This is a genomic window from Micromonospora sp. DSM 45708 (assembly GCF_039566955.1).
Taxonomy (GTDB): domain Bacteria; phylum Actinomycetota; class Actinomycetes; order Mycobacteriales; family Micromonosporaceae; genus Micromonospora.
Genome location: NZ_CP154796.1, coordinates 4,906,909 through 5,135,110, shown reverse-complemented (window position 1 = coordinate 5,135,110; position 228,202 = coordinate 4,906,909). Strand labels below are relative to the sequence as shown.

The following is a 228,202-nucleotide window of genomic DNA, read 5'->3' as shown; positions in this document are numbered from 1 at the left end:
CACTTTCAGGGTTCGGGCAAGTCGTTGCTCATGGTGTTCACCGCCCAGAAGTTGCGCGCCACGGCGGGGCTGACGAACCCCACCGTGATCATCGTGGTGGACCGGATCGACCTGGACGCCCAGATCACCGGCACGTTCAACGCCTCGGACGTGCCGAACCTCGTCTCGACCAATAGCCGCCGGGAGCTTCAGGATCTGCTCAGCACCGGTGCGCGGAAGGTCATCATCACCACGGTCCACAAGTTCGGCGAGGCGCCGGGCGTGCTGGACGCCCGCGACAACATCATCGTCATGGTCGACGAGGCTCACCGTTCTCAGGAGGGCGACTACGGTCGCAAGATGCGCGAGGCGCTGCCGAACGCATTCCTGTTCGGCCTGACCGGTACTCCGATCAACCGCCGGGACCGCAACACGTTCATGTGGTTTGGGTCCACAAAGGATGAAGGTGGCTACCTGTCGCGGTATTCGTTCCAGGATTCGATCCGGGACGGGGCGACGCTGCCGCTGCACTTCGAGCCGCGTCTGTCAGAGATTCACCTCGACGAGGCGGCCATTGACGCCGCCTTCGCGGAGTTGGCTGAGCAGCACCAGCTCACCGAGGCCGACAAGTCGACGTTGTCCAGGCGGGCCGCCTCCCTGGAGTCGCTGATCAAGTCTCCCGGGCGGGTCCGCAGGATCGCCGAGGACATCGCCGAGCACTTCCGGGCGAAGGTCGAACCGCAGGGTTTCAAGGCGCAGGTGGTCGTCTACGACAAGGAGACCTGCGTCGCCTACAAGGCGGAACTCGACGAGATCCTCGGTCCCGAGGCCTCCACGGTCGTGATGAGCCGCACCGCCCGCGACCCGGAGGCGTGGAAGGACTACACGCCCGACCGGGAGGAGTTGGAGCGCATCACTGCCCGGTTCAACGACCCGGCCGACCCCCTGAAGATCATCATCGTGACGGCGAAGCTGCTCGTGGGCTTCGACGCGCCCATTCTCTACGCGCAGTACGTCGACAAGCCGCTCAAGGAGCACAACCTGCTCCAGGCGATCACCCGCACCAACCGCGTCTACCCGCCGAGCAAGACGCACGGCCTGATCGTCGACTACCTGGGCATCTTCGACAACGTCGCCAAGGCGTTCGCCTTCGACGAGAAGAGCGTCCAGCAGGTCATCAGCAACATCGACGTGCTGAAGAATCAGCTCCGCCCGGCCGTCGAGGCAGCCTTGGCCTTTTTCCCCGGCGTCGACCGGACCGTGGGCGGCTATGAAGGGCTCATTTCCGCGCAGAACGCGCTCAGCAGCGACGAGGCCCGCGATGCCTTCGGCGCGGCCTACAGCGTCGTGGCCCAACTCTGGGAGACACTCAGCCCGGACCCGATCGTCTCGCCCTACGCCACCGACTACCGGTGGCTCACCGACGTGTACGAGTCGGTGCGGCCCTCGGACATCGCCGGCCGGCTGGTCTGGCACACCCTCGGCGCCAAGACGCTGGAACTCATCAACGAACACGTCACCGTCGAGGTGCCCCGCAGCGATCTCGACACGATCGTGCTCGACGCCCAGGTGATCGAGGACCTCATGACCGGCCGGCGGCCGGACGTCGACCCGGTCGAGGTCGAAAAGTGGATTACCGCCCGTATCGCCAAGCACAAGGGCAACCCGGCCTTCGTCGAACTCGGCAAGCGGCTCGCCGCGCTGCGGGAGAAGTACGCGCACGCGCAGCAGGCCAGCCTGGACTTCCTCAAGGAGTTGTTCGCCCTTGCCCGGGACACCGTGGCCGCGGAGAAGGCCGCCGCGCAGATCCCCCGCGAGGAGCAGGGCAAGGCGGCGCTCACCGAGCTGTTCCAGTCGCTCAAGGGCAACGGAACGCCGGTCATCGCCGAGAAGGTCGTCGAGGAGGTGGACGAGGTCGTGCGGGCGGTGCGCTTCGAAGGCTGGCAGGACACCCGCGACGGCGACCGTCTGGTCCAGCAGTCCCTGCGCAAGGCGCTCTACATCAAGTTCAAAATCCGCGACAACGACGTGTACGAGCGCGCCCTCGGCTACATCCGCGAGTACTACTGAACCCGGGTGCGGCGGTCATCGCCCGCCGCGCCCCCGGGCTGCCGTCAGCGGGTGTGCTTGGTCTGGGCGGTGAAGGTGGTCCAGGCGGCGGGGGTGAAGGTGAGGACCGGACCCGCCGAATCCTTGCTGTCGCGTACGGCGACCAGGCCGGGCAGGTTGTCGGCTACCTCGACACACTCTCCGCCGTTGCTGCCGCTGCGGGTGCTCTTGCGCCACTGCGCTCTGGTCAGATCAGCCATGGTGAACCTCCCCGATGATCTTATCGACCAACCGTCTCGACAGGCTGTGGTCGAGAGCAAGCTCATCGATGCTCGCCCAGACTTTCTCATATGCGGCGAGTTCCTGGGGTCGGTCGAGATACAGCGCGCCGGTCCACGATTCGCTGTAGACGACTGGCGGCTCGGGCGTTGCCCGGTTGCCGGCGGGGAACGCCAACATGACGAACGTGCCCGCTTCGACGCCTCGATGCAGTCCGGCCATGAGCGGTAGCACGCGAACGGAGACGTTCGGTCGCTCGCTCAGGGCTGCCAGGTGACGCAACTGACCTGCCATCGTCTCGCTGCTCCCGACGACCCGCAGCAGCGCCGCCTCGGAGAGTACGACTTCGCAACGTGGGGCAGGCGGCAACCGGCGGCTCAACAACGCTTGGCGTTGCAGCCGGACCTCGACCAGGCGTTCCCGCTCCTCGTCGCTCACCTCGGACCGGTGCTGGTACACCGCGTGCGCGTATTCCCTTGTCTGGAAGAGACCAGGCACCATTGCGTCGTAGTAGAACCGGAGCCGACCGGCTGACTGTTCCAGGCTGACGTACAGCTCGAACCAGTCCGGGATGGCGTCGCCGTAGGCGTGCCACCAACCCTTCGTCTTCGTCTCGCTCGCCAGCGCGGCCAGCGCGCCGGTCAACTCCGCGTTCGCGTCGTAGAGCTGGCACATCGCCCGCACGTCGACCCCGCGCGCCGACCCGAGGCCGCTCTCGATCCGCCACACCTTCTGCCGGCTGCACTCCAGCGCCTCGGCCGCCGCGTCGAGCGTCACCCCGGCCTCGGTGCGCAACTGCCGCAGCGCCCGGCCGAGCTGCCGTCGCGGCACCGTCGAACCCATGTCCTCCGCCAACGACCACGCCTCCGTCCCATTTTGCAACACTCCGAATACGCGCTTTGGAATGCCTATCCGTTATGCAGAAATAGGTCAAGAATCGGGGCCGCAGAGTGTTGCGCCAATGCCGTTGACGCCACAGGATGACCAGCGCACAAGCCCTGTTCTAGCGGTTATCGGAAATGGGAGTGGCGCTCTCGTGTATGCAATCTGGGAATCCCATGGGTGAGCGTTTCGTGGCGCATCTGCCGTTCACCGCCGCCGACCTGTCCGCCGCCCGCCACTTCGCCGGCACGCTGGCCCGCTCGGTGAGCTTCCTGTCCGAGGTGGACGCCGGTGAGGTCACCGTCAGCTTCGAGGACGCGCAGGGCGTACGCCATCGGGTCTTCTGCGACCTGCCGCTGCCCGACCGCCGCCGGTGCGCGCGCCGGGTCGACCACGACGGGGCCTGCGCGCCGAGGCCGCCACGATGAGCGACGTGACCGCCTGCCCGCAGTGCGGTGGCGCCGGTTGCCCGCGCTGTCGCGGGCGGGGCCGCCGCCGCGCGCAGCTCCTGCTGACCGTCGCCAACACCGACACCGGCGCGGTCGCCTCGCACCGGGTGACGCCCGCCGACCTCGATCCCCGACCCGACGCGACAGGTGGCGCGGTGGCTGACCTGACCGCCCGGGTACGCGACCTCGCGTCCACCGTCGCCGTCGCGCTCGAACCCGACCCGCTGCGGGTACGCCTCCCGCCGGCCTGGCGTCCCGAGCTGCCCGCCACCGACCGGTACGCCATCGCGGCGCAGGCCCTCGCCGACGCAGCCCGCCGCCCGTGGCGGCTCTGGGTGGGCGGGGCGAACGCACCCGACCCGGTGGACCCGGACGGCCGGCTCGCCCAGCTCTGCCGCCTGGCCGACCTGCTCCTGCTCGACCTCGTCGTGACGGCCCGTCGGCGGGAGGACCATCTGCTGTGGACGGTCCGCTACGAGGTGCCCGGCTCACCCGTCCCCGACGGTCCGGTCGAGGGCAATCCCGGCCTGGCGACCGCGCTGACGCTCACCGACGCGCGGGCGGCCCTGGCCGGTCTCACCGAGCGGGGGTTAACCGCGCCGGCCCGGCCGCTCGATCCCGGCCCGCGACGCTGCGGTGCACTGGCGATCCCCGCCCCACCCGGGCCGGTCGGCCGGGTCGAGCGACGCGTCGTGGCCGAGCTGGAAGACAGTCGACCTGGCGCGCAGGCGGTGTGGCGGGACGGCGGCTGGTCGCACACCGGCCTGCGATACGCCGGCTCACCCGTCCGGTCGGCGGTGCGCGGCCGGCCGCCGCTGCGTCGGGTCACCGCACCGCCCGACCCGTCCCGGCTCGGCGCGTCGGCTGCCGGCCGGGACCGTCCGGCAGTGCTCGTCACCGTCACCGACCTGCGGCACCGGGTGGTGCACCTGACCTGGCGCAGCGGCACCCCGGAGTTCACCCGCACGGTGGCGCGCACGACCGACGGCCGGCCGGTGGTGCAGCTCCCCGAGCGCTATCGGCTCGGCGCGTGGGCGCGCGTCTTCGGCGTACTCCCGGAGGACCTGGCGGAGGCGGACGGCGGCCACATGATCGCCCGCGACCTGCGCGACGGATGCGTCAGCCTGCCCTGGGCCGGGGCCGACCCGGTGGGGGAGTACGTGCGTCAGTTCGGCGCCGGTCGGCTTCTCGTCACCGCCGTCCGCCCGGCGGTGCCGCCGCTGCCCGAGGTGGTCCGGCTCGTGCTCGGCCTCGACCTGGCGCTGCACGTCGGCGTCCTCGACCTGCGGCGGCACGCCGGCCAACCGCTCCGGCCGGATGGCCGGTGGTGGTCGGTGGAGGTTCGGCCGCGTTACGCCCCGGTGCACCCGGACGACCTGCCCACCCGGCCCAGCCTGGCGGCGGCCCTCGACGACTGCCTCACCCACCTGGCCGACGACGTGGCCGGACTGGTCCCCGCCGACCCGGACGAGCCGCTTCCGCTGCCCGGCTCACCGGCCCGCAAGCTGCTCGCCGACCCGGTGCCCGCGCTGGTCCGGCTCGCCGCGCAACACCCCGGCCGGGCGGTGACCCTGCGCGTAACCCGCGACGGCCACACCGTGCACCGCCACGAAGGCGACGGTGTTAGCCGGCTGGACGGCTAGTTGGGCAGGGCGGCGAGGCCGGCCAGCAGCTCCCACCGCTCGGCGTCGGTGAGCACCGCGTACGCCGGCTCGTCACGGCGGTCGGTGTCGGCCTCGATCGGCGCGCGGTCCGGCCCGTCCGGCAGCGCGCGGATCTCCTCGGCGGTCAGCCCGGCGGCCCGCCACGCGGCCCGGTGCGCGTCCGCGCGGTGGTGCCGCAGCGAGCCCAGCCGGGTGACCAGCAGCAGCGCCGGGGATGCGTCCTCCGGCTCGTACGGCGGGGACATGGCGCGGAACGCCGGCCCGCCGGTGGCCTGCGCGTGCGCCAGCACCCGCCCGACCAGTTCCGCGAGCCGGGGCACGATGCTCAGGCCGGGCAGCACCCCGGGCAGCGTCGCCCACAGCTCCTCGGCGGCCTCGCCGGTGGCACGCTGACCGAACGACGCCAACTCGCGGCCCCGCTCGGTCAGGTGCCAGGCGCCCTCGTCGTCGCGGACGAAGATGCCCTGCGCCAGCTCCCGGCTCAGGTCGACACCGGTGTAGACCAAGCCGTCGGCGAGCGCCTCGGCCGGCGTCGGCCGGGCCAGCACGCCGGAGAAGAGCGTGTTCTCCATGCCGAGTTCGTGGCCGCGTTCGGCGTAGAACGCCGCCATCCGGGGGCGCGCCTTCAGGCGGGCGCCCATGTAGACCCGGTCGATCGCCGGTCGGATCAGTCGCGCGTAGCTCACCGTCGTCTCCACGTCGCCGGAGGTTACCGGTGAAAGGTGTCAAGCGGGGCCCCGCCTCTGCACGAGGCGTTAAGCGGGGCCCCTCCTTGCACCTACTCGGGGACGCGGCGGTACGCGCCGTCGCTGGCCGAGGTGGCCATCGAGGCGTACGCGCGCAGCGCCGCCGACACCGGGCGCTGCCGGTCGGCCGGGGTGTACGGGCGGTCGCGCTTCTCCTCGGCCACCCGCCGCGCGGTCAGCTCGTCGGCCGGCACGTTCAGCTCGATGGAGCGGCCCGGGATGTCGATGACGACCTCGTCGCCGTCGCGCACCAGCGCGATCAGCCCGCCGGAGGCCGCCTCCGGGGAGACGTGCCCGATGGACAGCCCGGAGGTGCCGCCGGAGAACCGGCCGTCGGTGAGCAGCGCGCAGGCGCGCCCGAGCCCACGGCCCTTCAGGAACGAGGTGGGGTAGAGCATCTCCTGCATGCCGGGGCCGCCCTTCGGGCCCTCGTAGCGGATCACCACCACGTCGCCGGCGACGATCTGCTTGGCCAGGATGGCGGTCACCGCGTCGTCCTGCGACTCGAAGACCTTGGCCGGGCCGCGGAACGTCAGGCACTCCTCGGGCACCCCGGCGGTCTTCACCACGCAGCCGTCCGGCGCCAGGTTGCCGTGCAGGATGGCCAGCCCGCCGTCGGCGCTGTAGGCGTGCGTGAGGTCGCGGATGCAGCCGCCGGCCGCGTCGGTGTCCAGCGACGACCAGCGGTTGGTGGTGGAGAACGGCTCGGTGGTGCGGACCCCGCCGGGCGCGGCGTGGAACAGCTCGACCGCCTCGGGCGTGGGCGAGCCGCCGCGCACGTCCCAGTCGGCCAGCCACTGCGTCAGGCTGGGGGAGTGGACCGCGCGCACGTCGCGGTGGAGCAGGCCGGCGCGGTCCAGTTCGCCGAGGATGGCGGGGATGCCGCCGGCCCGGTGCACGTCCTCCATGTGGTAGTTCGGCGAGTTCGGGGCGACCTTGGCCAGGCAGGGCACCCGGCGGGAGATGGCGTCGATGTCGGCCACCTCGAAGTCCAGCTCCGCTTCGCGGGCGGCGGCGAGCAGGTGCAGGATCGTGTTGGTCGAGCCGCCCATGGCCACGTCGAGCGCGACCGCGTTCTCGAACGCGGCCCGGCCGGCGATCGCGCGCGGCAGCACCGAGGCGTCGTCCTCGTCGTACCAGCGCTTGGCGATCTCCACGGCGGTGCGGCCGGCCTCGACGAAGAGCGACCGGCGTGCGGCGTGGGTGGCCAGCGTGGACCCGTTGCCGGGCAGCGCCAGGCCGATCGCCTCGGTCAGGCAGTTCATCGAGTTGGCGGTGAACATGCCGGAGCAGGAGCCGCAGGTCGGGCACGCCGAGCGCTCGATCTCGCCGAGCTGGTCGTCGGTGACCGCCTCGTTCGAGGAGGCGATCATGGCGTCGATCAGGTCGATCTTGGAGTGGACGACGCCCTCGATCGCCACCGTCTTGCCGGCCTCCATCGGGCCGCCGGAGACGAAGACGGTCGGGATGTTCAGCCGCAGCGCGGCGAGCAGCATCCCGGGGGTGATCTTGTCGCAGTTGGAGATGCAGACCAGGGCGTCGGCGCAGTGCGCGTTGACCATGTATTCCACCGCGTCGGCGATCAGCTCGCGGCTGGGCAGCGAGTAGAGCATGCCGCCGTGGCCCATGGCGATGCCGTCGTCGACGGCGATGGTGTTGAACTCCCGACCCACGCCGCCGGCCTCGGCCACCGCGTCGGCGACCAGGCCGCCGAGGTCCTTGAGATGGACATGACCGGGTACGAACTGGGTGAAACTGTTGGCGATGGCGACGATCGGCTTGCCGAAGTCGTCGTCGGTCATCCCGGTGGCCCGCCAGAGGGCCCGGGCGCCGGCCATCGTCCGACCGTGGGTGGATGTCCTCGACCGCAGCTCAGGCATGTCCACCAGTCTGACACCGCCGGCCGGGCGACTTCCGGCCGTACACCCTGTGTCCCAACAGTTGCACACCCGGTGCCCCACGGAGGGCGCGAATCCGGCAGAGTTGGACGCGTGCAGTCGTCCCCGGGGATGGTCGCCGTCGCGGCGCTGAGCGGTTGCGCCGCGGCCGGCGCCGTCGCGCTGCTCGCCGCGTCGGCCCGCCGCCGCACCGGCCCCCGTCGGCAGGCCCACCTGCTGCTGGCCGTCGCCGGGGGGACCGCCCTGCTCAGCCTGCTTCTCGGCCTGGGCGGCCTGCTGCTCGCCGGGGACGACTGGGCGCACCGGCAGGGCCAGCGCACCGGCTGGGCCACGCTCGTCGCGGCGTCCACCACCGTGGCCGGGTTGGGCCTCGGCGCGGCGCTGCTCCGGTTGCCCGGCGCGGCGGCGACCCGGGCCGCCACGGCCCGGCTGCTGCTCGACGGCGTGATCATGGCGACCGCGCTGTGGTTCGTCGGCTGGGTGGCGTTCAGCGCGCCGACCCGGCTGCTCGGCGACGCCACCCCGGTCGCCTGCCTGCCCATCCTGCTGGCCACCGTCAGCGCCGCGCTCACCACCGGGCTGACGCTGATCCTGGTGTTGCGGGCCGCCCCGCCGCGCGGCTGGCTGGCCCTGCTCGGCGCCGGGGCGGTCGCGGTGACCGCCGGCGGCCTGGGCGTGGCGGCCGGGCTCTGCCAGGGCGGCCAGCGCATGCTGCTGGCCGGCGCCGTGGTGTCCGCGGCCGGCCTGGTGGCCACCGCGGTCGCCGGTCGCCGGGCCGACGCGACACGGTTCGACGTCGACCTCATCCGCCGCGACGGCGAGTACGCGTTCGTGCCGATGTTCGCCATGGCCGCCTCCGCGATGTACCACCTCACCCAGGGCGGGCGGTTCGACGGGTACGGCATCGTCGCCGGCAGCGTCGAGGGGTTCGCGCTCGTCGCCCGGCAGTATCTGGCCCTCAACGACGTGCGCGGCTACGCCGTCCGGCTGGCCGAGCGGGAGGCACACTTCCGCGAGCTGGCGCACACCGATCCGCTCACCGACCTGGCCAACCGGCGCGGCCTGCTGCGGGCCCTGCACCGGTGCGCCGAGACGGGCGTGCCCTGCGTGCTGCTCGGGCTCGACCTGGACGGCTTCAAGAACGTCAACGACATGCGCGGGCACGACGTCGGCGACGCGGTGCTCGCCGAGGTGGGCCGGCGGCTGCGCGGCAACCTGCGGCCGGGTGATCTGGCCGCCCGGCTCGGCGGCGACGAGTTCGCGGTGCTGATGCACGGTTCGGCCGAGCCCGGCCCGGTCGCCGAGCGGCTGCTCGGGGTGCTCGGCCGCCCCTACGAGGAGGCGGACGGGCCGGTCTTCCTCTCGGTCAGCATCGGGGTGGCCGGCAGCCCCGGCGACCACGACGTCGAGCTGTTGCTGCGCAACGCCGACCTGGCGCTGCGCTACGCCAAGCAGCGCGGCAAGAACCGCATCGAGCGCTACGACGCCACGTACGACCAGTTGCTGAGCCGGCGCACCCGGCTGGAGCACGAGCTGCGCGGCGCGATCGAGCGGGACGAGCTGCGGCTGGTCTTCCAGCCGGTGGCCTCGCTGCCCTCGGTCCGGCCGGTCGGCGCCGAGGCGCTGCTCCGCTGGCGTCACCCGGAGCTGGGCAACGTCCGGCCGGACGAGTTCATCCCGCTGGCCGAGGAGTGCGGGATGATCTCCAAGCTCGGCGCGTGGGTGCTGCACCAGGCCTGCTACCAGCTCTCCCGCTGGCTGGCCGACGGGCACGACGTCTGGGTGTCGGTGAACGTCTCGCCGCGTGAGCTGCACGCCCCGCAGTACGTGGTCCAGGTGGCCGACGCGCTGCGCGCGCACCACGTGCCGCCGCAGCGGCTGGTGCTGGAGGTGACCGAGCACGCGGTCGCCACCGACCTGGACGAGCTGATCCGGCGGCTGACCGCGTTGCGGCTGACCGGTGTCCGGATCGCGCTCGACGACTTCGGCGCCGGCTACTCCTCGCTGGGGCAGTTGCGGCGGCTGCCGATCGACATCCTCAAGATCGACCATAGTCTGGTCGCCGAGCACGAGCCGGTGCGGCCGGTGGGCCGGGAGGGGCCGGCGTTCGCCCCGATGGTTGACATCGTCATGCGCCTCGGCCACCAGCTCGGGCTGGAGGTGATCGCCGAGGGGGTCACCAATCCCACCGAGCTGGCCGCCGTGGTGGCTGCCGGCTGCCGGTTCGGTCAGGGCGCGCTCTTCGGCTGGGGGGTGCCGGCCGAGCACCTGGAGGCGATGCTGGAGGCGGCCACCGCGCCCGGCAACCGGCCCGCCCCGATCCCGTCCGCGCCGCCGTCCCCGCCGGTGCGTAGCCCGTCGCCGTTGCTGCCCCGGCTGCGCAACAACCCGCCCGCCCCGCGCCCCGCCCTGGAGGCGTCGTCGCAGGTGACAGCCGGCGTGGACGGGGTGTCGGCGCCCGACACGCCCACGTCCGTGAACCAGAATGTGGGATCAGTTGACTCATCGCGTGAGATGCGTCAGGCTTAGCCGCATGTCGTCGAACCGGTCGCTGCGAGTACTTACCTGAGCGCACTCTCCCACCGAGAGTGCGCTGGCCCCGTGCATCCTGCACGTGGGCTTTTTTGTTGCCGTCGGACCATCGCCGGGACGCCCGCGTCCCATCCTGACAACCGCGTCACCCACTCACAGCCGAAGGCTTGAACCGCCATGACGAGACCTACGCCAGAGACCCTCGCCCACTCCGCCCGACGAGCCCGTCCGGGCACCGGCGCGGCCGGCGACGCCGACCACGCCCCCGCCTCCCGCGCCGGCGCCGCCCCCGCCGGGAGCCGGGCCGTCCCGGCCGCGGACCCGGCCGACGCACCGGTACGGCAGCCCACCACCGCGCAGGTCTCCGGCGCCGGCTCGCTGGTGCGGTCGCTGGAGGCGCTCGGCGTCGACGTGGTCTTCGGCATCCCGGGGGGCGCGATCCTGCCCGCGTACGACCCGCTCTACGACTCGACGGTCCGGCACATCCTGGTCCGCCACGAGCAGGGCGCCGGGCACGCGGCCACCGGCTACGCGCAGGCCACCGGCCGGGTCGGCGTCTGCATCGCCACCTCCGGTCCGGGCGCGACCAACCTGGTCACCCCGATCGCCGACGCCTACATGGACTCGGTGCCGATGGTGGCGATCACCGGCCAGGTGGCCCGGCCGTCGATCGGCACGGACGCCTTCCAGGAGGCCGACATCCAGGGCATCACGCTGCCGATCACCAAGCACAACTTCCTGGTGCAGACCGCCGACGAGATCCCCCGGGTGCTCGCCGAGGCGTTCCACCTGGCCGCCACCGGCCGGCCCGGCCCGGTGCTCGTCGACATCCCCAAGGACGTCCTCCAGGCGCCGGCCACCTTCTCCTGGCCGCCGACGCTGGACCTGCCCGGCTACCGGCCCACGCTGCACCCGCACGGCAAGCAGATCCGCGAGGCGGCCCGGCTGATGACCACGGCCCGCCGGCCGGTGCTCTACGTCGGCGGCGGCGTGCTCAAGGCCGGCGCCACCGAGGGGCTGCGCCGGCTGGCCGAGCTGACCGGAATCCCGGTGGTCACCACGCTGATGGCGCTCGGCGCGTTCCCCGACTCGCACCGGCAGCACCTGGGCATGCCCGGCATGCACGGCACCGTCGCCGCGGTCTACGGCCTCCAGAAGGCCGACCTGATCGTGGCGCTCGGCGCCCGCTTCGACGACCGGGTGACCGGCAAGCTGGACTCGTTCGCGCCGGACGCCGCGGTGGTGCACGCCGACGTCGACCCGGCCGAGATCGGCAAGAACCGGCACGCCGACGTCCCGATCGTGGGCGACGCGCGGCACGTGATCGACGAGCTGGTCGCGGCGGTCACCGCCGAGCAGGCCACCCACCCGGCCACCGACCTGGCCGACTGGTGGGCCCAGCTCGACGACCTGCGCGAGCGGTACCCGCTCGGCTTCGAGGAGCCGGCCGACGGCACGCTCTCCCCGCAGTACGTGATCAAGCGGTTGGGCGAGCTCGCCGGTCCGGACGCGATCTACGTGGCCGGCGTCGGCCAGCACCAGATGTGGGCCAGCCAGTTCATCTCGTACGAGAAGCCGAACACCTGGCTCAACTCCGGCGGGCTGGGCACCATGGGCTACGCCGTGCCGGCCGCGATGGGCGCCAAGGTGGGCCGGCCGGACACCACGGTCTGGGCGGTGGACGGCGACGGCTGCTTCCAGATGACCAACCAGGAGCTGGCCACCTGCGCGCTGGAGGGCATCCCGGTCAAGGTCGCCGTGATCAACAACGGCAACCTCGGCATGGTCCGGCAGTGGCAGACGCTGTTCTACGGCGAGCGCTACTCCAACACCGAGCTGGGCACGCACAAGCACCGCATCCCGGATTTCGTCAAGCTCGCCGAGGCGCTCGGCTGCGTCGGGCTGCGCTGCGAGAACGCCGCCGACGTGGACAAGACCATCGAGGCGGCCATGGCGATCACCGACGCGCCGGTGGTCATCGACTTCGTGGTCGGCAAGGACGCGATGGTCTGGCCGATGGTGGCCGCCGGCACCAGCAACGACGAGATCATGTTCGCGAGGGGCGTCCGCCCCGCCTTCGACGAGGACGACATCTGACCATGAATCTGCACACGCTGTCCGTGCTGGTGGAGAACAAGCCGGGCGTCCTGGCCCGGGTCTCCGGGCTGTTCTCCCGGCGCGGGTTCAACATCGACAGCCTCGCCGTGGGCGAGACCGAGAACCCGGACGTCTCCCGGATCACCATCGTGGTCAACGCCGAGTCCTCGCCGCTGGAGCAGGTGACCAAGCAGCTCAACAAGCTGGTCAACGTCCTCAAGATCGTCGAGCTGGACGCGCAGGTGTCGGTGGCCCGGGAGCTGCTGCTGGTCAAGGTCCGCGCGGACCGCAGCGCCCGCGCGCAGGTGCTGGAGACGGTCGGCCTGTTCCGCGCCCGGGTGGTCGACGTCGCGCCGGACACGTTGACCATCGAGGCCACCGGCACGCCGGACAAGCTCGACGCGCTGCTGCGCGACCTGGAGCCGTTCGGCATCAAGGAGATGGTCCAGTCCGGCACGGTGGCCATCGGGCGCGGCTCCCGCGCCATCACCGCCGGCCCGGCGCTGCGCGCCGCCTGATCCGTACCCACCAGTTTTTCGACGGGCCGACGGGCACCGCCGTACGAAAGGGAAGTCAATGAGCGTTGAGGTTTTCTACGACGACGACGCCGACCTGGGCCTGATCCAGGGTCGCAAGGTCGCCGTGATCGGGTACGGCAGCCAGGGCCACGCGCACGCGTTGTCGCTGCGTGACTCCGGCGTCGACGTGGTGATCGGCCTGCCCGCCGGGTCGAAGAGCCGGCCCAAGGCCGAGGAGCAGGGCCTGCGGGTGCTCAGCCCGGCCGAGGCGGCGGCCGAGGCCGACGTGATCATGATCCTGGCGCCGGACACCGCCCAGCGTGGCCTCTACGCCGACGCCATCGCGCCGAACCTGGCCCCCGGCAAGGCGCTCTTCTTCGGCCACGGCTTCAACATCCGGTACGGCCTGATCACGCCGCCGGCCGACGTGGACGTGGCGATGGTCGCCCCGAAGGGCCCCGGTCACCTGGTCCGCCGCCAGTACGTCGACGGCAAGGGCGTGCCCTGCCTGGTCGCCGTCGAGCAGGACGCCAGCGGCACCGCGTTCGGCCTGGCGCTGGCGTACGCCAAGGCGATCGGCGGCACCCGGGCCGGTGCGATCCGGACCACGTTCACCGAGGAGACCGAGACCGACCTCTTCGGCGAGCAGGCGGTGCTCTGCGGCGGCGCGGCGGCGCTGGTGCAGACCGGCTTCGAGGTGCTCACCGAGGCCGGCTACGCGCCCGAGGTGGCCTACTTCGAGTGCCTGCACGAGTTGAAGCTGATCGTCGACCTCATGTACGAGGGCGGCATCGCCCGGATGCGCTACAGCATCTCCGACACCGCCGAGTACGGCGACCTGTCCCGCGGCCCCCGGGTCGTCGACTCCCGGGTCAAGGACGAGATGCGCAAGATCCTCGGCGAGATCCAGTCCGGCGAGTTCGCCCGCGAGTGGGTGGCCGAGGACGAGGCCGGCCGGCCGAACTTCGCCAAGTGGCGGGCCGAGGGCGCGGCGCACCCGATCGAGGAGACCGGGCAGAAGCTGCGCGCCATGATGAGCTGGGTCGACCGCCCGATCACCGAGACCGCCTGACCCGGCACACCGCGCGACCCGCGACCCGACGCTCTCCCCGGCGTCGGGCCGCGGGTCGTCGCCGTCGGCACGTGAACCGGCGATGTCCGGCACGTGACGACCGCGTGTGAGGGCCCTCACCCCGTGGTCCGGGACCCGGAGGGCGGGCCGACACCTACCATCCTTGTGTGGTGCTCCACGCGGCACCCGACGGCCATGGCACGGATCGGCGCAGGGCGCAGCGCGGCGTCCCGACGCCCCAGGCCGACACATACCGAGCGTCTACGAGGACCGATGAATCCTGTCGTACTGATCGCCGAAGAACTCGCCCCCGCCGCCATCGAGGTGCTCGCGCACGACTTCGACGTGCGCCACGTGGACGGCACCGACCGTCCGGCCCTGCTCTCCGCGCTCTCCGAGGCCGACGCGGTGATCGTACGCAGCGCCACCCAGATCGACGCCGAGGCGGTCGCGGCGGCGCCCCGGCTGAAGGTGGTCGCCCGCGCCGGCGTCGGCCTGGACAACGTCGAGGTGCCCGCCGCCACCGCGCGTGGCGTCATGGTGGTCAACGCTCCCACCTCCAACATCGTCTCCGCCGCCGAGCAGGCGGTCGCGCTGCTGCTCGCGGTGGCCCGCAACACCGCCAGCGCCAGCGCCGCGCTCAAGGCCGGCGAGTGGAAGCGGTCGAAGTACACCGGCGTGGAGATCCAGGGCAAGACCGTGGGCGTGGTCGGCCTCGGCCGCATCGGCGTGCTGTTCGCGCAGCGCATCGCCGCGTTCGGCACCCGGCTCATCGCGTACGACCCGTACATCCAGCCGGCCCGCGCGGCGCAGCTCGGCGTGCGCCTGGTCGGGCTGGAGGAGCTGCTGCGGGAGAGCGACTTCATCTCGATCCACCTGCCGAAGACGCCGGAGACGGTGGGCCTGATCGGCGAGAAGGAACTGGCGATCGTCAAGCCGGGCGTCCGGATCGTCAACGCCGCCCGGGGCGGGCTCGTCGACGAGCAGGCGCTCGCGAACGCGATCGCGGAGGGCCGGGTCGCCGGCGCCGGTGTCGACGTGTACGCCAAGGAGCCCTGCACCTCGTCGCCGCTGTTCGCGTTCGACAACGTGGTGGCCACCCCGCACCTGGGCGCCTCCACCAACGAGGCGCAGGACAAGGCCGGTCTCGCGGTGGCCAAGAGCGTCAAGCTCGCGCTCCAGGGCGAGTTCGTGCCGGACGCGGTGAACGTGCAGGCCGGCGGCGTGGTCGCCGAGGACGTCCGGCCGCTGCTGCCGCTGGCCGAGAAGCTGGGCCGGGCCTTCACCGCGCTGGCCGGCGGCGTGGCCGCCAGCGTCACCGTCGAGGTGCGCGGCGAGATCGCCACCAACGACGTGTCGGTGCTCAAGCTCGCCGCCACCAAGGGGCTGTTCAGCTCCGTGGTGGAGGAGCAGGTCACCTACGTCAATGCGCCGCACCTTGCCGCCGAGCGGGGCGTCGAGGTCACGCTGGCCACGCCGACCGAGACGGTGGACCACCCGAACCTGGTGACGGTGCGCGGCGCGCTGCCGGACGGGCGGACCGTCCGGGTCTCCGGCACGGCGGTGCACACCGGCGCGCGGGACGTGCTCAAGCTGACCGAGGTGGACGGCTTCGACGTGGAGATCGGCGCGGAGGGCATCCTGGTCTTCCTGCGCTACGTCGACCGGCCCGGCGTGGTCGGCACGGTCGGCACGCTGCTCGGCGAGGCCGGCGTCAACATCGCCGCCATGCAGGTGGCCCGGCGGGAGGCCGGCGGTGAGACGCTGATGACGCTCACCGTCGACCAGGCGCTCGGCGCCGACCTGCTCACCTCCGCGGCCGACTCGATCGGTGCGGTCGCGGCCAGCGCGGCCGACCTGCGCGACGAGTAGTCCGAACACGACGGATCGGGGGCCCGGCCGCTTCGGCCGGGCCCTTCGTCGTGCCGCAGGTCAGGAACGGACGCGGGCGGGCGGCGGGTAGACCGAGCCGTCCTGCGCGTCGAAGAGCATCAGGTCGTGCTCGGCGGCCAGCCGCTCGATGTCCAGCAGCACCTGGTCCGGGCACGTGGGATGCAGGTTCATCTCGACGTGGTCGGCCGCCGCGTGCAGCGGTGCGACCTCCCACGGCGTGTCCGGTCGGGCCGGTCGGTCGGGGTAGCTCGCCGTGATCGCCCGGTAGAAGCCGACCACGCGCGGGTCGGGGTGCTGCTCGCCGTGCCATCCCTCGCGGCACTGCCGGACGGCCGCTCGCACCTGCTCCGGTGCGGCCCCGTTCGGCAGGGCCCACACGCTCAGATCGAAACTCACGGCGGACAGCGTGCCATCCCGGGCGGTCCACGTCACTTCTGCCCCGCCCCCGGGGTTCACCTGCTGATTGTCGACACCGGTACGGCGGCGTCCGCTGTGGAGACTCTTGCGTCGAGTTGCGTCGATTCGCTAGCGTACCGGTGCGGTTTCCGGCTGAGTCGATTTCCCGGCCCGTCTTCGGGTGGCGCGGTCGGGTGTCCGGCCAGTCGGCCCGCACCCCTCGATTGCGCGAGCCACGCGCATTCGTCGCTGACCGGCCCCCACGGTCGTTGCCGAGACCGCGGGGGCCGATCGCGGTCCCACACCCCGGATGCGAGCGGGGCGCGACCGCGCGTCAGCGGCGGTGGTGCGCGAAGAGCGCGCGATAGTCCGAGCCGTCGCGGAACCAGGCCAGGCCGGCCGGGCCGGCGGCGTACAGGGCGGTGGCGTAGGCGTCGGCGATCGCCAGGTCCGGGCCGACCACGGTGGCGGCGACAAGCCGTTCGGTCGGCTCACCGGTGTGCGGGTCGACGACGTGTCCCCGCCGGCCGGTGACGCCGGAGGTGCCGACCGCGCCCGCGGTCATCTCCAGCACCAGCGGCGACCGGCGGGCCTCGGTCGGGTGGTGCACCGCGACCCGCCACGGGCCGCCGTGCGCGGCGTGGCCGCGTACCGTCAGGTCGGCGCCGCTGAGCACGGCGTAGTCGTGGATGCCGGCGGCCCGCAACCGCGCCGCGGCGCGCTCCACCGCCCAGCCGCCGAGCAGGCCGCCCGGGTCGAAGCCGCCCGGCACCGCCCAGGCGTCGAACCACCCGTCGGTCGCCGCCCGCATGGCGGCGCAGCGGTCCACCAGGTCGGCCAGCGGGGGGTACGAGTCGGGGCTGATCTCGTCGCGCCGCAGCCGCGACACCAGGCTGTCCGGCTGGTTCGGGCCGTAGGTGAGGTCGACGGCGCGCAGCTCGGCGACGGCGTCCCGGAGCGCCTCGCCGACACCCCGGTGGCCGAACCAGTCCGGCGCGTTGAGCAGCAGCGTGTACTCCGCGGTGGAGGTGCTGACGGTGTGTCGGACGCTGATCCGGTCGTGGGGGGCGGCGCCGTCCCGTTCGATCCGGTGGCTGCGGGCGCCGAGGCGCAGGTCGGGTCGGGGCTGGCGGAACGCGGCCTGGTCGACCCAGCGGGTCCGGGGTTGTTCGTCCGCCCAGTGTGCCCGCCGCTGGTCGATCCGCATGACACCCGCCCCCTCGCTGGCTGCCGCAACGTCGCGGCGATGCCCCGTCCCGGGCTCCCGTCGACCCGGTCGACACTGACCATAAGCAGTGGAGATGACCGCACCATGAATGCCGGCTGGGAGCCTCCTGTGCATCGGGTGTCCCGCATGGTGGAAGACTCGTACCGGGAGGCGGGACGGGGACGTACCGTTGCGCAGAACGACGAGGTGAGGAGCGCCAGGTGGCACGCATCGCGGTGGTGGCCGGCGACGGCATCGGTCCCGAGGTGGTCGGGCAGGCCCGCAAGGTCCTCGACGCCGTGCTGCCCGGCATCGAGGCCACCGAGTACGACCTGGGCGCCGCGCGCTGGCACCGCACCGGCGAGGTGCTCCCCGACAGCGTCCTCGACGAGCTGGCCGGCCACGACGCCATCCTGCTCGGCGCCGTCGGCGACCCGACCGTGCCGCCCGGCGTGCTGGAGCGCGGCCTGCTGCTCAAGCTCCGGTTCGCCTTCGACCAGTACGTGAACCTCCGGCCGTCCCGGCTCTGGCCCGGCGTGACCGGCCCGCTGGCCGCCGTCAAGCCCGGCGAGGTGGACCTCGTGGTGGTCCGCGAGGGCACCGAGGGGCTGTACGCGGGCGCCGGCGGCAGCCTGCACCGGGGCACCCCGGCCGAGGTGGCCACCGAGGAGAGCCTGAACACCCGGCACGGCGTGGAGCGGGTGATCCGGGACGCGTTCGCCCGGGCCGGCCGCCGGGAGCGGCGCAAGGTCACGCTGGTGCACAAGACCAACGTGCTCACCCACGCCGGCTCGCTGTGGTCCCGGGCCTTCGCCGAGGTCGCCGCCGAGCACCCCGACGTCGCCACCGAGTACCAGCACGTCGACGCCGCCGCGATGTTCCTGGTCACCAACCCGTCCCGGTACGACGTGGTGGTGACCGACAACCTCTTCGGTGACATCCTCACCGACATCGCCGCCGCGGTGACCGGCGGCATCGGGTTGGCGGCCAGCGGCTGCATCAACCCGGAGGGGCGTTACCCGTCGATGTTCGAGCCGGTGCACGGCTCCGCGCCGGACATCGCCGGCAAGGGCGTCGCCGACCCGGTGGCCGCCGTGCTCTCCGCCGCGCTGCTGCTCGACCAGCTCGGCCACGCCGACGCCGCCGCGCGGGTCACCGCCGCGGTCGCCACCGAGCTGGCCGGGCGTACGCCCGGGGCGCCGGGAAGCACCGACGAGGTCGGCGACCGGCTCGCCGGGCACGCGGTAGCCTGACCGGGCCGATCCTCCTGGCGGCCCGGAACCGGGCCGCCAGACCCGTTTCCGGGCCAGCTCCGCCCAATTGGCATCGTCGATGTGCGGGGCCGGAGCTATCCGCTGAACGACCGTTCGGGGTAAGTTTCTGGCACCAGTGACGTCGGTGTGCGAACCCGTATGCCGTGGACCCGCAGGGAGGTCAGCGCGATGAGCGGTGGTGACAAGCTCGATTTCGAGATCCGTCCGAATCCCGCGCCGGTATCCGCCGCCGACCGGGCCGCCCTGCTGGCGAACCCGGGCTTCGGCCGGGTGTTCACGGACCACATGGTCACCATCCGCTACGCCGACGGCAAGGGCTGGTACGACGCCCGCGTCGAGGCGCGCGCCCCGATCCCGATGGACCCGGCCGCCGCGGTGCTGCACTACGCGCAGGAGATCTTCGAGGGGCTGAAGGCGTACCGCGGTGGCGACGGGTCGGTGACCATGTTCCGGCCGGAGGCCAACGCGGCCCGGTTCGTGGCGTCCGCCCGGCGGCTGGCCATGCCGGAGCTGCCGCCGGAGACGTTCGTGGAGTCGCTGCGCCGGCTCGTCGAGATCGACCAGGCGTGGATCCCGGAGGACGAGGACGGCAGCCTCTACCTGCGGCCGTTCATGTTCGCCAGCGAGGTCTTCCTCGGGGTGCGCCCGGCAAACGAATACCTCTACTGCGTCATCGCGTCGCCGGCCGGCGCCTACTTCGCCGGCGGGGTGAAGCCGGTGACGGTCTGGGTCTCGCCGGACTACACCCGGGCCGCGCCCGGCGGCACCGGCGCGGCCAAGTGCGGCGGCAACTACGCCGCCTCGCTGGCGGCCCAGGCCGAGGCGATCGAGGCCGGCTGCGACCAGGTGGTCTTCCTGGACGCGGTGGAGCGGCGGTTCGTCGACGAGCTGGGCGGCATGAACGTCTTCTTCGTCTACGATGACGGCACCCTGGTCACCCCGCCGCTGAGCGGCACGATCCTGCCGGGCATCACCCGCGACGCGGTGCTGACGCTGGCCGCCGAGGCCGGGCACCCGGTCCGGGAGAGCCCGGTCAGCTTCGCCGACTGGCAGGCGGACGCGGCGAGCGGACGGCTGCGTGAGGTCTTCGCCTGCGGCACCGCCGCCGTGATCACCCCGATCGGCGGCGTGCGCTTCCCGGACGGCGAGTTCCTCATCGGCGGCGGCGAGCCGGGCCGGGCCACCATGGCGTTGCGGCAGAAGCTCGCCGACATCCAGCGCGGTCGCGCCGCCGACCCCCACGGTTGGGTAACCCCCATCATCTGACGTCGGCGTCGGACCGGTGCGGGGCCGGGCCGGGCCGGTCGACGCCAGCTCCGTTCGGATCGGGGTGCCGACGCTCATTCGCCGGCCGGACCGGTGCCTCCGCCCGCAGCGCCTACGAACTTGATGGCACGAACGAGTCGCGGCGTGACGGCGAGTTGGCCGCTGATGCATTCGCGCCCTCAAGTTTGTAGGCAGGCTGGCGCCATGTCCGGCGTCGGCGTTGCCCAGCCGCCAGAGTCGGTTGGCCGGCCGAGCCCGGCCGAGCCTGCCGAGCCCGGCCGAGCCTGCCGAGCCCGGCCGAGCCTGCCGAGCCCGGCCGAGCCTGCCGAGCCCGGCCGAGCCTGCCGAGCCCGGCCGAGCCCGGCCGAGCTGGTCAGTTCGGGGCGGCGCGGTTCGATGCCCGGGCCGGGGCGGGCGGCCCGGGGACGAACGCGGGGGCGGGTGGATGCGCCCCCGCGGTCAGCTCAGCAGGTGGGTGCGGAGCGCGTCGAGCTGGGCGTCCGTGACGCCGGCGTGGGTCAGGTAGCCCTCGACCGAGCCGTGGCCGGCCCGCAGCTCGGCGAGGAACAACTCCATCGCCTCGGCGGGGGAGCCCAGGAACGGCGGCGGCGGCTCCTCCGCGTCCGGCAGGGTGGCCCGCACCCAGGCGCTGAACCGTTCGGACGCGGCGGTGCTCAGCGCGTAGTCCGCGACGATGTCGTCGTCGGCCACGCCGAGCACGGCCAGCGTGAGCGCGCAGACGATGCCCGTGCGGTCCTTGCCGGCGACGCAGTGCACCACCACCGGGGCGTTGGCGCTGTCGGCGATCAGGCCGACCGCCTCGGCCAGCCCCGCCGTGCCGGTGCGGGCCAGGTCGGCGTACCGGTCGGCGAGGTAACGGGCCAGGCTGACGCCGGAGGACTCGAACTGCTGGGCGGCCCAGTCCGCGTGCTCGGGATGGATGTGCCGGTAGACCAGCCCGTCGTAGTCGGGCACCCGGCCGTCGCGCGCCACCTCGGTGGGGCGGCGCAGGTCGATCACCGTGCGGATGCCGAGCGCGGTGAACGCGGCCCGGTCGGTCTCGTCGATGCGGTGCAACGAGTCGGAGCGGTAGAGCCGGCCGCGCCGGACGGTGCGCCCGTCGCGGGCGGGGTAACCGCCGACGTCGCGGAAGTTGAACAACACGGGAAAGGGTGTCTCCGGGGCGTCCATCCCTGACACGGTAACGGCCGGCGGCGGGCTCCGGTGCCCCCCGCCGGCCGTCGACCGCGGGTCAGCTCCGGGGCGGGCCGTCCGGCGGCAGCGCCGAGTGGTTCTCGCCGTAGTAGCCGCCGAGCCGCTCCCGGTACGCCGGCTCGGCGTGACTGGCCTCGTCGTACTCGGGGGCGGCCTTGATCTGGTCCTTCTCCCGGTCGACGTGGACCGTGCGTGCGTCGTGGTCGACGTGGTTGACGGTCCCGGCCGGGAGCATCACCTTCTTGCCGAAGATCCACGGACCGGTGTCGACGACCAGGTAGCTGTCGTCGACCGTGTGGCTCGCGCGGTCGATCTTCCCGATGCCGCCGTCGGTGGCCTCGACGTGGTAACCGGTCAGGTCGGCGCTGGCCACCCCGGCCTCGTCGCGGTAGCGCCACGGGTCGAACGCGCCGCCCGGGGCGCCGCCGGCGACCGCGCCGGCGCCGTCGTCGACGACCGGCTCGGTGCCGCCGTGCGTGGCGTGCGGGTCGAGTCTCTCCATCTGCCTGCTCCCGTCCCGACGGCGGTGCCGTCGCAGCGACGCTGTCTCCGCCGGAGTTACCCACCCGCTCCCGGCACCAACCCGGCGACGCGGTGTCCCGGCATGTGGATTACCCCTCCCAGAACGCGGCGGAGGTGGCAGAGTACCGGTCGTGACCAGCTCCGTCCTGATCATTAGCAGCTAGCGCGCCGGCTCCCCCTCGCCGAGCGCGCCGACCTCCCGCATTTCGCGGGGGGTCTTTTTGTTGCTCTCCCCAGGCACGAGAAGAGGACTCCGATGACCTTCCAGGTGTACGACACGACGCTGCGCGACGGCGCCCAGCGTGAAGGGCTCAGCTACTCGGTGGTCGACAAGCTGGCGGTGGCCCGCCTGCTCGACGATCTCGGGGTCGGCTTCATCGAGGGTGGCTGGCCGGGCGCGGTGCCCAAGGACACCGAGTTCTTCCGCCGGGCCCGCACGGAGCTGGAACTGCGGCACGCCGTCCTGGTCGCGTTCGGCGCCACCCGCAAGGCCGGCCTGGCGGTCGAGGAAGACCCGCAGGTCCGCGGGCTGCTCGACGCCGGGACCCCGGCCGTGGCGCTCGTCGCCAAGGCGGACCTGCGGCACGTCGAGCGCGCGCTGCGCACCACCGCCGAGGAGAACCTGGCGATGATCCGGGACACCGTGACGTACCTGGTGGCGCAGGGGCGGCGGGTGTTCGTCGACGGGGAGCACACGTTCGACGGCTTCCGTCACGACCCGGGCTACACCGCCGCCGTGGTCGAGGCCGCGACGGCAGCCGGCGCCGAGCGGTTCGTGCTCTGCGACACCAACGGCGGCATGCTGCCCTCCCAGGTCACCGCCGCGATCGAGGACCTGGTCGCGCGCACCGGCGTGACGCCGGAGCGGCTGGGCATGCACGCCCAGAACGACACCGCCTGCGCGGTGGCGAACACGATCGCCGCGGTCGAGGCCGGCGTCCGGCACGTGCAGGGCACCGCCAACGGGTACGGCGAGCGACCCGGCAACGCGGACCTGTTCGCGATCGTCGCCAACCTCCAGCTCAAGCTCGGCATGCCCGTCCTACCGGAGGGCTGCCTGGAACAGATGGTGCGGGTCTCGCACGCCATCGCCGAGATCGCCAACATCGCCCCCGACACCCACCAGGCCTACGTCGGGGCCGCCGCCTTCGCCCACAAGGCGGGGCTGCACGCGAGCGCGATCAAGGTCGACCCGTTGCTCTACAACCACGTGGACCCCGCCGTGGTGGGCAACGACATGCGGATCCTGGTGACCGAGATGGCCGGCCGGGCCAGCATCGAGCTCAAGAGCCGAGAGCTGGGTCTGGACCTGGCCGGCCATCCGGAGACGCTCTCCCGGGTCACCGGCCGGGTCAAGGAGCTGGAGGCCGGCGGCTGGTCGTTCGAGGCCGCCGACGCCTCGTTCGAGCTGCTGGTCCGCTCCGAGCTGCCGGACGCCGCGCCGGCCCGGCCGTTCGCGCTGGAGTCGTACCGCGTGCTGGTCGAGCACCGCGAGGACGGTGCGGTGGTCTCCGAGGCGACCGTCAAGATCCGGGTACGCGGCGAGCGGGTGATCGCCACCGCCGAGGGCAACGGCCCGGTCAACGCGCTCGACGAGGCGTTGCGGGCCGGGCTGGCCCGGCACTACCCGGAGCTGCGGGAGTTCGAGCTGGCCGACTACAAGGTGCGCATCCTGGAGGGCAGCCACGGCACCGGCGCGGTGACCCGGGTGCTGGTGGAGACCGCCGGGGCGGGCCGGGACTGGACCACCGTCGGCGTGCACCCCAACGTGGTGGAGGCGAGCTGGCACGCGCTCGTCGACGCGCTCACCTACGGCCTCGACAAGGCGGGGGCCCGGCTGAACGCCTGAGGCGCCCCGCGCGCGTCACGCTCACGCCGCCGGCAGGCGCAGCTCGGCCAGCACCGCCCGGTGGTCGCTGCCGGGCACCGGCCAGGTGTCGACGGCGCGGACCGCGATGCGCCTGTCGACCAGCACGTGATCGATGGTGACCGGCGGGATCGGATCGCCGTCGTACGGGCCCCACGTGCCGGCGAGCCCGGCCCCGGCCGCGTCGGCGGCGTCGGTGTAGCCGGTCGCGACCAGCTCGCGCAGGGCGGCGTGGTCGAGCGTGGCGTTGAAGTCCCCGGCCAGCACGCTCAGGCTGCCGGTCGGGGTGGCCGGTGGCTGGGCCCGCTGGTCGGTCCACCAGTCCGGCACCACGTCGGGGTGGTGCGGCGCGGCCGGGTGCGCCGACTCCACCCGCAGCAGCGGTGCCCCCGGCACCGTCACGGTCCCGTACGCCTGGGTGAAGAAGAAACCCTGGTTGCGGCGGTGGCCGGGGTCGCGCAGCGGATGGCGGCTGTAGAGGCCGGAGCCGGTGGAGCCCACCTCGGGGCTCAGCGACCGGTGCGGCAGCAGCGTGGCCAGGCCGAGCCGGTCCAGGTCGGCGGCGAGCCGCGGGGTGAGTTCCTGCACGGTGAGCACATCCACCCGCTGCGCGCGGACCAGGGCCACCAGCCGGGCCGGGTCGGCCGAGCCCAGGCGCAGGTTGGCGGTGAGCAGCCGCAGTGCCGGGCCGTCGGCCGCCGGCTGGTCGTCGGCGACCGCCCGCGGCGCCACGACGCCGACCAGCGCCAGCGCGGCGAGCGTCGCGACCACCGCGGGCGCGCGGCGTCGCACCGCGAGTGCCAGCACCGCGACGGCTGGCGCCACCGCGGCGACGTACGGCGTGAAGGCCGCCGTCAGCACCAGCGGACCCCGTTCCAGCCCGGCCAGCCGCAGCACCGCCCAGGCGGCCACCGGCACGACCGCCAGCCAGCACGCCGTCGTCGTCCATCGGCCACGTCGGGTGCCCTCGCGCGGGGCGGCGTCCAGGGCGGTCACGGCGGTGAGACTACCGGGAACCGGTCGTGCCGGTGCCCCCCGTGAAGCAATTTCGTGAATGGTCGAGCGCTGCCTTCTCACAATTTTCGACCGGTTTTCGGCGCGTGTCGGACACGCGATTAACGCTATTGACCACCCCATTTTCCGATGTTAGGTTCCACCTGGTTGAGACATCCCAACGCTCCGTAGTAAGGGCAGCTCAGCGGCCGTGCTCTCCGATGCGGGAACCCGATGTCCCGCAATTGCTCGCGCCGTTTCATCACCACGGTCAAAAGAGGAGATCAGTCATGGCTACATTCTTCAAGCGGAAGGCGACGGTGGTGGCGCTCGCCGCGCTCGCCCTCACCGTGACCGGGGGCGGGATCGCGGTCGCCGCCCAGCCGGAGTCGAAGGCCGGCCAGCCGACCCGGTCCGCCGGGCAGCAGCCGGAGGTCAGCCCCGCCGAGCGGCAGGCCGCCCAGTCCGCCATGCGGGCCACGCTGGCCCCGCCGGCCCCCGGGCAGGTCGCCTGGGCGGTGGTGTCGTCCACCGGCGTGCTGCTCCAGCACTCCGGCAACGTGGTGTCCGCGTTCCGGTTCCCGCCCGGGCCGGGCGTGTCGCCGGGGCAGTTCCAGGTCCTGCTCGACTACGACGTGAGCCAGAAGGCGTACGTGGCGACCGTCGGCACCAACGACTCGGCCAACGTCCCGCCGGCCGGCGAGGTGTCCGTCGCACCGCGGCTGCTGACGCCGAACGCGGTCTTCGTGCAGACCCGCAACTCCGTCGGCGTCTTCTCGCCGCGCCCGTTCCACCTCGTGGTCACCAGCTGACCCGCCCCGCCGGACACCGGCCCCCGCCACGGCGGGGGTCGGTGTCGTGTTCCGTCCCGCTCCGGACCTCCCGACGCTGCTTCGCGCGGTTGCCGCCCGATCGGGGAGCTCCTCCCGGTCCGGCCCGGAGCGGGCCGGCCTGGCCCGGATAATCCGACGTTTGTCGGCCGCCCGGCCCGGGAAGCAAGCACCGTGACGGACATCTCGGACACCCTGGCCAGCGTGCCCAGCCCGGTCGATGCGGACGCGAGCGGCGTCGAGCTGGACCAGACCCTCTTCGAGGTCAAACGCGTGATCGTCGGGCAGGATCGGCTCGTCGACCGCCTGCTCACCGCGCTGATCGCCGACGGTCACTGCCTCCTGGAGGGCGTGCCGGGGGTGGCCAAGACGCTGGCGGCACAGACGCTCGCCACAGTGGTCGGCGGCACGTTCTCCCGGATCCAGTTCACGCCCGACCTGGTCCCGTCGGACATCGTCGGCACCCGGATCTACCGGGCCTCCACCGAGGCGTTCGATGTGGAGCTGGGGCCGATCATGGCGAACCTGGTGCTCGCCGACGAGATCAACCGCGCCCCGGCCAAGGTGCAGTCCGCGCTGCTGGAGGCGATGGCCGACCGGCAGGTCTCCATCGCCGGGCGGAGCTGGCCGGTGCCGGACCCGTTCCTGGTGCTGGCCACGCAGAACCCGATCGAGTCGGAGGGCGTCTACCAACTGCCCGAGGCGCAGCGCGACCGGTTCCTCATGAAGGTCGTGGTCGACTACCCGAGCGACGCCGACGAGCTGGCCATCCTCTACCGGATGAGCACCGAGCGACCCACCGCGCGTCCGGTGCTGGACCCGGTCCGGCTACGCGAACTCCAACGCCGCGCCGCCGACGTCTTCGTCCACCACGCGCTCGCCGAGTACGTCGTCCGGCTCATCCTCGCCACCCGGGACCCGGGCCGCTTCGGGCTGCCCGACGTCGCGCCGCTGCTGGCGTACGGGGCCAGCCCCCGGGCCACGCTCGGCCTGGTCGCCGCCGCCCGCGCGCAGGCGCTGGTCCGTGGCCGGGACTACGTGCTCCCCGAGGACATCCGGGACCTGGCGGTGGACGTGCTGGCGCACCGGCTGGTGCTCTCCTTCGACGCGGTGGCCGACGGCGTGACCGGCGAGGAGGTGGTGCGCCGCCTGGTCGAGGCGGTGCCCCCGCCCCGACTGGTGACCGGCCCCGCGCCGGCGGCGGCGGACCTGGCGGCGGCGTGACCCGCCGCACCGACTTCGGGGCGGCCGGTCCCGGCCTTGCCGACCTCGCTCCCGACCAGCGGCTGCGCCGGTTGGAGCTGACCGTGACCCGGCGACTCGACGGCCTGCTGCACGGCCGGTACCAGGGGCTGCTGCCCGGCCCCGGCAGCGAGGCGGCCGGCAGTCGCGAGTACCGCCCCGGCGAGGACGAGGTGCGCCGGATGGACTGGGCGGTCACCGCCCGGACCACCGTCCCGCACGTGCGGGAGGTCGACGCCGACCGGGAGCTGACCACCTGGCTGCTGGTCGACGCCAGCCCCAGCATGGAGTACGGCACCTCCACACTGGACAAGCGCGAACTGGCGGTGGCGGCGGTGGCCTGCGTCGGCTTCCTCACCGCCGGCGTGGGTAACCGGCTCGGCGCCCAGGTGCTCGGCCCGGACGGGCTGCGCCGGTTCCCGGCCCGCAGCGGTCGTACCCATCTGCTCGGGTTGCTCCGCGCGTTGCTCGGCGCCCCGCGTGCCGGTGACGGGCCGGGCCCGCGCGCGGCGGGGCGGGCCGACGGCGGCCCCGACGCCACGGCGCCGGGCCTGGCCGACGGCCTGGCTGGGGTGCAGCGCGTCGCCACCTCGCGTGGGTTGGTGGTGGTGGTCTCCGACTTCCTCGACGACCTGCCGGACGACCCGGACGCGCCCCCGCCGTGGGCGACCACGCTGCGCCGACTGGCGGTCCGGCACCAGGTGCTCGCCGTGGAGGTGACCGACCCGCGCGAGCTGGAGCTGCCCGACGTCGGGCTGATCACCCTGGTCGACCCGGAGAGCGGGCGGCACCGCGAGGTGTGGACCGGTGACCCGGTGCTGCGCGAGCGGTACGCGCACGCCGCCGCCGGGCAGCGCGACCAGGTGCGCCGCGCGCTGCGCCGGGCCGGGGCCACCCATCTGGCGCTGCGCACCGACCGGGACTGGTGCGCGGACGTGGTCCGGCACGTGCACGAGCAGCGCCGGCTGGCCACCGCGCCGGCCGCCGCCCGGGGCGGTGCGGCATGAGCTGGCAGTCACCCGCCCGCCTCTGGCTGCTGCTCGCGGTCGCCGCGCTGGTCGCCGGCTACCTGGTCCTCCAGCGCCGGCAGAGCCGGTACGCCGTCCGGTTCACGAACCTGCGCCTGCTGGACCGGGTCGCGCCGCGCCGGCCGGCCTGGCGCCGGCACGTCCCGGCGGGGCTCTTCCTCGCCATGCTGGCGTTGCTGGTGGTCGGGTTCGCCCGGCCCGAGGCGGAGGTGCGGGTCCCCCGGGAACGGGCCACCGTGATGGTCGCGGTGGACGTCTCCACCTCGATGCTCGCCGGTGACGTGGACCCGGACCGGCTCACCGCGGCCAAGGAGGCCGGCCGGAAGTTCGTCGACGGGCTGCCGGACGAGTTCAACGTCGGCCTGGTCGCGTTCGCCGGCAGCGCGGCGGTGCTGGTGCCGCCGAGCACCGACCGGGAGGCGCTGCACGAGGGGATCCAGCGGCTCGCCGAGGGGATCACCGGCGTGCAGGGCACCGCCATCGGCGAGGCGATCAGCACCTCGCTCGGCGCGGTGAAGAGCTTGGACGCCAGCGCCGCCAAGAACCCGCCACCGGCCCGGATCATCATCCTCTCCGACGGCGCGAACACCTCCGGGATGGACCCGATGGAGGCCGCGGACCAGGCGGTGGCCGCCAAGGTGCCGGTGCACACCATCTCGTTCGGCACGCCCGGCGGGTCCGTCGACCGGGGCGGCCGGGCGATCCAGGTGCCGGTGGACGGGCAGACGCTCAAGGCGGTCGCCGAGGCGACCGGCGGCGGTTTCCACGAGGCGTCGACCAGCCGCGAGCTGAAGGACGTCTACGAGGACATCGGCACCTCGGTCGGCTACCGCACCCAACGGCAGGACGTCTCGGCCCGCTTCATCGGGTTCGGGCTGGTCCTGGCCATGGGGGCCGCCGCCGGCTCGCTGCGGTGGTTCTCCCGGCTGCCCTGACCCGCACACCCGGACCGGACGACGCACGACACGTGAGGAGCCAGGCATGGCAGTGCAGACCGGACTCGGCGAGCCGCGCGGCCCGTGGTTCGTCTCCCCGGAGCTGGACCCGGACGGACGCGGCCACGACGGCGTACCCGGATCCGCCCGGCCGGCGGGGCGACGGAGCTGGTCGGGCCGGTTGTTGAGCGCGGCGGCGGTGGTGGCGCTCTCCACCGTCTCCGGCGCGGCGGCCGGCACCTGGGCGGCCGACCGGGGCGCGCCCGGCCCGTCCGCCGCCTCCGCCGCGCCGGTGCCGGCCGAGCTGGTCACCGCCGCCGGCAAGACGGTGCCCGGCGTGGTGTCGGTGATGGTCGGCGGGAAGTCCGGCGCGGGAGCGTCCGGGTCCGGCTTCGCCATCGACAACGAGCAGCACATCGTCACCAACGACCACATCCTGGCCAGGGGCGGCGCCGGCCCGGTGACGGTGGAGACGTCGGACGGGCGGCGCTTCGCCGCCGAGGTGGTGGGCCGGGCGCCGGACAGCGACCTGGCCGTGCTCAAGGTGCCCGCGTCGGCCGGGCTGCCGCCGCTGCCGCTGGCGAAGCCGAACGGGACCCGGGTGGGGGAGCCGGTGCTCGCGGTCGGTTCGCCGCTCGGGCTCGCCGGCACGGTCACCGCCGGTATCGTCAGCGCGCTCAACCGGCAGGTCCGGATCGGCAACGGCCGGCACACCGCGGTGCAGACCGACGCCTCCATCAACCCGGGCAACTCGGGCGGGCCGTTGGTGAACGCGCGCGGCGAGGTGGTCGGCGTGAACACCGCCATCGCCACCATCGACGGGAACGGCTCGATCGGCATCGGCTTCGCCATCCCGATCGACCAGGTCCAGCACACCGCCGACACGATCATCGGCCGGGGCGGCTGAGCTGCGTGGACAAGCCGGAACTGTCGGATATCCGGCGTGGGACCATCGGACCATAGAAATATTACGCTGAGTATGGATACTGGCGGAGGTGGAGCAAGCTGTCATCGCGGCCCTCCTCCTGGTGGGCCTGGTCATCGGCGCCGGTGTCGGCGCGTCGTACGCCCGTGCCAAGCGCGGCTGGACGGACTACCGGACGGTCCGCACCAGTGTGCCGGGCGCGCGGCGCAACGCCTGGGCGGCGATCCGGGGCGTGGTCGTCAAGCTCGCCGTGATCGCCCTGCTGCTGGTCGGCGCCGCGGCGTACGCGGCGTCCGGCGACGGTCCGGAGCGGGCCGGTCCCGCCCCGACCGCCACCCCGACCCCGAGCCACCGTCCGGGGCGCTAGCCTCGGGGCGTGGACGACGGACTCCGGGTGACCGACCGGCTCGTGGTGCCCGCCGCCGAGCTGCGGGAGCGGTTCTCCCGGTCGTCCGGGCCGGGCGGGCAGGGCGTCAACACCACCGACTCCCGGGTGGAGCTGAGCTTCGACCTGGCCGGCTCGCCCAGCGTGCCGGAACCGCTGCGGGAACGGGCCCTGGGCCGGCTCGCCGGCCGGCTGGTCGACGGCGTGCTGACGGTGACGGCCAGCGAGCACCGCGCGCAACTGGCCAACCGGGAGGCGGCCCGGGCGCGGATGGCCGCGCTGCTGCGCGAGGCGGTCGCCCCGCCGCCCACGCCGCGCCGGCCGACCCGTCCGTCCCGGGGCGCGAAGGAACGCCGGCTGGCCGAGAAGAAGCGGCAGTCCCAGCGCAAGCGCGACCGCCGGGTGGACGGCGACTGAGCGCGGGCCGGGGGTTGAGCAACGGGCTTCGAAGCGCTTCAATGCGTACGGGAGCGTCAGGGCCGTCACCGATCATCCTCACGTGACAGGAGTCCCGTACGCATGTCCCGAACCCGCCTGCGCGCCGCCCTGACCGCGGTCGCCGCGCTGCTGCCCGTCCTCGCCCTCGGTCTCACCCTCGTCTCCGTCACCCCACCGGCCGCCGCCGCGGCCGTCGCCCCGGTCCGGGTCATGCCACTGGGCGACTCGATCACCGGGTCGCCCGGCTGCTGGCGTGCCGTGCTCTGGAACCGCCTCCAGTCCACCGGCTACACCGACGTCGACTTCGTCGGCACGCTCGGCCCGCAGGGCTGCGGCGTGTCCTACGACGGCGACAACGAGGGGCACGGCGGCTACCTGGCGACCAACATCGCCAACCAGAACCTGCTGCCGGGCTGGCTCGCCGCCACCCACCCCGACGTGGTGCTCATGCACCTCGGCACCAACGATGTGTGGAGCAACATCGCGCCCAGCACCATCCTGGCCGCGTACTCGAAGCTGGTGGACCAGATGCGGGCCGCCAACCCGGCCACCACCGTGCTGGTCGCGAAGATCATCCCGATGAACCCGGCGAGCTGCCCGGAGTGCGGGCAGCGGACCGTCGCGCTGAACGCCGCCATCGACGGCTGGGCGGCGGGGAAGACCACCGCCGCCTCGCCGATCGTGGTGGTGGACCAGTGGACCGGCTTCAGCACCGCCACCGACACGTACGACGGGGTGCACCCCAACGCCGCCGGTGACCAGAAGATGTCCGACCGGTGGTACCCGGCGCTGACCGCGGCGCTGCGCCGGAGCACCCCGTCGCCCACCGCGTCCCCGACCCCGTCGCCCACCGCGTCGCCGACCCCGACCCAGACGCCCACCGGACCCACGCACCCGACCGACAGTCCGTCGCCGACGCCGACGGTCGGCAACTGCACGGCCACCTGGCGCATCGCCGGTCAGTGGCCGGGCGGCTTCCAGGCCGAGGTGACGGTCCGCAACACCGGCGCGGTGCCGATCCCCTACTGGGTGGTCCGCTTCTCGCTCACCGGCGGCCAGCGCATCACCCAGGCCTGGAACGCCCAGGTGGCGCAGGGCGGGACCGCGGTGACCGCCCGGAGCGCGACCTGGAACGGCGCGCTGGCCCCGGGCGCCGAGGCCACGTTCGGGCTGCTGGCCGACGGCGCCGTCCCGAACCCGCCGCCGCTGCCGGTATGCACGCTCGGCTGACGGTCGTGGTTCACCTTCTCTGATCACGTGACGTGACGGCGAGGAGAAAGACGTGGCGTTGCGCCCGTATGCCTCCTGGTCATAAATATGACCAGGAGGCATACGGGCTCACGGAGGGTCTGTCCCGGCACGCGACACGCCCGGCACGCCTCAGTGTCGGCCCGGCGCGGGAAAGTGCCGCCGCACCCGTGGGACGAGCGGGGTCTCAGGCCGGGATGGCACCGTCCAGCGCGGCCAGCAGTCGGGCCCGCAGGACGGCGGCGCGTTCGGCGAACCCGCGCTGGGCGGTGGCGTACTCGGCCCGGCCCTCCGGCGTCTCCACCCGCACCGGCGGGTGGCCCAGGTCGGCCAGGTCGTACGGGCTGGCCCGCATGTCCAGCGTCCGGATCTCCCGCGCCAGCGCGAAGCAGTCGGCGACGAGTTCCGAGGGCACCAGCGGGGAGAGCTTGTACGCCCACTTGTAGAGATCCATGTTGGCGTGCAGACAGCCCGGCTGCTCCAGCGCGTGCTGGCGCTCCCGGGTCGGCTGGAGCACGTTCAGCGGCCGGGCCGGCGCGGTGAAGAAGCGGAACGCGTCGAAGTGGCTGCACCGCACGCCGCGCTCCTCGACCACCGCCGCGGTCGCCTCCGGCGTGAGCCGCAGCGGCCAGGCGTTGTGTCGCACCTGCTCCTGGGTCTGCCGGTAGACCATCGCCCACTCGTGCATGCCGAAGCAGCCGAGGTGCGCCGGGCGGCCGGCGGTGGACGCCAGCAGCGTACGGATCCAGGCGATCGACTCGGCGCGGCGGGCGCGTACCCGATCGGTGTCGAGCGTGAGCCCGGCGGCGCCGGCGGTGTAGTCCGGGCCGAACCCGGCCGGGTCGGCGTCGCGCAGCACCACGCCCGCGCCCGGGTGCCAGCGGCGCAACTGGGCCGGCCGGTGCGAGTAGTAGGTGAAGAGGAAGTCCTCCACCGGATGCTTCACGCCGGTGCGGCGGCGGGCCAGGTGCGGCGTCAGCCACGCGTCGACCCGTTCCTCGTGGTCGCGCCGGCGGGCCCGCCAGTCGGCCGCGTCGAGCACGGCGGCGGGGGCGAGGGCGGCGGTCACCCACCCAGGGTACGACCGCCGCCCGGCACCCGGTCAGTCCACGTCCACCCGCACGCCCGCGGAGAACACGCCGCTGCGCAGCTCCAACTGCTTCGGCGGCTCGGCCCCGTGCACGGTGAACACCAGCGGCAGCAGCACCCGTCGTCCGGCGGCCACCGGTTGGGCGAACACGTCCCGGCCCAGGTTCGCCACCCGGGTGGCGTCCTCGTCCGCGGCCACCCAGTTGCCGCTCGGCAGGTACGCGCGCTGCAACTGCCCGTGCCAGGTCTGCTGCTCGGACGTGACGTTGCGCACGCCGACGGTGGCCAGGCAGGACCGACCGCCGCCCGGCGTCGCCGGCACCACGCCCGCGCCACAGCTCATCCGGTAGACGGTGAACTCGAACGCGGTCTCGCGCAGCGGCACGCCGAGCGCTCCGGTCACGCTGCTGCCCACCCAGGCGCCGCTGGTCGGCTGCTTGGTGGTGTCCATCGCGGCGACCCGCTGCGTCGCGGTCCAGGCCGCCGCGCCGACCACGCCGGCCAGCACCGCCGCCGCCACGCCGACCGTCAGCCAGACCGGTGGCCGGCGCCGCCGGACGCCGGGCGCGGGCAGCGCCGGGCGCGGGTAGACCGTGCCCCGGTCTGCCGGGCCGCCCGCCCCCGGGCGAACCGGCGTCCCGCCGCCGTCCGCCGGGCCGGCACCGGCTCCGGCGGTCCCCACCGGGCCGGTCGGGCCCGTGCCGGACCTGGCGACGCGCGCCGACGCCGGGACGCCCCGCCGGCGGCGGGCCGCCCACCAGAGCGCCCCGCCGACGAGTACCAGCAGCGCGGTCGCCGCGGCCAGCAGCACCGGCGGGCGGCGCCAGGCCGGGGCGGCCGTCTCCTGCGCCGCCGGGGCCGTCGCCGCGCCCACCCAGGTCGCCGTGGCGCAGTCGTACGGGCGGGTGCCGTCGGTGCCGTAGACGCAGGTGGGGGCCGTCACCGAACGGCCGGGAGCGGTGACCGCGAGCGCGGTGTGCAGCGTGGTGGTGCTCCGTGCCGGCAACCGCAGCCGCCAGGTCACCTCGCCGGCGGTCGCCCCGACCGGCCCGGTGCGCTGCCCGCCGCCGGTGACCGTGGTGGCCCGGGACCCGGTCGGCAACTCCTGTCGGACCATCGTCTCCACCGGTGCCGTGCCGGCGTTGCGGACCTCGATCCGGTAACCCGGCGCCGGGGTGCCGGCGGCGCCGACGGCCACGCTGACCGGTGGCATCGACGGCTGCACCGGCGCCGGGCCGGTGGTCGGCACCGCCGGGGGCACCGCCGGCACGCCGGTGGGGATCGGGGTGGCCGCCGCGACCGGGCGGACCGGGGCGAGGGCCACGGTCGGTGGCGGGGCCGGCCGGGCGGGCGCGGCAGCCGCCGGGGGCAGCGCGGGCACGGCGGCGAGCACGCCGAGGCAGTTCACCAGCACGGCCAGGGTCCTGTGGTGTCGTCTCGATGCAGGCATACCAACGAACCTCCGGACCCGAAGCTATGGGGCGCGGCCCGCCGGGCGGGTACGAAGCCGGCATTCCCGCCCCGTCCGGCCGGAGCCGGCGTACCCTGGCGCACCCGCCGAGGCCGGGATCACCTGCCGGTGTCCGGCGGCCGGCCGGGCGGGGCGGGATAGATTGGCCGGGTGCGTATCGCTCGTTTCGCTCATGCCAAGGGAATGTCGTTCGGAGTCGTCGAGGGCGAGCCGGAGGCCGGGCCGCAGGGCCTGACCATCGCCGAGATCGAGGGCCACCCGTTCGGGCAGATCCAGTTCTCCGGCGCCCGCTGGGCGCTCTCCGACGTCCGGCTGCTGTCGCCGATCCTGCCGAGCAAGGTGGTCTGTGTCGGTCGCAACTACGCCGAGCACGCCGCCGAGCACGGCAGCGAGGTGCCGAAGGAGCCGCTGCTCTTCCTCAAGCCGTCCACCTCGGTGATCGGCCCCCGGGACGCCATCCGGCTGCCGATCTTCTCCAAGCAGGTGGAGCACGAGGCGGAACTCGCCGTGGTGATCGGGGCCCCGGGTGCGCGGCGGGCCGACCGGGCCGCCGCCGAGCGGGCCATCTTCGGCTACACCTGCGCCAACGACGTCACCGCGCGGGACCTCCAGCGGTCCGACGGGCAGTGGACCCGGGCCAAGGGCTTCGACTCGTTCTGCCCGATCGGGCCCTGGATCACCACCGGGCTGGACGTCCGCGACCTGGAGATCCGCTGCGAGGTGGGACGCGATCCGGAGGAGATGGAGGTGCGCCAGCTCGGCCGGACCAAGGACATGGTGTTCGACGTGCCGGGCCTGGTGTCGTACATCTCGCACGTGATGACGCTGCTGCCCGGCGACGTGGTGCTCACCGGCACCCCGGCGGGGGTTAGCCCGCTGACCGAGGGGGATACGGTCACCGTGCGGATCGAGGGGATCGGCGAACTCAGCAACCCGGTGGTCCCGGTCGCCTGATCCGTCCGATGCCTCGTTTCCGCAGGTCAGATGCGGTTCGGGGGGTTGGATTTGGCCTGCCGGCGGCGGGAGGGTAAAGTTCATTCCCGGCGCCGCAAGGGGCCAATGGGGTATGGGGTAATTGGCAGCCCGACTGATTCTGGTTCAGTTAGTCTAGGTTCGAGTCCTGGTACCCCAGCGCAACCGCGGGTTCGTGAGAATCCCGGTCGCTGGATTCTGGCAGTTGCCACTGTCGGAGTGCACGAAGTTCTGGCCCCGTCGTCTAGCGGCCCAGGACGCCGCCCTCTCAAGGCGGTAGCGCCGGTTCGAATCCGGTCGGGGCTACAGCACCGTCAGCCCGTCCCGTTTCCGGGGCGGGCTGTTCTGCTGTTCGGCTCCGCTGTTTGGCCTTCGTGCGGGGGTGACCCCCCGAAGCGGTGCCGGACGGGGTGCCGCTAGACTACTCCCGCACCGCCCGCGAGGGTGGTGAAGCAGGAAAAGTGCCTGGCCCCGTCGTCTAGCGGCCCAGGACGCCGCCCTCTCAAGGCGGTAGCGCCGGTTCGAATCCGGTCGGGGCTACAGCTCACCGAACGGCCCGTCTCGCTCTCGCGAGACGGGCCGTTCGCCGTTTCCGCCGGATCCTCGCGTCCGGCGGGGGTCAGAGGCCGGAGAGGCGTTGGCCGGCTCGGACCACGGCCATGGCGTGGCGTTCGCCGGGGCGGCGGCCGAGGCGCTCGATCGGGCCCGAGATGCTGATCGCGGCGATCACCCGGCCGGTGCGGTCGCGGATCGGGGCCGAGACGCTCGCCACGCCCGCCTCCCGTTCGGCGACGCTCTGGGCCCAGCCGCGCCGGCGCACCTCGGCGAGCGTGCGCCCGGTGAACTTGGAGCGGGGGAGCAGCGGCATCACCGCCTCCGGCGGCTCCCACGCGAGCAGGATCTGTGCCGCCGAGCCGGCGACCATCGGCAGCACCGAGCCGACCGGGACGGTGTCCCGCAGGCCGCTGGCGCGTTCGGCGGCGGCCACGCAGATCCGCTCGTCGGCGCGGCGCAGGTAGAGCTGGGCGCTCTCGCCGGTGGCGTCACGCAGCGCGGCGAGCAGCGGCTCGGCGGCGGTGAGCAGCACGTCCGGCGCCGCGTTCGCCAGCTCGCCCAGGCGTGGACCCGGGCGCCACCGGCCCTGGGTGTCCCGGACCAGCATCCGGTGGATCTCCAGCGCCTGTGCCAGCCGGTGCGCGGTGGCCCGGGGCAGCTTGGTGCGTTCAACGAGTTCGGCCAGGCTGGCGCCGTCGACGCAGGCGGCCAGGATGACCACCGCCTTGTCGAGAACGCCGACACCGCTCATACTGTGTCCCACAAGCCGAAATTTACCTCCCAGAATTTAGGATGTCCAGATGGTGGGAGTCACTCAACCGAGGACCCTGGCCGAGAAGGTCTGGGACGCGCACGTGGTCCGCTCCGCCGCCGGCGAGCCGGACCTGCTCTTCATCGACCTGCACCTGCTGCACGAGGTGACCAGCCCGCAGGCGTTCGACGGCCTGCGCCTGGCCGGTCGCGGCGTCCGCCGGACCGATCTGACCATCGCGACCGAGGACCACAACACCCCTACCGGTTACGACGACCCGGCGTTCCGGGCCCGGCGCGGCGACCTGCTCACGATCGCGGACCCCACCTCCCGCACCCAGATCGAGACGCTGCGCCGCAACTGCGCCGAGTTCGGCGTACGGCTGCACCCGCTCGGTGACGAGAACCAGGGCATCGTGCACGTCATCGGCCCGCAGCTCGGTCTCACCCAGCCCGGCATGACGATCGTCTGCGGCGACTCGCACACCGCCACCCACGGCGCGTTCGGCGCGCTCGCGTTCGGCATCGGCACCAGTGAGGTGGAGCACGTGCTGGCCACCCAGACGCTGCCGCAGGCCCGGCCGAGGACCATGGCGGTCAACGTCGTCGGCGACCTGGCCCCCGGCGTCACCGCGAAGGACCTGGTGCTCGCGCTGATCGCCCAGGTGGGCACCGGCGGCGGGCGCGGCCACGTCGTCGAGTACCGGGGCGAGGCGATCCGGGACCTCTCCATGGAGGGGCGGATGACGATCGCGAACATGTCCATCGAGTGGGGCGCCAAGGCGGGCATGATCGCGCCGGACGAGACCACGTTCGCGTACCTGAAGGGGCGCCCCAACGCGCCCCAGGGGGCCGACTGGGACGCGGCGCTGGAGTACTGGCGGACGCTGCCCACCGACGAGGGCGCGACGTTCGACACCGAGGTGACGCTGGACGCGAGCCGGATCACCCCGTTCGTCACCTGGGGCACCAACCCGGGCCAGGGCGTGCCGCTGGGCGCGGCCGTGCCGGACCCGGAGGAGTTCGTCACCGAACCGGAGCGGGTCGCCGCCCGCCGGGCCCTGGAGTACATGGACCTCACCCCGGGCATGCCGCTGCGCGACCTCGCGGTGGACGTGGTCTTCGTCGGCTCCTGCACCAACGGCCGGCTGGAGGACCTGCGGGCCGCCGCCGAGGTGCTGCGGGGGCGCCGGGTCGCCGACGGCGTACGCATGCTCGTGGTCCCCGGCTCCGCCGCGGTCCGGGAGGCCGCCGAGATCGAGGGGCTGCACCAGGTCTTCACCGACGCGGGCGCCGAGTGGCGGTTCGCCGGCTGCTCCATGTGCCTCGGCATGAACCCCGACACGCTGAAGCCGGGGGAGCGCTCCGCCTCGACCTCCAACCGCAACTTCGAGGGCCGCCAGGGCCGGGGCGGGCGCACCCATCTGGTGTCCCCGCCGGTCGCCGCCGCCACCGCCGTGGTCGGCCGGCTGGCCGCCCCCGCCGACCTGTAGAAGGGCAGCCGACAGATGGACAAGTTCACCGCACACACCGGTACCGCCGTGCCGCTGCGCCGGTCCAACGTGGACACCGACCAGATCATCCCCGCCGTGTACCTCAAGCGGGTGACCCGGACGGGTTTCGCCGACGGGCTCTTCAGCGCGTGGCGGGAGGACCCGTCATTCGTGCTCAACAACCCCGCCTACGCGGGGGCGTCGATTCTTGTCGCCGGCCCCGAGTTCGGCACCGGCTCGTCGCGCGAGCACGCCGTCTGGGCGCTCCGGGACTGGGGCTTCCGGGCGGTGATCTCTCCCCGCTTCGGTGACATCTTCCGGGGCAACGCCCTCAAGGAAGGTCTCCTTCCGGTGGAGTTGGAATTGAAGGCCGTCGAGGAACTGTGGGATCTGGTGGAATCCGAGCCCACCACCGCCATCACGGTCGACCTCACCACCCGCCAGGTCCACGCCGGGCACGCCACCTGGGCCTTCCCGCTGGACGACCACAGCCGGTGGCGGCTGATGGAGGGCTTGGACGACATTGGACTCACCCTCCGCCACGAGGCCGAGATCGGCGCGTACGAGGCCACCCGGCCGGCGTTCCTGCCCTCGATCGCCTGACCGCGGACGCCTTTTCGCCCCCACCGGCCCGACCGGTGGGGGCGAATCCGTTGCGACACAAGGGCTTTTTTCCACCGAATGTTTGTGTCCAGGCAGCGCAGGGCATACGGTGCGCGCAGAATGGCTCGCGTCGAGTCAGTTGCACAATCGGGAGGAAGTCGTGAACAAGGCCGAGCTCATCGAGGCGCTCGCCGTTCGCCTGGGGGACCGGAAGACGGCGACGGCTGCGCTCGACGCGGTTCTCGCTGAGGTCCAGGCGGCGGTCACCAAGGGCGAGAAGGTGGCGATCACCGGTTTCGGAGCGTTCGAGAAGCGCGTCCGTGGGGCCCGAACAGCGCGCAACCCGCGGACCGGCGAGGCGGTGAAGGTCAAGAAGACCTCCGTCCCGACCTTCCGGGCGGGTGCGGGCTTCAAGGAGATGGTCGCCAGCGGCAAGGTTCCGAAGGACACCAGCGCCGCGAAGAAGACCACCGCCGCCACCAAGACCACGGCGGCGGCGAAGAAGACCACGGCGGCGAAGACCACCGGGGCCGCCAAGAAGACCACGGCGGCGAAGGCCACCAAGACCACCGCCGCGACCAAGAAGGCCGCGCCGGCGAAGAAGGCCGCCGCGACCAAGACGGCCACGGCGGCGAAGAAGACGACGGCGGCGAAGTCCGCCACCGCGAAGAAGGCGCCCGCCGCCAAGAAGACGACCGCGGCGAAGTCCGCCACGGCCAAGAAGACCACGGCGGCGAAGAAGGCGCCCGCGAAGAAGGCACCGGCCAAGAAGGCCGCCAGCCGGCGCTGACCGGACGGCCCGACCGAGGGCGCCCACCGTTCGCGGTGGGCGCCCTCGTTTCGTCCGTACGCGTTGACCGCCCGCCGTGCCGGCCCGCAGAATCGCCGTGCCGAAACCCCCTCGGTCACGAGAAGAGGCGCCTGTGCGGCACCGTCACCTCTCCACCGTCGCGCTCGCCCTGGGCGTCGCGGTCTTCCTGGACGTCCTGCGCGTCTGGCTGCCGTCGGTCATCACGCTCTTCGGTCGCGCCGCCGAGACGCCCGCGGAGCTGCTCGGCGCGTTCGCGCTCGGCTGGTTCCTGCTCGCGCTGGCCGCGCCCACCCTGGTCCGCCGGCTCGGCGCCCGCCCGGTCGGCCTCGCCGCGGCCGGCGTGCTCGCCGCCGCCCGGCTGGCGCTCACCGCCGCGCCCGGTGGCAGCGCCCAGCTCTGGCTCGCGTGCGCCGGCCTGCTCGCCGGCCTGACCTGGCTCGCCGCCACCGCCGCACGCGTCGAGCGGCCGGTGCCGGGGCTGGCGCTCGGCCTGGCCGGCACCGCCGCCGGGCACGCGTTGCTCGGCACCGAGGACCTGGTCTGGCGCGGTGGCGCGCTCGGCTGGACCCTGAGCGTGGCGCTGGTGGTGGCGTTCCTGGCCGCGTCCGTGCCCGCGTCCCGGCCCGACGCGCGGCCGGAGCAGCCGTCGGGGGCCGGACGCCGGGCGTGGCTGCTCTGCGGTCCGGCACTGTTGCTGGCCAACCAGATCGCACTCGCCCCGGCGGTGTGGGCGGCCTCCTCGGGCGTGGGCCCGTCCGGCTTCCCCGGCCTGTCCCGCGTCCCCGGCGGCGGCGCACCGTGGGGCGCGGCGGCGGTCGCGCTGTTCCTGGTGGCCGCGCTGTACCGGCCCCCGGCCCGGCTGGCCCGGCCGGCCCGGGTGCTCTGGCCGGTCGCGCTGCTCACCGGGGCGGTGCTGTTCGCGGCCGGGCGGCTCGTGCCGGCGTACCTGCTCACCGCCGCCGGCCTCGGCGGCTGCCTGGCCCGCACCGACACCGCCGGGCCCGGCGACGACGTGCCGGACGGGCGGGCCGCGACGCGGCGCGGTCGGGCGGCGGTCGTCGGGATGGCGGTCTTCGCGGCGGCCACGGTCGCCTACTACGCCGCCTACGACCTGGGGTACCCCAACGGGTGGGTGCCGGTCGCCACGGCGGTCCTGGTCGGTCTGGTGGCACTCGCCGGGCCGTCCTGGTCCCCGTCGGAGCTGCCCGGTCGGGCCCGCCGGTGGAGCGTGGCCGCGCTGGTGCTGGCGACCGCGCTCGTGCCCGTGTTCCACCGCACGTCGCCGTCCGCCTCGCGACCCGGCGTCGCGCCGGCCGCGGTACGGGTGGCCGCCTACAACATCCGGATGGGCTTCGGCCTGGACGGCCGGCTGGACCTCGACGCGGCGGCCCGGGCGCTGCGCGGGGCGGACGTGGTGCTGCTCAGCGAGGTCGACCGCGGGTGGTGGCTCAACGGCGGCCACGACACGTTGGCGCTGCTGGCCGCGCGGCTGCGGATGCCGTACGTCTTCGCGCCCGCCGCCGACCCGGTCTGGGGCGACGCGGTGCTCAGCCGGTTCCCGGCGCGCTCCGGTCGGACCCGGCCGCTGGCCGCGCACGGCGCGCCGACCGGCGCGCAGGCCCTCGGCGTCACGCTCGACCTCGGCGGGCGCGACCTGGCCGTGGTCGCCACCCACCTGCAACCGCCGCCCGGCCGGGACCCGGTGGAGCAGGCCCGCGAGGCGGTCGCGTTCGCCCGTGGGTACGCGGCCGGCCGCCCGCTGGTGCTCGGCGGCGACCTGAACACCGAGCCGGACGACCCGGCGTTCGCCGAGTTCACCGGCGCCGGCCTGGTGGACGCGCTGGCCGCGGCCCGGCCGCTGCCGACCAGTCCGGCCGACCACCCGCGTACCCAGATCGACCACGTCTTCGTCTCGCCGGGACTGGTCGCCACCGAGGCGCGCGCCCCGCGCACCGAGGCCAGCGACCACCTCCCGGTACGCGTCACGCTGACCCTGCCGTGAACGCCCCGCCCGCCGCCAGGGGCCCCGCTATACCGGAGGCGTTGACAATGGGCCCTCCTTACAAGCGGTCGGGGGGCAGGAGGCGGTCGCCGGCGAACGCGAGCAGCCAGCCGCCGCCCTTGGCGGTGGTGAAGTCGTCGGCGCGGCCGGTGAGCCGTTCCAGCGCGCCCGGGATCACCTTGCCCTGGCTGCACACCGCGACCGGCTCCCCGGCGGCGGCCAGCGCGACCAACCGCGCGGCGGCGGCCAACGCGCACTCCGCCGGTTGCTGGCCCGGCTTCGGCTCGTCCAGGTCGCCGCAGACCTCGATCGGCAGGTCCAGCCGGGCCGCCGCCGGGTCCAGCGTCTGCACGCACCGGCGGGCCGAGGCGGAGAGCAGGCGGGCCGGGCGGACCAGGGCCACCAGCGGGACCAGCGCCTGTGCCTGGGCCCGCCCCTCGGCGTCCAGCGGCCGGCCGGTGTCCGGGCCGGACCAGGTGCCCCGCTTGCCGGCGTGCGCGTGCCGGACCAGCAGCACGGTCGCGGTGACCGGCGGCAGCGCCGCGAACGCGGCGATCACCTGCGCGTCGTGCGGGTAGCTGACCCGGCGGGCCGCCGCGTCGACCGGGAACCAGGCCACGTCGTCCACCTCGGTGCCGGGCTGGAAACCGCCGCTGCCGACGGCCCGCATCGACCACCAGTCGACGGCCTTGGCGCGACCCTCGCTGCGGTAGCGGACCGTGGGCAGGCGCACCTGCGGCACCGCCCGCACGTCGGTCTCCTCGGCCACCTCCCGGACGGCGGCCACCAGCGGGTGCTCACCGGCGTCCAGTTTGCCCTTCGGCAGCGACCAGTCGCCGTACCGGGGGCGGTGCACCAGGCAGACCTCGACGCCGGCCGGGCCGGACCGCCAGACGACCCCGCCGGCCGCCCGGATCCGCACCGGCTCGTCGTCGCTCATCCGATCACCGTATGCCCGCCCGTCGCCTGTCGCGCGCCGCTCAGTCCGCCCGGCCGCCGACCCGGCGCAGCAACAGGTCCTGGAGATGGGTCGACGGCGTGTCGCCGTCGCCGGTACGCCGGTGCCAGGTGCCGTCCGCGGCCAGCTCGAACGCGTCCACCTCGGGGTCGAACGCGGCGGCGAGCACGTGGTCCAGCTCGGCCCGGGCCACCGGGTCGCTCACCTGCACCAGCGCCTCCACCCGGCGGTCCAGGTTGCGGTGCATCAGGTCGGCCGACCCCATCCAGAACTCGGCGTCGCCGTTGTTGCCGAACCGGAAGATGCGCGAGTGCTCCAGGAACCGGCCGAGGATCGACCGGACCCGGATGTTCTCCGACAGCCCCGGCACGCCGGGCCGCAGCGTGCACATGCCCCGGATCAGCAGGTCCACGTGGACGCCGGCCCGCGACGCCCGGTAGAGCGCGTCGGTGATCTCCTCGTCGACGAGCGCGTTCACCTTGAACTGCACCAGGCCGGGCATGCCCAGCCGGACGTGTTCGATCTCCCGCTCGATCCGTTCGATCAGGCCGCTGCGGATGCCCTGCGGCGCGACCAGCAGCCGCCGGAAGGCCGTCTGCCGGCTGTAGCCGGTGAGCACGTTGAACAGGTCGGTCAGGTCGGCGCCGATCTCCGGGTCGGCGGTGAGCATGCCGAAGTCCTCGTAGAGCCGGGCGGTCTTCGGGTGGTAGTTGCCGGTGCCGATGTGGCAGTAGCGCCGGATCTGGTTGCCCTCCTGCCGCACCACCAGCGCGGTCTTGCAGTGCGTCTTCAGGCCGACCAGGCCGTAGACCACGTGGCAGCCGGCCCGTTCCAGGGTGCGTGCCCAGCCGATGTTGGCCACCTCGTCGAAGCGCGCCTTCACCTCGACCAGCACCACCACCTGCTTGCCGGCGGCGGCGGCGTCGACGAGCGCGTCGACGATCGGTGAGTCGCCGCTGGTGCGGTACAGCGTCTGCTTGATGGCGAGCACGTCCGGGTCGGCCGCGGCCTGCTCGACGAAGCGTTGCACGCTGGTCGCGAACGAGTGGTACGGGTGGTGCACCAGCACGTCCCCGTCGCGCAGGGTGGCGAAGACGCTGCGCGGCACCTCGCCCTCGGTGAGCCGGGGATGGGTGGCCGGCACGAACGGCCGGTCCTTGAGGTCGGGGCGGTCGGCCTCGCCGTACACCTGCCAGAGCGCGGAGAGGTCGACCAGCCCGCGGACCCGCAGCACGTCGTGGTCGTCCATGTCCAGCTCGCGGACGAGCAGCTCCAGCATGTGGTCGGAGATGGAGGCGGCCACCTCCAGCCGTACCGGCGGGCCGAACCGGCGCCGGGCCAGTTCCCGTTCGAGGGCCTGGAGCAGGTCCTCGTCGCGGTCCTCGTCGACCTCCACCTCGGCGTTGCGGGTGACCCGGAACAGGTGGCACTCGACCACCTGCATGCCGGAGAAGAGCTGGCCCAGGTGGACGGAGATGAGGTCCTCCACGGGCAGGAAGCGGACACCGGGCCGGTCCCGGGCGACCCGGACGAACCGGGGCACGTTGTTCGGCACCTTGACCCGGGCGAAGAGTTCGGAGCCGCCGTCCGGGTCGCGGACCGAGACGGCGAGGTTCAGGGACCGGCCGGAGATGTAGGGGAACGGGTGCGCCGGGTCGACGGCCAGCGGGGTGAGCACCGGGAAGATGTGCTCCCGGAACCAGGTGCGCAGCCGCTCCCGCTCGGCGTCGTCCAACTCGCTCCAGCGCAGGATGCGCACGTCGGATTCGGCGAGCCGGGGGAGCACGTCGTCGACGAAGCAGGCGGCGTGCCGGGCGACCAGGTCGGCGGCCTTCTCCGTGATCAGGTCGAGCTGGGTGCGCAGCGGCAGCCGGTCGCCGCCGCGAACCGGCAGGCCGGCGGAGAGCCGGCGCTTCAGCCCGGCCACCCGCACCATGTAGAACTCGTCCAGGTTCCCGGCGAAGATGGCCAGGAACTTCGCCCGTTCCAGCAGCGGCGTCCGGGGGTCCTCGGCGAGCGCGAGCACCCGGGTGTTGAAGTCGAGCCAGGACAGCTCCCGGTTGAGGAAGCGGTCCTCCGGCAGCGGCTCCGCGGCCGGGGGCCCGTCCTCCGGGGCGGTCCCGGCGATCGGGCCGGGCCCCTCGACCGGGTCGAGCGGCTCGTCCAGCCCGGTGGCGCCGGCCGCGTCCGGGTCGTCCCCGAGGCGCTCCTCGGGCGGCCGGGACGGCCGGAACCGCCCGTCCGCGCCGCGCGTCGGGCGGCCGTTGCGGGGCGTGCCGGGGTCGAGGAGGGGCGGCGGACCGTCGGGGTGCTCGCGAGGGGTGCTCACCACCCCATGATTCCCTGACGAGGGTGAACGGAAAATGAACTCGACCAGGTTGTTCAGGCCATCGTCGGCAACGTCACCCGGGTGACGTCGCCGGCCGCGTCCCGCTCGACGCGGACCCGCTGCCCGAGCCGCAGCAGCCGCAGCCCGGAGGCGTCGAAGGCGCGGGCCGGGAACGCCAGCTCGGTGCCGTCGTCGAGCAGCAGCACGCCGCTGCGCGTCGCCGCGTCGTAGGTGGCCACCGTGCCCTGCATGCCAGCACCGTACCGGACCGGGTCGCCGGCGCGGTCCAGCAGCGCGCCGGTGCGCGGCCCCACGCCCAGCCCGGCGGCGGTGGCCAGGTCGGCCGCGGTGTCCACGTCCCGCCGCAGGCTGGGCCAGTCGCCGGCCAGCGGCAGCGCGCCGCTGGCCGCGTGCGCTCCGGCCGAGCCGGGCCCGAAGCGGGGCGCCAGCGGGACCCCGGGCGGCGTGGCCAGCAGCACCGTCCCTGCGCCCGGGGCGTCGGCGACGAATCCGCGTACCCCCTCGGCCGCGCGCAGCGCCGCGGCCAGCTCGGCCGGGCGCAGCGCCGGCAGGTCCGCGGTGAGGGCGGCCACCGGGGCGTGCGGCCCGGCCACCGCGGCGCCGTGCCGGAAGGCGGCGTTGAGCCCGCCGGCGGGGTCGGCCACGACCCGGGCGCCCGCCGCGGTCACGGTCGCGGTCACCCGCGGGTCGTCGGTGACCACCAGCACCCGCCCGACCGCCGGGCAGGCCAGCGCCGCGCGCACCGTGTCGGCCGCCAGGGCCAGCGCCAGCTCCTCATGGGGTACGCCGGGCAGCGCGCCCCGCAGGCGGCTCTTCGCCACCCCGAGGCGCTTCACCGGGGTCACCACGGTCCAGCGGGGCTCAGGCACGCCGCCCATCCTGCCAGCGTCGCCGGCGGTACCCTCACTGGCCGGACCGGGGGCGAGCAGGCATGATTCTTCCCCGGGGCGCGTGGGGCGGAACGAGGAGGCACTGTGGCACCGCGGAGGCTGGGATTCTGGCAACGGTTCGCCGTGGTGCTGGTGAAGCCGGTGTTGACCGTCTGGACCCGGCGCACCTGGCGGGGCATGGAGCACCTACGGGGTGAGGGCGGCATCATCATCGTGCCCAACCACATCTCGCACGCCGACCCGCTGGTCTCCGCGCACTTCGTCTACGACGCCGGCCGCTGGCCGCAGTTCCTCGGCAAGGCCAGCGTGTTCCGGGTGCCGGTGATCGGCTGGATCCTGCACCGGTGCCGGCAGATCCCGGTCGAGCGGGGCAGCGTCGAGGCGGTGAAGTCGCTGGACAAGCTGATCGCCGCGCTGGACGAGGGAGGCGCCGTGGTGATCTACCCGGAGGGGACCACCACCCGGGAACCGGAGCTGTGGCCGATGAAGGGCAAGACCGGGGCGGCCCGGCTGGCGCTGGCCACCGGCGCCCCGGTGATCCCGGTGGCCATGGTCGGCCCGGAGCGGATGTTCGACCCGCGCACGGCCCGGTTCGGGCTGCGCCCGCGTACCCCGGTGACGGTGGTCGCCGGGCCGCCGGTCGACCTGGGCCGGTGGGCGGGCGCCACGCCGACCCGGCCGATCCTGGAGGAGATGACGGACACCATCATGCTGCGGATCCGGGACCTGGTCGCCGAGATCCGGGGTGGCACGCCGCCGCCGCTGTGGCAGCGGCCGGCCCGCACCGGCACGCGGGAGGTCTCCGAATGAGCGGGCACGTCGCGGTGCTGGGCGCCGGTTCCTGGGGGACCGCGTTCGCCAAGATCCTCGCCGATGCCGGGCGGGACGTGACGGTGCTGGCCCGCCGCGCCGCGGTGGCCGAGGCGATCCGGACCGGGCGGCACAATCCGGAGTACCTGCCGGACGTGCGCCTGCCCGAGCGGGTCACCGCTACCGGCGACGCCGCCGAGGCGATCGAGGGCGCCGAGGTGGTGGTGCTGTCGGTGCCCTCGCAGACGCTGCGCGGCAACCTCGCCGAGTGGACGCCGCACCTGGCCCCCGACGCCACGCTGGTGTCCCTGATGAAGGGCATCGAGCTGGGCACCACCAAGCGGATGAGCCAGGTGATCATGGAGACGGCCGGGGTGCCGGCCGACCGGGTGGTCGTCGTCTCCGGGCCCAACCTGGCCCCGGAGATCGCCGCCGAACAGCCCGCCGCCACCGTGGTCGCCGGCACCGACAGTCGGCGTACCGCGCTGGTGCAGGCGTCGATCCGGACGCCCTACTTCCGCCCGTACACCAACGACGACGTGATCGGCTGCGAGCTGGGCGGCGCGGTGAAGAACGTGATCGCGCTGTCGTACGGCATCGCCACCGCGATGGGCTTCGGCGACAACACCCGCGCCATGCTGATGACCCGCGGCCTGGCCGAGACCGCCCGGCTGGGCGTGGCGCTCGGCGCCGACCCGATCACCTTCGCCGGGCTGGCCGGCATGGGCGACCTGGTCGCCTCCTGCTCGTCGCCGCTGGCCCGCAACCGCACGTTCGGCGAGCACCTGGGCCGGGGCGAGACGCTGGAGCAGGCCCAGGCGGCCACCCGGCAGACCGCCGAGGGCGTGAAGAGCTGCCTGGCCATCCGGGACCTGGCCCGGGCGCACGGGGTGGAGATGCCGATCACCGAGCAGATCGAGCGGATCTGCCACGAGGGGATGGACCCCCGTCTCGCCGTGGACGCGCTGATGAGCCGCACCGCCAAGCCGGAGTCGTACGAGTGAGCGAGCGCTGGGGGGACGGCACCCGCAGCGTCCACGCCGGCCTGCCGGAGGCGGTGCCGGGCCAGCCGTTCCTGCCCGGCCCGGTGTTCGCCGCGCCGTACCACCTCGACCCGTGGCGCGGGCCGGCGGCGGCGCCCGACGGGTACGGGCGGCCGGACAATCCCACCCGCCGGCTGCTGGAAGCGGCGATCGGCGAGCTGGAGGGCGGTGACTGCCGGGCCTTCGCCAGCGGCCAGGCGGCCATCACCGGGCTGCTGCTGGCCGTGCTGCGTCCCGGTGACACGGCGCTGCTCCCCGCCGACGGCTACTTCCCGGTGCGCGCGTTCGCCGCCGAGACGCTGGACCGGATCGGCGTACGCGTCGTCCTCGTGCCGACCGCCGGGCCGTACCCGTCGTTCGACGGCGTCCGGCTGGTGCTGCTGGAGACGCCGGCGAACCCCGGCCTCGACGTGGCCGACGTGCCGGCGCTGGCCGGGGCGGCGCACGCCGCGGGCGCGCTGCTGGCGGTGGACAACACCACCGCGACGCCGCTCGGGCAGCGCCCGCTGGACCTCGGCGCGGACGTGGTGGTCGCCTCCGGCACCAAGGCGCTCACCGGCCACTCGGACCTGCTGCTCGGCTACGTGGCGACGCGCGACGCCGCGCTGCGCGACGCGGTGACCGGCTGGCGGACCACCACCGGCGGCGTGCCCGGCGCGTTCGACTGCTGGCTGGCCCACCGCTCGCTGGCCACCGTCGACCTGCGGCTGGCCCGGCAGACCGCCAACGCCGGGGCGCTGGCCGAGCTGCTCGCCGGCCGTCCGGACGTGACCGGCCTGCGTTGGCCCGGCCGGCCGGCGGACCCGGCGTACCGGGTGGCGTCGACGCAGATGCGGCGCATCCCCGGCGTGCTCTCCTTCGACCTGGGCGACGCCGACCGGGTGGCCCGGTTCCTCGACGCGTCCCGCCTGGTGGCCGCCGCCACCTCGTTCGGCGGCCTGCACACCACCGCCGACCGGCGGGCCCAGTGGGGCGACGACACCGCGCCCGGCTTCGTCCGGCTCTCCTGCGGCATCGAGGACGTCGCCGACCTGGTCGCCGACGTGGCCGCGGCGCTGGACGCCGCCGCGCGCTGACGTGCCGGGGTGCTGACGGCGGGTCGGCCGCTGGGCTATCGTGACGGGCAGCCACGGCCCGTGCGGCCCCGACACCGAGGAGGTGAGTCCGATCCACCAGCAGAGGACCGGCGCTCCCTCCGAGTCCGTGTCGCCCCGGGGCTGAGGCGACGCCGGGGGCGCCGACGAGCGTTCCCCGAAAGGCTTGCCATGGCATCCACCGTGTTCACTCCCGACCGTCCCGCCCTCGTCCGCCGGCTGCGTGCCGCCGGCTGCGTCTTCGCCGAGGACGAGGCGGATCTCCTGATCGCCGCCGCCGATTCGGCCGAGGCGCTGACCCGCCTGGCCGACCGCCGCGTCGCCGGCCTGCCGCTGGAGCACCTGCTCGGCTGGGCCGAGTTCTGCGGCCGGCGGGTCGTCGTCCACCCCGGCGTGTTCGTGCCCCGGGGGCGTACCGCGCTGCTCGTCGACGCCGCCGTGGCGGTCGCCGGGCCGGCGCCGGCGGTGCTCGACCTGTGCTGCGGCTCCGGCGCCGCCGCCGTGGTGCTGCACGACCGGCTGGCCCCGCGCTGGCTGGGCGCCGCCGACGTCGACCCGGTGGCGGTGGCCTGCGCCCGGCGCAACCTCGACCCGCTGGGCGTGCCGGTCTACCGGGGTGACCTGTTCGACCCGGTGCCGGCGCGCTGGCGCGGCCGGCTGGACCTGGTGGTGGCGAACGCCCCGTACGTGCCGAGCGGCGCGGTGGCGACGCTGCCGGCCGAGGCGCGGCTGCACGAGGCCCCGGTGGCGCTGGACGGCGGCGCGGACGGGCTCGCGGTGCTGCGCCGGGTGGCCGCCGGCGCGGCCGAGTGGCTGGCCCCGGGCGGCCACCTCGCGGTCGAGGTGAGCGCCGAGCAGGCGCCGACGCTCTGCGCCGTGTTCACCGCCGCCGGGCTGGACCCGACCGTGGTCCGCGACGAGGAGTGGGAGGCCACCGCCGTGACCGGCCGTCGTCCCGGCTGACCGTGGCCGTGGCGGGTGGGCCCGCCGGGAACTAACCTCGGCTCAGACCCGACGGGGGAGGCGGTGGCGGTGGGCAGCGCAGGGGTGCCGGTGGTGGTGGGGTTGGACAACGGCGGCACGAGCAACAACGCCACCGTGCTGACCGTCGACGGCCGGTTCCTGGTGGACGGGCTGCGGGAGATCCCGAGTGAGGTGGGCGACGGCCCGGAGGCGGCCATCGAGGCGCTCGCGCGGGCCTTCGACGGCGTGCTCGCGTACACCGGGGTGCCGCGCGGGCTGGTCCGCGCGGTCGGGCTGGACACGCCCGGCCCGGCCAGCGCCACCGGCGTGATCTCGTCGCGCGGGTCGACGAACTTCGCCCAGCCCGCCTGGCGCGGCTACGACGTGCGGGGCGCGCTGGAGCGGCGGCTCGGGCTGCCGGTGGTGTACGCCAACGACGGCAACGCCGCCGCCCTCTACGCGCACCACGTGCACTTCGGCGCGGACGCGATGGCCCGCTCGTCGGTGTCCGCGATCGTCGGCACCGGCCTCGGCGGGGGCGTGGTCGAGGCCGGCCGGGTGGTCGGCGGCGCGGCCGGCATGGCGGGCGAGTTCGGGCACGTGCACATCCCGCTGGACGGGCTGCTCGAGCCGGGCCAGCCGGTGCCGGTCTGTGCCTGCGGTTTCGCCGGGGACGCGGAGAGCGTCGCCTCGCTCACCGCCATCCGGCGTAACCTGCTGCCGTACTGGCTGGCCCGGCACCCGGTGCACCCGCTGGTCGCGGAGGAGCCCGGCCGGGCGGCGAAGCTGCTCCGCGACCTCGGCGAGCGGGGCGACCCGTTGGCCCGGCAGGTGTTCGGCCAGCAGGCCCGGGCGCTGGGTCGGCTGTTCACCATCGCGGCCAACTTCACCGATCCGCACGCGTACTTCGTCGGTGGGGGCGTGGTGGAGGCCGCGCCGGAGTTCCGTGACTGGTTCCTCGCCACCGTCGCCGCGCACACGGTGCTCCGCGACGAGCAGCGCGCGGTGGCGACCTTCGCGCTGGTCCCGGACCGCGACATGGCCGGTGCGCGCGGCGTCGCCATCGCCGCCCTGGAACGGGTGACGGGCGGGGCCCCCGCCTGACGCCGTTGGCAGCGGCGGGGGCCCCGGTCGACACCCCGCGCTCAGGCGCGCGGCGGAGCGGCGGTGAAGGCGGCCCAGGCGGCCGGCGGGAAGACCAGCACCGGGCCGGTCGGGTCCTTGGAGTCACGGACCGCGACCGTCTCCGGCAGCGGCGCCATCTCCACGCAGGCGCCCTCGTCGCCGCTGTGGCTGCTCTTGCGCCAACGCGGCGGCGTGGAGTGGCTGGGGTTCGTGCCGTTCATGCGGTCACCTCTCGTTGAGCAGACGAAGGAGCTGGTCCCGACTGGCCGCCGGGCTCAGCGCCACGGTCCGCAGGTGCTCCATGATCTTTGTACAGGTACGCAGGTCGCCCGGCCGGTCCAGGACCATCTGCCCGGCGACGGTCTCCACCGACGCGATGATCGGGTCCTCGGGGTCGGCGAACTCCAGGATGTGCAGGGAACCCCGGGTGCCCCGGTGGTAGCCGGCGGAGAGCGGGATCACCTGCACCGTGATGTTCGGCAGCTCGGTCATCTTGAGCAGGTGCTGGAGCTGGCTGGCCATCACCGCCCGGCCGCCGACCGGGCGCAGCAGCGCGCCCTCGTCGATGATGGCGTCGAGGATCGGCGGTTCCGCACCGGTGATCCGCTGCTGGCGGTCCAGCCGTAGGTGGACGCGCTGCTCCACCTGCTCGTCGCTGAGCGTGTGTGGACCCCCGCGCATCACCGCGCGGATGTAGTCGGCGGTCTGGAGCAGGCCCGGCACCACCGACGGCTCGAAGTTCGCGATGCCGGTGGCCTCGGCCTCCAGCGCGATGAAGTCGATGGTGCGCCGGTCCAGCAGGTACGAGTAGGACACCCACCAGCCGGGCTTGCGGGCGTCCTTGGCCAGTTGGACCGCCGCCGCGATCTCGTCGGGCCCCACGCCGTAGCAGGTGAGCAGCGCGCGCACGGTGGCCGGGCTGATCAGCGTCTGCGCGTTCTCGTAGCGGGACAGCGTGCTGCGGGTGCTGTTGATCTCGTCGGCCGCGGTCTCCAGCGTGAGGCCGGCGGCCTCCCGGTGGGTTCGCAGGGCGATGCCGAGCCGTCGGGCTCGGGCGGTCTTCGGCGCCATGCATCGATGGTCGCACATCCGGTGGGAAAGTGGGCATGAGAGAAAGCCGATGAGAGTTGCATTCACGCGTGTCGACCTGTCAACCTGTGATGGCGTCCTCACCGCCGGTTGTCGTGGCGACGGTGGTGGTGAGCGACCGGAGGGGATGGGGCGCGCGGCGATCGGGTTTTACTCCCCCACGACCCGATCGCCGCGTGCCCCTACCCGGTCCGCCAGACGGGGAGGGGTTCGCGATGACGGTGACGGCCTGCCGCCCGGGGGACGGGGGTGGCCGGGAATGACCCGGTTCCTCGTGGTCCTCACCGACGTCCGCCCCACCGACGCCCCCTGGCGCGACGAACGCACCAGCCCCGAACGACGCCGGCAGGTCGTCGGCGCGAGCAGCCGGGAGGCGGCCGACCGGATCGCCGGCGCGTTCATGGCGCTGGGCATGGTGCGGGCCGGTCGGCAACGGGTCAAGGTCATCGCGGTCGGTCGCCGCCCCCGGCACCCGGCCCTCTGAACCACACCGGGCCCGATCCCGTGGACGCGGCAACGGGGGTCGGGGAGCCGGGCGGCCGACGGCAGGTCCCGCCGTCGGCCGCCCGCGCCGTTACTCCCTGTATATGGCATCTTGACCGTTTGCCACGCGACTGCGCTCTCCCCGGGTATCGACCACCGCTACCGACGACGCACAGTAAGGTCAACCGGGTGAGCGCCACCGGCGAGCACGGCCAGCCGCAGTCGCGAACGATGAGGTGACCATGACCACCCCAGGCAAGACCCGCGTGGCGATCGTCTTCGGCGGACGCAGCCCCGAACACGGCATCTCCTGCGTCAGCGCCGGCAGCGTGCTGGCCGCCCTGGACCCGGACGAGTTCGAGGTCGTCCCGGTCGGCATCACCCGGCAGGGCCAGTGGGTGCTCGCCAGCGGCGACCCGGCCCAGCTCGCCATCGCCGACCGCAAGCTCCCCGAGATCACCGCCGGCTCCGGCGCCGAACTGCTGCTGCGCGCCGACCCGGCCGCCGGCGGCCTGATGGTGCTCGACCCGGCCCAGGGGCCGGTGGCGCTGGCCGACGTGGACGTGGTCTTCCCGGTGCTGCACGGCGCGTACGGCGAGGACGGCACGATCCAGGGCATGCTGGAGATGGCCGACATCCCGTACGTCGGGGCGAACGTGTTCGCGTCCGCCGCCGCCATGGACAAGGAGTTCACCAAGAAGCTCTGCGCGGCCGAGGGCATCCCGGTCGGCCCCTACGCGGTGCTGCGCGCCGGGATGTCACTGAGCGAGGAGGACAAGGAGCGCCTCGGCCTGCCGGTCTTCGTCAAGCCGTCCCGCGCCGGCTCGTCGTTCGGCATCACCAAGGTCGACGACTGGGCGCAGTTGGACGCCGCGCTCGCCACCGCCCGCGAGATCGACAGCAAGGTGCTGGTGGAGGCCGCCGTGGTGGGCCGCGAGATCGAGTGCGGCGTGCTGGAGGGCGAGGCCGGCGGCGCGCCCGAGGCGTCGGTGCTCGCCGAGGTGCGGATGATCGGCGACCGCGACTGGTACGACTTCGAGGCCAAGTACATCTTCGCCGACGAGGTGACCGAGTACGACGTCCCCGCGGAGCTGCCCGAGGCGGTGACCCGGCAGGTGCGCGACCACGCCACCCGGGCGTTCACCGCGCTGGACTGCTCCGGCCTGGCCCGGGTCGACTTCTTCGTCACCCCGGCGCAGGAGGTCTTCCTCAACGAGATCAACACGATGCCGGGCTTCACGCCGACCTCGATGTTCCCGCGGATGTGGGCGGCCAGCGGGCTGGAGTACCCGAAGCTGGTCAACCGCCTGATCCGCACCGCCCTGCACCGCCGCGCCGGCCGCTGACGGGCCGGCGCGGGCATCACCCGGCGCAGCCCGAGGGGGCCTGCTTCGCCGAGGGGACCGCGCTGACGATCGCGTCGGAGACCTGCACCACCCACTGCAACGCGGGCTGGTACGTCTCCGGCGCCCGCACCTGGACGGGCACCTCCCGGTCGACGGTGGTCAGCACCGTGGCCCCGGCCTCGGTCACCGGGTGCCAGCAGACCCCGTTGACCCGGAACACCTCGTCGGTGTCCGGGAAACAACCGGCGGGCAGCGCGGCGCCGCCGGTGGGCGACGGGCAGGGTCGCACCGGCGGCGTCGCGCCGCAGGCCACGGTGAGCGCCGGGTCGCCGTACGCGGCGTTCTGCTCCGGACCCGCGGTGACCGGGCGCTGCGGCAGGTCACGCACGCTGTCGGGGAGCTGCGAGACCAGGGCGCGGCAGACCACGCCCGGGCGTTGGGCGAGCGCCGGCGCGGGCAGCTCGACCGGTGCGGAGGACTGCACCCGGGGGCTGGCCGACGCGCTCGGCGCGGCGTCCGGGGACTCCGGGGCGAGCTTGGCGAACGTGAAGCCGGCCACCGCCACGGTCACCGGCACCGCGACCACTGTCGCCCAGAGCGCGGCGCGGCGGGTGCCGTGGTCCCGGCGCGGAGTGGTTTCCGTCTCGTCCACTTACAGCCGCACCACCGAACACGTGAGCGTGCGGGTGATGCCGGGCACCATCTGCACCTTGCTGACGATGAGTTTGCCCAGCTCGTCGACCGTGTTCGCCTCGGTGAGCACGACCACGTCGTAGGGCCCGGTGACGGCGTCGACCCGTACCACGCCGGCAAGGTCCGCGATCAGACCGGCCACGTCACGCGCCCGGCCGACCTCGGTCTGGATGAGGATGTACGCCTGTACCACGACTCGACCTCCGTCCGTCGCCGCCTGGGGCGGCCCGAAGGGTGAAACTACCGTACCGACCGGACGTGATCCCTATCGGTCGCCGGGTGAACGCGGTGGGCGAGCAGGTCGTGGGGCGGAGACGGGTGCGGAACGTGCGGGACGACGGAGCGGAACGAGGGGACGGCATGACGGTCGCGGGTGTCGGGGAGTTCGGACTGATCGACCGGGTGACCGCCCGGCTGTCGTACGGGGAGAGCTGCCTGCTCGGCCCCGGCGACGACGCGGCGCTGGTGGCGGCGCCGGACCGGCGGGTGGTCGCCTCCACCGACGTGCTGGTCGAGGGGCGGCACTTCCGGCGGGACTGGTCGTCGGCGCGGGACGTCGGGCACCGGGCCGCCGCGGCCAACCTCGCCGACGTCGCCGCCATGGGGGCGACCCCGACCGCGCTGCTGGTCGCGCTCTGCATGCCGGCCGACCTGGACCCGACCTGGGCCGAGGAGCTGGCGGACGGGCTGGGCGCGGAGGCGGCCGTCGTCGGCGCGAGCGTGGTCGGCGGGGACATGTCCGCCAGCCCGACCCTGACCGTCGCGGTCACCGCGCTCGGCGACCTGGCCGGCCGAGCGCCGGTGGTCCGCTCCGGGGCACGGCCGGGCGACGTGGTGGCGCTCGCCGGGCGTACCGGCTGGGCGGCGGCCGGCTTCACGGTGCTCTCCCGCGGCTTCCGCACGCCCCGGCTGCTGGTCGAGGCGTTCCGCCGCCCCGAGGTGCCCTACGCCGCCGGGCCGGCCGCCGCCGGGGCCGGTGCCACCGCCATGATCGACGTCTCGGACGGGCTGCTGGCCGATCTGGGGCACGTGGCGGCGGCCAGCGGGGTGGCGATCGACCTGAGCCGGGACGCGTTCGAGGTGCCCCGGCAGATGCGCGACGCGGCGCAGGCGCTCGGCGTCGACCCGTACTCCTGGATCCTGGCCGGCGGCGACGACCACGCCCTGACGGCCACGTTTCCCGCCGACGCGGCGTTGCCGGAGGGCTGGCGCCCGGTCGGCCGGGTCACCGACGGCGCCGGGGTCACCGTCGACGGCAGCGGGTACGACGGCCCGCGCGGCTGGGACCATTTTCGCAAAGCGGACTAGCCGGCTCTTCCGCCCGGGCCCGCAGTGATCTGCGTCCGACCGTGGCGACCGGGCCGGCCGGGTGCCGGGACCGGTCGTAACCTGGCACGGTGAGCGAGATCGAGATCCTCCCGCGGCGCTTCGACGCGCCCGAGTCGCAGGAGTTGATCCGGGCGGCGCTGGCCGACCTGGGCGCGCGGTACGGCGGCAGCGGCGACGAGACGCCCGTCGACGCCGCCGAGTTCGTCCCGCCGGCCGGCGCGTTCCTGGTCGCGTACCTGGACGGGCAGCCGGTGGGCTGCGGCGGCTGGCGTAGCCACGGCGCGGACGGCGACGCCGCCGAGCTGAAGCGGATGTACACCGCGCCGGCCGCCCGGGGTCGGGGCGTGGCCCGGTCGGTGCTCGCCGCGATCGAGCGGTCCGCCCGCGACGCCGGCCGGAAACGGATCGTGCTGGAGTGCGGCGACAAGCAGCCCGAGGCGATCGCCATGTACACCTCGGCCGGCTACGAGCGGATCCCGAACTTCGGCTACTACCAGGACGCGCCGGGCTGCCTGTCGTTCGGCCGGACGCTCTGACGGCCGCCGCCGTCAGGCGACCGTGATCCGGATCTCGTCGGCGGCCCGGCGGGCGGCGACCGTCGCCTCGTCCGGCGTCGCGCCCCAGGCCATCAGGTGCCCGCTGCGCTGCGCCGAGGAGAGCAGCTCGGGCACGGTCTGCCCGACCTTCGTCTCGACCTGGACGTCGAGCACGCCCGGCACGCGCAGCGCGGCCCGCCGGCCGTCCACCGCGGCGACCCGGCCGGGCGGGGCGGTCAGGAACTCGATCGCCGCCGCGCCGCTCGGCCGCTGCGGCAGCGCCGGCCGTTCGCCGCACAGCACCCGCAGGTACGCCTCGATGACGTCCCGCTCGTAGGCGATCGAGATGAGCGCGGTGATCATGTCACCGGGCATCCGGGCGGCGCACTCCACAAGCGTCGGCACGCCGTCGACCAGGATCCACTCGCTGTGCAGCATGCCGCTGCCGAAGCCGGCCGCCCCGGCGAGGCGGGCCGCCGCCGACCGCAGCGCGTCGTGCTCGGCCGGCGGCAGCGCGGACGGCACGGTGTGCCCGGTCTCCACCGGGTGGCGACCACCGGCGACCCGCTTGTCGGTGACGTTGGCGAAGATCACCTCGCCGTCGGCGACCAGCAGCTCCACGCTGTGCTCGGAGCCGACCAGCAGCTCCTCGACCAGCACGCCGGTGGGCAGGCCCGTGGTGGCCTCGGCCGGCTCCGGCGGGGTGGCGCTGGCCGCCCAGCGGGCCGGCACCTCGGCCGGGTCGGTGATGAGCTGCACGCCGAGGCTGCCGGAGCGGCGGGTGGGCTTGAGCACGCACCGGCCGCCGTGCGCGCGGGCGAACCCGGCCGCCCGGCCGGCGTCGTCGACCAGCTCGTAGGCCGGGTTGGCCAGGCCGATCTCGTCGGCGAGCAGCCGCATGCGGTGCTTGTCGGAGAAGATGTCCGCGGCGACCGCCCCGGCGCCGGGCCGGCCGAGCCGGTCGGCCAGCCGGGCGGTGGCGGCGACCGCGTACTCCAGGCCGGGCAGCACCAGCCGCGCGCCGGCCAGGCCGGGCTCGCGGGCGAGCAGGGCGTCGACGTCCAGGCCGGTCTGGTACTCGGCGGCGACCAGGCGGCCGATCAGCGGCAGCTCGTCGGCGAACCGGGTCAGGTCGCGGCGGCGGATCACGTCCGGCTCCTCGACCAGCACCACGCTGCCGGCCGGCAGCTCCTGGTCGAACCAGCGCAGCGAGCCGAACGACCCGCCCACCACCACCAGTTGCTCGCGACCCAGATCGAGGTCCACCGGTCGTCCCTCCCCACGGTTCGCGCCGGAACCGGACGGCCGGCGCAGCAGCACCCTAACCGGCGGGGGCCAGCCGGCCGGAGCGCGGTCCGTCGCCGCGATCAGCGGACACGACAGAAGCCGGCGGACCCTCGGGGTCCGCCGGCGACCGACGATGCTGGGGGTGGCGCTGCCGCGTCAGGCGCGGGCGACCTTGCCGGCCTTGATGCACGAGGTGCAGACCTGCAACTTCTTGGTGGTGCCGCCACCGGCCGGGGTACGCACCGACTGGATGTTCGGGTTCCAGCGGCGGTTGGTCTTCTTCTTGGACCAGGGCACGTTGTGGCCGAAGCCCGGCCCCTTGCCACAGACGTCGCACACGCTAGCCACGGGATACTCCTGGGATTGAAACGTTCATGAGGTCGCCGGCAGCCGCAGCCCGGGCAACCTGGTCAGGTTACCCGATGCCGGTCGGTACGCCCAACCGGCCCTTCGCCGAGCCCGCCCAGCGTACCGGCGGGCCGGTGCGCCCGGCCCGCCGGGCGGACACGCCGGACGACCCCGGCGCGTGTCGGTGCGCGCCAGTAGGCTTCCCGACGTGCTGGACACCCTCGACGCCGCCGCGGTGCGCCGCTGGTGCACGAGCGGGCTGGCCGCCCTCCAGCGGCACCAGGGCGAGATCGACGACCTGAACGTCTACCCGGTGCCGGACGGCGACACCGGCACCAACCTGGTGCTCACGCTCACCTCGGCCCAGCAGGCCCTGGCGATGGATCTCGGCACCCTCCCCGACGACGGGCACACCCCGCACGGGCACGCGCTGCGCCTGATGGCCCGCGGCGCGTTGCTCGGCGCGCGGGGCAACTCCGGGGTGATCCTCTCGCAGATCCTGCGCGGCCTCGCCGACGCGCTCGCCACCGCGCCGGCGGTCCGGGGCCGGCAGCTCGCCGGCGCGCTGGCCGGCGCCGCCACCGCCGCCTACGCCGCGGTCGCCCGGCCGGTCGAGGGCACGCTGCTGAGCGTGGTCGCCGCGGCGGCCCGCGCGGCCCAGCGGGCGGACAGCGACGACCTGCGCACGGTGGCCGGGGCCGCCGCCGAGGCGGCCACGCACGCGCTGGCCCGCACCCCGGAGCAACTGCCCGAGCTGGCCCGCGCCGGCGTGGTCGACGCCGGCGGGCGCGGGCTGTGCCTGCTGCTCGACGCGCTGGTCGAGGTGGTCACGGGGGAGAGCCCCGGCCAGCCGGCGCCCGCGCCGGCCGCGCTGCCCCGGCCCGGGGCCGCCGTCCGGGAGACCGGCTCCGACGCGTACGCCTACGAGGTGCAGTACCTGCTCGACGCCACCGACGAGGCGGTCGCGCGGCTGCGCGGCGAGCTGGCCGCGCTCGGCGACTCCCTGGCCGTGGTCGGGGACGGCGACGGCACCTGGAACGTGCACGTGCACGTCAACGACGTCGGGGCCGCCGTGGAGGCGGGCGTGGTCGCCGGCCGGCCGCACCGGATCACCGTGACCCGGTTCGCCGACCACACCGCCCCGGCACCCGGGCCGCCGCCGGCGCCCTCCGGTGGCCGGGCCGCCGTGGTGGTGGCGACCGGCGCCGGCATCGCCGAGTTGTTCGCCGCCGAGGGCGCGGTGGTGGTGCCGGCCAACCCGTCCACCGGCGAGCTGCTCGACGCGGTCCGGGCCACCGGCGCGGCCCGGGTGGTGGTGCTGCCGAACGACCCGAACACGCAGTCGGTGGCGAGCGCGGCGGCCCGGGAGGCGCACCGCCTCGGCGTCAAGGTCAGCGTGGTGCCCACCCGATCCCCGGTGCAGGCGCTCGCCGCGCTCGCCGTCCGCGACCCGACGCGACGCTTCGAGGACGACGTGATCGCGATGGCCGAGGCCGCCGGCGCCTGCCGCTACGCCGAGGTCTGCCACGCCGGCCGGGAGGCGCTCACCGTCGCCGGCCCGTGCCGCCCGGGTGACGTGCTGGCCCTGGTGGAGGGCGAGGTGCACCTGATCGGGCAGGATCTGACCGACACCTGCACCGCCGTGGTCGACCGGATGCTCGGCGGCGGTGGCGAGCTGGTCACCCTGCTCTGCGGCGCGGACGCCCCGGCCGGGCTGGCCGACCGGGTCCGCGCGCACGTCGAGCGCTCCTGGCCGTTCGTCGAGGTGCAGGCGTACGAGGGCGGCCAGCCGCACTACCCGCTCCTGCTGGGGGTCGAATGACGAGCGAACCGACCGCGGCCACGGTGGACACCCCGCTGAAGAAGCTGGTCGGTGACCGCACCGCGAAGGCGCTGGCCGGTCACCTCGACCTGCACACCGCCGGTGACCTGCTCTACCACTTCCCGCGTCGCTACGACGAGCGCGGCGAGCACACCGACATCCGCTCGCTCGACGTGGGGGAGCAGGTCACCGTGCTGGCCCAGGTGCAGCGCACCACGGTCCGCCCGATGCGCCAGCGGCGCGGCAACCTGCTGGAGGTGACCGTCGGCGACGGTTCCGGCGGCGTGCTGACCTGCACCTTCTTCGGCAACCAGGCGTGGCGGGAGCGGGAGCTGCGACCGGGCCGGTGGGGGCTGTTCGCCGGCAAGGTCACCGATTTCCGGGGCAAGCGGCAGCTCAACGGCCCGGAGTACGTCCTGCTCGGCGAGGGCGGCGACGGCGAGGCGGCGGCCAACGAGGAGGTCGAGGAGTTCGCCGGCGCGCTGATCCCGGTCTACCCGGCCGCGGCGGCGGTGCCGACCTGGGTGATCGCCCGCTGCGTCCGGGTGGTGCTGGACACGTTCACCGCGCCGGACGACCCGCTGCCGGCCACCCTGCGGGCCACCCGCAAGCTGGCCGGCATCGACACCGCGTTGCGGGAGATCCACCGGCCGTCCAGCAAGGAGGCGCTCTACCGGGCCCGCCGTCGGCTCAAGTGGGACGAGGCGTTCGCCGTGCAGCTCACCCTGGCGCAGCGCAAGCACCGGGCGGCGGCGTGGCCGGCGCGGGCCCGACCGGCCCGGGCGGGGGGCCTGCTGGACGCGTTCGACGCCCGGCTGCCGTACGAGCTGACCTCCGGCCAGCAGGTGGTCGGGCGGGAGATCGCCGCCGACCTGGCCACCGCGCACCCGATGCACCGGCTGCTCCAGGGCGAGGTGGGCTCCGGCAAGACGGTGGTGGCGCTGCGCGCCATGCTCCAGGTGGTCGACGCCGGCGGGCAGGCCGCGCTGCTCGCCCCGACCGAGGTGCTCGCCGCCCAGCACCACCGCGGCATCCTGGAACTGCTCGGCCCGCTCGGCACCGCGGGTGAGCTGGGCGCCGCCGACGACGCCACCCGGGTGGAACTGGTCACCGGCTCGCTGGGCGCGGCGGCCCGCCGGCGTGCCCTGGCCGAGGTGGCCGAGGGCCGGGCCGGCATCGTGCTCGGCACGCACGCGCTGCTCTACGAGGGCGTCGACTTCGCCGACCTGGGCCTGGTGGTGGTCGACGAGCAGCACCGATTCGGCGTGGAGCAGCGGGACGCGCTGCGCGCCAAGGCCGAGCAGCCGCCGCACGTGCTGGTGATGACCGCCACCCCGATCCCGCGCACGGTCGCCATGACCGTCTACGGCGACCTGGAGACGTCCACGCTGTCCCAGTTGCCGCAGGGGCGCGCGCCGATCGCCTCGCACGTGGTGCCGGCCGCCGAGAAGCCGGCCTTCCTGGACCGGGCCTGGCGTCGGCTGCGGGAGGAGGTCGGCAAGGGCCACCAGGCGTACGTGGTCTGCCCCCGGATCGGTGAGGGTCCGGTCTCCGACGAGGAGGCGCCGCGGGAGGACGACACCGGTCGCCGGCCGCCGCTGGCGGTGACCGAGGTGGCCCCGCTGCTCGCCGACGGGCCGCTGCACGGGCTGCGGATCGGGGTGCTGCACGGGCGGCTGCCGGCCGACGAGAAGGACGCGGTGATGCGCGCGTACGCCGCCGGCAACCTGGACGTGCTGGTCGCGACCACGGTGGTCGAGGTGGGCGTGAACGTGCCCAACGCGACCGTGATGATCGTGCTGGACGCCGACCGGTTCGGCGTCTCCCAGCTGCACCAGTTGCGCGGCCGGGTGGGCCGGGGCTCGGCCGGCGGGCTCTGCCTGCTGGTCACCGAGGCGGCCGAGGGCTCGTCGGCCCGTGATCGGCTGGACGCGGTGGCCTCCACCACCGACGGGTTCAAGCTGGCCGAGCTCGACCTGGAGCAGCGCCGGGAGGGCGACGTGCTCGGCGCGTCCCAGTCCGGCCGGCGTTCGCACCTGCGGCTGCTGTCGCTCAAACGCGACACGGAGCTGATCCGCGACGCCCGGGCCGAGGCGATCGAACTGGTCGCGGACGATCCGGAGCTGGCCCGGCATCCGGCCCTGGCCGCGTCCGTCGCCGCCCTGGTCGACGAGGAGCGGGCCGAATACCTGGAGAAGGGCTGACCCTGACCCACACCGCCACTCCGTCGAGGTGGCGGCACCGGGGGGCTCGTGATCCACACCAGGTCGGCGAGGTGGCGGCATCGGCCTGGCCGAGATCCCGCCACCTCGGCGCGGTGACGCCGACCGACTCGCCAGGGCTCCCGCCGGTGGTCGCCAGCGCCTAGGCTTCGCCGGATGTCAGCGTTCCTTCACGATCGCGGTGTGCTCCTGGTGGCCCGGGGCGACGAACTTCTGGTGGACGACGTCACCGGCACGGCCGACGACGCCACCGGGTTGCCCTGCACCCCGGCTGCCAGGTTCCAGATCGCTTCGATCAGCAAGCAGATGGCGGCCGTCGCGATCCTCCTGCTCGTCGAGCGGGGCGTGCTGCGCCTCACCGACCCGGTGACGCGTTGGCTGTCCGACCCGCCGCCCGCCTGGTCCGGTATCACGCTGCACCACCTGCTCACCCACACCTCGGGGCTGGGCCACTGGGCGGAGTATCCGGCGGTCGACCTTATCGAGCCGGTCGACCCGGACGACCTGCTCGCCGCGTTCGCCGCGGTGCCGCCGTTGTTCCGGCCAGGAGCCGGCTGGCACTACAGCAGCCCCGGTTACGTGCTGCTGGCCCGGACCGTCGAGCGGGCCGCCGATCAGCCGTACGCCGAATTCCTCGCCGAGGAGGTTTTCGCTCCGTTGGGGATGACGGACAGCTTCGCCGGCCCGGCGGGCGGTCGCCCGCACCTGGCGGTCGGGCACGAGGGCGGCCGGCCGGTGCCGTCCTGGGACCTGGCGACCGTGAGCATGGGCGCGGGTGACGTCTGGTGCACCGGCGCCGACCTGCTCACCTGGCTCGACGTGCCGCGCCGGGGCCGGCTGCTGAATCCGGCATCGGTGGCGGCGCTGACCGCGCCGCACGCGCCCACCGGTCGGCCCGGCGAGGCGTACGGCTACGGCTTCTTCGTCGGTCCCCTGGCTGGCCGGCGGCAGGCGCTCCACCACTCCGGGGACAACGGCGGCTACAAGGCGTTCGCCGCCTGGCTGCCCGGCACGGACGAGCGGTTGGTGCTGTTGACCAACCAGGCCGAGGTCGACCCGGCCGCGGTCACGTCGGTGCTCAACCCGGACCGGGCCTGACCCACACCGCCACCTCGCCGAGGTGGCGGCAGCGGGCCTCGTGATCCACACCAGGTCGGCGAGGTGGCGACTTCGGCCTGGCCGAGATCCGGCCACCTCGCCGTGACGGTGTGGATCACACGCGACGAGAGCGCGCCGACCGGGTGGTCGACGCGCCCTCGGGGCGATGAAACACCGATCAGACGGTGAAGCGGATCCGGCGGCGGCGGGCCACCACGAACAGCACCGCGCCGGCGGCCAGCAGCAGCGCGGCGCCACCGGCGATGGCGCCGGCGGCCGGGCCGGTCACCGGCAGGCCGCCGCCCTGGCCGGAGCAGTCCTCCGGCTGGGTGTAGGGGACGGTCTCGGCGTCCTCGGCGACGTCGTACTTCACGGTGACCTTGAGGCCCCGGTAGGCGTCGAACTCGACCGAGGTGGTCTTGCCGGGCGCGGAGGTGAGCTTCCTGGTGACGCCCTTCTCGGTGGTCAGCGTGGCGGTGAAGGGGATGCCCTTCGCCGGGTTCTCCACGATGAAGGTCATCGAGTCGCAGTCCTGGTCCAGCTTGAAGATCGGCTCCGCCGGCTCGGCCGGGGCGGACGGCGTCGCGGACGGGCCCGGCGGCGTGGCGGCGGACGCGGACGGCGTCGGGGTGGGCTGCTCCGGCGACCGGGTCGGCTCCGGCGTGGTGCTCGGCGACGGCGAGCTGGGCGACGGCGACGGGCTCTCGACGACCTCGCAGTTCCGGCTGGGCCGGGCCACCACGGTGCGCTCACCGTCGTGCGACTGCCGGCCCCGCTCCCAGTGCGCCCCGACGGTCAGCTTCAGCTCCGGGACGGCGCCGGTGAACGTGTGGGTCTGGGTGCCGGTCAGCGGCCCCTCGCTCTGCTTCTTCAGCTCGGCGCCGACGGCGAGGCCGCCGGTGATGTCACCGGGCACGGTGGACTCCAGCTTGGTGATGCGGCCGGAGATGTCGGTCTCGCTGCTGGTCACCGACCAGGTGACGGTGACCCTGCCGTCCTCGGTGGCGCAGAAGCTGCCGGACGGTTCGGGGTGGTGGGCCGCGGCGGGGGCGGCGACGGTGGCGACGCCCGCGAGGCCGATCAGCGCGCCGGCGGTGAGGACGGCGGCACGCCGGAGGTTGAGACGGTTCACGTCTTCTCCTGATGAGGGGAGGTGCGGAGAGAGGTGCGGCGGAGGGACCGGAGTCACGCGTCCACGCAGCAACCGGGCAGACCCTAGCGAGATCGACACCGTGGGCGTTACCGCGATCTACGGGTCGTAAAGGGTCCGTTATTAATTTGAGATCATTGATGTACGCGGCGTGACGAACCGTTGCTGCCGGTGGTCTGCCCGGTCCGTTCCCGCGGTCGCGTAGCGTCGGGGCATGCGGAGGGAACGACGGTGACCCGGATCGTGGCCGGCACACTCGGTGGGCGGCGGATCGCCGCGCCGCCCGGCGCCGGCACCCGGCCGACCTCGGACCGGGTGCGGGAGGCGCTGTTCAGCGCCGTGGAGGCCGATCTCGACCTGGCCGGGGCGCGCTTCGCCGACCTGTTCGCCGGCTCCGGCGCGGTCGGGCTGGAGGCGCTGTCCCGGGGCGCGACGCACGTGCTGCTGGTCGAGTCGGACGCCCGGGCCGCCCGGGTGATCCGGGAGAACATCGCCCTGCTCCGGGCCGCGCCGGCCGCCCGCCTGGTCACCGGCCGGGTGGCCGGCGTGCTGGCGGCCGGGCCGGACGGCGGGCCGTACGACGTGGTCTTCGCCGACCCGCCGTACGCGGTGCCGGACGCGGAGATCACCGCGATGCTGGCCGCGCTGGTCCACGGCGACTGGCTCGCCCCGGACGCCCTGGTGGTCGTCGAGCGGTCCCGCCGCTCCGGACCGGTCGGCTGGGTGGAGGGCGTCACGTCGGAACGCAGCCGCCGCTACGGCGAGACCACCCTTTGGTACGGTCGCCGATCATGAGACGTGCGGTCTGCCCGGGCTCGTTCGACCCGGTCACCAACGGTCACCTCGACATCGTCGGCCGAGCCAGCCGGCTCTTCGACGAGGTGATCGTCGGCGTGTTGGTCAACCAGTCGAAGCAGGGGTTGTTCACGGTCGAGGAGCGGATCAAGATGCTCCGCGAGGTGACCGCCTCGTACGACAACGTCCGGGTGGAGTCGTTCCGCGGCCTGCTCGTCGACTTCTGCCGGGACCAGCAGGCGAGTGTGCTGATCAAGGGCCTGCGGGCGGTCAGCGACTTCGACTACGAGCTTCAGATGGCCCAGATGAACATCGGTCTGGCCGGCGTGGAGACGCTCTTCATGCCGACCAACCCGCTCTACTCGTTCCTCTCCTCCAGCCTGGTCAAGGACGTGGCCAAGTGGGGCGGCGACATCTCCGCCCACGTCCCCGACCTGGTCCGCGAGCAACTCGTCGCCCGCCTCCGCCCCGACCCACCCCCCCACCCCTGACCCAGACCCACCCCACCCCACCCCACCCGCCCCACCCCCACGTCGATCTTGCACTTCCGGCCCCGGGTTCGTCCTTTCCGGGATGAATGTCCGGGCGGAAGGTGCAAGATCAGCGGCGGGGGAGGGTGCGGGCGGCGCGCCGGGCGGGGCGCGGTGGGGCGGGAGTGGGCGGGGCGCGACATGATGGGGGCAGCGCCGGAACCGGGCGCAGGCCGCATCATGGAGGGCGGCCGACGAAGACAGGAGTGAGGCGCCGGTGGACCCGCTCGATCGCATCGACGAACTGATCGCCATGGTGGAGCAGGCCCGCTCCGTCCCGATGTCGCGCAACAACTGCATGGTCGACCGCGGTGAGATGATCGCCGTGCTCGACGAGTTGCGCGCCGAGCTCCCCGCCGACCTGCGCCGGGCCGCCGCGCTGCTGGAGGAGCGGGACAAGATCATGGAGGCCGGCAAGCGCGAGGCCGACCGGATCATCAGCGAGGGTGAGGCGGAACACGCCCGCCTGGTCTCGGTGAACGAGATCACCGTCTCGGCCGAGCACGAGGGCGCCCGCATCGTCGCCGAGGCGCGGGCCGAGGCGCAACGCCTCCGCGAGGAGGTGGACGACTACGTCGACACCGCGCTGGCCAACTTCGAGCAGTTCCTCACCCGGGCGTTGGCCTCGATAGAGCGCGGCCGGGACAAGATGCACGCGCTGCGCGAGATCGGCACCTTCGCGGGGGACGAGGCCGACCGCCCGCTACCCTTCTGAGCGGCGCACGGGCCGGTCGCCGACAGCCGGCTGCCGCCGGACCGGGGCGGACACGCCCCCGGTTCGACGGTCCGCCCCCCTGCCAGGTAACCTTTTTTGTCGGCCTCTCACCGGCCGGAGTCTGACTATGCCCAAACATTCGCCACGCCAACTCGACCCCAGGGCGCCGCTGGTCCTCGACACGAGGGACCTGCCGCGTCGCCCTGGCGCGTTGCGTACGCACCGGCGGGTCGTGACGGCACCGGCGGACCTCGGCGTCGAGTTGATCGGCGTGCCGGCGGGCGCGGACCTCGACCTCGACCTGAGGTTGCAGTCGGTGTCCGAGGGCGTGCTCGTCTCCGGGACCGTCACCGGTCCCGTCAAGGGCGAGTGCGGTCGCTGCCTGCGCGAGATCGACGACTCGGTGGTCGTGAACCTCCAGGAGCTGTACGCGTACGAGGACAGCACCACGGACGAGACGACCGACGAGGACGAGGTGGGCCGGATGCAGGGCGATCTGATCGACCTGGAGCCGGCGTTGCGGGACGCGGTGGTGCTCGCGCTGCCGACCAACCCGCTCTGCCGGGAGGACTGCCCAGGGCTGTGCCCCGAGTGTGGGGTGCACTGGGACGATCTGCCGGCCGACCACAGTCACCAGCAGGTCGACCCGCGTTGGGCGGGCCTGTCGCAACTGACCCGTACAGAGGAGTAGGAACCGTGGCCGTCCCCAAGCGCAAGATGTCGCGCAGCAACACCCGCGCCCGCCGGGCGAACTGGAAGGCCACGGCGGTGTCGACCGTTGCCTGCCCGCAGTGCAAGTCGCCGAAGCTGCCGCACGCCGCCTGCTCCGTCTGCGGCACGTACAACGGCCGCCAGGTTCTCGAGGTCTGACCTGGACGCCGAGTGACGCCCCCGACCACCGGTCGGGCGGCGCGCGCACCACGGCTCACGCCCGGTGCCCCGGCTCCCTCCGCCGCCGGCCGTTCCCCGGCCGGCGGGCCGACGGAGCCGGGCACCGCGCGGATCGCCGTCGACCTCCTCGGCGGGGACGATGCTCCCGCCGTCGTGGTTGACGGCGCTCTGCGTGCGGTGCGCGCCGACCCTGACCTGCGCCTGATGCTCGTCGGCCCGATCGAGGTGGCCGACGGGCTGATCGCCGCGCTCGACCCGGCACACCGCGCCCGGGTCACGGTCCGCCCGGTGCGGGCCGCCGTCGGCATGGCCGACCATCCGACCGCCGCACGCGGCGAGAGCACGGTACGCACGGCCGTGCAGGCCGTCCACGACGGGCTCGCCGACGCGGTGGTCTCCGCCGGCTCGACCGGGGCCACCGTCACCGCCGCCGCGCTCGGCCTGGGCCGCTGGACCGGGGTACGCCGACCCGCGCTGGTCGCCACGCTGCCGGCCGTCGCCGGGCCGGTGGTGCTGCTGGACGTCGGCGGCACGCTCGAACCCGGCCCCGCCACGCTGGCCCGGCACGCCGTGCTCGGCGCCGCCTACGCGGCGGTGGCGCACGGCGTCGTCGCGCCCCGGGTGGGCCTGCTCTCCGTCGGCCACGAGGCCGGCAAGGGTGACCGCCTGCGCCGTGCCGCCGACCCGGCGCTCGCCGCCGTGCCGCTGCCCTGCGGCGCCCGCTACGTCGGCCTGGTCGAGGGGTTCGACCTCTCCCTGGGCGGTCGCGCCGACGTGGTGGTGACCGACGGCTTCACCGGCAACGTCCTGCTGAAGGCCATCGAGGGCGCGTACGCCATGGCCGGTGGGCCGCCGGTCAGCGGCGGCACGCCGCGGGCGGCGGCCCTGCTCGGGGTGGCCGGCACCGTGGTCGTGTGCCACGGCGCGGCCGGCCCGGACGACGTCGCCTCGGGCATCGCGCTGGCCGCCCACCTCTGGCGTCGCGACGCCGCCGGCACGGTCCGCGCCCTGCTCGCCGAGATCCCGCACGATCCCGCACCTGACCGCAACGACACCGAGGTAGCACCATGACCAACGACAAGCGGCGGCGTGCGCCCGTCAGCCATCTGGAGGCGGCCTTCGGGGTGTCGCTCGACCCGGAGCTGCTGGAACGCGCCCTGACCCACCGCTCGTACGCGTACGAGAACGGCGGGCTGCCCACCAACGAGCGGCTGGAGTTCCTCGGCGACTCGGTCCTCGGCGTGGTGATCACCACCGCGCTCTTCCACAACCATCCGGACCTGCCCGAGGGGCAGTTGGCGAAGCTGCGGGCCAGCGTGGTCAACATGCGCGCGCTGGCCGACGTGGCGCGTGGCCTGGGCCCGGACGGGCTGGGCGCGTACCTGCTGCTGGGCAAGGGCGAGGAGGCCACCGGTGGCCGGGACAAGGCGAGCATCCTGGCCGACACGCTGGAGGCGCTGCTCGGCGCCATCTACCTCCAGTACGGCCTGGACACCGCCGCCATCGTGATCCACCGCCTCTTCGACCCGCTGATGGCGGAGTCGGCTGGGCGGGGCGCGGCGTTGGACTGGAAGACCAGCCTCCAGGAGCTGACCGCCGCGCTCGGGCTGGGCGTGCCGGAGTACCGGATCGAGGGCACCGGACCGGACCACCTGAAGACGTTCACCGCCTGGGTGGTGGTGGCCGGCAACCGGTACGGCGGCGCGGACGGGCGCAGCAAGAAGGAGGCCGAGCAGCGGGCCGCCGAGTCGGCCTGGCGGATGCTCACCGAGCAGGCGGAGGCGACCGCGCGGGCGGAGGCCGAGGCGCGGGCCGAGGCCGAGGCACGCGCCTCGGCCGGGGCGGTCGACCCCGAGGCGGCGGTCGACCCGGAGGACGCCGAGGCGGGCGCCGGCCGTGCCTGAGCTGCCCGAGGTGGAGACCGTCCGGCAGGGGCTGGCCGAGTGGGTGGTCGGCCGACGGATCACCGCCGTCGAGGTGCGCCACCCCCGGGCGGTACGCCGGCACGTGCCGGGCGGCGCGCACTTCGCCGACGTGCTGGCCGGCCGGACGATCACCGACGTCCGCCGCCGGGGCAAATACCTCTGGCTGCCGCTGGACAGCGGGGACGCGGTGATCGGCCACCTGGGCATGTCCGGGCAGTTGCTGCTGCAACCGGTCGGCGCGGCCGACGAGCTGCACCTGCGGGTCCGGTTCCGGTTCGCCGACGACGGTCCGGAGCTGCGCTTCGTCGACCAGCGCACGTTCGGCGGGCTGTCCGTCTCCGACGGCGGGGCGGAACTGCCGGCCGAGATCGCGCACATCGCCCGGGACCCGATGGACCCGGAGTTCTCCGACGACGCGTTCGTGGCCGCGCTGCGTCGCCGGCGTACGGAGGTCAAACGGGCGCTGCTCGACCAGACGCTGATCTCCGGCGTGGGCAACATCTACGCCGACGAGGCGCTGTGGCGGGCGAAGCTGCACGGCGCCCGGCCGACCGACGCGCTGACCGGTCCGGCGGCGCTGCGGCTGCTCGGCCACGTGCGGGACGTGCTCGGCGAGGCGATCAAGCAGGGCGGCACCAGCTTCGACGAGCTGTACGTGAACGTCAACGGCGAGAGCGGCTACTTCGACCGGTCGTTGAACGCGTACGGCCGGGAGGGGGAGCCCTGCCCGCGTTGTGGCGCGCCGATCCGGCGGGAGGCGTTCATGAACCGTTCCTCCTACAGTTGCCCGCGCTGCCAGCCGCGGCCCCGGGGCAGCCTCCGGGGATGACCCGGAGCCGGTTCGGGGTTGCGCCGGTGTGCTTCGCCGGACGGTGCCCGGGGGCCCGCCGCGACGTACCCTGAAATGCCCTTTCCGCCCGGCCGGCGCGGCCGGTTCCGGCCGCCTGGTAGGGCCTGCCTCATCGGGGAGGAGCCGGGGCCGTTCCCCGATGTCCGGGCTCCGTCGGCTGCCTAGCGTCTCCAGACGTCGGCACGGGGCCGACGTCTGGAGGGAACCCGGATATGGGCAGGCGACCGGTGACCGTGCGGCTGGCACGGTGGAGTGCGGAGCACCCCTGGCGGGCCATCGCGCTGTGGGTGGTCTTCGTCGCGGTGTGCTTCGTCGGCGGCAACGCCGCCGGGCTGAACGAGGCGACCGACGCGGACCAGGCGATCGGCGAGTTCGGGCGGGCCGAGCTGATCGTCGACAGTGGCGGCTTCCACCGGGCGGCCACCGAGAACGTGCTGATCACCGCGCGGTCTGGCGCGCTCGACCCGGCCGCGGCGAAGGCCGCCGCGCAGGACGCCGCGGGCCGGCTGCGGCAGGTCGAGGGCGTCGCCTCGGTGGGTACGCCGACGCCGTCGCGGGACGGGAGCGCGCTGCTGCTGCCGATCACCATGTCCGGCGATCCGGCGACCGCCGGGGACCGGGTGGGGCCGTTGCGGGACACCACCGCCCAGGTGCAGGCGGCCCATCCGCAGTTGCGGGTGGAGGAGGTCGGCGGCCCGTCGATCGACAAGGCGCTCGACGACACGCTCGGCAAGGACTTCAAACGGGCCGAGCTGCTCAGCCTGCCGGTGACGCTGGCCATCCTGATCATCGCGTTCGGCGCGTTGATCGCCGCCGGCGTGCCGGTGCTGCTCGCGCTCTCCTCGGTGGCCGCCGCGATGGGGCTCTCCACGCTCGCCTCGCACCTGGTGCCGGCCACCGACACCACGGCCAGCGTGATCCTGCTGATCGGCATGGCGGTGGGCGTGGACTACTCGCTGTTCTACGTGCGGCGGGAGCGCGAGGAACGGGCCAGGGGGAGATCCGGCCTGGACGCGGTGGAGATCGCGGCGGAGACCTCCGGGCACGCCGTGGTCGTCTCCGGCACCGCCGTGGTCATCGCGATGGCCGGGCTGCTGCTCGCCCAGGACGCCATCTTCTCGTCGCTGGCCGTCGGCTCGATCCTGGTGGTCGCGGTGGCGGTGCTCGGCTCACTGACCGTGCTGCCGGCGCTGCTGGCCAAACTGGGCCGCTGGGTGGACCGGCCCCGGGTGCCGCTGCTGTGGCGGCTGACCACCCCGCGTCCCGGGCGGCGTCCCCGCTTCTGGCCGGCCGTGCTCCGGCCGGCGCTGCGCGCCCCGGTGGCCACCCTGCTGGTGTCGGTGGCGCTGCTGCTCGCCCTGGCCGCGCCCGCGTTGGGCATGAAGCTGAAGTTCCCCGGGACCGAGGACGTGCCGCGCACCACGGCGGCCATGCAGGCGTACGACCGGCTCGCCGCGGCCTTCCCGAGCAACGGCACCAGCCACACGGTGGCCGTGCGGGCGCCCGCCGAACAGGCCGACCGGGTGCGGGACGCACTGACCGGGCTGGCCGCCCGCACCGCCGCCGACCCGCTCTTCGCGCCGGCCGAGGGGGACGGCCCGGAGATCAGGGTGTCGGCGGACCGGCGGGTGTCGGTGCTGGAGGTGGCCACCCCGTTCGCCAGCCGCTCGGACGAGGCGGCCCGCTCCCTGCGCGAGCTGCGCGAGGATCTGGTGCCGGCCGCGTTGGGCGGCGTCCCCGGCGTGGAGTACGCGGTCGGTGGCGGGGTGGCCGCGAGTGCGGACTACGCCGACCACATCTGGGCGAAGCTGCCGGTGGTCGCGGCGTTCGTGCTGGTGCTGACGTTCCTGGTGATGGCCTGGACGTTCCGCTCGGTGGTGGTGGCGCTCACCTCGATCCTGCTGAACCTGCTCTCCGTCGGCGCCGCGTACGGGCTGCTGGTGCTGGTCTTCCAGAGCCACTGGGCGGAGGGGCTGCTCGGATTCACCTCGATGGACGCGATCGTCACCTGGCTGCCGCTGTTCCTGTTCGTGGTGCTGTTCGGGCTCTCCATGGACTACCACGTCTTCGTGGTCAGCCGGATCCGCGAGGCGGTCGACCGGGGCATGCCCAACCGCGAGGCGGTGGCGTACGGGATCACGTCCTCGGCGCCGGTGGTGACCAGCGCGGCGATCGTGATGGTCGGGGTCTTCTCGATCTTCGCCACGCTCAGCATGATCGACTTCAAGCAGCTCGGCATCGGGCTGGCGGCGGCGATCCTGCTGGACGCCACGATCATCCGCGCGGTGGTGCTGCCGTCGGTGATGACGCTGCTGGGCGACGCGAACTGGTGGGCGCCGCGCTTCCTGCGCCGTCGGACGGCCGCCCCGCCGGTCGAGCCGCCGCCCGCGCCGGCACCGGAGCTGGTCGGCGCCCGCTGACCCGACCGGGCCGGACCACCCCGCCGACGTCGACCGGGGCTGCTCCGGCCCGGCGGCGTCGGCCTGGTCCGGCGGTGCGTCGGCCTGGTCCGGCGGTGTCGGCTTCTTGGTCTAGCGGTGCGTCGGCCCGGCCAGGCGGTGTCGGCTTCTTGGTCTGGCGGTGCGTCGGCCTGGTCCGGCGGTGTCGGCTTGGGGTGGCGGCGGCCTTGGCCCGGTGGGCCCCCGGTGGAGCCGTGCCGGCGGGTGTGCTCCGCTCGGTCGGCTGCCGGCCGGTGGACGACATCCGCTTCTCAGCGATATACCACAGAGTCATAATTATGGGTCTTGTGACGTGTTTGTGGGTGGTTGGGCGCGTCGTTGATGGCGCACGCCGTTGTCCTGCCTAGGTTCTGGCTTGTCGAAGGTCAGAACTGAGTGGGCGGGGCAACGGCGTGCGTTCGGTAAGGGTATGGGCTCGGTTGTTCGGGGTCGAGCAGGCGGTGGTGGAGGGTGTCGAGTTCGATGCGGTCGAGCAGGTGGTGGTGGCTCGGGTGCGGGTGGCTCGGGGTGCTCGGCGGCGGTGTCCGTTTTGCCGGCGGCGGTGTCCTGGTTATGACGCGGGGGTGCGTCGGCGGTGGCGGGCGTTGGATCTGGGGGTGGTGCGGGCGGTGATCGAGGCCGATGCGCCGCGGGTGTCGTGTCGGGTGCATGGGGTGGTGGTCGCGGCGGTGCCGTGGGCCAGGCATGGGGCGGGGCATACCCGGGCGTTCGATCAGGCGGTGGCGTGGTTGGCGGTGCACGCGGCGAAGTCGGTGGTGTCGCGGTTGATGCGGATCAGTTGGCGCACGGTGGGTGCGATCATCGCGCGGGTGTGGGCTGATAGCGGCGCAGCGGTGGATCGCCTCGACGGGTTACGTCGTATCGGTATCGACGAGGTCAGCTACAAGAAAGGCCACCGGTATCTGAGCGTGGTGGTGGATCACGACACCGGCCGGCTGGTGTGGGCCGCTGCGGGCAAGAGCGCGGCTACGTTGCACGAGTTCTTCGACCTGCTCGGACCCGAGCGGGCAGCCGCGATCACCCACGTGTCGGCTGACGGCGCGGACTGGATCACCACCGTGGTGCGCCGTCGTTGCCCGAACGCGGTGCGCTGCGCCGACCCGTTCCACGTCGTGGCCTGGGCCAGCGACGCCGTGGACCGAGTCCGCCGGCAGGTATGGAACGCCGCCGCCGGTCGGGGAACAGGCCGTCGCGGTGTCGCCGTCGGCGAAGCGCGGCTGGTGAAGAACACCCGCTGGGCGTTGTGGAAGAACCCGGACAACCTCACCGGCGCACAACGGGCCACCCTCGACTGGATCGCCAAGAACCACCCCCGCCTACACCGAGCCTGGGCCCTCAAAGAAGGCCTGCGCTACGTGTTCACCCTGGCCAAAACCAGCCCCACCACAGCGGTCCAAGCCCTCGACCAATGGATCGGCTGGGCCCGCCGCAGCCGCATCGACATCTTCGTCGACCTGCAACGCCGCGTGGTCCGCCACCGCGACGCCATCATCGCCTCGCTCGAACACGGCCTGTCCAACGGCCGCATCGAATCCGTCAATGCCAAGATCCGCCTCATCACCCGGATGGCCTTCGGCTTCCACTCACCCCACGCCCTCATCGCCCTAGCCCTACTCAGCCTCGGCGGCCACCGCCCCCAACTCCCCAACCGATGACCCACACATCCAGCACAAAATCCATAATTATGCCTCTCCGGTATATCGTTCCGACCACTTCCTTCTCTGCCCGGGAACACGGAGAGTGTCGGTGCCCGCCGTAAGCCACCGCGGACGGCGACCCCGGAGGGGCTGTCCGAGGCCGGAAACGCGGCAGGATTAACGCGCCGAACAGCGGGGCATCTGGGCGGCCATGGATGAACAGCTCTCGCCGGAGGCGCTTACTTCCGCCCCGGCTTCCGAATCCCCCCGGCGCGCGTCATGAGCTCCGACGTGTCGACCGGCACCGTCCGGACCAACGTCCCGGCCCGCCTCGACCGGCTGCCGTGGTCCCGCTGGCACTGGATGATCGTCATCGGTCTCGGCACGGTGTGGATCCTCGACGGCCTCGAGGTGACCATCGTCGGCAACCTCTCGGGGAAGCTGGCCGAGCCGGGCAGCGGACTGGACATCACCCAGAGCCAGGTCACCGGCCTGGCCGCCGCGCTCTACGTGGCCGGCGCGTGCACCGGCGCGCTCTTCTTCGGCTGGCTCACCGACCGGTTCGGCCGCAAGAAGCTGTTCCTGCTGACGCTCGGGCTCTACCTGGTGGCCACCGCGCTCACCGCGCTCTCGTTCGACACCTGGTGGTTCTTCCTGTTCCGGTTCCTCACCGGCATGGGCATCGGCGGTGAGTACGCGGCCATCAACTCGGCCATCGACGAGCTGATCCCGGCCCGCCACCGCGGCCGGATCGACATCATCATCAACGGCACGTTCTGGCTCGGCGCGGCGCTCGGCGCGTTGCTGACCGTACCGCTGCTCAACGGCCTGCCGACCAACCTCGGCTGGCGGGTGGCGTTCGGCCTGGGCGCGGTGCTCGGCGTGGTGATCCTGCTGGTCCGCCGGCACGTGCCGGAGAGCCCACGCTGGCTGTTCATCCACGGCCGGGCGGACGAGGCGAACCACCTCGTCGACTCGGTCGAGGCCGAGGTGGAACGGGAGACCGGCAGGGACCTCGCCGAGGCCGACAACTACATCGAGATCCGGCAGCGCAAGAGCACGAACTTCCTGGAGATCGCGAAGACGCTGTTCCGCCGCTACCCGAAGCGTGCCACGCTGGGCTTCTCGCTCTTCATCGGGCAGGCGTTCCTCTACAACGCGATCACGTTCGGCTTCGCCCAGATCCTGCAGACCTTCTTCGACGTCCCGCCCGGCAGCAGCGGCTACTACTTCGCGGTCATCGCGGTCGGCAACCTGCTCGGCCCGCTGCTGCTCGGCAAGCTGTTCGACACGGTCGGTCGGGTGCCGATGATCGCCGGGTCGTACCTCGGCTCGGGCGTGCTGCTGCTCGGCACCGCCTGGCTGTTCCACTCCGGCGTGCTCAGCGCGGTGACCATGACCGCCTGCTGGTGCGTGGTGCTCTTCTTCGCCTCGGCCGGGGCCAGCGCGGCGTACCTGACGGTCAGCGAGATCTTCCCGATGGAGACGCGGGCCATGGCGATCGCGTTCTTCTACGCGATCGGCACCGCCGCCGGTGGCATCACCGGTCCGCTGCTCTTCGCCAAGCTGGTCGGCAGCGGCCAGGTCGGCGACACCGTGCTCGCGTTCGTCATCGGCGCCTCCATCATGATCATCGGTGGTCTGGTGGAGTTGGCGCTCGGCGTCAAGGCCGAAGGGAAGTCCCTGGAGGACCTGGCCACCCCGCTCAGCGCCGAACAGGCCGGGGTGCCGTCGCAGCGCGGCGCCGACAGCCCCACCCCGACCACCGGCGCGAGCGCCGGCTGACCCCCACCCCGACGACGCCGCCCCCGCCCCATATCCGGCGGGGGCGGTGCCGCGTTCACGGCAGCGGGCAGGGCTCCCGCCAGGCGTCCAGCCGGCGGTTCTTGCGCATCGACGCGAAGCCGTAGCCGACCGAGGTGACGCAGAACGCGGCCGGCTCGCCGAGGTACTCGACGTGGAAGACCGGCTTGCCGGCGTCCACGAACGGCAGCAGCTTCGCGCACTCACGTCGGCGGACGCACTCCTGGTTGACCGCGAAGTCGAAGTCGGGGGCCAGCGCGGCCACCTGCGCCACGTCGTCGACCAGGCCGGGGGAGAGGTCGAACCCTCGGGCCAGCCCGGCCAGCCGACGGTTGAACAGCACCTGCTCGTCGAAGCCGAGCGGGAAACCGGAGCGGTGCCGGTAGCCGTCCAGGTCGGACAGCGCCACCGCGCCGAAGCCCTTTCCCCGGCAGAGCCGGAACCGGTCGGCCAGCACCGGCGCCAGCGAGTCCCAGCGCCGGACGTCCAGGAACCGGCTCCCGGGTCGACCGGGCACCGCCGCGCCGCGTACCGCGGCCGGGAAGCGGGTGGCGTCCGGGTCGTCGGCCGCGTACGTGCCGGCCCGGACCTGGCAGACCAGCCGGCGACCCCGGGCGCGCAGCGCGGCGGTCTCGGTGGAGGTGGCCCGGACCGGGTCGAGGAGGAAGACGTCCGCGGCGACCGAGACGTCGACCGGGCCGGTGAGCTGCCACTGCCACGCCCAGCGGCCGGCCAGCGCGGCCGGCCAGGAGGTGGGGGCGCCGGGCGGCGGGGCGAGCTGGCGCCGGCAGGACGGGAGCGGGGCGAGCAGCAGCGCGGTCAGCGCCAGCGCCACGCCCCGGCGCGGTCCCCGTCGGCGGACGTGGACCGGCCGGGAGCGCGGCACGGCGTACGCCGGCCGGATCCGCATCGACAGCTCCCGGGACGCGGGCGGCCCGACGCCGCCCCCGACCGGTCAACGAGCGCCGGCCCGGTCACGACGCGCCGGTCAGCGCGGGGTGCCGAAGTCCTGCGTCCAGTAAGGCCCGTTGCTGCGCGCCACGCCCACCCCGATCTCGGTGAACGAGCAGTTCAGGATGTTGGCCCGGTGGCCCGGGGAGTTCATCCAGGCGTCCATCACCGCGGCCGGGCTCTGCTGGTTCCAGGCGACGTTCTCGCCGTACGCCCGCCAGGCGTAGCCGGCCCGGTCGAGCCGTTGCCCGACGTCGCTGCCGTCGCTGCCGTCGTGCGTCATGGTCTTGTGGTCGGCCTGGTCCTGGCTGTGCCGCTGGGCGGCGAGCGTCAGCTTGGAGTCGACGCCGAGCGCCTTGCAGCCGGCCTTGGCCCGCTCCTGGTTGACCAGGTCGACGACCTGCTGCAACTCGGCGCTGAGCCCGCCCGAGGAGGTGGTCCGGGCGGTGGTGCCGCTCGGCGCGCTGCTGCGCTGCTGCTGACGCGACGGGGCGGTGGTCCGGCTCGGCTTCGGCGCGACCTTCTTCGTCGGGCTCGGCCTGACCGTGGTCGGCGCGACGGACGGGCTGGCGGACGCCGAGCCGGAGGCGGACGCGTCTGCCGACGGCGTGGCGTCGGTCTCCCCGGTCGGCAGCGGGGCGGCGGCCACCGGCGCGTCCGCGGCGGTCCGCTCGGCCGGCCCGTCGTCGCCGGGCAGCAGCACCGCGCCCACGCCCAGGCTCACCACGAGGGTGGCCGCGGCGGCGGCGCCACCGATCACGAACGGACGGGACAGTCGCCGCTTCGGCCGGTGCCGGTCGTCGCCGGCCGGGGTGTCGGTCACCGGCTGCCAGGCGGCGGTGGGCTGCTCCCACCCGCCGGCCGGCTCCTCGCCGTTCCAGCGGTCCCGGCCCGCCGGGTGGCTGACGCCCGGCGCGTACGCCGCCCGGGGGTCGTACGTCGGCTGCGGCTGCGGCTGGGCGTGGCCGGGCCGGTCGTAGCCGGGCGCGGCGGCGGGCCCGTAGCCGGACTGGTCGTAGCCGGACTGGTCGTAGCCGGACGCGGCGGCGGGGCGGTGTCCCGGGTGCGCGGCCGGGCCGTACCCCGGCTGGTCACCGTGGCCGTACCCGGCGGCCGGGCCGTACCCCGGCTCGGCCGGGTGGCCCCAGCCCGGGTGCGCCTCGGTGGCGTCGGCCGGGCCGTGGCCGGGCCGGGCGGTGTCGCCGTAGCGGTCGGCGTCGAGCGTGGGCGGCAGGTGGCCGGCGGGCGGCCGTCCGGACTCGTCCCCGAAGAGGTACGACGACCGCGGCTCCGGCCGGTCGGTGAGCCACGCCGGACCCTGGTCGGTCGGCGGCTCCGGGCGCCGGGAGGCGTCGTCCGGGTCGATCGGATCGGTCCAGCGGTACACGCCTGTCGCCTCCACGGGTCGGTTGCGGGCCGGGGTGACGCTACGGGCGCGCCGCGAGCAGCGGCAACGTGGCTAAGAAAGAGTTAAGGCGAACCGGGCGGGAAGGGTGAGGCGTTCCCGGGCACCCGGGCGTACAGTGAAGGCGTCCGGACAGAGCGTGTCCGAGCCTTGTGGCAGCCCCCCGCCGAGTGGCCCGGCAGACGTGGAGATGATCTACGGCCTGCGGCAACTTGACGAACGAGGGGGGTTCGGCTCAATATGTAGGTGTCGCCAGTCGCGCCCAGCCATGCCCCGATAAACAGCGGGAATGGCAGCCGCGAACATCATGGGCGCGCGTTGGCCGGCCTTTCCGGCAGCGCATATCGAGGAGTTCAGCATGGCGAAGGCCCTCTACGGCCACGTAGGTGCAGCGTCCGACCGGCGTCTGCTCGACGAGGTCACCCGACTGCGTGCCAGGGTTCAGGCACTGGAATTCGAGATCACGCGTCTGCGCGCCGAGAACGATCGGCTCGCGGCGGCGGCAGCGGAGGCCGACGACCTCCTCCGTCTCGCCGAGCCCGCGCTGACCTGAGTTCCGGTTGTCCGAAAACTGAATCGCACCACACCGAAAAGCGCGCCGACACACTTCAGTGCCGGCGCGCAGCCATGTGCGTACCCTTTCCGCAATTATCGATCTTGTGGGGCGCTCGGGAATTGCGCCGGCGGAAACCGGGTGGGTCGCGTGCCGGCGGCGTCCCGGTCGCGGGTTAGTCTGCGGGTTCACCAGGTCCGCGGCTCCGGCGACGGTACGGCGGCCACCGGACGAGGATCGAGAAGGTGCATCTCAAGAGCTTGACGGTGAAGGGCTTCAAGTCCTTCGCCTCCGCCACGACGCTGAAGCTGGAGCCCGGGATCACCTGCGTGGTCGGTCCGAACGGCTCCGGCAAGTCCAACGTCGTCGACGCCATCGCCTGGGTGCTCGGCGAGCAGGGCGCCAAGGCGCTGCGCGGCGGCAAGATGGAGGACGTCATCTTCGCCGGCACCGCCGGGCGGGCGCCGCTGGGCCGGGCCGAGGTCACCCTCACCATCGACAACACCGACGGCGCGCTGCCGATCGAGTACACCGAGGTCTCCATCACCCGCCGGATGTTCCGCTCCGGCGAGAGCGAGTACGAGATCAACGGCGACTCCTGCCGCCTGCTCGACATCCAGGAGCTGCTCTCCGACTCGGGCATCGGCCGGGAGATGCACATCATCGTCGGTCAGGGCCGGCTCGACGGCATGCTGCACGCCAAGCCGGAGGACCGGCGGGCGTTCATCGAGGAGGCGGCCGGCGTCCTCAAGCACCGCAAGCGCAAGGAGAAGGCGCTGCGGAAGCTCGACGCGATGCAGGTGAACCTCAACCGGCTCACCGACCTCACCGCCGAGCTGCGTCGGCAGCTCAAGCCGCTGGGCCGGCAGGCCGAGGTGGCCCGGCGGGCCGCCGCCATCCAGGCCAACCTGCGCGACGCCCGGCTCCGGCTGCTCGCCGACGACCTGCACACGCTGCGGACCACGCTGGACAAGGAGATCGCCGACGAGACCGCGCTGCGCGAGCGGCGCGAGCAGATCGAGGGCGAGCACGGTGAGGTGCAGGGCCGCCTCGGTGAGCTGGAGGCGGCCCTCGCCGAGGACGCCCCGCTGCTGGCGGCGGCCCAGGACACCTGGTACCGCCTCTCCGCCTTGCAGGAGCGGTTCCGGTCCATCGAGCAGCTCGCCCGGGAGCGCCTGCGTCACCTCAGCGCCACCGGTGACGACGAGCGGCCCGGCCGTGACCCGGAGCAGCTGGAGGCGGAGTCCCGGCGGGTCCGCGAGCAGGAGGAGGAACTACGCGCCGCGCTCACCGACGACCAGATCCGGCTCGCCGAGGCGGTCGAGCACCGGCAGGAGCTGGAACGGCAGCTCGCCGCCGCCGAACGGGAGCTGGTGGCCGCCGCCAAGGCCATCGCCGACCGGCGCGAGGGGCTGGCCCGGCTGACCGGTCAGGTCAACTCCGCCCGGGCACGGACCACCAGCGCCGGCGAGGAGATCGAACGGCTCGCCGCGGCGCACGCCGACGCGCTGGGCCGCGCCGACCAGGCGCAGGCCGACCTGGACGCGGTCGCCGAGCAGTCCACCGAGGCGGACCGGGACAACGCCGACCTGGACACCCGGCACGCCGAGGCGGTCGCCGGGCACGAGCGGGCCCAGGCGACGGTGCGCGGTCTCGTCGACGCCGAGCGGGCGGCCGAGAAGGACGCCGCCACCTGGAAGGCCCGCGAGGAGGCGCTCGCGCTCGGCCTGCGCCGCAAGGACGGCGCCGGGGCGCTGCTGGCCCGCGCCGACCAGGTGCCGGGCCTGCTCGGCAGCCTCGCCGGGCTGCTCACCGTCGCGCCCGGCGACGAGGCGGCGCTCGCCGCCGCGCTGGGTGGGCTCGCCGACGCGGTGGCGGTCACCGGCGTGGACGAGGCCGTCGAGGCGATGCGGATGCTCAAGATCTCCGACGCCGGGCGGGCCGGGCTGCTGGTCGGCAGCCCCGCCGGGCCCGGCATGGACGGGTCGGCGGACGCGCTGCGCCCGAAGCTGCCCGAGGGTGCCCGCTGGGCGCCCGACCTGGTGGAGTGCGCCGCCGGAATCCGCCCGGCCGTGCACCGGGCGCTGCGGGACGTGGCGCTCGTCGACGACCTCGCCGCCGCCGCCGAGCTGGTCGCCGCGAACCCGGAGCTGCGCGCGGTCACCCCGGACGGCGACGTGGTCGGGGCGTACGCGGCGGCCGGTGGGTCGGCCAAGGCGCCCAGCTTCATCGAGGTGCAGGCCGCGGTCGAGGAGGCCCGCGCCAACCGGGCCACCGCCGAGCGCACCGCCACCGAGCTGCGGGAGCAACTGGTCGAGGCGCGGGCCGAGGTGACCGTCGCGAAGGAGGCCGTGCAGCACGCCGCCGCCGCGAAGCGGGAGGCGGAGAGCCACCGCAACGCCGCCGCCCGACGCCTCGCCGAGCTGGGCGCCGCGGCCCGGTCGGCCAAGGCGGAGACGGACCGGCTCGGCGACTCCCGGGCCCGTGCCGAGGCGGCCCGGGAGCGGGACCTGACGGCGTTGGCCGAGCTGGAGGAGCGGCTGCGGCTGGCCGAGGTCACCCCGATCGACGCCGAACCGTCGACCGAGGAACGCGACCAGCTCGCCGCCATGGTGCCGCAGGCCCGGCAGAACGAGATGGAGGTCCGGCTCGCGGTGCGTACCGCCGAGGAGCGGGTCTCCTCGATCGCCGGCCGGGCCGACTCGCTGGCCCGGCAGGCGACCGCCGAGCGCGCCGCGCGCGAGCGCGCGGCGGCCCGGCGCGCGGCCCGCACCCGGGGCGCGGAGATCGCCCGCGCCGTGGTCGGCGGCGCGCGCGAGGCGCTCACCCGGCTCGCCGTCTCGCTCGCCCGGGCCGAGGAGCACCGGGACGCCGTCGCCCGCGAGCGCGCCGCCCGCGAGGCCGAGCTGTCCGAGGTACGCGGCGCGGCCAAGCGGCTCGCCGCCGAGCTGGAGCGGCTCACCAGCCAGGTGCACCGGGACGAGGTGGCCCGTGCCGAGCAGCGGATGCGCATCGAGCAGTTGGAGGCGAAGGCCGCCGAGGACTTCGGCCTGGACGTGCCCACACTGGTCGCCGAGTACGGCCCGGACCAGCTCGTGCCGCCCACCGACGCGGACGTCGCGCAGGCCGAGAAGGACGGCCGGCCGGTGCCCGACCCGGTCCGCTTCGAGCGGCCGGCGCAGGAGAAGCGGGCCGCCAAGGCGGAGCGGGAACTGGCCCTGCTCGGCAAGGTGAACCCGCTCGCGCTGGAGGAGTTCGCCGCGCTGGAGGAGCGCTTCAAGTTCCTCTCCGAGCAGCTGGAGGACCTCAAGGCCACCCGGCGGGACCTGCTCACCGTGGTCAAGGACGTGGACGACCGGATCCTGGAGGTCTTCGCCAGCGCGTTCGCCGACACCGCGCGGGAGTTCGAGCAGGTCTTCACCGTGCTCTTTCCCGGCGGTGAGGGCCGGCTGGTGCTCACCGACCCGGAGGACCTGCTCGCCACCGGCGTCGAGGTCGAGGCCCGCCCGCCGGGCAAGAAGATCAAGCGGCTCTCGCTGCTCTCCGGCGGCGAGCGGTCGTTGACCGCGGTGGCCATGCTGGTGGCGATCTTCCGCGCCCGGCCCAGCCCGTTCTACATCATGGACGAGGTGGAGGCGGCGCTCGACGACGTGAACCTGGGCCGGCTGATCACGCTGATGGCACAGTTGCGGGAGAAGAGCCAGCTGATCGTCATCACCCACCAGAAGCGGACCATGGAGATCGCCGACGCGCTCTACGGCGTGACGATGCGCAGCGGCGTGACCCAGGTGATCAGCCAGCGGCTCAACCGGGCCGAGGACAACGGGCAGGAGACAGACGAGTGAGTCGGGAACGCGCCACGGCGCTCCTGGTGGACTTCGACGGCGTGCTGCGCCGCTGGGACCCGGCGGTGGCCGCCGGCGTCGAGCGGGAGTACGGGCTCACCGAGGGCGTCCTCGGTGAGATCGCGATGTCCTGGGGGCTGCTCCAACCCGTGCTCACCGGCCGGATGAGCCACGCCGCGTGGATGGCGAGCGTGGTGGACGCGCTGACCCCGTCGGTCGGTGACCCGGCCCGGGCCCGCGCGGCGGTCGAGGCGTGGCAGCGCTACCGGGGCGAGGTCGACCCCGACGTGCTGGCGTTCGTCCGGGAGGCGCGGGCGGCCGGTATCCGGGTCGGGCTGGGCACCAACGCCACCGACCTGCTCGACGCCGACCTGGCCGCCCTGGACCTGACCGACGAGCTGGACGTGGTGGTCAACTCGTCGGTGGTGGGCGTGCACAAGCCGGCGAAGGAGTACTTCCAGGCCGCCTGCGCGGCGTTGGACACGCCGCCGGGCCGGGTGCTCTTCGTCGACGACCAGGACCGCGCGGTGGCCGGCGCCCGGGTCGCCGGCCTCTCCGCGCACCGGTGGAGCGGGCCGGCCGACCTGCGGTACCTGCGCGCCGCGCTGGCGTACTGAGCCGGGGACGGGTCAGGCGCCGGTGACGCCGTCGATGCGTTCCCGGATCAGGTCGGCGTGGCCGTTGTGCCGGGCGTACTCCTCGATCATGTGCACGTAGGCCCAGCGGAGGCTCATCTCGTCGCTGCCGCCGTCGCGCCGGGCGCGGCGGAACGTGTGCTCCAGCGGCAGGTCGGCCACCGCGCGGTCGGCCGCCTCGATCTCGGCGGCCAGCGTGGCGAGCGCCTCGGCCGGGTCGGCGTCGGCGATGTCGTTGAGGTCGGCGTCCGGGTCCTTGTCGTAGTCGTACATGTCGGGCAGCTCCAGGCCGGCGGCGCGGACGCGGAACCACCAGCGCTCCACGTCGGCCATGTGCCGGACCAGGCCGAGCAGCGTCAGCCCGGAGGGCTCGACGCTGCGGGTGCGCAGTTGCTCGGCGGTCAGCCCGGCGCACTTGTGTCGCAGCGTGTCGCGGTGCAGGTCCAGCCAGCCCTGAAGCATGGCGCGTTCGTCGGCGACGTAGGGCTCGTGGCGGCGGTCGATCTCGGGTGCAGTCCAGGTCATGATCGCAGATGTTAGGCGGGGGCCCCGCCACCTCGCGAGGCGTTAATCGGGGGCCCCTCCTTACCGCTCAGGGGACGACCACCACCGGCCAGCGGCCGGCGCGGACCAGGCGGGTGGCGACGGAGCCGACCAGCCGGTGCCCGGCCTGCTCGGAGGAACCGACCACGACCAGGTCGGCCCGGTGCTCGTCGGCGGCCCGGCACAGCTCGGCGTACGCGTCGCCGCGCCGGCTCAGGAACGTCACCGGCAGGGCCAGCTCCTCGGCCCCGCGCCGGCACTCGGCGCGCAGCTCGTCGGCCAGCTCGTCGTGGGTCTGCTGCACCGCGCCGGCCACCACGCCGGACATGATCCCGCTGTACGGGGCCGGCGAGCTGACGAACACCACCACCAGGCCGGCGCCCTGCCGGCGGGCCAGCCCGGCGGCGTACGACGCGGCGCGCATCGAGGTGCGACTGCCGTCCACGCCGACCAGCACCACCCGGGGCCCGTCGGTGCCCCGCTCGAAGGGCAGCGGCCGGGCCCGCGGGCCGTACCGCTCACGCTCGGGCGCGCTCATCGGACCACCGGGGCGGCGGCCGGTGCCGACTCCCGCCCGACCTCGGTCGTGGCCGGGTCGGCGTTGGTGCGGCGCAGCGGCACCTCGCGGATCAGCACCACCGCGATCAGGGCGAGCAGCCCGAACGGGGCGGCGGCCAGGAAGATGTCCCCGGCGCCGTGCCCGTACGCGGACTCCACCACGGCGCGGATCGGGGCGGGCAGCGCGTGCACGTCCGGCAGCGCGCCGCCACCGCCCGAGCCGGACGCCGGCACACCCAGCTTGCCGAGCCCGTCGGCGAGGTAGTCCTTGACCCGGTGGCCGAGCACCGCGCCGAGCGCGCTGACGCCGACCGCGCCGCCGAGGCTGCGGAAGAACGCCACCACCGAGCTGGCCGCGCCGAGCTCGTGCGTGCCGACGGTGTTCTGCACGGCCAGCACCAGGTTCTGCATGGTCATGCCGAGGCCCAGGCCGATCAGCGCCATGAAGATCGCGAGCCGCCAGTACGGCGTGTCCACCCGCATGCCGCCCATCAGCGCGAAGCCGGCGGTGAGCAGCACGGAACCGGTCACCAGCCAGCGCTTCCAGCGGCCGGTGCTGGTGATGATCCGGCCGACGACGGTGGAGGCCACCAGCAGGCCGCCGATCATCGGCAGCGTCATCAGGCCGGCCATGGTCGGGCTCTCGCCGCGGCTGATCTGGAAGTACTGGCCGAGGAAGACCGAGGAGCCGAACATGCCGACGCCGACCGCGACGCTGGCCACCACGGCGAGCGTGATGGTGCGGTTGCGGAACAGCCGCGGCGGGATCATCGGCTCGGCGGCGCGCTGCTCGACCCGGACGGCGAGCACCCCGAGCAGCGCCGCGCCGGCCACCATGGCCGCGCTGGTCCAGGAGATCCAGTCGTACCGGTCGCCGGCCAGGGTGATCCAGATCAGCAGCAGCGAGACGGCGGCGGTGATCAGCGTGGCGCCCCACCAGTCGATGGTGACCTTCCGCTTCACCACGGGCAGGTGCAGCGTCTTCTGGAGCACGATCAGCGCCAGCACGGCGAACGGCACGCCCACGTAGAAGCACCAGCGCCAGCCGAGCCAGTCGGTGTCGACGATCACGCCGCCGATCAGCGGGCCGCCGATGGTGCCGACCGCCATCACCGCGCCGAGGTAGCCGCTGTACCGGCCGCGCTCGCGCGGGGCGATCATCGTTGCCATGATCACCTGGGCCAGCGCGGTGAGGCCGCCCGCGCCGACGCCCTGCACCACGCGGCAGGCGATCAGCTCGCCGGTGGTCTGGGCCTGCCCGGCCAGCACCGAGCCCAGCACGAAGACCGCCAGGGCGAGCTGCACCAGGATCTTCTTGCTGGTCAGGTCCGCGAGCTTGCCCCAGATCGGGGTGGTCGCGGTGGTGGCCAGCAGCGTCGAGGTGACCACCCAGGTGTACGCGGACTGGCTGCCGTGCAGGTCGGTGATGATCCGTGGCAGCGCGTTCGAGACGACCGTGGAGGAGAGGATCGCGACGAACATGCCCAGCAGCAGGCCGGAGAGCGCCTCCAGGATCTGCCGGTGGGACATGTCGACGGCGGGGGCCCGGCTGGGCACGGTCGCCTGCGTCATCGTGGGTTGCCTCCGAAGGGAGAGAGAAAATGGGTGCCTCGGGCAACCGTACGGTTTGGTTGCCTTGAGCAACAACCGCTGGTGGTGTGTCTCCTATTCCCGCCGGGGCAGGTCAGAACGTCTCGTTGAACCGGTGCATCAGCCGGGCGAAGGCCGCCACGTCCTCGGCCGGCCAGTTCTCCAGCGACCGCCGGATCTGCCCGAGCCGGGCCGCCCGCGCCGCGTCGAACCGCCGGGTGCCTTCCTCGGTGAGGCTGAGCTGGGCGGCCCGCCGGTCGGTCGGGTCCGGGTCGCGGCGGACCAGACCCAGCGTCTCCAGGCCGCCGATCTGCCGACTCAACGTGCCCTTGCCGATGCCCAGCTTGACGGCCAGGTCGGTGAGCCGGATCTGACCCGAGCGGCGCAGCCAGAGCAGCAGCCCGTAGGCGTTCGGCTCCAGGTTCGGGTGGACCTCGCGGGCGATCTCCCAGGACAGCGCCCGACCGCGGCGCAGCAGCGCGGTCAACTCGTGCTCCACGGCCCGCAGCGTCTCGTCCACGGTCAGAGGGTACTCATCCCTCGTTGCTGAGCTGCTGGCGTGCCACCGGCCGCAACTCGCCCTGGCTGGTGGTGCCCTCGATCACCACGGCGGCGGACCGGCCCCGGTGGGTCAGCGTGGCCACCGCGTTGCCGAAGTACGGCCCGGCCAGCTTCCGCCACCGCACCGGCGGCCGGCGCACCCCGGCCGACCGGGCCAGCGCCCGGGTCGCCCCGGCCGGGCCCGGGTTCCACCCCAGCGTCATCAACGGGCGCATCGCGGCCGGCACCTGGTTGTGGATCGGCGAGCAGGTGAGCTGGTGCACCGGCGTCTTCACGCCCCGGTCGGCGAACCGGGCCCGGGCCACGTACGAGTGGTGCACGTCGCCGGAGAGCACACTGATCGACGCCGGTCGCGGATACGCCGGACCGGCGCCCACCCGGGCGCCGGTGCGCGCCGCGGTGCCGTTGCCCAACCGGGCGAACAGCTCGCCGAGCGCCTCGAACGACCGCCGGAACGCCGCCCAGTGCTCCAGGTCCCACGCCCGGCGCATCTGCTCGGCCAGCCGCGCCACCCAGGGCCGGTCGGAGTCGGCCAGGCGCTCGTTCCACGCCTCCACGTGGTGGATGCCCGGCGGCAGCAGCCACGGCAGCGAGGTGCCCACCACCAGGTGGTCGTAGGCACCGTGCGCCTGGTCCAGGAACCACGACCACTCGCCCGGCGGCAGCATCGCGCGGCTGCCCGGCAGCAGCACCCGGCTGGAGCGGTTGTCCAGCATGACCAGGCGGGTGCGCCCCAGGTCCAGCGCGTAGCTCCACTGGTACTGCACGGCCCGCCAGCGCTCGGTGTCGTGCGCCAGGTCGGCCTCGGTGTCCACCCGCTCGCCGAACTCGTGCAGCACACCCGTGGCGTCCTCGGCGGCCATCACCTTCGCGTACACCGGGTCGGCGGCGATCTCGTCCGGGCCCAGGTTGCCCAGGTGCTGGTAGACCCAGTAGGAGGCGAGGCCGCTGCGGATCCGCTCGGCCCACCAAGGCTGCTCGCGCATGTCCGCCCGCCACGACTGCGAGGTGTTCCAGTCGTCGATGACCTCGTGGTCGTCGAAGATCATCACGCTCGGCACGGTGGAGAGCAGCCAACGGATCTCCGGGTCCCGCCAGGACTCCAGGTAGAGCTTCGTGTACTCGTCGAAGCTGACCACCTGGGTCGCCGGGGCGTCCTTCGGCCGCCGCCGGCGTCGCTTCAGCAGCTTGCGCACGGTCGGCGACGTCTCGTCCGCGTAGACCTGGTCGCCGAGCAGCACCAGCAGGTCGGGCAGCGTGTTCTCCTCGGGCGCGGCCATCACCCGCCGGGCGTACGCGTCGAGCGCGTCCGGCGGCAGCTTGCGCGCGGTGGAGTGCTGGGTGGTCTCCCGGCAGGAGCCGAACACCAGGCGCACCGGCTGGTCGGCGTCGTCGGCCGCACGGGTGCGGATCACGCTGGGCGGGAACGCGCTGTCCGGCAGCGGCCAGGCCACCTCGTCGTCGATCAGCACCCGATATTCGGTGGCGCTGTCCGGCGTGAGGCCGGTCACCACCACGATCGCGTAGTGGTGGTCGTACGCGGAGAAGGTGGGCGCGCTGCCGGTGGCGCCGTCGGCCGTGCGGACGGTGACCACGGCGGGTGCGCTGGTCTCCACCCAGACCGTCGCCCGCGTGTCGACGACCCGGCGCAGCAGTGGGCCGATGAGCAGGCGGGAACCGGGCACGGCGTCTACCTCCGACAAGATCGTTTCGGTCTTCCTACCCGGCCGGCGGTTGCGGTACGCCTTCCGAACGCGAGCGTACCCGCAGGTTGTTCGCGTGCCGAGGCGGTGAGTGGGACGCCGTCGCCGGCATCTGACAGGATTTCGGGCATGAAGGAATACCTCCTCGTCGCTCTCGCCCTGCTCGGCGTGCTCATCATCGGCGGGCTGAGCCTCGTGGTGCCCCGGCTGCGCCGGCGCCCCGAGCCGCCGCTGCCGCGCACGGAGGTCGACACCCGCACCGAGGAGGACCTGGCCGGCCCGCCGGTGGAGGCGCCCGAGGCGGAGCTGACCACCGGCGTGGTGGTCGAGGCCCCGCCGGTCGAGGCGCCCCCGATCGAGGTCCCCGAGCCCACCGCCGGCCGGCTGGTCCGGCTGCGCTCCCGGCTGTCCCGCTCCCAGAACGCGTTCGGCAAGGGCCTGCTCGGCCTGCTCAGCCGCGACCGGCTCGACGAGGACACCTGGGAGGAGATCGAGGACAGCCTGATCACCGCCGACGTCGGCATCGACTCCACCCGGGAGATCGTCGACCGGCTGCGGGAGCGCACCCGCGTGCTCGGCACCCGCACCGGCGACGAGCTGCGCACGCTGCTCGCCACCGAGCTGGTCAACGCGCTCGACCCCGGCCTGGACCGCTCGCTGCGGACCACGCCGAAGGACGGCGTGCCGGCGGTGGTGCTGGTGGTCGGCGTCAACGGCGCCGGCAAGACCACCACCTGCGGCAAGATCGCCCGGGTGCTGGTCGCCGACGGCCGCAGCGTGCTGCTCGGCGCGGCCGACACGTTCCGGGCCGCCGCCGCCGACCAGTTGGAGACCTGGGGCGGCCGGGTGGGCGCGGAGACGGTGCGTGGCCCGGAGGCCGCCGACCCGGCCAGCGTCGCGTTCGACGCGGTCAAGCGCGGCATCGAGACGGGCGTCGACACCGTGCTCATCGACACCGCCGGCCGGCTCCAGAACAAGGTCGGCCTGATGGACGAGCTGGGCAAGGTCAAGCGGGTGGTGGAGAAGCACGGCCCGATCGACGAGACGCTGCTGATCCTGGACGCCACCACCGGTCAGAACGGCCTGGAGCAGGCGCGGGTCTTCACCGAGGCGGTCAACGTCACCGGCGTGGTGCTGACCAAGCTCGACGGGACGGCCAAGGGCGGCATCGTGATCGCCGTGCAGCGCAAGCTCGGCATCCCGGTCAAGCTGGTCGGGCTCGGCGAGGGCAAGGACGACCTGGCCCCGTTCGACCCGGCGCAGTTCGTCGACGCGCTGCTCGGCACCGAGCCGCTCGGCCGGGACGCGTAACCCCTGCCGTGACCACCGACGATCGCGCCTACCCCGGGTGGCGCGACCCCCACCACCCCGCGCCACGCCTCGGGAGACCGTACGTGACTTCGCAGGAGATCCCGCTGCACGGCGGAAACGTGAGCACCGTGGTCCGCGTGGGCGACACGGTCCGGCGCAACGCCGGCCCCTGGACCCCCTCGGTGCACGCGCTGCTGCGCCACCTGGAATACGTCGGCTTCACCGGCGCGCCGCGCGCGCTCGGCATGGACGAGCGCAACCGGGAGGTGCTGTCGTACCTGGAGGGGGAGTGCGGGGAGTACCCGCTGGCCCCGCACTGGGTGACCGACGAGGCGCTGGTCACGGTGGCGACCATGCTGCGGATGTTCCATGACGCCCAGTACGGCTTCACCCCGCCGCCCGGCGCGGTGTGGCGCTCGTTCGGCCCGCCCCCGCCGGACACCGAGGTCATCTGCCACCACGACGCCGCGCCGCACAACGTGATCTGGCGCCCGGACGGCACGCTCGGGCTGATCGACTTCGACCTCGCCTCGCCCGGCGCCCGCATCTACGACGTGGCGTACGCGGCCTGGACCTGGGTGCCGATCTTCGCCGACCGGGACTCGATCACGCTCGGCTGGAAGCGTCCCGACCGCCCGCGTCGGCTGCGCCTGTTCGCCGACGCGTACGGGCTGATCCCGCGCGACCGGCACCGGCTCATCCGCACCATCCGCAAGCGCATCGTCGACCACGTCGAGGGCATCCGGCGGATGGCCGCCGCCGGCGAGCCGGCGTTCGTCCGGATCGTGCACAAGGGCCACCTCCGCCGCCCGATGCGGGACCTGCGCCTGCTCGACTACGAGCGGCACCACCTGGAGTACGCGCTGCGCTGAGCAAGATCGGCGTTCTTCACACGCCGGAAACAACCCGTCACGCGTCGGAAATCGAGCGGTGTCGGTGAAGGAAACAGCGGCCTACCAAGCTTCCGCGCAACCGGCGTACGGGCGACGCTGCCCCGGAAGCCGCGAAGGAGGACATTCACCCTTAGGAGGCCAGCGTGCCTGAAGCACCGACGATCGACGGCGGCAACACCGTTTGGCTGCTGGTTTCGACCGCTCTCGTGCTGCTCATGACCCCCGGCCTGGCGCTGTTCTACGGCGGCCTCAACAGGTCCAAGGGCGTGCTCAACATGATGATGATGAGCTTCTCGGCCATCGGGCTCATCTCTGTTCTGTGGTGGTTCTACGGTTTCAGCGTCGCGTTCGGCAGCGACGTCAACGGGCTCTGGGGTGACCCGGGCGCCTACCTCGGCACCAAGACGTTCCTCGCCGAGACCGACCTCTGGGGCGCCACGGCGGACAACCCCAGCGGCATCGGCATCCCGCTCTACGTGTTCATGGCGTTCCAGATGGTCTTCGCGGTGATCACCGTCGCGCTGATCAGCGGCGCCATCTCCGACCGGGCCAAGTTCTCCGGCTGGCTGCTCTTCGCGTTCGGCTGGGCCACCCTGGTCTACTTCCCGGTCGCGCACTGGGTGTGGGGCGGCGGCATCATCGGCGCCAAGCTGCACGCGCTGGACTTCGCCGGCGGCACCGCGGTGCACATCAACGCCGGTGCGGCGGCGCTCGGCGTGGCGCTGGTGCTCGGCAAGCGGGTCGGCTGGCCCCGCGAGGGCATGAAGCCGCACAACATCCCGCTTGTCGCGCTCGGCGCCGGTCTGCTCTGGTTCGGCTGGTTCGGCTTCAACGCCGGCTCCGAGCTGACCGTCGACTCGGTGGCCGGCCTGGCGTTCCTCAACACCCAGCTCGCCACCGCCGCGGCGGTGCTCGGCTGGCTGCTGATCGAGCGGATCAAGGACGGCCGGCCGACCATGGTCGGCGCCTCCTCCGGCGCGGTCGCCGGCCTGGTCGCGATCACCCCGGCCTGCGGTTTCATCGCCCCCTGGGCGGCGGTCCTGCTCGGGCTCGTCGCCGGTGCGGTCTGCGCGCTCGCCATCAGTCTGAAGTACAAGCTCGGCTACGACGACTCGCTCGACGTGGTCGGCGTGCACTTCGTCGGCGGCTGGATCGGCTCGCTCTGGCTCGGGTTCTTCGCCACCAACTCCGTCAACAGCGCGATCGGTGACGTGGTCGGCGCCTCCGACGGCCTGTTCTACGGCGGCGGCGTCACCCAGCTCGGCCGGCAGGCGCTGGCCGGTCTGATCGTCACCGTCTGGTCCGGCGGGGTGGCCTGGCTGCTCGCCTTCGCCATCCAGAAGACGATCGGCTTCCGGGTGTCGGCCGAGGCTGAGGTCGACGGCATCGACGTCGCCGAGCACGCGGAGAGCGCGTACGACCTGTCGCCCACCACGGGCAGCAGCACCAGCGCGTTCGCCCTGGCCGGGATCGGCGGCGGCAAGCCGAGCCCGGAGCCCGCCGACGAGGCGGACCCGTCCACCGCGCCGGTGGGCGAGAAGGTCGCCGGTTAACGTTCCTGGAATGGAGGGGTTGGACATGAAGCTGGTGACCGCGGTCATCAAGCCGTACCAGTTGGACGCGGTGAAGGAGGCCCTGCACGCCCTCGGCGTGGCCGGGCTGACCGTCAGCGAGGTCCAGGGCTACGGCCGGCAGAAGGGGCACACCGAGGTCTACCGGGGTGCGGAGTACACGGTCGAGTTCCTGCCCAAGATCCGGGTCGAGGTGCTCACCGACGAGATGGACGTCGACAAGATCGTGGACGCCATCGTCGGTGCCGCCCGGACCGGCAAGATCGGCGACGGGAAGGTCTGGGTGACAGGCGTCGAGGAGGTCGTCCGGGTGCGTACCGGCGAGCGCGGGCTCGACGCGCTCTGACCACGGAATCCGCCGACGTGACCTCGTTGACCACGGCCACCGCCCCCGGTGGGGACGGCGTGCCCGTGGTCAACGAGGTCGTCGGCCTGCCCGGGGGCGTCGGCGCGGCGGCCCGCTCCGCCCGCGCCGACGCGCTCGACGCCTGGCTGTGCCGGATCTTCCCGGCCCGTCCCGGCGTCGCGCTGGTCGCCGTGGGCGGGCTCGGCCGCCGCCAGTGCGCCCCCTACGGCGACCTCGACCTGGTGCTGCTGCACGCCGGGGTGCCCGGCGTCGACGAGCTGGCCGCCGCGCTCTGGTATCCGATCTGGGACGCCGGCCTGCGGCTGGACCACTCGGTCCGCACCGTCGCCGAGGCGCTCTCGGTGGCCCAGGACGACGTCAAGGTCGCGCTCGGCCTGCTCGACGCGCGGCACGTGGCCGGCGACCCGGCCCTGACCGGGCAACTCGCCCGCACCGCCACCGACCACTGGCGGCGCACCGCGATCCGGCAGCTCCCCGGGCTGCGCGAGCTCACCGCGGCCCGCTGGGAGGCCCACGGCGAGCTGGCCTTCCTGCTCGAGGGCGACCTCAAGGAGGCCGCCGGCGGGCTGCGCGACGTCGGCATCCTGCGCGCCATCGCCACCGCCGGCGTCACCGACGCGCTGCGTCCCGCCGTGCACGCCGCGCACCGGCGGCTGCTGGACACCCGGGACGCCCTGCACCGACAGGTCGGCCGCCGGGTCGACCGCCTGGTCGCCCAGGAACGCGACGGCGTGGCGAAGCTCCTCGGCGTCGACGACGGCGACGCGCTGCTGCGGCTGACCGCCGGCGACGCGCGGACCGTCCGCCACGCCCTCGACGACGCCTGGCGGGCCGCCGACCGGCTCCGCTCCGGGCGGCAGCGCGCCGCCTCGGGCCGGCCGGTGCGCCGCCCGGTCGCCCGGGACGTCGTCGAGCAGGACGGCGAGCTGGTGCTCGCCCGGACCGCCATCGGGGCCCGCCCCGACCCCAGCCTGTCGCTGCGGGTGGCCGCCGCGGCGGCCACCACCCGGCTGCCCATCGCACGCGCCACCTGCGAGTGGCTGGCCGCGTACTGCCCGCCGCTGCCCGCGCCCTGGCCGCCGACCGCCCGGGCCGCGCTGACCACCCTGCTCGGCGCGGGTCCCGGCCTGATGCCCGCCTGGGAAACCTGCGACCGGTACGGGCTGATCGACGGCTGGCTGCCCGAGTGGACCCGGATGCGCAGCCTGCCCCAGCACAACCCGGTGCACCGGTTCACCCTCGACCGGCACCTGGTGCAGACCGCGTACGAGGCCAGCCGGCACGCCCGCGACGTGGAACGACCGGACCTGCTGCTGCTCGGCGCGTTCCTGCACGACATCGGCAAGGGACTGCCTGGCGACCACTCGACAGTCGGGGCGCCGCTGGCCGAGGCGGTGGCCACCCGGATCGGGCTGCCCCCGGCCGAGGCGGCGCTGATCGGCACGCTGGTCCGGCTGCACCTGCTGCTGCCCGAGGTGGCCACCCGGCGGGACCTGTCCGACCCGAAGACCATCGCCGGTGTCGCCGAGCGGGTCGGCGACACCGGCACGCTGGAACTGCTGCACGCCCTGGTCCGGGCGGACGCCGCCGCCACCGGCCCGGCCGCCTGGTCCGGCTGGAAGGGTCGGCTGATCGCCGAGCTGGTCGCCCGGGTGCGCACCACGCTGGACACCGGCGTGGTGCCCGCCCCGCCGGCCCCCGACCCGGCGCTGGTCGCCGGCCCGCTGCCGGTCGTACACCTGGGGGAGGACCGGGTGTCGGTGGCCGCGGCCGACCGGCGCGGGCTGCTCGCCACGGTGGCCGGGTGCCTGGCCCTGCACCGGCTGGAAGTGATCTCCGCGGACGCCGCCACGGTGGACGGCCGGGCCCTGGTCGAGTGCCGGGTGCAGCCGCGCTACGGGCTCGCCCCCGACCCGATCGCGCTCAGCGCCGACCTGCGCCGTGCGGTGGCCGGCGACGTCTCGGTCACCCAGCGGCTGCGCGGCCGGGCGCTCGCCGCCCGCAGCGGGGGCGCCGCGGCCCGCGTGGTCTGGCACCGGGAGGCGGCCACCGACGCGGTGCTGCTGGAGCTGCGCGCGGCGGACGCGGCCGGCCTGCTCTACCGGGTCGCCTGCGCGCTCGACGAGGCCGGCGCCCAGGTGCGCGCCGCCCGGATCGCCACCCTCGGCGGCGACGTGGTGGACACGTTCTACCTGGTCGGCGCCGGGTTGCCGGATGAGCAGCGGGCCCGCGTCGAGGCCGCCGTGCTCGCCGCCGTGTGAGGAAGGGCCCCGGCTGACGCCTCCGGCAGAGGCGGGGCCCCGCTCGACACCTCGAAGCTACGCCCGCTGACGTACGCCGGGAGCCGCCGACGGGACGACGTGCCGGGGGCCGGGCGGCGGGACGCTCGGGGCATGAACCTGCCAGTGCAGACCGAAGGGCTCACCAAACGGTACGGCGGCCTGACCGCCGTACGGAATCTCGACCTGACCGTGCGGGCCGGCGAGGTGTACGGCTTCCTCGGCCCCAACGGGGCCGGCAAGACCACCACGCTGCGCATGCTGCTCGGCCTGGTCCGGCCCAGCGCCGGCACGGTGCGGCTGCTCGGCCGCACGCCCGGCGCCGGCCGGCTCACCGGCGTCGGCGCGCTGATCGAGGGGCCGGCCTTCTACCCGTACCTGTCCGGCCGGGACAACCTGCGGGTGCTGGCCCGCTACGCCGGCGTCGGCGCGGACCGGGTCGCGGCGGTGCTCGACCTGGTCGACCTCGCCGACCGGGCGGGCGACCGGTACGTCGGCTACTCGTTGGGCATGAAGCAGCGGCTCGGGGTGGCCGCCGCGCTACTGAAGGACCCACGCCTGCTGATCCTGGACGAGCCCACGAACGGCCTGGACCCGGCCGGCATGGCGGACATGCGGACGCTGATCCGGCGGCTCGGCGCGGCCGGGTCGACGGTGCTGGTCTCCAGTCACCTGCTCGGCGAGGTCGAGCAGGTCTGCGACCGGGTCGGGGTGATCGCCCGTGGCGCGCTGGTGGCCGAGGGCGGCGTCGACGAGCTGCGCGGCGCGGCCGGGTTGCGGCTGCTCGCCGACCCGCTGGACGAGGCGGCGAGCCGCGTCCGGGAACTCGTCGGCGCGGACCGGGTACGCGTCGTCGACGGCGGGCTGGAACTGGCGGTCGAGCCGGAGCGGGCGGCCTGGCTGAACGCCGAGCTGGTCGGCGCCGGGCTCGCCGTGCGCGAGCTGCGGCCCCGCGAGCGGGACCTGGAGCAGGTCTTCTTCGACCTGGTGGAGAGAGGAACGGCCGATGTCGCGTAGTTTCCGCGCCGAACTGGTCAAGCTGGTCCGGCGGCCGGCCGCCTGGCTGCTGCTGGCCATCACCCTGGCGCTGTCGCTGATCTTCACCTACCTCTTCCCGTACGCCGGGGCGGCCGGTGGCGCCGACGGCCCGAACACGGACCGGGCGCTGCCCGCCATGTTCCCCGACCACCTGGTCGGCAACTCGCTCGGCGGACTGCCGGTCTTCCTCGGCGCGATCCTGCTGATCCTCGGCGTGCTCACGGTGGGCGGCGAGTACGGCTGGGGCACCTGGAAGACCGTGCTCACCCAGGGGCCTTCCCGGCTCGAGGTGTACGCCGGCAAGCTGCTCGCCCTCGCGCTCGCCGCGCTGGCCGTGGTGCTCGCCGTGTTCGCGGTGGGCGCGGTGGCCGCCGTGCTCATCGCGACCGCCGAGGCGCAGCCGGTGCGCTGGCCGTCGGCCGGTGACCTGCTGACCGGTGTCGGCGCGGGGTGGCTCATCGCGACGATGTGGGCGATGCTCGGTGCCGTGCTCGCGGTCGCGTTGCGCGCGGTGGCGCTGCCGGTCGGGCTGGGTCTGGTGTGGATGCTCGCCGTGCAGAACCTGCTCGCCGCGATCGCCGCCCCGCTCGTCGACTGGGTGGCGACCGCCCAGCGGGGGCTGCCGGGCCCGAACGCCGGGGCACTGGCGGCGGCGCTGGGCGCGCCCGGGGACACCCCGGGAGTGGCGGCCACCGTCGGCGGCGGGCAGGCGGCCGTGGTGGTGTGCGCGTACCTGCTGGGTTTCGCGGCGCTCGGCGCGGCGTTGCTGCGTCGGCGGGACATCGGCTGAGCGGGGACGGGGAGTGGACGTGGAGCGCGGGCGCGGTGACCGGCGGCGGTGGCTGCTCGACGGGCTGCTCGCCCTGGCGCTGCTGGTGATCGGGCTGGTCGGCACCGCGCCGGCCGGCCTGAACCAGGGCGTGCACGCCGGGCCGGTCGCCTACCCGCCGGTCGTGGTGGCGGCGCTCGCGGTGGCGGTGCGCCGACGCTTTCCGCTGCCCGCCCTGGCCGTGGTCGCCGCCGCGACCACCGCGTACCTGATGCTCGGTCAGCCGTACGGCCCGATCCTGCTGTCCTTCTTCGTCGCGGTCTACGCGGTGGCCGCGCACCGGCCGGTCCGGACCGCGGGGGTGGCCGGCGTGGTCGCGCTGGCGGCGCTCGTGGGCTACGTGTTCGTCGGCGTGCGCCCGCCCGGCCCGGTCGGTCTGATGCCGGTCGCCGCCTGGGTGGTGGTGCCGTTCGCGGTCGGGGTCACCGTGCGGCTGAGCCGGGAGGCCGCCGCCCGGAGCCGGACCGACGAGGCACGCCGGTTGGCCGACGCGGAGCGGCTGCGGGTGGCCCGGGAGGTGCACGACGTGGTGGGCCACGGGCTCGCCGCGATCCACCTCCAGGCCGAGGTCGCGCTGCACCTGCTGGCCCGCCGGCCCGAGCAGGCCGAGGCGGCGCTCACCGCGATCAGCCGGACCAGCAAGGAGGCGCTCGACGAGTTACGGGTCACGCTCACCGTGGTCCGCCGCGAGGAGGTGACCGACGAGCGCGCGCCGGTGCCGGGGCTGGCGCAGCTCGGGCACCTGCGGGAGCGGCTGGCCGGCGCCGGGGTGCCGGTCACCGTCGAGGCCACCGGGGAACCGCGCCCGCTGCCGGTGGCGGTGGACCTGGCCGCCTACCGGGTGGCGCAGGAGGCGCTGACCAACGTGCTGCGCCACGCCGGTGCGGCCACCGCCGCGGTCCGCGTCGGGTACGCGCCGGGCGCGGTCACCGTCGAGGTCACCGACACCGGCCGGGGCGGGCCCGCGCCGGCGGGCCGACCCGCCGGCTCCGGCCTGGCCGGCATGCGCGAACGGGTCACCGCGCTCGGCGGTACGTTCGACGCCGGGCCGGCCGCGTCCGGCGGTTTCCGGGTGCACGCCACGCTGCCCACGCGGGAGGTCACATGATCCGGGTGCTGCTCGCCGACGACCAGGACCTGGTCCGGATCGGCCTGCGCGCGCTGGTGGAGAGCGAGGACGACCTGACCGTCGTCGGGGAGGCCGCGGACGGGCTCGCCGCCGTGGCGATGGCCCGCCGGGAACGCCCGGACGTGGTGCTGATGGACGTGCGGATGCCCGGTGTGGACGGCATCGAGGCGACCCGCCGGATCGTCGGCGATCCGGCGTTGGCGGCCACCCGGGTGGTGGTGCTGACCACGTTCGAGCTGGACGAGTACGTCTTCGACGCGCTCCGGCACGGCGCCAGCGGTTTCCTCACCAAGGACACCCGCCCGGTGGAGCTGCTGCGGGCGATCCGCCTGGTCGCCGAGGGGGAGGCGCTGCTGTCCCCGTCGGTGACCCGCCGGGTGGTCCGGGAGTTCGCCACCCGACCGGCCCGGGTGCCGCGCCCGCATCCCCGGCTCGACGCGTTGACCGACCGGGAACGTGAGGTGGTGGGGCTGGTCGGCGAGGGGTTGAGCAACGCCGGGATCGCCGAGCGGTTGGTGGTCAGTCCGGCGACCGCGCGTACCCACGTCAGCCGGGCCATGGTGAAGCTGGGCGCCCGGGACCGGGCCCAGTTGGTGGTCTTCGCGTACCAGTCGGGCCTGGTCGTCTCCTGACCCTGCGGCCGGGTCGGAGCGGGGGTGCGGGCGGCGGGCTACCCTAACGGTGGGCTGGACAGCCGGCCCCGGCCGCACTGTGCCCGCCGATGACGACAAACGGGATGTTCGCGTGTTTGACACCTTGAGTGACCGCCTGTCCGGGATCTTCACCAAGCTCCGCGGCAAGGGGCGGCTCACCGACGCCGACATCGACGCCACCGCACGCGAGATCCGGATGGCGCTGCTGGAGGCCGACGTCGCCCTGCCGGTGGTCAAGGGCTTCATCGCGAACGTCAAGGAGCGGGCCCGCGGGTCCGAGGTCTCCCAGGCGCTCAACCCCGCGCAGCAGATCGTCAAGATCGTCAACGAGGAGCTGATCAACGTCCTCGGCGGCGAGGGGCGGCGGCTCCAGTTCGCCAAGAACCCGCCGACCGTGATCATGCTGGCCGGCCTCCAGGGCTCCGGCAAGACCACCCTCGCCGGCAAGCTGGCCCGCTGGCTCAAGGGCCAGGGCCACCAGCCGCTGCTGGTCGCCGCCGACCTCCAGCGCCCGAACGCCGTCGGGCAGCTCCAGGTGCTCGGCGGCCGGGCCGGCGTCGAGGTGTACGCGCCGGCGCCCGGCAACGGCGTCGGTGACCCGGTGCAGGTGGCCCGCGACTCGATCGAGCACGCCCGCCGCGCCGCCCGCGACATCGTCATCGTGGACACCGCCGGCCGGCTCGGCATCGACGCGGAGATGATGCGGCAGGCCGCGGACATCCGCGACGCCGTCCAGCCGGACGAGGTCATCTTCGTCATCGACGCCATGGTCGGTCAGGACGCGGTCCGTACCGCCGAGGCGTTCCGCGACGGCGTCGGCATCACCGGTGTGGTCCTCTCCAAGCTCGACGGTGACGCCCGCGGTGGTGCCGCGCTCTCCGTCCGGGAGGTCACCGGCCAGCCGATCCTGTTCGCCTCCACCGGCGAGAAGCTGGAGGACTTCGACGTCTTCCACCCCGACCGGATGGCCAGCCGCATCCTCGGCATGGGCGACGTCCTCACGCTGATCGAGCAGGCCGAGGCGGCCTTCGACTCCGATCAGAAGGAGAAGATGACCGCCAAGCTGATGGGCGGGGAGACCTTCACGCTGGAGGACTTCCTCGATCAGCTCATCGCGGTCCGGCGGATGGGGCCGATCGCCAACGTGCTGGCCATGATGCCCGGCATGGGGCAGATGAAGGACCAGATCGCCGAGCTGGACGACAAGCACTTCGACCGGGTCACCGCGATCATCCGGTCGATGACGCCTGTCGAGCGCACCAACCCGAAGATCATCAACGGTTCCCGTCGGGCCCGTATCGCCAACGGCTCCGGCGTCACCGTGATGGACGTCAACCAACTGCTCAACCGCTTCGCCGACGCGCAGAAGATGATGAAGCAGATGGGCGGCATGATGGGCCTGCCCGGCGGCGGCCGGCGCAAGGCGACCAAGTCGCCGAAGAACAAGCGCAAGGGCACGAAGGGCGGCGGCGGTCGGCCGCGTACCGGCGCCGGGATGCCGGGCGGCTTCCCCGGCGGCATGCCGCAGCTCCCGCCGGGCCTGGACCCGGGTGACCTGGCCGGCGGCCAGGGCCTGCCGCCCGGCTTCAAGCTGCCGAAGATCGACTTCAACAAGCTCGGCAAGGGCGGGGACAAGGGCCCGCGCTGACGCGTGTCGGTGACGGTGGGCGACGTCGACCTGCTGGCCGGCGAGGGCGAGGGATCGGGTAGGACTGTGCCCATGGCTCTGCATGTGCGCGGTGTGTTCCTTCCCGACGACGAGGTCCGGGACGTCTGGCTGGTCGGCGACCGGGTCACCTTCGAACCGGTGCCCGACGCCGAGACGGTGGCCGACGGCGGCTTCGTCCTACCCGGCCTGACCGATGCGCACTGCCACATCGGCATCGCCCGGGGCGGCGCGCCGATCACCGGCCTCGACCAGGCGCGGGAGCTGGCCCGGATCGACCGGGACGCGGGCGTGCTGGCGATCCGGGACGCCGGCTCGCCGTACCCGTACCCGGAGTTGGAGGACGAGCCGGAACTGCCGCGACTGGCCCGCGCCGGCCGCCACGTCGCGCCGCCCAGGCGCTACCTGCGCGACATCGGCGTGGAGGTCGACGCGGCGGAGGTGGCCGCCACCGTGGCCGCGCAGGCCGCCGCCGGCAACGGCTGGGTCAAGCTGGTCGGCGACTGGATCGACAGGGGCGTGGGCGACCTGGCGCCGGCCTGGGACGCCGACACCATGACCGCGGCGGTCGCCGCCGCGCACGCCGCCGGGGTGCGCGCCGCGGTGCACACGTTCTCCGAGTCGGCCGTGGAGATCATGGTGCGGGCCGGCGTGGACTCGGTGGAGCACGGCACCGGGCTGAGCGTCGACCTGATCGACCTGATGGCCCGGCAGGGCACCGCGCTGGTCCCCACGATGATCAACATCCGGACGTTCGGCCACATCGCGGAGCAGGCCCGACCCAAGTTCCCCGGGTACGCCGACCACATGCTCACCCTGCGCGACCGCTTCCCCGACGTGGTACGCGCCGCGCACGAGGCCGGCGTGCCGATCTACGTGGGCACCGACGCGGGCGGCGGCATCGACCACGGGCTCGCGGCCGAGGAGATGCTGCTGCTGCACGAGCAGGCCGGCATGTCCGCCGAGGACGTGCTGGCCGCCGCCTCCTGGCGGGCCCGGGAGTGGCTCGGCTTCCCCGGCCTGGTCGAGGGCGGCCTCGCCGACCTGGTGGTCTACGCCGAGGATCCGCGCCGCGACCTGCGGGTCGTCCGGACACCCCGCCGGATCGTGCTGCGCGGCCGGGTAATCCACTGACCGCGACCCCGCTGTTCCCGCCGCTGTTCCCGAGCTCGCTGATTCACGAGCTCGCTGATTCACGGAAAGAGTGCTTATTCCGCGTCGAATGGCCACGCTTTCCGTGAATCAGGCCCCGGCGTGGGGGTGGGGTGGCGTGGGGGTGGCGTGGCGTGGTGGTGGCGGCTCAGCGCGGTGGGGCGGCGGCCAGGAAGAGGTGGACGGCCAGGTCGGCCAGCTTGCCGGCGGTCTCGTCCACCGGGGCCCGGGGCAGCACGATGTGGCTCACCACCAGGCGCACCACGCTGTCCGCCGCGAACGCCAGCGCCGCCGGGTCGGCGTCGGGCAGGTGGCAACCGGCCCACTCCCGCAGCGCCGTGGTCGACTCGGTGAGCACCAGCTCGGAGCGGGTGGTCAGGTAGGGCAGCAGCTCGTCCGAGCCGCCCCGGGCGCTGGTCAGGATCGCCTTGACCAGCGGGTTGTCGGCGGCGGCGGCGAGCGTGCGGCGGATCGCCGCGTACGCCGCCGCGCGCACGTCGGCGCCGTGCTCGCCGAGCGCGGCCCGGACGTCGCCGACGAAGCGGTCCACCTCGCGTCGGGCCAGCGCCTCGGCCAGGCCGGCTTTGGTGCCGAACTCGTTGTAGACCGTCTGCCGGCTGACGCCGGCGGCCTCGGCCACCGCGCCCATCCGTACGCCGTCCCAGCCGCAGGCCACGGTCTGCGCCCGGGCGGCCTCCACGATCGCGTTCCGTGCCTCACCCATCGACGTCGAAGTCTACGGCCGCGGGGGCGACACGGCGCGGGTCGGCTCCCCGGCGCAGCGGCGACCCGCGCGACGCATAGGATGTGCGGTCATGGCACGCGTGCTCACTCCCCGTGCGGAGGACTTTCCCCGCTGGTACCAGGACCTGATCGCCAAGGCGAAGCTGGCCGACAACGGCCCGGTTCGGGGCACCATGGTCATCCGACCGGCCGGCTACGCCATCTGGGAGCGGATGCAGGCCGAGATGGACGCCCGGATCAAGGCGGCCGGCGCGGAGAACGCGTACTTCCCGCTCTTCATCCCGGAGAGCTACCTCAAGCGCGAGGCCGAGCACGTCGAGGGCTTCTCGCCGGAGCTGGCCGTGGTCACCCACGGCGGCGGCAAGCAGCTCGCCGAGCCGGTGGTGGTGCGCCCCACCAGCGAGACGGTCATCGGCGAGTTCATGGCCAAGTGGATCGACTCGTACCGGGACCTGCCGCTGCTGCTCAACCAGTGGGCGAACGTGGTCCGGTGGGAGCTGCGCCCGCGGATCTTCCTGCGCACCAGCGAGTTCCTCTGGCAGGAGGGGCACACCGCGCACGCGACGCGGGAGGACGCCCGCGCCTACGCGCGGCGGATCCTGCACGAGGCGTACGAGGATCTGATGGTCAACGTGCTGGGCATCCCGGTGGTGGTCGGCCTGAAGACCGCCCGGGAGCGCTTCGCCGGCGCCACCGCCACGTACACGTGCGAGGGCATGATGGGCGACGGCAAGGCGCTCCAGCTCGGCACCAGCCACGAGCTGGGCCAGAACTTCGCCAAGGCGTTCGACATCAGCTACTCGTCGGCCGAGGGCGGCCGGGAGCACGCGTGGACCACCTCCTGGGGCACCTCGACCCGGATGCTCGGTGGCCTGATCATGTGCCACGGCGACGACAACGGGCTGCGGGTGCCGCCGAAGCTGGCGCCGGTCCAGGCGTACGTGATGATCGTCAAGGACGGCGAGGGCGTGGGCGAGGCGGCGGCCAAGCTGCGTGACGCGCTGCGCGACGCCGGCGTGCGGGTGGCGCTCGACGACCGGACCGACACCGCGTTCGGCCGCCGCGCCGTCGACGCGGAGCTGCGCGGCTACCCGGTCCGCGTCGAGGTCGGCCCGCGCGACCTGGCCGCCGGCAACGCGGTGGTGGTCCGGCGTACGGACGGCTCGAAGGCTCCCACGCCGGTGGCCGACGTGGTCGGCGCGGTGCTGGCCGCGCTGGAGGCCGACCAGCGGGCGCTGCACGACCAGGCGCTGGAGTTCCGCCGGTCCCGCACCGTCGACGTGTCGACGCTGGCCGAGGCGATCGAGGCCTCCGCCACCGGTTGGGCGCGCGTGCCGTGGTCGGCGGTCGGCGTCGAGGGCGAGGCCGAGGCGAACGGCCAGGGCGTCACGGTGCGCTGCCTGCTCCGCGCCGACGGCTCGGTGCCCGACTCCGAGGACGAGCCGGATCTGGTGGCCGTCCTCGCCCGCGCCTACTGAGGGTGTAAGGAAGGGCCCCCTCCTAACGCATTCGGTAGAGGCGGGGGCCCTGCTCAACAAGTCAGGGAATGGTGAGCGTGCGCTTCGAACCCGGCCGGTTGGTACTGCACCGCAACGTGCGGCACGGACGGATCGGGTGGGTGCGGACGGCCCGCGTGGTCGCCGACGACGAGCGCGGGCTGCTGCTCTGGGTGCCCCGCGACGCGCCGGTGGCGCACGAGGTGACCGCCGCCGGGCTGGGCATGCGCGCGGTGCCGTTCACCGAGTGGATCACCTCGTCGTACCGGCTGGCGGTCGGCACCTGGAACGGGCCGCCGGTGCTCAAGTTCCTGCCCGCCGGCGCCGACCACTCGGTGTGGTGGTTCTCCGACGAGCGGGGCCGGTTCAAGAACTGGTACGTCAACCTGGAGGAGTCCGGCGTCCGCTGGGACGACGGCGCGGTGGCCGGGGTCGACATGGTGGACCAGGATCTCGACGTGGTGGTCCACCCGGACCTGACCTGGGAGTGGAAGGACGAGGACGAGTTCGCCGAGCGGCTCGCCTTCCCGGAGTACTACTGGGTGACCGACGAGAAGGCGGTGCGCGCGGAGGGCGAGCGGGTGATCCGGATCGCCGAGGCGGGCGAGTTCCCGTTCGACGGGACGTGGCACGACTTCACGCCGCCCGCGGAGTGGGACGTTCCGGACGAGCTGCCGCCCGGCTGGGACCGCCCGCCGGCACGCTGACCGCGTGTCCTTCGTCACGGACCGCCCGGTCCGGGACGCGCGGCCCGGGTCCGGTGCGAGCGTTCCGGGTCGGATCTGGCAGAATGGTCCGCTGGTATCCGGCACGCGTCAGGCGCCCTCTAACCCGGGCGCGTCGCCAGTTCACCGAGCAGTCTCCGGCCCAAACCCCACTGTGCCGGTCGGCGCTCACCCGCCACACCGCCCGCACGGGCCGGTGAGATCGCAACAGGAGCGAAACAACTGTGGCCGTAAAGATCCGGCTCCTGCGGATGGGCAAGATCCGCAACCCGCAGTACCGCATCGTCGTCGCCGACTCGCGCACCAAGCGTGACGGTCGCGCGATCGAGTTCGTCGGTGTGTACCAGCCGAAGGAAGACCCTTCGGTGATCGAGGTCCGGTCGGAGCGGGTCCAGTACTGGCTGTCGGTCGGCGCTCAGCCGAGCGAGGCCGTGCAGCGTCTGCTGGAGCTGACCGGTGACTGGCAGAAGTTCAAGGGCCTGCCGGCCCCGCCGCCGCTGAAGGTCGCCCCGGAGCGGGCCGACCGCAAGGCGGCGTACGAGGCCGAGGCCAAGGCCGCCGCCGGCGTGGCGGACACCCCGGCCAAGCCGGCCAAGAAGGCCGCCAAGACGGAGGCCGCGAAGCCCGAGGCCGAGGCGCCGAAGGCGGAGGAGCCGAAGGCCGAGGCGCAGACCGGCGCCGAGTCCGGCGAGCAGGCCTGACATGGCGCTGCGTCCCGCCCTGGAGCACCTGGTCAAGGGGATCGTCGACCACCCGGACGACGTCCGGGTGCGGATGGTCGATTCCCGTCGGGGCAAGCGGCTCGAGGTCCGCGTGCACCCGGAGGATCTCGGCACGGTGATCGGGCGGTCCGGACGGACCGCCAAGGCACTGCGCCAGGTGATCGGCTCCATCGGCGGACGTGGAGTACGCGTCGACATCGTCGACTCGTACTGATGCTTCTCGTCGTCGGCCGGATCGGCAAACCGCACGGCATCCGCGGTGAGGTCACCGTGGAGGTGCGGACCGATGAGCCCGAAGCACGGTTCGCCCCCGGTTCGGTACTGGTTACCGAGCCGGGGGTGGTGCCGGCCGAGCCCGGCGCCTGGCGGGTGCCGCCGACGCTGACCGTGGAGTCGGCGCGCTGGCACCAGGGCCGTCTGCTGGTCGTGTTCTCCGGCGTCCTGGGTCGCGACGTCGCCGAGGCGCTGCGCAACACGCTTGTCGGCGTGGACAGCGCCGACGTCGCCGAGCCGGCTGACCCGGAGGAGTTCCACGACCACCAGTTGGTCGGGCTCGCCGTGGTCACCCGGGACGGGGAGCGGCTCGGCGAGGTGGACCGCATCGACCACGCCCCCGCCTCCGACCTGTTGGTGGTGCGGCGTCCGGCGGGGCAGCCCGTCCTCGTTCCGTTCGTCAAGGCGATCGTGCCCGAGGTGGATCTCGCCGGCGGCCGTGTCGTCGTCGACCTGCCCGGCGGTTTGCTCGACCTCTAGCTGGAGCCACCGCATGCGCGTCGACATCGTGTCGATCTTCCCGGAGTACTTCGCCCCGCTGGACCTCTCGCTGATCGGCAAGGCCCGTGCGAACGGGCTGCTGCGGCTGGCCGTACACGATCTGCGGACCTGGACCCACGACGTGCACCGCACGGTGGACGACACGCCCTACGGCGGCGGTCCCGGCATGGTCATGCGGCCGGAGCCGTGGGGTGAGGCGCTGGACGCGCTGGCCCCCGACGAGCTGAGCCCGGACGGCCATACGCTGCCCCGGCTGCTCGTCCCGTCGCCGGCCGGCGTCCCGTTCACGCAGGCGATGGCGCACCGGTTGGCCACCGAGTCGCACCTGCTCTTCGCCTGCGGCCGGTACGAGGGCATCGACCAGCGGGTGCTCGACCACGCGGCGACCCGGATGCCGGTGACCGAGGTCTCGCTCGGCGACTACGTGCTGTTCGGCGGCGAGGTGGCCGTGCTGGTCATCCTGGAGGCGGTCACCCGGCTGCTGCCCGGGGTGCTCGGCAACGCCGGTTCGCTGGACGAGGAGTCGCACGCGCACGGGCTGCTGGAGGCCCCGCTCTACACGAAGCCGGCGACCTGGCGCGACCTCGACGTGCCGGAGGTGCTCCGTTCCGGCGACCACGCCCGGATCGCCCGCTGGCGACGCGACGAGGCGCTGCGACGGACGGCGGCCCGCCGCCCCGACATGGTCGGCGCGCTCGCCCCGGAGCGCCTGGACCAGCGGGACCGGGCGGCGCTGGACCGGGGTGGGTTTCAGCCTTCCGCGGGGCATGTGGCAAAGTAGAGGGGTTGCCGCATCCGTCCACGCCGTGGGCGGCTGCGAGGACCCCCGACCGGGGTCGGCGTCGCCGGCCACCGCCCGGGGGTCAGAATCACCCGTTCGCGCATCGACTGACGATGCGCCGTGAGCCTCACGAGGACGCAGCGATGAACATCCTGGACGCCCTTGACGCCCAGTCGAAGCGCGCCGACCTGCCTGACTTCCGTGCCGGTGACACCGTCAAGGTGCACGCGCGGGTCGTCGAGGGCAGCCGGTCCCGGGTCCAGATCTTCCAGGGCGTGGTCATCCGTCGCCAGGGTGACGGCCTGCGCGAGACCTTCTCGGTCCGCAAGATCAGCTTCGGCGTCGGCGTGGAGCGCACCTACCCGCTGAACAGCCCGGGCATCGACCGGATCGAGATCGTGACCCGCGGTGACGTGCGGCGCGCCAAGCTCTACTACCTGCGCGAGCTGCGGGGCAAGAAGGCCAAGATCAAGGAGCTGCGGGAGAAGCAGCCGACGAACTGAACCACTGTTCGCCACGCCGCCCGAGCTGTGCGGATGTCGTATCGACCGGAGCGCATTACGCTGGTCGGTACGGGCGCAGCCGGACGGCGCGAAGCGGTCCACTGCCGCCCGTGGGGTCTTCGAGGAGACTCCCGGGCGGTAGTGTCGTTTTCGCGGCGAACCGGAGAGTGGCATGGTGCAGATGCTTGACGAGGACGGCACCGTCGATCCCTGGCGCCGGCGGGCCCGGCGTTCCCGGCGGCAGATGCCGCTCTGGCAGGAGCTGCCGCTGCTGCTCGTCGTGGCGTTCTGCCTCGCGGTGCTGATCCGCACGTTCCTGCTCCAGGCCTTCTTCATCCCGTCCGGGTCGATGGAGAACACGCTGCTCATCGGCGACCGGGTGCTGGTCAACAAGGTCGTCTACGACATGCGCGACCCGGTCCGCGGCGAGGTCGTGGTGTTCCGGGGCACGGACCGCTGGGTCGCCCAGGAGACGCCGGCCCCGCCGACCAACCTCGCCGGCAAGGTCGGCCGCACGCTCGGCGACCTCGTCGGGGTCAGCCGCCCCGGCGAGAAGGACTTCATCAAGCGCGTCATCGGGGTGCCCGGCGACAAGGTCTGGTGCTGCGACAAGGGCCGCGTGGTGGTCAACGGCACGCCGCTGGAGGAGCAGGCGTACGTCTCCGAGGACTCCCCGGTGGACCTCCCACCCAATCCGAAGGAGTGCCGCTCCCGGCAGTTCACCGAGGTGGTGGTGCCGCCGGGGCAGATCTTCGTGATGGGCGACCACCGGCTGGTGTCGCAGGACGCCCGCTGCCAGGGGCCGGTGCCGATCGACAACGTGGTCGGCCGGGCCTTCATGATCGTCTGGCCGTCGCAGCGGTGGACCAGCCTGCCCGTGCCGGAGACGTTCGCGGGCCTGCCCCGCGCGGAGGCCGCGCCGGCCCGGCCGGTCCCGGTCGATCCCGACCCGCTGGGGGGAGTCGTCCTGATCCTTCCGGTCACGGCCACGCTGGCCGTTCTCCCGGGTTCGGGGCGACCGCGCCGCACCGGTGGACGTAGGCTCCTCCCGTGATTGACGAGCAGACCGAAAAGCCGCGCAGCTCCTTCTGGAAGGAGCTGCCCATCCTCCTGGGTGTGGCGATCCTGGTCGCAGTGCTGGTTCGTGCCTTCGTGCTGCAGACCTTCTTCATCCCGTCCCCGTCCATGGAGAACACTCTCGCGATCGACGATCGGGTGCTGGTCAACAAGCTGGTCTACGACTTCCGCTCGCCGCACCGGGGTGAGGTGATCGTCTTCAAGGCGCCCACCGAGTGGAGCGGCAACCCCGACGGCGAGGACTTCATCAAGCGGGTGATCGGCGTCGGTGGCGACCACGTGGTCTGCTGCGACCGCACCGGCGGCCAGGAGCGGCTGGTCATCAACGGCAAGCCGATCGACGAGCCGTTCGTCTTCCCCGGCAACAAGCCCGCCGACCAGGACTTCGACATCACCGTGCCGAAGGGTCGGCTGTGGGTGATGGGCGACCACCGGGAGGCCTCCGGCGACTCGCTGGAGCACTGGCAGCAGTCCGGTGAGGACATCACCGAGGCCACCATCCCGGAGGGCGAGGTCGTCGGCCGGGCCTTCACCATCTTCTGGCCGGTCGACCGGGCCACCTGGCTCACCGTGCCCAAGCAGTTCGACGGCATTCCCAATCCCTGACCGGAGCGCGTGGTCGTTCGTCGGAGGCGTCTGGCAGGCTGGTGCGGTGACCGTCTACACCCCTCGTCGCGCGGCCCGGGTGCTGCTGATCGACGCCGACGACCGGGTGCTGCTGTTCGAGGGCAGCGATCCGGGTCGGCCGGGGCACCGCTACTGGTTCACCCCCGGCGGTGGGCTCGACCCGGGGGAGACCCCGGCGCAGGGCGCGGCGCGGGAGTTGGCCGAGGAGACCGGCCTCCGGCTCACCCCGACCGAGCTGGGCGCGCCGATCTGGTCCGAGACCGTCGAGTTCCCGTTCGACGGCGTCTGGTACCGCCAGGAGCAGGAGTTCTTCCTCGTCCGGGTGCCCGGCTGGGCGGTCGACACCGCCGGCTTCAACGAGGTCGAGCGGGCCAGCGTGCACGGGCACCGCTGGTGGGTGGTGACCGAGCTGGCCACCTCCACCGAGCGCTACTACCCGCCCGACCTGCCCGACCGGCTCGGCCCGGTGCTGGCCGGGGGTGCCGGGTGTTGACCCCGCCGCGCACCGTGGTGCGCCGGGACGGTGGCCTCTACGCGTTGGAGCGGGCGCTGCAACGGCGGGGCTTCCGGCACGTGGCGGGCGCCGACGAGGCCGGCCGGGGCGCCTGCGCCGGGCCGCTGGTGGCCGCCGCCGCGGTGTTGCCCGAGGGGCGGCGCGGCGAGATCGACGAGCTGGCCGACTCGAAGCTGCTCACCCCGGCGGCCCGCGAGCGGGTCTACCACGAGGTGGTGGCCCGCGCCCTGGCGTACGCCGTGGTGATCATCCCGGCCGAGGAGGTCGACGCGCGCGGGCTGCACGTGTGCAACCTGGCGGCGATGCGCCGGGCGCTCGCCTCGCTCGACACCCGCCCGGACTACGTGCTGACCGACGGCTTCGGGGTGGACGGGCTCGACGTGCCGGGGCTGGCGGTCTGGAAGGGGGACCGGGTGGCTGCCTGTGTCGCGGCGGCGAGCGTGCTCGCCAAGGTCACCCGGGACCGCCTCATGGTGGAGCTGGACGGGAGCTTCCCCGGCTACGGTTTCGCCGAGCACAAGGGGTACATCACCGCCGAGCACAGCGCGGCGCTGCGGGAGCGGGGGCCCTGCCGGGAACACCGTTTCTCGTACGTGAACGTGGCGGCCGTCTCCGGGCGGGACGGCCGGCCGCCGCGGGCCCGCCGGCCGTCCGCCGGGGAGCCCGGCATGACGCTGCCCGGGGCGTCCACCGGGCGGCGGGACGAGCCGATGGAGTACTCCGGCGCGCCAGGGGGTACCGTCGGCGTGGCGTTGGGCGAGCAGCCTCGACCTCCGGCGTCGGTGGGGGAAGATGTGGTCATGGAAGGCGGAGTGCGATGAGCGCGGAAGATCTCGAGAAGTACGAGACCGAGATGGAGCTGCAGCTCTACCGGGAGTACCGCGACATTGTCCGCCAGTTCTCCTACGTGGTGGAGACCGAGCGCCGTTTCTACCTGGCCAATCAGGTGGACCTGCACGTCCGCAACTCCGACGGTGAGGTCTACTTCGAGGTCGAGATGCACGACGCCTGGGTGTGGGACATGTACCGCCCTGCCCGGTTCGTCAAGAACGTCCGAGTAATGACGTTCAAGGACGTCAATGTGGAAGAGCTCGAAAAGCCCGACATCTCGCTTCCCGCAGATTCCGGCTTCGGCGGCTGAGTCGGGCGGGCCGCCCCGGCCCGCCGCCGAGCGCGGATCACTCCGCCGGCACGACCACCTCGACGCGCTGCACCAGGTTGTTCGCGAACCCACCCCGGTTCCACGGCTGCTCGACCGGCTGGGTCCGCCCGGAGGCGTCCGTCGCCCGCGCCCCCAGCACGTACCGCCCCGGCGTCGCCGTCCACGCCACCGACCATCGACGCCACGCCCATCCGCCCCCGGTGGGCTCCTCCAGGCGCGCCGGCGTCCAGGTGTCGCCGCCGTCGAACGTCACCTCGACCGACGTCACCGGCGCGTGCCCCGACCAGGCGCGACCGTCCACCGTGCACGGCCCCGGCCGCAGCACCCGCGTCCGGGACATGAAGTCCGGGAAGCCGGGCGGGCGCACCAGCGCGCGCGGCTCGATCCGGGTCACCGGCACGCCCGGGTCGACGGCGTCCCGCCGCAGCCGGTAGGCCACCGCGTTCTGGTAACCGTCGAACGGCTCGGTCGTCACCCGAATGTCGCGCAGCCACTTGACGTGCGCCATGCCGTACCAGCCGGGCACGATCAGCCGCAGCGGGGCGCCGTGCTGCGGCAGCAACGGAGCGCCGTTCATCTCGTACGCCAGCAGCACCTCCTCGCGCAGCGCGTCGGCCACCGGCAGCGCCCGTTCGTAGTCCTGCTCGACGCCCCGCTCCACCCCGTGGTCGGCGCCGGTGAACACCACGTCGACCGCGTCGGCGGACAGGCCGGCCTCGCGCAGCAGCGGAGCCAGCGGGGTACCCGTCCACTCGGCGTTGCCCACCGCCTCCACGAGCCAGGGCTGGCTGACCGGACGCGGATGCAGCAACGCCCGCCCGTTGCCGGCGCACTCCAGCGTGACCTGCCGGGTGACCCGGGGTCGCGCGCGCAGCGCCGCCAGGTCCAGCCGGAGCGGACGACCGACCGCCCCGGACACGGTCAGCGTGTGCCCGGCCGGGTCCACGTCCGGGATGTCGTAGTGGATGAGCAGGTAGTGCAGGCCCGCCGGCGTCACGTCGTACCGCAACGCCTCCAGCGGGATGCCGTGGTTGCGCGCGGCGAGCTGGAGCTCCTCGGCGCTGATCGCCTCGTCCGGCCCGGCGACCCGCGAGGGGCGGCTGACGTCGTCCACAGAGGTCATCGCTGCTCCAACTCGTCGTAGCCCACGAACTCGAACATCCGCACACCCGGGGCGAGCGGCCGGGGCGGGCCGGTGAAGCGGTGCGCGCCGACGCCCACCCCGTCGGCCGGGCTGCTCACCGCCACCGGCACGAAACCCTCCTCGGCGAACCAGTCGCAGATGGCGGGCACCAGGTCCGGCTCCCGCCGGTGCCGGGTCCACAGCACGGTGCCGCCGGTGGCACAGAGCGACGCACAGTGTCGCACCGTCGACCGGATGTCGTCGTCGTCGATATTGCCGAAGATGCCGCAGGCCAGCACCAGATCCGCCGGGGCCAGGTCGGCGTAGCGGTCGGTCAGGGACGCGTCGCCGGTGACCACCTCCACGCCGGTCAGCCCCGCGTCGGCGGCGGCCCGGCGGGCCGGTTCGGTGTTGCGCGGGTCCAACTCGACCAGGCGGGCGGTCACGTCCCGGCCACGGGGATGAGTGGCGAGCACCGGGATCAGGTCGCGCCCCTGACCGGCGCAGAGGCTGACCGCGCGCAGCGGGCCCGGCCGCGCCGCGTCCAGCGCCTCGACGATCCGGTGCCGCACCTCGACGAGCCGCCGGGACAGCGCCGAACCGGGCTGGTCGTAGTCGCGGTGCCAGGCGTACCAGTCCTTCGTCACGCGGCCAGCATAGGCGGCCCGGCCTTAGCAGATCCGCCCCGAATTCGGGCGTCGTCCACAAGCGCGGGTCCGTCCACAGCGTCGCTCGTGGGCGGTGGCCGGACGCCGGGCGGCGCGGGCAGAGTGCGCGGCATGGCTACCCCGATCGGTCGGGCCGGCTCGGCCGTGCTGCTGGTGCTGCTCCTCACGCCGGGCCCGTCCGCCGAGCCGTCTCTCCGCCCGGCCCCGGCCGGCGCCGCCTCGTCGGCCGGTCGACCGGTGTCGGCGGCCAGGGTGCCGGGAATCGGTGCGGCGGCACGTTTTCGGTGGCCGTTGCCGGGCCCACCCCGGGTGGCCCGGCGGTTCGACCCGCCACCCCGGCCCTGGCTGCCCGGGCACCGGGGCGTGGACCTCGTCGCCGCACCGGGTGCCGAGGTGCGCGCCGCCGGAGCGGGCACGGTCCTCTTCGCCGGCGCGGTGGCCGGCCGGCCGGTGATCAGCGTCGGGCACGGTGACGGGCTGCGCACCACCTACGAACCGGTGCGCTCCCGCCTCGCGGCCGGCGCCCGGATCGACGCCGGCACACCGATCGGCGAGCTGCTCGCCGGGCACCCCGGCTGTGCCGCCGCGGCCTGCCTGCACTGGGGGCTGCGCCACGGCAACGACTACCTGGACCCGCTCGCCCTGCTCGGGCTGGGCCGGGTCCGGTTGCTGCCCCTCGGTCCGACGCCGGCCACGCCGGCCGCCCCAGGCGCTCAGCCCTGGGCGAGCAGCGTGGGCAGCCGCACGGCCAGCCGTTCGTACTCCTCGGGGGTGTTGTAGACCTGGCCGCACAGCCGCAGGTAGCCCCGGCCGTTCCAGCCGGCCACCGACACCTCGGCCGCCAGCCGGTCCGCGATCCGGGCCCGCAGCGCCCGGGCCGCGTCCAGCGTCGTCGCGACGCCGGGCGGCAACGGCACCAGCCGCATGGCGACCGCCGGTCCGCCGGGCGCCGGCAACCGCTCCGGCGCCACCCCGAGCGCGTCCCCGACCACCCGTTGCCCGTACGCGGCCAGCGCCGCGTTGTGCGCGCGCACCCGGTCCACGCCGAGGCTACGCAGCGTGAACAGGCCGACCGGCGCGGCCAGCCAACCGGTGTAGTCACCGGTGGCCTGCCACTCGACCCGGGTGGGAAACCCGCTGCCCTGCTCCCACGAGACGACGAGCGGCTGGATCCGCTCCCGCCACGGCTCCGCCACCACCAGCACGGCGGTGCCGCGTGGCGCGTACGCCCACTTGTGCAGGTTGCCGACCCAGAAGTCGGCGCCGACCGAGGCCACCGTGGCCGGCAGCATGCCCGGCGCGTGCGCCGCGTCCACCAGCACCGGCACGCCCCGCTCCCGCGCCACCGCGACGAGCGCCGCCGCCGGGAACAGCCGGGCGGTCGGCGAGGTGAGCTGGTCGACGATCAGCAACCGGGTCCGCCCGGGGCGCAGCCCGGCCCGGACGATCTCGACGGTCTCCTCGTCGGTCGCCGTCAACGGCACCGGCAGGGTTCGGGACACCGCCCCGGTCCGCTCGCACTCCCGGGCCACCGACAGGGCGACCGCCCCGTACCCGTGGTCGGTGGTCAACACCTCGTCGCCGGGGCCCAGCCCGAGCGACTGCAACACCACGGCCGCGCCGGCGGTGGCGTTGCCGACCAGGGCGGTGCCCTCCGGGTCGGCACCGAGGAAGGTGGCCAGGTGCCGCCGGGCGTGGGTGATCCGGTCGACCAGACCCTGGGCGAAGAACCGCAGCGGGTTGGCCTCCATCTCGTCGCGCAGCCGCTGCTGGGCGCGCTGCACGACGACCGGCACGGCACCGAACGAGCCGTGGTTGAGGTGGCTGACGGACGGGTCGAGGGAGAAGAGCAGCCGAGCCCCGGGAATCGGCTCGGGTGGCTGCGGCACCGTCATTCGTCGATGGTAGCCCGTCGTGGATCATCTCCGGCGGCTTCCGTCAGGCCCGCGGGTGCGCCTGCCGGTAGGCCGCCCGCAGCCGCTCGACCGAGACGTGCGTGTAGATCTGGGTGCTGGCCAGCGACGAGTGCCCGAGCAGCTCCTGGACGGCGCGCAGGTCCGCGCCCCCCTCCAGCAGGTGGGTGGCGGCCGAGTGGCGCAACCCGTGCGGGGTCACCCGCGGCACGCCGGCCGCGGCGGTCCAGCCCGCCACGATCCGTCGGGCGGTGGTCGGGTTCAGCCGCCCGCCCCGGGTGCCGAGCAGCAGCGCGCGACCCGAGCCCGGCGCCACCAGGGCCGGCCGGCCGGTGTCGAGCCACGCGTCGAGCGCGCGTTGCGCCGGAACCCCGTACGGCACCGCCCGTTCCCGGCCGCCCTTGCCCAGCACGCGGACCACCCGGCGGGCCTGGTCGACGTCCGTGACGTCCAGCCCGCACGCCTCGCTGATCCGCACTCCGGTGCCGTAGAGCATTTCGAGCAGCAGCCGGTCCCGCAGCAGCACCGCCTCCGGCGGCTCACCGCCGTCACCGGCCCCGTCACCGGTGGGGATTCTCGTGGCCCGGTCCAGCCGCGTGCCGGTGCCCGCCGTGGCTCCGACCGTGACCGCGCTCGCGCCGGCCGTGCCCTCGATCGTCGGCGTCGCTGCCTGCGTCGGTCCTGCCGCCCCTGCGGCGGTGGCGGCGGCCCGCGCGGGGGCGTCCATCAGGACGGCCGCCTGATCGGCGCGCAGGACGGTGGGCAGGTCCCGGCGGGCCCGAGGGCTGGCCAGCGGCGCGGCGACGTCGCCGGGGAGCAGGCCGGCCCGGTGCGCCCAGGTGCTGAAGGTCCGGGCGGCGGCGGCCCGGCGGGCCAGCGTCGTCTGGGCGGTCCCCACGGTCCGCTGCCGGGCCAGCCAACTGCGCAGCACCGCGAGATCCACGTCGGGCAGGTCGGTGCAGCCCATCCGTACCGCGTGATCCAGCAGCGTGACCACGTCCGTGACGTACGCCCGGACGGTGTGCGCGGAGCGGTTCCGCACCCGGGACAGATGGTCGGCGAAGTCGTCCACCGCCGCGCGCATGGCGGTGGGCAGCGCCGCGTGGAGGTCGCGGGTGCCGCCGCGTCGTCCGCCCATGCCCACCTCGTCGTCGATCCCGCGTTGGCGGGCCTGCCGTCGGAGTCACCCTACGGCCACCGGGTGAGCCGCACCTGACGGACGCGGACCCGTCGACCCGGGCCCTCGTCGCGGAACTGGAGACCCGGGAGCGGAGCGTGCTCACCCATCTCCGGTCCGCGCGTCCGTCCGCCTGACGGTCGCCGGCTGGGGAGCCAGCGCGTAGCCGCCGTCACGGCGCACCACGACGTGGAGTTCCTCCAGGACCGACAGCTTCCGCATGGCCGCCCGGATGTCCACGCCGGCCCGGGCGGCCAGCGCCTCCACCCCGATCACGCCGCGGCGCGGGAACGTCTCCACCAGCAGCGTGGCCTCGTCGTCGAGCTGGTCCGTGGGCCGGCTCGGTCCGCGTACGGGCGGGGCGAGGTCCGCGCCGATCCGACCCACCTCCTCCAGCACGTGTGCGACGCCGGTGACCAGGCGGGCCCTCGGCTCCTCGCGGAGGATCTCGTGGGCGCCGACGGACATGGCCGACGTGACCGGACCCGGAACCACCATGGCCGGGCGCCCGAGGGCGAGCGCCCGTCTCGTCGTCTGGGTCGCCCCACTGCGGGCGGACGCCTCCACCAGCACGGTGCCGAGGGTGCCGGCGGCGATCACCCGATTCCGGACGAGGAACCGGGGACGCAGCGGCTCCGCCCCGGGCAGCCATTCGCTGAGCAGCAGCCCGGACTCGGCGATCCGGTCGAAGAGCGCAGCGTTGCCCATCGGGTAGGGCCGGTCGATTCCGCACGCCAGCACGCTCACCGTCACCCCGCCGCCGTTGAGCGCGCCCCGGTGCGCCGCCGCGTCGACGCCGAAGGCGCCCCCGGAAACCACGGCCCAGCCCCGGTCGGCGAGACCGTAGCCGAGTTCGGTCGCCACGTGCAGCCCGTACGAGGTCGCGGCCCGGGCGCCGACCACGGCCACGGAACGCTCCAGGGACTCGTCCAGCCGCCGGGCCCCACGCACCCACAGGCACATCGGAGGGGCGGTTTCCAGGTCCACCCGCCGGCTGGCGCCGGGCAGCCGGAGAAGGCACAGGTCGGCGAGTCGAGCCGGCCACTCGGCGTCCTCGGGGCAGATGACACGGACGCCGAGCCGTTCCGCGCGGGCCAGCGCGTCGGCGGCGACCCCGCGTGCGTCACCGCCGGCACGGCGGGCCGCCACGGTGGCGCGGAGCCGGTCCTCGGGTGCGCCGCCGTCGAGCAGCAGATCCAGGGTGGCGACCGGGCCGATCGAGTCCACCAGCCGGTACACGGCCCAGGTGCCTGGCTCGGCGAGCCAGGTCAACGCCAGCCGGGCGAGCAGCTGCTCCTCTCCGGTGCTCATGCTCCTGCTCCCGTCCTGAGTTGGAGGGCCTCCAGCACGTCGTGCCGGTTCGGGCGCGCACGCCCGTCCAGGTCGGCGACGGTCCAGGCCATCCGGATGACACGATCGAAGCCACGTGCGGAGATCGATCCGGAGTCCAACCGGGCGCGTAGCTCAGCGGTGTCGCCGGCGGGTAGCCGCCACGGCGGACGGCGGAGGTGCGGCCCCGGTATCTCGGCGTTGAGCCGGTGCCCGGTGCCGGCCCAACGGTCGGCGGCGGCTCGCCGCGCCGCGGAGACCCGGGCGGCGACCGTCGACGAGGACTCGCTCACGGTCACCGTCTCCATCAACTCCGCCGCGCGTACCGGCATCAGTTGCACCTGCACGTCGACCCGGTCGAGCAGCGGCCCCGACAGCCGGCCGAGGTACCGTCGCCGGGACTGCGGGGCACACTCGCAGTCGACGTCGCCGGACGGCTTCGCGCAGGGGCAGGGGTTCGCGGCCAGCACCAGTTGGGAACGGGCCGGATACTCGGTGGCGCCCCGGGTGCGGGCGACCCGGACCCGCCCGCTCTCCAGCGGCTGACGCAACGCCTCCAGCGCGCCCTTGCTGAACTCCGGGGCCTCGTCGAGGAAGAGCACGCCCCGGTGGGCCAGCGACACGGCACCGGGCCGGGCCAGCCCGGAGCCGCCGCCGACCAGCGCGGGCACCGTGGTGGTGTGGTGCGGCGCCTGGAACGGTGGGCGACGCAGCAGCCCGCCACCGGGCGGCAGGAGGCCGGCGATCGAGTACAGCGCCGTCACCTCCAGGGCGGCCTCGTCGTCCAGCTCCGGCAGGATCGACGGCAGCCGCTCGGCGAGCATGGTCTTGCCGGCCCCGGGCGGGCCGAGCAGGGCGAGGTGGTGGCCGCCCGCGGCGGCGATCTCGAGTGCCCGCCGACCGAGGGGCTGCCCGGCGACGTCGCTGAGGTCGGGGCCGGTGGGCGCGCCGGCCGGCGCCGGCTGCGGTGGGGCGAGCAGCGGCGCACCGTCGCGGACGTGCGCGACGAGCCGGTGCAGCGTGTCGACCCCGTACACCCGTACGCCGGGGATGACGGCGGCCTCCGCGGCGTTGCCGGCGGGCACCACGACGCGCGGGCAGCCGGCCCGGGCGGCGGCGGCGACCATGGGCAGGGCGCCCCGGACCGGGCGGACCGCGCCGTCGAGGCCGAGTTCGCCGAGGACGACGGTGGCCTCCAGGGCGACCGGCGGTAGTTCGCCGGAGCCGGCGAGCACGGCCACGGCGATGGCCAGGTCGAACGCGGAACCGTACTTGGGCAGGGTGGCGGGGAGCAGGTTGAGCGTGATCCTCCGGTTGGGCCACTTCTGGCCGGAGTTGACGATGGCGGCGCGAACCCGGTCGCGGGCCTCGTGCAGTGCGGTGTCCGGCAGGCCGGAGATGAGCACCGCCGGCAGGCCGGGCGCGAGGTCGGCCTCCACCTCGACCACCTGCCCGGACACGCCGGCCAGGCCGACGCTGAGAACCTTGGCGTAGCCCATGTCAGAACGCGCCCCGGAGGTGTTCCACCCGGGCGTGGCCGGTGGCCGGCAACCGGACCGAGAGCACGTCGAAACGGACCTCGTCGGCGGTGGTGCCGGTCTCGGCGAGCCAGCGGGCGGCCAGCCCGCGCAGCCGACGCGCCTTGGTGCGCACCACGGCCTCGGCGGGGGAGCCGTACCGCTCGGTGCGCCGCGTCTTCACCTCGCAGAAGGCGAGGACCGGGCCTTCCCAGGCGATGATGTCGATCTCCCCGTCGGGGCAGCGCCAGTTGCGGACGATCGGGCGCAGCCCGGTCTCGATCAGGTGCCGCAGCGCGCACCGTTCGCCGTAGGCGCCGACGGCCTGGTTCCGGTTCGTCATGCCGGTCAGGATGCGACCGTCGGACGCGGTGGCGGGCAGCGCGCGAGGCGAGGTTGTGGATAGACATCCACTTGTGGACAGACACACGATCACCGATCCGATGTGCTACGGACCGGCGCAGGAGTGGCCGGTCAGACGGCGAGACAGGCTGCGCTCTCCGGGTGTCGAGCATTCCGGCGTCGACTGGGCCTGCGTGGTGGGTTGAGCGGCTGCCGAGGTCTGGGCGATCTTGTTGCTTAGGTGCGTGCGCGCGGGGCCGGTACGGCTGTAGCGCGTGCGTCCGGCGTAGCCGGGCTCGCTCGATCCTGTAGAGCGGTTTTGAGCCCGTCGGACCTTGGTCCGGCTGGCTTACTGCTTGGGTGCGTGGTTGCGGCTGGTGCGGGGTCGCTTGGCGGGCGGCGGGGCGGCACGAGAAACGACGGTTGAGCGTGCACCGATCGACCAGTGCCCGTGTCATCACTGCGGGTGCCGGGTTGGCGACCTGTGATGTTCGCGGTGAGCTGGGCTGATAGCCCCACCAGCCCGAATGGCGTGGCTGGTGCCGGTCGCATACCGTGCCCGTCGTGGACGGACGACGGAGCTATCCCGAGGATCAGCAGGAACCGCGGTGGGGCGACCGCGGGTACGAGTCGGACTGGCGTGCCGCGGGCGAGCCGCGCTACCGCGACGACGACTACCGCGCCCCGGAGCAGCGGGCGGGCGAGGGTCGGTACGCGGACCCGGGTCGGTACTCCGCCGCCGATCCGCTCGTCGACGATACGAGTGGTTGGCGGTCACAGCGACCGGACGACCCGGAGGTCTCCGGCGAACTGCCGGGGCGGGCCGGCCGACGCGCGGCCCGCGAGGCGGCGGCCGGGCACGGGGACGACCGGCTCGGCGCGGTGTCGCGCAGCGGCGTCGACGCGCTCGGCACCGCGTCGCGCGGCGCGTCGGACCCGCTCGGGTCGCGCGGCACCGACGCCCTCGCCGGGAGCGCCGACGCGGCCCGTCCCGCCTCGTACGGCGGTTTCGGCGCGGACGACCCGGCCGGGGGCGGCGACGCGGCCCGTTCCGCCTCGTACGGCGGTTTCGGCGCGGACACCCCGGCTGGGAGCGCCGATCCGGCCCGTTCCGCGTCGTACGGGAGTTTCGGCGCGGACGCCTCCGCCGGGGGTGCCGACCCGGCCCGACCCGGCCCGCTCGGCGGTTACCCGATCGTGGACGCCGGCCGGTCGGCCGAGCCCGCCACCGCCGGCGGGACGCAGATCTCGGTGGGCGGCCGGTCGAGTCCGGGTGCGGCCACCTCGCTGACCATCGGTGAGCGCCCGACCGCCCCGACCGAGCCGACGGCGCCGGTGCACCCGCTGGAGATGCCGACCGGCCCGATGCCGGCGGTCGTGCCCCGGTCGGACGGGCCGCCGCCCGGTGACGGCGTCTACCGGACCCGGCGTCCGGCGTTGGCGGTGCTGCTGGCGGCGCTCGTGCTGGTGCTTGAGGTGCCCGCGTTGCGGGTGCTGCTGCACGGGCTGGTGGGTGACCCGGTCTCCACCTCGCACGTCGTGGTGGGCACGTTCCTGGTGGTCGGGTTGCCGATCTTCGGTGCCGGTCTGTACGGCCTGCGCACCGGCGGGCTGGCGCTGGCCGACGGCAGCCGCGGCTGGCTCCGCCCGCCGACCGCGTACCTGACCGTGGGTCTGGTGCTCTTCGTCGCCGCCGCGCTCGCGGCCCGCTGACCGCCGCCTGATCCCCACCGGTACGCCGAGGGGGCGGTATCCCCGCCGCGGTGATGCCGCCACCTCGGCGACGTGGGGTGGATCAAGCCGGGCCCGGAAGGCCCAGGTGGGGCCGAGCCGGACCGGCGGCGGCTCAGGAGTGGATCAAGGGCGACCGCGCACCCCGGGGCCGGGGGGCGGAGAAGGCGCGTACACTCGTGAACTGGCGACCGCCTCGCGCGGTCGACCTCGCGTGCCCTCTCCACGGTCCCTCCGTGGAGCGACGGCCTCCCTGGTCCCGGTCCTTCGTCCGGGCCCATCCTGGCCGGCGACCGGGCGCCAGGCGTCCGGTCGCCGGCCGGACGGACAACCAGGGACAAAGTAGGAGTACCCACCATGGCCGTCGTGACCATGCGTCAGCTGCTGGAGAGCGGTGTGCACTTCGGGCACCAGACCCGGCGCTGGAACCCGAAGATGAAGCGCTTCATCTTCACCGAGCGCAACGGTATCTACATCATCGACCTGCGCCAGACCCTCGACTACATCGAGAAGGCGTACGCGTTCATCCGCACCACCGTCGCGGGCGGCGGTCACATCCTGTTCGTCGGCACCAAGAAGCAGGCCCAGGAGGCCATCGCCGAGCAGGCGACCCGGGTCGGCCAGCCGTACGTCAACCACCGCTGGCTCGGTGGCATGCTGACCAACTTCCAGACCGTGTACAAGCGGCTCCAGCGGATGAAGGAGCTCGAGGCCCTGGGTGACCTGAGCGGCACCGCCGCCGGTTACACCAAGAAGGAAACCCTCCAGCTCTCCCGCGAGAAGATCAAGCTCACCAAGACCCTCGGTGGCCTGCGGGACATGCAGAAGCTTCCGGCCGCGGTCTGGATCGTCGACACCAAGAAGGAGCACATCGCCGTCGACGAGGCCCGCAAGCTGGGCATCCCGGTGATCGCCGTGCTGGACACCAACTGCGACCCGGACGAGGTCGACTTCCCGATCCCGGGTAACGACGACGCCATCCGCTCGGCCGAGCTGCTGACCAAGGTCGTCGCCGCGGCCGTCGCCGACGGTCTGATCGCGCGTTCCGGCCGTGGCCGGGGCGGCGACGAGAAGCCCGAGGCGGGCCAGGTCGGCGCCGACGAGCCGCTGGCCGAGTGGGAGCGCGAGCTGCTCGAGGAGCCGAAGAAGGCCGACGAGCAGCCGGCGCCCGCCGCCGCCACCGAGCAGCCGGCCCCGGCCGCTGCCGAGCAGCCGGCGACCGCCGCCGCGGAGTGATCGCACCGTCGCGTCCCCGCCGGCCGACTTTCGGCCGGCCGGCGGGGCGCGGCGGACACACCGGGCGACACCGGCCCGGTTCCGGGTAACCGGCAGCCAGACCATCTCACCGCAGTAGTCACCGACACCGAAGAGAGAGTCATGTCCAACTTCACCGCCGCGGACGTCAAGAAGCTCCGGGACCTCACCGGCGCCGGCATGATGGACTCCAAGAAGGCGCTGACCGAGGCCGAGGGCGACTTCGACAAGGCCGTCGAGATCCTGCGCGTCAAGGGCGCGAAGGACGTGGGCAAGCGGGCCGGTCGCACCGCCGCCAACGGTCTCATCGCCCACTCCGGCCAGGCGCTGCTCGAACTCAACTGCGAGACCGACTTCGTCGCCAAGAACGACGCCTTCATCGCGCTGGCCCAGCAGTTGGTCGAGCACGGCGTGACCAGTGACGCCACCAACGCCGAGGAGCTGCTCGCCAGCACCATCGACGGCAAGAGCGTGGCCGACCTGATCCAGGAGCAGTCCGCCAAGATCGGCGAGAAGCTGGTGCTGAACCGCTTCGCCAAGCTCGACGGCACCACCGCGGTCTACCTGCACCGCAAGAGCCAGGACCTGCCCCCGGCGGTCGGCGTGCTGGTGCAGTTCTCCGGCAAGACCGACGAGGCGGGCGACGCGGACGCCCGCGGCGTCGCGATGCAGATCGCCGCGATGCGGCCGAAGTACCTCACCCGCGACGAGGTGCCCGCCGAGACGGTCGAGTCCGAGCGGCGCATCGCCGAGCAGACCGCCCGCGAGGAGAACAAGCCCGCGGCGGCGCTGCCGAAGATCGTCGAGGGCCGGGTGAACGCCTTCTTCAAGGACTTCGTCCTGCTGGAGCAGGCCGCGGTCGCCGACAACAAGAAGACCGTCAAGCAGGTGCTGGCCGAGGCCGGCATCGAGGTGACCCGCTTCGTGCGGTTCGAGGTCGGCCAGGCCTGAGCCGCCGCACCGGGCCGTGGGCCCGGGCCGCGAGAAACGTGGACGAGGAGGCCGCCGGTGTACGCGACAGGCACCGCGGCCTCCTCGTCACATAGGGTCGGCAAGGGCAGGTACGCGACGCTCGCGCGGTGCGCGGGGAGAAGGGGCGGGGCGGATGACGCAGGTTGTGAGTGACCGGAGCCTGGCGGCGGATGACCCGACCGCCCCTCCGCCCGGCCGGTCCCGTCGGGTGGTGCTGAAGCTCTCCGGCGAGGTCTTCGGCGGCGGCGCGATCGGCGTCGACCCGGACGTGGTGCAGGGCATCGCCCGGCAGATCGCCACCGTGGTCCGCCGCGGCGTGCAGGTCTCCGTGGTGGTCGGCGGCGGCAACTTCTTCCGCGGCGCCGAGCTGCAGAAGCGCGGCATGGACCGCGCCCGCGCCGACTACATGGGCATGCTGGGCACGGTGATGAACTGCCTCGCGCTCCAGGACTTCCTGGAGAAGGAGGGCATCGAGACCCGGGTGCAGAGCGCCATCACCATGGCCCAGGTCGCCGAGCCGTACATCCCGCTGCGCGCGATCCGGCACCTGGAGAAGGGCCGGGTGGTGATCTTCGGCGCCGGCGCCGGGATGCCGTACTTCTCCACCGACACGGTGGCCGCCCAGCGCGCGCTGGAGATCCGCGCGGACGTGGTGCTGATGAGCAAGAACGGCGTGGACGCGGTCTACACCGCCGACCCCCGGATCGATCCGACGGCGAGCAAGCTCGACTCGATCACCTTCTCCGAGGTGCTGCGCCGCAACCTGCGGGTCGCCGACGCCGCCGCGTTCAGCCTCTGCATGGAGAACGGCCTGCCGATGCTGGTCTTCGGCGCCCAGGGTGACGACACGATCGTCCGCGCCGTCGGCGGTGAGAAGATCGGCACGCTGATCACCGCCTGACCGGCCCACCCGGACCGGCAGCGGTCCTCTGCCACAGCCCCAGCACAGCCCACGACGAGCGACAGAAGGAGGCGAGGAGACCGGTGATCGACGACACCCTCCTCGAGGCGGAGGAAAAGATGGAGCGTGCCATCGAGCACGCCAGGGAGGAATTCGGCGGGATCCGCACCGGTCGCGCCAACGCCGCCATGTTCGCCCGGATCGTCATCGACTACTACGGCAGCCCGACCCCGCTGCCGCAGATGGCGTCCATCGCGGTGCCCGAGCCGCGCATGGTGATCATCAAGCCGTACGACACCTCGCAGACCAATGCGATGGAGAAGGCGATCCGCGACTCGGATCTCGGGGTGAACCCGAACAACGAGGGCAACCAGCTGCGCATCGTGCTCCCGCAGATGACCGAGGAGCGGCGACGCGAGATGATCAAGGTCGCCCGGCAGAAGGGCGAGGAGGCGAAGGTCGCCGTCCGTAACATCCGCCGCAAGGGCAAGGAAGAGCTGGACCGCCTGGTCAAGGACGGCGAGGTCGGCGAGGACGAGGGCCGGCGCGCGGAGAAGGACCTGGACGACCTGACCCAGCGCTTCGTCGCCACGGTGGATGAAATGATCAAGCACAAGGAGAGCGAGCTGCTCGAGGTCTGAGCGGCCCGCCCACTCCGTCACGGCACCGCGCCGCCGCCGCCCGGCACCCCGGGCGGCGGCCCGGTGCCGTCGTCGTGCCCGGTGGCGTCCACCCTCGACGCCGGGCGGTTGCAGTAGGCTCGGCACGATTCGGCGACCACCACCGGGTGAACGGCGGGGATCGTCCGGTCGTCGGTCGGTCAACAGGAAGTCTCACGCCGGTAGGGGATGGTTTTGGTCTTGCGTCATGTGGTGGCTTTCGTACCGTCTGCCGGTGCGTGATGTCCCACCCCGACCCCTACGGCAGCACCGAGCCGCGCGGCTGGGAGCGCTCGGCCCCCGCCCTGCCCTGGCCGGAGACCGACCTGGAGCCCGGCCCGTGGCGGCGTCCCGGCCCCGGCCCGGACGCCTACCCCGAGGCGGAGGCCTACGCCGGGCCGGTCACCGACCCGTACCCGGTGGAGCAGCGGCACCACGACGCGCCGTGGCCGTCCGACGGATCCCCGGCCGCGCCGCGCGGCCGGTGGGACGAGCCGGGGCCCGGCGACCGCGGTCCGCGGGGCGGCGACCGGCCGGACGACGACTACCCGACCGCGCAGATCGCCCCGGTCCGTGACGACCTCGCCCTCCGTGACGACCTCGCCCTCCGTGACGACCTCGCCCTCCGTGACGACCTCGCGCTCCGTGACGACCTCGCGGTACGTGACGAGCCCGCGCCCGGACCGTCGGCCGGCCGCCGGTCGAAGGGGCGTCGGCGGGCGAGCGCGGACCGTCCCCCGACCACCGCGCCGCCGGCGTCCCGGGCCGGCCGCAACCTGCCGGCGGCGATCGGCGTCGGGGTGGCCCTCGGCGCGGCGATCGTGGTGCCGCTCTTCTTCTTCCTGCCGGCGTTCCTGGCCGTGCTCGCCGCCGCGGTGGCGATCGGCAGTTGGGAGATGGCACGGGCGGTCCGCCGCAGCGGCGCCCACCCGCCGCTGGTGCCGCTGGTCGCCGGTGGCGTGATCATGGTCGGGCTGGCCTGGTTCGCCGGCCCGGACGCGCTCTGCCTCGGGCTGCTGGTCACCGTGCTGGGCACGATGATCTGGCGGCTCGGTGACGGTCCCGGCAACTACCAGCGTGACCTGACCGCGGCCACGCTGATCGCGGTCTACGTGCCGTTCCTCGCCGGCTTCGCGGCCCTGCTCGCCGCCGCGCCCGACGACGGTCACCTGCGGGTGCTGGTCACGCTGGTGGGGGTGGTGCTCTCCGACACCGGTGGTTACGCCGCCGGGGTGGCCTTCGGCAAGCGTCCGATGGCCCCGAAGATCAGCCCGAAGAAGTCGTGGGAGGGCTTCGCCGGCTCGGTCACCGCCGCCGCTGTGGGCAGCGCGCTGCTGCTGTGGCTGCTGTTCGACGTGGCTCCGTGGTGGGGCGCGCTGTTCGGGATGGCGATCTCCTGCGCGGCGGTGCTCGGTGACCTCGCCGAGTCGATGATCAAGCGTGATCTGGGCGTCAAGGACATGAGCAACCTGCTGCCCGGCCACGGCGGCCTGATGGACCGGCTCGACTCGATCCTCTTCGCGGTGCCGACGGCGTACCTGCTGCTGGCGGTGTTCGTGCCGGTGGTGGGCTGAGGGATGGATCACGTCGTCGTCACGCCCCCGACCGGCCGGTCGGGGGCGGTTCGGCGCCGGTGGACCGGTGCGCCCGGCTCGGCGCGTGTCAGACTGGACGCGCCATGACGAGCCTTCCGCTGATCTCCGTAGACCCCGACGGCCGCGGCCGTCGACCCGCGATGCCTCCCCGCCACCTCGCCGACCTCGACCTGCCGGGCCGGCAGGCGCTCGTCACCGAGCTGGGCGAGCCGGCGTTCCGCGCCAAGCAGGTGTCGAACCACTACTTCGGCCGCCTGGTCCGTGACCCGGAGCGGATGACCGACCTGCCGGCGGCGACCCGGGAGCGGCTGGCCGGCACGCTGCTGCCCACCCTGCTCACCCCGGTCCGCGAGCTGGCGTGCGACGACGGCGCCACCCGCAAGGCGCTCTGGCGGCTGCACGACGGCTCGCTGGTGGAGAGCGTGCTGATGGGTTACCCGGACCGGGTCACCGTCTGCATCTCCAGCCAGGCCGGCTGCGGCATGGCCTGCCCGTTCTGCGCCACCGGCCAGGCCGGGCTGACCCGCAACCTCTCCACCGCGGAGATCGTGGACCAGGCCGTCTACCTGGCCGGCGTGGCCGCCTCCGGGGCGGTGGCCGGCTCGCCGCCGCGGCTGTCGCACGTGGTGTTCATGGGCATGGGCGAGCCGTTGGCCAACTACGCGCGGGTGGTGGCGGCGATCCGCCGGCTGGTCGCGCCGGCCCCGGAAGGGCTCGGCCTGTCCCAGCGGCACATCACCGTCTCCACGGTCGGTCTGGTGCCGGCCATCCGCCGACTGGCCAGCGAAGACCTCTCCGTGACCCTTGCGTTGTCGCTGCACGCGCCCGATGATGAGCTGCGCGACGAACTCGTCCCGGTCAACCAGCGCTGGAAGGTGTCCGAGGTGCTGGACGCGGCGTGGGACTACGTGGCCACGACGGGGCGTCGCGTGTCCATCGAGTACGCGATGATCAAGGACGTGAACGACCAGCCGTGGCGGGCCGACCTGCTCGGGCGGCTACTGGCGGGCAAGTTGGCCCACGTGAACCTGATCCCGCTCAACCCGACTTCGGGCAGCCGCTGGGACGCCAGCCCGAAGCCGGTCGAGCGGGAGTTCGTCAGGCGGTTGCGCGACGCCGGCGTGTCCACCACGGTGCGGGACACCCGGGGGCGCGAGATCGACGGTGCGTGTGGGCAGCTCGCCGCCGCCGAGGACACCGACAGCGACCCCCGCGCGGCAACGGCGTAGCGGTACGAGACCAGGAGACATAGTGGCGAGTCAGGGTCAGCGTTTCCGGCGAAAGGCGCTCCGCCGGGGATACAAGGTCGACGAGGTCGACGCCTTCCTGGACCGGGTCGAGGCGACCCTCGACGGCCAGCCGGTCGGTGCGCCCGTCGCGTCCCAGGAGGTCCACGACGTCGTCTTCCGGGTCCGCTTCAACGGCTACGACGAGTGGCAGGTCGACCTGCACCTCGACCGGGTCGAGCGGCAGCTCGCCGAGCTGGAGGAGCGCGCCGGCGTCCCCGGCGGGCGGGGTGGCGATCCCCGGATGGCCGACCGGCCCGGGGGCCCGCCGATGCGCGACGACCGTGGCCTGTCCCCGGTGCCGCAGCCGCCGATGCCGCCCCGGCAGATGCCGGCCCAGGCCGGCCCGCCGGTCGACCGCTACGGCAACCGCTACGACGAGCCGACCGGCGCGTTCGCCGGTGGGTACGACGGCCCGCGCGGCGGTTACGACGCGCCGCGCGGCCCGGCCGGTCCCGGCCCGATGGGCCCCGGGCCGGGCGCCCCGATCGGGCACGGCGGACCGCCGCCGCGCAGCCTGCCGCCCGGTCCCGGCGGATACGGCCAGGACGCCGGTCCCGGCGGATACGGCCAGGACGCCGGCCCCGGTGGTTACGGCCAGGACAGCGGCCCGGGTGGGTACGGCGGCCCGAGTGACCGCTTCGACGGCTTCGAGGCCGGCCGGCACGGTCGGGCCGACATGACCGCGGAGATCCGGATGCCCGAGCGGGACCTGCGTGAGCTGCGCGGGCGTGGCCCGGCCGGCCCGCCGGCGTTGCCGCAGCCGGGCTACGGTCCGCCGGATCCGGGCTACGGCCCGCCGGACCAGGGCTACGGCGGCGGCCCCTCGATGACGGGCCCGCCGCTGGTCGGCCCGCCCGCCGGCGGGCCGCCGATGGTGGGACCGCCGATGGCCGGCCCGCCCGGCAGCGACCTGCATCGCGTCGACCAGATCCGGCGCGGCTTCCAGGTCCGGCGGTTCGGCAGCGGATACGACCCGGACCAGGTCGACCGGTTCTTCGACACGCTGCTCGGCGGCATGCAGGGGCGCAACGCGATGCCGGTGAACCCGAAGGAACTCGACACGCTGCGCTTCGGGCTGGTGCCCGGCGGCTACTTCGAGGCGGAGGTCGACGCCGCGCTCAAGGACGTCCAGGACATCCTGCTCGGTCGCTGAGCCGCACCCGACGACGAAGGGCCCGCCCCCGAGGGGACGGGCCCTTCCGCGTACCGCTGGCGCCGGGCGTCAGGACCGCAGGCCGTTGCGGCGCAGCACGGCGTCGCCGATGACGATGGCGAGCAGCAGCGCGGCGATCCCGAACAGCCAGATGTGCTCCACCCGGCCCTCCTCGGTGCCGCAGAGCGCCATCAACACCAGGGCCACGGCCGACACCACCGCCCCGATCCGTCCGGACCTGCGGTGCCCGGGCCTGTGCTGGTCTGGCGCGGTTACCGGCTCGTCTCCTGCCACTGTCGGTCCTTCCCTCGCGATCGGATCTCCGGTTAGTCTGGCACGCCGCGTGCCGGGCCCGGCGCAGGGTCCGACCGGACGGGGCCGGACGACCCGGGCGGGCGACCGGCGGCCGGCGCGACGACGGTCGGATCGGCCCGGGCCGTTGGACCTGTTCCGCGGGGGCCGGCCGGCACTGTGGGCGTCGCGGGACGGCGACCACACTGTCTCCGGTAGCGTCTTGACGTACGCCTGATGCCTTTTTGAGGGGGACTACGGTGCGAGTGACCGGTACGGGCCACGCCAGCATGCGGATCGACACGCCCGCGGGCAGCATCCTGTGCGACCCGTGGGTCAATCCCGCCTACTTCGCCTCCTGGTTCCCCTTCCCGGACAACTCCCAGCTCGACTGGGCGACGCTGGGCCAGACCGACTACCTGTACGTGTCGCACCTGCACCGGGACCACTTCGACGCGAAGCACCTGCGGGACTTCGTGTCGAAGGACGCCACCGTCCTGCTGCCCGAGTACCCGACCTCCGAGATGGAGGACGAGCTGCGGGAGTTGGGCTTCACGAAGTTCCTGAAGGCCCCGAACGAGCAGGTCGTGGAGCTGCCCGGCGGCCTGAAGATCATGATCCAGGCGTTGACCAGCCCGACCGACGGCCCGATCGGCGACTCGTCGCTCTGGGTCGAGTACGACGGCGTCCGGCTGCTCAACCAGAACGACGCCCGCCCCACCGACCTGACCGTGTTCGCCGAGCTGGGCCACGTGCACGCGCACATGCTCCAGTTCTCCGGCGCGATCTGGTACCCGATGGTCTACGAGCTGCCGCAGTCGGCGAAGACCGCGTTCGGCAAGCAGAAGCGGGACCGGCAGTTCGACCGCACCTGGCGCTACATCGACGACCTGAAGGCCGACCACGTCTTCCCGATCGCCGGCCCGCCCTGCTTCCTCGACGACGAGCTGTGGCAGTTCAACGACATCTTCGGCGACGAGGGCAACATCTTCCCCGACCAGTCGGTCTTCCTGGCCGAGTACGCGAAGGTCGGCGGCGACAACGGCATCGTGCTGCTGCCGGGCAGCGTCACCGAGATCACCACCGAGGGCGCGACCACCACCCACCCGGTGCCGGTGGAGGAGTTCTTCGCGAACAAGGTCGCCCACCTGGAGGAGATGCGGGAGCGCAAGCGCGGCGTCATCGAGGCCGAGAAGGCGTCCTGGCGGCACCCGGAGATCGACGTGCTGGCCGAGATGAAGCGCCGGATCGAGCCGCTGCTGGACGAGTCGATCTACCTGGCCAAGGGCGTCGGCGGCCCGGTCCGCTTCGACCTGGTGAGCTACGACGGGACCGACGTCGAGTCGATCGTGGTCGACTTCCCGGGCAAGGAGGTCCGGCCGTACGCGGACGAGAAGGTCCGCTACCGGTTCCGCACCGAGCGGGCGCTGATCGAGCACCTGTTCCACATCGGCGAGGTCGACTGGGTCAACTCGCTCTTCCTCTCCTGCCGGTTCTCGGCGGCCCGGATCGGCCAGTACAACGAGTTCGTCTACGCGTTCTTCAAGTGCCTCTCCACCGAGCGCCTCCAGTACGCCGAAGGCTGGTACGACGAGCACGAGCGCGCCGTCGACGCCGAGGACATCACGCTCGACGGCTGGGTGGTGCAGCGGCGCTGCCCGCACCTGAAGGCGGACCTGAGCCGGTTCGGCATCGTGGACGGTGACCAGCTCACCTGCCAGCTCCACGGGTGGAAGTTCGACCTCGCCAGCGGTCGTTGCCTGACCAGCGTCGGGCACAAGATCCGCGCCCACCGGGCCGAGGAGGAGACGCCGGAGGCCGCCGCGACGCCGTGAGGCGTCAAGCGGGGCGCCCTCCTCTACCGCAGGCGTGAGTAGGGGGCCCTGCTTACGTCAGGTCGGCGAGGATGCGCCGGGCGGCGTTGTGGCCGGCGGCGCCGATCACGCTGCCCGCCGGGTGACAGCCGGCGCTGCCCGCGTAGACGCCGTCCACGCCGGTGGCGTACGGCATCCGGTCGGTGAACGAGACGGTGTTGTCGACGTGGTGGATGTGCCCGCCGGTGATGCCGAAGTGGGCCTCGATGCCGGGCGGGGGCAGCGGCACCGCGTCCGCGATCAGGTCGGCGGTGCCCGGGGCGTACCGCTCGCAGATCGCGATCAGCCGCTCGACGTACCCGGGCAGCGCCGCGTCCCAGGTGGTGCCGGCCAGCTCGTAGGGGACCGACTGGACGAACAGCGCCGACGAGTGGTGCCCGGCGGGGTCTTGCAGCGACGGGTCGACGGTGGTGTGCAGGTACCACTCGATGGTCGGCTCGTCCGGCAGCCGCCCGGCCCGCACGTCGGCCCACATGCCGCGCAGCGCGGCCATCGGCGACTCGCCACCGGCTCCGACCAGCGAGTCGGAGCCGGGGAGCAGGTGGATGGTCGAGCCGAACGGGCTCGGCGCGTCGGCCGGCAGGCAGGAGAAGCGCGGCAGCCCGGTGAGCGCCAGGTTGAGCTTGAGCGTGGTGCCGGGCCGGCGGACCGCCGCCATCCGCGCGCCCAGCTCCGCCGGGAGCGCGCCGTCGGGCAACAGCTCCATCAGCCGGTACGGGTCGCACGCCCCGAGCGCCACGGACGCGCCGACCTGCCGACCGTCGGCCAGCACCACGCCCGACGCGGCACCGGAGTCCAGCGTGATGGCGGTGACCGGGGCGCCGGTGACGACGCGGGCGCCCGCGCGCCGGGCCGCCTCGGCGAACGTGCGCGACACGGTGCCCATGCCGCCCTCGGCGATCATCCAGGTGCCGTCCGCGCCGGGCAGCCGACACATGTTGTGCACCAGGAAGTTGTGCCCGGTGCCCGGGTCGTCCGGGCCGGCGTTGAGCCCGGACAGGCCGTCGGTCACCGCGTACATGCTGACCAGCAGCTCGGAGCGGAAGTCGAAGCGGGCCAGGTGGTCGGCGACCGAGCCGCGGACCAGGTCGACGAAGACCTGTCGCAGGGCCGGCCGGACGTAGCGTTCGGCGGTCTCGTCGACCGGCAGCGGCTCGGCCAGCCACGCCGGCGCCAGGTCGTCGCGGAGCTGGGCCAGCTCGGCCTGGAGCGCGTCGTCGGCCGCCACGTCCGCCGGCGAGAACATCTCGGTGAGCTGCCGCCGGGTGGCCGCCGTGTCGCTGCCGAAGAGGAGGTACGGCGAGCCGGGGCCGCCGGGCGTGGGCAGGAAGTAGTGCGGGTCGCGGCGCAGCACCGGGATGGTCACGTCGAGCGTGGCGAGCAGCTCCGGCGGCATCAGCCCGAGCAGGTACGACCCGGTGGAGTGGCGCAGGCCGGGCACCTTCGGGAACGGGTTCTCGGTGCGGGTGGCGCCGCCGATCACCTCGGCGGCCTCCAGCACCAGCACGTCGAGGCCGGCGCGGGCCAGCAGGATCGCCGAGACCAGGCCGTTGTGCCCGGAGCCGACCACGACGACGTCGGCGCGTGCCGGCAGCTCAGTCCCGTCATTCATGGGAACGGAGCCTACTGCCGGGCAGTCCCCGGCGGGAGGGTTCGCGGCCGGGCGCTACCGTGGCCGGCATGCCCGCCGCTGTCCAGTTCGCGCTCCTGGCCGTGCTCGTCGTCCTGCTCGTGCTCGTGTTCGCGCTCCGGCGGGCCGCCGGCCGGCCGCGGGACCTGGTCGCTCCGGGCCCGGCCGCTGCCGGCGGGCAGGGCGAGGTGCTCCGGCTGGTCCGGGAGGGGCGCACGGTCGAGGCGGTCAAGCTGCTCCGCCAGCAGACCGGGCTGCCGCTGCTGGAGGCGAAGCAGGCAGTGGACGCGTTGCGGGCGGGTGGCACGCTGCCGGCCCGACCCGGCGGCCCGGTCGACCCGGACGGCGGGGTGCGCGCCGAGGCGACCCGGCTGGTGCGCGCCGGGAAGAAGATCCACGCGGTCAAGCTGGTACGGGAGCACACGAACTGGTCGCTGGCCGAGGCGAAACGGTACGTGGATCGGCTCTGACGTCACCCCGCGTTCACCGGGCAGTGGCAGCGGTCGATGCCGCCCGGGGCCTACCGTCGGCCGAGAGCCTCGTCTCCGGGAGGTCATCCGATGGATCGTCGTACCGTCCTGCGCGCCGTCACCGTCGCGGGCGGCACCGCCTTCGCGGGCAGTCTCTGGGCCGCCGCCGCCCCGGCCGCGCCCGCCCAGCCCGGCCCCGGCCCCTACGGCGAGCTGCTGGCCGCCGACGCCAACGGCCTCCAGTTGCCGGCCGGTTTCACCAGTCGGGTGGTCGCCCGCTCCGGCCAGCGGGTCGCCGGCACCTCGTACGTCTGGCACCCGGCGCCGGACGGCGGCGCCTGCTTCCCGACCGGCGACGGCTGGTACTACGTCTCCAACTCGGAGGTGCCGCTGGTCGGCGGCGCCTCGGCGGTGCGGTTCGCCGCCGACGGCGCGATCGTCGCCGCGTACCGGATCCTCGGTGGCACCAACAACAACTGCGCCGGCGGTTCCACCCCGTGGGGCACCTGGCTCTCCTGCGAGGAGGTGCCGCTGGGCCGGGTGTTCGAGACGTGGCCGGACGGCGGCCGGGCCGCCGAGGAACGGACCCGGATGGGCCGCTTCACGCACGAGGCGGCGGCCTGCGACCCGGTCCGGCAGGTGGTCTACCTGACCGAGGACGAGCCGGACGGCTGCTTCTACCGCTTCGTCCCGGACACCTGGGGCGACCTGCGTACCGGCCGGCTCCAGGTGCTCTGCGCCCGGGACGGCCAGGTGACCGGGCCGGTCACCTGGCAGGACCTGCCGGACCGGGACGGCTTTCCGGTACCCACCCGCTTCCAGGTGCGCGCCGCGCAGTCGTTCCACGGCGGGGAGGGCTGCTGGTACGCGGACGACACCTGCTGGTTCACCACGAAGGGCGACAACCGGGTGTGGGCGTACGACGCGGTGGGGCAGCGGCTCGACCTCGCGTACGACGACTCGCTGGTGGAGGCCGGCGCGGCACCGCTGACCGGGGTGGACAACATCACCGGCACCGCGGGCGGTGACCTCTACGTGGCCGAGGACGGCGGCGACATGGAGATCAACATGATCACGCCGGCCGGCGTGGTGACGCCGTTCGCGCGGCTGCTCGGGCAGCCGAAGTCGGAGCTCACCGGTCCGGCGTTCGCGCCGGACGGCAGCCGGCTCTACTTCTCCTCGCAGCGCGGCGTCAGCGGCGCGAAGGTCGGCAGCGGCGGCATCACGTACGAGGTGCGCGGCCCGTTCCGGCGCTGACCGGGGTCAGGCGCGGGCCGCCTCCCGGGCGGCCCGCCACCGGCTCAACGCCAGCGTGGCCGAGTAGCCGGCCAGCACGATCACGTGGAACAGGTAGAGCCAGAGCAGCACCGCCACGCCACCGCCGATCTCGTCGAAGCCGCCGAACGGCACGCCCAGGTTCAGCGGCAGCGAGCAGAACAGCACGAAACCGTGCAGGAAACCGGAGAGGTTCGCGGCGGTGAACGAGCCCATGCCGAGTGTGGCGAGCCAGTCCGGGGAGGCCGGACCGACCACCCGGAACACCCACACCAGCACCGGTGTGAGCACCAGCCACACCGCCAGGAAGGACAGCACCACGCCGAGCGCGCCGATCCAGCCGCCCTGGCGGACCAGCCGGGTGGTGAGCGGCAGCGCCAGCAGGATCGACAGCAGCAGGGCCGGGGCGGGCGCGAGCAGCGGCAGCAGCAGCAGCCGGCCACGCCAGCCGACGAGCGCGCCGGACTCGGCGCGTGGCTCGGCGACCGAGACGAACGCCCGGCGCAGCCCTTCGCCGTAGAGCGAGGCCGGCAGCAGCGAGGCGAGCGCCAGCAGCGGGGTCAGCCCCAACCCGGCCTCGACGAGCGCGGCCACCGCCCGGTGCGCGCCGATCTCGGTGGGCAGTGTCTCGATCGCGTACGAGGTCAGCCGACGCACCCGGTCGGCGCCGGCGAGCAGGCCGGTGAGCCAGATCGCCAGCAGGGCCACCGGCACCACGGCGATCGCGCCGTAGAACGTGATCGCGGCGGCGTGCAGCGAGAGATCCCGGCCACGGACCGGCCGGAACGCCGCCGAGGTGATCCGCTTCGTGCGTTGCCAGCCGTCGCCCATCGCCCCCTCGTTCCCCGTGTGGTCGCCGGCCACGCATTACGATCCGGCGTCATGATGATCGCCTCGACCGAGCGGCTCGTGGTCCGGGACTGGACCGAGTCACCCGACGACCTGGCCCGGGTCTACGACATCTACTCCCGCGAGGAGGTGATGCGGTGGCTGGGTGGCGGCAAGGGGCGGATGACCCGGCCGGGCGACGCGTTGGACCGGGTGCGCTCCTGGCGCGAGCGCAACGCGCCGTACGCCGGTCGCTGGGGGCTGTGGGCGATCGAACCGCGCGCGACGGGCGGCGCGGCCGGCAGCGTCCTGCTCAAGCCGCTGCCCGGCCGCGACGGTGTCACCCCGACCGACGACATCGAGGTCGGCTGGCACCTGCACCCCGACGCCCAGGGTCACGGCTACGCCACCGAGGCGGCCCGGGCGGTGCTGGAGCGGGAGTTCGCCACCGGGACCGGTCGGGTGTACGCGGTGGTGATGGCCGGCAACGATCCGTCGATGGCGGTGGCCCGGCGGCTCGGCATGACCCACGTCGGCGTCCGCACCGACTGGTACGGCGGCGCGGAGTTGGAGACGTTCGTCCTGGACCGCCCCGCCTAGCCGGAGTTCCTCGTCTCCCCAGGTGCCCGTACGTTGGCAGTTCGCCGTCGGGCTCCTACGGTGGTGGGGACACGGGGAGGTGCGGTGTGGTCGACGGCGGCGATGCGGCGCGTTGGCTGCAACTCCATGCGCCCCGTGGCGGGCCGGACGAGTTGTCGCTGCTGGTGAGCCGGGCCGCGCCGGCCGTCGGCGCCAGCGAGATCGTGATCTACCTGGCCGACTACACGCAGTCGTCCCTCGTCCCGCTGCTCGGCGCCGGCCTGGCCCGGGACGAGCTGATGATCGAGACGACCCTGGCCGGCCGGGCGTTCACCAGCCTTGAGGTGCAGCGCGCGCCCGACGGTCCGGATCGGCTCTGGGTGCCCCTGCTGCTGGGCTGCGAACGGCTGGGGGTGCTGGAGGTCGTGTCTCCGACCGCCGGCGACCCGGCGTCGGACCGGTCGGTCTGGGAGCTCGCGGTCAACGTCGCCCAGCTCCTGGTGAACCGCCGCCTCTACGGCGACGTCGTCGAACGGCTGCGCCGCCGCCTGCCGATGCAGGTCGCCGCCGAGATCGTCTGGGGGCTGCTGCCGCCGCTGACCTTCGCCACCGACGACCTGGTGATCACCGCGATCCTCGAACCGTGTTACGACGTCGGCGGGGACATCTTCGACTACGCGCTCAACGGCGACGTGCTCAGCGTCGGGCTCTTCGACACCTGTGGGCACGGCATCAAGGCGAGCGCGTTGGCCTCGCTCGTGGTCAGCGCGTACCGCAACGCCCGCCGCACCGGTCTCGACCTGGTCGACACGGCGATCAGCATCGACAGGTGGGTGCGCTCCGAGCACCCGAACTACTTCGCCACCGCGCTGCTCGCCGAGCTCGACCGGCGGACCGGCCGCCTGCGGATCATCAACGCGGGCCACCCCGGCGCCCTGCTGCTGCGCGACGGCAGGGCCATCCGGACACTGCCCGGCCCGACCGCCCTGCCGCTCGGCCTGGGCCACCTGTCGGGGAAGCGCCCGCGGGCGCACGAGGAGGCGCTGCACCCGGGCGACCGCATCCTCGCCTACACCGACGGCATCACCGACGCGCGCAGCGACGACGGGGAGCGGTTCGGGCGGGACCGGCTGGTCGACTTCGTCGAGCGTGCCCTCAACGACGCGCTGCCCAGCCCGGAGACGATGCGCCGCCTGGTGCGGGCCGTTCTCGCGTACCAGCAGGACCAGCTCGACGACGACGCCACCGCGCTGATCCTGGAGTGGCAGCCGCCGCACCTGCCGTGGGGGCACCTGGACCACTTCACCGCGTCGGCCGGTGGGCGTACCGGTCGGTGAACCTGGTGTCCGGCGATGACTTGTTCATTCCGGGCCTGGTTGTGCTGCGGAGTCCGGCGGGCGGTTTCCAGGCCGCTGACGTCACGGCCGTTCTGCTGCTCGGCGCGATCGCCCGTTCGGCGTGATCGACCGGCCACGGGAGTACGCTGCCGCCGGCGTGCCGTACTTCCTCCGGGTCGATCTGCGCAACCGGGTGCCGGCGCTCGCCCTCTACGAGATGGTCGACGGCGAATACCGCCCGTTCGCCCGCCGCGAGGGCCGGGACCCCCTTCGTGATGCGGCAGCCGTTCGAGTTGGGCGTCGATCCGGCCGACCTGCTCGACGACGGGGCGCCGGAGCGGTCCGAGTGGCCATGATCCACACCGGCTCGCCGGGGTGGTGGTGTCGGAAGGGCGCGGAGGGCGCCACCTCGGGGAAGTGGAGTGGATCAAGCCAGGAGGGGACGCCGGGACGGGCCCTGTGACGCGCTGGGGAACAATGGGCGGGTGACCACTCCGCGAGACCTCGTGCTGCTCGGCTCGACCGGCTCCATCGGCACCCAGGCCATCGACCTCGTCCGGCGCAACCCGGACCGGTTCCGGGTGGTCGCGCTCGGCGCCGGCGGCGGCAACGTGGAGCTGCTCGCCGCGCAGGCGCTGGAGCTGGGCGTGGCGGCGGTCGGGGTGGCGCGGGCGTCCGCCGCGCAGGATCTCCAGCTCGCGTTCTACGCCGAGGCGAGCCGGCGCGGCTGGGCTTCCGGCGACTTCAAGCTGCCCAAGATCGTGGCCGGGCCGGACGCGATGACCGAGTTGGCGCAGTGGCCGTGCGACGTCGTGCTCAACGGGGTGGTCGGCTCGCTGGGCCTGCCGCCGACGCTGGCCGCGCTGCGCGCCGGGCGTACCCTCGCGCTGGCCAACAAGGAGTCGCTGGTGGCCGGCGGCCCGCTGGTCAAGGCCGCGGTGACGCGGCCGGGGCAGATCGTCCCGGTCGACTCCGAGCACTCGGCGCTGGCGCAGTGTCTGCGCGGCGGCGCCCGGGGCGAGGTGCGCCGGCTGGTGGTCACCGCCAGCGGCGGGCCGTTCCGGGGCCGGCGGCGCGACGAGTTGACCGACGTCACACCGGAGCAGGCGCTGGCCCATCCGACCTGGAACATGGGCCCGGTCGTCACGATCAACTCCGCCACCATGGTCAACAAGGCGCTGGAGGTCATCGAGGCGCACGAGCTGTTCGACGTGCCGTACGCCGACATCGAGGTGATGGTCCACCCGCAGTCGGTGATCCACTCGATGGTCGAGTTCGTCGACGGCTCCACGCTCGCCCAGGCCAGCCCGCCGGACATGCGGCTGCCCATCGCGCTGGGCATCGGCTGGCCGGACCGGGTGCCCGACGCCGCCGCCGCGGTCGACTGGACCACGGCGCACACCTGGGAGTTCGCCCCGCTCGACGACGCCGCGTTCCCGGCCGTGGCGCTGGCCAAGGCGGCCGGCGAGGCCGGACGGTGCCGGCCGGCTATCTACAACGCGGCCAACGAGGAGTGCGTGGCCGCGTTCGTGGCGGGGCGGCTGCCGTTCCTCGGCATCGTCGACACCCTCCGGCGGGTGCTGGAGGACGCTCCCGACTTCGACGAACCAGGTACCGTCGAGGACGTGCTCGCCGCCGAGTCGTGGGCACGGGCGCACGCCCAGGAGATCATCGTCGGGTCGGTGGAAGGAGCTCGATGAGCTATCTGCTCGGGGTGGTGCTGTTCGCCCTGGCGATCCTCATCTCGGTGAGCCTGCACGAGGCGGGGCACATGCTGACCGCCAAGGCGTTCGGGATGAAGGTCACCCGCTACTTCGTCGGCTTCGGGCCGACACTCTGGTCGTTCAGGCGGGGCGAGACGGAGTACGGCGTCAAGGGCATCCCGCTCGGCGGCTTCTGCAAGATCGTCGGCATGACCCCCCAGGACGACGACGTCGAGCCCGGGGACGAGAAGCGCGCCATGTGGCGTTACCCGGTGTGGAAGCGGACGATCGTGATGTCCGCCGGCTCCGCGATGCACTTCGCCATCGCGTTGGTCGCGCTCTGGATCATCGCGGTTTCCGCCGGCCTGCCGAACCCGAAGTTCCCCACCACCGAGGCCGGCTTCCGGGCCGAGCCGGCGGTGATCGCGCTCGCCCCGTGCGTCGTGGTGGAGAACGCCCCCCGCGCCTGCCAGGCCGGCGACCCGGCCAGCCCGGCCGGCAAGGCCCAGCTCGCCGACGGCGACCGGATCACCGCCGTGAACGGGCGGCCGGTCTCCACCTGGGGCGACATGCTCGACGTGGTCCGCGGCACGACGCCCGGCCCGGCCACCGTCTCCTACCTGCGCGACGGCACTCCGGCCACCGCCACGGTCGACCTGGCCTCGGTGCAGCGCCCGCCGCTGAACGACCCGAAGGGCGCCACCTCGGCGGTCTCCGCGATGGGCGTCGCGCTGCGGCCCAGCACCCCGACCCGGGTGGAGTACGGCCCGGTCGCCGCGTTCGGCGCCACCGCGGACTTCACCGGCAACATGGCGGTGCAGACCTTCCACGCCATGCAGCGCATCCCGCAGAAGGTGCCGGCGCTGTGGAACGCGATCACCGGCGCGGAGCGCGACGTGGACACGCCGATCAGCGTGGTCGGCGCCAGCCGGCTCGGCGGCGAGGCGGTGGAGAACAATGCCTGGCTGGTGTTCTTCATGCTCTTCGTGTCGCTGAACTTCTTCATCGGCGTGTTCAACCTGCTGCCGCTGCTCCCGTTGGACGGCGGCCACATCGCCATCGCCTGGTTCGAGCGGGCCCGGTCCTGGCTCTACGCCCGGATCGGTCGCACCGACCCGGGCCGCGTCGACTACCTGAAGCTCATGCCCCTCACGTACGCGGTGATCCTGGTGGGTGGCGTGTTCACGCTGCTGACCGTCACCGCGGACGTGGTCAACCCGATCACGCTCTTCTCAAGGTGAGTGCCTGAAGTGACCGCTGTCAGTCTCGGTATGCCCCCCGTACCGCCGCCGCCGCTGGCCCCGCGCCGCGCCAGCCGCCAGATCATGGTCGGCTCGGTGCCGGTCGGTGGTGGCGCACCGGTCTCGGTGCAGTCCATGACCACCACCCTCACCGCCGACGTCAACGCCACGCTCCAGCAGATCGCCGAGCTGACCGCGTCCGGCTGCCAGATCGTCCGGGTCGCCGTGCCGTCGCAGGACGACGTGGAGGCGCTGCCGGCGATCGCGCGCAAGTCGCAGATCCCGGTGATCGCCGACATCCACTTCCAGCCGAAGTACGTCTTCGCCGCGATCGACGCCGGTTGCGCCGCGGTGCGGGTGAACCCGGGCAACATCCGGCAGTTCGACGACAAGGTCAAGGAGATCGCCAGGGCGGCCGGTGACGCGGGCGTGCCGATCCGGATCGGCGTGAACGCCGGCTCGCTGGACAAGCGTCTGCTGGCCAAGTACGGCAAGGCCACCGCCGAGGCGCTCGTCGAGTCCGCGCTCTGGGAGTGCTCGCTGTTCGAGGAGCACGGCTTCCGGGACATCAAGATCTCGGTCAAGCACAACGACCCGGTGGTGATGATCCGCGCCTACCGGCAGCTCGCCGAGAAGTGCGACTATCCGCTGCACCTGGGCGTCACCGAGGCCGGCCCGGCGTTCCAGGGCACCATCAAGTCCGCGGTGGCGTTCGGCGCGCTGCTGGCCGAGGGCATCGGCGACACCATCCGGGTCTCGCTCTCCGCCCCGCCGGTGGAGGAGATCAAGGTCGGGGCCGCGATCCTGGAGTCGCTGGGCCTGCGCGAGCGCGGCCTGGAGATCGTCTCCTGCCCGTCCTGCGGCCGGGCCCAGGTCGACGTCTACAAGCTGGCCGAGGAGGTCACCGCCGGCCTGGAGGGGCTGCCGGTGCCGCTGCGCGTCGCGGTCATGGGTTGCGTGGTGAACGGTCCGGGCGAGGCCCGCGAGGCCGATCTGGGTGTCGCCTCCGGCAACGGCAAGGGCCAGATCTTCGTCAAGGGCAAGGTCGTCAAGACCGTGCCGGAGGCGCAGATCGTGGAGACGCTGATCGAGGAGGCGCTGCGGATCGCCGACGAGATGGGCGCCGAGATCCCCGAGGAACTGCGCGAGCTGGTGCCCGGGGGCGCCACCGTCACCGTGCACTGACTCCGCCCTTCCGCGTCGCCGTGCGGCCGTCCCCACCGGGGCCGGCCGCACGCGCGTTCCCGCCCGCGACCCCCGTCCCGCTGTTTCACGGAAAGCGGGGTCATGGCGGGCGGAACAGCCACACTTTCCGTGAAACAGGTGCGGGATGAGGGCGGGGTGAGGGTGGGGAGTGGGGAGGGTCAGTCGGACTCGGCGAGGATGGCGTAGAGCTTGCGCCGGGTCTCGTCGAGCACCTGGGCGGCCCGGGCGCGCTGGTCGTCGGTGCCGGTGGTCATCACCTGCCGCAGCGCGTTCATGGCCTGGGTCCCCGCGTCGCGGATGTCGTGCCAGCTGTTGACGGTCTGCTCGGCGAACTCCGCCCAGGGCGGCGCCTGTGCCGCCTGCGCGGCCTCGGCCTGCCCCTGCTCGGTGAGGGCGAACCGCTTGCGCCCGCCGTCGGAGTCCGGGGCGGTGGCGATGACGCCCTCGTCCTCCAGCAGTTGCAGCGTGGGGTAGATCGACCCGGGGCTGGGCCGCCAGGCCCCACCGGTGCGGGCGTCGATCTCCTGGATCATCTCGTAGCCGTGCATCGGCCGCTCGGTGAGCAGGGCCAGCACGGCGCCGCGCACGTTCGGCCGCCGGCTGCGGCCCCGGCCACCCCGGCCGCGCCCGTGACCGTGCGGCCCGGGCGGGAACGGCGGCGGACCCGGGGGCACGGGCGGGAAGCCGAAGCCGCCGTGGCGGTGCATCTCGTCGTGCACGGAGTGCACGTGTCGACGGAAACCCATCGGGCTCTCCTTCTGTAGGTCTATCGCTGATGCATCAACGATATATCGGCAACGCATCGCCGACAAGACGTGACGGGGATCGTTCGAGTGCCCGGTCGGCCCACCGGCTCCCGCCTGCATCTGGCAGGCTGGTAACCGTGCTCACGATGCCGGTACGCCAACTGGGGGAGTCGGAGCGCCGTTCGGTCGAGCGGCTGCTCGACCTCGACCCCTACGCCGGCGCGCAGGTCGCCGAGCGGGTCGCGGCACGCGGGCTGGCCTGGTGGCGGGCCGAGGCGCGGATCCTCGGCTACGGCTCCCGGCGCAACCTGGAGTCGATCTGCTGGCTGGGCGGCAACCTGACCCCGGTGCTCGCGTCCGAGTCGGCGGTGGTGGCGTTCGCCGAGCAGTTGAGCGAGGAGGAGCGGCTCTGTTCCTCGATCGTGGGCCGCGCCGACGCGGTGCTCGGCCTCTGGGACCGCCTCTCCGCGCACTGGGGCCCGGCCCGGGACGTACGCCCGAACCAGCCGCTGCTGGCCGCGGACGCGCCGCCGCCGGTGGCGCCCGACCCGCAGGTGCGTCGCGTGCGGGTCGGTGAGGTGGACCGGCTCTTCCCGGCGGCGGTGGCGATGTACACCGAGGAGGTCGGCGTCTCGCCGCTGGCCGAGGACGGCGGGCGCGGCTACCGGCGGCGGGTGACCGAGCTGGTGCGCGCCGGTCGGGCCTACGCCCGGTTCGTCGACGGCCGGGTGGTCTTCAAGGCCGAACTGGCGGTGGTGACCCGGCGGACCGCGCAGGTGCAGGGCGTCTGGGTGGCGCCCGAGTGGCGCGGCCGGGGCATCGCGACCGCCGCGATGGCCGCGGTGGTCCGCGACGCGCTGGCCCGGGTCGCGCCGACGGTCAGCCTCTACGTCAACGACTTCAACCGGCCGGCCCGGCTCGTCTACGAGCGCTGCGGCTTCCGCCCGGTCGGCACGCTCGCCACCGTGCTGTTCTGAGGATCACCCCGCCTCGCGTTGCCCCGAACCGGACACCCGACGCTATGCTGGTCATGTTTTTGTACTGACCAGTCAGTCTAGAAGGGTGCCATGACGACCATCGTCGAGGCCAACGGGCTGGGCCTGCGGACCCGCCGGGGCTGGGTCTACCGGGACGTCGACCTCACCGCCGGAAGCGGTGAGCTGCACGCGGTCACCGGCCCGCCCGGCAGCGGTCGCACGTCGCTGCTGCTCGCCCTCGCCGGGCGCTTCCCGCACAGCCACGGCGAGCTGCGCCGACGCGGCCCGGCCGCGCTCGGCCAGGTGGCCGGCGTGCACGAGCCCGACCCGACGCTCACCGTCGCCGAGCACATCACCGAACGCCTGCTGCTGCTCGGGCCGGTGCCGCGCCGCCGCCGGCAGCTCGTCCCGGTGGCCGCGCTGCGGGCCCGCCGCGCCTACCGCCGTGACGCCTACGCCGCCGCCATCGCCGGCGCCGGCTGCACCGACGCCCCGCTCGAACCCGACCGGTACGGCCGCGACCTGACCCCGGTCGAGCGCCAGGTGCTCGGGCTGGTGCTGGCCAGCCTCGGCGGCCCCAGCCTGATCGTCGCCGACGACGTGGACGCCGGCGCCGACCGCCCCGAACGGGAGTGGATCTGGGCCGCGCTGGAACGTCTCGCCGGTCAGGGGTACGCGGTGGTCGCCAGCGCCCGCGCCGTCGAACCCGGCGTCGCCGCCACCGTGCACCGCATCGGCGACCCCGCCCTGCCCAGCCCCGCCCTGACCGGTCCCGTGCCGACCGCTGCCGTGCCGACCGCTGCCGTGCCGACCGCTCCCGTTCCGACCGCCGAGGTGACCGCGTGAGCGTCCTGCGACTGGCCCTGTTCGAGCTGCGCCGGATGACCCGGGGTCGGCTGCCGCGCGCCGCGCTCGCCGTGCTCACCGTCGTCCCGCTGCTCTACGGCGCGCTCTACCTCTACGCGTTCTGGGACCCGTACGGGAACCTCGACCGGATCCCGGTCGCGCTGGTCAACGCCGACCGGCCGGCGAAGGCGGCCGACGGCAGCGAGGTGCACGCCGGCCGGGATCTCGCCGACGAACTGATCGACCGCAAGGTCTTCGGCTGGACCGTCACCGACCAGGCCGACGCCACGAAGGGGCTCCGCGACGGCCGCTACCACCTGGTCTTCTCCATCCCGGCCGACTTCTCGGCCACGCTCGCGGCCAGCCCCGAACCGGACCGGCCGGCCCGGCAGGGCGAGCTGAAGGTGGTCAACGACGACGCCACCAACTACCTCTCCGGGCTGCTCGCCCGCTCGGCGTTCAGCGAGATCCGGGCCGCCGCCGCGGAGAGCACCGCCGCCTCGTACTTCGACCGGATGCTGATCGGCTTCACCGACGCCAAGGCCGAAACCGGCCGCGCCGCCGACGGGGCCGGGAAGATCTCCGACGGGCTCGACGCCTCCCAGCGGGGCGCCGGGCAGCTCGCCGACGGGCTCGGCGACGCCGAGAACGGCGCCGGGCAGCTCGCCGGCGGGCTGAACACGTCGGTCCAGGGCGCCGACAAGCTGGCCAAGGGGCTCGACCAGTTGCAGACCGGCGCCGCCCAGCTCGCCGACGGCGCCGGCCGGGCCGCCACCGAGACGAAGGCCGCCGCCGCCACCGTCGACGCCGCCGCCGACAGGTACGAGCCGGTGCTGCGCCGCAACGCCGACAAGATCCAGCAGGCGGCCACCGCGGTCGCCACCGGCGCGCAGCAGCTCGCCGCCGGCCTGGACGCGCTGCCCGCCAAGGCCGACGAGGTGGTCAGGCTGGCGCAGGAGATCTCCGACCGGCTCGACGCGGTCGCGAAGGAACACCCCGAGCTGGCCGACGACCCGAACTTCGCCGCCGCCCGCACGGCCGCCGACCGGGCCGTCACCCAGGCCAAGGCGCTGGCGTCCGCCGTGGACAAGTCCGACCTGGCCGCGTTGAAGAAGCAGATGACCGAGGTCGCGAAGACCGCCCGGGAGGTGGCCGCCGCCGCGCCGCACCTGGCCGACGACGTCGCCGCCGCCCGGGCCAAGGTCGACGAGCTGGCCCGCGGGCTCGGCACGCTGGCCCAGGGCAGCGCCAAGCTCCGCGACGGGCTCGGCGACGCGTCCACCGGCGCCGACCAGTTGCGCGGCGGGCTCTACCAACTCGCCACCGGCGCCCGCGCGCTCGACGGCGGGCTGGCGCAGCTCGGCACCGGCAGCACCAAGCTCGTCGACGGGCTGGGCAAGCTGGAGGGCGGCGCCGGCGACCTCGCCGACGGGCTCGCCGCCGGGGAGAAGAAACTGCCCGGGTACGACGACGCGGCCAGTCGCGCCGACGTGCTCGGCGACCCGGTCGGCCTGATCCGCGATTCCCAGCACCCGGCCGGCTCGTACGGGGTGGGCTTCGCCCCGTACTTCCTGGCGCTGGCGCTCTGGGTCGGCGCGATGATCACGTACATGCTGTTGCGGCCGGTCAACCGGCGACACGTGATGTCCGGCGCGCCCGGCTGGCGGGTGGTGCTCGCCGGCTGGCTGCCCGCCGCCGCGATCGGCCTGGCCCAGGTCGCGGTGCTCTACACCGTGGTTACGCTGGCGCTCGGGCTGCACCCGACGCACGGCGCGGCGACGTTCGGGCTGCTCGCGCTCACCTCGTTGGCGTTCACCGCGATCATGCAACTGCTCGGCGTGGCGCTCGGTCCGGCCGGCCGGCTGGCCGCGCTGGCGCTGCTGATGCTTCAGCTCACCTCGTCCGGTGGCACCTACCCGGTGCAGACCTCGCCCGGCTTCTTCCAGGCGATCCATCCCTGGCTGCCGATGACGTACGTGGTCAGCGGCCTGCGGCACACCGTCAACGGCGGGCCGGCCGGCCCGGTGGTCACCGGTGCGCTGGTGCTGCTCGCGTTCGGCCTGGGCGCGCTGGCGCTCACCGTCGGCGCGGCGCGCCGGTCCCGCCGGCTCACCCCGGCCAGGCTGCACCCCGAACTGACCATGTGAGGATGGGCCGGTGACGGACGGACGGACGCGCCGGCGGGAGGACACCCGCCAACGCCTCTTCGTGGCGGCGGTGGACCTGATCGCCGAGCAGGGCTTCTCGGCGACCACGGTGGACGACATCGCGGCCCGCGCCGGGGTGGCGAAGGGGACCGTCTACTACAACTTCGAGTCCAAGACGGTCCTCTTCGAGGAGTTGCTGCGGCACGGCATCGGCCTGCTCACCGCCGAGTTCCGGGCCGCGGTCGACGGGCTGCCGCCGCGCGAGGCGCTCGCCGCGCTGGTCCGCGCCGAGCTGGACTACATCCGCCGCTACCGGGCGTTCGCCCAGCTCCTGCTCTCCGAGATGTGGCGCACCAACCGGGAGTGGCAGCAGACGCTGCGGCTGCTGCGCGGCGAGGCGATCGAGGTGATCGCCGAGACGGTCCGGGCCGGGGTGGACAGCGGTGACCTCCCGGCCGACCTGGACGTGCGTACCGCCAGCTCGGCGCTGTTCGGCGTCGGGCTGGTGGTGGCCGTGGACTGGCTGGTGTTCCAGCCCGACCGGCCGATCGCCGACGTGCAGGAGGCGCTGCTCGGCATCGTCCGCCGGGTCGCCCGGACCTGACCGGAACGCGGTAAATCGTTTGAGTCGGCCGGGCCGGACCGGAAGGGTGGGGGTACCGCCCCCCACCGATCCGAGTCCGGAGGACACTGTCCATGCGCCTGCTCCGTGACCTGTGGGCCACCGCACCCCGGCGGATGACGGCCGTGCTGCTGCTGATCGTGCTGGGCGCCGGTGGCCAGGCCGCCGCCTCCGCGCTGGCCGGGCCGGTGCTGGTGCACCGGTCGTCCGGCTGGTTCGTCGCGCTGGCCGTCGCGCTTGTCGCCGCCGTCGTCACCGACCTGCTGATCGGGCTGATCATGGCCCGGCTCACCGCCGACTGGTCCGCCGACGTGCGTCGCCGGCTCTGCCGCGTCGCGCTCGGGCAGGAGCTGCCCGCCCTGGAGACCACGCCGGTCGGCGAGCTGCTCGACCGGATCGACAACGACGTCTACCAGGTCGCCGCCGAGATGCGGAACACCGGCGTACGGCTGGCGCAGGGCATCGCCGTCTGCGTGCTCGCCACCGTCAGCGCGCTCGTCGTCTGGTGGCCGGCCGGCGTCGGGATGGTGCTGCTCACCATGCTGCTCGCGGTCGCGCTGCGCCGGCCCACCGCCCGCATCGCGCCGGCCCGGATGGCCGAGGAGGAGGCCTGGTCCGACCTCGCGGCCGTGATGGAGGAGGCGGTGCACGGGCAGGACGACGTGCGCACCAGCCTGGCCCGGCCGTACGTGCTGCGGCTCTACGCCCGCCGCGCGGCCGAGGTGGTCGCGCGGTGCGGCCGGGTGTTCCGGCTCTCCGCCCGGGTCACCTCGGTGGCCGCCGGTGGCGTCCGGGCCGGCGTCGCCGGCCTGGTGCTGGCCGGCGCGTGGGCGCTGTCGACCGGGCGGGTCGACGCCGCCCGGCTCACCGCCATCTGGCTGCTCGCGATCGCGTTCGGCGCCACCGTCGAGCACATCGCCCGCTGGGTGCCGCACCTGCAACAGGCGTTCGGCGCGTGGGCCCGGGTGCAGCTGTTGGCCGGCGCGCGGCAGGAGCCGGTCGGCGGGGCCGCCCCGGCCGACGGCGACCTGAGCGTCCGCGGGCTCACCTTCCGCTACCCGGCCGCCGGTGACGAGCGCGGTCCGGCGTTGCGTGACGTGCGGCTCGACTTCGTCCGCGGGCGCTCGTACGCGCTGGTCGGGCGCACCGGCTCGGGCAAGTCGACGCTGACGAAGGTGCTCACCCGGGCCGTGGAGGTGCCCCGCGGCACCGTGTTCCTGGGCGACGCCGACCTGGTCGACCTGGACGTCGAGGAGCTGCGCCGGTGGATCGCCGTGGTGCCCCAGCGCACCGAGATCCTCGCCGGCACGCTCGCCGAGAACGTCGCGCTGCACGACCCGGAGCTGCTCGACGCCGCCGAACGGGCGCTGGCCGAGCTGGGCCTGGCCGGGTGGATCGCCGAGCTGCCCGACGGCGTGCACACCCGGCTCGGCGAGGGCGGGCACGTGCTCTCCGCCGGCCAGGAGCAACTTGTCGCGTTCGCCCGCATCCTGGTCCGGGACCCGCACGTGGTGATCCTCGACGAGGCCACCGCGCGACTCGACCCGGTCACCGAGAACCGGGTCCGCGAGGCCACCGAGCGGCTGCTCACCGACCGCATCGGCATCGTCATCGCGCACCGGCTCTCCTCGGTGCGCCGCTGCGACGAGGTGGTGGTGATGGCCGACGGCGCGGTGCTGGAGGCCGGCCCGATGCGCGAGTCCGCCCGCTTCGCCGAGCTGCTCGCCACCAGCCACGCCGGGGCGTACGCCGGCAGCGGCGCGCGGCGCGGCGGCGTGGAACTGCTCGACGCGCCCGGCTGGGCCGACGAGGCGGCCCCGGTCGTCGCGCCGGCCCCCGCGCCGCGCCGCGCCGGGATGCCGCGCGCCGAACCGCCGCCGGTGCCGCCCGCGCCGCCCGCCCGGACCATGCGGGAGATCCTCCGGCTGGGCTTCAACGATCCCCGCTACGGCCTGGCCGCGATCGGCCTGTTCATCGTGATGACGCTGCTCGGGCTGGACGGTTCGGTGCTGCCCTGGCTCTGGGCCGAGCTGGTCGCCGGCGGCGACCCGTGGCTGCCGGCGCTCGGCATCGCCGCCGCGCTGCTGCTGGTGCTGCCGCTGCCCTACCTCACCAACCTGTGGTTCCCGCAGTGGTGGATCCGGCAGATGCTGCGGATCAGCGCCCGGTTGGTGCACGGGCAGACCGGCGCGCGCCGGGTCAGCGGGCACACCCCGGCCGAGGTGGTCGCGCAGGGCGGCGACACGGACCGGGTGGTGCAACTCGCCGACAACCTGATGGACCAGTTCATCTCGCTGGCCATCGTGCTCACCATGACGCTGGTGACCGGCAGCTTCGTGCCGGCGCTGTTCTTCGTCGGCACGATGGTGGTCTCCGGGCTGGCCGCGACGCTGTTCGGTCCCCGGCTGGAACGCACCGCCGCCGGCACCGTCGCCGCCCGCGCCGCGTTCGCCACCGCGCTGGTTTCCGCGCTCTCCGCCGCCCGCACGGTGAAGCTGGCCGGCGCCACCCGGCCGGTGCTGACCCACCTCGCCGGGCTGGACGCGGTGCGCAGCGAGCGGCAGCGCCGGGAGATCGCCATGCAGGTGTGGGCCCGCTCCACCCCGGCGGTCGTCAGCGGGCTGCTGCCGATCGGGGCCTGGGCGCTCTACCTGACCGGCGGGCTCTCCGCCGGCGCCACCCTGGTCGCGGTCTCCACGCTCGGCGCGGCCCGCTGGTTCGCGTGGACCACCGCGGCGCTGGTCTCGCAGTACCCGTCGGCGCGGGTGTGGACGCGGCGGACCGTGGCGATGACCGGGACGGCCAACTACTCCGAACCGGTGCCGGGGCTCGATCTCGTCGCCGGCACCGCGCCCGCGCCGGAGCCGCCGCCCCGGCACCCGCTGCGCCGGCTGGAGCTGGCCGGCTTCGGCGCGCTGCACTCCGACGGCACACTCGCCGTCCGCGACGTCGACCTGGTGGTCGAACGCGGGCAACTGGTGCTGGTGGTCGGCCCGGTCGGCGCCGGCAAGTCGTCGCTGCTGCGCGCGCTCGCCGGGATCGTGCACCACGTCGGCGCGCTGCGGTGGAACGGCGAGCCGGTCACCGAGCCGGAGCTGTTCCTGCGCCCGAACCAGGTCGGCTACGTGGGCCAGCTTCCCCGGGTGCTCTCCGGCACGGTGGCCGAGAACATCGCGCTGGGCCACCCGGTCGACGCCGCGAGCGCGGTGTCGACCGCCCAGCTCGACCACGACCTGGCCGCCGCCGGAGGCGGGCTCGGGTTGCTCATCGGGCACAAGGGCACCCGGCTCTCCGGGGGGCAGCTCCAGCGGCTGGCGCTGGCCCGGGCGCTCGCTCCGCGTACCGAACTGCTGGTCGCCGACGACGTGTCGTCGGCGCTGGACGTGACCACGGAGCTGGCGCTCTGGGCGGCGCTGCGCGAGCACGGGGTGACCGTGGTCGGCTCGACCGCCAAGCGGGCCGCGCTGGTCCGCGCGGACCACGTGGTGGTGCTCATCGACGGTGCGGTCGCCGACCAGGGCGCCTGGTCGGATCTGGAATCCCGCTGGAACCACCTGGCCGGCTGACCGCCGGGCCCCCGACCCGGGCGGGCGGGGGCCCGGGGAGGTCAGAAGGCGCGGGCGTACTGGTCGGGCCAGCCCGGGGTGGCACCCAGCTTCGCGGCGGCACGACGCGGCCAGTACGGGTCGCGGAGCAGTTCCCGGCCCAGCAGCACCAGGTCGGCCTCCCCGCCGGCGACGATCTGCTCGGCCTGCTCGGGCTCGACGATCAGGCCGACCGCGCCGGTCGGCACGCCGGCGTCGCGGCGGATCCGGGCGGCCAGCGGCACCTGGTAGCCGGGACCGACCGGCACCGCCGCCTTCGCCGCCGCGCCGCCGGAGGACGCGTCGACCAGGTCCACGCCGGCCGCCGCCAGCTCGCCGGCGAGCACCACGCTGTCCTCGATCGTCCAGCCGTCGTCGGTCCAGTCGGTGGCGGAGATCCGGGTCAGCACCGGCACCGACTCGCCGACCGCCGCGCGGACCGCGCGGGCCACCTCCAGGGTGAGCCGCATCCGGCCGGCCCGGTCGCCGCCGTAGCCGTCGGTGCGGCGGTTGGTCAGCGGGGAGAGGAACTCGTGCAGCAGGTAGCCGTGCGCCGCGTGGATCTCCACCGCGGCGAAGCCGGCGTCCAGCGCCCGCCCGGCGGCGACCGCGAACGCGTCCACCACCGCCGCGACCCCGGCCTCGTCGAGCGCGGCCGGGGTGCGGTAGTCGCTGACGAACGGGTCGGTGCCCGGGCCGACCGGCGTCCAGCCGCCCTCGGTGTCCGGCACGCCGCCGCGCCGCTCCGCCCACGGCCGGTACGTCGAGGCCTTGAACCCGGCGTGCGCGAGCTGCACGGCCGGGACCGCGCCCTGGTCGGTGACGAACGCGGTGACCGGCCGCCACGCGTCGACGTGCGCACCGGACCAGAGCCCGACGTCCTGCGGGGTGATCCGCCCCTCGGGCACCACGGCGGTCGCCTCGGTGAGCACCAGCCCGGCCCCGCCGACGGCCCGGGAGCCGAGGTGGACGCGGTGCCAGTCGGTGGGCAGGCCGTCGGGCCCGGCGCTGTACTGGCACATCGGCGCCAGCGCGATCCGGTTGGGCAGCGTGACGTCGCGCAGGGCGAGCGGGGTGAACAGGGCGCTCATGCGGTTCTCCTCCGGTCAGGGCTTCGGGTGCGTTTCCTGCCGCTGGGGCGGCAGGAAACGCACCCGAAGGGCGTGGGGGTCAGGCGGGTACGGGGGCGAGGCGCTCGTGGTCGGCCGGCTCGACCGGCTCGATCAGGTCGCGCTTGCCGGCCGAGTCGTACGCGGCCCGGTCGAGCGTGCCCTCGCGGGCAGCCACGATGGTCGGCACCACGGCCTGTCCGGCCACGTTCGTCGCGGTCCGCATCATGTCCAGGATCGGGTCGATCGCCAGCAGCAGACCGGCGCCGGCCAGCGGCAGGCCCAGCGTGCTCAGGGTCAGCGTGAGCATCACGATCGCACCGGTCAGGCCGGCGGTGGCGGCCGAGCCGACCACCGACACGAACGCGATCAGCAGGTAGTCGGTGACGCCCAGGTCCACGCCGAACACCTGCGCCACGAAGATCGCGGCGAGCGCCGGGTAGATCGCGGCGCAGCCGTCCATCTTCGTGGTGGCGCCGAACGGCACCGCGAAGGAGGCGTACTCGCGGGGGACGCCGAGGCGCTCCACCGAACGCTGGGTCACCGGCATGGTGCCCACCGAGGAGCGGGACACGAAGGCCAGCTCGATGGCGGGCCAGGCGCCGGCGAAGAAGCGCAGCGGGTTGAGCCGGCCGGCGGCGACCAGCAGCACCGGGTAGACCACGAACATCACCAGCGCGCAGCCGACGTAGACGGCGGTGGTGAACTTGGCGAGCGGGGCCAGCAGGTCCCAGCCGTACGAGGCGACGGCGTTGCCGATCAGGCCCAGGGTGCCGATCGGGGCGAGCCGGATGACCCACCACAGCGCCTTCTGCACGATCGCCAGCAGCGCGCGGTTGAGCTGCACGAACGGCTCGGCGGGCTCGCCGACCAGCAACGCGGCGGCGCCCACCACCAGGGCGAGGAAGACGATCTGGAGCACGTTGCCCTCGACGAACGCGCCGACCGGGTTGGTGGGCACGATGCCGGTGAGGAAGTCGATCCAGGAGCCGGTGGTCTTCGGCGCGTTGGCGCCGGCCGGGTCCAGGTTCACGCCACGGCCGGGGTCGGTGAGCAGGCCGAGGCCGATGCCGATGCTCACCGCGATCAGCGCGGTGATGCCGAACCAGAGCAGCGTCTTGAGCGCCAGCCGGGCGGCGTTGGCGACGCCGCGCAGGCTGACCACGCTGACCACGATGGCGGTGAAGACCAGCGGCGGCACGGCCAGCTTGAGGAGCTGGACGAAGAGGCCGCCGACGGTGTCGAGCGTGCTGGTCAACCAGGCGAGGTCGTTGGCGCGGGCGAGGAAGCCGAGCGCCACGCCGAGCACGAGGCCGAGCAGGATCTGCACGGAAAAGGGGATCTTGCGCAGGGCGGAAGCCATGAGGGCGGGTCCAAGGTCTGGAGAGGGAAGGTGGGCGTCGGGGTAGCGGAGCTACGCCGGACAGACGCCGCTGGCCTGCCGTCGGAGGTCGACGTACAGGCGCTCGGTGAGGCACCAGACATTGGTCATCGCCGGCCCACGCTACTCCCGCGCCCCGCCCCATCGGAAGGACCGTTTCCCGTGACGCCCCTTACAGCGGATGTGGTGAAGGAGAGGCCCCTTTTTAACATCTGCCGGTTAGCGGGGCCCTTTCCACCGCCCAGGCGTCAACAGGGGGCCCCTCCTTGCGAGCACCACGGCGGTGGCCAGGCCCCACCCGGCGGCCACCGCCAGCAGCAGCCGCTCCAGCACCCCCACCAGCGCGCCCCGACCGACCAGCAGCATGGCCAGCCCGACCGCGCCGGCCAGCGGCAGCGCCAGCGCCACGCCGACCGCGGCGACCCGGCGCAGCGCCGCGGCGGTGGCGGGGGCGAGCAGCAGCGCCAGCATCGCGAAGACCACCGCCGCGGTGGCCGCGATGCTGGCCCCGCCGTGCACCAGGTCGGCCACCGTGGCGGCCTCGAACGGCGGCAGCGGGCAGCCGGCGCTGCACGTCACCGTGCCGGAGAGCGCCGTGCCGACCGCGCCGGCGCCGAGCAGCACGGACGCCGCCCGCGCCGCCGCCGGCAGCGCGCCGGCGAGCAGCAGCAACGCCGCCGTCAGCGTGAAGATCCCGATCCGGTACGCCCCGGCGTACCCGCTGTCGGCGACCCCGGCCTCGCTGACGTACCCGGTCGGGCCCGGGCCCGGACCGGCGACGACGGCGACCGTAACCGCTACCGCGCCGGCCACCACGCAGGCGGCGGCTCCGGCGGCGGCGACCCGGCGCGGCGTGCGGTCAGCCACGCCCGTGCGGCGTGGTCCAGCCGGCCAGGTCCGGACCGAGCGGCACGATCCGGGTCGGGTTGATCATGTCGTGGGTGGCGTAGTAGTGCCGCTTGATGTGGTCGAAGTCCACCGTCTCGCCGAAGCCCGGCGTCTGGAACAGGTCCCGGGCGTACGCCCACAGCACCGGCATCTCGGTCAGCTTCTGCCGGTTGCACTTGAAGTGCCCGTGGTACGCCACGTCGAAGCGGACCAGCGTGGTGAACAGCCGCACGTCCGCCTCGGTGATCGCGTCCCCCATCAGGTAGCGCCGCCCGGCCAGCCGCTCGCCCAGCGCGTCCAGCCGGGCGAACAGCGCGGTGTACGCCTCGTCGTACGCCGCCTGCGAGGTGGCGAAGCCGCACCGGTAGACGCCGTTGTTGACGTCGGAGTGGATCTCCGCCATCAGCGCGTCCATCTCCGGGCGCAGCTCGACCGGGTACAGGTCCGGCGCGTCCGGCGCGTGGAACCGCCGCCACTCGGTCGAGAGGTCGAGTGTGAGCTGCGGGTAGTCGTTGGTGACCACCCGACCGGTCAGCGTGTCGACGAGCGCCGGCACGGTCACCCGGCCGGTGTAGTCCGGGTCGGTGGCCAGGTACGCCTCGGAGAGGAAACCGACGCCCAGCACCGGGTCGAAACCGTCCGGGTCCAGCGCGAACCGCCAGCCCCGCTCGTCCCGGATCGGGTCCACCGTGCCCAGCGAGATCACCTCGTCCAGGCCGAGCAGGCCGCGCACGATCCGGGCCCGGTGCGCCCACGGGCAGGCCCGGCACCAGATCAGCCGGTAGCGGCCCGCCTCCAGCGGCCAGCGTCCCTGATCGTCGGGACCGCCGCCCTCCGGCGAGGTGGAGTGCGGGGTGACCCGCCCGGTGAACCGGTTGGGTTGGCGGACGAACGAACCGCCGCCACTTGTCTCTGCGCTGAACTGGGCCCCGGCCATGCCGCCAACCTATCCGCTCCGGGCGCGGATATCCTGGCGCCGTGGCACCCCGGCGCGACCCGCCGGGCCGCCGCCGACCGACCCCTTCCCACCCCCGAAGGACGTGCGCGCGATGACCGTGGCCTACCTCGTTGCCGGAGTCCGCACCCCGATCGGCCGGTACGCCGGCGCCCTCGCCGGGGTCCGCCCCGACGACCTCGCCGCGCACGTGATCCGCGAGCTGGTGACGCGGCACCCGTCGGTCGACTGGGCCCGCACCGACGACGTGATCCTGGGCTGCGCCAACCAGGCCGGCGAGGACAACCGCAACGTGGCCCGGATGGCCGCGCTGCTCGGTGGCCTGCCGGCGGAGGTGCCGGGCAGCACCGTCAACCGGCTCTGCGGCTCCGGCCTGGACGCGCTCGCCTCCGCCGCCCGCGCGATCGTCGCCGGGGACGCCGACCTGGTGGTGGCCGGCGGCGTGGAGAGCATGAGCCGCGCGCCGTTCGTGATGCCGAAGGCGACCACCCCGTTCTCCCGCACCGCCGAGGTCTACGACACCACCATCGGTTGGCGGCTGGTCAACCCGCTGATGGAGCGCGGGTGGGGCATCGACTCGATGCCGGAGACGGCGGAGAACGTGGCCGCCGAGTTCGGCGTGGACCGCGCCGCGCAGGACGCGTTCGCGTACCGCTCGCAGCAGCGGGCCGCCAAGGCACAGGCCGACGGCCGGCTGGCCGAGGAGATCGTCGGCGTCACCGTGCCGGCCGGCAGGCGGGAGACGAAGCTGGTCGAGGTCGACGAGCACCCCCGGGAGACCACGCCGGAGAAGCTGGCCGCGCTGCCCACCCCGTTCCGCGACGGCGGCACGGTGACCGCCGGCAACTCCTCCGGCGTCAACGACGGCGCGGTGGCGCTGCTGGTCGCCTCCGCGGCGGCCGTCGAGCGCTACGGCCTCACCCCGCTGGCCCGGGTACGCGGCGCGGCGGCGGCCGGCGTACCGCCACGGATCATGGGCGTCGGGCCGGTGCCGGCCACCCGGAAGCTGCTCGACCGGCAGGGCCTCACGCTGGCCGACGTCGACGTCATCGAGCTGAACGAGGCGTTCGCCGCGCAGTCCGTGGCGGTGCTGCGGGAGCTGGGCCTGCCGGAGGACGCCGAGCACGTCAACCCGAACGGCGGGGCCATCGCGCTGGGCCACCCGCTCGGCGCGAGCGGCGCCCGACTGGCGTTGACCGCCGCGCTGGAGTTGCGGCGGCGGGGCGGCCGGCGGGCGCTGGCGACGATGTGCGTCGGCGTCGGGCAGGGCATCTCGCTGCTGCTGGAGTCGGCCGGCTGAGAGCGGTCGGCGGCATCCGAGAAGTGGATCTCCCGTACCTGGTCCGGCGCGCATAGAGTGGGCTGGACCACATGATCCGCCTCGCCAGGCGGGCGACGACCGGGGAGATCGCGCGATGCAGACGTCGGACGGACCTCCCGCCGGGATCGACCTGAGCCGGCCCAGCGCCGCCCGGGTCTACGACTACTTCCTCGGCGGGGCGCACAACTTCGAGATCGACCGGCAGCTCGCCGAGCAGATCGCGGCCATGACGCCGAACCTGGCGGCCACCATGCGCTCCGGGCGGGAGTTCCTGCGCCGGGCCGTGCGGGTGCTGCTCGACGCCGGCATCGACCAGTTCCTCGACATCGGCTCCGGCATCCCCACCGTCGGCAACGTGCACGAGGTCGCCCAGGCCGCGAATCCCGAGGCCCGGATCGTCTACGTCGACATCGACCCGGTGGCGGTGGCGCACAGCCACGAGCTGCTGGCCGGCAACGACCGGGCCACCGCGCTCCTGGCCGACCTGCGCGAGCCGAAGCTGATCCTGGACCAGGCCCGGGCCGGCGGCCTGATCGACTTCGACCGGCCGCTGGGCATCCTGCTCGCCGGCGTGGTGCACTTCGTGCCGGACGCCGACCGCCCGGCCGACATCCTGGCCACCCTGCGGGCCGCCGCCGCGCCGGGCAGCTTCCTGGTGATCTCGCACTCCACGTTCGAGGACCAGCCGCAGGAGATGCTCGACGCGCAGCGGCTGTCGGCGCGTACCGCCACCGAGATCACGCTCCGCTCGCGGGCCGAGATCACCGGCTTCTTCGGTGACTGGACGGTCCTCGAACCGGGTGTGGTGCACATGCCGCTCTGGCGGCCCGACTCGCCCTCGGACGTGGACGAGCACCCGGAACGTTTCGGGGCGTTCGGCGGCGTCGCCCGGCACGACCGCGCTGCCGGGTGAACCGACGTGCCCGCCCCGGAGCCCGTCGGGGATGACCTCAGCCGTCCCGGCGCCACGGCGTACGCCGCCGAGTGGGCCCGGGCGGTGCGGCGCATCGGTTTCGTGCCGCTGAGCGCGGCCGAGACCGAGCACCTGCTGGTGTCGCTCACCGAGCGGCTGGCCCGCGCGTCGCTGGCGCCCGCCTTCTCCGCCCGGCCGGCGGAGGAGGTGGGGCGGGCTCTGGTGGAGGCGCACCTGACCGAGCCCGGCGTGCTCGACTGGTCGGTGCAGGCGCTCGGCGACCGGTTCCTGCCCTGGGTGCTGCCGGCCCGGGAGGAGGTGCCCGAGCTGCGGGAACGGATCGCGTCGTTGCAGGGCGCGGTCGCCGCCGGGTTCAGCCGCGCGCTGCGGGACCGGGTGTTCAGCCAGCAGGAGCGGATCGCCCGCTCCGCCTGGCAGGCCCGGGACGCCGTCGAGCAGGCGTTGCGGGACAGCGAGGCGCGGTTCCGGGCGGTCTTCACCGGCGCCGCCATCGGCATCGGCATCGCCGGTGTGGACGGGCACATCATCGAGGTCAACCAGTCCTTCGCGGACATGCTCGGCTACACCGTGGCGGAGATGCGGCAGATGAACGTGTCCGCGTTGGCGTACGCCGACGACGCGGCCGGCATGTGGGAGCTCTACCAGGAGCTGATCGAGGGCAAACGGGACAGCGTCCGGGTGGAGAAGCGCTACTACCGCAAGGGCGGCAGCGTGGTCTGGACCGACCTGGCCGTGTCGCTGATCCGGTACGACGACGGCCGACCCCGGTTCACCGTCGCCATGATCGAGGACATCACCCAGCGGTACGAGTTGCAGAAGCGGCTGCGTTTCCAGGCGCTGCACGACCCGCTGACCGGTCTGCCCAACCGGACGCTGTTCTTCGAGACACTCGGCGACGTCTTCGCCGCGGCCAGGCCCGAGCAGCGCGTCGGGCTCTGCTTCATCGACCTGGACGGGTTCAAGGCGGTCAACGACAGTCTCGGTCACGACCTCGGCGACCGGCTGCTCCAGGTCATCGCCCGGCGACTCAGCGACTGCGTGGCCGGCCGTGGCCACCTGGTGGCCCGGATGGGCGGCGACGAGTTCGTCATCCTGGTCGACTCCGGCGGCGGTCTCGACGACGCGGTGGAGGTGGCCGAGCTGGCGCTCGCGGCAGTCTCCGCCCCGGTGCACGTCGCCGACCAGCAGCTCGCCGTCTCGGCCAGCATCGGCATCGTGGACTGCCCGGCGGCGGAGACCAGCGCCGGGGAGCTGATGAAGGCCGCCGACACCACGCTCTACTGGGCCAAGGCCGAGGGGCGGGGCCGCTGGGCGGTGTACGACCCGGAGCGCAGCGCCGCCGACATCGCCCGGTCCGCGCTCGCCGCCAACCTGCCCGCCGCGCTGGACCGGGGCGAGTTCGTGCTGCACTACCAGCCCATCGTGTCCCTGCTGGACGGCACGATGGTGGCGGTCGAGGCGCTGGTCCGCTGGCAGCACCCGGAGCTGGGGTTGCTCGGGCCGGACCGCTTCATCGGCCTGGCCGAGGAAACCGGTCTCATCGTCCGGCTCGGCGCCTGGGTGCTGCGCCAGGCGTGCCGGGACGCCGAGGCGTGGCGGCGCGCCTTCCCCGAGTCGACGCCGGTGGTCAGCGTCAACCTGGCCGCCCGGCAGGCCGACGACCCGGCCATCGTGGAGACCGTGGCGCAGGCGTTGCAGCACACCGGCCTCCCCGCCGAGCTGCTCCAGCTCGAGTTGACCGAGAGCGCGGTGATGGGCAGCGCGGGCGAGCCGCTGCGCGCCCTGCACCAGCTCGCCGACCTCGGGTTGCGGCTGGCCATCGACGACTTCGGCACCGGCTACTCGAACCTGGCGTACCTGCGGCGGCTGCCGATCCACTGCGTGAAGCTGGCCGGCCCGTTCGTCGAGGGCATCCGCGGTGACGGCGCGGTCGCCGACCACCGCGACGAGCGGATCGTCGACGCGCTGGTCCGGCTGGCGCACGCGTTGGAGCTGTCGGTGACGGCCGAGGCGGTGGAGACCGAGGTGCAGGCCGAGCGGTTGCGGGCGTTGCGCTGTGACACCGGCCAGGGCCGCTGGTTCGGCCCCCCGATGCCCGCCGACGCCATCCGCGCCCGCCTGGCGGGGTAAGGAAGGGCCCCCTGTTAACGCCTCCGGTAGAGGCGGGGCCCCCTCTTAACATCTCGGTTTACGCAGCGCCCGCGCAGAGAAGAGAGAGAACTCGTGAGTCTGACCGATTCGCAGGCCGTGGTGTCGGTGGTCGCCGCGCTGGCGATCCTGGCCGGGCTGGCCGGCGTGGTGGTGCCCGGCCTGCCGGCGCTGCCGCTGTGCTGGGGCGGCGTGCTGGTGTGGGCGCTGTTCGGCGACGCCGGCCCGGGCCGCTGGGCGGTGCTCGCCGCCGCGACCGTGGTCGCCGCCGGTGGCACCGTGGTCAAGTACCTCTGGCCGGGGCGGAACCTGAAGCGGACCGGCGTGCCCACCAGGTCGCTGCTGGCCGGCGCGTTGCTCGGCGTGGTCGGGTTCTTCGTCATCCCGGTGATCGGGTTGCCGATCGGCTTCGTCGCCGGGATCTGGGGCGCGGAGCTGCTGCGGCTGGGCAGCAACCGGCTGGCCTGGCCGGCCACCGTGCAGGCACTCAAGGCGGCCGGCCTGTCCATGCTTGTCGAGTTCATGGCGGGCATGGTGATCGCCGCGCTCTGGGTGGCGGGCCTGCTGTTCGCCTGAGCCGCCGCCCGACCCGGGAGTGCGGCGGCGCGGGCGTCCGGGGGTACGGCGCAACGCCGTACTTCAGTGAGAGAGAGGTGGACGCCGCGCGCCGCCGCGAACCGGGCGTTGCCGAGCGCCCGGTGCCGGCCCGTCGGGTCGGGCCTGGTCACAGCTCCCAGGATGCCCCGGGCGGGTCGACGGGACAACGCATTTAACCGGTACGCGTATTGACCACCTTGATCGGCGGGAGCAGACTGCGAGCACTCGCCTCGAGGAGGTGTGCAGTGGCCACGACGCCCGCGCCGACCGCCGAGCAGCCGATGGACGACGACGCCCGACGACTCGCCGAACTCGGTTACAAGCAGGAGCTGCGCCGCAAGTGGAGCGGCTTCTCCAACTTCGCCATCTCGTTCTCGATCATCTCGATCCTGGCCGGCTGCTTCACCACGTTCGGCCAGGCGTGGAACAACGGCGGCCCGGTCGCCGTGTCCTGGGGCTGGCCGCTGATCTCGATGTTCATCCTGGTCATCGGGTTCTGCCTGGCCGAGCTGGTCTCCGCGTACCCGACCGCGGGCGGGATCTACTGGTGGGCGGCGACCATGGGCCGGCCGGTGCACGGCTGGTTCACCGGCTGGCTCAACCTGATCGGGCTGGTCGCGGTCACCGCCTCGGTCGACTACGGCTGCGCCACGTTCCTCAACCTGACGTTGTCGGCGCTCGTCGACGGCTGGGCCGGCACCGGCCACCAGACGTTCGGGCTGTTCGTGGTGATCCTCGCGCTGCACGGCCTGATCAACATCTACGGGCACCGCATCATCGACGTACTCCAGAACGTCTCGGTCTGGTGGCACGTGGCCGGCGCGGCCGTGGTGGTGCTGATCCTGGTCCTGGTCCCGGACGACCACCAGAGTTTCCGCTTCGTGTTCACCGAGCGGTTCAACAACTCCGGCTTCGGCGACGGGGACAGCGGCGGGCTGACGTTCTGGTTCTACGTGCTGCCGCTGGGCTTCCTGCTGACGCAGTACACGATCACCGGCTTCGACGCCTGCGCGCACGTCTCCGAGGAGACCCGGGGCGCGTCCAAGGCCGCCGCACAGGGGCTCTGGCGGTCGATCTTCTATTCCGCCGTGGGCGGCTGGATCCTGCTGCTCGCGTTCCTGTTCGCCGCCACCGACGTGGACGCGATCAACGACGCGGGTGGCTTCTCCGGGGCGATCTTCTCCACGGCGCTGACCCCGTTCTTCTTCAAGACGGTCATCATCATCTCCACCATCGGGCAGTTCTTCTGCGGGATGAGCTGCGTGACCTCGATGTCGCGGATGGCGTACGCGTTCAGCCGGGACCGGGCGGTGCCCGGCTGGCGGCTCTGGTCGACTGTCAACCGCAACGGCACGCCGGTCAACGCCATCATCGGCGCCACGCTGGCCGGGCTGGTGCTCACGCTGCCCGCGCTCTACCAGCGCGGCGGCATCCCGGTCGCGTTCTACGCGGTGGTGTCGGTGGCGGTGATCGGGCTCTACCTGTCCTTCATCATCCCGATCTTCCTGCGGCTGCGGATGGGCGACCGGTTCGTCCCGGGCCCGTGGACGCTCGGCCGCCGCTACCGGCTGCTCGGCTGGATCGCCGTGGTGGAGATCGCCGTCATCTCGGTCTACTTCGTGCTGCCGATCGTCCCGGCCGGCGTGCCGGGCAATCCCGACTTCAGTTGGACCGCGGTGAACTACGCGCCGCTCGCGATCGGCGGCGTGCTGCTCGGCGTCGCGATCTGGTGGTACGCCTCGGCCCGCACCTGGTTCACCGGCCCCCGCCGCACCGTCGAGCAGACCACCCCCGACACCCCCACGCCACCCTCCTGACCGCCGGCCCCGCCGTGCCGGCGGGTCGGTCGGTGGAACGTCATGGCGGTCAGAACAGCCTTGAGAGGTCCATGGCGTTCCACCGACGCTGTGGGCTCCGCGATCAGGTGGCGGCGTGGAACTGCCGTGCCAGGGTGACGAACGAGCGCCACGACGACGGGTCGATGTGGAGGGTGCCGCCGTCGCGGTCCTTCGTGTCACGCACCAGCACCACGCCCGGCAGGTTGTCGGCGACTTCCACGCAGTCCGTATTGCCGCTGCGAGTCGCCTTGTGCCAGGTCGCGTCGCTCAGGTCCATGAGGTCACCACCTCTTTCAAGAGTTCGATCGACTGCCGGCGGGGCAACGCTTCGCTCCGGATCATCTCCCACCGCGACAGAAGAGTAGCGACGTCGGCATCGCCGTCGATCACACTCGTGGTGAGCTGACACTCCATGCTGGCGACCCAGCCGCCCTCCTCGTCGCGGGCGAGGGTGAACGGACCGGACATGCCGATGTGCAGCCCGACATGCAGCGGAAGTATGTGGACGCTGACGTGGGGACGCTCCGCACATGCGATCAGGTGCTCGATCTGCTGGGACAGCAGGCCCCGGAAGCTCTCGTCATGTCGGTGCAACACGCCTTCGTCGAACACGACCACGAGCTGCGGCGGGTTCTCCTGTCGCAGCACGTCCTGGCGATCCATCCGCGCTGTCACCCGACGATCCACCTCGGTATCGGTGAGCAGACCGTCGCAACGAATGACTGCGCGGGCGTAGTTCTCGGTCTGGAGCAGGGCCGGGATGAGTGTCGGATGGAAACACCGAAGCTGTCGGGCGCCGCGCTCCGCGTCCAGCCACGGCCTGAGCCACGACGGCAGACCGTCCCGCTCGGCAATCTTGAGCAGGGCGACCAGCAGTCCGCCGGAGTGCAGAGCTTCGTCGGCGCGGGCCAGGAAAAGACGGTCGTACGGACGCCCGCCGGTCTCGACGGCCGACACCATCGAGGCGGAGTAGTGCACCAGCCTGCCGAACTCCTCCTGACTGAGGCCGGCCGCGTTCCGCAGCCGGCGGATCTGTGCCCGAATCAACTCCGCTGTCGGCTCTGCCACAACTCCTCCACAGATTTGACCCGAGATTCACTCGACATCCGCTGGCCGTGCTGAGCCCGCACAGGCGCGTCGTGGCCAGGCTCGATGCCTTCCGACCGTAGCGGTGTGGCCAACAGACTGTCACGTAGGCGGATCCGCTCGCCGCAGTCAGGCGCGGGCGGGTTCCAGCCCGGGGCCGCCCGGTCCCGACGATGCCGGGCGGCCCCCTCCAACCACGGCGAGGAGGTTGACATGCGGGTGCACGTCGAAGGGCCGGAGCGGGACCGGACGGGGGCTCCTTCCGCCGACCCGCGACGGGGCGCGCGGGTGGCCGTCCGCCGGCTGCGGTGACGGGACGCCGCCGGGTTCCACACGTGCCCATGCGCCCGCTGTGGCGGTGCCGCAACTGCGGCGCGGAGTGGCCCTGCCAGCCGGCGCGGCTGTCGCTGCTCGTCGAGTACCGGGACGACCGCGTCGGGCTGCTGCTCTACCTGGGCGTCGTGATGGCCGAGGCGACGGAACACCTCGCCCGGTTGAACCCGGGTCATGTGCCGGACCTGCACCACCGTTTCCTGGCCTGGGCGCGGGCGCGTGACTGACGCCGACCGGCGGCTGTCCGCGTACCCGGGAGGTCTAGGCCGGGGGCTGACGGTGGGTGAGCGGGAAGCGGAGGATGCGGTCGTCGTCGGCCGCCGGTGGGACGCCGCGCGGCTCGCGGTTGCTGGTGGTCACCCAGAGCGCGCCGTCGGGGGCGACCGCGACGGTACGCAGGCGGCCGTAGCCGCCGACCAGCTCCGCCACCGGTACGCCGACCGTGCCGTCGTGGTCGACCGGCACGGTCCAGAGCCGGGTGCCGCGCAGCGCGGCCACGTAGAGCGTGCCCCGGGTGAACGCCGCGCCGCTCGGCGACGCCTGCGCCGGCGGCCAGACCACGACCGGGTCCCGGAAGCGGGGGTCACCGGCGATGCCCTCGACGATCGGCCAGCCGTAGTTGCCGCCCGGCACGATCCGGTTCACCTCGTCCCACGTGCTCTGCCCGAACTCGGTGGCGAACAGCCGGCCGTGCCGGTCCCAGGCCAGCCCCTGCACGTTGCGGTGGCCGTAGCTGTAGACCGGCGAGCCGGGGAACGGGTTGCCCGCCGGTGTCCCGCCGTCCGGGCGGATCCGCAGGATCTTGCCGTTGCGGCTGGTCAGGTCCTGGGCGCGGGCCGGCACCCCGGCGTCGCCGACGCCGGCGTAGAGCATGCCGTCGGGGCCGAACGCGATCCGCCCGCCGTCGTGGAAGGTGGCCCGGGGAATGCCGCTGAGCAGCACCTGCGGGACGGGCGTCGCGGCCAGCCGGAACCGGACGACGCGGAGGTCGGTGGCGGTCGTGTAGCAGGCGTAGACCCAGCCGTCCCGCCGGTAGGTGGGGGAGACCGCGAGCCCGAGCAGGCCCGCCTCGCCGCCGGCGACCACGTCGGCGATCCGGGCCACCTGCTCGGCCGGTCGGCCGGGGCGGACCCGGAGGACGGTGCCCCGGTCCCGCTGGGTGACCAGGGCGCTGCCGTCGGGCAGGAAGTCCAGCCCCCAGGGCACCGCCAACCCGGTGGCGACCACCTGCGGGTTCGTCAGGTCGTAGCCGGTCGCCGGCCGCCGGTCGACGTGTCGTTCGAAGCCGGCCGGGCGCAGGTCGACCAGGTCCGGCTGCGGTGCCGTCTCGACGGCGGGGCGGTCGGGGGCGGCGGTGGGCTGCCGGTCGGCGCGGGCGTCGGTGGCGCCCAGCCCGATCGCGAGGACGGTCGCGACGGCCGCGACGATCCGACGACGCATGCGCTCTCCCCGGTTTCGCACCCGGTCCCACCGGGGCATTGACGGTGATCCGGTTTGCCAGTAGACCTTGGTGATGGAGGCTCCCCGATGAGTAGAACGCCCCTCTCGCTGGAACAGTTGCGGGTCGCCGTCGCCGAGGGCGAGATCGACACGGTGGTGCTCGGCCTCACCGACATGCAGGGCCGCCTCCAGGGCAAGCGGTTCCACGCGCCGTTCTTCCTCGACAACGTGGTCGCCGACGGCAGCGAGGGCTGCAACTACCTGCTCGCCGTGGACGTCGACATGAACACCGTCGACGGGTACGCGATGTCGAGCTGGGAACGCGGCTACGGCGACTTCGCCATGCGTCCCGACCTGGACACGCTGCGCCGGATGCCGTGGCAGCCCGGTTCGGCGCTGCTGCTGGCCGACCTGGAGTGGCTGGACGGCTCCGGGCCGGTGGTCGCCTCGCCCCGGCAGATCCTGCGCCGGCAGCTCGACCGGCTGGCCGCGCACGGGCTGACCGCGTACGCCGGCACCGAGTTGGAGTTCGTGCTCTACCGCGACTCGTACGAGGAGGCGTGGTCGCGCGGCTACCGCGACCTGACCCCGGCGAACCAGTACAACGTGGACTACTCGCTGCTCGGCACCGCCCGGGTGGAGCCGCTGCTGCGCCGCATCCGCACCGAGATGGCCGCCGCCGGGCTGACGCCGGAGAGCGCGAAGGGCGAGTGCAACCTCGGCCAGCACGAGATCGCCTTCCGGTACGACGAGGCGGTGGCCTGCGCCGACCACCACGTCATCTACAAGAACGGGGCGAAGGAGATCGCCGCCCAGGAGGGCATGGCGATCACGTTCATGGCGAAGCCGAACGCGCGGGAGGGCAACTCCTGCCACATCCACTTCTCGTTGCGCGACGCGTCCGGCTCGTCGGCGATGCTGGGCGACGGGCCGGCGCACCTGAGCGTGACCGGGCAGCGGGTGCTGGCCGGGCTGCTCGCCACGATGCGCGAGTTCAGTTTGCTCTTCGCCCCCAACATCAACTCCTACAAGCGGTACCAGCCCGGCTCGTTCGCGCCGACCGCGCTGCGCTGGGGCACCGACAACCGCACCTGCGCGCTGCGGCTGGTCGGGCACGGGCAGGGGATGCGGGTGGAGAACCGGGTGCCGGGGGCGGACGTCAACCCGTACCTGGCGATCGCCGCGCTGGTGGCCGGCGCGGTGTACGGCATCGAGCACGAGCTGGAGTTGGCCGAGGAGTGCACCGGCAACGCGTACGACGATCCGGCCGCCGAGCGGGTCCCCGCCACGCTGCGCGACGCGCTCGACCTCTGGCAGCGCTCGACGGTCGCCCCGGAGGCGTTCGGCGACGAGGTGGTCGCCCACTACGCCAACCACGCGAAGGTCGAGCTGTCCGCCTTCGACGCCGCCGTCACGGACTGGGAGCTGATCCGTGGCTTCGAACGCCTCTGACTCCGCCGCTCCTCGCCGATCTTGCACGTGCGGCTCGCTTTTCGCGGCATGAGAGGCTTTTGTCCGGGCAACACCTGCAAGATCGACGAGGCGAGAGGCGACGGATGGCGAAGGGCAGGGGGAGCGCGTGGGTGAGGTGATCTCGCCGGTCAGCGGGGCGGCGATCGCGGAGGTGGCGTCGGCGTCCGTGGCGGAGGTGGACGCCGCCGTGGCGCGGGCGGCTGCTGCGTACGAGGGGTGGCGGAACGTGGCGCCGGGGGATCGGGCGCGGCTGCTGCGGCGGTTCGCGGCCGAGGTGGACGCGCACCGGGAGGAGCTGGCGCAGCTCGAGGTGCGCAACTCCGGGCACACCGTCGGCAACGCGCGCTGGGAGGCCGGCAACGTCCGGGACGTGCTCGACTACTACGCGGGCGCGCCGGAGCGGCTGACCGGCCGGCAGATCCCGGTGCCCGGCGGGCTCGACGTGACGTTCCACGAGCCGCTGGGCGTGGTCGGCGTGATCGTGCCGTGGAACTTCCCGATGCCGATCGCCGGCTGGGGTTTCGCCCCGGCGCTGGCCGCCGGCAACACGGTGGTGCTCAAACCGGCCGAGCTGACGCCGCTGACCGCGCTGCGCCTGGCCGAGCTGGCCCTGGACGCCGGGCTGCCGGAGGGCGTGTTCACCGTGCTGCCCGGGGCGGGCAGCGTGGTCGGCGAGCGGTTCGTCACCCACCCGGCGGTCCGCAAGATCTGCTTCACCGGCTCCACCGAGGTCGGCACCCGGATCATGGCCGGCGCCGCCGACCAGGTGAAGCGGGTGACGCTGGAGCTGGGCGGCAAGTCGGCGAACCTCGTCTTCGCCGACGCGGACCTGGCGAAGGCGGCGGCCAGCGCGCCGTCCGCGGTCTTCGACAACGCCGGCCAGGACTGCTGCGCCCGCTCGCGGATCCTGGTCCAGCGTTCGGCGTACGATCGCTTCCTGGAGCTGCTCGAACCCGCGGTGCGGGCGTTCCGGGTCGAGGACCCGGCCCGGGAGACCGCCGAGATGGGCCCGCTGATCTCCGCCGCGCACCGGGATCGGGTCGCCGGGTACGTCGACGGCGCGGACGTGGCGTTCACCGGCTCCCGCCCGGACGGCCCCGGCTTCTGGTACGCCCCCACGGTGCTGCTCGCCGACTCCCCGGCGGACCGGCACTGGCGTGAGGAGATCTTCGGCCCGGTCGTCTCGGTGCTCCCGTTCGACGACGAGGCGGACGCGATCCGGCTCGCCAACGACACCGAGTACGGCCTCTCCGGCTCGATCTGGACCCGGGACGTGGGCCGGGCCGTGCGGGTGGCCCGGGCCGTCGAGGCGGGCAACCTCAGCGTCAACTCGCACTCCTCGGTGCGCTACTGGACCCCCTTCGGCGGGATGAAGCGTTCCGGCCTCGGTCGGGAGCTGGGTCCGGACGCGCTGCACGCCTTCACCGACGTCAAGAACGTGTTCATCGGCACCGAGGAGTGATCACAGTGCAGGGACGACTTTCCGACCGGGTGGCGGTGGTGACCGGCGCGGGCAGCGGGATCGGGCTGGCCACCGTGCGGCGCTTCGCCGCCGAGGGGGCCCGGGTGGTCTGCGTGGACGTCGACGTCGACGCCGGCACCCGGGCCGCGCAGGAGGTGGGCGGCGAGTTCGTCGCCGCCGACGTGGCCGACGAGACGGCGGTACGTGACCTCTTCGACGGCGTGGTGGCCCGCCACGGCCGGGTCGACGTCGCCTTCAACAACGCCGGCATCTCGCCGCCGGACGACGACTCGATCCTGGAGACCGGGCTGGACGCCTGGGAGCGGGTGCTGCGGGTCAACACCACGAGCGTCTACCTGTGCTGCAAGCACGTCATCCCGCACATGCGGCGGCAGGGCAAGGGCTCGATCATCAACACCGCCTCGTTCGTCGCGCTGATGGGCGCGGCCACCTCGCAGATCGCGTACACGGCGAGCAAGGGCGGGGTGCTGGCGATGACCCGCGAGCTGGGCGTGCAGTTCGCCCGCGAGGGCATCCGGGTCAACGCGCTCTGCCCCGGCCCGGTGGCCACGCCGCTGCTGCGGGAGCTGTTCGCCAAGGACCCGGAGCGGGCCGCCCGGCGGCTCGTGCACGTGCCGATGGGGCGGTTCGGCGACCCGACCGAGATCGCCGCCGCGGTGGCGTTCCTGGCCAGCGACGACGCCTCGTTCATGACCGCCGCGCAGTTCGTGGTCGACGGCGGCATCACCGGCGCGTACGTCACTCCGCTCTGAGAGGCGGTGTAGCGCGGATCACAGTCGACCGACCCGGGGGCCCGCCGGGTCGCTCCTGCCCGCGGGTTACGACAGGATGAGGCGGAGGTAACCAGCGTCCGCCGGGCCGTGTGCGTTACGTTGCTCGTCCGTCGGGGTAGTAGGCGGGGACGGTCGGCGCAGACGCGCCGGCCGTCGATGGACATGCCGGAGCGGGAGGCTGCATGGGCTCGGCCCAGGGGGGCGGGGACGTCGGTTCTTCGTCTCCGGCGGCCGGCGGGTCGTCGATGCCTGCGCTGTTGACCGCCGCGTTCGCCGCCGGCGGTGAGATGGGCGAGCGGCTGCGCGGCTTCGACTGGTCCACCACCCCGCTCGGCACCCCGGACGGCTGGCCCGCCGCGCTGCGCCACGCGGTGAGCACCATGCTGGCCTCGCGCGCCCAGATGGTGGTGTTCTGGGGCGCGGAGCACCTGGCCTTCTACAACGACGCCTACCGGCCCACCATCGGCGACAAGCATCCGGCCGTGATCGGGCAGTCGGCCCGGCTGCACTGGGCGGAGACCTGGGACGTGCTCGGCCCGCTCCTGGACGGGGTGCGCGGCACCGGCGTGCCCTACCGGGGCGAGGACCACCCCTTCGTGATCAACCGGCACGGTTTTCTGGAGGACGTCTACTTCGACGTCTCGTACGACCCGATCCGCGAGACCGACGGCAGCGTCAACGGCATCTTCTGCTTCGTCAACGAGACCACCGGCCGGGTGCTCGGCGAGCGCCGGCTGCGGGCCCTGGCCGAGCTCGGCAACGAGCTGGGCGACGTGCCGAACACGCTGGAACTGGGCCGGGCCGTCGCCCGGGTGCTCGACGCGCACCGCGGCGACGTGCCGTTCAGCGCGCTGTGGCTCACCGACTCCGTCGGCACCGCCGCGTTGGCCGGCTGCGCCGGCGTCGAGCCGGCCACGGTCGCCGGCTGGTCCGGGCTGTCCGACGGTGAGCCGCTGACCGCGCCGCGCTGGGTCGCCACCGCCGACCTGCCGGGCGCGGTGCCGCCGGACGCCGCCGACCAGGCGCTGCTGCTGCCGCTGGTCGCCACCAACGAGCCGGCCGGCGCGCTGCTGCTGGGCGTGTCCCGCCGGCTGCCGTTCAGCGACGACTACCGCGACTTCGTCGATCTGGTCGCCGCGCAGGTGTCCCGCGCCGTGGGCAAGCAGCGGGCGTACGAGCAGGAGCGCGCCCGCGCCGCCGAGCTGGCCGCGCTCGACCGCGCCAAGACCAACTTCTTCGCCAACGTCAGCCACGAGTTCCGGACCCCGCTCACCCTGGTGCTCGGCCCGCTGGAGGACATGCTCGCCGACCGGGAGCTGCCCGACCGCTACCTCGACCGGCTGACCATGATGCACCGCAACGGGCTGCGCCTGCTCAAGCTGGTCAACACCGTGCTCGACTTCTCCCGGCTGGAGTCCGGCCGGCTGGCCGCCCGCTACCAGCCCACCGACCTGTCCGACTACACCTCCCGGCTGGCCAGCACGTTCCGCTCGGCCACCGAACGGGCGGGGCTGCGCCTGATGGTCGACTGCCCGCCGCTGCCGGCGCCGGTCTACGTCGACCGGGACATGTGGGAGAAGATCGTCCTCAACCTGGTGTCGAACGCGGTGAAGTTCACCTTCGAGGGTGACATCGTGGTCCGGGTGCGTCCCGGCGACGGGTCCGCCGTGCTGGAGGTGACCGACACCGGCGTCGGCATCACGCCGCAGGAGCTGCCGCAGGTCTTCGAACGGTTCCACCGGGTGGTCGGCGCGCGCTCGCGCACGCACGAGGGCACCGGCATCGGGCTCGCGCTGGTCCGCGAGCTGGTCGAGATGCACGGCGGCACGGTGACCGCGCGCAGCGTCGTCGACCGGGGCACGACCTTCACCGTCACCCTGCCGTTCGGCTACGCGCACCTGCCCGCCGACCGGGTGTCCGCGCTCTCGCCGGTGCCGCTGAGCGAGCCGGAGCAGGCCCGGCTCTACGTCGCCGAGACGGCGCTCTGGACCGACGAGGTGGCCCGGCCCGTCGGGCTGCCCGAGCCGTCCGGCACGCCGGGTGGCTCCGGTCGCGTCCTGCTCGCCGACGACAACCCCGACCTGCGCGAGCACGTCAGCCGGCTGCTCTCCCCGGCGTACGAGGTGGTGGCCGTGCCGGACGGCGTGGAGGCGCTGCGGCTGGCCGTGGACTCCCCGTTCGACCTGGTGCTGACCGACGTGATGATGCCCCGGCTGGACGGCTTCGGGCTGGTCACCGCGCTGCGCGCCAACCCGGTCACCCGACACGTCCCGATCGTGCTGCTCTCCGCGCGGGCCGGTGCGGCGGAGGAGGTGGCCGGCCTCACCGCCGGCGCGGACGACTACCTCACCAAGCCGTTCTCCAGCCAGGAGCTGGTCGCCCGGGTCCGGGCCAACGTCGAGCTGGGCCAGCTCCGCGGGCAGATCATCCGCCGGCTGCGGGCGCTAGCCGACGCCGCGGTGGCGATCAACACGGCCCGCTCCACCGCCGACGTGGTGCGGGTGGCCGCGCAACACGCGATCGGTCTGGCCGAGGCGGGCCGGGTGCTGGTGGTCGCCACCGGCGCCCGCCACGAGGAGGACACCGGCGGGGACCTGCCGGCCGAGCCGTCCGCGGTGCTGCCGCTCACCGGCACCACCGGCGAGCAGCTCGGCGAGCTGCGGGTGTGGCGCCGGGAGGGCGGCGGCACGGAGCAGGCGGCGTTGACCGAACTGGCCCGGCTGGTCGGCGTACGACTGGAGAACGCCCAGCTCTACGAGGCCGAGCACCGGATCGCCACCACGCTCCAGCACAGCCTGCTGCCGCGTACGCTGCCGCAGCTGCCCGGCGCGTTGGTGGCCAGCCGCTACCTGCCGGGCAGCGCCGACGTGGAGGTCGGCGGCGACTGGTACGACGTGATGGGCACGCCCGACGACGAGCTGGTGCTGGTCATCGGCGACGTGGTCGGCAAGGGCGTGCGGGCTGCCGCCGCGATGGGTCAGCTCCGCAACGCGCTGCGGGCGTACGTGCTGGAGGGTTACGACCCGGGCGAGGCGCTGACCCGGCTCAACCGGCTGGTGCACTCCACCGGCAGCGGCTCCTTCGCCACCCTGGTCTGCCTCACCTTCTGCCCGCGCACCGGCCTGCTCCGGTACGCCAGCGCGGGTCATCCCTCGCCCCTGCTGATTCGCGGAGACGACGTGGCGTTCCTGCACGATCGGGCCCTCGGACCGCCGGTCGGGGCGATCCCCGGCACCACCTACCCGACCGCCGAGAGCGAACTCGCCCCCGGCGGCCGGCTGCTGCTCTACACCGACGGCCTGATCGAGGACCGGGAGGAGGGCATCGACGCCGGGCTCCGCCAGCTACGGGTCGACGCCGCCGCGAGCGGTGCACACGTCGCCGATCTGGTGGACGCCGTGGTGGAGCGTGTCGCCGGGCGTACCCGACACGACGACGTGGCGGTGCTGGCGCTGGAGGCGGCCGAGCGGAACCACTTCGCGCTGCGGCTGCCGGCGGACCCGACCCGGCTCAGCGTGCTGCGCAAGCGCCTGGAGGACTTCCTCGTCGCCCACCGGGTCGGCGAGACCGACCTCTTCGACCTGACGGTGGCGATCTCGGAGGCCGCCGCGAACGCGATCGAGCACCCGGTCGACCCGGTCGACGCGTCCATCGAGGTCGAGGTCACCATCGCCGACCACACGGTGACCGCGACCGTCCGGGACAGCGGCCGGTGGCGCGAGTCCAGCGGGTCGAGTTTCCGTGGCCGCGGGCTGGCGCTGATCCGGGCGCTCGGGGAGATGAGCGTGACCCGGACCGGGGACGGCACCGAGTTGACGCTGCGACGCCGGCTGGCCGACTAGGGCTCAGGCGTCGGCCAGCCACTCCTGCTCGCCCAGGCCGGAGATCTCCAGCACGCGGCGGACCTGCCGGGAGGGCAGCACGGTGAGCGCGGCCGGCAACCGCTGGGCGAGCCGGACCACCGCGTGGATGGCGGCCGAGTCGAAGAAGGTCACCGCCCGCAGGTCGAGCAGGAGCCGGGTGGCGGGCTCACGCAGCGCGGTCTGGAACATGGTGTCGGCGGTCGCCATGTCGACCTCGCCGGTCACCAGGACACGCAGGCGGTCGCCGTCACCCTCCGCCGTCACGGAGAAGACGGGCGGCGCACCCCCTTGATCCACGCAGCAACAATGGCACAGCGTTTGCGGTACGGCAACAACCTCCCCGAGGGCCGTGGCGGGGTCGTCGTCGGGGGCGGCGATAGGCTGAGGGCATGACCGTCCGTGCGCCGCTGACCCCAGGCACGCTCTCCCCGTGGCGGGCGGTCCCCGCCCACATCCCGCGTCCGGAGTACGTGGGAAAGAAGCGCCCGCAGGAGTGGCGCGGGTCGCACGTGCAGACACCGGAGACCATCGAGAAGATGCGCGTGGCCGGCCGGCTCGCGGCCCGGGCCACCCAGCTCGCCGGCGAGCACTGCAAGCCGGGGGTGACCACCGACGAGATCGACAGGGTGGTGCACGAGTTCCTCTGCGACCACGGCGCCTACCCGTCGACGCTGGGCTACCGGGGCTTTCCGAAGTCCTGCTGCACCAGCCTCAACGAGGTGATCTGCCACGGCATCCCCGACTCCACCGTGCTTCAGGACGGCGACATCATCAACGTCGACGTGACGGCCTACCTCAACGGCGTGCACGGCGACACCGACGCGACGTTCTGTGTGGGCGAGGTGAGCGAGGACGCCCGGCTGCTGGTCGAGCGGACCCACACGGCCATGATGCGCGGCATCAAGGCGGTCGCCCCGGGACGGCAGATCAACGTCGTCGGCCGGGTGATCGAGTCGTACGCCAAGCGGTTCGGCTACGGCGTGGTCCGCGACTTCACCGGCCACGGCATCGGCGAGGCGTTCCACAGCGGCCTCTACGTGCCGCACTACGACAGCCCGCGCCCCACCGACCTGATGGAGCCCGGCATGACGTTCACCATCGAGCCGATGATCACCATCGGCACCCACGAGTACGACGTGTGGGACGACGGCTGGACGGCCGTCACGAAGGACCGCAGGTGGACCGCGCAGTTCGAGCACACCATCGTCGTGACCGACGACGGCTACGAGATCCTGACCCTGCCGTGACCGAGACCCCGGCGGCGCTGCGCGAGGCGCACCACGCGGACGTGTCCGGCGGCTGGCTGCGGCCGGCCGTCTTCGGCGCGATGGACGGGCTGGTCACCAACATCGCGTTGATCGCCGGCGTCGGCGGTGGCGGGGTGTCGCCGCGCAGCGTCGTGCTGACCGGCGCGGCCGGCCTGGTGGCCGGCGCCATCTCGATGGGTCTGGGCGAGTACACCAGCGTCCGCTCCGCCAACGAGCAGGTCGCCGCCGAGGTGGCCAAGGAACGGCGCGAGCTGGAGCGGCACCCGGAGGCGGAGGCGCGCGAGCTGGCCGACGCCTGGGTCGCCCGCGGCCTGCCCCGCGACCTGGCCACCCAGGTCGCCGAGGCGGTCCGGCGCAACCCGGAGGAGGCGCTGCGCGTGCACGTCCGGGAGGAGTTGGGCGTCGACCCGGACGACCAGCCCAGCCCGTGGGCGGCGGCGATCTCGTCGTTCATCTGCTTCTCGATCGGCGCCCTGGTGCCGCTGCTGTCGTACCTGCTCGGCTTCACCAGCCTCTGGTTGGCGCTCGCCGTCGGCGGGGTGGGGCTCTTCGTCGCCGGCGCGATCGTGGCCCGGTTCACCTACCGCTCGTGGTGGACCAGCGGCCTGCGGCAGTTGCTGCTCGGCGCGCTGGCGGCCGGCGCCACCTACCTGATCGGCGCCCTGATCGGCGTCGGCGGCCTCGCCTGACACCCCGCCCCCACCCCACACCCCACCCCCGCGCGCTGATTCACGGAAAGCGTGGGTATCGGGCGTGAAATGACCACGCTTTCCGTGAATCAGCGCGGATCTTGGGGAGGGGTTCGGTCCTCGGGAGGATGTCGGTGCGCGGGGGTCAGGTGGTCGGGACCAGGCGGAAGACCCTGATCTCGCGACCGCCGGCCCGCTCGACGTACGTGCGGTAGGCCGGCCACTCCTGGACCAGGCGGTCGAACAGCCGGTCCCGGTCGGTGCCGGTGACCTGCTCGGCGCGCACCGGGATCCGGCGGCCCTTGACGTCGACCTCCGCGGACGGCTGGGCCAGCAGGTTGAACGTCCACGACGGCTGGTGCCGCTGCCCCCAGTTCGAGCCGATCACCACGTAGGCGTCACCGTCGGGGACGTAGAGCAGGGGGTTGCTGCGGGGCCTGCCGGAGCGGCGGCCGGTGGACGTCAGCACCAACGTGGGCACCAGCCCGAACGCGACCACCCGCCCCTTCGTCAGCCGGCCGACCAGCCGGTCGGCGGGGACGAGCACGCGCATGGTGGCGGCGAACCACCGCTGGTGACCGAGGTGGCGGGCGAGGGATCCCAGGGCGGACACCCGCCAAGTGTGCCGCGCCCACCGCGTCCCGTCACCCCCTGAAGACCGCCGGTGGGGGCGGTCAGTCGAGGCGGCGTTCGACGGGCAGGCGGGAGCGGGTGAGCAGGGCCGCGCCGAGCATCGCCACCAGCGGCACCACCACCAGCACGGCCATGGTGAGGCCGGGCACGGTCAACGGGTACGGCGGCTGCACCGGCCAGGACTGCGCGTACCGCTGGTTCAGCGAGGCCAGCACGACGGCGGCGGAACCGAGCCCGGCCAGGATGCCCAGCGCCGAGCCGAGCACCGCGATCACGCCGGCCTGGCAGAGCGACAGCACCCGGCGTACCCGCGGGTCGGCGCCGACCGCCGCGAGCGTGGACAGGTCCCGGCGGCCCTCGGCGGCGGCCAGACCGGTGGCGACCGCGGCGGCGCCCAGCGTGATCACCCCGGAGGCGGCGGCCAGCAGGAGCAGCAGGGGACGCTGGTCGCTCGGTGGGTCGGCGGTCGACACCTGAAGGGACGCCGACGCCACCTCGGACAGCTCGTCGGTCAGCCGCTCGCGCTGCCCGTCGGTGGGTGGGTCGGCGGTGTCCACCAGGTAGCCCAACGGCGCGGCCACCAGGCCGAGCGCCCGCGCGGCGGCGGGGGAGAGGACCAGCCGGTCCACCGGAAGGCCGCCGCGCAGCGTGTACCCGGGCAGCAGGCGGGTGTCCGTCGGGGCACCGGAGCTGTGGGTGACCTCGACCCGGACCCGCCCGTCCGCCACCTGCCGGGGGTCGGTGACCACCACGCCGCCCGCGGCGAGCGTCCGGCGCGCGGCGGCCACCTCGTCGGCCGGCGCGCCGGTGAGCGCGGCCAGCGCGTCGCCGTCGTCCACGATGGCCGGCAGCGAGATGTCGTTCGGTTCCCGGAACGGCTGTCGGCAGCGGGGGTCGTCGCGGGCCGAGGCGGGAGCCGACTCGAACGGCTCGTACTCGCAGCGCTCCCCGGGCGGGCGCACCGCCAGGGCGAGGCAGTAGTCGTCCGGGGCGGCCGGACGGGCGCACTCGGGAAGGGCGAGGCCCGCCACGTCGGCGTCGGGCAGCACGGCCCGGACCCGTTCGGCGACCGCTCCGAGCGTCGGCCGCGGGTTTCCCTCCGGGTCGGCGAACTGGACCAGCGCGTGCCCCGGCGGCAGGCCGGGTTGCCACAGCGCCCGCTGCCGGGCGTCGTCGCTGGCCACGTAGACGCCGAGCGCGACGCTGCCGGCGACCGCCGCCATCACGGCCGAGATGGCCGGCGCGGCCGACGACCGGTTGCGGCTGGCGTCGCGCAACGCGAGCCGGGGGGTCAGCGGCAGCAGCCGGCCGGCCCGGGCCAGCAGCCCGACCAGCGTCGGGGTGCAGAAGACCAGCCCCAGCTCACCGAGGGTGACCCCGGCCAGCACCCCGGTCGGCGAGGTCCGGGTGGCGGCGAACGCGGCCAGGGCGGTGCCGACCACGGTGAGCAGCACGCCGAGCAGCAACCAGCGGCGGCGTGGCCGGGGCGCCTCGCGCCGGCCGGCCAGGCCGGCCACCACGTCCTGCCGGGCCGCGGACCAGGCCGGCGCGAGCGCCGCCAGCACGCCGGCCAGCACCGCGACCGCGGCGATCGCGGCGAGCGCGCTGGGAAAGACGCGGTACGCGCCGAAGCGCTCGTGGATCAGGTACTGCTCGACCAGCGGCCGGCCGGCGAACGCGGTCCCGACGCCGAGCAGCAGCCCGAGGGCGGCCCCGCCGGCGCCGAGCACCACCCCGTCAGCGAGCACGATCCGGCGCAGGTGGGCGGCGTCCCCGCCGGCCACCGCGACCAGCGCGAGGTCCCGCCGCCGGCGGCGTACGCCGACCGCGAACGCCGGCCCGACCAGCAGCACCACCTCCAGCAGACCCAGGCCACCGACCAGCACCGAGACGCCGGCCTCCTCGGCGTCCGGCAACTGCGTGCCGTTGTCGAACTCCTGCCGACCGGGCAGCGGGAACCGGGCGGACACCTGGATGCCGCGCGCGTTCAGCCGGTCGGCCAGCGCCGCGTCCATCGAGCCGGGCAGGTCCACCAGCCAGCTCTCGTCGGTGGGCGGCCCGTCCGGAGCGACGCCGGACAGCGTCACCACCTCACCCAGGTTGTCCGGGAACTCGACCACCCCGACCACCCGGTACGGCGTGCCGTCGGTGGTGCGCACCGGCGCTCCGAGGCGGGTGTCCAGCCGGCGCTGCGCGGCCGGACTGACCGCGATCTCGTCCGGGCGGACCGGCACCCGGCCCTCCCGGAGCCTGGCCAGCGGACGGGTGAGCGGGTCGGTCAGGTCGAGCGCGCGCGCCTCGAACGACACCGCCCGGCGGCCGAGCGGCGTCTCGAACGGCATCCACCGCCGGACCCGGATGACCCGGCTGCCGGCGGGCAGGAGCGCCCGCAGTTCGTCGGCGGTGACCGGGCGGGTCCGGGGCACCGGGTCGCCCTCGACCGGCCAGGAGTTGTCGCCCCACCTGTCCTGCGTCACCGGGGCCAGGTTCGTCCAGCGCAGCTCCGCGTCGGCCGCGCCGAGCCGGCGGTCGAGCCGTTCCGAGCGGGTCAGCTCGGACATGTCGTAGCTCGCCGCGGCGAAGCTGAGCCCCAGCACCGGCAGCGCGATCATCACCAGCACCAGCAGGGTCCGGCGGCGGGAGCGGCGGGCCTCCCGGCGGGCGATCCGCAGCGCGGTGCGCCACGACCCACGGGCCGCGGCGAGCCGGCCGGGGTTCACCGGCCGCTGCCGCTGAGCAGGTGCTCGATGCCGACCAGCGGCGCGGTCGAGTCGACCAGCACCCCGTCCCGGAGGAAGACCACCCGGTCCGCCCAGCCGGCATGCCGGGCCTCGTGGGTGACCAGCACCCCGGCCGCGCCGTCGTCCACCCGACGGCGCAGCAGGTGCAGCACCGCCTCGCCGGCCTGCGAGTCCAGCGCGCCGGTCGGCTCGTCGGCGAGGACCAGCCGGCGTTCGCCGACCAGGGCCCGGGCGATCGCCACCCGCTGCTGCTGACCACCGGACATCTGGTCGGGGAAGCGGTCCGCCTGCCCCACGACGTCGACCTCGCGCAGCGCGGCCAGGGCCAGCCGGCGGGCCGCCCGCACTCCGGTGCCGTCCAGCTCCAGGGGGAGCGCCACGTTCTCCACCGCGGTCAGGCTGCCGAGCAGGTTGAGATCCTGGAAGACGTACCCGATCCGGCGGCGGCGCAGACGGGCCAGCTCGCGGGCCGGCAGGCCGCCGAGCGCCTCGCCCTCGACCAGCACCTCGCCGCCGGTGGGCCGGTCCAGCCCGCCGGCCAGCGCCAGCAGCGTGGACTTGCCGGACCCGGAGGGGCCCATCACCGCCACCAGCTCGCCCGCCGCCACGGTGAGGCTGACGCCGCGCAGCGCGTGCACGGCGGCGTCGCCCGCGCCGTGCGTCCGGTGCACGTCGCGCAGTTCGAGCACTCCGCTCATCGTCGTGGCCTCCCGTGTCCCGTCACCGGCGGGCCTCGTCACCGGCCCGGTCCACCGCCTCGGGGTGGACGACCGGCCGGCTCGCCGTCGGGCGATGGCGGACCAGGCTGGTCTCGCAGTGGTCGAGCCACCGCACCTCGGCCTCGGCCTGGAAGATCATCGCGTCCAGCACCAGCCGCCAGGGCAGATCCTCCGGCTTGTCGCTGGCGTACTTCAACCGGGTGAACTCCTGCAACGCGCGCATGGTGGCGCTGCGCTGGGTCTGCACCACCGCCCGGACGTCCACACCCGGCGTGGTCAGCGCCAACGCCAACTTGATCGACAGTTCGTCCCGGGGCCGGTCGGCCCGGCTGATCGGGGTGGCGAACCAGAGTGCCAGGTCCGCCCGCCCGGCGTCGGTGATCTCGTACGGCCGCTGCCCGCTCTCGTTCTCCGGCAGCGGGCGGACCAGACCGTCGCGTTCCAGCCGGGCCAGCGTGGTGTAGACCTGCCCGATGTTGAGCGGCCACGTGGAGCCGGTCGACTCCTCGAACGCCGCACGCAACTGGTAGCCGTACATCTGGCCACGTTCGAGGAGGGCGAGCAGGCCGTGGCGGATGGACATGGCCTGGAGTATGCATACCTGGTATGCGCGCCGCAACCGGAGGGCTCCGCCGGGTGACCGCCGTCGCGCTCAGGCCGACCGACCGGGAAACGGAACGGTGACCGGGCTCACCCCGGCCGTACGCCGCCAGCGGGTGGCCCGCACCGCGCAGTCGGTGAGCGCGGCGAGCGCCGTGTTCCGGTCCGCGCCGGTGGTGTGCGGCAGCGCGGCCCGCCAGTGGCCGGCGGTCCGTTCCTCGATCTCCACGGCCAGCCGCAGCGCGGTCGTCCGGTCCGTCACCGGGTAGGGCAGCGCGTAGCCGGCCCGGTCGGCGGGCACCTCCCCGGCGCCCTCGGCGAGCTGGAGCAGCAGCGCGTCCCGGCGGGAGCGGTGCGCCGCCTCGGCGGCGCGGGCGGCCGAGCGGGCCGCGTCGGTGAGGTGCACGCCGATCACCCCGTACGCCCAGACCGCCGCGTACTCGGCGGCGAGCGCGTCACCGAGCGCCCGGGCCGGACCGCTGCTCGGGTTCACGCTGTGTTGTACGGGCATGCCCGCACGGCCCTCGCTGCGCTCGGTGCGTTCGCTCATGCCGTGCTGGCTGGGCATGCGCTCACGGCCCTCGCTGCGCTCGGTGCGTTCGCTCATGCCAGCGCCTCCACGTGGGTCGCCCGTGCCGCGGCGATCGAGCCGAGCAGCGCCGCCCGCTCGGCCGGCGCGGTCGCGCCGGCCTTGGCGGCGTTCGCGTGGCCCTGCTGCTCGGCCCGGCGCAGTTCGGCGAGCACGGCGTCCGGAGCGTCGGCCGGCGTGCCGGACGGGCCGGCCGGCGTGCCCGAGGGCGCCGGCCGGCCGATCACCCGGCGTAACTCGTCGGCGTGCGCCCGGTGCGCGTCGGCGATCGGGGTGAGCCGCGCGGCCAGCGCCGGCGCGGCGGAGGCGGCGGCCCGGTGCCGTGCCTCCAGCGCGAGCGCCTCGGCCGCCAGCGGCTCCAGCGCGTCCGGCCGCGGTGGCTCGCGGTCGCGGTCGAAAAGATCACAACCAGTCAGCGGCGTGGCCGCGCCACCGAGCGCCACGAGCGCGCCGGCCCGCAGCAAGCCACGCCGGGAATGCCCTACTCCGCCCTGGTCGGATGGTGTTCTGCCGGTCCCCACCGGACAAGTCAACACCATCCCCGCCACCCCGTGGGGCAGGGTCGTCGGTGCGCCGCCCGGTCCGCCACCCGGCCCAGGCGTTACGCTCTGCGCAGCCACCGGGCGCGGACGCCCCGGTGGCGTGCCGGCATGGCGGGTCGACCGCGCACGCCGGCCCGGACGAACACGGCCCCGACGGGCCGTGGCAACAGCAGAGAGGTGCGCGGAATGACGCAGCGTGGCCGTGCCACCCGGTCGTCCGGGCCCGCCGGGCGGCCCCGCCGGTCCGACGGCCCCCGCGGCCCGGAGCGAAGCGGCGCACCCCGCGGCGATCTCGCCGCCCGCCGGGCCCGGCTGCGCGAGGTGATCGAGCCGGTGGTCACCACCGCCGGCTACGACCTGGAGGATCTCTCCGTCTCCCGGGCCGGCCGCCGGCACGTGGTCCGCGTGATCGTGGACGCCGACGGCGGGATCAGCCTGGACGCCGTCGCGGACGTCTCCCGGGCCGTCTCCGCCGCGCTGGACGCCGCCGAGGAGGCCGCCGGTGACATCGTCGCCGGCGAGTACCAGCTCGAGGTCAGCTCGCCCGGCGTGGACCGCCCGCTCACCCTGCCCCGGCACTGGCGGCGCAACGTCGGCCGGCTGGTCAAGGTCACCGTCCGTGGAGCCGCCGGGGACCGGCAGCTCACCGGGCGGGTCACCGCCGCCGACGACGAGCGCGTGACGCTGGAGACCGACGCCGGCCCCGCCGCCCATCCGTACGCCGAGCTCGGGCCCGGCCGGGTCCAGGTGGAGTTCTCCCGCCTGGACGACCTGGCCGACGCCGACCTCGACGACGACACCGACACCGACATCGACGACGACGAAGAAGATCTGGAGGACGAGGAGAGGTGAACATCGACCTCGCGGCGCTGCGCGCCCTGGAGCGCGAGCGGGAGATCCCGTTCGACACGATCCTCGCGGCGATCGAGACCGCGCTGCTGACCGCGTACCGGCACACCGACGGCGCCGAGTCGCACGCCCGGGTGGAGATCGACCGCAAGAGCGGGGCCGCCTCGGTCTACGCGCAGGAGGTGGACGACGACGGCACGGTCACCCGGGAGTGGGACGACACCCCGCACGACTTCGGCCGGATCGCCGCCATGACCGCCAAGCAGGTGATCCTCCAGCGGCTGCGGGAGGCCACCGACGAGGTGCACTTCGGTGAGTACGCGGGACGCGACGGCGACCTGGTCACCGGCGTGGTGCAGGCGCACGAGGCCCGCAAGGAGAAGGGCATCATCAGCGTCGACCTGGGCAAGCTGGAGGGCGTGCTGCCGCAGTCCGAGCAGGTCCCGGGCGAGGACCCGCAGCACGGCGAGCGGATCCGCTGCATCGTCGTGCACGTGGCCAAGGGCATGCGCGGGCCGCAGATCACGCTGTCCCGGTCGCACCCCGCGCTGGTGAAGAAGCTCTTCGCGCTGGAGGTGCCGGAGATCGCCGACGGCACGGTGGAGATCGGCGCGATCGCCCGTGAGGCAGGTCACCGCACCAAGATCGCCGTACGCTCGACCGTGTCCGGCGTCAACGCCAAGGGCGCCTGCATCGGCCCGATGGGGCAGCGGGTCCGCGCGGTGATGAGCGAGCTGCACGGTGAGAAGATCGACATCATCGACTGGTCGGACGACCCGGCCACTTTCGTCGGCAACGCGTTGTCGCCGGCCAAGGCCCTGCGGGTCGAGGTGGTCGACCTGGCCAGCCGGACCGCCCGGGTCACCGTGCCGGATTTCCAGCTCTCGCTGGCGATCGGCCGGGAGGGGCAGAACGCCCGCCTGGCTGCCCGGTTGACCGGTTGGCGCATCGACATCCGCTCCGACGCGGAGTCCTCCGGCGCCGCCGGCCGCGGTGGAGCCGACCACGTACGGGAGCCGGGCGGCGCGATCTCGAGCAGCTAGGGGTAGACTTTCTCAGTGGTACGACGCGCGCTGCCGGAGCGCACCTGTGTGGGCTGCCGGAAACGAGCGCCGTCCAGCGAGTTGTTGCGGGTCGTCGCGGTCGGTGACGAGGCTGGTCAGACCAGTCTCCGGCCCGATCCGGCCCGCAGACTGCCGGGTCGGGGAGCGAACATGCACCCCAATCCGGCCTGCTTCGCGCAGGCGGTGCGGCGCCGCGCCTTCGGGCGGGCACTGCGGGTCGCCGGGGTCCCCGACCACGGCGCGCTTGCCGAGCACGTCGACGCGCAACCCCCGACGAGCGGTCAAACCCGACCGGTCGCGGGTCGCTAGCAAGGTAGGACGACCGACATGAGCACACGATGAAGTCGCAGAAATGACCAGGCTTCAAGTGCACGAGTGAGGTTGCTGCGGGTGCTGCCCGCACGACCTCGGAGTGAGGAGTGCAGTGGCAGGAAAGGCCCGCGTACACGAGCTTGCCAAGGAGCTCGGGGTCGAAAGCAAGACCGTTCTCGCCAAGCTCAAGGAGATGGGCGAGTTCGTGAAGTCCGCCTCCAGCACCGTCGAGGCGCCTGTCGCCCGACGGCTGCGGAACGCGTTCGTGGCGTCCGCCGGTTCGCCGGCGCCCGCCGCCCCGCCGACAGCCGCGCCCAGCGGCCCGGCACCGACCCCCATGCCCACCCCGACCCCGGGTGCCCCCCGGGTCTCGGCCCGTCCGATGCCGCCCCGGCGGCCGGCCGCGCCGGCCCCTGGACCGAAGCCCAAGGGCCCGGTCCCCGGCCCGCCGCAGCCGGCGACTCCGGTCGCCAAGCCGGCGAGCGCGCACGACATCGAAGTGGCGGCCGCCGAGGCGCGCGCCGCCGCGCTGAAGGCTGAGCAGGAGGCCGCGGTCAAGGCCGCCCAGGCCGCCCGCCAGCAGCAGCGCGAGACCGTCCGCCGGGAGCCCCCGGCCGAGGGCGGTCCCCGTCCCGGCCCGCGTCCCGGCCCGAACGCCATGCCGCCGCGTCCGGGTTCCCCGGCCGCGCGTCCCGGCGGTCCGGGTCAGGGTCAGGGCCCCGGTGCCCGGCCGGGCGGTCGTCCGCCGGCGCGCGGCGCCGGTAACAACCCGTTCGGCATCCAGGGCGGTCAGCAGCAGCGTCCGCCGGCCGCCGGTGCGGGCGGTCCCCGTCCCAGCCCGGCCGGCATGCCGCCGCGGCCCAGCCCGGCGTCCATGCCGCCGCGGCCCAGCCCGGCGTCCATGCCGAGCCAGCGTCCGACCACCGGTCGCCCCGGCGGCCCCGGTGGCGGTCGTGGCGGCCCCGGTGGCGGCGCGGGTCGTCCCGGCGGCGGTGGCGGTGGCTACCGCGGTGGCCCCGGTGGTGGCGCCGGCGGTGGCGGTGGTTACCGCGGCGGTCCCGGTGGTGGCGCCGGCGGTGGCGGTGGTTACCGCGGCGGTCCCGGTGGTGGTGGCGGCGGCGCGCCCGGCGGTGGTTTCCGTCCGGGTGGTCCGGCCGGCGGCGGTGGCCGTCCGGGCGGCGGCGGTCGTGGCCGTGGTGGTGGCGCGGCGGGTGCCTTCGGGCGTCCCGGCGGTCGGCCGACCCGCGGTCGCAAGTCCAAGAAGCAGCGCAGACAGGAGTTCGACAACCTGTCGGCCCCGACCATGTCCTCGGGCGCGCCCCGTGGTCAGGGTCAGGTCGTCCGGCTGTCCCGTGGCGCTTCGCTGTCGGACTTCGCCGACAAGATCAACGCCAACCCGGGTTCGCTGGTCCAGGAGATGTTCAACCTGGGCGAGATGGTGACCGCCACCCAGTCGTGCTCCGACGAGACGCTGCTGCTGCTGGGCGAGCACCTCGGCTTCGACGTGCAGATCGTCAGCCCGGAGGACGAGGACCGCGAGCTGCTCGCGCAGTTCAACATCGACCTCGACGCCGAGGTCGCGGCGGACCGCCTGGTCAGCCGTGCGCCGGTGGTGACCGTCATGGGTCACGTCGACCACGGTAAGACCAAGCTGCTCGACGCGATCCGCAAGGCGAACGTCGTGGCCGGCGAGGCGGGTGGCATCACCCAGCACATCGGCGCCTACCAGGTCCACGTCCCGCACGAGGGCGAGGACCGCGCGGTGACCTTCATCGACACCCCGGGTCACGAGGCGTTCACCGCCATGCGTGCCCGTGGTGCCCAGGTGACGGACATCGTGATCCTGGTGGTGGCGGCCGACGACGGCGTGATGCCGCAGACCATCGAGGCGCTCAACCACGCCAAGGCGGCGGACGTGCCGATCGTGGTCGCGGTCAACAAGGTCGACAAGCCGGAGGCGAACCCGGACAAGGTCCGCCAGCAGCTGACCGAGTACGGCCTGGTCGCCGAGGAGTACGGCGGCGACACCATGTTCGTCAACGTGGCCGCCAAGCCCGGCATCGGCATCGAGGAACTGCTCGAGGCCGTCCTGCTGACCGCCGACGCGTCGCTGGAGCTGACCGCTCCGATCGACGGGCCGGCGCAGGGTGTCGCCATCGAGGCGCACCTGGACAAGGGCCGGGGTGCGGTGGCGACCGTGCTGGTGCAGAAGGGCACGCTGCGGGCGGGTGACTCCATCGTCGCCGGTGGGGCGCACGGCCGGGTGCGGGCCATGCTGGACGAGAACGGCAAGCCGGTCGACACGGCCGGGCCGGCGCGTCCGGTCATGGTGCTGGGTCTGACCACGGTGCCGGGTGCGGGTGACACCTTCCTGGCCGCCGAGGACGACCGCACCGTACGGCAGATCGCCGAGCAGCGGCAGGCACGGCGGCGGGCGGCGTCGTTCGCCAACTCCCGTGGCCGGGCCACTCTCGAGACGCTCATGGAGCAGCTCAAGGAGGGCGAGAAGACCTCGCTCAACCTGGTGCTCAAGGGCGACGTCTCCGGTTCCGTGGAGGCGCTCGAGGACGCGCTGTTCAACCTCGACATCCCGGAGGAGGTCCAGCTTCGGATCATCCACCGGGGCGTGGGCGCGATCACCGAGAGCGACGTCATGCTCGCGAGCGCCTCGTCCGAGGCGGTCACGATCATCGGCTTCAACGTGCGGGCCGCCAACAAGGTCCGCGAGATCGCCGACCGCGAGGGCGTGGAGATCCGGTACTACACGGTCATCTACCAGGCCATCGAGGAGATCGACGCCGCGCTCAAGGGTCTGCTCAAGCCGGAGTACGAGGAGGTCGAGCTGGGCACCGCGGAGATCCGCGACGTCTTCCGCTCGTCCAAGATCGGCAACATCTCCGGCTGTATCGTCCGGTCCGGCCTCATCCGCCGCAACGCCAAGGCGCGGCTGCTGCGGGATGGGTCGGTCGTGGCGGACAACCTCACGATCAGCTCCCTGAAGCGGTTCAAGGACGACGCGACCGAGGTCCGCGAAGGCTTCGAGTGTGGTCTGACGCTGGGCGGTTACAACAACGTCCAGGTCGGCGACATCATCGAGACCTTCGAGATGCGGGAGAAGCCGCGCGCCTGAGCGGTGTGCACGACCGGTCGACGGCCGGGGCCTTCGGGTCCCGGCCGTCGCCGTTTCCGCAGGCTGCGACAATCTCCGGCGTGACCGGGTACGCACTGCTCCTCGCCCCCTCCGCCAACCGCGTCTACGCCGACGCGGCAGCCCGGCTGGCCCGCGCCGAACTGGCCGTGTTCGCCGGGTCGGGCGTGCTCGACGCGCCGCCGGCCGACGCCGAGGTCACCCGCATCGGCGGAGTGGAGTACCTCACCTTCGACGCGCCCGCACCCGGCCTCGGCGCGCGGGACCTGGCCCACCTGGCGAACCTGTCGGCGGCGTACGCGCTCTTCGAGCGGGTCGGCGACGACCTGCTCCGGCCGGTGCCGCTGCACCCGCTGGCCCGGTACGACTCCGACCTGATCACCATCCCCAAGTACGCCGGCAAGACCAACGAGCAGTTCACCCGACTGCTGCTCAACGTCACGCTGCTCGCCTCCGCCGCCGCGCCCCGGATGCTCGACGGCGGGCTGGTGGTGCTGGACCCGCTCTGCGGCCGGGGCACCACGCTCAACCAGGCGCTCATGTACGGCCACGACGGCATCGGCGTCGAACGCGACAGTCAGGACGTGGAGGCGTACGCGGCGTTCCTGCGTACCTGGCTGCGCCGCAAGCGGCTCAAGCACACGGCGGAGACCACGTCGGTGCGCCGGGACCGCAAGCTGGTCGCCCGCCGCTTCGAGGCGGTGCTCTCGCCGTCGAAGGACGCGCACCGGGCCGGCGTCACCCAACGGATCACCGTGCTGAACACCGACACCACCCGGGCCCGCGAGGTGCTCCGCGCCCGCTGCGCCGACGTGCTCGTCACCGACGCGCCGTACGGGGTGGCGCACGGCAGCCGCACCGGCCAGGGCCTGTCCCGCAGTCCGCTGGAGCTGCTCACCGCCGCCGTACCGGTGTGGCGGGAACTGCTGCGGCCGGGCGGCGCGCTGGGGCTGTCCTGGAACACCCACGTGGCGCCGCGCGCGGCGGCCGAGGCGGTGCTGACCGATGCCGGCCTGCGCGTGGTCGACGGGCCCGGCTGGCGGGACCTGACCCACCGGGTCGATCAGGCCATCGAGCGGGACGTGCTGGTGGCGGTCGCGCCATAACCGGGTGACCGGCGGTGGTCACGTCTTATCCGGGTGACCGGCGGCGTCCCGGCGCGTACCGTTGCTCGCCGTGTATACCGGAACCGCACTGTTCGACCTGTTGTTGCCGGGTGACTCCCGGTCCCTGAAGGCCAAGCGGTCCTACGTCCGGCCGATCGTCGCCGCGCTGCGCAAGTTCGAGGTCTCGGTCGCCGAGGTCGGCGCGCTGGACCTGCACGGCCGGGCCGAGATCGGGGTGGCCGTGGTGGCCGCCGAGCCGGCCCACGTCCGCGAGGTGCTCGACTCCTGCGAACGGATGGTCGCCGCCCGCCCGGAGACCGAGCTGCTGTCGGTGCGCCGCCGCCTGCACGGCGCGGACGACTGACCCGGCCGGCGCGGCGTGCGGCGGCCCGGCCGTGCCGCGCGTCGCCCGTCGGGGCGCGGGTAATGTTCTTCGACGTTGGGCGGTCGGACCCGGCGGCGCCCGGCGCCGTCCGTCTCCGGCCGGCGGGCCCCGGTCGCGACGCGATCCGGGGCCGTAGGTGGCAGTGATCAGGAGGTGGGGGACATGTCGGATCCGGCCAAGGTACGCCGGCACGCGGAGCGGGTTCGCGAACTAGTCGCGTCGGTGGTGCGGAGCCAGATCAAGGATCCCCGGCTCGGCATGATCACGATCACCGACGCCCGGATCACCGCGGACCTGCGCGACGCCACCGTCTTCTACACCGTGCTCGGTGACGCGGCGGCCCAGGCGAGCACCGCCGCCGCGCTGGAGAGCGCCAAGGGCATGCTGCGCAGCACCGTCGGCAAGGCGCTCGGCCTGCGGCACTCGCCGACGCTGACCTTCGTGCTCGACGACGTGCAGAACCAGGTCAAGCACATCGACGACCTGCTCACCGCCGCCCGCTCCGCCGACGCCGAGGTGCAGCGGCTGGCCGCCAAGGCCGCGTACGCGGGCGACGCCCAGCCGTACCGGGTCGAGGAGGACGACGACTCCGACGTCGAGGGCGACTCCCCGGCCGACGACGAGCCGCACGGCGGCGACCGCCGGTGACCGACGCCGTCCGGGACGGCGGGCCGGCCGCCGCCGTGAGTGGCGCGCCGGCCCTCGCCGGTCCCACCGACGCCGACTGGGCGGCTGCCGTCGCGGCGCTGCGGGGCCTGCCCGCGGACGCGCGGGTGCTGCTGATCTGCCACGTCAACCCGGACGGGGACGCGCTCGGCAGCATGCTCGGCTTCGCGCTGGGCCTGCGCCGACTCGGGGTACGCCATCTCCAGGCGACGTTCCCCGGCCCGCCCGGCGTGCCGGAGCCGTTCCGCTGGCTGCCCGGCGTCGAGTTGCTGGTGCCGCAGGACGACGCGTACCCGGACCCGGACCTGGTGATCTGCTTCGACGCGGCGAGCGGGGCCCGGCTCGGCGACCTGGCCGACCGGCTGGGCCGGGCCGGCACGTCGCTGGTGCTGGACCATCACGCCTCGAACACCGGCTTCGGCGACGTCAACCTGGTGGACCCGCACGCGGCGGCCACCTCCGTGGTGGCGCTGGGGCTGCTGGACCGGCTCGGTGTTCCACTGGACGCGGCCACGGCGACCGGGCTCTACGTGGCGCTGACCACCGACACCGGCTCGTTCCGTTTCGAGGCGACCACCCCGGCCGTGCACGAGATGGCCGCGCGCCTGCTGGCCACCGGCATCCGCCCCGGGGACATCTCCCGGCGGGTCTTCGACACCCGCCCGTTCGGCGCCGTCCGCCTCTTCGGCGAGGTGCTCGGCCGGGCCACGCTGGAACCCGCCGCCGCCGACGGTCACGGCCTGGTCTGGACGTACGCGACCCGCGACGACCTGGCCCGCCACGACCAGCCGGCGTACGTGTTGGAGGCGCTCATCGACTCGGTCCGCTGCACCGCCGAGGCGGACGTGAGCTGCGTGGTGAAGCAGTCCGGTGACGCCGAGTGGGCGGTCTCGCTGCGCAGCAAGGGCGCGGTGGACGTGAGCCGGGTGGCGGTGGGCCTCGGTGGCGGCGGGCACCGGTTCGCGGCCGGGTTCACCGGGCGTGGCCCGCTCGACGACGTGATCGGGCGCATCCGCGCCGCACTCACCGCCGCGGTGCTGGCCACCCCACCGGCCTGATCACTCCGGTACGGCCCGGCACGCCGCCTGACACGTCACGGGCGTCCGACGACTCAGCTCGAAAGGCGGGCCAGGGGGTTCCCTCCCGGGTGTGCCGGGTGGGTGGGGTGTCCGGTTTCGGGGTGGTGGGTGGCACCCTGGCGGTGGAATGGGTCGGGGGGGCGCGGCGTTGTATCCCGGTGCACGGCCGAGGAAGGCGAGCGCCCCCGCGCACCCGCCGACCCCCCCCGCCGGGAATGATGGTGGGCCCCCGGTCGTTGGACAGTCTTCCAGTGCCGCGTAGAGGCCCTGCCCCGTGAGCAGCCGGATCCCCCGTGAACCTTTCTTGTGCGCCTGACGGTGCCACGCGCCCCCACCCCCGGGGGTGTGTCGACCCCCGAATGGAGCCTCCTCGTGAACACGATTCTGCGTAAGAGCGTTCTGGGTATTGCTGGTCTGGCGTTTACCGGTGGTGTGTTCGCCGGTCCGATCGCCGCGCACGCCGACACCGCCCACGCCGCCACGGCTGGTAAGCCGGTCGCGGTTGCCGCGGTGCAGGGTGAGCAGTCGACGATCGGTCTGGACGACGAGCAGACCGCCAACGTGAAGGCGATCATCGCGGCGACGAAGAAGGCCGGGCTGCCGGAGCGGGCGGCGGTCATCTCGATCGCGACGAGCTTGCAGGAGTCGAAGTTGGAGAACCTGGGCCATCTCGGCGACCGTAATGACCACGACTCGCTGGGGCTGTTCCAGCAGCGTCCGTCCAGTGGTTGGGGTACGGCCGAGCAGATCACCGATCCCGAGTACTCGACGCTTGCGTTCCTGAAGGGCCTGAAGCAGGTCGACGGTTGGCAGGACATGCCGCTGACCAAGGCCGCCCAGACCGTGCAGGTGTCGGCCTACCCGGATGCGTACGCGCAGTGGGAGAAGCAGGCCACCGACCTGGTCGCCAAGTACTGGAACAGCTAAGACGGCATGAAGGCCGGCATCCCGCCCGGGGTGCCGGCCTTCAGCGTTTCCCCGCAGACACGAGGCGTGCCGGTCTTCCCGCGCTACGCCACGCTGGGGACAATCGGATGATGGATCACCCCCGTGAGCTCACCGTCGAGGCGCCCCGGGTCTGGGACCGGCCGGTCGTCTCCGTACCGGTGTTGATCTGCCTCTCCCTGGTCGGTGGCCAACTGCCGTCGTTCTCGACGGTGGCGAACCTCTACATTCTCGGCACCGGCGGGGGGTTGATCTGGGTCGGTCTGAGCAACCGGGTGCCCCGACGCCCGGCGCCGCGACGGCTGCCGTCGGCCGCGCTGTGGTGGCTGTTGCCGGTCACCGTCTTCGGGGTCTTCGAGGGGGCGACGTTCGTGCTGTCCGTGGGCGACGACTTTCCCACCTTCTCCCGGCTGGCCGATCCCCTGCTTGAGGATCACCTGGCCCGCTCGGCGGCCTGGTTCGCCTGGCTGGCCGCGTTCTGGGGACTGGTCCGCCGATGATGCGCGCGCTGGCCATCGGCGGGTTCCTGACCGCCGTGTTGCTGTTCGCGGCCGTGGAGTGGGCCGCACGCAGGGAGGGGTCCCGGGTCCCTTCGCTGACCGACGTCTGCGCCTTCGTCATGCGGTACGAGGTGGGGCCGGTGCCGGTGGGCCGGATCGGTCTGTTCGGCTTCTGGTGGTGGCTGGGCTGGCACTTCCTCGCCCGCTGAGACGTCGCCGGAAACGGGGTTGCCCTGTCCGCATCGCGGGAACAGTGGGCACTATCTGGAAAGTGAACGTTAATTTGGGTGCGGGACCGGCGCTTCGCGGCGCTGGTCACGGGGGGTGGTGCCGCACCCGGCGCTGCCTCCCTCCAGGGTCAGACCGACCCGGGCTCACGCTGCCAGGCGAGCCGCTCCGGTGATCCCGGACCGCTGCCGGGCGCGCAGCAGGCCGACGACTCCGGTCGCGGCGCGACGGTCGTCGCGTCGTCGACGACGGGGCGTCGGACGCCCGCAGGGCCGCCGTGCCTCGGTGGTCCGCACCCTGGAAGGACATGCCATGCCGAGCAAGCGCAAGCCGCAGACCGAGACCACCAACGACGAGGCGCGCGAGCAGATGCGTCGCGCGTTGCAGACCTCGATGGACACCCGTCAGTGACGCAGGCCGCCCGGCGGTGACGCCGGCCGGCTGGGGCCCCGCAGCACCGTGACCGGCCCCACCGCCAGCGTCACCGCCGCACCGGTCGCCTGACCCGGTGCGCCGCATCCTCGTCGTCGGCAGCTCGGGCGCCGGCAAGAGCACCCTCGCCGGTGAACTGGCCCGGCGACTCGACCTCCCGCTGATCCACCTCGACCGCCACTACTGGCGGCCCGGCTGGGTCGCCCCGACCGTCGCCGAGTTCCGTGCCGAGGTGGCCGCGCTCGCCGCCCGCCCGGCCTGGGTGATGGACGGCAACTACGCCAGCACCCTCGACCTCCGGCTGCCCCGCGCCGACCTGTTGGTGCTCTGCGACCCGCACCGGCTGCGGTGCCTGGCCCGGGTGGCGCGTCGCCGCTGGGCCCACCGCGCCGAGCCCCGACCCGATCTTCCCGAGGGCTGCCCGGAGCGCGTCGACCTCGACCTCCTGCGCTACGTCTGGCGCTACCCGCGCCGCTCCCGCCCCCGGGTGTCGGCGGCCGTCGCCGCGTACGCCCCGACGCTGCCGGTGCGTCGGCTGCGCGGTCGGCGGGACGTGGCCCGCTTCCTGGCTGAGATAGGTAAGCGGTCCTAGCGGGTTGCGCGCCTTACCGTGCGCGTGCCAGGATCGGCGGCGATGAGCACGACTGCCGCCCCCGCCACCGCCGCCACGCCCCGGCGGATCGCCGCGCTCGCCCTGCCCGCGCTGGTGGTGCTGGCGGCGGAGCCGCTCTACGTGCTCGTCGACACCGCGGTGGTCGGCCACCTCGGTCGGGTGCCGCTCGCCGCGCTCGCCGTCGGCGGCACGGTGATGACGCTGACCGCCTGGATCGGCACCGTCGTCGCGTACGGCACCACGGGGCGGTCGGCCCGCCGCTTCGGTGCGGGGGACCGGGCCGCCGCGGTGGCCGAGGGCGTCCAGGCGTCCTGGCTCGCCCTGACCGCCGGCGTGCTGGTGGCGGTCGCCATCGGCATCGGCGGGGGCGCGCTGGCGCGTACCCTCGTCGGCGGTCCCGGTGAGGTGGCCGACGCCGCCGCCGGCTGGCTGCGGGTCGCGGCGCTCGGCGCTCCCGGCCTGCTGCTCGCCGCCGCCGGCAACGGCTGGCTGCGGGGCGTCCAGGACACCCGCCGACCGTTGCTGTTCGTGCTCGCCCCCAACCTGCTCTCCGCGTTGCTCTGCCCGCTGCTGGTCTACCCGGCCGGGCTCGGCCTGGTCGGCTCGGCGGTGGCGAACGCGGTGGCGCAGACGCTCTCCGGCGTCCTCTTCGCGGCGGCGCTGGTGCGCGAGCGGGTCTCCCTGCGGCCCCGGCCCCGCACCATCGGGCAGCAGTTGGTGCTCAGCCGCGACCTGCTGGTCCGGGGCGTCGCCTTCCAGGCGAGCTTCCTGTCGGCGACCGCGGTCGCGGCCCGCTTCGGCGCCGCCGCGGTCGGCGCGCACCAGATCGCCGTACAACTCTGGTTCTTCACCGCGCTGGTGCTGGACGCGCTGGCGATCGCCGCGCAGGCCCTGGTCGGCGCCGCGCTCGGTGCCGGCGACGCGGCCGGCGCGCGGTTCCTCGCCCGCCGCGTCGCCGTGCTCGGCGGCGTGTGCGGCGTGGCGTTCGCGGTGCTCATCGCCGCCGGCGCGGGCGGCGTGCCGTCGTTGTTCAGCTCCGATCCGCAGGTACGCGAGCAGGCCATGGTGGCCTGGCCGTGGCTCGTCGCGCTCCAGCCGATCGGTGGCGTGGTGTTCGCGCTCGACGGGGTGCTGATCGGCGCCGGCGACGTGCGCTACCTGCGTAACCTCACCATCGTGGCCGCGCTGGGCGGGTTCCTGCCGGCGATCTGGCTGGCCTACAGCCTCGACCTCGGGCTGGGCGGGATCTGGGCCGGGCTGACGCTGTTCGTGGTGCTCCGGCTGATCGCGCTGCTGCTGCGACTGCGTTCCGGCGCCTGGGCGGTGGTCGGCGCGGTCCGCTGACCACCGCCCAGGTCAGCAGGGCTGGAACGAGCCGGGACCGCCCATCCACGGCTCGACCGTGAAGAAACCCTCCTTCAGTCGGGCGCAGTCGAGGTTGTTCGTGCTCGACTGCGCGGAGATCAGCCAGGGGCCGCGCTGCGCCGCCGGCAGTTTCTCGGCCCGAGAGATCTCCCAGATCACCCGGTCGCGGATGCTGGCGATCCCCGCCGGGCCCGGCGTCGTCCGCGGGATGTCGAACGCGTACATCCAGACGTACTCGGTGGTGATCCGCAGGCCCGGTACGCCGTCCTCGGCGGTGAACGCCGCGTAGCTCATCTCGCCCCGGACCCGGATCTCGTCCACCTTGGCCCGGGAGTCGATCCGGGTGGCGTAGTGCACGAACGACCGGTCGTCGAAGTGCTGGCGGATCTGGGCGCGGGAGTCCGGCGCCAGCAGCGTCAGGAACGGGTCCGCGTCCCCGACGTGCATGGGGAGGGCGAGCCGGGCCTGAACCAGCGCGGCCCGGACCTGGGCGAGGGCCGCGGACACCTCGCGGGCGGTGAACGGCGGCTGTGCCGTGGCCCGCGGCAGGACGATCCCGGCCTCGCCCACCGCGAAGTCCGCGCCGGCGGTGCCCACGAACAGGTCGCGCGGCTCGCCGATCTGGCTGAGCGGAACCGGCGACGGGCTTGACTCGGCCGAGGCCGAGGCCGAGGCCGAGGCGGCGGCGGCCCGCACCCGGTCGACGGTGACCCGGCCGAGCACGGTCGTGCCGACGATCAGCACGAGCGCGAGCAGCACCACGAGTGTGACGTGACGCTTGCCGCGCTGCCGGGACCAGACCATGCGGAAGCGCTCGGCACGGGTCAGCGGGACGTCCGCGTCCGCACCGGTCATCCAGCTCGGCAACCGGATCTCCGCACCCCGGGAGGCGACGGCGTAGGGGTCCGGCTCGGGTGGGGTGGTGCCGGGTTCGGTGCTCATGCGGCATTCCAGCGGGGCGCAGGGGCAGGGGGCGCATGATCATTGCACTCGGACGCCGATCCCGCTGTCCCGTTTCCGTGCCGGTCAGATCCGCTGGTGGCGGATCGCCCACGCGAGGTAGAGCGTGCCCACGACGAGCAGCGTCGCGGTCACCGCGACGAACACGAACGAGCCGATCGCGGCCAGCGCCGGATGCCGGTCGCCGAACCGGCTCCGGCCCTGCCACGCCCACATCCGGCGGCGTGTCGCCGCCAGCGCCGGTACGCGGTCGACAAGTTCGGACAGGCGGCGGCCGGGGGTCCGGCGCGGCGGCTCCGGATGGCGCATCCACTCGGGCAGGTCGACCCGGGCGCGGTGGGGTGGTGAGGGCATCGGTGTCTCCCGGGGAACGAGGCGGGCGGGTCAGCAGGTGTCGGGGAGGTCGAGGGTCTTGTCCGGGTCGAAGACCGCGTCCGGATCCGGGTCGACGGGACCGCCGAACGAGGGCTTGCCGAGCGCGAGCAGGCCCTTGTCCCAGGCCGCGCAGTCGATGTTGGAGGCGTACGAGTCGGACTTCTCGATCCAGAGGCCGAGCGAGCCGCGGCGCACGTCGTCCGGGTGCGCCACGCTCCACACCACGGTGTCGTGCACCACCACGACACCGTCGCCCGGCACCGTGCTCGCGGTCGGGAACGCGTACGCCCAGACGAAGTTCGTGGTGACCGCCAGGATCCGGATGCCGCGCGGATCCTTGGTGGCCCGGTAGCTGATCCGGCCCTTGACCCAGGGCTGGTCGCTGGTGAGCCGGGCGCCGGGGGCCAGCCGGGTGGCGTAGCTGCCCACCTCGCCGGAGGGGACGTCGCGGCGCAGGTCGGCCCGGGCGTCCGGCGCGAACTGGCGGACCAGCCGCTCCGGGTCCTTCGCCGTGAAGAACGCGCGGTCCAGCCGGGCGGTCACCAGCGCCTTGCGCACCTTGGTCAGCGTGTCCGCCACCTGCTTCTCGGTGAACGGGCCGGTCCGCTTGGCGCGGGGCAGCGCGATCCCGGCCGCGCCCTGCGGGAACGCGGCGGCCGGGGTGCCGTCGAACGGTCCGGTGGCCGGTGGCGGCGACGCCGAGGTGAGGGCCTGCTCGCCGCTCGGCGGGCTGATCGCCGGGTGGGCCACCGGGGCCGCCTGCCAGCGTCGGTAGCCCTGGTAGCCGACCGTGGTGACCACCCCGGCGCAGGCCAGCAGCAGCACCGCGACCGCACCGCCGAGCAGCTTGCCCGAGTGTCGCCCCAGGGCGATGCGCCAGCGTTCGACGCGGGTGGGCTCGGCTTCCGGAGCGGCCTGACGGAGCCACTCGGGGACCCGCCCCAGGGCGTCCGGGGACAGCGGGTCGGTGGGGTGGGACTCGGGGGTGGCGCGGTGATCGGTCATCAGGCTTCCGGGTCCGGGGGGTGGCGGCGCATGATCTTGGCATCCGGGTACGCGGGGCGGTATCCCCCACAGGGCCGATCGCCGTCGTCTGGCAGGCTTGGTGGTCGTGAGCACAGACGGTCTGATCGTGGTCGACAAGCCCGGCGGCATGACGTCGCACGACGTGGTGGCCCGCATCCGGCGGCTGGCCCGGACCCGCCGGGTCGGGCACGGCGGCACGCTGGACCCGATGGCCACCGGCGTGCTCGTGATCGGGGTGGGCCGGGCGACCCGGCTGCTCACCTACGTGATCGGCGCGGGCAAGAGCTACGCCGCGACGATCCGGCTCGGCCAGGCCACGGTCACCGACGACGCCGAGGGGGACGTGATCGCCACCACCGCCACGGCGGGGGTGACCGACGACGCGGTCCGGGCCGCGCTGGCGGCGTTGACCGGCGAGATCGACCAGGTGCCGAGCGCGGTGAGCGCCATCAAGATCAACGGAGAGCGGGCGTACAAGCGGGTCCGCGACGGGGAGAGCGTGGAGCTGCCCGCCCGCCGGGTCACCGTCTCCCGCCTCGACGTGCTGGCCATCCGCCGGGACGCCCCGGACGTGGTGGACGTGGACGTGGACGTGACCTGCTCGTCCGGGACGTACATCCGGGCCATCGCCCGGGACGCGGGCCTGGCGCTCGGGGTCGGCGGTCACCTCACCGCGCTGCGTCGTACCGCGGTCGGCGGCTTCGCGCTGGCCGAGGCGGCCACGCTGGCGCAGTTGGAGGAGCGCGCGCCGGAGGTGGTGAACCTGCCGCTGGACGCCGCCGCCGCGCGGTTCTTCCCGCGCCGGGACGCCACCGCCGAGGAGACCCGCACGCTGTCCCACGGCGGGCCGCTGGACCCGGCCGGGATCGCCGGTCCGTACGCGGTCTTCGATCCGACCGGCGGTCTGATCGCTATCGTCAGCGAGCGGGACGGGCGGGCCCGCGCGGAGATCGTGCTGGCGCCGGCCTGACGGCGCGCGGGCGGACAGGGGAGGAACGGCATGCAGCGGTGGCGGGGGTACGAGGCGGCACCCGGCGGCTGGGGGCGTTCGGTGGTCACCATCGGCGTCTTCGACGGGGTGCACCAGGGGCACCAGGCCACCATCGGGCACGCCGTGGCGCGCGCCCGGGAGTTGGGCGTCAAGTCGGTGGTGGTGACGTTCGACCCGCACCCGGCCGAGGTGGTCCGCCCCGGGTCGCACCCGGCGGTGCTCACCGAGCCGGCCCGCAAGGCGGAGCTGATCGAGGCGCTCGGCGTGGACGTGCTCTGCGTGGTGCCGTTCACCGCCGAGTTCTCCCGGCTGCCGGCCGAGGCGTTCGTGCACGACATCCTGGTCGAGCACCTGCACGCCGCGCTGGTCGTGGTCGGCGACAACTTCCGGTTCGGGCACCGGGCGGCCGGCGACGTGGCGCTGCTGGAACGGCTGGGCCGCACGTTCGGCTTCGGCGTGGAGGGCGCCCCGCTGGTCGTCGGGGCGGGCACCGTCTTCTCGTCCACGTACATCCGCTCCTGCGTCGACGCCGGTGACGTGCGCGCGGCGGCGGCGGCGCTGGGTCGCCCGCACCGGGTCGAGGGCGTGGTGGTCCGCGGTGACCAGCGCGGACGTGAACTGGGTTACCCCACCGCCAACCTGCTGACCCACCGGTACGCGGCGGTGCCCGCCGACGGGGTGTACGCGGCCCGGCTGGTGCGCCGCGGCAGCGACCCGCTCGCGGCGGCGGTGTCGATCGGCACGAACCCGACGTTCTCCGGCCGGGAGCGCCGGGTGGAGGCGTACGCGCTGGACTTCTCCGGTGACCTGTACGGCGAACGGCTGGCGCTGGACTTCGTGGCGCACCTGCGCGAGCAACGGACGTACGACGCGATCGAGCCGCTGGTCGCCCAGATCGCCGAGGACGTGGAGCGCACCCGCCGGGCGGTGTCCTGACCCGCCGGGGCGACCTTGACCGGCCGGGCCGGTCCGGGGCTGGTAGGCTGACGGAGACGTCGGCTGACCGACGGGAGCCTCGCGTGCCTGCACGACGCCGCGGGCGCGAGGAATCCGGTCCGTCGCACCGGTCGCCACGACCGCTCCGACAGACCTCATCGAACCACCCACGAAACAGGGAGAACATGGCGCTCGACCAGGAAGCCAAGGCCAAGATCCGCCAGGAGTACGCGACCGCCGAGGGCGACACCGGTTCGCCGGAGGTGCAGGTCGCGGTCCTGACCAAGCGGATCGCGGAGCTGACCGAGCACCTGAAGGTGCACAAGCACGACCACCACAGCCGCCGTGGGCTGCTGCTGCTGGTCGGCCGGCGCCGTCGGCTGCTCAACTACGTCCAGAAGAAGGACATCAACCGCTACCGGTCGCTCATCGAGCGGCTCGGCCTGCGCCGATGACCTGACGGGGGAGTGGCCGCTCGGCCGCTCCCCCGTTCCGGTACCACCAGAAAGAACCCCGGCCGCGCGACGACCCGAGAGGGAGCCGGTCAGCACCGGTCTCCGGTAGTGGCCCCCGGGAATCCCGGCATCATGCCGGCCCACCCGGGCGCTTCGATCGAAGACCGGCCGCCTGAGCAGTTCCCGTGTCGTCGGCCGACGACGCGAAGGAGCACCACAGCACATGACCGAGACCAACCTCGGCACCGAATCCCGCACCGCCGTGATCGACAACGGGTCCTTCGGCACCCGTGAGATCACCTTCTCCACCGGCCGGCTGGCCCGGCAGGCCGCCGGCTCCGTCGTCGCCCAGCTCGGCGAGACGGTCGTCCTCTCCGCGACCACGGCCGGCAAGCAGCCGCGTGAGTCGTTCGACTTCTTCCCGCTGACCGTCGACGTCGAGGAGCGGATGTACGCCGCGGGCCGGATCCCCGGCTCGTTCTTCCGCCGCGAGGGCCGGCCCAGCGAGGACGCCATCCTCACCTGCCGGCTGATCGACCGGCCGCTGCGCCCGTCGTTCGTCAAGGGCCTGCGCAACGAGGTCCAGGTCGTCGAGACCGTGCTGGCGCTCGACCCGCAGCACCCGTACGACGTGGTGGCCATCAACGCCGCCTCGATGTCGACCAAGCTCTCCGGCCTGCCGTTCTCCGGCCCGATCGGGGCGACCCGGGTCGCGCACGTGGACGGCCAGTGGGTGGCCTTCCCGACCCTGGAGGAGCTGGCCCGGGCCACCTTCGACATGGTCGTGGCCGGTCGTACCCTGGCCGACGGCGAGGTCGCGATCATGATGGTCGAGGCCGAGGCCACCCCGAACGCGGTGGCCCTGATCTCGGACGGCGCCACCGCGCCGACCGAGGAGATCGTGGCCAGCGGCCTGGAGGCCGCCAAGCCGGCCATCCGTGAGCTGTGCCGGGCGCAGAGCGAGCTGGCCGAGGTGGCCGCCAAGCCGGTGAGCGAGTTCCCGGTGTTCCTGGACTACTCCGACGACGTGTACGACGCGGTGGCCGACGTGGCCCGCGCCGACGTCACCGAGGCGCTGAAGATCGCTGGCAAGGCCGACCGCGAGGAGGCCCTGGACCGGATCAAGGCCAAGGTCGCCGAGGAGCTGGGCGGTCGGTTCGAGGGCCGCGAGAAGGAGCTGTCCGCCGCGTTCCGCTCGCTGACCAAGTCCGAGGTCCGCAACCGGGTGCTGCGCGAGCAGGTCCGCATCGACGGCCGTGGCCCGCGTGACATCCGTCCGCTGAGCGCCGAGGTCGGCGTGCTGCCGCGGGTACACGGCTCGGCGCTGTTCGAGCGCGGCGAGACCCAGATCCTGGGCGTCACCACGCTGAACATGCTCCGCATGGAGCAGATGGTGGACACGCTGTCCCCGGAGAACCGCAAGCGCTACATGCACAACTACAACTTCCCGCCGTACTCCACCGGTGAGACCGGCCGGGTCGGCTCGCCGAAGCGGCGTGAGATCGGCCACGGCGCGCTGGCCGAGCGGGCCCTGATCCCGGTGCTGCCGTCGCGGGAGGAGTTCCCGTACGCCATCCGGCAGGTCTCCGAGGCGCTCGGCTCCAACGGCTCCACCTCGATGGGTTCGGTCTGCGCCTCGACGCTGGGCCTGCTCTCGGCCGGTGTGCCGCTGAAGGCCCCGGTCGCCGGCATCGCCATGGGCCTCATCTCCGACGAGGTCGACGGCAAGACCCAGTACGTGACGCTGACCGACATCCTCGGCGCCGAGGACGCGTTCGGCGACATGGACTTCAAGGTCGCCGGCACGCGTGACTTCGTCACCGCGCTCCAGCTCGACACCAAGCTCGACGGCATCCCGTCGGACGTGCTGGCCGCCGCGCTCCAGCAGGCGCACGAGGCCCGGCAGACCATCCTCGACGTGATGCAGCGGGCCATCGAGACGCCGGCCGAGATGTCCGACTACGCGCCGCGGGTCACCACCGTCAAGATCCCGGTCGACAAGATCGGCATGGTGATCGGCCCGAAGGGCCAGACCATCAACGCGATCCAGGACGAGACCGGCGCCGAGATCTCCATCGAGGACGACGGCACGATCTACGTCGGCGCGACCAACGGCCCGTCGGCCCAGGCCGCGGTGGACCGGATCAACGGCATCGCCAACCCGACCCTGCCGAAGGTGGGGGAGCGGTTCCTCGGCACCGTGGTGAAGACGGCCGCGTTCGGCGCGTTCATCTCGCTCCTGCCGGGCCGCGACGGCCTGCTGCACATCTCCAAGGTGGGCGACGGCAAGCGGGTCGACAAGGTGGAGGACTTCCTCAACGTCGGCGACAAGGTCGAGGTCGAGATCGCGGACATCGACGCCCGCGGCAAGATCTACCTGGACAAGATCCGTCCGGAGGGCGCCGAGGCGCCGGCCGCCGGTGAGGCCGCCGCCGGCGGCGAGCGCCCGGCCAGCCGGGACCGCGGTGGCGACCGTGGCCCGCGCGACCGGGGTGACCGTGGCGGCGACCGTGGCGGCGACCGGGGTGGCGAGCGTCGCTCGGAGGGTGGCGGCGAGGGCGGCGACCGGCCGCGTCGCCGTACCCGGCACAGCTGATCGACCGACCGGCCCGGGTGACGTACGCGTCGCCCGGGCCGGCCCACGGCTCCAGGTCGCACGGCGGGCTGGAGCCGTCGTTCGTCCCCCCACCCCTCGTGGCACGGAGAGCAGGTCTGTCGTGAGTTCGTCCACCCCGGCGGCACGGGCGGTCACCCGCACCCTCAGCGACGACCCGCTCGGCGGCACCGTCCGCCGCACGGTGCTCCCCAGCGGCCTGCGGGTGCTCACCGAGGCGATCCCGGCGATGCGCAGCGTCTCGTTCGGCATCTGGGTGGCGGTCGGCTCCCGGGACGAGACCGGGTCGCAGGCCGGCGCCGCGCACTTCCTGGAGCACCTGCTCTTCAAGGGCACGAAGAAGCGCAGCGCGCTGGAGATCTCGTCCGAGATCGAGGCGGTGGGCGGCGAGACCAACGCGTTCACCACGAAGGAATACACCTGCTACTACGCGCGGGTGCTGGACGAGGACCTGCCGCTGGCCATCGACGTGATGTGCGACGCGGTCGCCGACTCGGTGCTGGCCGCCGCCGACGTGGAGACCGAACGCGGTGTCATCCTCGAAGAGATCGCCATGCACGACGACGAGCCCGGCGACGAGGTGCACGACCTCTTCGCCCGCGCCGTCTACGGTGACCACCCGCTCGGCCGGCTCATCTCCGGCACCGAGGAGACGGTCACGCCGATGACCCGGCGGCAGATCCAGAACTTCTACCGCAGCCGGTACACCGCGCCGCAGATCGTCATCGCCGCCGCCGGCAACCTCGACCACGCCGCCGTGGTCAAGCTGGTCCGGCAGGCGCTGCGGGGCACCCCGCTGGACACCGACCCGGCCGCGCCGGCGCCGCACCGCGCGACCACCCCGGCGGTACGCACGGAGCCGGCCACCACGCTTGTCGAGCCGAAGGAGACCGAGCAGGCGCACGTGCTGCTCGGCTGCCCCGCCATCGACCGTACCGACGAGCGGCGCTTCGCCCTGGGCGTGCTCAACAACGTGCTCGGCGGCGGCATGTCCAGCCGGCTGTTCCAGGAGATCCGGGAGCAGCGCGGCCTCGCGTACTCGGTCTACTCCTACGCCAGCCAGTACGCCGACAGCGGCGTGTTCGCCGTCTACGCCGGCTGCGCGCCCGGCAAGGTGGACGAGGTGCTGGCCCTGACCCGGGCCGAGCTGGCGCGGGTGGCCGCCGAGGGGGTCACCGAGGCCGAGCTGGTCCGGGGCAAGGGGATGAGCAAGGGCTCGTTCGTGCTCGGGCTGGAGGACACCGGCTCCCGGATGAGCCGGCTGGCCAAGGGCGAGCTGCTCTACGGCAACCTGATGCCGGTGGACGAGCTGCTGGCCCGGGTGGACGCGGTCACCCTGGCGGACGTGAACGACCTCGCCGCCGAACTGCTCGGCCGGCCGATGTCGCTGGCCGTGGTCGGCCCGTTCGACGAGGACGCCTTCACGGTCGGTCGTTGACCGGTCCGGCGCCGGGGCGCGGGGCTGGTGGCCGGTCGCGGGCTGACCGGTCCGGCGGGTGGGGTGCGTCCCGATTGGGATAGGTTGTGCCCCGTGACTGACGTGCGGGAGAAGGGCCCGGCCGTGGCGGCCCGGGTCGGTGTGCTGGGTGCCCGGGGCCGGATGGGCCTGGAGGTCTGCAAGGCGGTCGACGCCGCCGCCGACCTGGAGCTGGTGGCCGCCGTCGACCAGGGCGACGACCTCGCCGCGGTGGCCGACGCCGGGGTGGTCGTCGACTTCACCACGCCCGACGCCGTCATGGACAACCTGCGTTGGTGCGTCGAGCGGGGCATCCACGCGGTGGTGGGCACCACCGGCTTCACCGAGCAGCGGCTGGCCCAGGTGCGGGACTGGCTGGCCGCCCGGCCGGGGGTGGGCGTGGTGATCGCGCCCAACTTCGGCATCGGCGCGGTGCTGATGATGCAGTTCGCGGCGCGCGCGGCGCGGCACTTCGAGTCCGTCGAGATCGTCGAGCAGCACCACCCGCGCAAGCTGGACGCGCCGAGCGGCACCGCCACCCACACCGCGCGGCTGATCGCGGCGGCCCGCGCCGAGGCCGGTCTCGGTCCCGCGCCGGACGCCACCCGCGACGAGGTGGCCGGCGCCCGGGGCGCCGACATCGACGGGGTACGCGTGCACGCGGTGCGCGCCACCGGCCTGGTCGCCCACCAGGAGGTGCTGTTCGGCACCACCGGCGAGACGCTGACCATCCGGCACGACTCGTACGACCGGGCGTCGTTCATGCCCGGTGTGCTGCTGGCGGTGCGCGAGGTCGGCCGCCGGCCGGGCCTGACCGTCGGCCTGGACGCGCTGCTCGACTGACCGGGGTCGCGCCGCACCCGGTGCTCCGCAGGTGCGCAACGGCGATCAAGCGGTACCGCCCGCCACGGGTGCAGGCTGAGCGCATGAACCGGAACGACGGACTCACCGGCCTCCTCGACGTCCTCCAGGCCGCGCTCGACGATCCGGCGGCGGGCCCGGCGGGGCTGGCCGCCCGGGCCCACCTGTCCCCGTCCTGACCTCACCCCTGTCGGTCGATCAAGGAGTTCGTGTCGGAGTCGGACCTCCCGCCCGACACGAACTCCTTGATCACCCCCGGGGGCGGGGGGCGGGCGGCGGTGGGGAGATCGACGGCGCGGTCGACTTCATGATCAACCGGCGGTGGTGGGGGTGGGGGTGGGGGTGGAGGTGGAAGTGGGGGACAGCGACGGGGGGCGGGGGGTGGGGATGGGGGTGGAGTGCAGGGGGGTGGGGAGGCCGGACACGGTGGGGTGGCCGGTGTGGTCGACCGCCGCGGTCACCGGGGCGCCGGCGATGCGCAGGTTGGTCGCGCTGAGCGCGCCCAGCTCGGGGCCGGCCAGCGGGCGCAGGTCGACCCGGCCGTTCGGCACGTCGGGGTAGACGCCCAGGCCGGCCTGGAGCAGCAGCACGGCCGCCGCCGCCGACCAGGCCTGCGGGCGGCACGCCGCCGGGTAGGGCACGGGCCGGCCGATCGACGCCCGGTCGTCGCCGCCGTACAGCTCGGGCAGGCGGTAGTCGAACGCCTCGGCGGCGGCGAGCAGGCCGTCGGCGAGCCGTAGCGCCGCTTCCCGGTGCCCGTCGCGGGCCAGCCCGGCGAGCACGATCGCGGTGTCGTGCGCCCAGATCGAACCGCAGTGGTACGACAGCGGACTGAACCCGGCGTCGTCGGTGGACATGGTGCGCAGCCCGAAGCCGCCGGCCATCGCCTCGGTGGAGAGCAACGCCGCCACCTGTGCCGATTCGGCGTCCGACAGCAGCCCGGTGCCGAGCAGGTGGCCGATGTTGCTGGTCAGCGCGTCGACCGGGCGCTTGTCCCGGTCCAGGGCCAGCGCGGGCTGCGGGCCGTGCCGGCCGTCCACCCAGAACGCCGCGCGGAACTTCGTGGCGAGCCGGTCGGCGTAGCCGCGCCAGCGGTCGGCGCCGGGGCGGCCGAACGCGTCCAGCAGGGCCGCGCCGTCGGTGGCGGCCTGGTACGCGTACCCCTGCACCTCGGCCAGCACGATCGGCGGCGCGGCCAGCCGGCCGTCGCGGAAGCGCACCGCGTCGCCGGAGTCCTTCCAGCCCTGGTTGGCCAGGCCGTGGCCGGTGGTGTCGACGTACTCGACGAAGCCGTCGCCGTCGGCGTCGGCGTGCTCGCCGAGCCAGCGCAGCGCCGCCTCCAGGTGCGGCAGCAGCGGCTCGATCCGCTCGGCGGGCAGGCCCCAGCGCCAGGCGTCGTGCAGCAGGCTGACCCAGAGCATGGTCGCGTCCACGGTGCCGTAGTACGCGGGCGGCAGCCGCAGCCCCTCGTTCGGCGCGAACTCGTGCCGGCGCAGCTCGTGCAGGATCTTGCCGGGCTGCTCACCGGTGGCCGGGTCGACCCGGGTGCCCTGCCGGCGGGCCAGCACCCGCAGCGTGCCGGCGGCCAGCTCGGTGCCGAGCGGCAGCATCATCCGGGCGGCCCAGAGGCTGTCGCGGCCGAACAGGGTGAGGAACCAGGGCACGCCGGCGCCGAGGAAGACGTCCTCCGGGTGGGCCGGCTCGGCCAGCCGCAGCGCGTGCAGGTCGGCCAGGGACCGGTCGAGCAGCCGCAGCAGCCGGCGGTCGTCGGCGGCGACCCGGGGTTCGGCCCAGCCGGGGCCGGCCGGCGCGGCGGTCACCACGGCCCGGGGGTCGGTGACGGCCAGCCGCCAGCGCAGCGTGACGGGGGTGCCGGGCGTGACGGTGACCGGCCAGGCCAGTCGGGGCGCCATGGTGTGCTCGCCGGTGGCGTGCACGGTGGCGCCCTCGCCGGTGACGGTCACCACCAGGCCCTCGGCGGCCCACCGCACCCGGCCCGGCGCGTCGGCCTCGGCCTTCAGTGGCCCGCCGGCGCGGCCCGCCTTGACCTGCTCGATCGGGGCGAGATCGCAGGCCAGGTCCACGGTGACGGTGGTGCGGACCGGTTCGGCGGCGGTGGACGACACCACGATCTCCTCGGTGAGACCGGCCGGGCCGGCCCGTCGGGTGCGCTCGACCCGCACGGTCGGGTCGGGGGTGGGGTCGCCGAGCCAGCGGGCCAGGCCGACGAAGCGGGCGCCGTGCGGGCCGGCGGCGCCGTTCGCGATCGTCTCCGGCTCCCGGTCGTCGAGGCGCAGCTCGGCCCGGGAGAGCACCCGGGCGTCGGCGTGGAAGACGCCCTGGACGCCGCGTGGCCGGAGCTGACCGGCCGCGTCGCCCAGCGCGCTCGTGGGGGCGTGCACCACCCCGACCAGGTCGTGCAGCAGCGGTTGGAGGTGGCGTTCGGTCACGGGGGAACTCCCTGGTGCTGATAGGTGGCGCGGATGTCTTGACAGATGGCCACGGCCGGGTGCAAAGTGCGAAACATTCCAGAAACTTTTGAACGATCTAATCCTGCCGCATCGGCATTGGATCGTTCAAGGGCGGCGAGAGGGATTTCGTGGGAGAAAAGGTAACCATCGCGACCGTGGCCCGGCATGCCCAGGTCAGCCGGCAGACCGTCTCCAACGTGCTCAACGCCCCGCACATCGTCCGCGAGGACACCCGCCGCCGCGTGCACGAGGCCATCGCCGCGCTCGGCTACCGGGCCAACCAGGCCGCCCGGCAGATGCGGACCGGACGGTCCCGGCTCATCGCCGTCCGCATCGAGCCCACCCGCGACGGCATCAACGGCTCCGTGCTCGACCGCTTCCTGCACGGCCTCACCGAGACCGCCGACGCCGCCGGCTACCGGGTCATGCTCTACACCGCCCGCCACGACGACGACGAGATCGCCACCTACGACGACCTGCTCGGCGCGTACGACCTGGACGCGTTCGTGCTCACCGGCACCAAGCACCGCGACCCGCGTACCGCGTGGCTGGCCGAGCGGGAGGTGCCGTTCGTGACGTTCGGCCGGCTCTGGGACACGCCGGAGGCGCACCCGTGGGTCGACGTGGACGGCGCCGCCGGCACCGCCCAGGCCACCCGCCACCTGCTCGCCGCCGGCCACCGCCGGATCGCGTTCCTCGGCTGGCCCGCCGGCTCCGGCGTCGGCGACGACCGGCGCGCCGGCTGGCGTACCACGATGGCGGAGGTCGGCCTCGACGGCGCCGCGCCGGACCGCGCCACCGAGGACGGCATTGCCGAGGGGGAGCGCGAGGCCCGCGCGCTGCTCGCCCTCGACGCACCGCCGACCGCGCTGGTCTGCGCCAGCGACTCGCTGGCCCTCGGCGCGTGGCAGGCCGCCCGCGACGCCGGGACCGACGTGGCAGTCATCGGCTTCGACGACACCCCGGTGGCCGCCGCGGTCGGGCTGAGCAGCGTCAGCCAGCCGCTCGGCGAGGCCGCCGCCCGCTGCGTCGAGCTGCTCACCGGGCTGCTCGACGGGCAGCAACGCGACCCCCAGCTCCTGCTCCATCCCTCGCTGGTGCTCCGGCACTCGGCGTGATCCCATCCCCCACCAGGAGAAACAGATGACACCTCGCATGCTCACCCGGGCCGCGGTGGCCGGCGTCGCCGCCGTCGCCCTGCTCGGCTCCGCCGCCTGCGGCAGCGGCTTCGACGACTCGGCCACCGACACCAAGCAGTCCAGCGGCCCGGCCAGCCTGCAGATCCTGATCGGCTCCTCCGGCGACGCCGAGACCAAGGCCGTGAAGGACGCCGCCGCCGCGTGGGCCGGCTCCTCCGGCAACTCCGCCACCGTCACCCCGGCGCAGGACCTCACCCAGCAGCTCGGGCAGGCGCTGGCCGGCGGCACCCCGCCGGACGTCTTCTACGTCGACGCGGCCCGCTTCGCCGACTACGCCAGCGTCGGCGCGCTGGAGCCGTACGGGGACAAGGTCGCCAACCCCGACGACTTCTACCAGAGCCTGCGCACCGCGTTCACCTACGACGGCAAGCTCTACTGCGCGCCGAAGGACTTCTCCACCCTGGCCCTCCAGATCAACACCGACCTGTGGGCCAAGGCCGGCCTGACCGACGCCGACGTGCCGACCACCTGGGACCAGCTCACCGCCGTCAGCCAGAAGATCAAGGCCAAGGGCCAGGTGGCGATCGCGCTCGGCGACACCCGGGACCGCATCGGCGCGTTCATGGTGCAGAACGGCGGCTGGCTGATGAGCAAGGACGGCAAGCAGCCGACCGCGGACACCCCGGAGAACCTCCAGGCCCTCCAGTACGTCAAGTCGCTGCTCACCAACGGCTACGCGAAGTTCCCGAAGCAGCTCGACTCCGGCTGGTCCGGAGAGGCGTTCGGCAAGGGCAAGGCCGTGATGACCATCGAGGGCAACTGGATCAAGGGCGCGCTCCAGAACGACTTCCCGAACGTGAAGTACAAGGTGGTGCCGCTGCCGGCCGGCCCGAAGGGCCCGGGCACGCTCTCCTTCACCCAGTGCTGGGGCATCGCGGCCAAGTCGAAGTACAAGGAGCAGGCGATCAAGTTCGTCGAGGCGATGACCGCCGGCGAGCAGCAGATCGGTTTCGCGAAGGCGTTCGGCGTGATGCCGTCCCGCCAGTCGGTCCGCGACCAGTACACCGGCGCGTTCCCGGCGGACAAGCCGTTCATCGACGGCGTCGAGTACGCCCAGGGCCCGGTCAACGCGCCGAAGATGGACAGCGTGCTGCGGGACCTGGAGGCCGGCCTCCAGGGCCTGGCCACCGGCGACCCGAAGACCATCCTGGCCAACTTCGACAAGAACGCCAAGGCGACGCTCGGCGGCTGAGGTGTAAGGAGGGGCCCCTGTTAACAGACGGGTGTTAACAAGGGGCCCCTCCTTCCACCTCCCCCGAGCGAAGGAGGAGGGAATGGCAACGGACACGCTCGCCGCGCCGGGCACCGCGTCGGCCGGCCCGCCGCGTCGCCGTACGGGCGGCATCCGCAGTAACGAGAACCTCGCCGGCTGGCTCTTCGTCGCGCCGGTGATCGTGATCCTCGGGCTCTTCCTGCTGCTGCCGATCCTGATGGCGCTCTGGGTGAGCCTCACCGACTGGAACGGCCAGGGCAGCCCGTTCACCGGCGACGTGCCGTTCGTCGGCGGCGAGAACTACAGCCGGCTGTTCACCGACGACGGGCTCGCCCGCCGCGACTTCATGACCGCCATCCGCAACAACATCTACTACGTCGGGATCGTGGTGCCGGTGCAGACCGTGCTCGCGCTCGGTCTCGCCCTGGTGGTCAACAACCGGCTGCTGAAGGGGAAGGGCTTCTTCCGCAGCGCGTTCTACTTCCCGTCCGTCACCAGCTCGGTGGCGGTCAGCGTGGTCTTCCTGTTCCTGTTCGCCAACTCCGGCGCGGTCAACCGGCTGCTCGGGCTGCTCGGCGTCGACGGGCCGGAGTGGTTCGCCGACGGTCGCGGCGTACTGCACCTGTTCCTCGGCGCGTTCGGGCTGGACACCCCGCCGGCCGCGCTCACCTCCGGCGGCCCGTTCGGGCTGAGCTGGTGGGAGTGGCTCTCCGGGCCCAGCGTGGCCATGATGTCGATCATCTGCCTGGTCATCTGGACCACCTCGGGCACGTTCATGCTGATGTACCTGGCCGCGTTGCAGAACGTCCCGGTGGCGCTGGACGAGGCCGGCATGCTCGACGGGGCGTCCCGCTGGCAGCGCTTCCGGTACGTCACGCTGCCGCTGCTCAAGCCCACCACGTTCCTCGTGGTCACGCTGGGACTGATCGGCTCCTGGCAGGTCTTCGACCAGGTGTACGTGATGAGCCAGGGCGACCCGGCCAAGACCACGCTCACCCCGGCGTACCTGTCGTACCGGACCGCGTTCCGCGACTTCGACTACGGCTCCGGCGCGGCCATCTCGTTCGTGCTGTTCCTCATCATCATCCTGCTCACCCTGTTCCAGCGCCGGCTGATGGCCGATCGGGACGGGCACCGGCGTGGCCGGTGGTGGCGTCGTCGCGTACCGGAGGGGTCCTGACATGGCCGTGCTGACCGACCGGCCGGCGCCGGTCACGCGCCGCCGCGACCGCGAGCCGCGCGCCCGGGCCAACCGCTTCCTCGGGTACGCCGTCCTGATCTTCTTCGGACTGGTCTTCCTCTACCCGTTCGTGATCCAGCTCGGCAACTCGTTCAAGACCGAGCCGGACGCGGCGGCCAACCCGCTCTCGCCGATCCCGGACCCGCTCACGCTGGCCGGTTTCGAACGGATCTTCGCCGGCACCGCCTTCCCGCTCTGGCTCGGCAACTCGCTGTTGGTCACCGTGCTGGTCACGCTCGGCCGGGTGTTCTTCGACTCGCTCGCCGGCTACGCGCTGGCCCGGCTGCGCTTCCGGGGTCGGGCCGGGCTGTTCGCCGCCGTCATCGCGGTGATGGCGGTGCCGGGCGTGGTGCTGCTGATCCCGAAGTTCCTGGTGCTCAAGCAGATCGGCCTCTACGACAGCTACGCCGGCCTGATCGTGCCGCTGCTCGCCGACGCGGCCGGCGTGTTCATCATGAAGCAGTTCTTCGAGTCGATCCCGGTCAGCGTGGAGGAGGCGGCCCGGATCGACGGCGCCGGCGTCTTCCGCACGTTCTGGTCGGTGGTGCTGCCGATGGCCCGGCCGGCGCTGATCACCCTGACCATCCTGTCGTTCCAGGGCTCCTGGAACGAGTTCCCGCACAGTCTCGTCTCGGTGCAGGACCCGGACCTGTTCACGCTGCCCCGTGGGCTGGCCGACCTGGTCGGCGGCTCGCTCGGCAAGGGCAACCAGTATCCGCTGAAGCTCGGCGCGGCGCTGCTGGCCACCATCCCGGTGGCGGTGCTCTTCGTGATCTTCCAGCGCTACTTCGTGCGCGGCGCCAACGACGGCGCGGACAAGGGCTGACCGGGAGCCGGCGGTCCCGCCCCGTGCCGGGACCGCCGGTACCTCCCGTCGAAGGTCGGACCGGCGGCCGGCCGGAAACTCATCGCCGCGCCGGCGCCTCGTCCTCCGGGACGGCCACGTGCAGCCGGAGCTGGGGCACCAGCATGTCGTCCACGTCCAGCGCCCGGGTCGCGCCGTCCGGCTCCCAGCCGGTCGAGCCGAGGAACGCGCGGGTCGCCGCGTCCGCGTCGAACGCCCACGCCACCGCGCGGGTGAGCCCGTCCGCGCGCCAGTGCTCGACCGCGGCGGCGAGCAGCCGGCTGCCGTGCCCGCGTCGCCCCCAGCGCGGCTCGACAAGCAGATCGGTCACCGCGGCCACGCCCGAGTCGAACGCGTCGGCCGGCTCGCCCGGGGCGAGCGCCTCGGCGTCGGCCGGACCGGAGGCGGCGAACCCCACCAGATAGGATTGCGCGGCCTGTTCGACGGCGACCAGCACCCGGTGCGCGCCCGAGGGCGGCTCCTGCACCGCCGCGCCCCACCGCCGGGCGAGGTACGCCTCGTCCAGGTTGTCGAGCACGTGCCGGGGCAGGATCCGGCGGTACGCGACCCGCCAGGTCGCGAGCTGGATGCGGGCGATCTCGGCGACGTCCTCGGGACGCGCGGGGCGGACGTAGCCTTCAGCCATGGCACGTGAGCCTACGCAGGGCGAGGAGGGTGACGGTGGCGCAGGGTGCCGGGCGGACGACCGCGCAGGTCGTGGCCGTGGTGGCGCTGGCCGCGGCGGTCACCGTGTTCCTCTCCGTGGCGGCGGTACGGCACGGCTTCTTCGACCTGAGGGTCTACCACGGCGCGCTCACCTACTGGGCGCGTGACGGCGGCGAGATCTACGACTTCCTCAAGGCCGGCACCCAGTACGGCTTCACCTACCCGCCGTTCGCGGCGCTGGTCATGCTGCCCATGGCGTACCTGCCGTGGGGCGCGGCGATCGTGGTGAGCGTGGCGGCGACGGTGCTGGTCAGCGCCGTGGTGATCTGGTGGCTGCTGGATCCGGTGGCCCGCCGGGCCGGCTGGACCCGCTGGTTCACGCTCGCGGTCGCGCTCTGCCTGGCCGCCGCGTACGAGCCGATGCGCGAGACGGTCAACTTCGGTCAGGTCAACATGCTGTTGCTGTTCCTGGTGGCGGTGGACCTGCTCCGGCTGCTGCCGGCCGGCAACCGCTGGGCCGGGGTGGGCATCGGCCTGGCCACCGCGATCAAGCTGACCCCCGGCATCTTCATCGTCTACCTGCTGGTCACCGGCCGCTGGCGGGCCGCCGCGACCGCGGTCGGCTCGGCCGCCGTCGCCACGCTGGTGGCCGCCGGGCTCTTCCCGGACGCCTCCCGGGAGTTCTGGACCGAGGCGCTGTGGAACACCGACCGGGTCGGTGAGCTGGCGTTCGTCTCCAACCAGTCGCTGCGCGGCGTGGTCGCCCGGCTCGACCCGGAGCATCCGAGCACCGTGGCCTGGCTGCTGCTGGTCCTGGCCACGTTGGCGGTCTGGGGCTGGCGCTGCCGGGCCGCGGTGGCCGCCGGCGACGAGGCCACCGGCCTGGCCCTGACCGGTGCGGTGATGTGCCTGGTCAGCCCCGTGACCTGGGTGCACCACCTGGTCTGGTTGCTGCCGGGGCTGATCCTGCTGGTCGACAACGGCATGGCGGCCCCCGCCCGCGGCCGGCGGCGCCGTCTGCTGCTGGCCGCCGCGCTGATCGGGTACGCGCTGCTGTGCAGCCGGATCGTCTGGTCCTGGGAGAAGGACTTCACCGGCGTGGACGGCTTCCTCGGCAGCAACACCTACGTGTGGATCAGCCTGGCGCTGCTGCTCGGCCTGCCGATCCGCCGCTGGGCGGTCCCGACCGGCGGCGACGGTCCGGTGGGCGCCGCCGGGCCGGCCGGCTCAGCGGTCGAGCCGGGCGGTGTAGCGCAGCTCGCGGAGCAGGACCGGGTCGCGCCCACCGTGCAGCGGCACCGGGTAGGCGGACTCCTCACCGTCCGGTGAGTGCCCGGCCCGTTCGTAGAAGCGGCGGGCGCGGGCGTTGTCGGCGAGCACCCAGAGCCGGTACTCGGTCCAGCCCTGCCCGGCCAGCCCGTCCCGGGCGGCGGCGAGCAGCGCCCGGCCGGTGCCCGAACCCCAGTGCGCCGGCTCCAGGTAGATGGCCAGCAGTTCGCCGTACGCCGGGTCGAGGTCGCCGCGGTCCTGGTTGTTCCGGTACGGCCCGAACGTGGTGAAGCCGGTGACCTCCCCGTCGGCCTCGGCGACCAGCGTGGTGAACGGGTGTTCCGGGTCGGCGGTGCCGAGGTCGCGGCGGCGCTGCGCCCAGGCGACCGGGTTCAGCCGGCGCAGCACCTCGGCGGGCATGATGCCGGCGTAGCCGGCCTGCCAGCCGTGGATGTGCACCCGGGCGATCGCCTCGGCGTCGTCCGGTTCCTCCCGGCGGATGGTGGGCACCTGTCCAGTTCTATGCCCCGGCGGTCGACCGGTCCAGCCGCCGCACCAGTGTCAGAGGGCTGGATTAGGGTCGCGGCGATGGCCGCACCGGAATCGCTCTCACTCGCCCAGGCCCGCCGGATCGCCCTGGCCGCCCAGGGCTTCGCCGACCCGACGCCCACCGGCGTGCCCACCCGCCGGCACCTGCGCCGGGTGCTCGACCGGGTCGGGCTGATCCAGATGGACTCGGTCAACGTCCTGCAACGCGCGCACTACCTGCCGCTCTACAGCCGGCTCGGGCCCTACCCGACCGCGCTGCTCGACACCGCCGCCCACCGTCGCCCCCGCGAGCTGTTCGAATACTGGGCGCACGAGGCGTCGCTGGTCCCGGTCGGGCTGCACCCGGCGCTGCGTTGGCGGATGGCCAAGGCGCGCGACGAGGCGTGGGGCTGGATGCGCCGGATCGCCCAGGAGCAGCCCGAGCTGGTCGCGTGGGTCCGCGACGAGGTGGCCGCCCGGGGGCCGCTCACCGCCGCCGAGATCGAGCACGACGCGCCCCGGGAGACCGGCAACTGGGGGTGGAACTGGTCGACCGTCAAGCGGGCGCTGGAGTTCCTGTTCTGGGCCGGTGAGGTCACCGCCGCCGACCGCACCAACTCGTTCGCCCGCCGCTACGACCTGCCCGAGCGGGTGCTGCCGGCCGCCGTGCTGGCGGCGCCCACCCCGACCGTCGCCGAGGCGCACCGCGCCCTGGTGGCGCTCGCGGCCCGGTCGTTGGGCGTCGCCGCCGAGCCGGAGCTGCGGGACTACTTCCGCCTGCCGGTGGCCGGGGCCCGGCAGGCGGTCGCCGAGCTGGTCGAGGCGGGCGAGCTGACGCCGGTCACCGTCCAGGGGTGGCGGCAGCCGGCCTACCTGCACGCCGACGCCCGGCTGCCCCGCTGGGTGCGGGGCAACACGCTGGTCAGCCCGTTCGACCCGCTGGTCTGGGAGCGGGCCCGCACGGAGCGGCTCTTCGGCTTCACCTACCGCATCGAGATCTACGTGCCGGCGCCCCAGCGGGTGTACGGCTACTACGTGCTGCCGTTCCGGCAGGGCGAGCGGTTCACCGCCCGGGTCGACCTCAAGGCCGACCGGAAGGCGGGCGTCCTGCTGGTGCCGGCGGCCTGGGTGGAGCCGGGCGCCGACCCGGGGGAGACGGCCGTCGCGCTCGCCGCCGAGCTGTACCGGCTGGCCGGCTGGCTCGGCCTGGACGCGGTCGCTCCGCCGGCCGCCGGTGACCTGGCCGCGCCGCTGGCCGCCGCGCTGGTGGGCGTGGCCGGTGTACGGTGACCTCGTGACGAGCGTCGACCGGCCCGCTACCGCGCCGCACCCGCAGACGGACGCGCCCACGCACCCGGAGCCGCACGGGCACGCCGGGCCGCACGGTCATGCCGGGCCTGACGGGCACGCCGGGCCGCACGGGCACGCCGGGGCGGCGTGGCCGGCCGGGGTGGTCTACCAGCCGGTCGAGCCGGACCGGTTCACCCGGATGGTGTTGCGCCTGCACGCCCGCGCCCCACGCTGGGCGGTGCCGCTGGCCGCGCTGGGCTGCGTCGGCCTCGGCATGACGTACGCGTTGATCAGCGACCCCACCCAGAGCGACCCGGACGCCCGGCCGACCTGCCTGCTCAAGCTCACCACCGGGCTCGACTGCCCGGGCTGCGGCGGCACCCGCGCCCTCTGGTACGTGCTGCACGGCGACCTGCCGGCCGCCGCCCGGCACCACTTCCTCTTCGTCTTCGCGCTGCCGTTCCTGGCCTGGCTCTTCGTCGCCTGGGCCGGCAACCGGGCGTTCGGCTGGCGGCTGCCCGAGCCGCGGTTCAGCCCGAAGGTGATCGGTGGTTTCCTGGCCGCCTGGGCGGTCTTCTCGGTGGCCCGCAACCTGCCCTGGGCGCCGTTCCCCTCGCTCTACGTCTGACGGATCACCGACGCCGCGGGGTGTGCTCGGCGCTGGCCGGCCGCGTGCCCGATTTCCGCGCCGGACGACGGGCAACTACAGTCCTCGGCATGCCGGAGATGGTGCAGCCCCAGGTCAAGCTGATCGCGTGGACCCAGTTCCAGACGCCGGACGACGTGCCGTGGTCGACCGACGCCGACGGTGGACAGGCGCTCGCCGAGTTCGCCGGCCGGGCCTGCTACCAGAGCTGGAAGAAGCCGAACCCGGTCACCGCGACGAACGCCGGCTACCTGGCGCACATCCTGGAGGTGGGTCACCTCTCGGTGCTGGAGCACGGCTCGGTGAGCTTCTACTTCAGCGGCGTCTCCCGGTCGTTCACGCACGAGCTGATCCGGCACCGGCACTTCTCCTACTCGCAGCTCTCCCAGCGCTACGTGCCCGAGCGGGACGCCGCGATGGTCGAGCCGGCGGTGATCGCCGAGGACCCGGAGCTGCACAAGAAGTTCGTCGAGGCGTCCGAGGCGGCGGTGCGCGCGTACACCGATCTGCTGGAGGGGCTGGAGGCCCGCTTCACCGACGAGCCCAACCCGACGCTGCGCCGCAAGCAGGCCCGGCAGGCGGCCCGGGCCGTGTTGCCGAACGCGACCGAGACCCGGATCGTGGTGACCGGCAACTACCGGGCGTGGCGGCACTTCGTCACGATGCGCGCCACCGAGCACGCCGACGTGGAGATCCGCGAGCTGGCGATCGAGTGCCTGCGGCAGCTCCAGGGCGTCGCGCCGAACGTCTTCGCCGACTTCGTGATCTCCACGCTGCCGGACGGCACCGAGGTGGCGACGTCGCCGCACGCGGAGTGAGTCGTCTCCCTTCGCCGCCGGGGCACCGGTGGTCGTCCGCTAGGTTGTGAACATGACGCACGACCACTCCGCCGCCCCGGACCGCGGCGCGTCGCGCCCGTTCGGGCGGGTGATCACGGCCATGGTGACGCCGTTCACCCCCGACGGCGCGCTCGACCCCGACGGCGCCGCCCGGCTGGCCCGGCACCTCGTCGACGAGCAGGGCAACGACGCGCTGGTGCTCAACGGCACCACCGGTGAGTCGCCGACCACCACCGACGCGGAGAAGGAGACGCTGATCCGCGCCGTGGTGGAGGCGGTCGGCGACCGGGCCCGGATCGTCGCCGGGGTGGGCACCAACGACACCCGGCACACCGTCGAGCTGGCTGCGCAGGCGGAGAAGGCCGGCGCGCACGGCCTGCTCGTGGTCACGCCGTACTACAACAAGCCGCCGCAGGCGGGGCTGCTGCACCACTTCACCACCGTCGCGGACGCCACCGGGCTGCCGGTCATGCTCTACGACATCCCGCACCGCTCCGGCGTCGCGATCGCCACCGAGACGCTGGTCCGGCTCGCCGAGCACGGGCGGATCGTCGCGGTCAAGGACGCCAAGGGCGACCTGATCGCGACCTCGGAGGTGCTGGCCCGCAGCGACCTGGCGTTCTACAGCGGTGAGGACGCGTTGACCCTGCCCGCCCTGGCGGTCGGCGCGGTCGGCGTGGTCGGCACGTCCACGCACTTCACCGGCGAGGCGACCCAGCAGATGATCGAGGCGTTCGAGGCGGGCGACCACGCCGGCGCGCTCGCCCTGCACCGGCGGCTGCTGCCGCTCTACACCGGAATCTTCCGCACCCAGGGCACGATCCTGGTCAAGGCCGGCCTCACGGCCCATGGCCTGCCGGCCGGCCCGGTGCGACCGCCGCTGGTGGAGGCCACCGGCGACGAACTGGCCCAGCTGCGCGCGGACTGCGCCGCGGCGGGCCTGCCCCTGCCCGAATGATCCAACGACACGACGGACGCCGCACGACGGCGTCGCAGAATGAGGTGACGCGTGACCGAGGCGCACATCGACGGTGAGCTGCCCCCGCCGCTGCCGGAGGGCGGCCTGCGGATCATGCCGCTCGGCGGACTCGGCGCGATCGGCCGGAACATGACCGTCTTCGAGTACGACGGCAAGCTGCTGATCGTCGACTGCGGGGTGCTCTTCCCCGACGTCGAGCAGCCGGGCGTGGACCTGATCCTGCCCGACTTCGGCCCGATCCTGGACCGGCTGGCCGACGTGCAGGCGATCGTGCTCACCCACGGCCACGAGGACCACATCGGCGCGGTGCCGTACCTGCTCGCCCACAAGCCGGACATCCCGCTGGTCGGGTCCCAGTTCACGCTGGCGCTGGTCGAGGCGAAGCTGGCCGAGCGGCGGATCCAGCCGTACACGCTGACCGTGCGGGAGGGCGGCCGGGAGCGGCTGGGCCCGTTCGAGTGCGAGTTCTTCGCGGTGAACCACTCGATCCCGGACGCGCTGGCGGTGGCCATCCGCACCCCGGCCGGCCTGGTGCTGCACACCGGCGACTTCAAGATGGACCAGCTCCCGCTGGACGGGCGGATCACCGACCTGGCCGGCTTCGCCCGGCTCGGCGCGGAGGGCGTCGACCTGCTGCTGTCCGACTCGACGAACGCGGAGATCCCCGGCTTCGTCACGCCGGAGCGGGAGATCGGGCCGGTGCTCGACTCGATCTTCGCGAAGGCCAAGGGGCGGATCATCGTCGCCTCGTTCGCCTCGCACGTGCACCGGGTGCAGCAGGTCTTCGACTCGGCGGCCGAGCACGGCCGCAAGGTCGCGCTGATCGGCCGGTCCATGGTCCGCAACATGGGCATCGCCCGCGACCTTGGCCTGCTCAACATCCCGGCCGGCCTGGTGGTCGGCATCGAGGAGGCCACCAACCTGCCGCCCGAGCAGATCGTGCTGATGTCCACCGGTTCGCAGGGCGAGCCGATGAGCGCGCTGGGCCGGATGGCCAGCGGCGACCACCGGCACATCACCATCGCGCCCGGCGACACCGTGGTGCTGGCCTCGTCGCTGGTGCCCGGCAACGAGACCTCGGTCTACCGGGTGATCAACCGGCTGGCCCGGGCCGGTGCCGTGGTGGTGCACAAGGACGTGGCGAAGGTGCACGTCTCCGGTCACGCGCCGGCCGGCGAGTTGCTCTACCTGCTCAACGTGGTGCGGCCGAGCAACCTGATGCCGGTGCACGGCGAGTGGCGGCACCTGCGCGCGCACGCCCGGCTCGGCATCGAGTCCGGTGTCGCGCCGGACCGGGTGGTGCTCTGCGAGGACGGCGACGTGGTCGACCTGGTCGAGGGCCGGGCCAGCCTGGTCGGGCGCGTGAAGAGCCGGTACGTCTACGTCGACGGCCTCGCGGTGGGCGACGTCAGCGAGTCGCTGCTGACCGAGCGCCGGATCCTCGGCGACGGTGGCTTCATCGCCACCACCGTGGTGGTCGACTCGGTCACCGGCAAGGTGGTCGCCGGGCCGACCCTCTCGGCGAAGGGCTTCTCCGAGGACCCGGCCGCGTTCAACCCGGTGGTGCCGCTGGTCACCGAGGCACTGAACCGGGCCGCCGCGGACGGCATCACCGACCCGCACCAGCTCCAGCAGATCGTCCGCCGCACGGTGGGCCGCTGGGTCAACGACGCGTACCGACGCCGTCCGATGATCGTCCCGACAGTGGTCGAGGTCTGATCCCGACCGACCACGCTCGCGTGGCGGCCCCGCGGCACCCTCTGGTGCCGCGGGGCCGTTTTTGTCATGGCGTCCGGCCGGCCGATTTCCGATCGATTTCGTTATGCGGACAGGGTGCTCGCGAAACGGCTATTCGCACCGCTCAGATGGCCTCTGACCTGGGAAAATAGCGACAGGTCGCTATTGCTCAAAGGGCGAGCGTGATAGAAGGATAAAGCACGCAGATCTTCTGTCGTGAATGTTTATCTCCTTCTCCCCAATCATTCGCCTCCGGTGCGCTCATGGGCGTGCCCGTCGATCCCGCAGAAAGGCAGGGGTTCGATGTCCGCTTTGTCCCGCCTGCGCGTCTGGGCCGCCCCGGCCCTCGCCGGCGCGCTCGTCCTGTCGGTGCTGTCACCGCCCGCACCCGTCTCGGCGCAACCCGCCGCCGCGGCCAAGAACCGGTCCGCCGCCTCGGCGAAGCCGGCCACCGCTGCCGCGCCCACCACCTCGCCCCGGCCGACCGTCCGGACCGGCGCACTGGTCGAGCCCTCCGCCCCGGCCGCGCCGAAGAAGCCGCGCGCCGGCCACCGCGGCACCCTGGCGGTCGTCACCTGGCAGGCGCCCGCCGACCACGGCAGCGCCATCAGCGGGTACGTGGTGACGCCACACCGCGACGGCAAGGCGGCCAAGCCGGTGTCGTTCGACGGCACGGCCACCACCGGCACGCTGCGGCTGGCCTCCGACAAGGGGTCGTGGACGTTCACGGTGGCCGCCCGCAACGCCGTCGGCACCGGCCCGGCCAGCCCGCGGTCGGCGCCCGCCAAGCTGCTCGCGCTGCCGGCCGCGCCGACCATCATCGCGCTCAGCGCGAACAGCACCACCGCGCTGCTGAGCTGGACACCCGGCTCCGACGGCGGCTCGCCGGTGACCAACTGGATGATCACCCCGTACATCGGGGCGACGCGGCAGGCGAGCCAGACCGTCGGACCGGCCACCACCGGGGACATCACCGGCCTGATCTCCGGTGTCACCTACCGGTTCACGGTGGCCGCCCGGACCGCGGCCGGCACCGGGCCGGAGTCGCCGCTGTCGTTCCCGGTGACCATGAACGTGTCACCGACGCTGGCGTTCGAGACGCCCCCGACCGGCGCGGTGGGGGTGGCCTACGTGGCGGCCCTCGACGTTACCCGCGGCGTCCCGCCGTTCACCTGGTCGATCGCCTCCGGAACGCTGCCGCCGGGGCTCACCGTGAGGACCGAGGACGGCACCCTCAGCGGTGTGCCCACCGCCGCCGGCATCTTCCCGGTGGTGGTGCGGGTGGTGGACGCGCACGCGCAGCAGGCCAGCCGCCTGGTGACGCTGGAGATTCGCCAGGCGCCCGACCTGAACAACGCGGCCCCGCCGCTCGCCGAGGTGGGCGCGATCTACTCCGACCAGCTCCTGGTGACCGGCGGCACCGCGCCGTTCAGTTGGTCCGTCGCCGGGACGCTGCCGCCGGGGCTCACGCTCAACCCGGCCACCGGGCTGCTGTCCGGGCGGCCCACCGCGGCCGGGGCATACTCGTTTACGGTGCGGGTCACCGACGCGTTCGGGCTCTACGACACCCAGCAGTTCCGGCTGCTCGTCCAACCCACCAGCGTGGTCACCCTCACCGTCGAGAGCACGCTGGTCAACTTCGGCACGCCCAGCGCCTTCCACGTCCGGATCGGACCGGGCGTCGCCGAGGGGAACGTCACCGCGATCGACGTGCTGCCCAACGGCACCGACCGGCCACTCGGCACGTTCCCGGTGACGCTGAACGCCGCGGACTTCGAGGTCATCCTGCCGGCGTTCGGGCTCAACAATTTCCGGGTGCAGTTCGACGCGACGAACACCAACACGGTGGTCAACTCCAACACGGTCACCGTGGACGTCCGCGCGGTGCATGGCCAGGTTGTCATCGGCCAGTTCGCCCAGTCCGGCACCGCCGGCGACCAGGACCAGTTCGTCTCCCTGCGTAACACGCTGCCGATCGAACTGCCGATCGCCGGGTTCAAGATCCAGGCGCCGGGCGGGTTCAGCCTCACCGTCCCGGCCAGCGCCCGGCCGCTGCCGAGCCGGCGGGGCTATCTCGTCGCCGGAGCCGACTACTCGCTGGCCAACATCCTGCCCGACCTGGTGGTGCCCGACCTCGGGCCGACCGGCGGCGGATTCCGCCTGGTGGCGCCGGACGTGCCCAGCACGGTGACCGACGCCGCCGGGTCCGCGCCCGGCTTCTACGAGGGCACCCCGCTGCCGGCGTTCAGCAGCCCGCCGCACGTCGCGTACGCCTGGGGCCGCATCTACCAGAACGGCCAACTGGTGGACACCGGCAACTCGCGGAACGACTTCCGGCTGGTGAGCGTGCAGCTCGGCCCGATCGAGGGGGTGCCGTCCGCGCTGGGCTCCCCGAGCCCGCGCAACTCGCTCGGCACCTACCAGCAGAACGACGTCCTCCAGTCCACCCGGCTGGACCCGGACGTGTCCACCGCGGCCTCGCCGAACCGGGTGGTGAGCGGCAGCACCATCATCCTCCGGTTCCGGCTCACCAACCGCTCGTCCACCTCCGCCATCACCCAGGCGCGGCTGCGGATCAGTTCGCTCAGCCAGGTCAACGGCGCACCGAAGCCGAACGGCCCGACGCCGACACCGCACGGCAACCTACGGGTGATCAACCCGACCACCGCCACCAGCGACGTCACGCTCAGCAACGGAAGCGTGGTCGCGGTGAACAACCTCCGGATGGACGCGCCGGCCACCGACCCGCCCGGCGGCGGCCTGTTCACCACGCTGACCGTCCCGCTGGCGCTCGGCGGCCTCGGTCCGGGCGTGTCGACGAACGTGGCGCTCTGGCTGCGTATCGAGACGCCGGGGCCGTTCTGGGTCGGCTGGGACGCCGACGCGCTCGGCGGCCCGGTGCCCGTACCCACGGTGGCGACGGCCGCCAACGGCAAGGGACACCTGCGGAAGGTCACCCGGAATTCCGTGAAGCTCACGCCGTCCCACGTGGTCAGCGGGACGGTCCGCTGACCGGAAGCACACCCGGTGCGGGTGACGCCTCGGCGTCACCCGCACCACCGTGCCCGCTGCCGGAGCGACAGGAGGAGCAGATGACCGGACGATTCGCCTACGGACTCCGGGTACACGGGCTGGACGACGTCACCGACCTGATGCCGGCCGCACCCGGGGACGACCTGCCCGAGGTGACGATCCGCCAGCAGGACGGCCCGCGCCCCGCGACGGTGCCGCTGGACCGGTGGCGGCAGGTGCGCCTGCTCGCCGACGGGCGGCACCTCACCGTCGACCGGCGGACCGGCACGGCCACGTTCCACGGGCCGCCGTTGACGCCGGACCTGCTCGCCCACCCCTACCTGGCGCCACCGGCCGTCGTGGTGAACCGGTGGGCGGGGCGGGAGACGTTCCACGCCGGCGCGTTCGTCCGGCACGGGCGCGCGTACGCGGTGCTCGGTCCGCGTACCGCCGGCAAGAGCAGCCTGCTCGCGGCGCTCGCCGCCCGGGACGTGCCGGTGCTGGCCGACGACGTGGCGGTGGTGCACGACGGCGCGGTCTTCGCCGGGCCGCGCTGCATCGACCTGCGGCAGCCGGTCCCCGGTGCGGCCCTGGCCGGTCGGACCGCCCGGGAGGGCAGCCGGACCCGGGTGCCGCTGCCGCCCATCGCCACGCACGCGCCGCTGGCCGGCTGGTTCTTCCTGCGCTGGGGCGAGGGACCGGCGGTGACCCGGCTGGCCGCGATCGACGCGTTGGGCCGGCTCGCCGCCGAACGGTCCTGGCCGCAGTTGCCGTCCGACCCGGCCGTGCTGCTCGCCCTGGCGGCGCTGCCCGCCTGGGAGCTGACCCGGCCCCGGGACTGGGCCGCCCTGGAGCGGACGTGGCGGCTGATGGCATCCGTCACCGAGACCGCCGACCTCGCCACGGCGAGCCGGCCGGCCTGATCAGCGGTCGCCGGCCAACCCCTGCGGCGCGGCGTCGCGGGGCGTCGGTGGATGCTGCCGCAACCACAGGTGCTGCACCAGTCCGGCGGTGCACTCCGGAATCGGCCACCGGCTCCAGACGCCGCGCAGCGCGGCCGGATCGACCACCGACCCGTCCACGCCGCCACCGTCCCAGCTCCGCACGAACTCACGCGTCGGCGTGCGCAGGAACACGTCCAGGAAGTGCGCCTTGCCCTGCCGCCGGAACAGCAGTGGCGGCAGGTGGCCGGCGGCCACCTCGGCGAGCAGGTCGCGGCGGGCCACGCCACGGCGGTGACCGGCGGTAGCGGCGAGCGCCGCCACGAACCCCGGATCGAGGAACGGATGCCGGACCAGCACGCCGTGGTCCGCGCCCATCCGGTCGAACGAGGCCACGGTGAGCCGCAGGTCACGGCGGCGCAGGTGCCAGGCGATCCGCCGGTCCAGCCGGGTCGGCTCGGCCCGCCGCTCGGCCCGGTGCCGGCGCAGCACCTCCTGTGCCGCCGCCGGCCGCAACCAGGGGAACCGGTCGACGCCGGTGGGCCCCCGGCGCAGTCGGGCCCGCACCCGGGACGCCCGGTGGCGCAACCGCCGGTACGGCGAGGGCGGCAGCGGCGGTCGCCAACCGGCGAGGATCTGGTCGCCGCCGCCGCCGGTCAGCATCGACCCGCCGGCCGCCAGCTCGACGATCGGCAGGTGCAGGTGGGTGTTCAGCGGATGGCACACGCCGTAGCGGTGCAGGAACCGTCGGGCCACCGGGCCGACCAGATCCAGGTCGTCGTCCGCGCGCAGGATCTGCCAGCGGTCCCGCAGCCGCAGCTCGTCGATCACGTGGTCCTGCCAGCTCGACTCGTCGGCCGCCGGTGCGCCGGTGAACCGCCAGGTCACCGGCACCGGCGCCGGCAGGCCGTGCCGGGCGGCCACCCGGGCGGCCACGGCCAGCACCACCGACGAGTCGAGGCCACCGGAGAAGCTGACCAGGCACGGCGCGCGGCGGACCGCCGGCAGCACCGCCGCCTCCAGCGCCGCCAGCGGGGACGCGACGACCGGAGCCGGCGGACCGGTCCGGTCCGCCGGCTCGACGCCGGACACCAACCCGGTGGCCAGCTCGTACGGTGACGGCCAGGGCGCGGACACCCGGGTGTCGACTGTCGACTCGGTCATGTCGGCTCCTGGTGAGCGTGTCGCGACGGCCCGCCCGGTCCTCAGATGGACGCGCCGCTGCCGCCCTGCCCGTCACCGACGGGAAGCTCGCCACCCCGGGTCAGGTCGGCCAGGGTGCCGAGCCGGGTCAGCCGTGGTGGCCGGTAGCCCTCGACGACCACCTGCTGCTCGTTCGTCGGCGTTGTCTGCGGTGTCTGCGGTGTCATCTGTCATTCCTCCGTGCAGGTCGAAGCGGACGGTGCCGTTCCGTCCGCACTGCCTATCGACCGGGTGGCCGGACCGGACACGGGTGATCGGAACATCCACCCGATCGCGTGACCCGCCCACCGCGATGCGTCACACGACCGTGTCGACACACCGCGTGGACGATGTCCGGCACCCCTCAACCGTTGGGCGTTGCTCGCAGGGCGGCGACCGCGTCGGCGTACGCGGTGCCGGTGCGGACGGCGGCGGCCACCAGCACGGCCAGTTGGGTCGGGGCGACGCCGCAGGACAGGTCCGTGGTGACGCCGGCGGCCAGCACCAGCGTCCCGTCGCCGGGCTCGTGCACGTAGGCGGCGGGCAGCAGGCGGTCGTGGTTCCAGGCGTTGCAGAACGCGTACGCCTCGGCGCGTCGGTCGGCCGGCAGCGTGCGTGCCGCCACCACCCGGGCGTGCAGCACCTCGCCGAGCACCCGGAACTGGATCGTCGCCTCGCCCCACCGGCCGACGAGCGTGCCGTCCGGCTCCGCCGTGTACGCCTCGCCGCGCGCCGCCAGGGCGGCGGTGAGCAGCGCGGCGTCCAGCGGTGCCGGTTCCTCCGGGCCCGGCGGGGCCGGGTCGGCCGGGTCGGCGTCCGGTTCGTCGTCGAACTCGCTCTCCGCCGCCAGCGACACCGGCCCGGCGAGCGGCCGTTCGGCCAGCCAGGAGGCGATCCGGCCGGACTGGTGCCCGGTGCCGTTGCGGGCGTCGAAACTGCCGGCCAACGCGGTGGCCAGCGCCTGGAGCTGCGCGCCGAGCGTGGCCACGTCCACTTCGGCCGCCGGGCGGGACCCGTGCCCGGGGCGGTGGATCCGTCGCCCGCCGAGACCGGCCTCCGCGGCCAGCCCGCAGAGCAGCGCGCCGGCCGCGGCGAACTCCATCGCGGACAGGTCGTCGGCCGGCCGGTCCAGCCGGGGCAACTGCTCGGTCAGCACCTCCAGGCCACGGTGCGGGTAGCCGCCCAGCGCGCAGAACCGCAGGTGCGTGGCGAGCAGCGGGAACGCGGCCCGCTCCCGACGGTGCCGGCGGTACGCGCGGACGTGCGCCCGCGCCGCCCGGACCACCGCGCCGGTACGCAGCCACGGCAGCAGCCCCGCCGCGAGCGACCGTTCGGGCTGGTCGGTGCAGTCCGGCGTGCCGTCCGCCGCATCGCGCTCGCCGTGGTGCTGGCCGTGCTGGCCCAGTGCCGCCAGTGCCGCCTCCGGCTCACCCCAGCCGGTCAGCAGCTCGGCCCGCCGGGCCGGGGCGCAGCCGGCGCAGCCGCCCACCGGGTCCGCCGCGTCCCCGGCCGTCCACCGCTCGTACGCGCGCCGCGCGGCCGGCTCGTCGCCGAGGTGGTCGGCGAGTCGGCAGCGCAGCTCGGCGACCGGCGCGGCGTCCGGGCCCAGCTCGTCGGCGAGCGTGTCGGTCAGTGACCGGATCTGGTCCAGCCCGACCCGGGGCGTGCCGAACGCCGCCTCCACCGCCTGCCGCTGGTGCCGGCGCAGCCGGGTCAGCTCGTCGGGGTGGGCGTCGAGCAGCCCCGGATGCCGCGCCAGCGTGGCCCGCAAGCGGCGTACCGGCTCCACGGTCCGCCACCGTTCGCCCCGGTGCAGGTACGCCTCGATTAGCGCGAACCGCGCCGACAGGGCGGTACGCGGGTCGTCGGTGGCGTCGGCGCGGGCCGCGATCCGGTCCAGTTCGGCGCAGCGTTCCTCGTCGTCGGGCCGGTCCCGGGCGTCGGCGAGCGCGGCGGCCAGCGCCCGGTCGCGGGCCGTGGTCACCGGACCGTCCCGCCGGGCAGGTCGGCGACGGCGGCGGCGAGCTGGCAGCCGGTGGTGACGCCGCAGTCGATCAGCCGGTCGAGCTGGTGCGGGGTGACGCCGCGCTCCAGGTCGGTGGTGACCTCGCCGCAGACCTGGGCGACGCCGTCGTCGTCGACGTGCACGTACGCCTTGGGCCAGAGCCGGTCGTGGTTCCACGTGTTGCAGAACGCGTGCAGGCCGGGCACCCGCTCGATGCCGAACCGGTGCGCGGCGACGGTGCGGACCTGGAGCAGCTCGCCGGCCTCGCCCCGGCGGTGGAACCAGATCAGGCTCCGTTCCCAGCGACCGACCAGCGCGCCGTCGGGTTCCTCGGCCACCGCGTACCCCCGGTGGGCCAGCACGGCGGCGACCAGCTCGACGGTCAGTGGTCGCAGTGCCTGCGGGTGTCCGGTCAGGGGACCGTCCGGACCGTCCTCGATCTCCGGCGACGCCATCGGGCATCCCTTCTGAGGCGAATAACACAAACGACGGTCCGGTCCGCGCTGCGACACGCGCACACGACCCGGAAAAGCGGCGTTCCGCCGGTTACCGCCGTTACCGTGACTCTATGGCGGGCCGTACCTCTCAGGCGAGCCGGCGGCGCGGCGCGTCGCCGCGCGGAACCACGAACAACCGTGCCCGTCAACCGGCGAAGAAGGCGGCGCGCAAGCCGGTCCGGCGGCGGCCGACCCGCGGGCCGAGCCCGGCCGCGTTCGTCGGCGGCGCGGTCAACGCACTGTGGATGGGGCTGGCGCACTCGGTCGGTTGGGCGTTCCGGGCCGCCGGCCGGCAGGCCGCGTCCACCCGGGAGCTGGACCCGGAGCACCGCCGCGACGGCGCCGGCCTGCTCCTCTTCGGGCTGGCCATCCTCGCCGCGGTGGGCATCTGGGGCGGCGGCGCGGGGCCGGTCGGCCGGCATCTGGCCGACACGGTGCGCCTCTTCTTCGGCGCGATCTCCATCGTGCTGCCGGTGCTGTTGATGATCGGCGCGTGGCGGTTGATGCGCACGCCGGTGGACCCGGAGCACCGTGGTCGCGGCCTGGTCGGCTGGGGTTCGATGCTGCTGGCCACCGCCGCGATGCTGCACATCGGGCAGAACCCGGTCGACGAGGTGCAGCGGGACTACGCGGGTGGCCTGATCGGCGCCGGCCTGGGTGACCTGCTGAAGTCGGCGGTGACCGCCTGGGTGGCCATGCCGTTGCTGCTCCTGCTGCTGGTGTTCGGCCTGCTGGTGGTGACCGCGACGCCGATCAACAAGATCCCGGAGCGGCTCGGGCTGCGCGCCGGCCTGATTCCGACCGACGACGTCGAGGTGGAGGAACCGGTCGAGGTCGCCGCGCCACCGAAGCCGGCGCGCAAGCGGCCGGCGAAGCGGCTCCCGCCGCCGCTGGACCCGCTGGACCCGGACGACGAGCTGGCCGGCGTGGACCTCCAGGAAACCATCGTGCTGCCGCGCAAGATGCCCAAGGTGCCGGCGAACCGCAAGCCGGCCGAGCCGCCGGAGCACTCGCCGCTGCCCACCCGCGCCGAGCAGCTCGCGCTCACCGGGCTGTCCGGCGACTACACGCTGCCGCCGGCCAACATGCTCGGCGCCGGGGCCGCGCCGAAGACCCGGAGCAAGGCCAACGACGAGGTGATCGCGGCGCTGACCGGCGTGTTCGACCAGTTCGGTGTGGACGCCGAGGTCACCGGTTTCACCCGGGGCCCGACCGTCACCCGCTACGAGGTCGAGCTGGGGCCGGGCGTCAAGGTCGAGCGGATCACCCAGCTCTCCCGCAACATCGCGTACGCGGTGAAGTCGCCGGACGTGCGGATCCTCAGCCCGATCCCGGGCAAGAGCGCGGTCGGCGTGGAGATCCCGAACACCGACCCGGAGAACGTGTCGCTCGGCGACGTGCTGCGTTCGCGCGCCGCGACCAGCGACCACCACCCGATGGTGGTGGCGCTCGGCAAGGACATCGAGGGCGGCTACGTGGTGGCCAACCTCGCGAAGATGCCGCACATCCTGATCGCCGGCGCGACCGGCGCGGGCAAGTCGTCCTGCCTGAACTCGCTGCTGGTGTCCGTCCTCACCCGGGCCACGCCGGACGAGGTGCGGCTGCTGCTGATCGACCCGAAGCGCGTCGAGATGACCGGCTACGAGGGCATCCCGCACCTGGTCACCCCGATCGTGACCAACCCGAAGAAGGCGGCCGACTCGCTGGAGTGGGTCGTCCGCGAGATGGACATGCGCTACGACGACCTCGCCGCCAACGGGGTCCGGCACATCGACGACTTCAACCGCAAGGTGCGCAACGGCGAGATCACGGCCCCGCCCGGCAGTGAGCGGGAGATCCGGCCCTACCCGTACCTGCTGGTGATCGTGGACGAGTTGGCCGACCTGATGATGGTCGCGCCGCGCGACGTGGAGGACTCCGTCGTCCGGATCACCCAGTTGGCCCGCGCCGCCGGCATCCACCTGGTGCTGGCCACCCAGCGCCCCTCGGTGGACGTGGTCACCGGCCTGATCAAGGCGAACGTGCCGTCCCGGCTGGCGTTCGCCACCTCGTCGCTCGCCGACTCCCGGGTCATCCTCGACCAGCCCGGCGCGGAGAAGCTGCTCGGCCGCGGTGACGGCCTGTTCCTGCCGATGGGCGCGTCGAAGCCGGTGCGCATCCAGGGCGCCTGGGTGACCGAGCGCGAGATCGCCGACGTGGTGAAGTTCTGCAAGGACCAGCGCGAGCCGGAGTTCCGCTCGGACGTGCTCGCCCCGGCGCAGGACAACAAGAAGAAGATCGACGAGGACATCGGCGACGACCTGGACCTGCTGGTGCAGGCGGTCGAGCTGGTGGTCACCTCGCAGTTCGGCTCGACCTCGATGCTCCAGCGCAAGCTGCGGGTCGGCTTCGCCAAGGCGGGCCGGCTGATGGACCTGATGGAGACCCGGGGCGTGGTCGGCCCGTCCGAGGGCTCCAAGGCGCGCGACGTGCTGGTCAAGCCGGACGAGCTGGAGGAGGTTCTGGCCGGCCTGCGCGGCGGCGAGGACTGACCGGACACGCGACACGGGCCCGCCGGTCGACCGACGGGCCCGTGTGACGCGGTGGCTCAGGAGTTGTAGAGCGCGTACCCGATCACCATGCCGAGCACGGCGCCGACGACGCTGGCGGCGGCGGCGTACCAGCCGAGCGGCTTGTCGCCCAGCACCGCGCCGACGATGCCGAGCACCAGGCCGACCAGGCCGAACAGCGGCGGCAGGAAGAAGATCGCGATGACCGCGAAGACGAACGCGATGATGGTGCAGATGCGGGCGGCGTTGGTGCGCGGGCGGGCGGTGGCGTGAACGTCGGCCATGGTGTCCTCCGTGGGTGATCTTTCTCGGTGAGCTGACGCTCACCTACCCCGGCGGTCCGGCCGTCCAAACCGGATGGCGCACCGGTCAGTGGAACACCTTCAGGCCGACCACGCCGGCCACCACCAGCAGCAGGCAGGCGATCCGGGGCAGGTTGGCCGGCTCGCCGAGCGCGAGCATGCCGACCAGCGCGGTGCCCACCGCGCCGATGCCGACCCAGACCGCGTAGCCGGTGCCGACCGGGAGGTCGCGCAGCGCGTACGCCAGGCCGGCCATGCTGCCGACAAGCGTGACGGCGAAGGCGGCGGAGGGGAGGGGACGGGTGAAGCCGGCGCTGCGGTCCAGGGCGATCACCCACGCGGTCTCCAGCAGTCCGGAGAGCACCAGCACGATCCAGGCCATGAGGTCACCTCTGACGGGCGGGCCCGGCGGTCGGCCGAGCGGCGGTCGATTCACGCGGGGCGTCGTGCCTGACCGGGTACGCCCACCACTCGTCCGGGGCGGCCCGGGGACCGCCACGACCGACGCTAGCACCGGCCGGACCGGCCCGGCGGCGTGGTGACGAAGCCCACCATCGCTGGAGTTGACGTGAACTTCAGGTTGCACGATGGGCCGATGACCGTGCTCTTCTCCGACGAGGACGTCGCGGCGGCCGTGGACGCCCCGCTCACCGTCGCCGCCATGCGGGACGCGCTGCTGGCCGCGTACGCCGGGCGGCTGATCGCCCCGCCCCGGGCCGCCGCGCCGCTCGGCGGCGGCCGGATGGTGCTCACCGCCGGCCACCTCACCGGCGAGTGGTACGGCTTCCGCTCCTACGACACGTTCGGGCACCCGGAGAGCGGGCAGCTCGTCGTGCTGCACGACGCGCGCACCGGCGCGGTCCGGGCCATCGCGGTCGGCGAGGAGCTGGGCTCGCGGCGCACCGGGGGACTGGGCGGGGTGGCGGTGGACGCGCTGGCCCGGCCGGACGCCGCCACGCTCGGCGTGGTGGGTTCCGGGCGGCAGGCGTGGACCCAGGTCTGGGCCGCCGCGGCGGTCCGGCCGCTGCGTGAGGTGACCGTGCACAGCCGCTCGACGGCCCGGCGGGAGGCGTTCGCCGCCCGGGTCCGGGCCGAGATGGGCGTGCCGGCGCGGGCCGTCGGCTCCGCCGCCGCCGCGGTGCGTGACCGCGATCTCGTGGTGCTGGCCACCACCAGCACCGTCCCGGTGCTGGCCGCCGCCGACCTGGCCCCCGGCACACACGTCAACACCGTCGGCTTCAAGCAGGTCGACCGGCACGAGTTCGGCACCGACCTGCTCGACGCCGCCGACCTGCTGGTCACCGACTCGCCGGGGCAGGCCGCCGCGTACGCGCCGCCGATGCTCGCCGCCGTCGAGCCGTACGCCGGGCGGCTGCGTGACCTGGGCGCGGTGCTGGCCGGCGCGGTCCCCGGCCGGACCCGCGCGGACCAGATCTCGGTGTTCTGCTCCACCGGCCTGGCCGGCACGGAGGTGTTCCTGCTCGACCGCCTGGCCCGCACCCTCGCCCCCGCGCACCCGGCGCGGTGAGAGGGGCACCTTTCTCTACCGCAGGCGTCAACAAGGGGCCCTTCCTTGCACCTGTACCCTCGGATGGTGTCTGCTGCCTCCTCCTCTCCGCAATCTGACGGGCGCCGGGTCGCCCTGCTGACCCTGGGCTGCGCCCGCAACGAGGTCGACTCGGAGGAGTTGGCCGCCAGGCTGCACGCCGACGGTTGGCAGGTGAGCACCGACGGTGAGGGCGCCGACGTGGTGGTGGTGAACACCTGCGGCTTCGTGGAGAAGGCGAAGCAGGACTCGATCCAGACGCTGCTGGCCGCCGCCGACACCGGCGCCAAGGTGGTCGCCGCCGGCTGCATGGCCGAGCGGTACGG

The 228,202-nt window shown here is 73.8% G+C and carries 207 protein-coding genes, 3 tRNA genes and 2 pseudogenes (2 of these 212 running past the window's edge); 145 read left to right on the top strand and 67 right to left on the bottom strand.

Annotation, left to right across the window (positions count from 1 at the left end; translation table 11 throughout):
- Window positions 1-2,049 carry the 3' portion of a type I restriction endonuclease subunit R gene (locus VKK44_RS21880; RefSeq protein WP_343443095.1) on the top strand. 888 nt of this gene lie to the left of the window's left edge, so 2,049 of the gene's 2,937 nt are visible here — the last part of the coding sequence; its start codon lies off the left edge, out of view; its stop codon occupies window positions 2,047-2,049.
- A gap of 44 nt (window positions 2,050-2,093) precedes the next feature.
- Here the strand turns inward: VKK44_RS21880 and VKK44_RS21875 are convergent, their stop codons facing one another.
- Window positions 2,094-2,288, bottom strand: a complete 195-nt coding sequence (locus VKK44_RS21875) for a DUF397 domain-containing protein (protein WP_343443094.1) — start codon at window positions 2,286-2,288, stop codon at window positions 2,094-2,096.
- Window positions 2,281-3,162 (bottom strand): helix-turn-helix domain-containing protein, encoded by an 882-nt coding sequence (locus tag VKK44_RS21870; protein ID WP_343443093.1) that lies wholly within the window; start codon window positions 3,160-3,162, stop codon window positions 2,281-2,283. The genes VKK44_RS21875 and VKK44_RS21870 overlap by 8 nt, the downstream gene beginning before the upstream one ends.
- Before the next feature lie 203 nt (window positions 3,163-3,365).
- Here VKK44_RS21870 and VKK44_RS21865 point away from each other — a divergent pair, with 203 nt between their 5' ends.
- Complete coding sequence (locus tag VKK44_RS21865) at window positions 3,366-3,617, top strand: hypothetical protein (protein WP_343443092.1); 252 nt, start codon at window positions 3,366-3,368, stop codon at window positions 3,615-3,617.
- Window positions 3,614-5,281 (top strand): hypothetical protein, encoded by a 1,668-nt coding sequence (locus tag VKK44_RS21860; protein ID WP_343443090.1) that lies wholly within the window; start codon window positions 3,614-3,616, stop codon window positions 5,279-5,281. Before VKK44_RS21865 ends, VKK44_RS21860 begins: the two co-directional genes overlap by 4 nt.
- On the opposite strand, the gene VKK44_RS21855 is transcribed toward VKK44_RS21860, so the two are convergent.
- Both VKK44_RS21855 and ilvD read right to left on the bottom strand, forming a co-directional pair.
- Window positions 5,278-6,000 (bottom strand): hypothetical protein, encoded by a 723-nt coding sequence (locus VKK44_RS21855; RefSeq protein ID WP_343443088.1) that lies wholly within the window; start codon window positions 5,998-6,000, stop codon window positions 5,278-5,280. The two genes, VKK44_RS21860 and VKK44_RS21855, sit on opposite strands and share 4 nt — an antisense overlap.
- An 80-nt stretch (window positions 6,001-6,080) precedes the next feature.
- Window positions 6,081-7,928, bottom strand: a complete 1,848-nt coding sequence (gene ilvD, locus VKK44_RS21850; protein ID WP_343443087.1) for a dihydroxy-acid dehydratase — start codon at window positions 7,926-7,928, stop codon at window positions 6,081-6,083.
- 111 nt (window positions 7,929-8,039) lie between these two features.
- Here ilvD and VKK44_RS21845 point away from each other — a divergent pair, with 111 nt between their 5' ends.
- The 5 genes from VKK44_RS21845 (at window position 8,040) to serA (ending at window position 16,037) form a co-directional block, all read left to right on the top strand.
- Window positions 8,040-10,475: a putative bifunctional diguanylate cyclase/phosphodiesterase gene (locus VKK44_RS21845; protein ID WP_343443086.1), complete on the top strand. Its 2,436-nt coding sequence runs from the start codon at window positions 8,040-8,042 to the stop codon at window positions 10,473-10,475.
- A gap of 180 nt (window positions 10,476-10,655) precedes the next feature.
- Entirely contained in the window at window positions 10,656-12,575 is a 1,920-nt protein-coding gene (locus VKK44_RS21840; RefSeq protein ID WP_343443085.1) for an acetolactate synthase large subunit, read from the top strand.
- Window positions 12,576-12,577: 2 nt separating this feature from the next.
- The gene (gene ilvN / locus VKK44_RS21835; RefSeq protein WP_343443083.1) at window positions 12,578-13,093 is read left to right on the top strand and encodes an acetolactate synthase small subunit; all 516 of its coding nucleotides are present in this window, start codon (window positions 12,578-12,580) and stop codon (window positions 13,091-13,093) included.
- Between the two features lie 58 nt (window positions 13,094-13,151).
- Window positions 13,152-14,165 carry a ketol-acid reductoisomerase gene (gene ilvC, locus VKK44_RS21830; RefSeq protein ID WP_343443082.1) on the top strand — a complete coding sequence of 338 codons (1,014 nt, stop codon included), beginning with the start codon at window positions 13,152-13,154 and terminating at the stop codon, window positions 14,163-14,165.
- Between the two features lie 273 nt (window positions 14,166-14,438).
- Complete coding sequence (serA, locus tag VKK44_RS21825) at window positions 14,439-16,037, top strand: phosphoglycerate dehydrogenase (protein ID WP_343443080.1); 1,599 nt, start codon at window positions 14,439-14,441, stop codon at window positions 16,035-16,037.
- A 60-nt stretch (window positions 16,038-16,097) separates the two neighbouring features.
- On the opposite strand, the gene VKK44_RS21820 is transcribed toward serA, so the two are convergent.
- Together VKK44_RS21820 and VKK44_RS21815 are read right to left on the bottom strand one after the other, a co-directional pair.
- Window positions 16,098-16,454 carry a hypothetical protein gene (locus VKK44_RS21820; RefSeq protein WP_343443078.1) on the bottom strand — a complete coding sequence of 119 codons (357 nt, stop codon included), beginning with the start codon at window positions 16,452-16,454 and terminating at the stop codon, window positions 16,098-16,100.
- A gap of 334 nt (window positions 16,455-16,788) precedes the next feature.
- Window positions 16,789-17,661: an FAD:protein FMN transferase gene (locus tag VKK44_RS21815; protein WP_343443077.1), complete on the bottom strand. Its 873-nt coding sequence runs from the start codon at window positions 17,659-17,661 to the stop codon at window positions 16,789-16,791.
- Between the two features lie 221 nt (window positions 17,662-17,882).
- On the opposite strand from VKK44_RS21815, the gene VKK44_RS21810 reads away from it, so the two are divergent.
- Together VKK44_RS21810 and VKK44_RS21805 are read left to right on the top strand one after the other, a co-directional pair.
- Window positions 17,883-18,914: a 3-isopropylmalate dehydrogenase gene (locus tag VKK44_RS21810; RefSeq protein ID WP_343443076.1), complete on the top strand. Its 1,032-nt coding sequence runs from the start codon at window positions 17,883-17,885 to the stop codon at window positions 18,912-18,914.
- A 189-nt stretch (window positions 18,915-19,103) separates the two neighbouring features.
- The gene (locus tag VKK44_RS21805; RefSeq protein ID WP_343443075.1) at window positions 19,104-20,201 is read left to right on the top strand and encodes a branched-chain amino acid aminotransferase; all 1,098 of its coding nucleotides are present in this window, start codon (window positions 19,104-19,106) and stop codon (window positions 20,199-20,201) included.
- Window positions 20,202-20,660: 459 nt separating this feature from the next.
- Here the strand turns inward: VKK44_RS21805 and VKK44_RS21800 are convergent, their stop codons facing one another.
- Together VKK44_RS21800 and VKK44_RS21795 are read right to left on the bottom strand one after the other, a co-directional pair.
- A complete protein-coding gene (locus tag VKK44_RS21800) occupies window positions 20,661-21,392 on the bottom strand; it encodes a tyrosine-protein phosphatase (RefSeq protein ID WP_343443074.1) in 732 nt (243 codons plus the stop codon).
- Between the two features lie 61 nt (window positions 21,393-21,453).
- Entirely contained in the window at window positions 21,454-21,918 is a 465-nt protein-coding gene (locus VKK44_RS21795; RefSeq protein WP_343443073.1) for a PRC-barrel domain containing protein, read from the bottom strand.
- Window positions 21,919-22,194: 276 nt separating this feature from the next.
- Between VKK44_RS21795 and cimA the strand changes: the two genes are divergently transcribed.
- The gene (gene cimA, locus VKK44_RS21790) at window positions 22,195-23,787 is read left to right on the top strand and encodes a citramalate synthase (RefSeq protein WP_343443072.1); all 1,593 of its coding nucleotides are present in this window, start codon (window positions 22,195-22,197) and stop codon (window positions 23,785-23,787) included.
- A 21-nt stretch (window positions 23,788-23,808) separates the two neighbouring features.
- Here cimA and VKK44_RS21785 read toward each other — a convergent pair whose 3' ends face one another.
- Entirely contained in the window at window positions 23,809-24,792 is a 984-nt protein-coding gene (locus VKK44_RS21785; protein WP_343447851.1) for an endonuclease/exonuclease/phosphatase family protein, read from the bottom strand.
- Between the two features lie 296 nt (window positions 24,793-25,088).
- On the opposite strand from VKK44_RS21785, the gene VKK44_RS21780 reads away from it, so the two are divergent.
- The 8 genes from VKK44_RS21780 to VKK44_RS21745 all read left to right on the top strand — a co-directional run bounded on the left by VKK44_RS21780 (window position 25,089) and on the right by VKK44_RS21745 (window position 31,811).
- Window positions 25,089-25,610: a hypothetical protein gene (locus VKK44_RS21780; RefSeq protein WP_343443071.1), complete on the top strand. Its 522-nt coding sequence runs from the start codon at window positions 25,089-25,091 to the stop codon at window positions 25,608-25,610.
- 192 nt (window positions 25,611-25,802) lie between these two features.
- On the top strand, window positions 25,803-26,852 hold the full coding sequence (locus VKK44_RS21775) for an AAA family ATPase (protein WP_343443069.1): 1,050 nt from the start codon (window positions 25,803-25,805) through the stop codon (window positions 26,850-26,852).
- Complete coding sequence (locus tag VKK44_RS21770; RefSeq protein WP_343443067.1) at window positions 26,849-27,877, top strand: DUF58 domain-containing protein; 1,029 nt, start codon at window positions 26,849-26,851, stop codon at window positions 27,875-27,877. The genes VKK44_RS21775 and VKK44_RS21770 overlap by 4 nt, the downstream gene beginning before the upstream one ends.
- Window positions 27,874-28,833, top strand: coding sequence for a VWA domain-containing protein (locus tag VKK44_RS21765; protein WP_343443064.1), 960 nt, complete (start codon window positions 27,874-27,876; stop codon window positions 28,831-28,833). Before VKK44_RS21770 ends, VKK44_RS21765 begins: the two co-directional genes overlap by 4 nt.
- Before the next feature lie 46 nt (window positions 28,834-28,879).
- Window positions 28,880-29,740 carry a S1C family serine protease gene (locus VKK44_RS21760; protein WP_343443062.1) on the top strand — a complete coding sequence of 287 codons (861 nt, stop codon included), beginning with the start codon at window positions 28,880-28,882 and terminating at the stop codon, window positions 29,738-29,740.
- Between the two features lie 88 nt (window positions 29,741-29,828).
- Window positions 29,829-30,125, top strand: coding sequence for a hypothetical protein (locus VKK44_RS21755; protein WP_343443060.1), 297 nt, complete (start codon window positions 29,829-29,831; stop codon window positions 30,123-30,125).
- 9 nt (window positions 30,126-30,134) lie between these two features.
- Window positions 30,135-30,560 (top strand): alternative ribosome rescue aminoacyl-tRNA hydrolase ArfB, encoded by a 426-nt coding sequence (gene arfB / locus VKK44_RS21750; RefSeq protein ID WP_343443058.1) that lies wholly within the window; start codon window positions 30,135-30,137, stop codon window positions 30,558-30,560.
- Window positions 30,561-30,662: 102 nt separating this feature from the next.
- Window positions 30,663-31,811 carry a cellulose binding domain-containing protein gene (locus VKK44_RS21745; RefSeq protein WP_343443056.1) on the top strand — a complete coding sequence of 383 codons (1,149 nt, stop codon included), beginning with the start codon at window positions 30,663-30,665 and terminating at the stop codon, window positions 31,809-31,811.
- 205 nt (window positions 31,812-32,016) lie between these two features.
- Here the strand turns inward: VKK44_RS21745 and VKK44_RS21740 are convergent, their stop codons facing one another.
- Together VKK44_RS21740 and VKK44_RS21735 are read right to left on the bottom strand one after the other, a co-directional pair.
- The gene (locus VKK44_RS21740) at window positions 32,017-32,898 is read right to left on the bottom strand and encodes a 3-methyladenine DNA glycosylase (RefSeq protein WP_343443054.1); all 882 of its coding nucleotides are present in this window, start codon (window positions 32,896-32,898) and stop codon (window positions 32,017-32,019) included.
- A gap of 33 nt (window positions 32,899-32,931) precedes the next feature.
- Complete coding sequence (locus tag VKK44_RS21735; protein WP_343443052.1) at window positions 32,932-34,368, bottom strand: hypothetical protein; 1,437 nt, start codon at window positions 34,366-34,368, stop codon at window positions 32,932-32,934.
- A 171-nt stretch (window positions 34,369-34,539) separates the two neighbouring features.
- Here VKK44_RS21735 and VKK44_RS21730 point away from each other — a divergent pair, with 171 nt between their 5' ends.
- From VKK44_RS21730 to VKK44_RS21715, 4 genes are all read left to right on the top strand, one after another.
- Window positions 34,540-35,343 (top strand): fumarylacetoacetate hydrolase family protein, encoded by an 804-nt coding sequence (locus VKK44_RS21730; protein ID WP_343443050.1) that lies wholly within the window; start codon window positions 34,540-34,542, stop codon window positions 35,341-35,343.
- Between the two features lie 106 nt (window positions 35,344-35,449).
- Window positions 35,450-35,521: transfer RNA gene (locus VKK44_RS21725), tRNA-Gln, on the top strand.
- Window positions 35,522-35,594: 73 nt separating this feature from the next.
- Window positions 35,595-35,667: transfer RNA gene (locus tag VKK44_RS21720), tRNA-Glu, on the top strand.
- 161 nt (window positions 35,668-35,828) lie between these two features.
- Window positions 35,829-35,901: transfer RNA gene (locus VKK44_RS21715), tRNA-Glu, on the top strand.
- 79 nt (window positions 35,902-35,980) lie between these two features.
- On the opposite strand, the gene VKK44_RS21710 is transcribed toward VKK44_RS21715, so the two are convergent.
- Window positions 35,981-36,667 (bottom strand): IclR family transcriptional regulator, encoded by a 687-nt coding sequence (locus VKK44_RS21710; protein WP_091084913.1) that lies wholly within the window; start codon window positions 36,665-36,667, stop codon window positions 35,981-35,983.
- Between the two features lie 49 nt (window positions 36,668-36,716).
- Here VKK44_RS21710 and leuC point away from each other — a divergent pair, with 49 nt between their 5' ends.
- The 4 genes from leuC to VKK44_RS21690 all read left to right on the top strand — a co-directional run bounded on the left by leuC (window position 36,717) and on the right by VKK44_RS21690 (window position 41,575).
- A complete protein-coding gene (gene leuC, locus VKK44_RS21705) occupies window positions 36,717-38,159 on the top strand; it encodes a 3-isopropylmalate dehydratase large subunit (protein WP_343443048.1) in 1,443 nt (480 codons plus the stop codon).
- A 15-nt stretch (window positions 38,160-38,174) separates the two neighbouring features.
- Window positions 38,175-38,762 carry a 3-isopropylmalate dehydratase small subunit gene (gene leuD / locus VKK44_RS21700; RefSeq protein WP_343443046.1) on the top strand — a complete coding sequence of 196 codons (588 nt, stop codon included), beginning with the start codon at window positions 38,175-38,177 and terminating at the stop codon, window positions 38,760-38,762.
- A 160-nt stretch (window positions 38,763-38,922) separates the two neighbouring features.
- Complete coding sequence (locus VKK44_RS21695) at window positions 38,923-39,552, top strand: HU family DNA-binding protein (protein WP_343443043.1); 630 nt, start codon at window positions 38,923-38,925, stop codon at window positions 39,550-39,552.
- Between the two features lie 133 nt (window positions 39,553-39,685).
- Window positions 39,686-41,575 (top strand): endonuclease/exonuclease/phosphatase family protein, encoded by a 1,890-nt coding sequence (locus VKK44_RS21690; RefSeq protein ID WP_343443042.1) that lies wholly within the window; start codon window positions 39,686-39,688, stop codon window positions 41,573-41,575.
- A gap of 58 nt (window positions 41,576-41,633) precedes the next feature.
- On the opposite strand, the gene VKK44_RS21685 is transcribed toward VKK44_RS21690, so the two are convergent.
- The 3 genes and pseudogenes from VKK44_RS21685 to cofC all read right to left on the bottom strand — a co-directional run.
- Window positions 41,634-42,515 carry an NUDIX hydrolase gene (locus tag VKK44_RS21685; RefSeq protein WP_343443040.1) on the bottom strand — a complete coding sequence of 294 codons (882 nt, stop codon included), beginning with the start codon at window positions 42,513-42,515 and terminating at the stop codon, window positions 41,634-41,636.
- Between the two features lie 40 nt (window positions 42,516-42,555).
- The gene (locus VKK44_RS21680) at window positions 42,556-44,862 is read right to left on the bottom strand and encodes an RNA degradosome polyphosphate kinase (RefSeq protein ID WP_343443038.1); all 2,307 of its coding nucleotides are present in this window, start codon (window positions 44,860-44,862) and stop codon (window positions 42,556-42,558) included.
- Between the two features lie 278 nt (window positions 44,863-45,140).
- A pseudogene (gene cofC / locus VKK44_RS21670) lies at window positions 45,141-45,761 on the bottom strand (2-phospho-L-lactate guanylyltransferase); the annotation flags it as partial.
- 96 nt (window positions 45,762-45,857) lie between these two features.
- Between cofC and VKK44_RS21665 the strand changes: the two are divergent.
- From VKK44_RS21665 to VKK44_RS21645, 5 genes are all read left to right on the top strand, one after another.
- Window positions 45,858-46,583 carry a lysophospholipid acyltransferase family protein gene (locus tag VKK44_RS21665; protein WP_343443037.1) on the top strand — a complete coding sequence of 242 codons (726 nt, stop codon included), beginning with the start codon at window positions 45,858-45,860 and terminating at the stop codon, window positions 46,581-46,583.
- Window positions 46,580-47,587 carry an NAD(P)H-dependent glycerol-3-phosphate dehydrogenase gene (locus VKK44_RS21660; RefSeq protein ID WP_343443036.1) on the top strand — a complete coding sequence of 336 codons (1,008 nt, stop codon included), beginning with the start codon at window positions 46,580-46,582 and terminating at the stop codon, window positions 47,585-47,587. The genes VKK44_RS21665 and VKK44_RS21660 overlap by 4 nt, the downstream gene beginning before the upstream one ends.
- Window positions 47,584-48,702 carry a cystathionine gamma-lyase gene (locus VKK44_RS21655; RefSeq protein WP_343443035.1) on the top strand — a complete coding sequence of 373 codons (1,119 nt, stop codon included), beginning with the start codon at window positions 47,584-47,586 and terminating at the stop codon, window positions 48,700-48,702. The genes VKK44_RS21660 and VKK44_RS21655 overlap by 4 nt, the downstream gene beginning before the upstream one ends.
- 189 nt (window positions 48,703-48,891) lie before the next feature.
- On the top strand, window positions 48,892-49,683 hold the full coding sequence (locus VKK44_RS21650; RefSeq protein WP_343443033.1) for a putative protein N(5)-glutamine methyltransferase: 792 nt from the start codon (window positions 48,892-48,894) through the stop codon (window positions 49,681-49,683).
- A 69-nt stretch (window positions 49,684-49,752) separates the two neighbouring features.
- On the top strand, window positions 49,753-50,787 hold the full coding sequence (locus VKK44_RS21645; RefSeq protein WP_343443031.1) for an ROK family protein: 1,035 nt from the start codon (window positions 49,753-49,755) through the stop codon (window positions 50,785-50,787).
- A 41-nt stretch (window positions 50,788-50,828) separates the two neighbouring features.
- Here the strand turns inward: VKK44_RS21645 and VKK44_RS21640 are convergent, their stop codons facing one another.
- On the bottom strand, window positions 50,829-51,029 hold the full coding sequence (locus VKK44_RS21640) for a DUF397 domain-containing protein (RefSeq protein ID WP_343443029.1): 201 nt from the start codon (window positions 51,027-51,029) through the stop codon (window positions 50,829-50,831).
- Between the two features lie 4 nt (window positions 51,030-51,033).
- Window positions 51,034-51,879 (bottom strand): helix-turn-helix domain-containing protein, encoded by an 846-nt coding sequence (locus VKK44_RS21635; protein ID WP_343443027.1) that lies wholly within the window; start codon window positions 51,877-51,879, stop codon window positions 51,034-51,036.
- Between the two features lie 277 nt (window positions 51,880-52,156).
- Here VKK44_RS21635 and VKK44_RS21630 point away from each other — a divergent pair, with 277 nt between their 5' ends.
- Window positions 52,157-52,381, top strand: coding sequence for a hypothetical protein (locus VKK44_RS21630; RefSeq protein ID WP_343443026.1), 225 nt, complete (start codon window positions 52,157-52,159; stop codon window positions 52,379-52,381).
- A 241-nt stretch (window positions 52,382-52,622) separates the two neighbouring features.
- Window positions 52,623-53,726 (top strand): D-alanine--D-alanine ligase family protein, encoded by a 1,104-nt coding sequence (locus VKK44_RS21625; protein WP_343443025.1) that lies wholly within the window; start codon window positions 52,623-52,625, stop codon window positions 53,724-53,726.
- A 16-nt stretch (window positions 53,727-53,742) separates the two neighbouring features.
- Here the strand turns inward: VKK44_RS21625 and VKK44_RS21620 are convergent, their stop codons facing one another.
- On the bottom strand, window positions 53,743-54,378 hold the full coding sequence (locus tag VKK44_RS21620; RefSeq protein ID WP_343443024.1) for a DUF3515 family protein: 636 nt from the start codon (window positions 54,376-54,378) through the stop codon (window positions 53,743-53,745).
- A complete protein-coding gene (locus VKK44_RS21615; protein WP_013284547.1) occupies window positions 54,379-54,612 on the bottom strand; it encodes an Lrp/AsnC ligand binding domain-containing protein in 234 nt (77 codons plus the stop codon).
- 167 nt (window positions 54,613-54,779) lie between these two features.
- On the opposite strand from VKK44_RS21615, the gene VKK44_RS21610 reads away from it, so the two are divergent.
- A complete protein-coding gene (locus VKK44_RS21610; RefSeq protein ID WP_343443023.1) occupies window positions 54,780-55,727 on the top strand; it encodes a thiamine-phosphate kinase in 948 nt (315 codons plus the stop codon).
- A gap of 89 nt (window positions 55,728-55,816) precedes the next feature.
- The gene (locus tag VKK44_RS21605) at window positions 55,817-56,284 is read left to right on the top strand and encodes a GNAT family N-acetyltransferase (RefSeq protein ID WP_343443022.1); all 468 of its coding nucleotides are present in this window, start codon (window positions 55,817-55,819) and stop codon (window positions 56,282-56,284) included.
- Window positions 56,285-56,296: 12 nt separating this feature from the next.
- On the opposite strand, the gene VKK44_RS21600 is transcribed toward VKK44_RS21605, so the two are convergent.
- Entirely contained in the window at window positions 56,297-57,550 is a 1,254-nt protein-coding gene (locus VKK44_RS21600; protein WP_343443020.1) for an ATP-grasp domain-containing protein, read from the bottom strand.
- Window positions 57,551-57,727: 177 nt separating this feature from the next.
- On the bottom strand, window positions 57,728-57,919 hold the full coding sequence (gene rpmB / locus VKK44_RS21595; protein WP_091064024.1) for a 50S ribosomal protein L28: 192 nt from the start codon (window positions 57,917-57,919) through the stop codon (window positions 57,728-57,730).
- Between the two features lie 208 nt (window positions 57,920-58,127).
- On the opposite strand from rpmB, the gene VKK44_RS21590 reads away from it, so the two are divergent.
- From VKK44_RS21590 to VKK44_RS21580, 3 genes are all read left to right on the top strand, one after another.
- Window positions 58,128-59,741, top strand: coding sequence for a DAK2 domain-containing protein (locus VKK44_RS21590; protein ID WP_343443018.1), 1,614 nt, complete (start codon window positions 58,128-58,130; stop codon window positions 59,739-59,741).
- On the top strand, window positions 59,738-61,945 hold the full coding sequence (gene recG, locus VKK44_RS21585) for an ATP-dependent DNA helicase RecG (RefSeq protein WP_343443016.1): 2,208 nt from the start codon (window positions 59,738-59,740) through the stop codon (window positions 61,943-61,945). Before VKK44_RS21590 ends, recG begins: the two co-directional genes overlap by 4 nt.
- Before the next feature lie 174 nt (window positions 61,946-62,119).
- A complete protein-coding gene (locus VKK44_RS21580) occupies window positions 62,120-63,061 on the top strand; it encodes a serine hydrolase domain-containing protein (protein ID WP_343443014.1) in 942 nt (313 codons plus the stop codon).
- A gap of 178 nt (window positions 63,062-63,239) precedes the next feature.
- Here VKK44_RS21580 and VKK44_RS21575 read toward each other — a convergent pair whose 3' ends face one another.
- The gene (locus VKK44_RS21575) at window positions 63,240-64,193 is read right to left on the bottom strand and encodes a cell wall anchor protein (RefSeq protein WP_343443013.1); all 954 of its coding nucleotides are present in this window, start codon (window positions 64,191-64,193) and stop codon (window positions 63,240-63,242) included.
- Between the two features lie 249 nt (window positions 64,194-64,442).
- Between VKK44_RS21575 and rsmD the strand changes: the two genes are divergently transcribed.
- From rsmD to VKK44_RS21520, 11 genes are all read left to right on the top strand, one after another.
- A complete protein-coding gene (gene rsmD, locus VKK44_RS21570; RefSeq protein WP_343443012.1) occupies window positions 64,443-65,006 on the top strand; it encodes a 16S rRNA (guanine(966)-N(2))-methyltransferase RsmD in 564 nt (187 codons plus the stop codon).
- Complete coding sequence (coaD, locus tag VKK44_RS21565; protein WP_343443011.1) at window positions 65,003-65,497, top strand: pantetheine-phosphate adenylyltransferase; 495 nt, start codon at window positions 65,003-65,005, stop codon at window positions 65,495-65,497. The genes rsmD and coaD overlap by 4 nt, the downstream gene beginning before the upstream one ends.
- 256 nt (window positions 65,498-65,753) lie before the next feature.
- The gene (locus VKK44_RS21560; protein ID WP_343443010.1) at window positions 65,754-66,251 is read left to right on the top strand and encodes an SPFH domain-containing protein; all 498 of its coding nucleotides are present in this window, start codon (window positions 65,754-65,756) and stop codon (window positions 66,249-66,251) included.
- A gap of 127 nt (window positions 66,252-66,378) precedes the next feature.
- Window positions 66,379-66,942 (top strand): YceD family protein, encoded by a 564-nt coding sequence (locus VKK44_RS21555; protein WP_107156118.1) that lies wholly within the window; start codon window positions 66,379-66,381, stop codon window positions 66,940-66,942.
- A gap of 5 nt (window positions 66,943-66,947) precedes the next feature.
- Complete coding sequence (gene rpmF, locus VKK44_RS21550) at window positions 66,948-67,121, top strand: 50S ribosomal protein L32 (protein ID WP_107156117.1); 174 nt, start codon at window positions 66,948-66,950, stop codon at window positions 67,119-67,121.
- 132 nt (window positions 67,122-67,253) lie between these two features.
- A complete protein-coding gene (locus VKK44_RS21545) occupies window positions 67,254-68,213 on the top strand; it encodes a phosphate acyltransferase PlsX (RefSeq protein WP_343447849.1) in 960 nt (319 codons plus the stop codon).
- Window positions 68,210-69,046, top strand: coding sequence for a ribonuclease III (rnc, locus tag VKK44_RS21540; protein WP_343443009.1), 837 nt, complete (start codon window positions 68,210-68,212; stop codon window positions 69,044-69,046). Before VKK44_RS21545 ends, rnc begins: the two co-directional genes overlap by 4 nt.
- Complete coding sequence (gene mutM / locus VKK44_RS21535; protein WP_343443008.1) at window positions 69,039-69,896, top strand: bifunctional DNA-formamidopyrimidine glycosylase/DNA-(apurinic or apyrimidinic site) lyase; 858 nt, start codon at window positions 69,039-69,041, stop codon at window positions 69,894-69,896. The genes rnc and mutM overlap by 8 nt, the downstream gene beginning before the upstream one ends.
- Before the next feature lie 233 nt (window positions 69,897-70,129).
- Complete coding sequence (locus VKK44_RS21530) at window positions 70,130-72,337, top strand: MMPL family transporter (RefSeq protein WP_343443007.1); 2,208 nt, start codon at window positions 70,130-70,132, stop codon at window positions 72,335-72,337.
- 431 nt (window positions 72,338-72,768) lie between these two features.
- On the top strand, window positions 72,769-74,031 hold the full coding sequence (locus VKK44_RS21525) for an ISL3 family transposase (protein ID WP_343442779.1): 1,263 nt from the start codon (window positions 72,769-72,771) through the stop codon (window positions 74,029-74,031).
- A gap of 261 nt (window positions 74,032-74,292) precedes the next feature.
- Window positions 74,293-75,798: an MFS transporter gene (locus VKK44_RS21520; RefSeq protein WP_343443005.1), complete on the top strand. Its 1,506-nt coding sequence runs from the start codon at window positions 74,293-74,295 to the stop codon at window positions 75,796-75,798.
- A gap of 55 nt (window positions 75,799-75,853) precedes the next feature.
- Here the strand turns inward: VKK44_RS21520 and VKK44_RS21515 are convergent, their stop codons facing one another.
- The gene (locus VKK44_RS21515; protein WP_343443003.1) at window positions 75,854-76,726 is read right to left on the bottom strand and encodes an endo alpha-1,4 polygalactosaminidase; all 873 of its coding nucleotides are present in this window, start codon (window positions 76,724-76,726) and stop codon (window positions 75,854-75,856) included.
- Between the two features lie 78 nt (window positions 76,727-76,804).
- Entirely contained in the window at window positions 76,805-78,154 is a 1,350-nt protein-coding gene (locus tag VKK44_RS21510) for a CAP domain-containing protein (protein ID WP_343443001.1), read from the bottom strand.
- A 376-nt stretch (window positions 78,155-78,530) separates the two neighbouring features.
- On the opposite strand from VKK44_RS21510, the gene VKK44_RS21505 reads away from it, so the two are divergent.
- The 3 genes from VKK44_RS21505 to VKK44_RS21495 all read left to right on the top strand — a co-directional run bounded on the left by VKK44_RS21505 (window position 78,531) and on the right by VKK44_RS21495 (window position 83,187).
- Window positions 78,531-78,725 carry a hypothetical protein gene (locus tag VKK44_RS21505; protein WP_107156252.1) on the top strand — a complete coding sequence of 65 codons (195 nt, stop codon included), beginning with the start codon at window positions 78,531-78,533 and terminating at the stop codon, window positions 78,723-78,725.
- Window positions 78,726-78,970: 245 nt separating this feature from the next.
- The gene (gene smc / locus VKK44_RS21500; protein WP_343442999.1) at window positions 78,971-82,570 is read left to right on the top strand and encodes a chromosome segregation protein SMC; all 3,600 of its coding nucleotides are present in this window, start codon (window positions 78,971-78,973) and stop codon (window positions 82,568-82,570) included.
- Complete coding sequence (locus tag VKK44_RS21495) at window positions 82,567-83,187, top strand: HAD-IA family hydrolase (protein ID WP_343442998.1); 621 nt, start codon at window positions 82,567-82,569, stop codon at window positions 83,185-83,187. The genes smc and VKK44_RS21495 overlap by 4 nt, the downstream gene beginning before the upstream one ends.
- Before the next feature lie 12 nt (window positions 83,188-83,199).
- On the opposite strand, the gene VKK44_RS21490 is transcribed toward VKK44_RS21495, so the two are convergent.
- The 5 genes from VKK44_RS21490 to VKK44_RS21470 all read right to left on the bottom strand — a co-directional run bounded on the left by VKK44_RS21490 (window position 83,200) and on the right by VKK44_RS21470 (window position 88,142).
- Window positions 83,200-83,730, bottom strand: a complete 531-nt coding sequence (locus VKK44_RS21490) for a DinB family protein (RefSeq protein WP_343442997.1) — start codon at window positions 83,728-83,730, stop codon at window positions 83,200-83,202.
- A 67-nt stretch (window positions 83,731-83,797) separates the two neighbouring features.
- Window positions 83,798-84,286, bottom strand: coding sequence for a universal stress protein (locus VKK44_RS21485; protein ID WP_343442996.1), 489 nt, complete (start codon window positions 84,284-84,286; stop codon window positions 83,798-83,800).
- Window positions 84,283-85,878 carry an MDR family MFS transporter gene (locus VKK44_RS21480; RefSeq protein ID WP_343442995.1) on the bottom strand — a complete coding sequence of 532 codons (1,596 nt, stop codon included), beginning with the start codon at window positions 85,876-85,878 and terminating at the stop codon, window positions 84,283-84,285. The genes VKK44_RS21485 and VKK44_RS21480 overlap by 4 nt, the downstream gene beginning before the upstream one ends.
- Before the next feature lie 112 nt (window positions 85,879-85,990).
- Window positions 85,991-86,416, bottom strand: coding sequence for a MarR family winged helix-turn-helix transcriptional regulator (locus VKK44_RS21475; protein ID WP_343442993.1), 426 nt, complete (start codon window positions 86,414-86,416; stop codon window positions 85,991-85,993).
- A gap of 13 nt (window positions 86,417-86,429) precedes the next feature.
- Entirely contained in the window at window positions 86,430-88,142 is a 1,713-nt protein-coding gene (locus VKK44_RS21470) for an alkaline phosphatase D family protein (protein ID WP_343442992.1), read from the bottom strand.
- A 147-nt stretch (window positions 88,143-88,289) separates the two neighbouring features.
- Here VKK44_RS21470 and ftsY point away from each other — a divergent pair, with 147 nt between their 5' ends.
- The 11 genes from ftsY to VKK44_RS21415 all read left to right on the top strand — a co-directional run bounded on the left by ftsY (window position 88,290) and on the right by VKK44_RS21415 (window position 101,030).
- Window positions 88,290-89,471: a signal recognition particle-docking protein FtsY gene (gene ftsY / locus VKK44_RS21465; protein ID WP_343442990.1), complete on the top strand. Its 1,182-nt coding sequence runs from the start codon at window positions 88,290-88,292 to the stop codon at window positions 89,469-89,471.
- An 8-nt stretch (window positions 89,472-89,479) separates the two neighbouring features.
- Complete coding sequence (locus VKK44_RS21460; RefSeq protein ID WP_343442988.1) at window positions 89,480-90,343, top strand: aminoglycoside phosphotransferase family protein; 864 nt, start codon at window positions 89,480-89,482, stop codon at window positions 90,341-90,343.
- A 164-nt stretch (window positions 90,344-90,507) separates the two neighbouring features.
- The gene (locus VKK44_RS21455) at window positions 90,508-91,917 is read left to right on the top strand and encodes an ammonium transporter (RefSeq protein WP_343442986.1); all 1,410 of its coding nucleotides are present in this window, start codon (window positions 90,508-90,510) and stop codon (window positions 91,915-91,917) included.
- 25 nt (window positions 91,918-91,942) lie between these two features.
- Window positions 91,943-92,281, top strand: coding sequence for a P-II family nitrogen regulator (locus VKK44_RS21450; RefSeq protein ID WP_013284578.1), 339 nt, complete (start codon window positions 91,943-91,945; stop codon window positions 92,279-92,281).
- Window positions 92,282-92,298: 17 nt separating this feature from the next.
- Entirely contained in the window at window positions 92,299-94,563 is a 2,265-nt protein-coding gene (locus tag VKK44_RS21445) for a [protein-PII] uridylyltransferase (protein ID WP_343442984.1), read from the top strand.
- Window positions 94,564-94,695: 132 nt separating this feature from the next.
- Window positions 94,696-95,598, top strand: coding sequence for an ABC transporter ATP-binding protein (locus tag VKK44_RS21440; protein ID WP_343442982.1), 903 nt, complete (start codon window positions 94,696-94,698; stop codon window positions 95,596-95,598).
- Window positions 95,588-96,409, top strand: a complete 822-nt coding sequence (locus VKK44_RS21435) for an ABC transporter permease (protein WP_343442981.1) — start codon at window positions 95,588-95,590, stop codon at window positions 96,407-96,409. Before VKK44_RS21440 ends, VKK44_RS21435 begins: the two co-directional genes overlap by 11 nt.
- A 19-nt stretch (window positions 96,410-96,428) precedes the next feature.
- On the top strand, window positions 96,429-97,556 hold the full coding sequence (locus tag VKK44_RS21430; protein WP_343442980.1) for a sensor histidine kinase: 1,128 nt from the start codon (window positions 96,429-96,431) through the stop codon (window positions 97,554-97,556).
- Window positions 97,553-98,209: a response regulator transcription factor gene (locus VKK44_RS21425; protein ID WP_343442978.1), complete on the top strand. Its 657-nt coding sequence runs from the start codon at window positions 97,553-97,555 to the stop codon at window positions 98,207-98,209. Before VKK44_RS21430 ends, VKK44_RS21425 begins: the two co-directional genes overlap by 4 nt.
- Before the next feature lie 112 nt (window positions 98,210-98,321).
- Window positions 98,322-99,878, top strand: coding sequence for a signal recognition particle protein (ffh, locus tag VKK44_RS21420; RefSeq protein ID WP_343442977.1), 1,557 nt, complete (start codon window positions 98,322-98,324; stop codon window positions 99,876-99,878).
- A 72-nt stretch (window positions 99,879-99,950) separates the two neighbouring features.
- Window positions 99,951-101,030, top strand: coding sequence for an amidohydrolase family protein (locus VKK44_RS21415; protein ID WP_343442976.1), 1,080 nt, complete (start codon window positions 99,951-99,953; stop codon window positions 101,028-101,030).
- Window positions 101,031-101,196: 166 nt separating this feature from the next.
- Here VKK44_RS21415 and VKK44_RS21410 read toward each other — a convergent pair whose 3' ends face one another.
- On the bottom strand, window positions 101,197-101,772 hold the full coding sequence (locus VKK44_RS21410; protein WP_343442975.1) for a TetR/AcrR family transcriptional regulator: 576 nt from the start codon (window positions 101,770-101,772) through the stop codon (window positions 101,197-101,199).
- 91 nt (window positions 101,773-101,863) lie between these two features.
- On the opposite strand from VKK44_RS21410, the gene proS reads away from it, so the two are divergent.
- From proS to VKK44_RS21350, 12 genes are all read left to right on the top strand, one after another.
- The gene (gene proS, locus VKK44_RS21405) at window positions 101,864-103,270 is read left to right on the top strand and encodes a proline--tRNA ligase (protein ID WP_343442973.1); all 1,407 of its coding nucleotides are present in this window, start codon (window positions 101,864-101,866) and stop codon (window positions 103,268-103,270) included.
- A gap of 77 nt (window positions 103,271-103,347) precedes the next feature.
- Window positions 103,348-103,995 carry a DUF402 domain-containing protein gene (locus VKK44_RS21400; RefSeq protein ID WP_343442972.1) on the top strand — a complete coding sequence of 216 codons (648 nt, stop codon included), beginning with the start codon at window positions 103,348-103,350 and terminating at the stop codon, window positions 103,993-103,995.
- 242 nt (window positions 103,996-104,237) lie between these two features.
- Complete coding sequence (rpsP, locus tag VKK44_RS21395) at window positions 104,238-104,714, top strand: 30S ribosomal protein S16 (protein ID WP_107155951.1); 477 nt, start codon at window positions 104,238-104,240, stop codon at window positions 104,712-104,714.
- Window position 104,715: 1 nt separating this feature from the next.
- Window positions 104,716-104,949, top strand: coding sequence for an RNA-binding protein (locus VKK44_RS21390; protein ID WP_013732101.1), 234 nt, complete (start codon window positions 104,716-104,718; stop codon window positions 104,947-104,949).
- On the top strand, window positions 104,949-105,488 hold the full coding sequence (gene rimM / locus VKK44_RS21385; RefSeq protein WP_343442971.1) for a ribosome maturation factor RimM: 540 nt from the start codon (window positions 104,949-104,951) through the stop codon (window positions 105,486-105,488). The genes VKK44_RS21390 and rimM overlap by 1 nt, the downstream gene beginning before the upstream one ends.
- Window positions 105,489-105,501: 13 nt before the next feature.
- Window positions 105,502-106,290: a tRNA (guanosine(37)-N1)-methyltransferase TrmD gene (gene trmD / locus VKK44_RS21380; protein WP_343442970.1), complete on the top strand. Its 789-nt coding sequence runs from the start codon at window positions 105,502-105,504 to the stop codon at window positions 106,288-106,290.
- A gap of 143 nt (window positions 106,291-106,433) precedes the next feature.
- Window positions 106,434-106,793, top strand: a complete 360-nt coding sequence (gene rplS / locus VKK44_RS21375; RefSeq protein WP_343442969.1) for a 50S ribosomal protein L19 — start codon at window positions 106,434-106,436, stop codon at window positions 106,791-106,793.
- Between the two features lie 172 nt (window positions 106,794-106,965).
- Window positions 106,966-107,847: a signal peptidase I gene (gene lepB / locus VKK44_RS21370; RefSeq protein ID WP_343442968.1), complete on the top strand. Its 882-nt coding sequence runs from the start codon at window positions 106,966-106,968 to the stop codon at window positions 107,845-107,847.
- Window positions 107,844-108,476, top strand: a complete 633-nt coding sequence (lepB, locus tag VKK44_RS21365; RefSeq protein ID WP_343442967.1) for a signal peptidase I — start codon at window positions 107,844-107,846, stop codon at window positions 108,474-108,476. Before lepB (VKK44_RS21370) ends, lepB (VKK44_RS21365) begins: the two co-directional genes overlap by 4 nt.
- A 46-nt stretch (window positions 108,477-108,522) precedes the next feature.
- Window positions 108,523-108,990 (top strand): NUDIX hydrolase, encoded by a 468-nt coding sequence (locus tag VKK44_RS21360; protein WP_343442966.1) that lies wholly within the window; start codon window positions 108,523-108,525, stop codon window positions 108,988-108,990.
- Complete coding sequence (locus VKK44_RS21355; protein WP_343442964.1) at window positions 108,984-109,832, top strand: ribonuclease HII; 849 nt, start codon at window positions 108,984-108,986, stop codon at window positions 109,830-109,832. Before VKK44_RS21360 ends, VKK44_RS21355 begins: the two co-directional genes overlap by 7 nt.
- Window positions 109,829-110,152: a DUF2469 domain-containing protein gene (locus VKK44_RS21350; protein WP_007075222.1), complete on the top strand. Its 324-nt coding sequence runs from the start codon at window positions 109,829-109,831 to the stop codon at window positions 110,150-110,152. Before VKK44_RS21355 ends, VKK44_RS21350 begins: the two co-directional genes overlap by 4 nt.
- Window positions 110,153-110,189: 37 nt before the next feature.
- On the opposite strand, the gene VKK44_RS21345 is transcribed toward VKK44_RS21350, so the two are convergent.
- Together VKK44_RS21345 and VKK44_RS21340 are read right to left on the bottom strand one after the other, a co-directional pair.
- The gene (locus VKK44_RS21345) at window positions 110,190-111,296 is read right to left on the bottom strand and encodes a sulfite oxidase (RefSeq protein WP_343442962.1); all 1,107 of its coding nucleotides are present in this window, start codon (window positions 111,294-111,296) and stop codon (window positions 110,190-110,192) included.
- Window positions 111,293-111,943 (bottom strand): class I SAM-dependent methyltransferase, encoded by a 651-nt coding sequence (locus VKK44_RS21340; RefSeq protein WP_343442961.1) that lies wholly within the window; start codon window positions 111,941-111,943, stop codon window positions 111,293-111,295. The genes VKK44_RS21345 and VKK44_RS21340 overlap by 4 nt, the downstream gene beginning before the upstream one ends.
- Window positions 111,944-112,075: 132 nt before the next feature.
- Between VKK44_RS21340 and VKK44_RS21335 the strand changes: the two genes are divergently transcribed.
- Entirely contained in the window at window positions 112,076-112,744 is a 669-nt protein-coding gene (locus tag VKK44_RS21335; protein ID WP_458351551.1) for a murein hydrolase activator EnvC family protein, read from the top strand.
- Here VKK44_RS21335 and VKK44_RS21330 read toward each other — a convergent pair.
- From VKK44_RS21330 to VKK44_RS21310, 5 genes are all read right to left on the bottom strand, one after another.
- Window positions 112,678-113,859, bottom strand: coding sequence for an aminotransferase class V-fold PLP-dependent enzyme (locus VKK44_RS21330; RefSeq protein ID WP_343442960.1), 1,182 nt, complete (start codon window positions 113,857-113,859; stop codon window positions 112,678-112,680). The genes VKK44_RS21335 and VKK44_RS21330 overlap by 67 nt on opposite strands.
- A gap of 43 nt (window positions 113,860-113,902) precedes the next feature.
- Window positions 113,903-115,015, bottom strand: coding sequence for a tyrosine recombinase XerC (locus tag VKK44_RS21325; RefSeq protein WP_343442958.1), 1,113 nt, complete (start codon window positions 115,013-115,015; stop codon window positions 113,903-113,905).
- Window positions 115,016-115,156: 141 nt separating this feature from the next.
- Window positions 115,157-116,365 carry a DNA-processing protein DprA gene (locus VKK44_RS21320; RefSeq protein WP_343442956.1) on the bottom strand — a complete coding sequence of 403 codons (1,209 nt, stop codon included), beginning with the start codon at window positions 116,363-116,365 and terminating at the stop codon, window positions 115,157-115,159.
- On the bottom strand, window positions 116,362-117,882 hold the full coding sequence (locus VKK44_RS21315) for a YifB family Mg chelatase-like AAA ATPase (RefSeq protein ID WP_343442954.1): 1,521 nt from the start codon (window positions 117,880-117,882) through the stop codon (window positions 116,362-116,364). The genes VKK44_RS21320 and VKK44_RS21315 overlap by 4 nt, the downstream gene beginning before the upstream one ends.
- Before the next feature lies 1 nt (window position 117,883).
- Complete coding sequence (locus VKK44_RS21310; protein WP_343442953.1) at window positions 117,884-118,243, bottom strand: YraN family protein; 360 nt, start codon at window positions 118,241-118,243, stop codon at window positions 117,884-117,886.
- Between the two features lie 554 nt (window positions 118,244-118,797).
- Here VKK44_RS21310 and VKK44_RS21305 point away from each other — a divergent pair.
- From VKK44_RS21305 to VKK44_RS21270, 8 genes are all read left to right on the top strand, one after another.
- Window positions 118,798-119,955, top strand: a complete 1,158-nt coding sequence (locus VKK44_RS21305; protein WP_343442952.1) for a hypothetical protein — start codon at window positions 118,798-118,800, stop codon at window positions 119,953-119,955.
- A 375-nt stretch (window positions 119,956-120,330) separates the two neighbouring features.
- On the top strand, window positions 120,331-121,209 hold the full coding sequence (gene rpsB, locus VKK44_RS21300; RefSeq protein WP_343442950.1) for a 30S ribosomal protein S2: 879 nt from the start codon (window positions 120,331-120,333) through the stop codon (window positions 121,207-121,209).
- A gap of 141 nt (window positions 121,210-121,350) precedes the next feature.
- The gene (tsf, locus tag VKK44_RS21295) at window positions 121,351-122,178 is read left to right on the top strand and encodes a translation elongation factor Ts (RefSeq protein WP_343442948.1); all 828 of its coding nucleotides are present in this window, start codon (window positions 121,351-121,353) and stop codon (window positions 122,176-122,178) included.
- A gap of 154 nt (window positions 122,179-122,332) precedes the next feature.
- Window positions 122,333-123,100: a UMP kinase gene (pyrH, locus tag VKK44_RS21290; RefSeq protein WP_036345766.1), complete on the top strand. Its 768-nt coding sequence runs from the start codon at window positions 122,333-122,335 to the stop codon at window positions 123,098-123,100.
- 83 nt (window positions 123,101-123,183) lie between these two features.
- On the top strand, window positions 123,184-123,741 hold the full coding sequence (gene frr / locus VKK44_RS21285; RefSeq protein WP_343442946.1) for a ribosome recycling factor: 558 nt from the start codon (window positions 123,184-123,186) through the stop codon (window positions 123,739-123,741).
- A gap of 260 nt (window positions 123,742-124,001) precedes the next feature.
- Window positions 124,002-125,333, top strand: coding sequence for a phosphatidate cytidylyltransferase (locus VKK44_RS21280; protein WP_343442944.1), 1,332 nt, complete (start codon window positions 124,002-124,004; stop codon window positions 125,331-125,333).
- A 104-nt stretch (window positions 125,334-125,437) separates the two neighbouring features.
- Entirely contained in the window at window positions 125,438-126,583 is a 1,146-nt protein-coding gene (gene rlmN / locus VKK44_RS21275; RefSeq protein WP_343442943.1) for a 23S rRNA (adenine(2503)-C(2))-methyltransferase RlmN, read from the top strand.
- Window positions 126,584-126,605: 22 nt separating this feature from the next.
- Window positions 126,606-127,796: a DivIVA domain-containing protein gene (locus VKK44_RS21270; RefSeq protein WP_343442942.1), complete on the top strand. Its 1,191-nt coding sequence runs from the start codon at window positions 126,606-126,608 to the stop codon at window positions 127,794-127,796.
- Window positions 127,797-127,865: 69 nt separating this feature from the next.
- Here the strand turns inward: VKK44_RS21270 and VKK44_RS21265 are convergent, their stop codons facing one another.
- Window positions 127,866-128,090, bottom strand: a complete 225-nt coding sequence (locus VKK44_RS21265) for a DUF2631 domain-containing protein (RefSeq protein ID WP_107155975.1) — start codon at window positions 128,088-128,090, stop codon at window positions 127,866-127,868.
- Window positions 128,091-128,347: 257 nt separating this feature from the next.
- Between VKK44_RS21265 and VKK44_RS21260 the strand changes: the two genes are divergently transcribed.
- A complete protein-coding gene (locus tag VKK44_RS21260) occupies window positions 128,348-129,922 on the top strand; it encodes a Rieske 2Fe-2S domain-containing protein (protein ID WP_343442940.1) in 1,575 nt (524 codons plus the stop codon).
- Between the two features lie 52 nt (window positions 129,923-129,974).
- On the opposite strand, the gene VKK44_RS21255 is transcribed toward VKK44_RS21260, so the two are convergent.
- Window positions 129,975-131,573 (bottom strand): phytoene desaturase family protein, encoded by a 1,599-nt coding sequence (locus VKK44_RS21255; protein WP_343442938.1) that lies wholly within the window; start codon window positions 131,571-131,573, stop codon window positions 129,975-129,977.
- Between the two features lie 68 nt (window positions 131,574-131,641).
- On the opposite strand from VKK44_RS21255, the gene VKK44_RS21250 reads away from it, so the two are divergent.
- Together VKK44_RS21250 and VKK44_RS21245 are read left to right on the top strand one after the other, a co-directional pair.
- Window positions 131,642-132,061, top strand: a complete 420-nt coding sequence (locus VKK44_RS21250; RefSeq protein WP_343442937.1) for a 50S ribosomal protein L7/L12 — start codon at window positions 131,642-131,644, stop codon at window positions 132,059-132,061.
- 90 nt (window positions 132,062-132,151) lie between these two features.
- The gene (locus VKK44_RS21245) at window positions 132,152-133,318 is read left to right on the top strand and encodes an alkaline phosphatase PhoX (RefSeq protein ID WP_343442936.1); all 1,167 of its coding nucleotides are present in this window, start codon (window positions 132,152-132,154) and stop codon (window positions 133,316-133,318) included.
- 6 nt (window positions 133,319-133,324) lie between these two features.
- Here the strand turns inward: VKK44_RS21245 and VKK44_RS21240 are convergent, their stop codons facing one another.
- The gene (locus VKK44_RS21240; protein WP_343442935.1) at window positions 133,325-134,167 is read right to left on the bottom strand and encodes a YhjD/YihY/BrkB family envelope integrity protein; all 843 of its coding nucleotides are present in this window, start codon (window positions 134,165-134,167) and stop codon (window positions 133,325-133,327) included.
- A gap of 51 nt (window positions 134,168-134,218) precedes the next feature.
- Between VKK44_RS21240 and VKK44_RS21235 the strand changes: the two genes are divergently transcribed.
- From VKK44_RS21235 to ispG, 6 genes are all read left to right on the top strand, one after another.
- Window positions 134,219-134,764, top strand: a complete 546-nt coding sequence (locus VKK44_RS21235; RefSeq protein ID WP_343442934.1) for a GNAT family N-acetyltransferase — start codon at window positions 134,219-134,221, stop codon at window positions 134,762-134,764.
- 86 nt (window positions 134,765-134,850) lie between these two features.
- On the top strand, window positions 134,851-136,080 hold the full coding sequence (locus tag VKK44_RS21230; RefSeq protein WP_343442933.1) for a PP2C family protein-serine/threonine phosphatase: 1,230 nt from the start codon (window positions 134,851-134,853) through the stop codon (window positions 136,078-136,080).
- The gene (locus VKK44_RS21225; protein ID WP_343442931.1) at window positions 136,077-136,205 is read left to right on the top strand and encodes a hypothetical protein; all 129 of its coding nucleotides are present in this window, start codon (window positions 136,077-136,079) and stop codon (window positions 136,203-136,205) included. Before VKK44_RS21230 ends, VKK44_RS21225 begins: the two co-directional genes overlap by 4 nt.
- 360 nt (window positions 136,206-136,565) lie before the next feature.
- Window positions 136,566-137,780: a 1-deoxy-D-xylulose-5-phosphate reductoisomerase gene (gene dxr / locus VKK44_RS21220; RefSeq protein ID WP_343442930.1), complete on the top strand. Its 1,215-nt coding sequence runs from the start codon at window positions 136,566-136,568 to the stop codon at window positions 137,778-137,780.
- The gene (locus tag VKK44_RS21215) at window positions 137,777-139,024 is read left to right on the top strand and encodes a M50 family metallopeptidase (RefSeq protein WP_343442928.1); all 1,248 of its coding nucleotides are present in this window, start codon (window positions 137,777-137,779) and stop codon (window positions 139,022-139,024) included. Before dxr ends, VKK44_RS21215 begins: the two co-directional genes overlap by 4 nt.
- 9 nt (window positions 139,025-139,033) lie before the next feature.
- Complete coding sequence (gene ispG / locus VKK44_RS21210) at window positions 139,034-140,209, top strand: flavodoxin-dependent (E)-4-hydroxy-3-methylbut-2-enyl-diphosphate synthase (RefSeq protein ID WP_343442925.1); 1,176 nt, start codon at window positions 139,034-139,036, stop codon at window positions 140,207-140,209.
- Window positions 140,210-140,388: 179 nt separating this feature from the next.
- Here the strand turns inward: ispG and VKK44_RS21205 are convergent, their stop codons facing one another.
- Complete coding sequence (locus VKK44_RS21205) at window positions 140,389-140,976, bottom strand: PadR family transcriptional regulator (protein ID WP_343442924.1); 588 nt, start codon at window positions 140,974-140,976, stop codon at window positions 140,389-140,391.
- A gap of 137 nt (window positions 140,977-141,113) precedes the next feature.
- Between VKK44_RS21205 and VKK44_RS21200 the strand changes: the two genes are divergently transcribed.
- The 5 genes from VKK44_RS21200 to VKK44_RS21180 all read left to right on the top strand — a co-directional run bounded on the left by VKK44_RS21200 (window position 141,114) and on the right by VKK44_RS21180 (window position 149,134).
- A complete protein-coding gene (locus tag VKK44_RS21200; protein ID WP_343442923.1) occupies window positions 141,114-141,953 on the top strand; it encodes a GNAT family N-acetyltransferase in 840 nt (279 codons plus the stop codon).
- A gap of 90 nt (window positions 141,954-142,043) precedes the next feature.
- Window positions 142,044-142,799, top strand: a complete 756-nt coding sequence (locus VKK44_RS21195; RefSeq protein WP_343442921.1) for an ATP-binding cassette domain-containing protein — start codon at window positions 142,044-142,046, stop codon at window positions 142,797-142,799.
- Window positions 142,796-144,946, top strand: coding sequence for a YhgE/Pip domain-containing protein (locus VKK44_RS21190; protein WP_343442920.1), 2,151 nt, complete (start codon window positions 142,796-142,798; stop codon window positions 144,944-144,946). The genes VKK44_RS21195 and VKK44_RS21190 overlap by 4 nt, the downstream gene beginning before the upstream one ends.
- Before the next feature lie 10 nt (window positions 144,947-144,956).
- Window positions 144,957-145,550, top strand: a complete 594-nt coding sequence (locus tag VKK44_RS21185) for a TetR/AcrR family transcriptional regulator (protein WP_343442919.1) — start codon at window positions 144,957-144,959, stop codon at window positions 145,548-145,550.
- Between the two features lie 92 nt (window positions 145,551-145,642).
- Window positions 145,643-149,134 carry an ABC transporter ATP-binding protein/permease gene (locus VKK44_RS21180; RefSeq protein WP_343442918.1) on the top strand — a complete coding sequence of 1,164 codons (3,492 nt, stop codon included), beginning with the start codon at window positions 145,643-145,645 and terminating at the stop codon, window positions 149,132-149,134.
- Between the two features lie 41 nt (window positions 149,135-149,175).
- On the opposite strand, the gene VKK44_RS21175 is transcribed toward VKK44_RS21180, so the two are convergent.
- The 4 genes from VKK44_RS21175 to VKK44_RS21160 all read right to left on the bottom strand — a co-directional run bounded on the left by VKK44_RS21175 (window position 149,176) and on the right by VKK44_RS21160 (window position 153,467).
- Window positions 149,176-150,243 (bottom strand): NADH:flavin oxidoreductase/NADH oxidase, encoded by a 1,068-nt coding sequence (locus VKK44_RS21175; protein ID WP_343442917.1) that lies wholly within the window; start codon window positions 150,241-150,243, stop codon window positions 149,176-149,178.
- A 79-nt stretch (window positions 150,244-150,322) separates the two neighbouring features.
- Window positions 150,323-151,612 carry a dicarboxylate/amino acid:cation symporter gene (locus tag VKK44_RS21170; protein ID WP_343447848.1) on the bottom strand — a complete coding sequence of 430 codons (1,290 nt, stop codon included), beginning with the start codon at window positions 151,610-151,612 and terminating at the stop codon, window positions 150,323-150,325.
- 249 nt (window positions 151,613-151,861) lie between these two features.
- On the bottom strand, window positions 151,862-152,509 hold the full coding sequence (locus VKK44_RS21165) for a DUF998 domain-containing protein (protein ID WP_343442916.1): 648 nt from the start codon (window positions 152,507-152,509) through the stop codon (window positions 151,862-151,864).
- Complete coding sequence (locus VKK44_RS21160; protein WP_343442915.1) at window positions 152,502-153,467, bottom strand: glutathione S-transferase family protein; 966 nt, start codon at window positions 153,465-153,467, stop codon at window positions 152,502-152,504. Before VKK44_RS21160 ends, VKK44_RS21165 begins: the two co-directional genes overlap by 8 nt.
- Window positions 153,468-153,579: 112 nt before the next feature.
- Between VKK44_RS21160 and pcaF the strand changes: the two genes are divergently transcribed.
- From pcaF to VKK44_RS21135, 5 genes are all read left to right on the top strand, one after another.
- On the top strand, window positions 153,580-154,785 hold the full coding sequence (gene pcaF / locus VKK44_RS21155) for a 3-oxoadipyl-CoA thiolase (RefSeq protein WP_343442914.1): 1,206 nt from the start codon (window positions 153,580-153,582) through the stop codon (window positions 154,783-154,785).
- A gap of 115 nt (window positions 154,786-154,900) precedes the next feature.
- Complete coding sequence (locus tag VKK44_RS21150; protein WP_343442913.1) at window positions 154,901-155,719, top strand: SAM-dependent methyltransferase; 819 nt, start codon at window positions 154,901-154,903, stop codon at window positions 155,717-155,719.
- Between the two features lie 6 nt (window positions 155,720-155,725).
- The gene (locus VKK44_RS21145) at window positions 155,726-157,870 is read left to right on the top strand and encodes a putative bifunctional diguanylate cyclase/phosphodiesterase (RefSeq protein ID WP_343442912.1); all 2,145 of its coding nucleotides are present in this window, start codon (window positions 155,726-155,728) and stop codon (window positions 157,868-157,870) included.
- A 93-nt stretch (window positions 157,871-157,963) separates the two neighbouring features.
- Complete coding sequence (locus VKK44_RS21140; RefSeq protein ID WP_343442911.1) at window positions 157,964-158,464, top strand: DUF456 domain-containing protein; 501 nt, start codon at window positions 157,964-157,966, stop codon at window positions 158,462-158,464.
- A gap of 266 nt (window positions 158,465-158,730) precedes the next feature.
- A complete protein-coding gene (locus tag VKK44_RS21135; protein WP_343442910.1) occupies window positions 158,731-160,302 on the top strand; it encodes an amino acid permease in 1,572 nt (523 codons plus the stop codon).
- A 103-nt stretch (window positions 160,303-160,405) separates the two neighbouring features.
- Here the strand turns inward: VKK44_RS21135 and VKK44_RS21130 are convergent, their stop codons facing one another.
- On the bottom strand, window positions 160,406-160,600 hold the full coding sequence (locus VKK44_RS21130) for a DUF397 domain-containing protein (protein ID WP_343442909.1): 195 nt from the start codon (window positions 160,598-160,600) through the stop codon (window positions 160,406-160,408).
- Entirely contained in the window at window positions 160,591-161,391 is an 801-nt protein-coding gene (locus VKK44_RS21125) for a helix-turn-helix domain-containing protein (protein WP_343442907.1), read from the bottom strand. The genes VKK44_RS21130 and VKK44_RS21125 overlap by 10 nt, the downstream gene beginning before the upstream one ends.
- 359 nt (window positions 161,392-161,750) lie before the next feature.
- On the opposite strand from VKK44_RS21125, the gene VKK44_RS21120 reads away from it, so the two are divergent.
- Window positions 161,751-161,969, top strand: a complete 219-nt coding sequence (locus VKK44_RS21120) for a flavin reductase (RefSeq protein WP_343447846.1) — start codon at window positions 161,751-161,753, stop codon at window positions 161,967-161,969.
- Between the two features lie 34 nt (window positions 161,970-162,003).
- On the opposite strand, the gene VKK44_RS21115 is transcribed toward VKK44_RS21120, so the two are convergent.
- A complete protein-coding gene (locus VKK44_RS21115; protein WP_343442905.1) occupies window positions 162,004-163,182 on the bottom strand; it encodes a PQQ-dependent sugar dehydrogenase in 1,179 nt (392 codons plus the stop codon).
- An 87-nt stretch (window positions 163,183-163,269) separates the two neighbouring features.
- Here VKK44_RS21115 and VKK44_RS21110 point away from each other — a divergent pair, with 87 nt between their 5' ends.
- The 4 genes from VKK44_RS21110 to VKK44_RS21095 all read left to right on the top strand — a co-directional run bounded on the left by VKK44_RS21110 (window position 163,270) and on the right by VKK44_RS21095 (window position 170,753).
- The gene (locus VKK44_RS21110) at window positions 163,270-164,634 is read left to right on the top strand and encodes a glutamine synthetase family protein (RefSeq protein WP_343442903.1); all 1,365 of its coding nucleotides are present in this window, start codon (window positions 163,270-163,272) and stop codon (window positions 164,632-164,634) included.
- Between the two features lie 127 nt (window positions 164,635-164,761).
- A complete protein-coding gene (locus VKK44_RS21105; protein WP_458351550.1) occupies window positions 164,762-166,117 on the top strand; it encodes an aldehyde dehydrogenase family protein in 1,356 nt (451 codons plus the stop codon).
- A 5-nt stretch (window positions 166,118-166,122) separates the two neighbouring features.
- The gene (locus VKK44_RS21100) at window positions 166,123-166,890 is read left to right on the top strand and encodes a 3-oxoacyl-ACP reductase (RefSeq protein ID WP_343442901.1); all 768 of its coding nucleotides are present in this window, start codon (window positions 166,123-166,125) and stop codon (window positions 166,888-166,890) included.
- Window positions 166,891-167,093: 203 nt separating this feature from the next.
- A complete protein-coding gene (locus VKK44_RS21095; RefSeq protein ID WP_343442899.1) occupies window positions 167,094-170,753 on the top strand; it encodes a SpoIIE family protein phosphatase in 3,660 nt (1,219 codons plus the stop codon).
- Window positions 170,754-170,756: 3 nt separating this feature from the next.
- Here VKK44_RS21095 and VKK44_RS21090 read toward each other — a convergent pair whose 3' ends face one another.
- Window positions 170,757-171,071: an STAS domain-containing protein gene (locus VKK44_RS21090; RefSeq protein ID WP_343442898.1), complete on the bottom strand. Its 315-nt coding sequence runs from the start codon at window positions 171,069-171,071 to the stop codon at window positions 170,757-170,759.
- Between the two features lie 92 nt (window positions 171,072-171,163).
- Here VKK44_RS21090 and map point away from each other — a divergent pair, with 92 nt between their 5' ends.
- Both map and VKK44_RS21080 read left to right on the top strand, forming a co-directional pair.
- Window positions 171,164-172,021: a type I methionyl aminopeptidase gene (gene map / locus VKK44_RS21085; RefSeq protein WP_343442897.1), complete on the top strand. Its 858-nt coding sequence runs from the start codon at window positions 171,164-171,166 to the stop codon at window positions 172,019-172,021.
- Window positions 172,018-172,731: a VIT1/CCC1 transporter family protein gene (locus VKK44_RS21080; RefSeq protein WP_343442896.1), complete on the top strand. Its 714-nt coding sequence runs from the start codon at window positions 172,018-172,020 to the stop codon at window positions 172,729-172,731. Before map ends, VKK44_RS21080 begins: the two co-directional genes overlap by 4 nt.
- A 145-nt stretch (window positions 172,732-172,876) precedes the next feature.
- On the opposite strand, the gene VKK44_RS21075 is transcribed toward VKK44_RS21080, so the two are convergent.
- The 6 genes from VKK44_RS21075 to VKK44_RS21050 all read right to left on the bottom strand — a co-directional run bounded on the left by VKK44_RS21075 (window position 172,877) and on the right by VKK44_RS21050 (window position 178,477).
- A complete protein-coding gene (locus VKK44_RS21075; RefSeq protein ID WP_343442895.1) occupies window positions 172,877-173,344 on the bottom strand; it encodes a nitroreductase family deazaflavin-dependent oxidoreductase in 468 nt (155 codons plus the stop codon).
- A 61-nt stretch (window positions 173,345-173,405) separates the two neighbouring features.
- Window positions 173,406-176,084, bottom strand: coding sequence for an FtsX-like permease family protein (locus VKK44_RS21070; RefSeq protein WP_343442894.1), 2,679 nt, complete (start codon window positions 176,082-176,084; stop codon window positions 173,406-173,408).
- On the bottom strand, window positions 176,081-176,803 hold the full coding sequence (locus tag VKK44_RS21065; RefSeq protein WP_343442893.1) for an ABC transporter ATP-binding protein: 723 nt from the start codon (window positions 176,801-176,803) through the stop codon (window positions 176,081-176,083). The genes VKK44_RS21070 and VKK44_RS21065 overlap by 4 nt, the downstream gene beginning before the upstream one ends.
- A gap of 22 nt (window positions 176,804-176,825) precedes the next feature.
- Window positions 176,826-177,407: a PadR family transcriptional regulator gene (locus VKK44_RS21060; protein ID WP_343442892.1), complete on the bottom strand. Its 582-nt coding sequence runs from the start codon at window positions 177,405-177,407 to the stop codon at window positions 176,826-176,828.
- A 69-nt stretch (window positions 177,408-177,476) separates the two neighbouring features.
- On the bottom strand, window positions 177,477-177,935 hold the full coding sequence (locus VKK44_RS21055) for a ferritin-like domain-containing protein (RefSeq protein WP_343447844.1): 459 nt from the start codon (window positions 177,933-177,935) through the stop codon (window positions 177,477-177,479).
- A 92-nt stretch (window positions 177,936-178,027) separates the two neighbouring features.
- On the bottom strand, window positions 178,028-178,477 hold the full coding sequence (locus VKK44_RS21050) for a hypothetical protein (RefSeq protein ID WP_343447843.1): 450 nt from the start codon (window positions 178,475-178,477) through the stop codon (window positions 178,028-178,030).
- 264 nt (window positions 178,478-178,741) lie between these two features.
- On the opposite strand from VKK44_RS21050, the gene rimP reads away from it, so the two are divergent.
- From rimP to VKK44_RS20985, 13 genes and pseudogenes are all read left to right on the top strand, one after another.
- Window positions 178,742-179,407, top strand: a complete 666-nt coding sequence (gene rimP / locus VKK44_RS21045; protein ID WP_343442891.1) for a ribosome maturation factor RimP — start codon at window positions 178,742-178,744, stop codon at window positions 179,405-179,407.
- Window positions 179,404-180,447, top strand: a complete 1,044-nt coding sequence (gene nusA, locus VKK44_RS21040; RefSeq protein WP_343442890.1) for a transcription termination factor NusA — start codon at window positions 179,404-179,406, stop codon at window positions 180,445-180,447. The genes rimP and nusA overlap by 4 nt, the downstream gene beginning before the upstream one ends.
- Window positions 180,448-180,462: 15 nt before the next feature.
- Window positions 180,463-180,799, top strand: a pseudogene (locus tag VKK44_RS21035) (YlxR family protein).
- 93 nt (window positions 180,800-180,892) lie between these two features.
- Entirely contained in the window at window positions 180,893-183,910 is a 3,018-nt protein-coding gene (gene infB, locus VKK44_RS21030) for a translation initiation factor IF-2 (RefSeq protein WP_343442888.1), read from the top strand.
- A gap of 80 nt (window positions 183,911-183,990) precedes the next feature.
- Window positions 183,991-185,034: a TRM11 family SAM-dependent methyltransferase gene (locus VKK44_RS21025; RefSeq protein WP_343442887.1), complete on the top strand. Its 1,044-nt coding sequence runs from the start codon at window positions 183,991-183,993 to the stop codon at window positions 185,032-185,034.
- Between the two features lie 70 nt (window positions 185,035-185,104).
- Window positions 185,105-185,398, top strand: a complete 294-nt coding sequence (locus VKK44_RS21020) for a DUF503 domain-containing protein (RefSeq protein WP_107156020.1) — start codon at window positions 185,105-185,107, stop codon at window positions 185,396-185,398.
- A 183-nt stretch (window positions 185,399-185,581) separates the two neighbouring features.
- Complete coding sequence (gene rbfA, locus VKK44_RS21015; protein ID WP_343442886.1) at window positions 185,582-186,067, top strand: 30S ribosome-binding factor RbfA; 486 nt, start codon at window positions 185,582-185,584, stop codon at window positions 186,065-186,067.
- A 35-nt stretch (window positions 186,068-186,102) separates the two neighbouring features.
- Window positions 186,103-187,143, top strand: coding sequence for a DHH family phosphoesterase (locus VKK44_RS21010; RefSeq protein WP_343447842.1), 1,041 nt, complete (start codon window positions 186,103-186,105; stop codon window positions 187,141-187,143).
- Window positions 187,144-187,536: 393 nt separating this feature from the next.
- Entirely contained in the window at window positions 187,537-188,091 is a 555-nt protein-coding gene (locus VKK44_RS21005; protein WP_343442885.1) for a hypothetical protein, read from the top strand.
- A 110-nt stretch (window positions 188,092-188,201) separates the two neighbouring features.
- Window positions 188,202-188,609 (top strand): hypothetical protein, encoded by a 408-nt coding sequence (locus tag VKK44_RS21000; protein ID WP_281935551.1) that lies wholly within the window; start codon window positions 188,202-188,204, stop codon window positions 188,607-188,609.
- Window positions 188,609-188,818 carry a DUF6186 family protein gene (locus tag VKK44_RS20995; RefSeq protein ID WP_343447841.1) on the top strand — a complete coding sequence of 70 codons (210 nt, stop codon included), beginning with the start codon at window positions 188,609-188,611 and terminating at the stop codon, window positions 188,816-188,818. The genes VKK44_RS21000 and VKK44_RS20995 overlap by 1 nt, the downstream gene beginning before the upstream one ends.
- A 527-nt stretch (window positions 188,819-189,345) precedes the next feature.
- The gene (locus VKK44_RS20990; protein ID WP_343442884.1) at window positions 189,346-189,861 is read left to right on the top strand and encodes a P-loop NTPase family protein; all 516 of its coding nucleotides are present in this window, start codon (window positions 189,346-189,348) and stop codon (window positions 189,859-189,861) included.
- A 42-nt stretch (window positions 189,862-189,903) separates the two neighbouring features.
- Complete coding sequence (locus VKK44_RS20985) at window positions 189,904-191,226, top strand: MATE family efflux transporter (RefSeq protein WP_343442883.1); 1,323 nt, start codon at window positions 189,904-189,906, stop codon at window positions 191,224-191,226.
- 12 nt (window positions 191,227-191,238) lie between these two features.
- Here the strand turns inward: VKK44_RS20985 and VKK44_RS20980 are convergent, their stop codons facing one another.
- The 3 genes from VKK44_RS20980 to VKK44_RS20970 form a co-directional block, all read right to left on the bottom strand.
- Window positions 191,239-192,189: a hypothetical protein gene (locus VKK44_RS20980; protein WP_343442882.1), complete on the bottom strand. Its 951-nt coding sequence runs from the start codon at window positions 192,187-192,189 to the stop codon at window positions 191,239-191,241.
- 84 nt (window positions 192,190-192,273) lie between these two features.
- Window positions 192,274-192,561: a hypothetical protein gene (locus tag VKK44_RS20975; protein WP_343442881.1), complete on the bottom strand. Its 288-nt coding sequence runs from the start codon at window positions 192,559-192,561 to the stop codon at window positions 192,274-192,276.
- 30 nt (window positions 192,562-192,591) lie between these two features.
- Entirely contained in the window at window positions 192,592-193,587 is a 996-nt protein-coding gene (locus VKK44_RS20970; protein ID WP_343442880.1) for a hypothetical protein, read from the bottom strand.
- 106 nt (window positions 193,588-193,693) lie between these two features.
- On the opposite strand from VKK44_RS20970, the gene truB reads away from it, so the two are divergent.
- The 6 genes from truB to dapB all read left to right on the top strand — a co-directional run bounded on the left by truB (window position 193,694) and on the right by dapB (window position 200,903).
- A complete protein-coding gene (gene truB / locus VKK44_RS20965) occupies window positions 193,694-194,578 on the top strand; it encodes a tRNA pseudouridine(55) synthase TruB (protein ID WP_343442879.1) in 885 nt (294 codons plus the stop codon).
- A 30-nt stretch (window positions 194,579-194,608) separates the two neighbouring features.
- Window positions 194,609-195,535 carry a bifunctional riboflavin kinase/FAD synthetase gene (locus tag VKK44_RS20960; protein WP_343442878.1) on the top strand — a complete coding sequence of 309 codons (927 nt, stop codon included), beginning with the start codon at window positions 194,609-194,611 and terminating at the stop codon, window positions 195,533-195,535.
- Window positions 195,536-195,720: 185 nt separating this feature from the next.
- Entirely contained in the window at window positions 195,721-195,990 is a 270-nt protein-coding gene (gene rpsO, locus VKK44_RS20955; RefSeq protein WP_013284678.1) for a 30S ribosomal protein S15, read from the top strand.
- Between the two features lie 223 nt (window positions 195,991-196,213).
- Entirely contained in the window at window positions 196,214-198,586 is a 2,373-nt protein-coding gene (locus tag VKK44_RS20950; RefSeq protein ID WP_343442877.1) for a polyribonucleotide nucleotidyltransferase, read from the top strand.
- Window positions 198,587-198,707: 121 nt separating this feature from the next.
- Window positions 198,708-200,042 (top strand): M16 family metallopeptidase, encoded by a 1,335-nt coding sequence (locus VKK44_RS20945; RefSeq protein WP_343442876.1) that lies wholly within the window; start codon window positions 198,708-198,710, stop codon window positions 200,040-200,042.
- A gap of 162 nt (window positions 200,043-200,204) precedes the next feature.
- Window positions 200,205-200,903, top strand: coding sequence for a 4-hydroxy-tetrahydrodipicolinate reductase (gene dapB / locus VKK44_RS20940; RefSeq protein ID WP_343447840.1), 699 nt, complete (start codon window positions 200,205-200,207; stop codon window positions 200,901-200,903).
- Window positions 200,904-201,232: 329 nt separating this feature from the next.
- Here dapB and VKK44_RS20935 read toward each other — a convergent pair whose 3' ends face one another.
- Window positions 201,233-203,371, bottom strand: a complete 2,139-nt coding sequence (locus VKK44_RS20935) for an amylo-alpha-1,6-glucosidase (RefSeq protein ID WP_343442875.1) — start codon at window positions 203,369-203,371, stop codon at window positions 201,233-201,235.
- Window positions 203,372-203,520: 149 nt separating this feature from the next.
- Here VKK44_RS20935 and VKK44_RS20930 point away from each other — a divergent pair, with 149 nt between their 5' ends.
- The 4 genes from VKK44_RS20930 (at window position 203,521) to VKK44_RS20915 (ending at window position 207,870) form a co-directional block, all read left to right on the top strand.
- The gene (locus tag VKK44_RS20930; RefSeq protein ID WP_343442873.1) at window positions 203,521-204,510 is read left to right on the top strand and encodes a LacI family DNA-binding transcriptional regulator; all 990 of its coding nucleotides are present in this window, start codon (window positions 203,521-203,523) and stop codon (window positions 204,508-204,510) included.
- 25 nt (window positions 204,511-204,535) lie between these two features.
- Window positions 204,536-205,783, top strand: a complete 1,248-nt coding sequence (locus tag VKK44_RS20925; protein WP_343442871.1) for a sugar ABC transporter substrate-binding protein — start codon at window positions 204,536-204,538, stop codon at window positions 205,781-205,783.
- A gap of 82 nt (window positions 205,784-205,865) precedes the next feature.
- Window positions 205,866-206,984, top strand: a complete 1,119-nt coding sequence (locus VKK44_RS20920) for a carbohydrate ABC transporter permease (RefSeq protein WP_343442870.1) — start codon at window positions 205,866-205,868, stop codon at window positions 206,982-206,984.
- Between the two features lies 1 nt (window position 206,985).
- The gene (locus tag VKK44_RS20915) at window positions 206,986-207,870 is read left to right on the top strand and encodes a carbohydrate ABC transporter permease (RefSeq protein ID WP_343442869.1); all 885 of its coding nucleotides are present in this window, start codon (window positions 206,986-206,988) and stop codon (window positions 207,868-207,870) included.
- A 79-nt stretch (window positions 207,871-207,949) separates the two neighbouring features.
- On the opposite strand, the gene VKK44_RS20910 is transcribed toward VKK44_RS20915, so the two are convergent.
- Window positions 207,950-208,534 carry a GNAT family N-acetyltransferase gene (locus VKK44_RS20910; protein ID WP_343442868.1) on the bottom strand — a complete coding sequence of 195 codons (585 nt, stop codon included), beginning with the start codon at window positions 208,532-208,534 and terminating at the stop codon, window positions 207,950-207,952.
- 35 nt (window positions 208,535-208,569) lie between these two features.
- Between VKK44_RS20910 and VKK44_RS20905 the strand changes: the two genes are divergently transcribed.
- Complete coding sequence (locus VKK44_RS20905; RefSeq protein ID WP_343442866.1) at window positions 208,570-209,883, top strand: glycosyltransferase family 87 protein; 1,314 nt, start codon at window positions 208,570-208,572, stop codon at window positions 209,881-209,883.
- On the opposite strand, the gene VKK44_RS20900 is transcribed toward VKK44_RS20905, so the two are convergent.
- Window positions 209,782-210,333: a GNAT family N-acetyltransferase gene (locus VKK44_RS20900; RefSeq protein WP_343442865.1), complete on the bottom strand. Its 552-nt coding sequence runs from the start codon at window positions 210,331-210,333 to the stop codon at window positions 209,782-209,784. The genes VKK44_RS20905 and VKK44_RS20900 overlap by 102 nt on opposite strands.
- 78 nt (window positions 210,334-210,411) lie before the next feature.
- On the opposite strand from VKK44_RS20900, the gene VKK44_RS20895 reads away from it, so the two are divergent.
- From VKK44_RS20895 to VKK44_RS20865, 7 genes are all read left to right on the top strand, one after another.
- Window positions 210,412-211,641: a winged helix-turn-helix domain-containing protein gene (locus VKK44_RS20895; RefSeq protein WP_343442864.1), complete on the top strand. Its 1,230-nt coding sequence runs from the start codon at window positions 210,412-210,414 to the stop codon at window positions 211,639-211,641.
- The gene (locus VKK44_RS20890; protein WP_343442863.1) at window positions 211,631-212,269 is read left to right on the top strand and encodes a DUF2752 domain-containing protein; all 639 of its coding nucleotides are present in this window, start codon (window positions 211,631-211,633) and stop codon (window positions 212,267-212,269) included. Before VKK44_RS20895 ends, VKK44_RS20890 begins: the two co-directional genes overlap by 11 nt.
- Before the next feature lie 98 nt (window positions 212,270-212,367).
- Window positions 212,368-213,105 carry an FAD-dependent thymidylate synthase gene (gene thyX, locus VKK44_RS20885; protein ID WP_343447839.1) on the top strand — a complete coding sequence of 246 codons (738 nt, stop codon included), beginning with the start codon at window positions 212,368-212,370 and terminating at the stop codon, window positions 213,103-213,105.
- Window positions 213,106-213,157: 52 nt separating this feature from the next.
- The gene (gene dapA / locus VKK44_RS20880) at window positions 213,158-214,084 is read left to right on the top strand and encodes a 4-hydroxy-tetrahydrodipicolinate synthase (RefSeq protein ID WP_343442862.1); all 927 of its coding nucleotides are present in this window, start codon (window positions 213,158-213,160) and stop codon (window positions 214,082-214,084) included.
- A gap of 51 nt (window positions 214,085-214,135) precedes the next feature.
- Window positions 214,136-215,824 carry a ribonuclease J gene (locus VKK44_RS20875; protein WP_343442860.1) on the top strand — a complete coding sequence of 563 codons (1,689 nt, stop codon included), beginning with the start codon at window positions 214,136-214,138 and terminating at the stop codon, window positions 215,822-215,824.
- 321 nt (window positions 215,825-216,145) lie between these two features.
- Complete coding sequence (locus VKK44_RS20870; protein ID WP_343442859.1) at window positions 216,146-218,854, top strand: putative Ig domain-containing protein; 2,709 nt, start codon at window positions 216,146-216,148, stop codon at window positions 218,852-218,854.
- 80 nt (window positions 218,855-218,934) lie between these two features.
- Entirely contained in the window at window positions 218,935-219,777 is an 843-nt protein-coding gene (locus VKK44_RS20865) for a hypothetical protein (protein WP_343442858.1), read from the top strand.
- Here VKK44_RS20865 and VKK44_RS20860 read toward each other — a convergent pair whose 3' ends face one another.
- The 4 genes from VKK44_RS20860 to VKK44_RS20845 form a co-directional block, all read right to left on the bottom strand.
- Window positions 219,778-220,959 (bottom strand): asparagine synthase-related protein, encoded by a 1,182-nt coding sequence (locus VKK44_RS20860; protein WP_343442857.1) that lies wholly within the window; start codon window positions 220,957-220,959, stop codon window positions 219,778-219,780.
- Window positions 220,960-221,000: 41 nt separating this feature from the next.
- Complete coding sequence (locus VKK44_RS20855) at window positions 221,001-221,165, bottom strand: lasso RiPP family leader peptide-containing protein (protein ID WP_343442856.1); 165 nt, start codon at window positions 221,163-221,165, stop codon at window positions 221,001-221,003.
- Window positions 221,166-221,341: 176 nt separating this feature from the next.
- The gene (locus VKK44_RS20850) at window positions 221,342-222,961 is read right to left on the bottom strand and encodes a YbjN domain-containing protein (protein ID WP_343442854.1); all 1,620 of its coding nucleotides are present in this window, start codon (window positions 222,959-222,961) and stop codon (window positions 221,342-221,344) included.
- On the bottom strand, window positions 222,958-223,437 hold the full coding sequence (locus VKK44_RS20845; RefSeq protein ID WP_343442853.1) for a type III secretion system chaperone family protein: 480 nt from the start codon (window positions 223,435-223,437) through the stop codon (window positions 222,958-222,960). The genes VKK44_RS20850 and VKK44_RS20845 overlap by 4 nt, the downstream gene beginning before the upstream one ends.
- Before the next feature lie 113 nt (window positions 223,438-223,550).
- Here VKK44_RS20845 and VKK44_RS20840 point away from each other — a divergent pair, with 113 nt between their 5' ends.
- A complete protein-coding gene (locus VKK44_RS20840; RefSeq protein WP_343442852.1) occupies window positions 223,551-226,010 on the top strand; it encodes a DNA translocase FtsK in 2,460 nt (819 codons plus the stop codon).
- Between the two features lie 56 nt (window positions 226,011-226,066).
- Here VKK44_RS20840 and VKK44_RS20835 read toward each other — a convergent pair whose 3' ends face one another.
- Together VKK44_RS20835 and VKK44_RS20830 are read right to left on the bottom strand one after the other, a co-directional pair.
- Window positions 226,067-226,312 carry a hypothetical protein gene (locus VKK44_RS20835; protein ID WP_343442850.1) on the bottom strand — a complete coding sequence of 82 codons (246 nt, stop codon included), beginning with the start codon at window positions 226,310-226,312 and terminating at the stop codon, window positions 226,067-226,069.
- An 85-nt stretch (window positions 226,313-226,397) separates the two neighbouring features.
- Complete coding sequence (locus VKK44_RS20830; protein WP_343442849.1) at window positions 226,398-226,712, bottom strand: DMT family transporter; 315 nt, start codon at window positions 226,710-226,712, stop codon at window positions 226,398-226,400.
- Window positions 226,713-226,925: 213 nt separating this feature from the next.
- Between VKK44_RS20830 and VKK44_RS20825 the strand changes: the two genes are divergently transcribed.
- Together VKK44_RS20825 and rimO are read left to right on the top strand one after the other, a co-directional pair.
- Window positions 226,926-227,858 (top strand): ornithine cyclodeaminase family protein, encoded by a 933-nt coding sequence (locus VKK44_RS20825; RefSeq protein ID WP_343442848.1) that lies wholly within the window; start codon window positions 226,926-226,928, stop codon window positions 227,856-227,858.
- Between the two features lie 63 nt (window positions 227,859-227,921).
- Window positions 227,922-228,202, top strand: partial view of a 30S ribosomal protein S12 methylthiotransferase RimO gene (rimO, locus tag VKK44_RS20820; RefSeq protein WP_343442847.1) — the 5' end (the start) only. It continues 1,222 nt past the right edge of the window; 281 of the gene's 1,503 nt are visible here — the first part of the coding sequence; it begins with the start codon at window positions 227,922-227,924; its stop codon lies off the right edge, out of view.

What these genes read in the sequence shown, in the direction of transcription:
- VKK44_RS21175 (WP_343442917.1), bottom strand. Translation starts at nt 150,243, where the DNA reads ATGAGCGCCCTGTTCACCCCGCTCGCCCTGCGCGACGTCACGCTGCCC.
- pyrH (WP_036345766.1), top strand. Translation starts at nt 122,333, where the DNA reads ATGACGCAGGTTGTGAGTGACCGGAGCCTGGCGGCGGATGACCCGACC.
- VKK44_RS20970 (WP_343442880.1), bottom strand. Translation starts at nt 193,587, where the DNA reads ATGACCGATCACCGCGCCACCCCCGAGTCCCACCCCACCGACCCGCTG.
- trmD (WP_343442970.1), top strand. Translation starts at nt 105,502, where the DNA reads ATGCGCGTCGACATCGTGTCGATCTTCCCGGAGTACTTCGCCCCGCTG.
- VKK44_RS20845 (WP_343442853.1), bottom strand. Translation starts at nt 223,437, where the DNA reads ATGGCGTCGCCGGAGATCGAGGACGGTCCGGACGGTCCCCTGACCGGA.
- VKK44_RS21055 (WP_343447844.1), bottom strand. Translation starts at nt 177,935, where the DNA reads ATGCCCGTACAACACAGCGTGAACCCGAGCAGCGGTCCGGCCCGGGCG.
- VKK44_RS21450 (WP_013284578.1), top strand. Translation starts at nt 91,943, where the DNA reads ATGAAGCTGGTGACCGCGGTCATCAAGCCGTACCAGTTGGACGCGGTG.
- VKK44_RS21280 (WP_343442944.1), top strand. Translation starts at nt 124,002, where the DNA reads ATGTCCCACCCCGACCCCTACGGCAGCACCGAGCCGCGCGGCTGGGAG.
- VKK44_RS21765 (WP_343443064.1), top strand. Translation starts at nt 27,874, where the DNA reads ATGAGCTGGCAGTCACCCGCCCGCCTCTGGCTGCTGCTCGCGGTCGCC.
- VKK44_RS21650 (WP_343443033.1), top strand. Translation starts at nt 48,892, where the DNA reads ATGGCATCCACCGTGTTCACTCCCGACCGTCCCGCCCTCGTCCGCCGG.
- tsf (WP_343442948.1), top strand. Translation starts at nt 121,351, where the DNA reads ATGTCCAACTTCACCGCCGCGGACGTCAAGAAGCTCCGGGACCTCACC.
- VKK44_RS21325 (WP_343442958.1), bottom strand. Translation starts at nt 115,015, where the DNA reads ATGGGCGGACGACGCGGCGGCACCCGCGACCTCCACGCGGCGCTGCCC.
- VKK44_RS21205 (WP_343442924.1), bottom strand. Translation starts at nt 140,976, where the DNA reads ATGGGTTTCCGTCGACACGTGCACTCCGTGCACGACGAGATGCACCGC.
- VKK44_RS21860 (WP_343443090.1), top strand. Translation starts at nt 3,614, where the DNA reads ATGAGCGACGTGACCGCCTGCCCGCAGTGCGGTGGCGCCGGTTGCCCG.
- dapA (WP_343442862.1), top strand. Translation starts at nt 213,158, where the DNA reads ATGACGCACGACCACTCCGCCGCCCCGGACCGCGGCGCGTCGCGCCCG.
- VKK44_RS21255 (WP_343442938.1), bottom strand. Translation starts at nt 131,573, where the DNA reads ATGAATGACGGGACTGAGCTGCCGGCACGCGCCGACGTCGTCGTGGTC.
- VKK44_RS21335 (WP_458351551.1), top strand. Translation starts at nt 112,076, where the DNA reads ATGGCTACCCCGATCGGTCGGGCCGGCTCGGCCGTGCTGCTGGTGCTG.
- VKK44_RS21120 (WP_343447846.1), top strand. Translation starts at nt 161,751, where the DNA reads ATGCGCCCGCTGTGGCGGTGCCGCAACTGCGGCGCGGAGTGGCCCTGC.
- VKK44_RS21390 (WP_013732101.1), top strand. Translation starts at nt 104,716, where the DNA reads ATGGCGCTGCGTCCCGCCCTGGAGCACCTGGTCAAGGGGATCGTCGAC.
- VKK44_RS21345 (WP_343442962.1), bottom strand. Translation starts at nt 111,296, where the DNA reads ATGACCTCTGTGGACGACGTCAGCCGCCCCTCGCGGGTCGCCGGGCCG.
- VKK44_RS21865 (WP_343443092.1), top strand. Translation starts at nt 3,366, where the DNA reads ATGGGTGAGCGTTTCGTGGCGCATCTGCCGTTCACCGCCGCCGACCTG.
- VKK44_RS20910 (WP_343442868.1), bottom strand. Translation starts at nt 208,534, where the DNA reads ATGGCTGAAGGCTACGTCCGCCCCGCGCGTCCCGAGGACGTCGCCGAG.
- recG (WP_343443016.1), top strand. Translation starts at nt 59,738, where the DNA reads ATGACGAGCGAACCGACCGCGGCCACGGTGGACACCCCGCTGAAGAAG.
- VKK44_RS20975 (WP_343442881.1), bottom strand. Translation starts at nt 192,561, where the DNA reads ATGCCCTCACCACCCCACCGCGCCCGGGTCGACCTGCCCGAGTGGATG.
- VKK44_RS21640 (WP_343443029.1), bottom strand. Translation starts at nt 51,029, where the DNA reads ATGAACGGCACGAACCCCAGCCACTCCACGCCGCCGCGTTGGCGCAAG.
- VKK44_RS21320 (WP_343442956.1), bottom strand. Translation starts at nt 116,365, where the DNA reads ATGAGCACCGGAGAGGAGCAGCTGCTCGCCCGGCTGGCGTTGACCTGG.
- VKK44_RS21315 (WP_343442954.1), bottom strand. Translation starts at nt 117,882, where the DNA reads ATGGGCTACGCCAAGGTTCTCAGCGTCGGCCTGGCCGGCGTGTCCGGG.
- VKK44_RS21435 (WP_343442981.1), top strand. Translation starts at nt 95,588, where the DNA reads ATGTCGCGTAGTTTCCGCGCCGAACTGGTCAAGCTGGTCCGGCGGCCG.
- VKK44_RS21180 (WP_343442918.1), top strand. Translation starts at nt 145,643, where the DNA reads ATGCGCCTGCTCCGTGACCTGTGGGCCACCGCACCCCGGCGGATGACG.
- VKK44_RS21095 (WP_343442899.1), top strand. Translation starts at nt 167,094, where the DNA reads ATGGGCTCGGCCCAGGGGGGCGGGGACGTCGGTTCTTCGTCTCCGGCG.
- VKK44_RS21240 (WP_343442935.1), bottom strand. Translation starts at nt 134,167, where the DNA reads ATGGGCGACGGCTGGCAACGCACGAAGCGGATCACCTCGGCGGCGTTC.
- rpsB (WP_343442950.1), top strand. Translation starts at nt 120,331, where the DNA reads ATGGCCGTCGTGACCATGCGTCAGCTGCTGGAGAGCGGTGTGCACTTC.
- VKK44_RS21485 (WP_343442996.1), bottom strand. Translation starts at nt 84,286, where the DNA reads ATGAGCGCGCCCGAGCGTGAGCGGTACGGCCCGCGGGCCCGGCCGCTG.
- VKK44_RS21875 (WP_343443094.1), bottom strand. Translation starts at nt 2,288, where the DNA reads ATGGCTGATCTGACCAGAGCGCAGTGGCGCAAGAGCACCCGCAGCGGC.
- VKK44_RS21660 (WP_343443036.1), top strand. Translation starts at nt 46,580, where the DNA reads ATGAGCGGGCACGTCGCGGTGCTGGGCGCCGGTTCCTGGGGGACCGCG.
- proS (WP_343442973.1), top strand. Translation starts at nt 101,864, where the DNA reads ATGGCACGCGTGCTCACTCCCCGTGCGGAGGACTTTCCCCGCTGGTAC.
- VKK44_RS20995 (WP_343447841.1), top strand. Translation starts at nt 188,609, where the DNA reads ATGCGCGCGCTGGCCATCGGCGGGTTCCTGACCGCCGTGTTGCTGTTC.
- VKK44_RS21800 (WP_343443074.1), bottom strand. Translation starts at nt 21,392, where the DNA reads ATGGACGCCCCGGAGACACCCTTTCCCGTGTTGTTCAACTTCCGCGAC.
- VKK44_RS21410 (WP_343442975.1), bottom strand. Translation starts at nt 101,772, where the DNA reads ATGGGTGAGGCACGGAACGCGATCGTGGAGGCCGCCCGGGCGCAGACC.
- VKK44_RS21000 (WP_281935551.1), top strand. Translation starts at nt 188,202, where the DNA reads ATGGATCACCCCCGTGAGCTCACCGTCGAGGCGCCCCGGGTCTGGGAC.
- VKK44_RS21625 (WP_343443025.1), top strand. Translation starts at nt 52,623, where the DNA reads ATGACCACCCCAGGCAAGACCCGCGTGGCGATCGTCTTCGGCGGACGC.
- VKK44_RS20835 (WP_343442850.1), bottom strand. Translation starts at nt 226,312, where the DNA reads ATGGCCGACGTTCACGCCACCGCCCGCCCGCGCACCAACGCCGCCCGC.
- VKK44_RS20830 (WP_343442849.1), bottom strand. Translation starts at nt 226,712, where the DNA reads ATGGCCTGGATCGTGCTGGTGCTCTCCGGACTGCTGGAGACCGCGTGG.
- VKK44_RS21515 (WP_343443003.1), bottom strand. Translation starts at nt 76,726, where the DNA reads ATGCGGATCCGGCCGGCGTACGCCGTGCCGCGCTCCCGGCCGGTCCAC.
- VKK44_RS21235 (WP_343442934.1), top strand. Translation starts at nt 134,219, where the DNA reads ATGATGATCGCCTCGACCGAGCGGCTCGTGGTCCGGGACTGGACCGAG.
- VKK44_RS20840 (WP_343442852.1), top strand. Translation starts at nt 223,551, where the DNA reads ATGGCGGGCCGTACCTCTCAGGCGAGCCGGCGGCGCGGCGCGTCGCCG.
- VKK44_RS21130 (WP_343442909.1), bottom strand. Translation starts at nt 160,600, where the DNA reads ATGGACCTGAGCGACGCGACCTGGCACAAGGCGACTCGCAGCGGCAAT.
- VKK44_RS21555 (WP_107156118.1), top strand. Translation starts at nt 66,379, where the DNA reads ATGCCCAAACATTCGCCACGCCAACTCGACCCCAGGGCGCCGCTGGTC.
- VKK44_RS21780 (WP_343443071.1), top strand. Translation starts at nt 25,089, where the DNA reads ATGGCTACATTCTTCAAGCGGAAGGCGACGGTGGTGGCGCTCGCCGCG.
- VKK44_RS21110 (WP_343442903.1), top strand. Translation starts at nt 163,270, where the DNA reads ATGAGTAGAACGCCCCTCTCGCTGGAACAGTTGCGGGTCGCCGTCGCC.
- VKK44_RS21805 (WP_343443075.1), top strand. Translation starts at nt 19,104, where the DNA reads ATGAGCGGTGGTGACAAGCTCGATTTCGAGATCCGTCCGAATCCCGCG.
- VKK44_RS21710 (WP_091084913.1), bottom strand. Translation starts at nt 36,667, where the DNA reads ATGAGCGGTGTCGGCGTTCTCGACAAGGCGGTGGTCATCCTGGCCGCC.
- thyX (WP_343447839.1), top strand. Translation starts at nt 212,368, where the DNA reads ATGGTGCAGCCCCAGGTCAAGCTGATCGCGTGGACCCAGTTCCAGACG.
- ilvC (WP_343443082.1), top strand. Translation starts at nt 13,152, where the DNA reads ATGAGCGTTGAGGTTTTCTACGACGACGACGCCGACCTGGGCCTGATC.
- dapB (WP_343447840.1), top strand. Translation starts at nt 200,205, where the DNA reads ATGGGCCTGGAGGTCTGCAAGGCGGTCGACGCCGCCGCCGACCTGGAG.
- VKK44_RS21580 (WP_343443014.1), top strand. Translation starts at nt 62,120, where the DNA reads ATGTCAGCGTTCCTTCACGATCGCGGTGTGCTCCTGGTGGCCCGGGGC.
- VKK44_RS20980 (WP_343442882.1), bottom strand. Translation starts at nt 192,189, where the DNA reads ATGAGCACCGAACCCGGCACCACCCCACCCGAGCCGGACCCCTACGCC.
- VKK44_RS21760 (WP_343443062.1), top strand. Translation starts at nt 28,880, where the DNA reads ATGGCAGTGCAGACCGGACTCGGCGAGCCGCGCGGCCCGTGGTTCGTC.
- VKK44_RS20915 (WP_343442869.1), top strand. Translation starts at nt 206,986, where the DNA reads ATGGCCGTGCTGACCGACCGGCCGGCGCCGGTCACGCGCCGCCGCGAC.
- serA (WP_343443080.1), top strand. Translation starts at nt 14,439, where the DNA reads ATGAATCCTGTCGTACTGATCGCCGAAGAACTCGCCCCCGCCGCCATC.
- map (WP_343442897.1), top strand. Translation starts at nt 171,164, where the DNA reads ATGACCGTCCGTGCGCCGCTGACCCCAGGCACGCTCTCCCCGTGGCGG.
- VKK44_RS21425 (WP_343442978.1), top strand. Translation starts at nt 97,553, where the DNA reads ATGATCCGGGTGCTGCTCGCCGACGACCAGGACCTGGTCCGGATCGGC.
- leuD (WP_343443046.1), top strand. Translation starts at nt 38,175, where the DNA reads ATGGACAAGTTCACCGCACACACCGGTACCGCCGTGCCGCTGCGCCGG.
- VKK44_RS21160 (WP_343442915.1), bottom strand. Translation starts at nt 153,467, where the DNA reads ATGGCCGGGGCCCAGTTCAGCGCAGAGACAAGTGGCGGCGGTTCGTTC.
- VKK44_RS21635 (WP_343443027.1), bottom strand. Translation starts at nt 51,879, where the DNA reads ATGGCGCCGAAGACCGCCCGAGCCCGACGGCTCGGCATCGCCCTGCGA.
- VKK44_RS21115 (WP_343442905.1), bottom strand. Translation starts at nt 163,182, where the DNA reads ATGCGTCGTCGGATCGTCGCGGCCGTCGCGACCGTCCTCGCGATCGGG.
- rnc (WP_343443009.1), top strand. Translation starts at nt 68,210, where the DNA reads ATGACCAACGACAAGCGGCGGCGTGCGCCCGTCAGCCATCTGGAGGCG.
- VKK44_RS21520 (WP_343443005.1), top strand. Translation starts at nt 74,293, where the DNA reads ATGAGCTCCGACGTGTCGACCGGCACCGTCCGGACCAACGTCCCGGCC.
- VKK44_RS20920 (WP_343442870.1), top strand. Translation starts at nt 205,866, where the DNA reads ATGGCAACGGACACGCTCGCCGCGCCGGGCACCGCGTCGGCCGGCCCG.
- VKK44_RS21215 (WP_343442928.1), top strand. Translation starts at nt 137,777, where the DNA reads ATGAGCTATCTGCTCGGGGTGGTGCTGTTCGCCCTGGCGATCCTCATC.
- VKK44_RS21250 (WP_343442937.1), top strand. Translation starts at nt 131,642, where the DNA reads ATGCCCGCCGCTGTCCAGTTCGCGCTCCTGGCCGTGCTCGTCGTCCTG.
- VKK44_RS20950 (WP_343442877.1), top strand. Translation starts at nt 196,214, where the DNA reads ATGACCGAGACCAACCTCGGCACCGAATCCCGCACCGCCGTGATCGAC.
- cimA (WP_343443072.1), top strand. Translation starts at nt 22,195, where the DNA reads ATGACCTTCCAGGTGTACGACACGACGCTGCGCGACGGCGCCCAGCGT.
- VKK44_RS21795 (WP_343443073.1), bottom strand. Translation starts at nt 21,918, where the DNA reads ATGGAGAGACTCGACCCGCACGCCACGCACGGCGGCACCGAGCCGGTC.
- VKK44_RS20985 (WP_343442883.1), top strand. Translation starts at nt 189,904, where the DNA reads ATGAGCACGACTGCCGCCCCCGCCACCGCCGCCACGCCCCGGCGGATC.
- ftsY (WP_343442990.1), top strand. Translation starts at nt 88,290, where the DNA reads ATGAAGGAATACCTCCTCGTCGCTCTCGCCCTGCTCGGCGTGCTCATC.
- ilvN (WP_343443083.1), top strand. Translation starts at nt 12,578, where the DNA reads ATGAATCTGCACACGCTGTCCGTGCTGGTGGAGAACAAGCCGGGCGTC.
- VKK44_RS20825 (WP_343442848.1), top strand. Translation starts at nt 226,926, where the DNA reads ATGACCGTGCTCTTCTCCGACGAGGACGTCGCGGCGGCCGTGGACGCC.
- rlmN (WP_343442943.1), top strand. Translation starts at nt 125,438, where the DNA reads ATGACGAGCCTTCCGCTGATCTCCGTAGACCCCGACGGCCGCGGCCGT.
- VKK44_RS21065 (WP_343442893.1), bottom strand. Translation starts at nt 176,803, where the DNA reads ATGAGCGGAGTGCTCGAACTGCGCGACGTGCACCGGACGCACGGCGCG.
- VKK44_RS20925 (WP_343442871.1), top strand. Translation starts at nt 204,536, where the DNA reads ATGACACCTCGCATGCTCACCCGGGCCGCGGTGGCCGGCGTCGCCGCC.
- VKK44_RS20960 (WP_343442878.1), top strand. Translation starts at nt 194,609, where the DNA reads ATGCAGCGGTGGCGGGGGTACGAGGCGGCACCCGGCGGCTGGGGGCGT.
- rimP (WP_343442891.1), top strand. Translation starts at nt 178,742, where the DNA reads ATGACGCAGCGTGGCCGTGCCACCCGGTCGTCCGGGCCCGCCGGGCGG.
- VKK44_RS21330 (WP_343442960.1), bottom strand. Translation starts at nt 113,859, where the DNA reads ATGACGGTGCCGCAGCCACCCGAGCCGATTCCCGGGGCTCGGCTGCTC.
- VKK44_RS21490 (WP_343442997.1), bottom strand. Translation starts at nt 83,730, where the DNA reads ATGACCTGGACTGCACCCGAGATCGACCGCCGCCACGAGCCCTACGTC.
- VKK44_RS20870 (WP_343442859.1), top strand. Translation starts at nt 216,146, where the DNA reads ATGTCCGCTTTGTCCCGCCTGCGCGTCTGGGCCGCCCCGGCCCTCGCC.
- VKK44_RS20860 (WP_343442857.1), bottom strand. Translation starts at nt 220,959, where the DNA reads ATGACCGAGTCGACAGTCGACACCCGGGTGTCCGCGCCCTGGCCGTCA.
- VKK44_RS20895 (WP_343442864.1), top strand. Translation starts at nt 210,412, where the DNA reads ATGGCCGCACCGGAATCGCTCTCACTCGCCCAGGCCCGCCGGATCGCC.
- VKK44_RS20855 (WP_343442856.1), bottom strand. Translation starts at nt 221,165, where the DNA reads ATGACACCGCAGACACCGCAGACAACGCCGACGAACGAGCAGCAGGTG.
- leuC (WP_343443048.1), top strand. Translation starts at nt 36,717, where the DNA reads ATGGTGGGAGTCACTCAACCGAGGACCCTGGCCGAGAAGGTCTGGGAC.
- VKK44_RS21440 (WP_343442982.1), top strand. Translation starts at nt 94,696, where the DNA reads ATGAACCTGCCAGTGCAGACCGAAGGGCTCACCAAACGGTACGGCGGC.
- rbfA (WP_343442886.1), top strand. Translation starts at nt 185,582, where the DNA reads ATGTCGGATCCGGCCAAGGTACGCCGGCACGCGGAGCGGGTTCGCGAA.
- VKK44_RS21610 (WP_343443023.1), top strand. Translation starts at nt 54,780, where the DNA reads ATGACGGTCGCGGGTGTCGGGGAGTTCGGACTGATCGACCGGGTGACC.
- VKK44_RS21505 (WP_107156252.1), top strand. Translation starts at nt 78,531, where the DNA reads ATGGCGAAGGCCCTCTACGGCCACGTAGGTGCAGCGTCCGACCGGCGT.
- VKK44_RS21480 (WP_343442995.1), bottom strand. Translation starts at nt 85,878, where the DNA reads ATGACGCAGGCGACCGTGCCCAGCCGGGCCCCCGCCGTCGACATGTCC.
- rpsO (WP_013284678.1), top strand. Translation starts at nt 195,721, where the DNA reads ATGGCGCTCGACCAGGAAGCCAAGGCCAAGATCCGCCAGGAGTACGCG.
- VKK44_RS21195 (WP_343442921.1), top strand. Translation starts at nt 142,044, where the DNA reads ATGACGACCATCGTCGAGGCCAACGGGCTGGGCCTGCGGACCCGCCGG.
- pcaF (WP_343442914.1), top strand. Translation starts at nt 153,580, where the DNA reads ATGACCGTGGCCTACCTCGTTGCCGGAGTCCGCACCCCGATCGGCCGG.
- VKK44_RS21530 (WP_343443007.1), top strand. Translation starts at nt 70,130, where the DNA reads ATGGGCAGGCGACCGGTGACCGTGCGGCTGGCACGGTGGAGTGCGGAG.
- rimM (WP_343442971.1), top strand. Translation starts at nt 104,949, where the DNA reads ATGCTTCTCGTCGTCGGCCGGATCGGCAAACCGCACGGCATCCGCGGT.
- VKK44_RS21310 (WP_343442953.1), bottom strand. Translation starts at nt 118,243, where the DNA reads ATGACGAACCGGAACCAGGCCGTCGGCGCCTACGGCGAACGGTGCGCG.
- ilvD (WP_343443087.1), bottom strand. Translation starts at nt 7,928, where the DNA reads ATGCCTGAGCTGCGGTCGAGGACATCCACCCACGGTCGGACGATGGCC.
- VKK44_RS21840 (WP_343443085.1), top strand. Translation starts at nt 10,656, where the DNA reads ATGACGAGACCTACGCCAGAGACCCTCGCCCACTCCGCCCGACGAGCC.
- coaD (WP_343443011.1), top strand. Translation starts at nt 65,003, where the DNA reads ATGAGACGTGCGGTCTGCCCGGGCTCGTTCGACCCGGTCACCAACGGT.
- VKK44_RS21735 (WP_343443052.1), bottom strand. Translation starts at nt 34,368, where the DNA reads ATGCCTGCATCGAGACGACACCACAGGACCCTGGCCGTGCTGGTGAAC.
- rplS (WP_343442969.1), top strand. Translation starts at nt 106,434, where the DNA reads ATGAACATCCTGGACGCCCTTGACGCCCAGTCGAAGCGCGCCGACCTG.
- VKK44_RS21685 (WP_343443040.1), bottom strand. Translation starts at nt 42,515, where the DNA reads ATGAGCGACGACGAGCCGGTGCGGATCCGGGCGGCCGGCGGGGTCGTC.
- VKK44_RS21060 (WP_343442892.1), bottom strand. Translation starts at nt 177,407, where the DNA reads ATGTCCATCCGCCACGGCCTGCTCGCCCTCCTCGAACGTGGCCAGATG.
- VKK44_RS21815 (WP_343443077.1), bottom strand. Translation starts at nt 17,661, where the DNA reads ATGCGGATCGACCAGCGGCGGGCACACTGGGCGGACGAACAACCCCGG.
- VKK44_RS21150 (WP_343442913.1), top strand. Translation starts at nt 154,901, where the DNA reads ATGCAGACGTCGGACGGACCTCCCGCCGGGATCGACCTGAGCCGGCCC.
- VKK44_RS21630 (WP_343443026.1), top strand. Translation starts at nt 52,157, where the DNA reads ATGACCCGGTTCCTCGTGGTCCTCACCGACGTCCGCCCCACCGACGCC.
- VKK44_RS20865 (WP_343442858.1), top strand. Translation starts at nt 218,935, where the DNA reads ATGACCGGACGATTCGCCTACGGACTCCGGGTACACGGGCTGGACGAC.
- VKK44_RS21745 (WP_343443056.1), top strand. Translation starts at nt 30,663, where the DNA reads ATGTCCCGAACCCGCCTGCGCGCCGCCCTGACCGCGGTCGCCGCGCTG.
- VKK44_RS21415 (WP_343442976.1), top strand. Translation starts at nt 99,951, where the DNA reads ATGGCTCTGCATGTGCGCGGTGTGTTCCTTCCCGACGACGAGGTCCGG.
- VKK44_RS21245 (WP_343442936.1), top strand. Translation starts at nt 132,152, where the DNA reads ATGGATCGTCGTACCGTCCTGCGCGCCGTCACCGTCGCGGGCGGCACC.
- lepB (WP_343442968.1), top strand. Translation starts at nt 106,966, where the DNA reads ATGGTGCAGATGCTTGACGAGGACGGCACCGTCGATCCCTGGCGCCGG.
- VKK44_RS21350 (WP_007075222.1), top strand. Translation starts at nt 109,829, where the DNA reads ATGAGCGCGGAAGATCTCGAGAAGTACGAGACCGAGATGGAGCTGCAG.